The organism is Kribbella sp. NPDC058245, from assembly GCF_042882005.1.
Lineage (GTDB): Bacteria > Actinomycetota > Actinomycetes > Propionibacteriales > Kribbellaceae > Kribbella.
In genome coordinates, this window is record NZ_JBHVWY010000003.1 from 226802 (window position 1) to 455179 (window position 228378).

The 228378-nt window shown below is 67.4% G+C and carries 205 protein-coding genes, 4 tRNA genes and 2 riboswitches (1 of these 211 running past the window's edge); of the genes, 107 read left to right on the forward strand and 102 right to left on the reverse strand.

Annotated elements, in window-relative coordinates:
- Positions 1-737 carry the 3' end of a thiamine pyrophosphate-dependent enzyme gene (locus ACFVWG_RS07625; RefSeq protein ID WP_391542352.1) on the forward strand. Its footprint begins 1369 nt before the window's first position, so only the last 737 of its 2106 coding nucleotides appear in the window; the start codon falls outside the window, past its left edge; its stop codon occupies positions 735-737.
- A gap of 48 nt (positions 738-785) precedes the next feature.
- On the opposite strand, the gene ACFVWG_RS07630 is transcribed toward ACFVWG_RS07625, so the two are convergent.
- Complete coding sequence (locus tag ACFVWG_RS07630; RefSeq protein ID WP_391542353.1) at positions 786-1283, reverse strand: DUF1992 domain-containing protein; 498 nt, start codon at positions 1281-1283, stop codon at positions 786-788.
- Between the two features lie 94 nt (positions 1284-1377).
- On the opposite strand from ACFVWG_RS07630, the gene ACFVWG_RS07635 reads away from it, so the two are divergent.
- From ACFVWG_RS07635 to ACFVWG_RS07645, 3 genes are all read left to right on the forward strand, one after another.
- Entirely contained in the window at positions 1378-1950 is a 573-nt protein-coding gene (locus tag ACFVWG_RS07635) for a hypothetical protein (RefSeq protein ID WP_391542354.1), read from the forward strand.
- A gap of 423 nt (positions 1951-2373) precedes the next feature.
- Complete coding sequence (locus ACFVWG_RS07640) at positions 2374-3918, forward strand: aldehyde dehydrogenase family protein (RefSeq protein WP_391542355.1); 1545 nt, start codon at positions 2374-2376, stop codon at positions 3916-3918.
- The gene (locus tag ACFVWG_RS07645; protein ID WP_391542356.1) at positions 3915-5072 is read left to right on the forward strand and encodes an NAD(P)/FAD-dependent oxidoreductase; all 1158 of its coding nucleotides are present in this window, start codon (positions 3915-3917) and stop codon (positions 5070-5072) included. Before ACFVWG_RS07640 ends, ACFVWG_RS07645 begins: the two co-directional genes overlap by 4 nt.
- Positions 5073-6072: 1000 nt before the next feature.
- Here ACFVWG_RS07645 and ACFVWG_RS07650 read toward each other — a convergent pair.
- On the reverse strand, positions 6073-6723 hold the full coding sequence (locus ACFVWG_RS07650; RefSeq protein ID WP_391542357.1) for a hypothetical protein: 651 nt from the start codon (positions 6721-6723) through the stop codon (positions 6073-6075).
- A gap of 194 nt (positions 6724-6917) precedes the next feature.
- Between ACFVWG_RS07650 and ACFVWG_RS07655 the strand changes: the two genes are divergently transcribed.
- A complete protein-coding gene (locus tag ACFVWG_RS07655) occupies positions 6918-7964 on the forward strand; it encodes an ABC transporter substrate-binding protein (RefSeq protein WP_391542358.1) in 1047 nt (348 codons plus the stop codon).
- On the opposite strand, the gene ACFVWG_RS07660 is transcribed toward ACFVWG_RS07655, so the two are convergent.
- Together ACFVWG_RS07660 and ACFVWG_RS07665 are read right to left on the reverse strand one after the other, a co-directional pair.
- On the reverse strand, positions 7955-9286 hold the full coding sequence (locus ACFVWG_RS07660; protein WP_391542359.1) for an aromatic amino acid lyase: 1332 nt from the start codon (positions 9284-9286) through the stop codon (positions 7955-7957). The genes ACFVWG_RS07655 and ACFVWG_RS07660 overlap by 10 nt on opposite strands.
- A 1-nt stretch (position 9287) precedes the next feature.
- On the reverse strand, positions 9288-10301 hold the full coding sequence (locus ACFVWG_RS07665; protein WP_391542360.1) for an ornithine cyclodeaminase family protein: 1014 nt from the start codon (positions 10299-10301) through the stop codon (positions 9288-9290).
- A gap of 64 nt (positions 10302-10365) precedes the next feature.
- On the opposite strand from ACFVWG_RS07665, the gene ACFVWG_RS07670 reads away from it, so the two are divergent.
- Positions 10366-11064, forward strand: a complete 699-nt coding sequence (locus ACFVWG_RS07670) for a hypothetical protein (protein WP_391542361.1) — start codon at positions 10366-10368, stop codon at positions 11062-11064.
- A 1-nt stretch (position 11065) separates the two neighbouring features.
- Here the strand turns inward: ACFVWG_RS07670 and ACFVWG_RS07675 are convergent, their stop codons facing one another.
- The 3 genes from ACFVWG_RS07675 to ACFVWG_RS07685 are packed head-to-tail and all read right to left on the reverse strand — an operon-like array spanning position 11066 to position 12581.
- Entirely contained in the window at positions 11066-11443 is a 378-nt protein-coding gene (locus ACFVWG_RS07675; RefSeq protein ID WP_391542362.1) for a pilus assembly protein CpaE, read from the reverse strand.
- Between the two features lie 11 nt (positions 11444-11454).
- On the reverse strand, positions 11455-11832 hold the full coding sequence (locus tag ACFVWG_RS07680) for a hypothetical protein (protein WP_391542363.1): 378 nt from the start codon (positions 11830-11832) through the stop codon (positions 11455-11457).
- 29 nt (positions 11833-11861) lie between these two features.
- Positions 11862-12581, reverse strand: a complete 720-nt coding sequence (locus ACFVWG_RS07685) for a M15 family metallopeptidase (RefSeq protein ID WP_391542364.1) — start codon at positions 12579-12581, stop codon at positions 11862-11864.
- 173 nt (positions 12582-12754) lie between these two features.
- Between ACFVWG_RS07685 and ACFVWG_RS07690 the strand changes: the two genes are divergently transcribed.
- Both ACFVWG_RS07690 and ACFVWG_RS07695 read left to right on the forward strand, forming a co-directional pair.
- Positions 12755-14104 (forward strand): sensor histidine kinase, encoded by a 1350-nt coding sequence (locus ACFVWG_RS07690; protein WP_391542365.1) that lies wholly within the window; start codon positions 12755-12757, stop codon positions 14102-14104.
- Positions 14101-14838 carry a response regulator gene (locus tag ACFVWG_RS07695; protein WP_391542684.1) on the forward strand — a complete coding sequence of 246 codons (738 nt, stop codon included), beginning with the start codon at positions 14101-14103 and terminating at the stop codon, positions 14836-14838. Before ACFVWG_RS07690 ends, ACFVWG_RS07695 begins: the two co-directional genes overlap by 4 nt.
- A gap of 186 nt (positions 14839-15024) precedes the next feature.
- Here the strand turns inward: ACFVWG_RS07695 and ACFVWG_RS07700 are convergent, their stop codons facing one another.
- Positions 15025-17784, reverse strand: coding sequence for a hypothetical protein (locus ACFVWG_RS07700; RefSeq protein WP_391542366.1), 2760 nt, complete (start codon positions 17782-17784; stop codon positions 15025-15027).
- 57 nt (positions 17785-17841) lie between these two features.
- Entirely contained in the window at positions 17842-18186 is a 345-nt protein-coding gene (locus ACFVWG_RS07705; RefSeq protein WP_391542367.1) for an MmcQ/YjbR family DNA-binding protein, read from the reverse strand.
- Between the two features lie 64 nt (positions 18187-18250).
- On the opposite strand from ACFVWG_RS07705, the gene ACFVWG_RS07710 reads away from it, so the two are divergent.
- The 4 genes from ACFVWG_RS07710 to ACFVWG_RS07725 all read left to right on the forward strand — a co-directional run bounded on the left by ACFVWG_RS07710 (position 18251) and on the right by ACFVWG_RS07725 (position 22316).
- The gene (locus tag ACFVWG_RS07710; protein ID WP_391542368.1) at positions 18251-19282 is read left to right on the forward strand and encodes an alpha/beta hydrolase; all 1032 of its coding nucleotides are present in this window, start codon (positions 18251-18253) and stop codon (positions 19280-19282) included.
- A gap of 93 nt (positions 19283-19375) precedes the next feature.
- On the forward strand, positions 19376-20122 hold the full coding sequence (locus ACFVWG_RS07715) for an esterase family protein (RefSeq protein ID WP_391542369.1): 747 nt from the start codon (positions 19376-19378) through the stop codon (positions 20120-20122).
- Positions 20123-20151: 29 nt separating this feature from the next.
- Positions 20152-21390, forward strand: a complete 1239-nt coding sequence (locus ACFVWG_RS07720; protein ID WP_391542370.1) for a RimK family alpha-L-glutamate ligase — start codon at positions 20152-20154, stop codon at positions 21388-21390.
- A gap of 59 nt (positions 21391-21449) precedes the next feature.
- A complete protein-coding gene (locus ACFVWG_RS07725) occupies positions 21450-22316 on the forward strand; it encodes an amidohydrolase family protein (RefSeq protein ID WP_391542371.1) in 867 nt (288 codons plus the stop codon).
- On the opposite strand, the gene ACFVWG_RS07730 is transcribed toward ACFVWG_RS07725, so the two are convergent.
- Positions 22313-24322 carry a leucine-rich repeat domain-containing protein gene (locus ACFVWG_RS07730; protein ID WP_391542372.1) on the reverse strand — a complete coding sequence of 670 codons (2010 nt, stop codon included), beginning with the start codon at positions 24320-24322 and terminating at the stop codon, positions 22313-22315. The genes ACFVWG_RS07725 and ACFVWG_RS07730 overlap by 4 nt on opposite strands.
- Before the next feature lie 100 nt (positions 24323-24422).
- Between ACFVWG_RS07730 and ACFVWG_RS07735 the strand changes: the two genes are divergently transcribed.
- The 3 genes from ACFVWG_RS07735 (at position 24423) to ACFVWG_RS07745 (ending at position 28011) form a co-directional block, all read left to right on the forward strand.
- Positions 24423-25139, forward strand: coding sequence for a class I SAM-dependent methyltransferase (locus ACFVWG_RS07735; protein WP_391542373.1), 717 nt, complete (start codon positions 24423-24425; stop codon positions 25137-25139).
- Positions 25140-26000: 861 nt separating this feature from the next.
- Positions 26001-26159, forward strand: coding sequence for a hypothetical protein (locus ACFVWG_RS07740; RefSeq protein WP_391542374.1), 159 nt, complete (start codon positions 26001-26003; stop codon positions 26157-26159).
- Positions 26160-26199: 40 nt separating this feature from the next.
- Positions 26200-28011, forward strand: a complete 1812-nt coding sequence (locus tag ACFVWG_RS07745; RefSeq protein ID WP_391542375.1) for a glycoside hydrolase family 2 protein — start codon at positions 26200-26202, stop codon at positions 28009-28011.
- Here ACFVWG_RS07745 and ACFVWG_RS07750 read toward each other — a convergent pair.
- Positions 27993-29072: a YeiH family protein gene (locus ACFVWG_RS07750; RefSeq protein WP_391542376.1), complete on the reverse strand. Its 1080-nt coding sequence runs from the start codon at positions 29070-29072 to the stop codon at positions 27993-27995. The genes ACFVWG_RS07745 and ACFVWG_RS07750 overlap by 19 nt on opposite strands.
- A gap of 108 nt (positions 29073-29180) precedes the next feature.
- Here ACFVWG_RS07750 and ACFVWG_RS07755 point away from each other — a divergent pair, with 108 nt between their 5' ends.
- Positions 29181-29951, forward strand: coding sequence for a GntR family transcriptional regulator (locus tag ACFVWG_RS07755; protein ID WP_391542377.1), 771 nt, complete (start codon positions 29181-29183; stop codon positions 29949-29951).
- On the opposite strand, the gene ACFVWG_RS07760 is transcribed toward ACFVWG_RS07755, so the two are convergent.
- Together ACFVWG_RS07760 and ACFVWG_RS07765 are read right to left on the reverse strand one after the other, a co-directional pair.
- Positions 29939-33499, reverse strand: a complete 3561-nt coding sequence (locus ACFVWG_RS07760) for a glycoside hydrolase domain-containing protein (RefSeq protein WP_391542378.1) — start codon at positions 33497-33499, stop codon at positions 29939-29941. The genes ACFVWG_RS07755 and ACFVWG_RS07760 overlap by 13 nt on opposite strands.
- Positions 33500-33568: 69 nt before the next feature.
- Complete coding sequence (locus ACFVWG_RS07765; RefSeq protein WP_391542379.1) at positions 33569-34480, reverse strand: LysR family transcriptional regulator; 912 nt, start codon at positions 34478-34480, stop codon at positions 33569-33571.
- 109 nt (positions 34481-34589) lie between these two features.
- Here ACFVWG_RS07765 and ACFVWG_RS07770 point away from each other — a divergent pair, with 109 nt between their 5' ends.
- From ACFVWG_RS07770 to ACFVWG_RS07785, 4 genes are all read left to right on the forward strand, one after another.
- Positions 34590-35300 (forward strand): SDR family NAD(P)-dependent oxidoreductase, encoded by a 711-nt coding sequence (locus tag ACFVWG_RS07770; RefSeq protein WP_391542380.1) that lies wholly within the window; start codon positions 34590-34592, stop codon positions 35298-35300.
- 4 nt (positions 35301-35304) lie between these two features.
- A complete protein-coding gene (locus tag ACFVWG_RS07775; protein ID WP_391542381.1) occupies positions 35305-35643 on the forward strand; it encodes a YybH family protein in 339 nt (112 codons plus the stop codon).
- A 29-nt stretch (positions 35644-35672) separates the two neighbouring features.
- Entirely contained in the window at positions 35673-36458 is a 786-nt protein-coding gene (locus ACFVWG_RS07780) for an arylamine N-acetyltransferase (RefSeq protein WP_391542382.1), read from the forward strand.
- Positions 36459-36554: 96 nt separating this feature from the next.
- The gene (locus tag ACFVWG_RS07785) at positions 36555-36794 is read left to right on the forward strand and encodes a hypothetical protein (RefSeq protein ID WP_391542383.1); all 240 of its coding nucleotides are present in this window, start codon (positions 36555-36557) and stop codon (positions 36792-36794) included.
- 400 nt (positions 36795-37194) lie between these two features.
- On the opposite strand, the gene ACFVWG_RS07790 is transcribed toward ACFVWG_RS07785, so the two are convergent.
- From ACFVWG_RS07790 to ACFVWG_RS07805, 4 genes are all read right to left on the reverse strand, one after another.
- Entirely contained in the window at positions 37195-37857 is a 663-nt protein-coding gene (locus ACFVWG_RS07790; RefSeq protein ID WP_391542384.1) for an anti-sigma factor family protein, read from the reverse strand.
- Positions 37854-38363 carry a sigma-70 family RNA polymerase sigma factor gene (locus tag ACFVWG_RS07795; protein ID WP_391542385.1) on the reverse strand — a complete coding sequence of 170 codons (510 nt, stop codon included), beginning with the start codon at positions 38361-38363 and terminating at the stop codon, positions 37854-37856. The genes ACFVWG_RS07790 and ACFVWG_RS07795 overlap by 4 nt, the downstream gene beginning before the upstream one ends.
- A 32-nt stretch (positions 38364-38395) precedes the next feature.
- Positions 38396-38812, reverse strand: coding sequence for a DoxX family protein (locus tag ACFVWG_RS07800; protein ID WP_391542386.1), 417 nt, complete (start codon positions 38810-38812; stop codon positions 38396-38398).
- A 119-nt stretch (positions 38813-38931) separates the two neighbouring features.
- Complete coding sequence (locus ACFVWG_RS07805; RefSeq protein ID WP_391542387.1) at positions 38932-39342, reverse strand: MarR family winged helix-turn-helix transcriptional regulator; 411 nt, start codon at positions 39340-39342, stop codon at positions 38932-38934.
- 52 nt (positions 39343-39394) lie between these two features.
- Between ACFVWG_RS07805 and ACFVWG_RS07810 the strand changes: the two genes are divergently transcribed.
- Positions 39395-40066: a TIGR03086 family metal-binding protein gene (locus ACFVWG_RS07810; protein ID WP_391542388.1), complete on the forward strand. Its 672-nt coding sequence runs from the start codon at positions 39395-39397 to the stop codon at positions 40064-40066.
- Here the strand turns inward: ACFVWG_RS07810 and ACFVWG_RS07815 are convergent.
- A complete protein-coding gene (locus ACFVWG_RS07815) occupies positions 39990-41948 on the reverse strand; it encodes a heparinase II/III family protein (RefSeq protein WP_391542389.1) in 1959 nt (652 codons plus the stop codon). The genes ACFVWG_RS07810 and ACFVWG_RS07815 overlap by 77 nt on opposite strands.
- Positions 41949-42607: 659 nt before the next feature.
- Here ACFVWG_RS07815 and ACFVWG_RS07820 point away from each other — a divergent pair.
- Positions 42608-44620: a DUF222 domain-containing protein gene (locus ACFVWG_RS07820; protein ID WP_391542391.1), complete on the forward strand. Its 2013-nt coding sequence runs from the start codon at positions 42608-42610 to the stop codon at positions 44618-44620.
- 12 nt (positions 44621-44632) lie between these two features.
- Here the strand turns inward: ACFVWG_RS07820 and ACFVWG_RS07825 are convergent, their stop codons facing one another.
- The 3 genes from ACFVWG_RS07825 to ACFVWG_RS07835 form a co-directional block, all read right to left on the reverse strand.
- A complete protein-coding gene (locus ACFVWG_RS07825) occupies positions 44633-45178 on the reverse strand; it encodes a hypothetical protein (RefSeq protein ID WP_391542392.1) in 546 nt (181 codons plus the stop codon).
- Positions 45179-45766 carry a hypothetical protein gene (locus ACFVWG_RS07830; protein WP_391542393.1) on the reverse strand — a complete coding sequence of 196 codons (588 nt, stop codon included), beginning with the start codon at positions 45764-45766 and terminating at the stop codon, positions 45179-45181.
- Positions 45767-45894: 128 nt separating this feature from the next.
- Positions 45895-46755, reverse strand: coding sequence for a proline dehydrogenase family protein (locus ACFVWG_RS07835; protein ID WP_391542394.1), 861 nt, complete (start codon positions 46753-46755; stop codon positions 45895-45897).
- A 96-nt stretch (positions 46756-46851) separates the two neighbouring features.
- Between ACFVWG_RS07835 and ACFVWG_RS07840 the strand changes: the two genes are divergently transcribed.
- Both ACFVWG_RS07840 and ACFVWG_RS07845 read left to right on the forward strand, forming a co-directional pair.
- Positions 46852-47256, forward strand: a complete 405-nt coding sequence (locus tag ACFVWG_RS07840; RefSeq protein ID WP_391542395.1) for a PPOX class F420-dependent oxidoreductase — start codon at positions 46852-46854, stop codon at positions 47254-47256.
- 87 nt (positions 47257-47343) lie between these two features.
- Positions 47344-48813: a glycoside hydrolase gene (locus ACFVWG_RS07845; protein ID WP_391542396.1), complete on the forward strand. Its 1470-nt coding sequence runs from the start codon at positions 47344-47346 to the stop codon at positions 48811-48813.
- A 1693-nt stretch (positions 48814-50506) separates the two neighbouring features.
- On the opposite strand, the gene ACFVWG_RS07850 is transcribed toward ACFVWG_RS07845, so the two are convergent.
- Complete coding sequence (locus ACFVWG_RS07850) at positions 50507-51025, reverse strand: hypothetical protein (RefSeq protein WP_391542397.1); 519 nt, start codon at positions 51023-51025, stop codon at positions 50507-50509.
- A 379-nt stretch (positions 51026-51404) separates the two neighbouring features.
- Between ACFVWG_RS07850 and ACFVWG_RS07855 the strand changes: the two genes are divergently transcribed.
- Positions 51405-52232 (forward strand): hypothetical protein, encoded by an 828-nt coding sequence (locus ACFVWG_RS07855; RefSeq protein WP_391542398.1) that lies wholly within the window; start codon positions 51405-51407, stop codon positions 52230-52232.
- Between the two features lie 647 nt (positions 52233-52879).
- Here ACFVWG_RS07855 and ACFVWG_RS07860 read toward each other — a convergent pair.
- Positions 52880-52952 (reverse strand) — tRNA-Lys (locus ACFVWG_RS07860).
- 240 nt (positions 52953-53192) lie between these two features.
- Between ACFVWG_RS07860 and ACFVWG_RS07865 the strand changes: the two genes are divergently transcribed.
- The 6 genes from ACFVWG_RS07865 to ACFVWG_RS07890 all read left to right on the forward strand — a co-directional run bounded on the left by ACFVWG_RS07865 (position 53193) and on the right by ACFVWG_RS07890 (position 57170).
- Positions 53193-53771, forward strand: a complete 579-nt coding sequence (locus ACFVWG_RS07865; protein ID WP_391542399.1) for a hypothetical protein — start codon at positions 53193-53195, stop codon at positions 53769-53771.
- A gap of 119 nt (positions 53772-53890) precedes the next feature.
- The gene (locus tag ACFVWG_RS07870; RefSeq protein WP_391542400.1) at positions 53891-54511 is read left to right on the forward strand and encodes a G5 domain-containing protein; all 621 of its coding nucleotides are present in this window, start codon (positions 53891-53893) and stop codon (positions 54509-54511) included.
- A gap of 15 nt (positions 54512-54526) precedes the next feature.
- Positions 54527-55462, forward strand: coding sequence for a DUF5937 family protein (locus tag ACFVWG_RS07875; RefSeq protein ID WP_391542401.1), 936 nt, complete (start codon positions 54527-54529; stop codon positions 55460-55462).
- 171 nt (positions 55463-55633) lie between these two features.
- Positions 55634-55749: riboswitch (TPP riboswitch) on the forward strand.
- A complete protein-coding gene (thiS, locus tag ACFVWG_RS07880) occupies positions 55739-55969 on the forward strand; it encodes a sulfur carrier protein ThiS (RefSeq protein WP_391542402.1) in 231 nt (76 codons plus the stop codon). It overlaps the preceding riboswitch by 11 nt.
- Before the next feature lies 1 nt (position 55970).
- Positions 55971-56747 carry a thiazole synthase gene (locus ACFVWG_RS07885; protein ID WP_391542403.1) on the forward strand — a complete coding sequence of 259 codons (777 nt, stop codon included), beginning with the start codon at positions 55971-55973 and terminating at the stop codon, positions 56745-56747.
- Between the two features lie 33 nt (positions 56748-56780).
- Positions 56781-57170, forward strand: a complete 390-nt coding sequence (locus ACFVWG_RS07890) for a RidA family protein (protein ID WP_391542404.1) — start codon at positions 56781-56783, stop codon at positions 57168-57170.
- On the opposite strand, the gene ACFVWG_RS07895 is transcribed toward ACFVWG_RS07890, so the two are convergent.
- Positions 57163-58035, reverse strand: coding sequence for a serine hydrolase (locus ACFVWG_RS07895; protein WP_391542405.1), 873 nt, complete (start codon positions 58033-58035; stop codon positions 57163-57165). The two genes, ACFVWG_RS07890 and ACFVWG_RS07895, sit on opposite strands and share 8 nt — an antisense overlap.
- Positions 58032-58898 carry a LysR family transcriptional regulator gene (locus tag ACFVWG_RS07900; RefSeq protein WP_391542406.1) on the reverse strand — a complete coding sequence of 289 codons (867 nt, stop codon included), beginning with the start codon at positions 58896-58898 and terminating at the stop codon, positions 58032-58034. Before ACFVWG_RS07900 ends, ACFVWG_RS07895 begins: the two co-directional genes overlap by 4 nt.
- A gap of 133 nt (positions 58899-59031) precedes the next feature.
- Here ACFVWG_RS07900 and ACFVWG_RS07905 point away from each other — a divergent pair, with 133 nt between their 5' ends.
- Positions 59032-59961, forward strand: a complete 930-nt coding sequence (locus ACFVWG_RS07905) for an MBL fold metallo-hydrolase (RefSeq protein WP_391542407.1) — start codon at positions 59032-59034, stop codon at positions 59959-59961.
- 6 nt (positions 59962-59967) lie between these two features.
- Here the strand turns inward: ACFVWG_RS07905 and ACFVWG_RS07910 are convergent, their stop codons facing one another.
- From ACFVWG_RS07910 to ACFVWG_RS07920, 3 genes are read right to left on the reverse strand one after another with little or no spacing between them, the layout of a single operon-like run.
- Positions 59968-60741, reverse strand: a complete 774-nt coding sequence (locus ACFVWG_RS07910; RefSeq protein WP_391542408.1) for an alpha/beta fold hydrolase — start codon at positions 60739-60741, stop codon at positions 59968-59970.
- Positions 60742-60788: 47 nt separating this feature from the next.
- Positions 60789-61538, reverse strand: coding sequence for a GNAT family N-acetyltransferase (locus tag ACFVWG_RS07915; RefSeq protein ID WP_391542409.1), 750 nt, complete (start codon positions 61536-61538; stop codon positions 60789-60791).
- A gap of 52 nt (positions 61539-61590) precedes the next feature.
- Complete coding sequence (locus ACFVWG_RS07920) at positions 61591-63006, reverse strand: PLP-dependent aminotransferase family protein (RefSeq protein WP_391542410.1); 1416 nt, start codon at positions 63004-63006, stop codon at positions 61591-61593.
- A gap of 46 nt (positions 63007-63052) precedes the next feature.
- Here ACFVWG_RS07920 and ACFVWG_RS07925 point away from each other — a divergent pair, with 46 nt between their 5' ends.
- Together ACFVWG_RS07925 and ACFVWG_RS07930 are read left to right on the forward strand one after the other, a co-directional pair.
- Positions 63053-64327 (forward strand): FAD-binding oxidoreductase, encoded by a 1275-nt coding sequence (locus ACFVWG_RS07925; protein WP_391542411.1) that lies wholly within the window; start codon positions 63053-63055, stop codon positions 64325-64327.
- Positions 64324-64824 carry a tetratricopeptide repeat protein gene (locus tag ACFVWG_RS07930; RefSeq protein WP_391542412.1) on the forward strand — a complete coding sequence of 167 codons (501 nt, stop codon included), beginning with the start codon at positions 64324-64326 and terminating at the stop codon, positions 64822-64824. The genes ACFVWG_RS07925 and ACFVWG_RS07930 overlap by 4 nt, the downstream gene beginning before the upstream one ends.
- Positions 64825-64873: 49 nt before the next feature.
- On the opposite strand, the gene ACFVWG_RS07935 is transcribed toward ACFVWG_RS07930, so the two are convergent.
- Together ACFVWG_RS07935 and nhaA are read right to left on the reverse strand one after the other, a co-directional pair.
- The gene (locus ACFVWG_RS07935) at positions 64874-65305 is read right to left on the reverse strand and encodes a rhodanese-like domain-containing protein (protein WP_391542413.1); all 432 of its coding nucleotides are present in this window, start codon (positions 65303-65305) and stop codon (positions 64874-64876) included.
- Between the two features lie 64 nt (positions 65306-65369).
- On the reverse strand, positions 65370-67256 hold the full coding sequence (nhaA, locus tag ACFVWG_RS07940) for a Na+/H+ antiporter NhaA (RefSeq protein ID WP_391542414.1): 1887 nt from the start codon (positions 67254-67256) through the stop codon (positions 65370-65372).
- A 78-nt stretch (positions 67257-67334) separates the two neighbouring features.
- On the opposite strand from nhaA, the gene ACFVWG_RS07945 reads away from it, so the two are divergent.
- Genes ACFVWG_RS07945 through ACFVWG_RS07955 form a run of 3 tightly spaced genes read left to right on the forward strand, consistent with a single transcriptional unit; the run spans position 67335 to position 69929 of the window.
- The gene (locus ACFVWG_RS07945; RefSeq protein WP_391542415.1) at positions 67335-68063 is read left to right on the forward strand and encodes a GAF and ANTAR domain-containing protein; all 729 of its coding nucleotides are present in this window, start codon (positions 67335-67337) and stop codon (positions 68061-68063) included.
- 40 nt (positions 68064-68103) lie between these two features.
- Positions 68104-69240 (forward strand): ROK family protein, encoded by a 1137-nt coding sequence (locus tag ACFVWG_RS07950; protein ID WP_391542416.1) that lies wholly within the window; start codon positions 68104-68106, stop codon positions 69238-69240.
- Between the two features lie 32 nt (positions 69241-69272).
- Positions 69273-69929, forward strand: coding sequence for a GNAT family N-acetyltransferase (locus ACFVWG_RS07955; RefSeq protein WP_391542417.1), 657 nt, complete (start codon positions 69273-69275; stop codon positions 69927-69929).
- Here ACFVWG_RS07955 and ACFVWG_RS07960 read toward each other — a convergent pair.
- Entirely contained in the window at positions 69873-70415 is a 543-nt protein-coding gene (locus ACFVWG_RS07960) for a CGNR zinc finger domain-containing protein (RefSeq protein ID WP_391542418.1), read from the reverse strand. The genes ACFVWG_RS07955 and ACFVWG_RS07960 overlap by 57 nt on opposite strands.
- A gap of 343 nt (positions 70416-70758) precedes the next feature.
- Between ACFVWG_RS07960 and alr the strand changes: the two genes are divergently transcribed.
- From alr to ACFVWG_RS07985, 5 genes are all read left to right on the forward strand, one after another.
- Entirely contained in the window at positions 70759-71895 is a 1137-nt protein-coding gene (gene alr, locus ACFVWG_RS07965) for an alanine racemase (protein ID WP_391542419.1), read from the forward strand.
- Positions 71892-72860, forward strand: a complete 969-nt coding sequence (locus ACFVWG_RS07970) for a D-alanine--D-alanine ligase (protein ID WP_391542420.1) — start codon at positions 71892-71894, stop codon at positions 72858-72860. The genes alr and ACFVWG_RS07970 overlap by 4 nt, the downstream gene beginning before the upstream one ends.
- Positions 72857-73480: a M15 family metallopeptidase gene (locus ACFVWG_RS07975; protein ID WP_391542421.1), complete on the forward strand. Its 624-nt coding sequence runs from the start codon at positions 72857-72859 to the stop codon at positions 73478-73480. Before ACFVWG_RS07970 ends, ACFVWG_RS07975 begins: the two co-directional genes overlap by 4 nt.
- Before the next feature lie 283 nt (positions 73481-73763).
- Complete coding sequence (locus ACFVWG_RS07980) at positions 73764-73925, forward strand: hypothetical protein (RefSeq protein WP_391542422.1); 162 nt, start codon at positions 73764-73766, stop codon at positions 73923-73925.
- The gene (locus ACFVWG_RS07985; protein WP_391542423.1) at positions 73925-75448 is read left to right on the forward strand and encodes an N-acetylmuramoyl-L-alanine amidase; all 1524 of its coding nucleotides are present in this window, start codon (positions 73925-73927) and stop codon (positions 75446-75448) included. Before ACFVWG_RS07980 ends, ACFVWG_RS07985 begins: the two co-directional genes overlap by 1 nt.
- Before the next feature lie 708 nt (positions 75449-76156).
- Here ACFVWG_RS07985 and fdhD read toward each other — a convergent pair.
- From fdhD to ACFVWG_RS08015, 6 genes are read right to left on the reverse strand one after another with little or no spacing between them, the layout of a single operon-like run.
- Positions 76157-76984: a formate dehydrogenase accessory sulfurtransferase FdhD gene (gene fdhD, locus ACFVWG_RS07990; RefSeq protein ID WP_391542424.1), complete on the reverse strand. Its 828-nt coding sequence runs from the start codon at positions 76982-76984 to the stop codon at positions 76157-76159.
- Positions 76972-78168 (reverse strand): molybdopterin molybdotransferase MoeA, encoded by a 1197-nt coding sequence (locus ACFVWG_RS07995; protein ID WP_391542425.1) that lies wholly within the window; start codon positions 78166-78168, stop codon positions 76972-76974. The genes fdhD and ACFVWG_RS07995 overlap by 13 nt, the downstream gene beginning before the upstream one ends.
- Positions 78165-78392 (reverse strand): formate dehydrogenase subunit delta, encoded by a 228-nt coding sequence (locus ACFVWG_RS08000; RefSeq protein ID WP_391542426.1) that lies wholly within the window; start codon positions 78390-78392, stop codon positions 78165-78167. Before ACFVWG_RS08000 ends, ACFVWG_RS07995 begins: the two co-directional genes overlap by 4 nt.
- A complete protein-coding gene (fdhF, locus tag ACFVWG_RS08005) occupies positions 78389-81205 on the reverse strand; it encodes a formate dehydrogenase subunit alpha (RefSeq protein ID WP_391542427.1) in 2817 nt (938 codons plus the stop codon). The genes ACFVWG_RS08000 and fdhF overlap by 4 nt, the downstream gene beginning before the upstream one ends.
- Positions 81202-82713, reverse strand: coding sequence for a formate dehydrogenase beta subunit (locus ACFVWG_RS08010; RefSeq protein WP_391542428.1), 1512 nt, complete (start codon positions 82711-82713; stop codon positions 81202-81204). The genes fdhF and ACFVWG_RS08010 overlap by 4 nt, the downstream gene beginning before the upstream one ends.
- The gene (locus ACFVWG_RS08015; RefSeq protein WP_391542429.1) at positions 82710-83204 is read right to left on the reverse strand and encodes an NAD(P)H-dependent oxidoreductase subunit E; all 495 of its coding nucleotides are present in this window, start codon (positions 83202-83204) and stop codon (positions 82710-82712) included. Before ACFVWG_RS08015 ends, ACFVWG_RS08010 begins: the two co-directional genes overlap by 4 nt.
- Positions 83205-83345: 141 nt before the next feature.
- Here ACFVWG_RS08015 and ACFVWG_RS08020 point away from each other — a divergent pair, with 141 nt between their 5' ends.
- The gene (locus ACFVWG_RS08020) at positions 83346-84626 is read left to right on the forward strand and encodes an FAD-dependent oxidoreductase (protein WP_391542430.1); all 1281 of its coding nucleotides are present in this window, start codon (positions 83346-83348) and stop codon (positions 84624-84626) included.
- Here ACFVWG_RS08020 and ACFVWG_RS08025 read toward each other — a convergent pair.
- On the reverse strand, positions 84586-85011 hold the full coding sequence (locus ACFVWG_RS08025) for a MerR family transcriptional regulator (RefSeq protein ID WP_391542431.1): 426 nt from the start codon (positions 85009-85011) through the stop codon (positions 84586-84588). The two genes, ACFVWG_RS08020 and ACFVWG_RS08025, sit on opposite strands and share 41 nt — an antisense overlap.
- Positions 85012-85021: 10 nt before the next feature.
- Positions 85022-86053, reverse strand: a complete 1032-nt coding sequence (locus ACFVWG_RS08030) for an aminotransferase class V-fold PLP-dependent enzyme (protein ID WP_391542432.1) — start codon at positions 86051-86053, stop codon at positions 85022-85024.
- Positions 86054-86112: 59 nt separating this feature from the next.
- On the opposite strand from ACFVWG_RS08030, the gene ACFVWG_RS08035 reads away from it, so the two are divergent.
- A complete protein-coding gene (locus tag ACFVWG_RS08035) occupies positions 86113-87156 on the forward strand; it encodes an aldo/keto reductase (RefSeq protein WP_391542433.1) in 1044 nt (347 codons plus the stop codon).
- Between the two features lie 547 nt (positions 87157-87703).
- Here the strand turns inward: ACFVWG_RS08035 and ACFVWG_RS08040 are convergent.
- The gene (locus ACFVWG_RS08040) at positions 87704-88828 is read right to left on the reverse strand and encodes a peptidoglycan-binding protein (protein WP_391542434.1); all 1125 of its coding nucleotides are present in this window, start codon (positions 88826-88828) and stop codon (positions 87704-87706) included.
- 65 nt (positions 88829-88893) lie between these two features.
- Positions 88894-89316: a MarR family winged helix-turn-helix transcriptional regulator gene (locus tag ACFVWG_RS08045; RefSeq protein WP_391542435.1), complete on the reverse strand. Its 423-nt coding sequence runs from the start codon at positions 89314-89316 to the stop codon at positions 88894-88896.
- Between the two features lie 60 nt (positions 89317-89376).
- Here ACFVWG_RS08045 and ACFVWG_RS08050 point away from each other — a divergent pair, with 60 nt between their 5' ends.
- Both ACFVWG_RS08050 and ACFVWG_RS08055 read left to right on the forward strand, forming a co-directional pair.
- Positions 89377-89781 carry a VOC family protein gene (locus ACFVWG_RS08050; RefSeq protein WP_391542436.1) on the forward strand — a complete coding sequence of 135 codons (405 nt, stop codon included), beginning with the start codon at positions 89377-89379 and terminating at the stop codon, positions 89779-89781.
- 26 nt (positions 89782-89807) lie between these two features.
- On the forward strand, positions 89808-89978 hold the full coding sequence (locus ACFVWG_RS08055; protein WP_391542437.1) for a hypothetical protein: 171 nt from the start codon (positions 89808-89810) through the stop codon (positions 89976-89978).
- On the opposite strand, the gene ACFVWG_RS08060 is transcribed toward ACFVWG_RS08055, so the two are convergent.
- On the reverse strand, positions 89975-90421 hold the full coding sequence (locus ACFVWG_RS08060; protein ID WP_391542438.1) for a GNAT family N-acetyltransferase: 447 nt from the start codon (positions 90419-90421) through the stop codon (positions 89975-89977). The two genes, ACFVWG_RS08055 and ACFVWG_RS08060, sit on opposite strands and share 4 nt — an antisense overlap.
- Positions 90422-90569: 148 nt before the next feature.
- Here ACFVWG_RS08060 and ACFVWG_RS08065 point away from each other — a divergent pair, with 148 nt between their 5' ends.
- Positions 90570-93191, forward strand: a complete 2622-nt coding sequence (locus ACFVWG_RS08065) for a GNAT family N-acetyltransferase (protein WP_391542439.1) — start codon at positions 90570-90572, stop codon at positions 93189-93191.
- A 95-nt stretch (positions 93192-93286) separates the two neighbouring features.
- Here the strand turns inward: ACFVWG_RS08065 and ACFVWG_RS08070 are convergent, their stop codons facing one another.
- Both ACFVWG_RS08070 and ACFVWG_RS08075 read right to left on the reverse strand, forming a co-directional pair.
- Positions 93287-93844 carry a DUF4328 domain-containing protein gene (locus tag ACFVWG_RS08070; protein WP_391542440.1) on the reverse strand — a complete coding sequence of 186 codons (558 nt, stop codon included), beginning with the start codon at positions 93842-93844 and terminating at the stop codon, positions 93287-93289.
- 93 nt (positions 93845-93937) lie between these two features.
- Complete coding sequence (locus ACFVWG_RS08075) at positions 93938-98221, reverse strand: DNA/RNA non-specific endonuclease (protein WP_391542685.1); 4284 nt, start codon at positions 98219-98221, stop codon at positions 93938-93940.
- A gap of 267 nt (positions 98222-98488) precedes the next feature.
- Between ACFVWG_RS08075 and ACFVWG_RS08080 the strand changes: the two genes are divergently transcribed.
- Positions 98489-98695: a pentapeptide repeat-containing protein gene (locus ACFVWG_RS08080; protein WP_391542686.1), complete on the forward strand. Its 207-nt coding sequence runs from the start codon at positions 98489-98491 to the stop codon at positions 98693-98695.
- Positions 98696-100179: 1484 nt separating this feature from the next.
- On the opposite strand, the gene ACFVWG_RS08085 is transcribed toward ACFVWG_RS08080, so the two are convergent.
- Positions 100180-100524: a hypothetical protein gene (locus ACFVWG_RS08085; RefSeq protein WP_391542441.1), complete on the reverse strand. Its 345-nt coding sequence runs from the start codon at positions 100522-100524 to the stop codon at positions 100180-100182.
- Positions 100521-100904 (reverse strand): YbaB/EbfC family nucleoid-associated protein, encoded by a 384-nt coding sequence (locus ACFVWG_RS08090; protein WP_391542442.1) that lies wholly within the window; start codon positions 100902-100904, stop codon positions 100521-100523. Before ACFVWG_RS08090 ends, ACFVWG_RS08085 begins: the two co-directional genes overlap by 4 nt.
- Before the next feature lie 129 nt (positions 100905-101033).
- Between ACFVWG_RS08090 and mycP the strand changes: the two genes are divergently transcribed.
- On the forward strand, positions 101034-102317 hold the full coding sequence (mycP, locus tag ACFVWG_RS08095) for a type VII secretion-associated serine protease mycosin (protein ID WP_391542443.1): 1284 nt from the start codon (positions 101034-101036) through the stop codon (positions 102315-102317).
- Between the two features lie 57 nt (positions 102318-102374).
- On the opposite strand, the gene ACFVWG_RS08100 is transcribed toward mycP, so the two are convergent.
- Positions 102375-102671 (reverse strand): hypothetical protein, encoded by a 297-nt coding sequence (locus ACFVWG_RS08100; protein ID WP_391542444.1) that lies wholly within the window; start codon positions 102669-102671, stop codon positions 102375-102377.
- 36 nt (positions 102672-102707) lie between these two features.
- Positions 102708-103019, reverse strand: a complete 312-nt coding sequence (locus tag ACFVWG_RS08105) for a hypothetical protein (RefSeq protein ID WP_391542445.1) — start codon at positions 103017-103019, stop codon at positions 102708-102710.
- A 150-nt stretch (positions 103020-103169) separates the two neighbouring features.
- On the opposite strand from ACFVWG_RS08105, the gene eccCa reads away from it, so the two are divergent.
- The 3 genes from eccCa to ACFVWG_RS08120 are packed head-to-tail and all read left to right on the forward strand — an operon-like array spanning position 103170 to position 109070.
- A complete protein-coding gene (gene eccCa, locus ACFVWG_RS08110) occupies positions 103170-107138 on the forward strand; it encodes a type VII secretion protein EccCa (protein WP_391542446.1) in 3969 nt (1322 codons plus the stop codon).
- Between the two features lie 19 nt (positions 107139-107157).
- Positions 107158-107565, forward strand: coding sequence for a hypothetical protein (locus ACFVWG_RS08115; RefSeq protein WP_391542447.1), 408 nt, complete (start codon positions 107158-107160; stop codon positions 107563-107565).
- On the forward strand, positions 107565-109070 hold the full coding sequence (locus tag ACFVWG_RS08120; RefSeq protein WP_391542448.1) for a hypothetical protein: 1506 nt from the start codon (positions 107565-107567) through the stop codon (positions 109068-109070). The genes ACFVWG_RS08115 and ACFVWG_RS08120 overlap by 1 nt, the downstream gene beginning before the upstream one ends.
- A 69-nt stretch (positions 109071-109139) precedes the next feature.
- Here ACFVWG_RS08120 and eccB read toward each other — a convergent pair whose 3' ends face one another.
- Together eccB and eccD are read right to left on the reverse strand one after the other, a co-directional pair.
- Positions 109140-110564 carry a type VII secretion protein EccB gene (gene eccB / locus ACFVWG_RS08125; protein ID WP_391542449.1) on the reverse strand — a complete coding sequence of 475 codons (1425 nt, stop codon included), beginning with the start codon at positions 110562-110564 and terminating at the stop codon, positions 109140-109142.
- A 1-nt stretch (position 110565) separates the two neighbouring features.
- Positions 110566-111948 carry a type VII secretion integral membrane protein EccD gene (gene eccD, locus ACFVWG_RS08130; RefSeq protein ID WP_391542450.1) on the reverse strand — a complete coding sequence of 461 codons (1383 nt, stop codon included), beginning with the start codon at positions 111946-111948 and terminating at the stop codon, positions 110566-110568.
- Positions 111949-112114: 166 nt separating this feature from the next.
- Here eccD and ACFVWG_RS08135 point away from each other — a divergent pair, with 166 nt between their 5' ends.
- The 4 genes from ACFVWG_RS08135 to ACFVWG_RS08150 all read left to right on the forward strand — a co-directional run bounded on the left by ACFVWG_RS08135 (position 112115) and on the right by ACFVWG_RS08150 (position 117003).
- The gene (locus tag ACFVWG_RS08135; RefSeq protein ID WP_391542451.1) at positions 112115-112732 is read left to right on the forward strand and encodes a hypothetical protein; all 618 of its coding nucleotides are present in this window, start codon (positions 112115-112117) and stop codon (positions 112730-112732) included.
- On the forward strand, positions 112732-113331 hold the full coding sequence (locus tag ACFVWG_RS08140) for a hypothetical protein (RefSeq protein WP_391542452.1): 600 nt from the start codon (positions 112732-112734) through the stop codon (positions 113329-113331). Before ACFVWG_RS08135 ends, ACFVWG_RS08140 begins: the two co-directional genes overlap by 1 nt.
- A 5-nt stretch (positions 113332-113336) precedes the next feature.
- The gene (locus ACFVWG_RS08145) at positions 113337-114659 is read left to right on the forward strand and encodes a serine/threonine protein kinase (RefSeq protein ID WP_391542453.1); all 1323 of its coding nucleotides are present in this window, start codon (positions 113337-113339) and stop codon (positions 114657-114659) included.
- A 64-nt stretch (positions 114660-114723) separates the two neighbouring features.
- The gene (locus tag ACFVWG_RS08150; protein WP_391542454.1) at positions 114724-117003 is read left to right on the forward strand and encodes a fibronectin type III domain-containing protein; all 2280 of its coding nucleotides are present in this window, start codon (positions 114724-114726) and stop codon (positions 117001-117003) included.
- 82 nt (positions 117004-117085) lie between these two features.
- Here ACFVWG_RS08150 and ACFVWG_RS08155 read toward each other — a convergent pair whose 3' ends face one another.
- From ACFVWG_RS08155 to ACFVWG_RS08175, 5 genes are all read right to left on the reverse strand, one after another.
- Positions 117086-117904 (reverse strand): SAM-dependent methyltransferase, encoded by an 819-nt coding sequence (locus tag ACFVWG_RS08155; protein WP_391542455.1) that lies wholly within the window; start codon positions 117902-117904, stop codon positions 117086-117088.
- A 106-nt stretch (positions 117905-118010) separates the two neighbouring features.
- The gene (locus tag ACFVWG_RS08160) at positions 118011-119651 is read right to left on the reverse strand and encodes an AAA family ATPase (RefSeq protein ID WP_391542456.1); all 1641 of its coding nucleotides are present in this window, start codon (positions 119649-119651) and stop codon (positions 118011-118013) included.
- Complete coding sequence (locus ACFVWG_RS08165) at positions 119651-120298, reverse strand: LuxR C-terminal-related transcriptional regulator (protein ID WP_391542457.1); 648 nt, start codon at positions 120296-120298, stop codon at positions 119651-119653. The genes ACFVWG_RS08160 and ACFVWG_RS08165 overlap by 1 nt, the downstream gene beginning before the upstream one ends.
- Positions 120295-121560, reverse strand: coding sequence for a hypothetical protein (locus tag ACFVWG_RS08170; RefSeq protein WP_391542458.1), 1266 nt, complete (start codon positions 121558-121560; stop codon positions 120295-120297). Before ACFVWG_RS08170 ends, ACFVWG_RS08165 begins: the two co-directional genes overlap by 4 nt.
- Complete coding sequence (locus ACFVWG_RS08175) at positions 121557-123161, reverse strand: BTAD domain-containing putative transcriptional regulator (protein WP_391542459.1); 1605 nt, start codon at positions 123159-123161, stop codon at positions 121557-121559. The genes ACFVWG_RS08170 and ACFVWG_RS08175 overlap by 4 nt, the downstream gene beginning before the upstream one ends.
- Positions 123162-123222: 61 nt before the next feature.
- On the opposite strand from ACFVWG_RS08175, the gene ACFVWG_RS08180 reads away from it, so the two are divergent.
- The 6 genes from ACFVWG_RS08180 (at position 123223) to ACFVWG_RS08205 (ending at position 131566) form a co-directional block, all read left to right on the forward strand.
- Positions 123223-123888, forward strand: coding sequence for a response regulator transcription factor (locus tag ACFVWG_RS08180; protein WP_391542460.1), 666 nt, complete (start codon positions 123223-123225; stop codon positions 123886-123888).
- Complete coding sequence (locus tag ACFVWG_RS08185; RefSeq protein WP_391542461.1) at positions 123885-125165, forward strand: sensor histidine kinase; 1281 nt, start codon at positions 123885-123887, stop codon at positions 125163-125165. The genes ACFVWG_RS08180 and ACFVWG_RS08185 overlap by 4 nt, the downstream gene beginning before the upstream one ends.
- A gap of 67 nt (positions 125166-125232) precedes the next feature.
- Positions 125233-126195: an AAA family ATPase gene (locus ACFVWG_RS08190; RefSeq protein ID WP_391542462.1), complete on the forward strand. Its 963-nt coding sequence runs from the start codon at positions 125233-125235 to the stop codon at positions 126193-126195.
- Between the two features lie 34 nt (positions 126196-126229).
- Entirely contained in the window at positions 126230-128251 is a 2022-nt protein-coding gene (locus ACFVWG_RS08195) for a fibronectin type III domain-containing protein (protein WP_391542463.1), read from the forward strand.
- A 7-nt stretch (positions 128252-128258) separates the two neighbouring features.
- Positions 128259-129395 (forward strand): DUF58 domain-containing protein, encoded by a 1137-nt coding sequence (locus tag ACFVWG_RS08200; protein ID WP_391542464.1) that lies wholly within the window; start codon positions 128259-128261, stop codon positions 129393-129395.
- Positions 129392-131566 (forward strand): DUF3488 and DUF4129 domain-containing transglutaminase family protein, encoded by a 2175-nt coding sequence (locus tag ACFVWG_RS08205; RefSeq protein WP_391542465.1) that lies wholly within the window; start codon positions 129392-129394, stop codon positions 131564-131566. The genes ACFVWG_RS08200 and ACFVWG_RS08205 overlap by 4 nt, the downstream gene beginning before the upstream one ends.
- A 1412-nt stretch (positions 131567-132978) precedes the next feature.
- Here the strand turns inward: ACFVWG_RS08205 and treZ are convergent.
- The 5 genes from treZ to ACFVWG_RS08230 all read right to left on the reverse strand — a co-directional run bounded on the left by treZ (position 132979) and on the right by ACFVWG_RS08230 (position 148717).
- Complete coding sequence (gene treZ, locus ACFVWG_RS08210; RefSeq protein WP_391542466.1) at positions 132979-134700, reverse strand: malto-oligosyltrehalose trehalohydrolase; 1722 nt, start codon at positions 134698-134700, stop codon at positions 132979-132981.
- Positions 134701-134704: 4 nt separating this feature from the next.
- Positions 134705-137116 carry a malto-oligosyltrehalose synthase gene (gene treY / locus ACFVWG_RS08215; RefSeq protein WP_391542467.1) on the reverse strand — a complete coding sequence of 804 codons (2412 nt, stop codon included), beginning with the start codon at positions 137114-137116 and terminating at the stop codon, positions 134705-134707.
- A gap of 7 nt (positions 137117-137123) precedes the next feature.
- Positions 137124-139241, reverse strand: a complete 2118-nt coding sequence (gene glgX / locus ACFVWG_RS08220; protein WP_391542468.1) for a glycogen debranching protein GlgX — start codon at positions 139239-139241, stop codon at positions 137124-137126.
- 77 nt (positions 139242-139318) lie between these two features.
- Positions 139319-139636: a hypothetical protein gene (locus ACFVWG_RS08225; RefSeq protein WP_391542469.1), complete on the reverse strand. Its 318-nt coding sequence runs from the start codon at positions 139634-139636 to the stop codon at positions 139319-139321.
- Positions 139637-139666: 30 nt separating this feature from the next.
- Positions 139667-148717: a polymorphic toxin-type HINT domain-containing protein gene (locus ACFVWG_RS08230; RefSeq protein ID WP_391542470.1), complete on the reverse strand. Its 9051-nt coding sequence runs from the start codon at positions 148715-148717 to the stop codon at positions 139667-139669.
- A 192-nt stretch (positions 148718-148909) separates the two neighbouring features.
- On the opposite strand from ACFVWG_RS08230, the gene ACFVWG_RS08235 reads away from it, so the two are divergent.
- The 3 genes from ACFVWG_RS08235 (at position 148910) to ACFVWG_RS08245 (ending at position 152024) form a co-directional block, all read left to right on the forward strand.
- A complete protein-coding gene (locus ACFVWG_RS08235; RefSeq protein WP_391542471.1) occupies positions 148910-149686 on the forward strand; it encodes a S1 family peptidase in 777 nt (258 codons plus the stop codon).
- Between the two features lie 101 nt (positions 149687-149787).
- Entirely contained in the window at positions 149788-151371 is a 1584-nt protein-coding gene (locus tag ACFVWG_RS08240) for a flavin monoamine oxidase family protein (protein WP_391542472.1), read from the forward strand.
- Positions 151368-152024, forward strand: coding sequence for a Rid family hydrolase (locus ACFVWG_RS08245; protein WP_391542473.1), 657 nt, complete (start codon positions 151368-151370; stop codon positions 152022-152024). The genes ACFVWG_RS08240 and ACFVWG_RS08245 overlap by 4 nt, the downstream gene beginning before the upstream one ends.
- Positions 152025-152078: 54 nt before the next feature.
- Here the strand turns inward: ACFVWG_RS08245 and ACFVWG_RS08250 are convergent, their stop codons facing one another.
- Together ACFVWG_RS08250 and ACFVWG_RS08255 are read right to left on the reverse strand one after the other, a co-directional pair.
- Positions 152079-152498: a PIN domain-containing protein gene (locus tag ACFVWG_RS08250; RefSeq protein ID WP_391542474.1), complete on the reverse strand. Its 420-nt coding sequence runs from the start codon at positions 152496-152498 to the stop codon at positions 152079-152081.
- The gene (locus ACFVWG_RS08255; protein ID WP_391542475.1) at positions 152498-152677 is read right to left on the reverse strand and encodes a hypothetical protein; all 180 of its coding nucleotides are present in this window, start codon (positions 152675-152677) and stop codon (positions 152498-152500) included. The genes ACFVWG_RS08250 and ACFVWG_RS08255 overlap by 1 nt, the downstream gene beginning before the upstream one ends.
- A gap of 52 nt (positions 152678-152729) precedes the next feature.
- On the opposite strand from ACFVWG_RS08255, the gene ACFVWG_RS08260 reads away from it, so the two are divergent.
- The gene (locus tag ACFVWG_RS08260; protein ID WP_391542476.1) at positions 152730-152954 is read left to right on the forward strand and encodes a hypothetical protein; all 225 of its coding nucleotides are present in this window, start codon (positions 152730-152732) and stop codon (positions 152952-152954) included.
- A 9-nt stretch (positions 152955-152963) separates the two neighbouring features.
- Entirely contained in the window at positions 152964-153098 is a 135-nt protein-coding gene (locus tag ACFVWG_RS08265) for a hypothetical protein (protein WP_391542477.1), read from the forward strand.
- A 2-nt stretch (positions 153099-153100) separates the two neighbouring features.
- On the opposite strand, the gene aceB is transcribed toward ACFVWG_RS08265, so the two are convergent.
- Genes aceB through ACFVWG_RS08280 form a run of 3 tightly spaced genes read right to left on the reverse strand, consistent with a single transcriptional unit; the run spans position 153101 to position 156133 of the window.
- On the reverse strand, positions 153101-154666 hold the full coding sequence (gene aceB / locus ACFVWG_RS08270; protein ID WP_391542478.1) for a malate synthase A: 1566 nt from the start codon (positions 154664-154666) through the stop codon (positions 153101-153103).
- A 58-nt stretch (positions 154667-154724) separates the two neighbouring features.
- Positions 154725-155582 carry an LLM class F420-dependent oxidoreductase gene (locus ACFVWG_RS08275; RefSeq protein ID WP_391542479.1) on the reverse strand — a complete coding sequence of 286 codons (858 nt, stop codon included), beginning with the start codon at positions 155580-155582 and terminating at the stop codon, positions 154725-154727.
- Entirely contained in the window at positions 155579-156133 is a 555-nt protein-coding gene (locus ACFVWG_RS08280) for a TetR/AcrR family transcriptional regulator (RefSeq protein WP_391542480.1), read from the reverse strand. The genes ACFVWG_RS08275 and ACFVWG_RS08280 overlap by 4 nt, the downstream gene beginning before the upstream one ends.
- 75 nt (positions 156134-156208) lie before the next feature.
- On the opposite strand from ACFVWG_RS08280, the gene ACFVWG_RS08285 reads away from it, so the two are divergent.
- The 4 genes from ACFVWG_RS08285 to ACFVWG_RS08300 are packed head-to-tail and all read left to right on the forward strand — an operon-like array spanning position 156209 to position 159726.
- Positions 156209-157261, forward strand: a complete 1053-nt coding sequence (locus tag ACFVWG_RS08285) for a glycosyltransferase family 2 protein (protein ID WP_391542481.1) — start codon at positions 156209-156211, stop codon at positions 157259-157261.
- Positions 157245-158411 (forward strand): hypothetical protein, encoded by a 1167-nt coding sequence (locus ACFVWG_RS08290; RefSeq protein ID WP_391542687.1) that lies wholly within the window; start codon positions 157245-157247, stop codon positions 158409-158411. Before ACFVWG_RS08285 ends, ACFVWG_RS08290 begins: the two co-directional genes overlap by 17 nt.
- Positions 158412-158420: 9 nt before the next feature.
- Entirely contained in the window at positions 158421-159371 is a 951-nt protein-coding gene (locus ACFVWG_RS08295) for an aldo/keto reductase (RefSeq protein ID WP_391542482.1), read from the forward strand.
- Between the two features lie 10 nt (positions 159372-159381).
- Entirely contained in the window at positions 159382-159726 is a 345-nt protein-coding gene (locus ACFVWG_RS08300; RefSeq protein ID WP_391542483.1) for a YciI family protein, read from the forward strand.
- Between the two features lie 515 nt (positions 159727-160241).
- Here ACFVWG_RS08300 and ACFVWG_RS08305 read toward each other — a convergent pair.
- Positions 160242-161222, reverse strand: coding sequence for a LacI family DNA-binding transcriptional regulator (locus ACFVWG_RS08305; RefSeq protein ID WP_391542484.1), 981 nt, complete (start codon positions 161220-161222; stop codon positions 160242-160244).
- A gap of 167 nt (positions 161223-161389) precedes the next feature.
- On the opposite strand from ACFVWG_RS08305, the gene ACFVWG_RS08310 reads away from it, so the two are divergent.
- From ACFVWG_RS08310 to ACFVWG_RS08320, 3 genes are read left to right on the forward strand one after another with little or no spacing between them, the layout of a single operon-like run.
- On the forward strand, positions 161390-162481 hold the full coding sequence (locus ACFVWG_RS08310; RefSeq protein ID WP_391542485.1) for a hypothetical protein: 1092 nt from the start codon (positions 161390-161392) through the stop codon (positions 162479-162481).
- A gap of 17 nt (positions 162482-162498) precedes the next feature.
- Positions 162499-163419: a D-2-hydroxyacid dehydrogenase gene (locus tag ACFVWG_RS08315; RefSeq protein ID WP_391542486.1), complete on the forward strand. Its 921-nt coding sequence runs from the start codon at positions 162499-162501 to the stop codon at positions 163417-163419.
- A gap of 31 nt (positions 163420-163450) precedes the next feature.
- Positions 163451-164200, forward strand: coding sequence for a polysaccharide lyase family 7 protein (locus ACFVWG_RS08320; protein ID WP_391542487.1), 750 nt, complete (start codon positions 163451-163453; stop codon positions 164198-164200).
- A 21-nt stretch (positions 164201-164221) separates the two neighbouring features.
- Here the strand turns inward: ACFVWG_RS08320 and ACFVWG_RS08325 are convergent, their stop codons facing one another.
- From ACFVWG_RS08325 to ACFVWG_RS08375, 11 genes are all read right to left on the reverse strand, one after another.
- Positions 164222-165367 carry a VWA domain-containing protein gene (locus tag ACFVWG_RS08325; RefSeq protein WP_391542488.1) on the reverse strand — a complete coding sequence of 382 codons (1146 nt, stop codon included), beginning with the start codon at positions 165365-165367 and terminating at the stop codon, positions 164222-164224.
- Entirely contained in the window at positions 165367-167544 is a 2178-nt protein-coding gene (locus tag ACFVWG_RS08330; RefSeq protein ID WP_391542489.1) for a DUF5682 family protein, read from the reverse strand. The genes ACFVWG_RS08325 and ACFVWG_RS08330 overlap by 1 nt, the downstream gene beginning before the upstream one ends.
- On the reverse strand, positions 167541-168623 hold the full coding sequence (locus ACFVWG_RS08335) for an AAA family ATPase (RefSeq protein ID WP_391542490.1): 1083 nt from the start codon (positions 168621-168623) through the stop codon (positions 167541-167543). The genes ACFVWG_RS08330 and ACFVWG_RS08335 overlap by 4 nt, the downstream gene beginning before the upstream one ends.
- Positions 168620-170023, reverse strand: a complete 1404-nt coding sequence (locus tag ACFVWG_RS08340) for a DUF5691 domain-containing protein (RefSeq protein WP_391542491.1) — start codon at positions 170021-170023, stop codon at positions 168620-168622. The genes ACFVWG_RS08335 and ACFVWG_RS08340 overlap by 4 nt, the downstream gene beginning before the upstream one ends.
- Positions 170020-171309 (reverse strand): SWIM zinc finger family protein, encoded by a 1290-nt coding sequence (locus ACFVWG_RS08345; RefSeq protein ID WP_391542492.1) that lies wholly within the window; start codon positions 171307-171309, stop codon positions 170020-170022. The genes ACFVWG_RS08340 and ACFVWG_RS08345 overlap by 4 nt, the downstream gene beginning before the upstream one ends.
- Positions 171310-172113: 804 nt before the next feature.
- On the reverse strand, positions 172114-174678 hold the full coding sequence (locus ACFVWG_RS08350; RefSeq protein WP_391542493.1) for an MFS transporter: 2565 nt from the start codon (positions 174676-174678) through the stop codon (positions 172114-172116).
- 274 nt (positions 174679-174952) lie between these two features.
- Positions 174953-175612, reverse strand: a complete 660-nt coding sequence (locus ACFVWG_RS08355; protein ID WP_391542494.1) for an amidohydrolase family protein — start codon at positions 175610-175612, stop codon at positions 174953-174955.
- Positions 175609-176475, reverse strand: a complete 867-nt coding sequence (locus tag ACFVWG_RS08360; protein WP_391542495.1) for an SDR family oxidoreductase — start codon at positions 176473-176475, stop codon at positions 175609-175611. The genes ACFVWG_RS08355 and ACFVWG_RS08360 overlap by 4 nt, the downstream gene beginning before the upstream one ends.
- The gene (locus ACFVWG_RS08365) at positions 176472-177209 is read right to left on the reverse strand and encodes an SDR family oxidoreductase (protein WP_391542496.1); all 738 of its coding nucleotides are present in this window, start codon (positions 177207-177209) and stop codon (positions 176472-176474) included. Before ACFVWG_RS08365 ends, ACFVWG_RS08360 begins: the two co-directional genes overlap by 4 nt.
- A gap of 94 nt (positions 177210-177303) precedes the next feature.
- Positions 177304-178236, reverse strand: coding sequence for a LysR family transcriptional regulator (locus tag ACFVWG_RS08370; RefSeq protein WP_391542497.1), 933 nt, complete (start codon positions 178234-178236; stop codon positions 177304-177306).
- A gap of 29 nt (positions 178237-178265) precedes the next feature.
- Entirely contained in the window at positions 178266-178451 is a 186-nt protein-coding gene (locus ACFVWG_RS08375; protein ID WP_391542498.1) for a hypothetical protein, read from the reverse strand.
- Positions 178452-178678: 227 nt separating this feature from the next.
- On the opposite strand from ACFVWG_RS08375, the gene ACFVWG_RS08380 reads away from it, so the two are divergent.
- The 3 genes from ACFVWG_RS08380 (at position 178679) to ACFVWG_RS08390 (ending at position 183213) form a co-directional block, all read left to right on the forward strand.
- Complete coding sequence (locus ACFVWG_RS08380; protein WP_391542499.1) at positions 178679-179485, forward strand: SigB/SigF/SigG family RNA polymerase sigma factor; 807 nt, start codon at positions 178679-178681, stop codon at positions 179483-179485.
- A gap of 20 nt (positions 179486-179505) precedes the next feature.
- Entirely contained in the window at positions 179506-179937 is a 432-nt protein-coding gene (locus ACFVWG_RS08385) for a DNA polymerase ligase N-terminal domain-containing protein (RefSeq protein WP_391542500.1), read from the forward strand.
- A 111-nt stretch (positions 179938-180048) separates the two neighbouring features.
- Positions 180049-183213 (forward strand): glycoside hydrolase domain-containing protein, encoded by a 3165-nt coding sequence (locus tag ACFVWG_RS08390; RefSeq protein ID WP_391542501.1) that lies wholly within the window; start codon positions 180049-180051, stop codon positions 183211-183213.
- 25 nt (positions 183214-183238) lie between these two features.
- Here ACFVWG_RS08390 and ACFVWG_RS08395 read toward each other — a convergent pair whose 3' ends face one another.
- The 5 genes from ACFVWG_RS08395 to ACFVWG_RS08415 all read right to left on the reverse strand — a co-directional run bounded on the left by ACFVWG_RS08395 (position 183239) and on the right by ACFVWG_RS08415 (position 187263).
- Positions 183239-183886 carry a nitroreductase family protein gene (locus ACFVWG_RS08395; protein WP_391542502.1) on the reverse strand — a complete coding sequence of 216 codons (648 nt, stop codon included), beginning with the start codon at positions 183884-183886 and terminating at the stop codon, positions 183239-183241.
- 216 nt (positions 183887-184102) lie between these two features.
- Positions 184103-185059, reverse strand: coding sequence for a penicillin-insensitive murein endopeptidase (locus tag ACFVWG_RS08400; RefSeq protein WP_391542504.1), 957 nt, complete (start codon positions 185057-185059; stop codon positions 184103-184105).
- Positions 185060-185142: 83 nt separating this feature from the next.
- Entirely contained in the window at positions 185143-185760 is a 618-nt protein-coding gene (locus ACFVWG_RS08405; RefSeq protein WP_391542505.1) for an L-threonylcarbamoyladenylate synthase, read from the reverse strand.
- Positions 185761-185821: 61 nt separating this feature from the next.
- A complete protein-coding gene (locus tag ACFVWG_RS08410) occupies positions 185822-186406 on the reverse strand; it encodes a class F sortase (RefSeq protein ID WP_391542507.1) in 585 nt (194 codons plus the stop codon).
- 74 nt (positions 186407-186480) lie between these two features.
- Positions 186481-187263: a DUF4397 domain-containing protein gene (locus tag ACFVWG_RS08415; protein ID WP_391542508.1), complete on the reverse strand. Its 783-nt coding sequence runs from the start codon at positions 187261-187263 to the stop codon at positions 186481-186483.
- A gap of 195 nt (positions 187264-187458) precedes the next feature.
- Between ACFVWG_RS08415 and ACFVWG_RS08420 the strand changes: the two genes are divergently transcribed.
- Genes ACFVWG_RS08420 through ACFVWG_RS08430 form a run of 3 tightly spaced genes read left to right on the forward strand, consistent with a single transcriptional unit; the run spans position 187459 to position 190562 of the window.
- A complete protein-coding gene (locus ACFVWG_RS08420; protein WP_391542510.1) occupies positions 187459-188157 on the forward strand; it encodes a hypothetical protein in 699 nt (232 codons plus the stop codon).
- 36 nt (positions 188158-188193) lie between these two features.
- Positions 188194-189666, forward strand: a complete 1473-nt coding sequence (locus ACFVWG_RS08425; RefSeq protein ID WP_391542512.1) for an MFS transporter — start codon at positions 188194-188196, stop codon at positions 189664-189666.
- 59 nt (positions 189667-189725) lie between these two features.
- Positions 189726-190562 (forward strand): type II CAAX prenyl endopeptidase Rce1 family protein, encoded by an 837-nt coding sequence (locus ACFVWG_RS08430; RefSeq protein ID WP_391542513.1) that lies wholly within the window; start codon positions 189726-189728, stop codon positions 190560-190562.
- Here ACFVWG_RS08430 and ACFVWG_RS08435 read toward each other — a convergent pair.
- Entirely contained in the window at positions 190493-191293 is an 801-nt protein-coding gene (locus ACFVWG_RS08435; protein ID WP_391542514.1) for a M23 family metallopeptidase, read from the reverse strand. The two genes, ACFVWG_RS08430 and ACFVWG_RS08435, sit on opposite strands and share 70 nt — an antisense overlap.
- A gap of 75 nt (positions 191294-191368) precedes the next feature.
- Positions 191369-192082 (reverse strand): DNA alkylation repair protein, encoded by a 714-nt coding sequence (locus ACFVWG_RS08440; RefSeq protein ID WP_391542515.1) that lies wholly within the window; start codon positions 192080-192082, stop codon positions 191369-191371.
- A gap of 283 nt (positions 192083-192365) precedes the next feature.
- Between ACFVWG_RS08440 and ACFVWG_RS08445 the strand changes: the two genes are divergently transcribed.
- The gene (locus ACFVWG_RS08445; protein WP_391542516.1) at positions 192366-192716 is read left to right on the forward strand and encodes an STAS domain-containing protein; all 351 of its coding nucleotides are present in this window, start codon (positions 192366-192368) and stop codon (positions 192714-192716) included.
- A 135-nt stretch (positions 192717-192851) separates the two neighbouring features.
- Positions 192852-193580 (forward strand): polyprenol monophosphomannose synthase, encoded by a 729-nt coding sequence (locus ACFVWG_RS08450; protein WP_391542517.1) that lies wholly within the window; start codon positions 192852-192854, stop codon positions 193578-193580.
- Positions 193581-193810: 230 nt separating this feature from the next.
- On the opposite strand, the gene ACFVWG_RS08455 is transcribed toward ACFVWG_RS08450, so the two are convergent.
- A complete protein-coding gene (locus tag ACFVWG_RS08455; protein WP_391542518.1) occupies positions 193811-194161 on the reverse strand; it encodes a metallopeptidase family protein in 351 nt (116 codons plus the stop codon).
- 94 nt (positions 194162-194255) lie between these two features.
- Here ACFVWG_RS08455 and ACFVWG_RS08460 point away from each other — a divergent pair.
- The 3 genes from ACFVWG_RS08460 (at position 194256) to ACFVWG_RS08470 (ending at position 194581) form a co-directional block, all read left to right on the forward strand.
- Positions 194256-194328, forward strand: a tRNA-Glu gene (locus ACFVWG_RS08460).
- Between the two features lie 58 nt (positions 194329-194386).
- Positions 194387-194463 (forward strand) — tRNA-Asp (locus ACFVWG_RS08465).
- Between the two features lie 45 nt (positions 194464-194508).
- A tRNA-Phe gene (locus ACFVWG_RS08470) sits at positions 194509-194581 on the forward strand.
- A 202-nt stretch (positions 194582-194783) separates the two neighbouring features.
- On the opposite strand, the gene ACFVWG_RS08475 is transcribed toward ACFVWG_RS08470, so the two are convergent.
- The gene (locus tag ACFVWG_RS08475; protein WP_391542519.1) at positions 194784-195233 is read right to left on the reverse strand and encodes an HIT family protein; all 450 of its coding nucleotides are present in this window, start codon (positions 195231-195233) and stop codon (positions 194784-194786) included.
- Positions 195234-195415: 182 nt separating this feature from the next.
- Between ACFVWG_RS08475 and ACFVWG_RS08480 the strand changes: the two genes are divergently transcribed.
- From ACFVWG_RS08480 to ACFVWG_RS08490, 3 genes are all read left to right on the forward strand, one after another.
- Positions 195416-195832 (forward strand): hypothetical protein, encoded by a 417-nt coding sequence (locus tag ACFVWG_RS08480; protein WP_391542520.1) that lies wholly within the window; start codon positions 195416-195418, stop codon positions 195830-195832.
- Between the two features lie 187 nt (positions 195833-196019).
- Complete coding sequence (locus tag ACFVWG_RS08485) at positions 196020-196529, forward strand: GNAT family N-acetyltransferase (protein WP_391542521.1); 510 nt, start codon at positions 196020-196022, stop codon at positions 196527-196529.
- 84 nt (positions 196530-196613) lie between these two features.
- Positions 196614-197189, forward strand: coding sequence for a dihydrofolate reductase family protein (locus ACFVWG_RS08490; RefSeq protein ID WP_391542522.1), 576 nt, complete (start codon positions 196614-196616; stop codon positions 197187-197189).
- Positions 197190-197222: 33 nt separating this feature from the next.
- Here ACFVWG_RS08490 and ACFVWG_RS08495 read toward each other — a convergent pair whose 3' ends face one another.
- Together ACFVWG_RS08495 and ACFVWG_RS08500 are read right to left on the reverse strand one after the other, a co-directional pair.
- Entirely contained in the window at positions 197223-198884 is a 1662-nt protein-coding gene (locus ACFVWG_RS08495; protein WP_391542523.1) for a hypothetical protein, read from the reverse strand.
- 1 nt (position 198885) lies between these two features.
- Entirely contained in the window at positions 198886-199299 is a 414-nt protein-coding gene (locus ACFVWG_RS08500) for a hypothetical protein (RefSeq protein ID WP_391542524.1), read from the reverse strand.
- Between the two features lie 84 nt (positions 199300-199383).
- Here ACFVWG_RS08500 and ACFVWG_RS08505 point away from each other — a divergent pair, with 84 nt between their 5' ends.
- Positions 199384-200046 carry a suppressor of fused domain protein gene (locus ACFVWG_RS08505; protein WP_391542525.1) on the forward strand — a complete coding sequence of 221 codons (663 nt, stop codon included), beginning with the start codon at positions 199384-199386 and terminating at the stop codon, positions 200044-200046.
- On the opposite strand, the gene ACFVWG_RS08510 is transcribed toward ACFVWG_RS08505, so the two are convergent.
- The 3 genes from ACFVWG_RS08510 to ACFVWG_RS08520 form a co-directional block, all read right to left on the reverse strand.
- Positions 200043-200441, reverse strand: a complete 399-nt coding sequence (locus ACFVWG_RS08510; RefSeq protein ID WP_391542526.1) for a hypothetical protein — start codon at positions 200439-200441, stop codon at positions 200043-200045. The two genes, ACFVWG_RS08505 and ACFVWG_RS08510, sit on opposite strands and share 4 nt — an antisense overlap.
- A gap of 174 nt (positions 200442-200615) precedes the next feature.
- Complete coding sequence (locus tag ACFVWG_RS08515) at positions 200616-202025, reverse strand: hypothetical protein (protein WP_391542527.1); 1410 nt, start codon at positions 202023-202025, stop codon at positions 200616-200618.
- A gap of 137 nt (positions 202026-202162) precedes the next feature.
- A complete protein-coding gene (locus ACFVWG_RS08520; RefSeq protein WP_391542528.1) occupies positions 202163-202954 on the reverse strand; it encodes a hypothetical protein in 792 nt (263 codons plus the stop codon).
- Positions 202955-203423: 469 nt separating this feature from the next.
- Between ACFVWG_RS08520 and ACFVWG_RS08525 the strand changes: the two genes are divergently transcribed.
- From ACFVWG_RS08525 to ACFVWG_RS08545, 5 genes are all read left to right on the forward strand, one after another.
- Entirely contained in the window at positions 203424-204557 is a 1134-nt protein-coding gene (locus tag ACFVWG_RS08525) for a helix-turn-helix domain-containing protein (RefSeq protein WP_391542529.1), read from the forward strand.
- A gap of 68 nt (positions 204558-204625) precedes the next feature.
- Positions 204626-205747 (forward strand): hypothetical protein, encoded by a 1122-nt coding sequence (locus ACFVWG_RS08530; protein ID WP_391542530.1) that lies wholly within the window; start codon positions 204626-204628, stop codon positions 205745-205747.
- 40 nt (positions 205748-205787) lie between these two features.
- Positions 205788-206297, forward strand: coding sequence for a GNAT family N-acetyltransferase (locus ACFVWG_RS08535; protein WP_391542531.1), 510 nt, complete (start codon positions 205788-205790; stop codon positions 206295-206297).
- A 162-nt stretch (positions 206298-206459) separates the two neighbouring features.
- Complete coding sequence (locus tag ACFVWG_RS08540) at positions 206460-207206, forward strand: oxidoreductase (protein WP_391542532.1); 747 nt, start codon at positions 206460-206462, stop codon at positions 207204-207206.
- 28 nt (positions 207207-207234) lie between these two features.
- Positions 207235-207954, forward strand: a complete 720-nt coding sequence (locus tag ACFVWG_RS08545; RefSeq protein WP_391542533.1) for an SDR family NAD(P)-dependent oxidoreductase — start codon at positions 207235-207237, stop codon at positions 207952-207954.
- Here ACFVWG_RS08545 and ACFVWG_RS08550 read toward each other — a convergent pair.
- The 3 genes from ACFVWG_RS08550 to ACFVWG_RS08560 form a co-directional block, all read right to left on the reverse strand.
- Positions 207883-208821, reverse strand: coding sequence for a LysR family transcriptional regulator (locus ACFVWG_RS08550; RefSeq protein WP_391542534.1), 939 nt, complete (start codon positions 208819-208821; stop codon positions 207883-207885). The two genes, ACFVWG_RS08545 and ACFVWG_RS08550, sit on opposite strands and share 72 nt — an antisense overlap.
- 322 nt (positions 208822-209143) lie before the next feature.
- Positions 209144-210178 (reverse strand): amidohydrolase family protein, encoded by a 1035-nt coding sequence (locus ACFVWG_RS08555; RefSeq protein ID WP_391542535.1) that lies wholly within the window; start codon positions 210176-210178, stop codon positions 209144-209146.
- 25 nt (positions 210179-210203) lie between these two features.
- Entirely contained in the window at positions 210204-210671 is a 468-nt protein-coding gene (locus tag ACFVWG_RS08560) for an HAD domain-containing protein (RefSeq protein ID WP_391542536.1), read from the reverse strand.
- 68 nt (positions 210672-210739) lie between these two features.
- On the opposite strand from ACFVWG_RS08560, the gene ACFVWG_RS08565 reads away from it, so the two are divergent.
- From ACFVWG_RS08565 to ACFVWG_RS08575, 3 genes are read left to right on the forward strand one after another with little or no spacing between them, the layout of a single operon-like run.
- Complete coding sequence (locus ACFVWG_RS08565; protein WP_391542537.1) at positions 210740-211030, forward strand: DUF6247 family protein; 291 nt, start codon at positions 210740-210742, stop codon at positions 211028-211030.
- Complete coding sequence (locus ACFVWG_RS08570) at positions 211027-211272, forward strand: type II toxin-antitoxin system RelE/ParE family toxin (protein WP_391542538.1); 246 nt, start codon at positions 211027-211029, stop codon at positions 211270-211272. Before ACFVWG_RS08565 ends, ACFVWG_RS08570 begins: the two co-directional genes overlap by 4 nt.
- A gap of 26 nt (positions 211273-211298) precedes the next feature.
- Positions 211299-211769 carry an NUDIX hydrolase gene (locus ACFVWG_RS08575; RefSeq protein WP_391542539.1) on the forward strand — a complete coding sequence of 157 codons (471 nt, stop codon included), beginning with the start codon at positions 211299-211301 and terminating at the stop codon, positions 211767-211769.
- On the opposite strand, the gene ACFVWG_RS08580 is transcribed toward ACFVWG_RS08575, so the two are convergent.
- Both ACFVWG_RS08580 and ACFVWG_RS08585 read right to left on the reverse strand, forming a co-directional pair.
- On the reverse strand, positions 211720-212355 hold the full coding sequence (locus ACFVWG_RS08580) for a tyrosine-protein phosphatase (RefSeq protein WP_391542540.1): 636 nt from the start codon (positions 212353-212355) through the stop codon (positions 211720-211722). The two genes, ACFVWG_RS08575 and ACFVWG_RS08580, sit on opposite strands and share 50 nt — an antisense overlap.
- Before the next feature lie 63 nt (positions 212356-212418).
- A complete protein-coding gene (locus tag ACFVWG_RS08585; protein ID WP_391542541.1) occupies positions 212419-213843 on the reverse strand; it encodes a DHA2 family efflux MFS transporter permease subunit in 1425 nt (474 codons plus the stop codon).
- 84 nt (positions 213844-213927) lie between these two features.
- Between ACFVWG_RS08585 and ACFVWG_RS08590 the strand changes: the two genes are divergently transcribed.
- From ACFVWG_RS08590 to ACFVWG_RS08600, 3 genes are read left to right on the forward strand one after another with little or no spacing between them, the layout of a single operon-like run.
- On the forward strand, positions 213928-214593 hold the full coding sequence (locus ACFVWG_RS08590; protein WP_391542542.1) for a TetR/AcrR family transcriptional regulator: 666 nt from the start codon (positions 213928-213930) through the stop codon (positions 214591-214593).
- 23 nt (positions 214594-214616) lie between these two features.
- Positions 214617-215210, forward strand: coding sequence for a GNAT family N-acetyltransferase (locus ACFVWG_RS08595; RefSeq protein ID WP_391542543.1), 594 nt, complete (start codon positions 214617-214619; stop codon positions 215208-215210).
- 51 nt (positions 215211-215261) lie between these two features.
- Complete coding sequence (locus tag ACFVWG_RS08600) at positions 215262-215447, forward strand: YegP family protein (RefSeq protein ID WP_132216636.1); 186 nt, start codon at positions 215262-215264, stop codon at positions 215445-215447.
- Between the two features lie 65 nt (positions 215448-215512).
- Here ACFVWG_RS08600 and ACFVWG_RS08605 read toward each other — a convergent pair whose 3' ends face one another.
- Positions 215513-215875, reverse strand: a complete 363-nt coding sequence (locus ACFVWG_RS08605; RefSeq protein ID WP_391542544.1) for a YciI family protein — start codon at positions 215873-215875, stop codon at positions 215513-215515.
- A 93-nt stretch (positions 215876-215968) separates the two neighbouring features.
- On the opposite strand from ACFVWG_RS08605, the gene ACFVWG_RS08610 reads away from it, so the two are divergent.
- Together ACFVWG_RS08610 and ACFVWG_RS08615 are read left to right on the forward strand one after the other, a co-directional pair.
- The gene (locus ACFVWG_RS08610) at positions 215969-216931 is read left to right on the forward strand and encodes a pyridoxal-phosphate dependent enzyme (RefSeq protein ID WP_391542545.1); all 963 of its coding nucleotides are present in this window, start codon (positions 215969-215971) and stop codon (positions 216929-216931) included.
- A 270-nt stretch (positions 216932-217201) separates the two neighbouring features.
- Positions 217202-217392: riboswitch (cyclic di-AMP (ydaO/yuaA leader) on the forward strand.
- Positions 217392-218225, forward strand: a complete 834-nt coding sequence (locus ACFVWG_RS08615) for a C40 family peptidase (protein ID WP_391542546.1) — start codon at positions 217392-217394, stop codon at positions 218223-218225. It overlaps the preceding riboswitch by 1 nt.
- A gap of 125 nt (positions 218226-218350) precedes the next feature.
- On the opposite strand, the gene ACFVWG_RS08620 is transcribed toward ACFVWG_RS08615, so the two are convergent.
- Together ACFVWG_RS08620 and ACFVWG_RS08625 are read right to left on the reverse strand one after the other, a co-directional pair.
- A complete protein-coding gene (locus tag ACFVWG_RS08620) occupies positions 218351-219010 on the reverse strand; it encodes a response regulator (protein WP_391542547.1) in 660 nt (219 codons plus the stop codon).
- Positions 219007-220203 (reverse strand): sensor histidine kinase, encoded by a 1197-nt coding sequence (locus ACFVWG_RS08625; RefSeq protein WP_391542548.1) that lies wholly within the window; start codon positions 220201-220203, stop codon positions 219007-219009. Before ACFVWG_RS08625 ends, ACFVWG_RS08620 begins: the two co-directional genes overlap by 4 nt.
- Positions 220204-220345: 142 nt before the next feature.
- On the opposite strand from ACFVWG_RS08625, the gene ACFVWG_RS08630 reads away from it, so the two are divergent.
- The 3 genes from ACFVWG_RS08630 (at position 220346) to ACFVWG_RS08640 (ending at position 222465) form a co-directional block, all read left to right on the forward strand.
- Positions 220346-221230 carry an ABC transporter ATP-binding protein gene (locus tag ACFVWG_RS08630; RefSeq protein WP_391542549.1) on the forward strand — a complete coding sequence of 295 codons (885 nt, stop codon included), beginning with the start codon at positions 220346-220348 and terminating at the stop codon, positions 221228-221230.
- A 32-nt stretch (positions 221231-221262) separates the two neighbouring features.
- Complete coding sequence (locus ACFVWG_RS08635; RefSeq protein WP_391542550.1) at positions 221263-222072, forward strand: ABC transporter permease; 810 nt, start codon at positions 221263-221265, stop codon at positions 222070-222072.
- Positions 222073-222276: 204 nt separating this feature from the next.
- Positions 222277-222465, forward strand: a complete 189-nt coding sequence (locus ACFVWG_RS08640; protein WP_391542551.1) for a DUF3073 domain-containing protein — start codon at positions 222277-222279, stop codon at positions 222463-222465.
- A gap of 337 nt (positions 222466-222802) precedes the next feature.
- On the opposite strand, the gene purM is transcribed toward ACFVWG_RS08640, so the two are convergent.
- The 3 genes from purM to ACFVWG_RS08655 form a co-directional block, all read right to left on the reverse strand.
- The gene (purM, locus tag ACFVWG_RS08645; RefSeq protein WP_391542552.1) at positions 222803-223876 is read right to left on the reverse strand and encodes a phosphoribosylformylglycinamidine cyclo-ligase; all 1074 of its coding nucleotides are present in this window, start codon (positions 223874-223876) and stop codon (positions 222803-222805) included.
- Positions 223877-223917: 41 nt separating this feature from the next.
- Entirely contained in the window at positions 223918-225477 is a 1560-nt protein-coding gene (gene purF, locus ACFVWG_RS08650) for an amidophosphoribosyltransferase (RefSeq protein WP_391542553.1), read from the reverse strand.
- 84 nt (positions 225478-225561) lie between these two features.
- Positions 225562-225696, reverse strand: a complete 135-nt coding sequence (locus ACFVWG_RS08655) for a hypothetical protein (RefSeq protein ID WP_391542554.1) — start codon at positions 225694-225696, stop codon at positions 225562-225564.
- A gap of 99 nt (positions 225697-225795) precedes the next feature.
- Here ACFVWG_RS08655 and ACFVWG_RS08660 point away from each other — a divergent pair, with 99 nt between their 5' ends.
- Entirely contained in the window at positions 225796-226779 is a 984-nt protein-coding gene (locus ACFVWG_RS08660; protein ID WP_391542555.1) for a LuxR C-terminal-related transcriptional regulator, read from the forward strand.
- A complete protein-coding gene (locus tag ACFVWG_RS08665; protein ID WP_391542556.1) occupies positions 226780-227766 on the forward strand; it encodes a LuxR C-terminal-related transcriptional regulator in 987 nt (328 codons plus the stop codon).
- Positions 227767-228378 lie beyond the last annotated feature (612 nt).

Below are 228378 nucleotides of genomic sequence, written 5' to 3' on the forward strand. Positions count from 1 at the left end.
ACAACGCCGAGGATCAGTTGCGCGGTGAGGCGGCGTCGCTGAAGTTCTTCTCGCAGGAGCAGTACGCGAACCCGATGGTGTTGCGGATCGCGGGCTACGGCTACCAGAAGGGGTTCGGCGGGCATTTCCACAACGACGACGCGATCGGCGTACTGCGTGACATCCCGGGTCTCGTGATCGCGTCCCCCTCGCGACCGGATGACGCGGCGGCGATGCTGCACGCCTGCGCGGCCGCGGCGCGTTCGTCGGGCACGGTCAGCGTCTTCCTGGAGCCGATCGCGCTCTACCACCGGCGCGATCTGTACGACGAGGCCGACGACGCGTGGCTCACGCCGTACCCGACCTCGCCGGTGCCGATCGGGCGCGGTCGGACGTACGGCGGAGGCACGGAACTGACGTTGGTGACGTTCGGGAACGGCGTACCGATGAGTCTGCGCGTGGCGGCGCGACTGCCCGGCGTACGGGTTCTCGATCTGCGCTGGCTGGCGCCGTTGCCGGTGGAGGATTTGTTGCGTGAGGCAACAGCCACCGGCCGCGTACTCGTGGTCGACGAGACCCGGCGATCCGGCGGCGTCTCCGAAGGCGTGCTCGCCGCCCTGATCGACCACGGCTACACCGGGCGCCTGGGCCGCGTCACCTCAGCGGATTCCTTCGTCCCACTCGGCGACGCCGCACGGCAGGTGTTGCTCAGCGAAGAGACGATCGAGTCCGCGGCGCGCGCGTTGCTCACGACGTAATGCCCGGTGCCGGGTGGAGGCCGCCCCGCCCCACCCGGCATCGGGAGTTCAGCTGAAGATCCGCTGCCAGATCGACTTCTTCTTCGACGGTACGGCGGACTCCGCGGCCGCGCGCGCTGCGGCGCGGCGGCGATCCTCCAACCACTCCTCGTGGTCCACGCGCCACTGCTTGAGCGCCGCCTCGGCGTCGACCTTCCCGACCGGGATCACCGGGCCGGTGGTATCGCGGATGGCGAGCACGATGCGCTGGTTCAGGTCGGCGAGGTAGTCGCGGACCTCGGACTCGCGGCGCATCTTCGCGACCTTCTGCCGGACCTCTTTCTTCTCCTTGCGGAGCAGCATGGCCGGCGGCAGCAGCGCCTCGGTGTCGATGTTCTCCCGGCGGATGAAGTCCTTCACCCACCAGTCCGGGTCGTGCTGGTCCGCGAGCTTCAGCGGCTTCCCCGCGCCGACCAGGTCGTCGAACTTGCCGGCCTTCTCGGCCTCGCTCAACTGGAGGTCGATCCAGTCCTGCATCGACATACTGGGGGGCTTGCGGCTGGTCATCGTCGACACCTCCACGGTTGCTCCGGGCGTCCATTCTAAGCGCTTGTGAATGCAATCACAAGAGGGTGCTGGACGCCGTCGGGATACTGGAAACGTGAGCCTGACCGACGAACAGATCGCCGCCCTGACCCCGGCGGAGCGCCGTGAGCTGATCCTCCGGCTGGCCCCGCGCCCGGCCGGCGGACCCTCGGTGCGCACGATCAACCGGATCCGGAAGTGGCGGACCCTGCTGATCCTGCTCGCCGCGCTGGCCCTGATCCCGTGGACCGTCTACCTGGCCGTCACGCTGCCCAACCACTACGTCGCCCGGCACTGGGTGGCGACCTGGGTCGGCTTCGACATCATCCTGCTCGCCTCGCTCGCCCTCACCGCGATCGCCGGCTGGAAGCGCCGCGTGATCGTCTTCCCGACCGCCGTGGTCTCCGGCGTCCTCCTGCTCTGCGACGCCTGGTTCGACGTCCTCACCAGCCAGCGCAGCGACCTCATGCAAGCCCTGCTCAGCGCGGCCCTCCTCGAGATCCCCCTGGCCATCATCCTGATCGGCGGCCCGCTCCGCGTGATGCGCCACATCGCCCTCCGCTACGGCATGGTCAACTCCCCCACCCGCTTCTGGCGCCTCCCCCTCCCCGTCCCTGAGCTCTACGCCAACCGCAAAGTCCCCTCCTGACCCTCCCCATTTGATGGGCTGACCCACCACTTTGGTGGGCTGACCCACCACCGTGCGGGAGGGCCCATCGCATGCCGTGAGCCCACCCACACCCCCATGGGCGGCCCCACCAAATCGCGTCTCACCTATCACCATCTGATGGGTTCCCCCACCAGCTTGCGGGTTCTGCACTCGCATGCGGGTCCATAACCCACCACCCCATGGGTTAACCCCCCAAACGCACCCCCGCCCACCGCCAGCTCATGGGTTCCCCCACCAGCTTGTGGGTTCTGCACCCACATGGGTCCATAACCCACAACCCGATGGGTTAACCCATCAGACGCGCGTCCACTTGATGAGATGACCCACCAAATGCGGGTTGGGGTGGCGAGGGAGGGCGTGGTGGGTGAGGGTGGGGGTGTTCATCGAGCTGAGGGGATTCGGATGGGTGTCGACGTAGTGTCCGTGGTGGCCGGCGAACGGGTTGCGGAGGCGGTACGTCGTACCGAGTCGACGAACCCGGCGCAGTTGAGCGACGTCGTCGGGACGGTGGGCAGCGCGGGCCCGGACGTGTTCGTGCGGGCGGCCGAGGCGGCTCGGGCTGCGCAGGGCGCGTGGGCGGCGACGCCGGCACCGCAGCGCGGTCAGGTGATCGCGAACGTCGGCCGGCTGATGACCGCCAACAAGGAGCGGCTGGCCGCGCTCGTCACCCGAGAGATCGGCAAGCCGATCGCCGAAGCGCGAGGCGAGGTCCAGGAGATCATCGACACCTGCGACTTCTTCATCGGCGAAGGTCGCCGGCTGTACGGGCAGACCGTTCCGTCGGAGATGCCGGACAAGCAGCTCTTCACCTTCCGCCGCCCGATCGGCACGGTCGCGATCATCACCGCCGGCAACTTCCCGGTCGCCGTACCGTCCTGGTACATCGTCCCAGCGCTCCTCTGCGGCAACACAGTCGTCTGGAAGCCCGCGGAGTACTCGGCAGTGATGTCCGACGCGTTCTACGAACTGTTCGCGCACGCCGGCGTACCGGCTGGGGTCTTCAACGTCGTGTACGCCGATGGTCCGGACACGTTCGCGGGGTTGGAGCAGTCGCTGCAGGCCGGTCTGATCGACAAGGTCGGCTTCACTGGATCGAGCGCAGTGGGCACGCAGATTGGCGAGCTGTGCGGACGCCACCTGCAGACGCCGTGCCTGGAGCTCGGCGGCAAGAACCCGATGGTGATCAGCGCGAGTGCCGATCTCGACCTCGCCGTTGAAGGCGCCCTGTTCTCCGGCTTCGGTACGGCGGGACAACGCTGTACGTCGCTTGGCACGGTGATCGTGCACGAGTCGATCCACGACGCCTTCGTGGAGCGGTTCACCGCTGCGGTCGCCGGTGCAGCGATGGGCGATCCGACACAGGACGTGCTGTTCGGCCCGTTACTGGACGAGAAGTTCGCGGCCGGATTCGAGAAGACGCTGGGCTGGATCGCGGCCCACCACACGGTGATCGGCGCGACCGGCCGGGTCGGCGCGGACAACCCGCGCGAAGGATTCGTGGGCGAGCCCGCGGCCGGGCTGTTCTACCACCCGGTGATCGTCGACGGGGTGCGCTCCGACGACGAGCTGTTCCTGAACGAGACCTTCGGTCCGATCGTCGGCATCACGACGTACTCGACCTTGCCCGAAGCAATTGCCTTGGGCAACAAGCCTGGCTACGGGCTGTCGAGCTCGATCTACACCACCGATCCGAACGAGGCGTTCCGGTTCGCACAAGGCATCTCGGCCGGCATGGTCAGCGTCAACAACTCGACCTCGGGCGCCGAAGCGCACCTACCCTTCGGCGGGAATGGCAAGTCAGGCAACGGTTCCCGGCAGAGCGGGATCTGGGTGCTCGATCAGTTCACCCGCTGGCAGTCGATGAACTGGGACTACTCCGGCAAGCTGCAGAAGGCTCAAATGGACACCGAGACCGTCGAGGCCGATCTGGACTTCTTGTTGCCATGAGCGGAGTACTGCCGGAGGCCGCCGACGTGGTGATCGTCGGCGGCGGGGTGATGGGGACGAGCATCGCGTTCCACCTGGCCGAGGCCGGGGTCGAACGCGTACTGCTGCTGGAGCGAAACGCACTCGGTTCCGGTTCGACCTCGAAGGCAGCCGGCGGCGTACGGGCGAACTTCTCCGACGACCTGAACATCGCCCTCGGCGCGCGCAGCCTCGAGGCGTTCGCCAACTTCGCGCAACGGCCCGGGCAGGAGATCGACCTGCACCGGGTCGGCTACCTGTTCCTGCTGGAGAACGACGACCAGCTCGAGCTCTTCCGCGAGAGCACGATCCGCCAACGCGCCGTCGGCCTACCGACCCGGATGATCGGCGTCGACGAGACCCTGTCACTCGCACCGATCCTCGCCCCCGACGGCCTGGCCGGCGCTTGCTTCTCCCCAGCAGACGGGCACTGTACGCCGGAGTCCGTCGTACTGGGGTATGCCACCGCCGCCCGCCGTCTCGGCGCCACCCTGATCACCGGTTGCGGCGTCGTCGGTATCGATGCCGTCGGCAACAACATCACCACGGTCCGAACCAGCCTGGGCACCGTCCGCACCAGCACAGTGATCTGCGCCGCCGGCGCCTGGTCGGCCGACCTCGCGGCCCCGCTCGGCCTCAACCTGCCCGTCACCCCACTGCGCCGCCAGATCGTGGTCACCGAGGCGATCCCCAACCTCCCGCCCACGCTGCCGATGACGATCGACTTCACCAGCACCTTCTACTTCCACCGCGAAGGCCCCGGCCTCCTCGTCGGCATGTCCGACCCCGACGAACTTCCCGGCTTCCACCTCGACCGCACCGACGCCTGGCTCCCCCGCCTCACCACCGCAATGGAACGCCGAGCCCCGGCACTCCTCGACGTCGGCCTCACCGGCGGCTGGGCCGGCCTCTACGAGGTAACCCCCGACCATGACGCCCTCATCGGCGAAGCCGACCACCTGACCCGCTTCCTCTACGCCACCGGCTTCTCCGGCCACGGCTTCCTCCAACGCCCCGCCGTCGGCGAAATCATCCGAGACCTCTACCTGGACCGACGCCCCTTCGTCGACGTCACCCCCATGAACGCTCGCCGCTTCGCCACGGACCACCTAAGAACCGAACAAAACGTCGTCTGACCCACCGGCGAAATTTCGGCTGTTGTGACGTAGGTGTGGGTGGCTCGCGCGTTGTCGGACCGGCGGGTTGCCGTCCAATCGCAGGGTGTCGGGCGACGTCATCGGCGAGCGGGGGGAATGCGTCGTCGACTGAACGCACCGTGCTGCTGGACATCGATTGCTGGCGGCAATCTCCTTCCACTCGACATCGGACCACTGGTCCTGCACACCGACTGAACCCACCGTGCTCGCCGGGGCCGGAGGATGCGGAGGGGGAGGGTGTGGGGTGGCGGGGCGGACCGCCAGCACCGTCTAACTCTGCGCGGCTCGGACAGTTCACGCTCAGCATCACCCGCACGAGCAGCCGCACGAGAGGTTAGACGGTGGCACAGGTCCGGCATCCCGCGCGCCGGACACAGCCCCGGGGGTGCGCACCCCCCGCGGGGGCCGTGAACAAGCTATGCCTTGTTCACAGCCCCCGTTTCCTGTCCACACCCCCAACAACTACAAGCACATCACCTACCGCCAACGGTGAAACAGCGCCCAGCTAACCCGCCAGCCCACCACCCACGAATGGGTCAGAAGAGCCGAAATTTCAACGGATAACCCCGCAAAGCGCCCCTTCTCCCCTCGAAATTCAAGGGGAGAACCAGCACCTTCAGCGGATATCCGTCCAAATGCTCAGCGGGCACGAACGCCTCGGCCGGCGTGGGGTTGCCCGCTCAGTTGGGGGGTTGCCCGTCGAGATTTTCAGGGGGCAACCCTCTAGCTCAGGGGATATCCACCGAGTTGGAGGGTTGTACGACGAGGCGAGGCGAGGCGTGGGCGGGAGGCCCGTCCTGATCCCCGCACCCGACGGATCACACGCAAGTCGGCGACCGAGTGTGGCCACCGGAGTGGTTACCCCCTCAGGTGGAGGGTTGCCCGTCGAGATTTTCAGGGGGCAACCCTCCAGTTCAGGGGATATCCACCGAGTTGGAGGGTTGCGGGGCGCGCGAAGGCGCGGGGTGGGGCGGTCCGGCTAGTTGGGGGTGGGGTTGTTGCGGGGGTCGTCTGAGGGGCTGTTCCAGTTGTCGGGGTCGCACCACTCGGCCGGCCAGCCGCGCTGGACGCAGTACTGGCGGAGGGCCTCTTCTTCGGTGGAGGGCTTGGTGGTGGTGGGGCGCGACGGCTTGACCGTCGTGGTGGTTTTGGTGGGCGTCGGCTTCGGCTGCGAGCTCGTCCGGGTCGGCGTGGGCCGGCGGGTGGGCTCGGCGGTTGCGCCGAGCGGCGTCGGCGTCGGCGTCGGCTTGCGCGCGGAGGGCGTGACGGTCGGCAACTTCGACGGTACGACGGGAGTCCGCGAGGCCGACGGGGTTGTCGAGGCGTCGTCGCCGGCGATGTGGGCAGCGGTGTCCTCACTACCACCGCCGAACAGTCCAACCGCGGACAACGCCCAGAAGACGATGCCCAACGTCAGGACCAAGGCACCGGCTCCGGCAATCACCGTGCGCTGCGAAGGTCCGGCGTACAGGCCGATCGGACCACGGACCGGCTCACCCTTGCCGTCGACCCAGAACTGCCAGTCGTCAGGGGCCTCGGGCCAGGAGGGGTCGGGGCGCCAGGTCTTCGGCGGAACCCAACTTCGGCGGGGCGGCGTCGGCCAGTCCGGTGGGACCACGAACCGCTTCAACGACTTCCTCCATATCGGCCGCACGCGCGTAGGCTACTGGATACAACCAGTGGCCTGATACCCCCTCGGGGTTAGCTTTACGAAGAGAACGACACAGCAGGGCCGCAAGCTACTTACGACTCCGCGGCAGTCGGCGTGTCGCGCTGGCTTCTTCCCGCTCAGCGCATCCCGCCAGGTCAGGTTAGGCTAACCTTATGAAGCTGCCTCGCTCCCGAGCCGCCGCGGCCGTCGTTCTCACCCTGCTCGGCCTCGGTACCGGTCTCACCGCGTGCGGTCAGGACGAGGCCCCGAAGACGACCGCCGGCGACAGCGGTACGGCGGGTTTCCCGGTGACGATCGATCACCTCTTCGGCTCCACCACGATCAAGGCGAAGCCGCAGCGCGTGGTGGCGATCGGCGGCGGTGACATGGAGGCCGCGATCTCGCTCGGCGTGGTCCCGGTCGGCGGCGCGGACTGGTTCGGCGACACCGAGATGCGCGGCTGGGTGAAGTCGGCGCTCGGCGACCAGCCGGCCCCGAAGCTGCTGAAGTCGTTCGAGCCGAAGTTCGAGGAGATCGCCGCCCTCCAGCCGGACCTGATTCTTTACGTGAACACGATCAACGACAAGAAAGAGTTCGAGACCTTCACCGCGATCGCGCCGACGATCGCTGCCCCGGCCGGGACCAAGAACGTGTACGGCGTGAAGTGGCAGGACCAGGTCGCCGAGATCGCCAAGGCCACCGGTACGGCGACCGAGGGCCGCGAGGTGATCAAGCAGACCGAGACGCTGCTCACCGACGCCGCCAAAGCGAACCCGGAGTTCGCGGGCAAGACCATCACCGCCGGCGTCTACACGAACGCGGTCTTGAACGCCTGGCTGCCGTCCGACCCGCGGATGCACCTGCTCACCTCGCTCGGCTTCAAGACGAACCCGCAGGTCGACGCGATGGAGAACGGCGACTTCTACGTCGCGATCCCGGCCGAGCAGACCACCAAGGCCCAGGCCGACGTGATCTACCTGGCCGCTCTCGACGCCGCCGGGAAGCTCGACCCCGGACTCGAGAAGAGCAAGCTGTACAACGCCCTTCCGGCAGTCCAGGGCAAGCACGTCGCCTACTTCGGCGGTGCGCCAGTGATCAACACCCCGACGCCGAGCGGCGAGTTATCCAGCGCGTTCTCGATCGGCGGTCCGCTCGGCATCAAGTACGTCCTCCCGATCCTGATCCCCCAGTTGCAGAAGGCCATCGCCGGTCAGGGCTGAAGCACGGTCTCCAGCAGCCGGGTCAGGTCTTCCCCGAACGGTCGATCAGCAACGATCGGCGGTACGACGGCCGCTACCGCCTGCAGGCTGACCGGGAGCGGCCGCTTCGCCAGCAGATGGGCCTGATAGACGGCCAGGAGTTCGCAGGCGGTGACCTCGCGGGTCAGGCGGAGAGCCTCCGCGAGGTTGCCGACCGCCTCCCACGAGAAGCTCTGCACATCCTCTTGCCCGTTCGACGTCTCCGCCGTACCGATTGCCGTCGGCAACGTCAGCCGCCGCAACCGATGCGTAGTCGCCACCGCCCGCTTGTGCACCGCCACCAACCCAGCCTGCGGTCCCGGCTCCTGCGCCAATTGAGCTGGCAACCCCGTCACCGCCGGGTCCAGCAACCGATGCAGCCGCGCCGCCGAAACCTCCGCCGCATGCGCCAAGGCCACCACCAGTTGATCGCAGTACGCCGTCAGATCAATCCCGTGGAACCCGGCCGTCCCCACAAACTCGCCACCCAAGTACGCCGGTGAGTCCGTCACCCCATCGAACGCCCGCCCGACAGCCGCATCCAGATCGCCGATCGACCGCCGTACATGGGCAATCACCTGACCAGCCACCCGGAACGAAACCGGCGCCTGCAAACTCCGCGGCTCAACCTCCGGCCCCGCCAGCTCCAACAACCGAGCCAGCTCCCCAGCCAGTACGTCGTCCCCGCGTCCCGCCAGCGGCTGGTACGGCGCTCTGTTGGCCCCGATGACCGCGATCGCGCCCGCGGCAACAGCACTCAGGTGGTCTGCGAGCCGTCGAGCGCGCGCAACCTGAAGAGCCGCGCGGCCTGTTGCTCCGGGAATGCCTGCCAGCAACGCGATCCCCTCCTTCGGCCCAGGCTCAAACCCTGCGAACGCATGAGCCAGCGGGATGATCTCGCCGGCCGAACCTGCACCCTCCAAGGGGATCTGCGGCAGCTGACCACTGTTGATCAAGGCAACCAATTGCTGGATCAGCTCGACCGACACCCCCGAGTCACCGTTCAGGAAGGTTCGGAGCCGACCGAGCAGCACCGCACGAGCCTCGTCAGCCGGCAACCACGGCGGCCCACCCACGGCACGCCCCAGCAACAGATTGCGCTGGTGAACAGCCTGCTCGGACGAGGTCAACCGCACCTTGCTCATCGCACCCATGCCGGTGTTGACGCCGTACACGGGCTCACCACCCGAAAGCGCAGCGAGGACTTCAGCGCGGATTGCAGCCAATCCATCCAACAAGGGCCGACCGATCTCGATCGGCTCAGCACTGCTCGGATCGACGTCCGACGCCTGGTTGATCAGCATGTCAGTGGAACCGCAGCATCGTGCCGACGTCAGCCGCTTCGGCCTTCTGCAGGATCAGATACGCGATCGCCACATCCAGCAACGACAACCCCCGATGCCAGAACAAGTTGCGTTCGGCATCATCCGTGCGCCCGGGCTTCTGACCCGAAACGATCTGCCCCAACTCGGCGTACAGAGTCGACGGCGACAACCGGCCCGTGTCCACATGCCGCCGCAGGGCACCGAACGACCCCGACTGCGCCTCCCGCCAGTCGTCCACCACGACCTTGTCCATCACATCCAGCAGATCCAGCTCCACCGCGCTAACCGTCCCGTACGGCACCACGAACGCCCCCGGCTTCACCGCAGCCGTCCGCAGCAACGGCTCCGGCTCCATCAACCGGGTAGCCTCCACCAGCACATCGGCACCGTCAAAAGCCTCCTCCGCCGTAGCAACCACCCGCACCGGCGTCGACAGCTCTTCCGAGAGCTCAGCGGCGAACTTCTCCCGCGACTCCGGCCGCCGCGACGTCACCCGAATCTCGTCCAGATCAAAGAGGTCATCAAGCATCGTCACGTTCCACCACGCGGTCCCGCGTGCACCGGCATGCGCCAGGATCTTGCTGTCCCGCCGAGCCAAATACCGCGCCCCGACCGTCGTCATCGCCCCAGTCCGAGCCGCCGTAATGAACGTCGCATCCAACACAGCCAGCGGTACGCCGGTAGTCGGGTCGAACAGGGTCGCCATCGCCAGCTCACTCGGCAACCCACGCTCATAGTTCGGCACGAAGTCCCCGACGACCTTCACCCCACTGACCCCATGTGGACCCAGCCCGTCCAAGTGCCCGCGCAGCACATTGAAATGACCGATCCCGCCGTTCGACGGCATCAGGTGCACCCGCGGTTCGAACGAGGTCCGGCCGAGACCGTGCTCGCGAACCGCTCCCTCGACCGCGTCCACGATCTCGGTCCGGGTCAGCCCCAGCGAATCGATCTCGGGGCCGCTCAGGAAGCGCAGCCAGATGCCCTCGGTCACCAAGTCTCCTTCGGTCGTCGTCCTTCGATACTAAAGTTCCGCCCACAAACGCTAATTTCGAAGCATGCAGAGCAAGACGGTGATCGGGCACTCCGTCACAGACAAAGTCGTCCTGTACGGCGGTCTGCCGCTGGCGGGCGCGGTTCTCGGATTCTTCCTGCCCCGGATCGCGGACTGGGCGAGCCGGCAGAAGTGGGTTCCGTTCCAGGGACCGCTGGAGCTGGTCGCCCGCTGGGACGGCTGGTGGGTCGTCGTGGTGTGCATCGTGGTCGGCCTGCTCGGCGGCCTGCTGCTCGCAGCGATGGCGCTTGACGACACACTCAAGGTGACGATCACCAACGACTCGGTGGAGTTCCTGAAGAACGAGAAGACCGTCACCGTCCCGCGGACCAAGGTTGCGGCCGCGTTCCTGGACGGCAAGGAGATCGTCCTGCTGGACGCCACCACCCGCGAGCTCGCGCGGGAGAAGCACGACCAGTTGAGGAGCGACGCCCAGAAGATCCCGCAGGCGTTCCGCGCGCACGGTTATCCGTGGTCGGATGCCGGTGATCCACACGCGGACCGGTTCCGGCGCTGGGTCGAGGACGAACCCGAGCTGCCGCCGGGAGCGAACGCCGTACTGAAGGCTCGGGCGAAGAGCTTCGGTGACGGCGACAAGGGCAAGGCCGACCTGCGCGAGCTTCGCGACGAGGTGGCCAAACTCGGCTACACCGTGAAGGACAAGGACAAGAAGCAGTACTGGCGCCCGAACACCCTGCGGTGACTCAGGCGTCCAGAAGATGCAGTACGGCGTTCGCGTACGCCTGCTCGGCATCCGGCGAACTGTGCGTAGAGCCGGTCAACTCCACGGTGTAACCCGCCTCCAGCCGAACGAAGTGTGAGCCCAGCAGAGCGCGGAGCTGCTCCTCACGAGGGAGCCAGATCACCTCGCGTTGCTCAATGCTGTCCAGCGCCCACTCCGTGGTGCCGTTGAAGCCGATCACCTTGCTGCCCTGGTAGTCGTGCACCTCGACGGTCATGTCGCTCACCACGAACACGTCGTCGTCCATCTCCCGGTCCGGTACGACGAACCGGTCGCCGGCCGCGGGTGTCCACAGGACACCCGCCTTACGTAACCGTGCTGCCTGCTCCAGGGTGATCACACATTCCAGTGTTACCGCTCCAGCGCTGTACGCAACTCGGCGGCCCGGTGCGCGATCCGGTCCCGGCACTCGGTGGTGAGCGGCAGGTCGAGCAGTGCGGTCGCCTGCAGGTGTGTCAGCGCCAACTCCTGGCGCAGACGCCGTACGGCGGTCTCCCGGTCTCCCGCAGCCCCCAGCACCGCGGCGACCTCGTCCCGGCGCTCGAAAGCAGCCAGTACGCCGTCGTAGATCTCCAACTGCGTGTACGCCGACCGGTCCGGCTCCGGCACGATCTTCTCGCCTCCTGTGGCGGCTGCACTCGAACGGACCACCTGCCGCCACAGAGCGGGAACGGTGAGCCGGGCGCGGGTGTAGCGCGTCGGCATCGGCTGTGCGTAGGTCATCGTCATGATCTGCTCCTGGCGGTGGTGAGGGTGGACTATTTGTGGGCCGTCGAGCTGGCTTCGCGCGGCGGGCACTTGGTTCCTGGCGTCGTCAGTGCTTCGAAGTGCCAGGGTTCGTTGTCGTAGCGGCGGCAGACGCCGTAGCGCCAGCCGTTCTTGTCCAGCCACTGCATGGCGGCGGCCGGCTTGATGTCGACGGCCTTGCCCTGCACGTGCGCGGACTTGGAAGGCGGCAGCACCCAGCGAGTCGCCTCGCGGTACGAGCCGTACTTCTTGATCGCTTCATTCAGCAGCCGCTGCTGCTTGGCGGCACTCCGCCGGCCCGAGTTGATCCGGATCGTGACGCCGTCGGCGCGGGCCGCGACCATCGCTTTCTTCAGGCGGGTGCGCAGCTTCGGCGACAGGCCGTTGATGCTCTCCTCGCCGTACTCCGCCTTCGGCGCCGTCGTCGGTTTCGGCTTCGGGCTGGTCGTGGGCCTGGGCTTGGGTTTCGGGCTCTGCGAAGGCGTGGGCGTGGGCGTCGGAGTGGGCGTGATCTTGACCTTGACGGTGGCGCTCGGCGGGCCGGCGACCGCTGGGGCGTTCTGCCCCGAGATCACCGGTTCCTTGTCGGCGGTCGGCGAGAAGAACTCGCCCAGCTGCGCGTGCCAGATCAGCACCGAGCCGATCACTGTCACCATCACGGCGAGCCCAGTCACGGACAGCAACCGCGACCGCACGGTACGGCGTGGCCGCTGCGGTAGCTGTTCGGTCATGGGTACAGCCTCTCGGATTGCCATCGGTGTCACATCGGTCCCAGGGACCGTCCTCCCGGGCCGCCAGTAGGCCCTGAGTATCAGTTCGGACGTTCGGACTCGTCCGAAAGTTGGAGACTTTCCGTCCGCTGTGACGAAGCGTTACTCAGAGTCGGATGACTACGCTGGGCGACATGACCGCATGGCGACGCCTGTCGCAGCTCCAGCAGGACCTGTTGGTGGCTGCCGTCGTCGCCATCATCTGGTTCGTCGGGCTCGGTGTGATCGACGACAGCTGGCTGCGCCCGCGGAACCCGATGGTCTCCGCGGTCACCGGCGTCTTCCTGATCGCCACCATCGCCTTCGGCCGCCGCCGCCCGCGGACGACGCTGATCGCGGTCTCCCTCCTTTATCCGTTCGTGTACGCCGCGGTCGGTACCGGACTCGCCGCCCAGCTCGGGCTCACGATGTTCGGCCAGCCCGAGATCGCCGACGCGGCTCTGCAGTCCGAGATCCACCTGGTCCCGCTGCTGGTCGCCGGATACATCGCCGCCTCGAACGGCGTACGGCGTCTGGTCAGCGGCTTCTTCGCGATGGGCAGCCTCGCCGGGCTGATGATCGGTCTGCCGACCGTGGTCGCGGTCGTACTCGGCCATTCGAACCGCGCGATCATGTACGGCAAGCGATACGAGAACCTGCCGAGCGATCTGCAGAGCCTGTACAGCTACATCAACGTGTCGCTGTTCGTCTTTGCCGAGGCCCTGATCTGCGGCATGGTCCTGCTCGGCGCCGATGCGCGCCGGCGCCGCAAGAGCGTCGCGGTCCTCGAGCAGCGCAACGCCGAGCTGGTCCGCCTGCGTGCGGTCGAGGCGGAGCGGGCCGCGGTCGCCGAGCGCACCCGGATCGCCCGCGACCTGCACGACGTCATCTCGCACCACGTCAGCGCGGTCGTGATCCGCGCCCAGGCCGCCGATCGCGTCGCGGACCAGCGGCCCGAGGTCCTGCGCGAGGCGATCCGCTGGATCATTGCCAGCGGCAAGGAAGCGTTGACCGCGATGCGGGAGACAGTCCGAGTGCTCAACGCGTCGCCAGGCGCCGAGCCGACAGATTCCGGCGGCGGTACGGCGCCAGTCCCCGACCTGGAGGACGTGGCCCGGATGGGTGAGCGGCTCAAGGCGGTCGGGATCGATGTCGCCATGTTCCTGCCGACCCGGCAGCAGCAGCTCACCACGGCCACCGATCTGACCGCCGTACGGATCATTCAGGAGGCTTTGACCAACGTCATGGTGCACGCGAAGGCCACCGCGGCTCGGGTGACCTGGCAGAGTAGTCCGCAGGGCGAACTCCTCACCATCGACGACAACGGCAGCGGTGGCCCACCACCGGTGAACGTGCTGGAGACCGCCCGGCGAAGCGAGAGCGGCCGTGGGAACGGGCTGATCGGGATGCGCGAACGGGCCACAGCGGTCGGCGGCACACTGGCCGTCGCGGCGGGCCCCTTGGGTGGATGGAGAGTGCAGGCATGGCTGCCGCCGCAGAACTGAGTGACCAGATCCGGATCCTGGTGGCTGACGACCAGGGCGTGATCCGGATGGGCCTGGCGATGATCCTCGACCATGAGCCGGACCTGGTCACGGTCGCGCAGGCCGGCGACGGCGCGGAGGCGCTGCGGATGATCGACCAGTTCGACCCTGACGTCGTACTGATGGACATCCGGATGCCGGTGATGGACGGTCTGGTCGCGACCGAGCGCATCACCACGGCGAACAAGGCCGCCGGGCGGTCGAAACCCGCCGTACTGGTGCTGACGACGTTCGACGACGAGGCCTATGTACTGAGTGCAGTGCGGGCTGGGGCGTCGGGATTCCTGCTCAAGGACACCGATCCGGACCTGCTGGTCGCAGCCGTCCGAGCCGTGCACCGCGGCGACTCACTGGTCGACCCAGCGTCGACACGCGTCCTGCTGGAGCGATGTGTCGAGCTGGAACGGCAAGTCGGCGGTACGGCGTCCTCCGCGCCCGCCCAGCCGGATGCGCGCTGGGCGGGGTTGCTCAGCCAGTTGAGCGAGCGTGAGCGGGAGATCCTGGTCTGGATGGCCCGCGGGCTGTCGAACCGCGACCTGGCCAGCAAGCTGTTCGTCAGCGAGACCACGGTGAAGACCCATGTCAGCAGCGTGCTGTCCAAGCTCGGGTTGTCCAGCCGAGTCCAGGCCGTCGTCGTCGCCTACGAGGCCGGTGTGGTCCGGCCCGGTGAGGCGGAAGTGCGCTGGGATGCTTAGCTTTTAGAGGAGCAGCCAAGCGGCCGTGGCGCCCACGGCGAGCAGTAGTACGACGGTCAGAATCTGGCTGAGCGCTGACGCCCTGCGGCGTTCAGGTAGAAAGTCCCCGGTCATACCTTCAAGGATGCTTGGCGAATCGCTCCCACCCATCGGCCGCCAGGATGGTCTTTCGGTCATCCTGAAGGACTAGTCGACCGGGCACCAGCTCGGCGATTCGGACCGCTGGCCGCAGACGATCGTTGCCTTCGGCACTGGTCCGCCGCGCTGGAAGGTGACGATCGCGACCGGTTTGTTCACCGGCACCCGGCGCGCGATGCTGCCGCCGAAGTCGATCGGTCCACTCACCCCTTGGTACCCGCGCTTGGCGCCGTCCGCGTCGGTGATCGACTGCAGCGCCGACCAGACCGTCCCGCCGTTCACCGCGATGCTGTCCCGCCGCAGGTAGCTGGTCGCCAGCACGATCGCGTACGCCGCGTCGTAGCTGAGCGCCGCGTGCCCGTCCAGGCTGCGGCCGCGATCGGTCTTCTCGTACGGGAACAGCTCCTGCAGCCGCACGTAGAAGTCGGCCGACTGTGGCGACGCGTTCTGCAGCAGGTCGGGAGCCAGTGCGAGCGCCAGGTACTGGAACGGGATCGACTGGTTCAGGCCGCTGACCCCGCGATCGGCGACGTACTTGGTCGTGTCGTCGCCACCGATGATGTACGGCGGCCTGTTCCGGCAGCGATCCTGGATCCCGCCGAGGAACGCCTGGAAGTCGACCTGACCACGACCGGCGAAGAACACGACCTCGCCTTGGTGATCGCAGGCCTCCCGACCGGCAGCGGCCGGATCGACAGCCCCACCCTGGGAGCTGTAGGAGGACGAGGTGCCGGGGACTCCCACGGCCGCGAACGCCTGCACCACGTCCTTGGCCAGGTTCTGGCTGTAGGTGTCGGCCGGGTCGTCGGACTTGTACACGGTGAGCTTGGGTTTCAGCGCATGGCCGAAGGGATCCTTGCCGGTTGCGAGCTGGTTCCGGACGTGGGCCGCGACGACGGCCGCCTCCCGCCGGTTCTGCGGGCTGATCTGCAGGTACATCCGGCTGACGTCGACCATCTGGTCGGCGGTCAGGGTTGCCGCGACGGTCGGAAGCCCGACGGCGGCGAGCTTGCGGATCATGTCCTGCGTCGATTGGCGGCTCTCGACCATGCCAACCACTGCCACGACCGACGGATCCTTCTGGGCCAAGGCGCCGAGCTGAGCCGCCACGCGATCGGCGTGGCGGTACCGCGGCCCGGCGTTGGCGATCAGCACCCGCAGGATCGGCTCATAGCGCTGCGCCGGCTTCCCGAGCTGGACAGCCTGCGCGACAGCCAGACCGGCCAACTGCTCACGCTCTGCGGTGAAGCCGCCCGGACTCGACGACCCGTCGCTCGCCGAGGTCAGGGAGGCCAGCGTGATCACCGGCCGCTCCGGCTCCAGCTTGCTCAGCTCGGCAGCCTTCCGGTTCTGCTCGAGAATCTTGGCCCCCACCGGACCGAACGAGTCGCTCGGGTACAGCAACGAGTTCGTCCCGTCGGTCAGCCCGACACAGTCGCCGTCCACCTTGGCCACCGAGCTGTCCACTGCCTCGAAGAACAGCCATCGGAACCCGTCGCCACCACAATGCCGCCGATCATCCAGTACGCCGAAGCCGCCGTACGCCGCTGCCAGTACGGCGAGCACCGTCCCGATGATCAACCACCCACCGGTACGCCGCCGCCACCACGGACCGATCACTCGCTGGAAGCGGACCTCACGCTCGGCCTCGGTCGTCACGGCCGCCGGCCGGTTCTTCAGACTGAGTTTGCGGGCAGCCGCGACCTGACTCGCACCGATCGGGAAGGTCAGCAGCCAGGCACCGATCCAGCGCTGCAGACTCTCCTGCAGGTGCCGGGCCCGCCAGGCGGCCACACTCTCGTCGACCTTGGCCTCGCCGGGCTCCAACGCCAGCGGCGGGACCTTCCGGCCGATCGTCACCAGCAGCAGCGGGTCGAAGCGCATGGTGTCGTTGCGAACCTCGGCCACCATCCGGACCAGCAGGTAACCGCCGTTGGTCCGGCTGATGGGACCGACCAGCAGGATCGGGTGCGTCGCCCGGTGCTTGTGGATCCACTCGACCCGGCGGAACCCGGCCCGCAGATCCTCCAGGAACGCGTTCACCAGCAGTCCGGCGAATCGCTCGGGGTCCTGCTCCGGCCGCTTGTCCCGGGTGATCCGCCGAGCCAGCTCGAACAGGTTGTCGTCGCCGCGGGCCAGATAGGGCTGGGTGCGCAGCCAGCGATACCCCCCGGACAGCACCGGCACCCGTCCACTGTTCCGCAGCCAGAAGAACGTCGGCAGCAACCACAGCGTCAGCACCTGCAGCCAGCCCGGCAGCTGGAGCTGGATGCGGGCCCACACGCCGTCGCCGTCGCCGACACCGCCAACCGCTCGCCGGTACAGAGCCCGCCGTACCTGCTTGGCTTCGGTGAAGGACTCGCCCATCAGCCAGCGGACCAGGTCGTACCGCGGGAAGTCGTAACCGCCGGACCGGTTGTCCTTCAGACCTGCGGTCGCACGGTCGAGCAGGCTGACCAGCTCGTCGACCTCCTCGGTCGACACCGGCTTGAGCTCGGCGTCCGGGCCGTCCGTCGGCGATTTGTCCTCAAGACCGACGACGAAGTGCGGTACCTGCAGCTCGGGCGACTGCGCTCCCTCAGGGCGCAGCCGGTCGGACAGCATCCGCAGTACGACCGGGCTGGCCGGCTGTCCGTGCCGTGCGGGCTTCTCCAGGTCGAGCGGCTCCTGGACACACGCGAAGATCGGGAGTGCTTCATCGCGCTCGTGCCGCAGGCTGTGGTCGAACCGATTGAGGCTGCGCCTCCGGTACACCTCAGCCAGGCACTCGGCCAGCTGGCTGAACCCCAGCGGCACCCTCTCGGCCATGCACTCCCCCAGATCCTCACGGTCGAGGGGACAACCTACCCATTCCGCTGCACTCCGTCACAGGTTTGCCAAGAACTCCTCACGCACCCTTTTCGGTACACACAGCGCCCACGCGTCGATGACGAGCTCGCGGAGTTCGTCGTACTCGAGGGCTTCCAGCCGTACGACGATCCACTGGTACCGCTCGTCGGACTTGCTCGGCGGGAGGAACTTGTCCGGCTCCGCCGCCAGCGCGGCCGCCCGTTCCTCGCGCGGGAACCCGATCCCGATCGTCTGCTCGTCCGGCGCCACCGCCAGGTACACGATCCGGCCGACGCGGAACTTGATCCGGTCCCGGACCAGCACCTCGTAGCTGCGCGGCAGGTCGGCTGTCGCTGCCCGAATGTCCGTGAGATCGACCACCTCCCCACGATAAGCCGCTATGACTGACAGGTGATGTCAGTGTTTCTGCCAGTACCGTGTGCGGATGCCTGATGTTGTGAGCGCTGTCGAAGGAGCTGAGGTGGTGTTCCGCCTCAGCGATCCGGCGCATGCGCTCACGGGCGTGCGGCTGTGGCAGGAGCTGGGACTCGCGGCAGAGCTGCTGGAGTTCAAGCCGGTCGACTACGGCTGGGAGCTGCGGCTGGCTCGACCGTCGGTGCACCGAATGGAGTACCTGTTCGACATCGCCGACGAGGGGATGCGGACCGACCCGACCAACCCGCGGGTGGTCGGGGGCGCGTTCGGTGAGCACTCGTGGCTGCCGCTGCCGGGGTATGTCGAGCCGGCCTGGGTCAGCGTTGAGCCGGTGGCGTCCACGCTGACCCCAGTGACGGTGGAGTCGCCGGTCGGGCCCATCGACGTACAGGTGTGGGCTCCGGATGGGATCACGCCTGCGTTCGAGCTGCCGTTGCTGCTGTCGCACGACGGGCCCGAGTTCGCCATGTACGCCGGTCTGACGCACTACGCCGGCGCCATGGTCGCGTCGGCGGAGCTCCCGCCGTTCCGGCTCGCCCTGATCCGGCCGACCACCCGCAACCTCTGGTACGCCGCCAATCCGCAGTACGCCGAGGCTCTGACGCAACTGGTGCTCCCGGCGCTGGCGACGCAGTACAAGAGCCGTCAGCCGGTGCTCATGGGTGCGAGCCTAGGAGCACTGGCTGCCCTGTACGCCGAGTGGCACCACCCCGGCACGTTTGAGGGGCTGTTCCTGCAGTCGGGGTCCTTCTTCACGCCAGATACGGACCCGCAGGAGTCCCGGTTCGAGTTCTACGCCGAGGTGACCAGCTTCGTCCGTGAGGTGCTGGCGGCTACCGCTGCACCGAGCGCACCGGCTGTCTCGATGACGGCGGGTGCCACCGAGGAGAACGTGCACAACAACCGGGTGATGGCCGCGCACCTGGCCGAGCTGGGACTCCCTGTCGAGTTCGACGAGACACCGGACATGCACAACTTCACCGCCTGGCGTGACGTCCTCGATCCGGACCTGACGGGACTGCTGAACCGCATCTGGTCCTAGCCCTCGTTTGTTGCCGGGACGCGCTAAGACGAGGCATGCGAGGTAAAGACATGGCATGGTGGCTCGCGGGACACTACTGCGGGGGTGAGGCGTGTGGAGCGTGAGCAGGTCGAGTTGGATGCTCCGGGACTTGACCGGCGCGGGACCCTGATCCGCTACGGGCACTACGGCCGGCCGGTGCTGGTGTTCCCGAGTGAGCAGGGTCGCGCCTGGGACTACGAGAACAACGGCATGGTCGACGCGGTCGCCGATCTGATCGAGGCCGGCCGGGTCAAGCTGTACTGCGTCGACTCGTTCGACGACCTCAGTTGGTCCGATCGCAGCATCCCGCTCGAGGAGCGCGCCCGGCGGCACGGCGGCTACGAGTCCTGGATCCTGGACCAGGTGGTCCCCGCGATCGGTGCGGACTCACCTGGCACCGCCGACATCATCACCACCGGTTGCAGTCTCGGCGCCTTCCACGCGCTGAACTTCGCGTTCAAACGAGCCGACCTCTTCCCGGTCGCGATCTGCCAGTCCGGCAACTACGACGCCGCCAGCTGGCACGCCTGGGGGGAGCGCGGCGAGGCGACGTACTTCAACAACCCGGCCGACTACCTACCGAACCTCGAAGGCGACCACCTGGACTGGCTGCGCCGCCGGCTCTTCCTGGTGCTCACCGTCGGTCAGGGCGACTGGGAGACGCACCCGACCGGTTCGTTGCCGTCGGCCCGCGCGATCGACGGCGTACTGACCGCCAAAGGCATCCCGCATGAGCTCGACCAGTGGGGGTACGACGTAGCGCACGACTGGCCGTGGTGGCGCAAACAGATCGCCCACCACCTGCCCCGATTCGTCTGACCTGTTCGTCTGACTCGTGAGGAGAACCCGTGGCTGACAACTCTCGCCATTTGATCGGTCTGCTGCTGGGTGCCGAGGAGGACTGGCCGCAGGCCTTCGAGGCGCTGCTGCGCCGGGTCGGCCCGGTCAAGACCGCCTCTGGCAGCCATGAGTTCGAGACCGAGCGACTGACCATCGAGCCGTTCGACCTGAACGACCCGGTCAAGGTCGAGCTCGTCATCGACCGGCTCGCGTACTGGTACTACCACCCGCGCGAGTGGCTGAAGAAGGCCGCGCTGATGAACGGCACCTACCTGCTCAACTCGCCGTTCACGTTCCAGTCGATGGAGAAGCACTCGGCGTACTGCGCGATGCTCCGGCTCGGACTGAAGATCCCGAAGACCGTGCTGGTGCCGTACAAGAACCCGGTCGACAACGTCCGCTGGGCCTACACGTCGGCGAAGTACAACAAGACCTTCGATCTGGACGCGATCGCCGAGGACCTCGGCTACCCGCTGTACATGAAGCCGTTCGACGGCGGCGGCTGGCGCGGGGTCTCCCGGATCAACAACAAGGTCGACCTGCACCGCGCCTACGACCAGTCCGGCGAGATGCTGATGCACCTGCAGGCGACCATCGACTACGACAAGTTCGCCCGCGCGCTGTCGATCGGCGCCGAGACGATGGTGATGGACTTCCGCCCCGACGAGCCGATGCACAACCGGTACGCCGTCTCGCACAACTTCCTCAGCCCGTCAGCCGGCCACCAGGCGGTCGCGATCAGCCGGATCGTGAACGCGTTCTTCGGCTGGGAGTTCAACTCCTGCGAGATGCTCGTCCGCGGCGATTCGGTGCACCCGATCGACTACGCCAACGCCTGCCCGGACGTCGCGGTGACGTCGCTGCACTACTACTTCCCCTGGGCGATCAGCGCGCTGGTGAAGTGGTCGGTGTTCAGCCTCGCTACTGGCCGGCGCAGCTCGGTCGACCTGCAGACCGACAAGTACTTCGCGATCGCCGACGACGAGTCGCTCGACTACGACGCCAAGATCGAGGCCTACCTCGCCCTGGCGGACGCCCACTTCGACACCGTGAAGTATCACGAGTGGTGCGCCGAGAACCTGCCCGACTTCGACGCCCGCGTCCGCGACTGGTTCAGCGGTACCGAGTTCTCGGACATCCTGCGCGAGACGGTCGTGGCGACGTACCCGGTCGACGAGCAGGAGAAGTTCCAGGCGCACTTCCAGGGCCTGATCAACCTCTGGCTCGCCGACCAGTCCGAGTCATAACAGCAAGCCGATCGGTACGACGACCATGATGGCGCTGACCTCGTTCTAGGCTGGTCCGCATGCGAGACGAGGACGTACCGGCGTGGTGGCAGGGGCTGGGGCTGGACGGACTGATCGACATTCACGTCCACTTCCTGCCCGACCAGGTGATGAACGCGGTCTGGAAATACTTCGACGCCGCTGACGAGCACTACGGCACGCCGTGGCCCATCACCTACCGGACGCCGATGGCTGAGCGGCTGAAAACCCTTGCCCTGCTGGGCGTTCGGGCCTTTCCGGCTTTGGTCTACCCTCACAAACCCGACATGGCCGCCTGGCTGAACACCTGGGCCCGCGACTTCGCCGCCACGACTCCCGGCTGCATTCCCAGCGGCACCTTCTACCCCGAGCCGAGCGCCTCGACGTACGTCCGTGAAGCCCTCGACCAAGGCACCCGCATCTTCAAGGTCCACCTCCAGGTCGGCGACTACGACCCCCGCGACCCAGTCCTCGACGACGTCTGGGGCCAACTAGCCTCAGCCGGTACCCCGGTCGTCGCCCACTGCGGCTCCGGCCCCATCCCCGGCCGCCACACCGGCCCCGGACCGATCAGCGAAGTCCTCCGCCGCCACCCCCAACTAGCAGTCGTCGTCGCCCACCTCGGCATGCCCGAATACGCCGAGCACCTCGACCTCACGTCCTACCCCAACGTCCACCTAGACACCACGATGGCGTTGACGCCGTTCACCGAGTCGCTGATGCCCTTCCCCCGCTCCTTGGTCCCACGGCTGGCCGACCTAGCCGACCGCATCGTCCTGGGCTCGGACTTCCCCAACATCCCCTACCCCTACGCCACCCAACTCCAAGCCCTCACCGACCTAGACCTAGGCGACGACTGGCTCCGCGCCGTTTGCTGGAACAACGGCGCCCGCCTACTGGGGCTCTAGCCGCGGAGTTGACGGGCGAAGGCCCGGGATTCGGCTTCGCGTTCGGCTCGGTTGGTGGCGAGTCCGGGGCGGAAGTCGTGGGTGCTGCGGTAGGTGCGGGCTTCGGGGGTGTCGGGAGTGGTGAGCTCTTCGTCGACCTCCGCGTGGGTGAGGAAGGTGCGGAGGGCGGGGCGAGCTGCGGCCTGGTCTGTCGGGTATCCGGTCGAGTGGCGGGCACCGTGGTACTCGTCGACGAGGCCTAGGAAGACCGAGTCCAGGTTGGGGAAGTACGCCGGATCCGCGATCGCGGGCGGGAGCGGTTCGTCGTACCGGCGCTGGTTGAGCTTCCAGACATCCTGTTGGAGGTCGAGCTCGAGGAGGCTGGTGGCGACGGTGCCCAGCTCGGTGAGGCTGTGGTCGTCGAGCTGGCTGTCGTGAAGGTCGAGCTCACGGAGGCCCGCTACGGCGGACCAGGCGGCGAGCGCTTTGGCCGTGCCGATGGTGTTGTAGGCCAGGTTGAGGCTTTCGAGCTCGGCGGTTGCGCCGGTGAGGGTGATGAGGTCGTCGTCGGTGAGGGCGCAGGCGGCGAGGTTGAGGCTGCGTCCGGGGAGACGGTCGACGACGGGCCAGCCAGTGAGCTGGTTGTAGGAGAGATCGAGGATCTCGAGCTGACCGATGCTGAGGAGCTCGGGGATGCTCTCGGTAGTGAGCCCGGTCGCGGCGAGGTGGAGCTCGGTGAGGTTGATCGCGTTGTGCGACGAGGCCCACGCCACGGCGCCGGCGTCGCCGATCGGCTGGATCTCGGAGCGGCCGTAGTACGGCGATCCACCCGGATCGCCGGAGAGGTCGAGCCGTTCCAGCGCCGGCAGATCGACGTCGTGCGCCAGGTGCTGCGCGCCGGATTCGGTCAGGTAGTTGTGTCGCAGATCGAGGTTGCGCAGCGCCGAGTACGTGCCGGTGAAGCCCTCGGCTGCCCGGTCCGTGAGAACAACGTTCTGCAAGGTGATGCTCTCGACGCGGTCGTGATCGAGAGCATCGAGTACGTCGATCAGCGCGGCATCACCGAGCGGGAGGACCTTGACGGAGAGGTCGGTCAGCTGCGGAACGATCCCGCTCGCGACAACCGCGGCCAAACCCTCAGGACCGAGACCGTGCCGACCGCGGCCCAACGGGAATCCCTGCAGACCGAACGCGCTGAGCCTGGTCAACTGCGCGTCCGCGAAGAACGCCGTACAGGCTGCGTCGTCCTCGGGTACGACGTTGCCGACGGTCTGCTCTCCAAGGATGTGCTGACCGTTTCGGCCGCAGCGGAAGCCGATCGTCAGCCGCTCGAGCTGCGCGAGCTCGGGGCAGGCCGCCAGCTCGCGTGCCTCGTCGAGGCTGCAGACGAGAACCGTTGCCGAGCGCAGTCGCTGGACGATGCCGGCACGCAAGAGGTAGGTCAGGTCGGGAGCACGCAGCCCCACATGGCGGAGACGGAGCGGGCGACCTGCCGGTGGACGGAACGGCGGGGGCGTGAAGTGAAACAGGTCCTCGCGAATGTCAATGAGGTCAAGCGATTCCAGCCGATTGAGCGCAGGGGAAGCCGCCAGTGCGGCGACCATTGCGGTGTCGCTCTCGGTGAGATACCACGCCTTGAGCGCCCGCAGCTGTTCCCAGCGCGGCAGGCTCGCGACGAGCGCCGTCAACTGCTCGGTGGCGAACGAACCAAGATCAATGCTCGTGACGCCCGGCACCCGGCCCGGATCGGGTATCGCCGGATCCGTCAGACCAAGATGCGGCGTCTGGCTCACCAGCGAACGCGCAAGCTGCAGACCAGGTGCGACGTACCCGTCCTCAAGCCCTGCAACCCACGACCACGGCGCCTCGCGAGTCTCGTCCGGCCAGTCGGCAAGCCCGTGCGCACAAGCCTCGACAAGCCCCTCCGGACCACCCGCTCGCCCCAAGGCTGAACAGAGCGCCCGAAACGCCAGCACACTCGGCGAACCGTTCAGCACCCGCTCGATCTCCCCCACAGCATCGCTCACGCCGCAACCCTATGCGCTCCCACCGACAAAGCCTCTCGACCGGTCCAAAAATCCCGTTCCGACGATGGGTTTCGCCTTACCAGCAAGGTAAAATTGGGCAGTGTCCTCCTTCCTGCGTATGCACACGACCGAGCAACTCCTCCAAGCACTCGATCGAGTGGTCGCAGCCAGTGACCGCGGCGATCGGTCCGGCCGCGACGCCGCCGATTTCTGGACCGACCTCCTGACCCGCAAGGGTCATCCCCTAGCCACGGACCTGCCAGACGAGCCCTTGGTGGACTGGCACGAGCGCAATCTCCTCGGCCCCCTCCAAGGCGCCCGCGTGCTCGACATCGGCTGCGGCGGCGGTCGCAACACCCGCTACCTGGCTGCCCAAGGCGCGACCGTCCACGGCGTAGACCTCGCCGCCGACCTCCTGGACCGCGTCCGCCCAGACTTCCCAGCCACGGTCTCCCTCACCGCCCTGGACATCCTCCGAGACCCACTCCCCGGCACCAATTACGACCTCATCTACGACTCCGGCTGCTTCCACCACATAGCCCCGCACCGCCGCATCACCTACCTGGACCGCATCCTCCCCGCCCTAGCCCCCGGCGGCCGCTTCGCCATCATCACCTTCGCCACCGGCCAAGTGGACACCCCCACCGACCAGGAAGTCCTCATCTCGGGCGATACCGCGGGCGGCATGGCCTTCTCCCTAGAAGACCTCCGCAACATCTTCACCCCACTAACTCCCATCGACCTCCGCCCAGTCCGCGAAGACCGCCCCAACGCCTTCGCACCGACCTTCCTCAACGCCGCCCTCTTCACCAAGTAAGTCGACCTCCCCTCACGCCGACTCGCGTCACAAGCACCTGCCGACGGACAGGACATAGTCACCTACGTAGACCGCCAGCCACGCCGACCCCAACCTCCACAACCCCCATCGCACACGCATACGTCCTGTCCGTACGCCGATTCCCGCAGGCGCGCCATGAGGGCGCCGAACCGGGGCGCATCTGGTGGGTGGACCCATGCGGTTGTGGGTTCCTTAGGCGCATGCGGGTCCATAACCCACCACCTGCTGGGTCCACCCATGAGGTGGTTAGTTGGCGGGTGAGGGTTGGTGTCAACCGGCCCGCCGCCGAGCTGACGTCCGAAGGACCGCAGGCCTGGTACGGCGTGTCTTCGGACATAACCGGCGCCGACGCCGGGCTGAGGGCTGGGGCCGGTCGGTAGTCGAGGGGTGGCGGTCAGGGTGCCTGGCTGGCTGGGGGTGTGTCGTAGGGAGCGCTTCACCCCGGAAACGACAATGAGAACTCCCCAGTCACCGGCCCGGCCCGAGGCCGCCTCCCCACACCGGTTCCAGGGGAGGATTCGGGTCGGCGTCCAGCCAGTGTGGGGAGGATATGGGACCCATTCGGGGGGCAAATCCTCCCCAGATCTCGTTCCGGGCCGGGCAAACTCTCCCCAAACCGGTTTGGGGAGCCATAGCGGCGGTACCGACGGGAGGGGTGACTATCTGCCGACGGACAGGACATAGTCACCTACGTAGAGCACCCGCCACGCCTACGCCGACCCCCAGAACCCCCGTCGCACACATATACGTCCTGTCCGTACGCCGATCCCCCCGGCCCGGGCTATGAGGCGTCCCATCCCGACGCATCTGGTGGGTGGACCCATTGGCGGGCGAGCGTTGATGGTCGGGGCGACGCTCACCAATGTCGTCGCGCTCGGCGTCTCGCCGGCGATCCCGCTGACCTACCTAGTGCTGGCCGCGGTGGTCACCTGGTTCCGGCGGGGCACGACGAGCCAACTGGTGAAATCAGCTGTTGCTGGGCGAATTCCAACGTTGTAGTGTCAAACCGATCCGTCCCAGCCACGTATCGGGAGTACTGATGACACAGCCTCGTGCCGAGTATCCGCGTCCGCAGTTCGTGAGAGCGGAGTGGGTGAATCTCAACGGCGAGTGGCAGTTCGAGATCGACCGCTCGGACAGTGGGCTGGAGCGGGGGCTGCGGGAACGGGAGCTGGAACGGCGAATCGTGGTGCCATTCGCTCCCGAGTCCGAGCTGTCGGGGATCGAGGACGTCGACTTCATGGAGGCGGTCTGGTACCGCACGACGGTCACGATCCCGCAGGAGTGGGCGGGCAAGGAAGCGGTGCTGCACTTCCAGGCGGTCGACCACGACGCGACGGTGTGGGTCAACGGCACTGAGGTAGTCCGGCACCGCGGTGGGTTCACGCCGTTCAGCGCCAACCTGAGCAAGGTCGCGAAGCCGGGTGAAGAGGCGACGATCGTCGTCCGGGCGCGGGACACTCACAAGGGTCCGCAGGCTCGCGGCAAGCAGAGCCAGCTCTACAACAACCACGCCTGCCTCTACACCCGGACGACCGGCATCTGGCAGACCGTGTGGCTCGAGGCCGTACCCACGGTCCACCTCAAGCGGCCCCGGATCACTCCGGATGTAGCAGGCTCCGCGTTCCACCTCGCCGTACCGGTATCTGCCAACAAGCCCGGCTACAAGATCCGCGCCATCCTCAGCGACGCGGACGGCGACGTGGCGACGGCCGAGGTACGCGCCGATCTCGACTTCGCGCCGCGACTCACCCTGCAGATCCCCACCGATCGCGTGCGGCTCTGGGACACCACCGACCCCCACCTGTACGACGTCGCCCTCGAACTGATCGATGCCGACGGCAACGTTGTCGACACGGCCGACAGTTACGCGGGCCTGCGGTCGGTATCGGTCAACGGCCAGGCGATCCTGATCAACGGCAAGCACGTGTTCCAGCGACTCGTTCTTGACCAGGGCTACTGGCCGGACGGCCTGATGACGGCGCCGACCGAGGACGCGCTCATCAAGGACATCGAGCTCAGCATCGCGGCTGGGTTCAACGGCGCGCGCCTGCACCAGAAGGTGTTCGAGGAGCGGTTCCTGTACCACGCGGACCGGCTCGGCTACCTGGTCTGGGGCGAGTTCGGCGACTGGGGTTCAGGGGTCGGGCACACCGGTGACGATAACCAGCAGCCGACGGCCTCGTACGTCGGTCAGTGGCTGGAGGCGGTCGAACGCGACTACAGCCACCCGAGCATCATCGGCTGGTGCCCGCTGAACGAGACGCACCAGTTGCTGCACGACCGGATCACCCAGCTGGACGACGTCACGCGCGCGATGTTCCTTGCCACCAAGGCCGCTGACTCCACGCGACCGGTTCTGGACTCGTCCGGCTACTCGCACCGCGTGCCCGAGACCGACGTCTGGGATTCGCACAACTACACGCAGGATCCGGCCGAGTTCGCCCAGGAGATGGCCGGCCTGAAGGACGGAACGCCGTACGGGAACCTCGGCGGTCCCGAGGGGCGGCCGATCTCTCAGCCGTACGCCGGTCAGCCGTACTTCTGCAGCGAGTTCGGCGGGATCTGGTGGAACGCGGAGAAGGCCGCGGCAGGTAAGTCCGGGAACAGCGAGGACTCATGGGGCTACGGCCAGCGGGTCGCGGACGAGGAGGACTTCTATGTCCGCTTCACCGGGCTGGTCGACGCGTTGCTCGACGACCCGCTGATGTTCGGCTACTGCTACACGCAGCTCACCGACGTCTTCCAGGAGGAGAACGGGATCTACAACTTCGACCGCAGCAGCAAGCTCGACGTACCGCGGATCCAGGCGGCGCAGACCCGCCCGGCCGCCTACGAGAAGAAGGACTGAAGGACGAGACTGCCGACCGCGACCAGGACCCAGAGGATCGCTCCGAGCAGGAGCGGCCGGGGTCCTGCGTCGCGCAGCTCGCGCGGCCGGAGCGACAGGCCGATCGCGGTCAGTGCGGCCGTGATCAGGCAGGTCCCGATCAGACTCAGCGTCGGCAACCAGGCATCCGGTACGGCGCCCGCCGAGCGCAGCCCCGCGGCGGCGATGAAACCGATCAGGAACAGCGGGACGAGCTTTTTCCACGGCAGCGGCCGACGCGTCGACGCGGTCGCCCCGTGATACGAAGCCCCCTGCCCAGCAGCACCCTGTACGTCGAGCGCCCGGGCCGCGCGGTTCTCGCGGCGAACCTTGAGGGCGACAAGCGTGAGCACGATCGGGATCAGTGTGAGTGAGCGCGTGAGCTTCACGACGATCGCCTGATCACCGGCACTCTGGCTGTACGCATACCCGGCCGCGACGACGGACGAGGTGTCGTTGATCGCAGTCCCGGCCCAGAGCCCGAAGGCCTCAGGGCTCATCCCGAGCAGATGGCCGAGCGGCGGGAACGTCAGCACAGCAACGATGTTGAAGGTAAAAATCGTCGCGAGAGCGTAGGCCACCGACGACCGCCGAGCCCCGATCGCCGCCGTCGCGGCCGCGATCGCCGAGCCGCCGCAGATCGCCGTACCGACGCCGATCAGCACCTGCGTGTCATCCCGCACGCCCAGCAGTCGCCCGAACAACCACGCGCCACCCAGCGCGAGCGCCAGCGTCCCCAACATCACCGGCAAGGAAGACAGCCCCACGTGCGCGACCTGCTGGAGTGACAGCCCGGTCCCCAGCACGACGATCGACAGCTGCAGGAGATTCTTGGACGCGAAGTCGATCCCGGGCCGAAACACCTCGGAGCGCACCTGTGGAAAGGCAAGCCCCGCCAGCACGCCGAACACGATCCCGAACACCGGCCCGCCAACCACCGGCACCAACCGCCCGAGCGGGACGGCCGCGCCGGCGAGCACCAGGACGACGAGCAGCCCGGGCAGCCGCCCACTCCTCGGAGAGTGCAGAGCAGGAGTGCGCATTGGCCTAACCTCGACCTGAACCATGAGCCCGGCTCCTCTCCGCAGAAATGTGCGTACATTTAAGCTAAGAGATGACCGGACATTTGGCAAATCGGAGGTCCGACCAAGATGACTGTGCTCGACCGCGAAGGCGGGCAGCCGTTGTGGAAACAACTGCAGACCGACCTGGTACGGCGTCTGCGGGCGGGCGAGTTCGACGCGGCCTTCCCCGGTGAACTGGCGCTCGTCGAGGCGTATGCCGTGAGCCGCCACACCGTGCGCCAAGCGCTCGGTCAACTCAGGACCGACGGCCTGATCGTGGCCGAGCGCGGCCGCCAGCCGCGAGTCGCGATCGTCCCCGAGATCCGGCAGCCGATGGGCGCCCTCTACAGCCTGTTTTCGTCGGTGGAGGCCTCCGGCCTGGACCAGCACAGCGTGGTCCGCGTCCTGGACATCCGCGCCGACGGCGTCATCGCTGCCCGCCTGGAGCTCGAGGCGTCCATCCCCCTGCTCTACCTGGAGCGCCTCCGGTACGCCGGTGACGAGCCGCTGGCGCTGGACCGCGTCTGGCTGCCGGCTGAGCTGGCCGAGCCACTCCTGGACGCCGACTTCACCCACACCAGCCTCTACAACGAGCTCTCCGAGCGCACGGGCCTGCGTCTGGATCACGGCCGCGAGGACATCCGCGCTGTGATGCCGACCCCGGCCGAGCGTGCGCTGCTGCACTGCCCGGCCGAGGCCGCCGTCTTCTCGATCATCCGCCAAGGCACCGCCCAGAACCGCCCGGTCGAGTGGCGCCACACCGTCGTGCGCGGTGACCGGTTCGCGCTGTCGGCCGAGTTCTCCGAGAACACCGGCTACAGGCTCACCCCGGCCACCGCGACGGCTCAGGGCTGGTAGCTGACGCTGCCTCCCCAGTCGTTCTGCTGCCAGCCTTCGGTCGGCGTCCACCACCAGTGGTACAACGTGTTCGTCGCCGACCGCGCGAAGATCTGTTGCTGACCGTTGATCTGGAAGGCGATCGGATCGGAGTAGGCCTGCCCACCGCGATCGTCGAACGTCAGCTTGTTCGTGCTCTGCTTCCAGAACCACTTGTACAGGGTGTTGTTGGGGCCTCGGGCAACGACCTGCTGCTCGTCGCCGAAGGCGTACCCGGCCGGTGCTCCGACAAACTTCCCCGGCGCGCCCGTCCACTTGTCCTTCTGCAACCCGCCGACGGTGTCCCACCACCAGTGCTGCAACTGGCCGTCGGCCGCCTGCGCGAAGACGTGCTGCTGTCCTTGCCAGCTGAAGGCCGTCGGATCGGAGTACGCCTCACCACCCCAGTCCGCGAAGTGCGGCTCGGGTTCGTCCGCGGCCCACCGCCAGTGGTACAGGTGGTTGTCGGCTCCCCGGGCAACCACATGCAGTTGGTCCCGCCAGGCGTAGACCGCGGGCCGGCCGACGATCGGTCCGGGTGCCCCCGCCCATTTGTCCAGCCGAAGCTTCTGATCAGCCGGATCCCACCACCAGTGCGACAGGGCGCCATCGCCGGCGCGCGCGAAGATGTGCTGCTGCCCTCCCCAGACCGCCGCGACCGGATCCGACGCGGCATCGCCGGCCCAGTTCGCGAACGACGGCTGCGACTGCCCATTGACCAGCCACCAGTGCAACAACTGTCCGTCCGCGCTTCGGGCCACCGCATGCTGCTGGTCGTTCCACACGTATCCCGACGGCCGCCCGGCGATCGGACCGCCGGCCCAGTCGGCGGCCTTGGTCCCGGCCGCGGCCGACCAGTTCCACCGCATCAACGTCGCGTTCGCGGTCGGGGCGAACACCACCTCGTCGTTGCCGAACCGGTACGCCGCCGACCCGGGCACCTCGTCATTCGGCTGCACCGAACCCACGCCGTACACCTCGACGTCGTCGAAGAAGACGTACGACCGATCTCCCGACCGGGTCTTCACGAAGGTGAAGCGCACATAGCGCGCCCGGGTCGGTGCGAAGTCGGCCTGGTACCAGGTCTTCCACATCCCGTTGACGGCACCGGTCTGCGCCTGCTGCGTGAAGTTGACCCCGTCACCGCTGGTCGACACCTTGATCGCGTCCGGCTGATACCCCGGAAAGTCTTCGTACACATGCGTTGCCGCCCGGGCCACGGTCTGCACGACACCGAGGTCGACGGTGACGTCGTACGAATAGGCCCTGCCGTCGTCAGGAACGGCGTATCCGAAGCCATGCTGATCACCCCAGTTCCGCGACAACACTCCGTCGGTCGCCTCCTCGCCGGCGTCGTCGTGCTTGACTGCCGTCCCCTTCGTCGCGTCGTAAGTCTTGCCTCCGGCAAGGTTCTGCTGGAGCAGCTGCCCTGAGACCTGCACCGAGGCGAGTCCGACCGGGGCACTGCCCGCCGGTACGACGATCCGCACGAACCGGGCCTTGCCGTCGATCCCCGCGAAGTACGTCGGATCGTTCGACGTCACCGCGTGCGCCTCCGACCAGTGCGACCCGTTGTACGAAAGCTGGATCTTGTACGACGCGGGCGCCGTGGACCACGTGAGGCTGATCCCGTTCAGCCGGGCCTGCCGACCGAGGTCGACCTGCAACCACTGCTCGCTGGTCGCGGTCGCAGGCGACCAGGTCGTCGTACTGTCACCGTCCACGGCCTTGGCCGCGTCCGCGCTCTGGCTGGACGCGGTGGCCGGCTTCGCGGCGGCCAGGTCCTGGGGAACCAGCGGCAGCCCGGCCGCGGCGTCCAGCGCCATCGCCCGGATCCGTTGCATATAAGAGATGTCGAAGGTGTACCGGTTGCTCGCGGTGACCAGACTCCGGGCCAGCTCGGTGGCCAGACCGGGTTTCGTCTTCCCCAGGATGTTCAGCACCTCCCAGTCCTCGATGCCGTCGCGCATCGATTCGTACCGGGTCGTCACCTCGATCGTGTTCCGGGCCACGTCCGGTTGCGTAATCCAGTGGTCGCCTTTCGCGGACTGGCCGTCGATCGCGGCCAGCCAGCCGTTGTAGGCCCAGTGCAGATAACCGTTCGCACCGCGGCTGTAGGCCAGCCACATCGTCATTCGCTGATTCCACTGGGCCTGATCGAGGAACCTGTTCAGATGACTGCCGACCGGGATGACGGCCTGGTAGAGCCACAGATCCTTGCCCTTGGCCCGTTCCGCGTCATAGGTTTCCGGATCGTCGGTGTAGGTGAGCGTGTTCGGGATGACGATGTCCTCGACCTTGGCGATCCCGGCCGCACCGGCGTTCACCACGGCGTCTCCGATGCTGATGTCGGGCCACAGTTCCCGGTACCGCTTCGCCACCTCCGTGAACTCCGCGACGTCCTGCTGCTCGTCGGAGATGTGCTGGAACCACATCTGCGACCAGCCCTTCGCGCGGACGTGATCGCGCAGCGCCACGACGTACTGGTTGATCCAGTTCGCGCCCGTCGGCGAGTCCCAGTCGTACGACGTCAGTTGCCCGCCGGGCGTGGACGGCAACGGCGTGACCCGGAACCTCGGCGTACCACCGATCGGGTTGAACCCCTCCAACCGCCGGACCGACCCATTGGCCTGGAAGTGCGCGATCCACTCGTCGAAGCGATCCCACTTGAAGGTGTACTGACCGGTCGCCGGATCGAACGTGCTGCCCGCGTCCGTGAGCAACGCGATCACCGGCACATGCACGCTGTTGCCGCGATAGCGCTTGGTGAGCGCAGCCTGGTTGTCGACCAGTTGCCACCAGGCGGCCGAGTACCGCTTGTGTCCGTAGAGCTGCTCGACCATGTCCTTCGCACCCGGCGCGACCTGCGCGGCCGGGAGCGTACTCTGCCACATCGCGGTGGTGAATCCACCGTCCTTGCCTTCCGGGATCGTCACCGCCCGTGCCTTGACCAGCAGCGGTACGACGATGTCGCCGGCGCTGGTCCGCACGGTGATCTGACCGCGGTAGGCACCACCTGCGGCCGTGGCCGGCACATAGACCCGGACCCAGACGGCCCGAGTGGTGTTGGCCGCGACGGAGAGCGACGTGTCGTTCAGCAAGCGGTCCGGGAAGTCAGCCGGCGCGTTGCGGATCGTCTGGACGACCGGCTGGGGTCCCGAGGCACCGTTGAAGAGCGAGTTGCTGCTGAACGACTGGTACCCGACGAAGTTGTACGACAGGTTGGCCGCCGCGATCGAGTCCGACGCTCCGGTCAGGTCGGTGAAATCGACCCGGCTGATCGTGAAGGCGGCCGGTGAGCGCAGGACCACCTGACCGGCCTCGTAGTCGTTGCGCGCCGTGTCGAGCCGCAGCTCGTCTGTCGCCTCGGCCGACGGCCCGCTGTCCTTGAAGACCGACGTGTAGGCCGACTCGACCCACGATCCCGGCGCAGTCGCCGCGCTCGCCTCGGGCGGCACCACCGCCACTCCGAGCCCGATGATCAGCCCACCGGCCAGTACCCCACGCATCCACCGCACGATGTCCTCCACCTAGTCGATGGGAGGAGGATGGGTTGCGCGGCTAGACCAGAACAACCTGTGAAACCCAGCCCGAATCTCTCACTCGAGCCGGGATGGGTCGTCACTCGGCAGCCAGTACGGCGCTGGTCCGAAATCGACGGTGATGTCGCGGGTCAACGCGTCGACCGCTGCCAGTACGGCGGGGTTCGACTCGTCCCACCGGGAGACCAGGGCCCACGTCCACACCGGCGCCGGATCGACGACCGGTCGGCGGGTGAACCCGCTCGGCCACGGAGTCGCGTCGCGCTTGGGTGAACTCAGCACTGGTCGGCCCAATCGCCGTACATGATCGAAGAACGCCGAGCCGGTGATCCCGTGGTCGTCGATCCGCTCGACCGAGGCACCCGTCGCGCGGGCGAACTCGATCGCGTAGATGTTCCATGCGGCCCAGGTCGCCGTGTCGGCGTCCACGAGCACCACGGTGTCCCGAGCCGCCACCGGCGAGTCGTCGCCGGTCGAGACGGCGTACAGGCGGTCGGCGCCAACCAACCGACCGGTTAGTTGCTGCTCGGCGAGGTCGGTCGCCCGGACCCAGCAGATCGCCAGGTCGATGCTCCCCTCCGAGACCCGCGCCGCCTGCGTGTGCGACGGCATCACCCATGCGTCGACCCGCAGCCGCGCCACCCCGGACACCCGCTCCTCGAGATCCGCCGGCCGCCAGCTCACGTACCCCAGCCGGACCGGCTCACTCACCGCAAAGCCCCGCGCCGTACGGCGTAGGTCGTCGGCCTGTTCGAGCAGCGCCCGCGTCCGGGGCAGCAGCGTCTCGCCGAAGGCGGTCAGTGCCACCGTCCGGCGATCGCGCTCGAAGAGCCGCACACCGAGATCCCGCTCCAGCGACTTGATCTGCTGCGAGAGCGACGGCCCGGCGATGTGCAGCCGCGCCGCGGCCCGCCCGAAGTTCAGCTCCTCGGCCACCGCCACGAAGTACCGCAACTGCCGAAGTTCCACCCTTCGAAGAGTAGTAGGCGCAGCCTCCGAGCTGGGAGAAGACCGGTCGTGGAAAACCCCGAATGGTTCGACAACTATCGAATTACACCAACTCAGGAAAGCAGGAGCTATGAACACCCAGAAAGTCGCCGTGATCACCGGGGCGTCGCAGGGCATCGGAGCCGGCCTGGTCGCGGCGTACCGCAAGCTCGGGTACGCCGTCGTCGCGAACTCGCGGACGATCGCCCCCTCCGACGACCCGCTCGTACTCGCGGTCCCCGGTGACATCGGCGAGCTCGGCGTCGGGACCGCGGTGATCGAGAAGGGCCTCGAGGCCTTCGGCCGGATCGACACCCTGGTCAACAACGCGGGCGTCTTCATCGCCAAGCCGTTCACCGAATACACCGACGCGGAGTTCGACCAGGTCAGCGGTATCAACCTGCGCGGCTTCTTCGACACCACCCGCCGGGCGGTCACCGCGATGCTCGACCACGAGGATGGCGGGCACGTAGTCAACATCACCACCACCTTTGCCGAGCACGCCCTCAGCGAGGTACCGGCCGCGCTCGCCGCGCTCACCAAGGGCGGCCTGAACTCCGTCACCCGCTCGCTCGCCATCGAGTACGCCGCGCGCAACGTCCGCTTCAACGCCGTCTCCCCCGGCGTGATCCGGACGCCGATGCACCCGGCGGAGACCCACGACTTCCTCGCGGCGCTGCACCCGGTCGGCCGGCTCGGCGAGATCGAGGAGATCGTCGACGCGGTCACCTACCTGGAGAGCGCGAAGTTCGTCACGGGCGAGATCCTGCACGTCGACGGCGGCCAGCAGGCAGGACACTGACCTCATGAGCGAGCTCACCGCAATCCTCGACCAGTGGGCGGCCGGGATCGCCGCCCACGACCCCAAGGCGGTCGCTGCCCTCTTCACCGAGGACGCGATCTTCCAGGGCCTCCACCCGTACGGCGTCGGCCGCGACGCGATCGCCGAGTACTACGACTCGCAACCCCTCGGGCTGACCGCGAAGTACGCCGTATTGGAAACCCGTCAACTAGCAGACGGCCTCACCCTCGGCTACCTGACGGTCGACTTCGCCTTCACGGACCGCCCGACGCTCACGGTCAACCTCAGCATCCTGCTGAACCACGGCCTGATCGCGCACTACCAGGTCTCCCGCTTGACTTAAAGGCGACTTGAGGTGCTGAGGTAGGCGGCATGTGGAACATCGAGGCTCTCGACCTTGCCGCCTACCTCGAGCGAATCGGGCACCCGCACGTCGCTCCATCCGCCGACAGTTTGTCGAGCCTGCATCGTGCACACGTGCTGGCGATCCCGTTCGAGAACATCGATGTCGTCCTCGGCACGCATCCCGGCATCGCCCTCGAGGCGATCCAGAACAAGCTGGTACGACGGCAGCGCGGCGGCTACTGCTATGAGCACGCACTGCTGTTCGGCGCAGCCCTTGAACAACTCGGCTTCACGGTGGACCGACGAGTGGCCAGAGTCCAACCCCACAAGGCCGGACCGCGCACGCATGCACTCCTCAAGGTCGGAGTCGACGGCCAGGAATTCCTGGCCGATGTGGGATTCGGCGCCGGCCAGCTGTACCCGACGCCACTCAAAGACGGCGCGATCGTCGACCAAGCCGGCTGGGATCACCAGCTGACCCTCGAGAATGACGTGTGGACGCTAGCGAAACGCACGCCCGACGGCTGGATTCCGCAGCACGCGTCGAACGACGAGCCGGTCCGACCGATCGACTACGAGGTCTACCACCACTACGTTTCGACGCATCCCAAGTCGCCGTTCACCGGTCGCCCGGTGGTGATGCGCGTCGCGGACGGCGTCGTACGGCGATTGGTCGGTGAAGAGCTCACGACCGAGTACGCCGATGGGCGGTCGACCACACGCGTCGTACCGGCTGATGACCTGCCGGAAGTCCTTGCTGCGCTGGATGTTGTGCTCAGCGATGAAGAGGTCGATCGTTTGAAACTTGTCTGAGAAGCCTTGTTCGGGGCGGTGGGGTGGGTCCAGTATCCAAGCGCGAAGACACGCCTCGGACCTGCTATCGCGGCGAAAAGCGCTTATCCTACGGCCATGAACGAGTTCGAGCACGGCGCCGATCTGGTGTCCCGACTCCCGCTGCCCGGCCATGTGGTCGTGCTGGCCGACGGCCAGTGGCGCCGCGGCTGGCTGATCGGCCGCGAGCACGAGGAGACGGGATGGACCGGTCTGGTGCAGTACGAGGACGGCGAGGGCATGGAGCGGACGGAACGCCTGCCGGCGGACCGGATCGCCCTGGCCGAGCCGGAGGGACCGATCGAGCAGGCTTCGTAGCAAGCCGCAGGAAATGAGTCGCAGGACGTGAGAAGGCCCCCGGGATGCGAGTCAACCGGGGGCCTTCTGCTGTAACGCCGGGCCGGGGCGCCTAGGCGGCGGACGAGAACCCCGTCCCAGGCCCTTCGGGCGGTTGACCTGGGACGGGATCCTCAGTGGCGTTACACACGGTGTATCGCTGGTGACGGCGAGAGTGTTACAGGAATCAGGAAAAATTCTTCCGGGTCTTTTCGGAATTCCGTACTGGACCGGTCCGAACAGGGGTCGGCCCCGGTGCACTCATCCCTGAACACCGGGGCCTGAATCGTCGGCCTCGCGCGCGACCGGCGGCTCGTGACCCTCAGGTGCCCCGGCAGTACGGCGTCATGCACGCGAGCGCGACCGAATCCGGCAAAAATGCTCAAAAATGCACGGCGAGCAGGATCCGGCCGGTCTCCGAGCTGCGAATGTCGAGCGCGCGGATCTCCGCACGCTGCAACTTCGTCGTCGCGGCCGGCTTCACCGTCGTACCGGGGGCGGCCGTCCAGGTGGCCAGCAGTTGCGCCTTGCCGGAGGCATCCGTGAGGTATAACTCGTAGCCTCGGGCCCGCTCACTCGGGGTCGCGAGCTCGTCGTACCGGCAGCTGATCTCGATCGTCGTCCCCCAGCGCTCCGGCACCAGCCGGGCGTCCGCGGACAGCTTGCTCGCCACGGTCTGCGCGAGCACGACGTAGTCGCCCTGCGGCTTGTCCTGAACCAGCGGCACGGCGATCACCGCGCCGATCCCGATCGACACGGCCGCCACCGCGGCAACCATCCCGCCGACCCTGAACCGCCGACGACGCCGGTCCTCCTGCACTTTGCGCGCCAGACCGGGCAACAGGTTCGGTGTGGTCGTGGCGACCGTCACCAGCGCCTGATCGCTCGGCAACGCGGCCAGCGCAGCCGGTACGGCGGTCAGCGACGCCACCGCCGCCGAACACTCGGCGCAGGTCGCCAGATGCTCCTCGTACTCCCGCCGGTCTGTGGCCGGCAGCGCACCCACCAGATACGCCGCGTCCCACTCCCGGTACTTGTCACTCACTGACTCGTCACCCCCTTCTCCTGCAACGCGAGCTTGAGGGCCCGCAGCCCGTAGTGCAGCCGCGACTTCACGGTGCCCGACGGGATGTCCAACTCCTCGGCGATGTCGGTGACCGTCCGGCGCCCGTAGTAGGCCCGGACGATCACCTGCCGATGCTCTTCCGACAACAAGGCCAGCGACTCGGCCACCAGCCAGGCATCCAGTACGGCGTTCGCGTGGTCGGTACTGGGATTCTCCGGCAGGTCACCGCTGGCCACCTCACGGTTGACCCGGGCACTGCGCCGGTCGTCGATGACGAGATTGCGCGCCACCGTGAACAGCCAGGCCCGGGCCCCCGCTTCGTCCTCGGTCAGGATCTGCGGTCGCCGCCATGCCCGGAGCAGGGTTTCCTGGACGACGTCCTCGGCCAGTCGGTCGTCGCCGGTCAGCCGCACCACGAACCGCCACAGCGCGGGAGCATGCACATCGTGCAGCTCGCGCAGCATCGCGGCCCGGTCGTCGGCCATCGGGGCTCCTGCTCTGTCGGGCACGGTTCACATCACTCGGTGGCTACGGCCGCGGTCTGCCGCTGCTGAGCCGGCGCCCTCCGCTCCAGCGCCCAGGCGCCGTTACCGAGAAACGCGATCAGCAGGAAGGCGAAGCAGAACAGCGCCGCTTTCTCGCCACCATTCTGCACGGGCAGCAAAGCATCCACCTGGTGCACGGTGAAGTAGGCGAACGCCATCGACCCGGACGAGAGCAACGCGGCGTACCGGGTGCCGAGCCCGATCGCGACCAGCGCACCGCCGACCAGCTGGATCGCCGACGCCCACCACGACGGCCAGACGAACGCCTCGACCTGCTTGGTACCGAGGATGCCGAACAGCGACGCGGCACCGTGACACGCGAACAAGAATCCGACCACGATCCGGAAGATTCCGATGACCTGTGACTGATAACGCTCCAGGACCTGCATGAGCCTCACTCCTCAAGGGGCGGTTTGGGGACTTGTCCCTGCGAACGGATCCCCGGCTCATTTGGTTCAACCCATAGTGACCTCTACGTCACAGGCCGAATCGGTTGCGTTGAAGCGGTCTACTGTTGTAGAGCTCTCAATGACCTGACAAAGGCCTCGCGATCGGCCACCGGAAGCGTGCCGAGCAACTCCTCCTCGTAGGCGCGAATACTCTTCCGGACCGCACGCCGAACCCGGCGCCCCTTGGCCGTGATCGACAGCAGCCGGACCCGGCGATCATCGGGGTCGGGCATCCGCTCGATCAGCGCGGCCGACTGCAACTCGTCGAGGGTGCCGATGATCCGGGATTTGTCCGCACCAATCGCCTCGGCCAGCGCCGCCTGCGTGCGCACCGGCGTCTCATCCAGCGCGGTCAGCACCGAATAGCCCCACATCGAGACGTCGTGCGCGGCGAGGATCGGCGTCTCGGCAGCGATCAGCACCCGCACCAACGGGTACAGCATCGCGGCAAGATCCGGGCGCTCGTCCATGCCCGGGAAACTACCACTGGCGCAATCATATGCAGGCGCTTATCATCAACACATGCCTACCATTGATTTCGTCGCCCTCGACCGGCTCGCCGTGACCGCGAGCATCGAACTGGCAACCGGCGTCACCGACACGGACCTGAGCAAGCCGACCCCCTGCCGGGCCTGGACCGTCTACGGCCTCCTCGCCCACATGGCCACGCAACACTACGGTTTTGCCGCAGCCTCCCGCGGCGACGGAAACCCCGAGGTCTGGAAGGTCCGCGACCTCGGCGACAACCCCGCCCAGGCCTACCTCGACTCCGCCGCACACGTCCTCGAGGCCTTCGCCGACGAAGGCGTGACCGAGCGCATCTTCCCGCTCCCCGAGTTCGGTCCCGATGTGAAGGTCCCCGGCCACCAAGCCATCAGCTTCCACTTCATCGACTACGTCGTCCACAGTTGGGACCTGGCCAAGTCCCTCGGCGCCACCGTCGATTTCCCGCAGGGGGTCCTCGACGCAGCCTGGTCCGTAGCCCAGATCGTCCCGGTAGGCGATGCCCGCCGTACCCCAGGTGCAGCCTTCGGACCAGACATCGAGTGGTCCGGCCCCGACCAACTCGACCGCATCGTCGCCCTCCTCGGCCGCTCCCCGTCTTGGCCCGCCGAGGTCAGCCGAGCCGGACGAGTGAGCCACCGCCCGTCACTCCGATCGACGTCCGCACGCCGTCCACCGTCAGATCGATGACGTACGTCGTACCGGACTGGCGGGTGCGGTAGCCGATCTTGCCGTTCGCCCGGAGCGGGATCAGGAACGACAAGATCGAAGCGGACTTGCCGACCCGCGCCTCGACCACGGTCGCAGCCTGGTTGCGGATATTGGTGGTCGGGTAGTGCCAGCCCTGGATCGGCCGGGTCAGGCCCTTCCTGACCAGCGTCGCACCGGCAGGAACCGCTTGTTTGTAAGGGACCTGAAGGACAACTGTCCGAGTGTTCTCCCCGGTCTTACGGGCGACTGCGACGGAACGGGACTCGATGGTGACAGTCTGATCGGACGGTAGGTGCCAGAGTGTCTGGAACTGCTGTGGCTTGACCGCGGTCGCCCGGTCGAGGGTGACGATCATGTCCGGCTTCCTGACGACCAGCACGGCGCGAGTCCGACTCACTCCGGCGCCCGGCGAGTCCTTCAGCTCGTAGAAGTCGGCCCGGTCGTTCAGCGTGTACCGCTCGAGTTTCGTCGCCTGCATCGGGTCCGCGGATTGCGGGACCGTCATCGAGCTGTGCGCCAGCGGCCCCTTGGCCCAGGTCCGCCACGGACTGTTCTTGTAGCCCGGATAACCGGGGTCGATCAGGATGTCCCGGCCGCGCGCCTGGTAGGTGATGCCGTCATGGTCGCTGTGCCCGTGGACCATCCGGCGTGGGCCGAACCGCAGGCTGTACGCCGATTCGTTCGCGAACGGCGTCGTCGTACCCCACCCTGATCGACCGAAGGCGAACCCGGCCGTCGTGTACAGACCCACCCGCTCGGCCGGCGCCGTACCGGACTGGCCCGCGGTCGCCACGTACTCCAGCGGCGTCCCGGGCAGGTTGTAGGTCTTCAACGTGTCGGTGTCGCCGATCTGCTGCAGCGTGCCCTGCGGAGTGGTCGAGTGCGCCACGAACTTGGCCAGCAGCACGCGCCGCTGGTTGATGGTCACTCCCGGGTCGGTGCCGCAGTTCACCATCGCATCGACCGCGCGACCCCACAGCACGTAGTTGAACTGCGCATAGCCGGTGGACTGCTCGTTGGTCCCGCCTTGCGAGTCGATGGACGTGGTGATGCCGGTGCCGAACCGTTGCTGGGCGAGCTGGAGGAAGTCCTCACGGTTCAGGGTGCATCCGACGCCGAACAGCGCGATGCTCTCGTCCGTCCCGTGGTTCCAGGCACCGCTCCAGTTGTTGGTCAGAAAGGTGCCGTGATCAACCAATGCCTGGTCGATCCACGAGTACTCGGCGGGGAGCGTCTCGACCCCGAGATTCGCCAGCACCGCCTGCCGGACGCAGATGATGACGTTCGTCCGGTGCATGGTCGACTCCCAGGCACCGAGATCGGCCTTCCACGAATACGGATTGTCGTTCACCCAGTCGTGCACGATCGCGGTCATGTGCGTGAGCGCCGCGGCGTCACCGGCGGCTGCTGCACTGACCTCCTGACCGATCCACCGCAGCGAGTGGAACCACATGTACCAGCTCGGGTTGTCGTACGGGTTGAGCCTCCAGTTCACGTTTCCGTTGCCGTCGCCAACCTTGTACGGCGGGAACGTGTTCCAGATGAACGTGTCGTCCCGGACCGCGGCTACCGGTACCGCGTCGTCGATCGTGCTGAATCCGGGACACACGTAGGTGCCGGCGACAACTCCCTTCGCCACCGCTCTTCGGCGGCTGGTGATGTCTGTCGCCGCCTTCGCGGTCGTCGGCACCACATTCGTTGCCCCCGGCACGAACTGTGCATCCTCGGGCTCCGGCAGATCGGACGCGATCCGGATCCCCGGTCCGCCGCCCGCGTGACCATTGGCCACGCCCGGCAGCACCAGCGCCGTACCGATTCCAGCCACGACAAGGCCGAACACACCCCAGAATCTATATTTCACAACCCCCACCTCCCACTGCCTCCCCCCGGAGGTACCACCCACCCTTGCAATGATGGAACTACAGATCCGCCCAGGAGCCAATGGCTTACGCCCACACTGCCCGAAGAAACAGTGGCAGGACTCGCGGCGAGGAGCCTCTCGAGCCGGTCCGGCGTCATAGGACCGGCTTGAACCTGCCGGGTGTAGACCGATGCCTCTGACAACTTTATGGAAGCCGGCCTGGTACAGGTGCTCGGCTTGGGTGACCGCTTCGCCGAAATAGCCGTCGGCGCCTTGGCCCGGCGAACAGGTCGGCGAACTGGTCGATCGGGTACATGCTTTGGCCTCCGGGGTGACCGGCATGCTGACTGTCGAGATCGGCGTTACACCCTTGCAGGTGTCGCGAGCCCGACTCGGCGAACGCCGTGCTGGACCTGGAGATCGAGTCCGGCGAGCTGATCAGCCAGCTCGGCCCTTCCGGCTGCCGCCCTTCACCGAAGGCAGCCCGCGCCCAAGTCACCTACGCCCAAGAGCCAGTCCTCATCACGGGCTAGCTCATTCCGGCCGCTGCCTACACGGATTCGTGGTCGGCATGGCTGTGATGTTTCCCCTTGTGGATAAGGGATCCGGGCCCGATGGCGATTTGCGCGGGCTCGATCGGTGTGCGTAAACTAGAACACATGTTCGACGATGATCTGACGCTGCTCACGCCGCCCGACCTGCTGGAGTCGGCCGCCGAGCAGCGTGCGTTGTCGAACCGGGCCGATGCCCGGGTGCTCGAACATGCCCTGGTTTACGCCGACCGTTTCCACCCTGATGCGTGTGCGGCGCGGGCTGGTCGCCGTTCGTTCGAGGGCCGTGAGCGTGGCGTGGTGCTGGGCGGTGAAGGCTGCCCGGAGATCCTCGAGTTCGCGATCGGTGAGTTCGCGGTCGTCCTGGGTGTCTCACCCGGGGTCGGGCGCGGGATCATCGGTGACGCCTTGGCGTTGCGTCACCGGTTCCCCTTGATCTGGGCCAAGGTCTTGTCCGGCGAGGCGACCCCGTGGAAGGCCTGCCAGATCGTGCGCGACTGCCTCGCCCTGTCCGAGGAAGCCGCCCAGTACGTCGACGGCCGGGTCGCCGACCTGATCGACACGATCACGCCGTACCGGCTGGACAAGATCGTCAAGGCCGCGAAGATGCACGCCGACCCCGACGGCGCTCGTGCCGAGGCCGCCGCGAAGGTTCGTGAACGCGGCGTGTTCGTGGGCCGCTCGGATGAGCACGGAACCAAAACCATCTACATCCGTACATCGGTTGGTGCGGCCACCCGCTTCGACGCCGTCATCGACGCGCTCGGTGACGCCCAGCAGACCCTGGGCGATACCCGCTCACTACAGTTCCGCCGTGCCGAGGCCGTAGGCATCCTCGCCGACCCCGTCTTCGCCCAAGAGCTCCTAGCCCAAACCCACCACGCCGCCACCGCCACCCCGGCCACCACAGGTCCAACTACGCCGGCCCCAAACCCGGCAGCCCCGCAGACTCCCACCACGGACCCCGAACCTTCGAGCTCCACCACCCCAGGTTCCAGCACTGACACCGCCCCGGCCCCGCACACTCCTACCCAAAGCGCCACAGCCCCGAGCCCCGCAACCCCACAGACTCCCACCCCGACTCCCGCGGCTTCGAGCTCCACCGCCTCAGGCCTTCCCGCTCTCAATGCCCCGGCCCCGAGCCCCGCCACCCCGCAGACTCCCACCCCCGGCTCCGCGACCCCAAGCCCAACCGCATCGGGTACTCCCTGTCCCACGCCCACCTCGAACGGTGCAACGGCACTGAAGGATGTCAGCCCGGAGCTGCGGCAGCGCGACGCCGGTGGCGAGGACGACTGGGACGAGTGCTCGACGAGCGTGGTCGAGCCAGGGCTGGATGATGAGGCCGACCGGGACGCTCCGCACCCGAGCATCAGCAACCTGCCGGACCCCTTGGACCGCCCCGATCACCCGAACCGCTGGCCAGTGGAACCATTCGATCCCTCCGCGAACTGCGAACCTGACAGCGGCACCGGCGAGCCGATGGATGCCACAGCACAACGCGCACTCGCCAGTCGGCTCGCGCAGATCAAACGCGACGCCTATGCCCGACTCACATCTGTGACGCCGCCAGGCGCCCCCGCACGCCCAAATACCGCCGCACGCCCAGGCAAGACCGAAATCTACGTCCACCTCACCGACCAAACCCTGGCGGCCGCCGCTGCCGGCGATCGCGACGGCGTGGTACGTGTCGAAGGGAACGGGCCCTTACTGGCCTCGCAATTGGGTGAGCTGATCGGGTATGAGCCTTACGTGGTGAAGCCGGTCATCGACCTCAACCAAGCGGTCTCGGTCAACTGCTACGAAGCAACCGACCGAATCCGCGAACGCGTCAAACTCACCCACCCCGTCGAACTCTTCCCCTACGGCACCCGCGAAACCAGCAAATCCATCGACCTCGACCACATCACGCCCTACAACCCACTCGGCCCACCAGGCCAAACCAGCACCACCAACCTCGCACCGCTGAGCCGCTACGGCCACCGGATAAAGACGCACGCCTCCGGCTGGACAGCACACCGGATCAACCCCACCACCCTCGAATGGAGAACACCCCATGGCTTCGTCTTCCACGTCGGCCCCACCGGCACCCGCCGCATCATCACCGAAGCCCATGCCTAGCCGCCTGCGCACCTACTCGGGCGGAGTGGTCTCGTGGGTGATGGGGGTGGGGGTGCCGCGACGGAAGGGGCGGGGGTAGTAGGTCGCGGGCTTGTCGGTGGGGAGCAAGGGAAGGTCGAAGGAGGTGGTGTTGGGGTCCAGGTAGGCGGCTACTTGGACTGGTTGCGCCCCGGTACGGCGTTCCAGGAGGTAGCCGTCTTCGTTGGTGCTGGTGTCGGGCCAGGTGAGTTGGATGTCTTCCTTGTGGGGCTGGGCTTTCGCGGGTTCACCCGTCGGGGCGGTGAGGGGTGTGACCCGGTAGTAGAAGGTTGTTCCCGGCATCAGGTCGGGGTGCTCGAAGGTCTGCTGCGACGGCGATAGGAAGTCGAGGATGATGTAGGGCCCGGCCTCTTCCGTCGCGTACTCGACCATCAGGTACGCCGCGTCGGTCGGCGCGCCTGACCAGTTCAGGGTGACGTCGTCCGTGACCAGGTTCGCGGACAGCTCGAACCCCTTCTGGTGCTGGCCGCAGCCGGTCAGCACCAGAAGAGCAGCCAGACCAAGGCCGAGAAGACGCATCTACTTCCGCCAGAACTGCACACCGCTCCAGGTCGCCTGGATCGGACCGGAGCCGCTGTCGGTCCGGTAGGTGCCGAACTTGTCGTAGAAACTGCCACCCGGGCTCGACATCGTGTGCTTGAGCGAGCCGTTGATGTAGGTCCGGTGCTGGCTGCCGACCACGTGCACGGTGTTCACGCGGACCGTCGTACCGACCGTCGCGCCGGTGGCGATCGTGTCGCCGCCGACCCGGTAGAGCCGGCCGCCGCGCTCGACCGCGAGCATGAAGTACGGGCCGGCCGCACTCTCGTTGAACGTCTGCTTCAGGCTGATCCGGGTCCCCGTCATCGACGTGATCCGGAACGACCCCTCGAACTGCCGGGTCCCGCTCGAGTACGTGGCGTACCGGCGTTCGGCCCGCTGATCACCACTCCCGGTGGAGCAGGTGAGCTGAAAGTTCAGCCCACTGATCTGCCCACACCCGCGCTCCTGCTCGGTGAACGACGGCGAGTACGACGTCCATCCACCGGGCTCCACCTGGGCCTGAGCAGCCAGCGGACTCACCAGCGTCAGCAGAGCCGCGGCACACACAACGCACAGAATTCTCATCGCTATACCTCATCGGAAAGTCGGGGCGGTAACTGTCCGCGTACGCGAGCTCACCGTAGGGCAAACGCTTACCCATCAGCTAGTAGCTGGCATGGGATTTTTCGGAACCAAGTTCCACAGCGATCCTGCTACGCCCCGCGGGACTCGGCGACGCGACGGAGCCAGTAGCGGAACCAGGACGGGCCGTAGGGGATGTAGACGCGAGTGGGGATCTCGCGCTCGCGCAGGTCGGCGAGTACGCCGGGCCGGATCCCGAGCAACTGCTCGACCGGAACCTTGCCCAGGGCAAGCAAAACGGCCTCCCGGAGACGCCCGTCGTGCGTCGCGAGTGACCAGTCGGCACCACGCTCGGCGAGCTGATGGGCCAGTCGCAGGTACGCGACGTCCGTCGGCTCGCCATACGGGTGCGCTCCGGACGGTTCGACGTACGCGCCCTTCACCAACCTGATCTGTACGCCGGCCTCGGCCAACGCGTCGATATCATCGGGCGACCGCTCCAGGTTCGCCTGGACGGTCGCGCCGAGGCGATCGGCCAGCCCGCGGCTCGCAACCTCCAGCACACACTCACGTATCCGGTCAGTCCGCGCGGTGTCCTCGGCCCCGATCTGCAATCGCCGCCCAACCGGCAACGCCGAAGCAATCCGCGCCACTCGATCGGCGGCACCGGCTGGATCAACATCCACGGCCAGGTGCGAGAGATCCAGCGACAGCCAGGCCGTCGTCAGCTCGGCCAGTTCCAGGTACTCATCGACAACCCGATCCGCGTCCGCGGGATCCTCCGACAGCTCGCCGAACAGATCGATGCTCACTCCGTGACCCAGCTTTTCTTGGGCCTCGACCACCGTGAGGGCCTCATCGCGCGTCCGGCCCGCGACGTACCGGGACGCCGCCCGCCAGGCCTGCTCCTCGCCACCCGGCAGCCCCTTCACCACCTGCTCGAGTCGCTCATTCGTCGCCAGTTTGAACAGCACCGCTCGATCCCAACGCATGCGCCCGAGTCTGCCAGCGCCCACCGACACTTACACCGCTGTCCGCCCATCGAGCCCCTCCGGGCAAGCCCCTGTCCGGCGCATAGCCTCGACCCCATGTCTGCCGAACTCTCCGAAGCCGCCCGCGCCCTGCTCGACGACACCAACGTCGGCGTCCTCACCACCCTCGACGCCACCGGCGCACCCCGGAACACCGTCGTCTGGGTCGGCCGCGACGGAAACGACGTACTGATCTCCTCCGACGCTGTACGCCGCAAGACCCGCAACCTGGTCGCCGACCCCCGGACCAGCATCCTGGTCATCGACCGAACCGACCCGAACCGCTACGTCGAGGTCCGTGGTCAAGTCACGGTCACCCCCGACACCGACCGCCGCCTCGCACAGGACCTCGCCATCAAGTACGCCGGCTCCGACGCGGCCGACGAGTACGCCGCTCTCCCGCCCGAGGTCCAGCGCGTCGTCATCCGCCTCACCCCAGACCGAATCCTCGATCACACCTGAGGCCCGTTGCGGGGGTGGGCAACTACTTTGAGCGCGGCTAGGGTCGCGGGTAGCTAGCTACCGGACCGCCCCCTGGAGGCCATGCTCATGAAGAACGCCTTGCGTCGTCGTACCGTGCTGGGTTCGATCGTGGCCGCGCCGCTGAGCGCCGCCGTACTGGGCCAAACAACGCCCGCCGCCGCTGCGGCCTCGACGATCGACCCGCGCAGCGACTGGGGGACGTGGGAGGGGTGGGGGACGTCGCTGTGCTGGTGGGGGAAGGCACACGGCAATCGCGACGACCTCGCCGACGTCTTCTTCACGCGGAACAACGTCAACTACCAGGGCACCACGCTGCCCGGACTCGGGCTGACCATCGCGCGCTACAACGCGGGCGCGTGCTCGACGCAGCCGATCAACGGGGAGTCGATGGTTCGCTCGCCGAACATCGGCGACCCGCGGCAGGTGGACGGGTACTGGCTCGACTGGTTCAGCTCGGACCCGTCGTCAACGAGCTGGAACTGGTACGTCGACAGCGCGCAGCGCAACATGATGTGGAAGGCGCGCGACCGTGGTGTGAACCGGATCGAGCTCTTCTCGAACTCGCCGATGTGGTGGATGTGTCAGAACCACAACCCCTCCGGCTCCGCGAGCGGCGGTGACAACCTGCAGACCTGGAACCACCAGCAGCACGCCGTCTACCTCGCCACGATCGCCCGGTACGCGCACGACCACTGGGGCGTCGACTTCGCCTCGGTCGAACCGTTCAACGAACCCGACGGCGGTTGGTGGAAGGCCGACGGCTCCCAGGAGGGCTGTCATTTCGAACCGGCCACCCAGCGCCCGGTCATCAACGCGCTGCGCGCCGAACTGAACGCCCGCGACCTCGGCTGGATGCCCATCGCCGCCTCCGACTGCAACAGCTACGACGCCGCGCTCGCCACCTGGAACAGCTTCGACAGCACCACCCGCGGCAACGTCGCCCGCATCAACGTCCACGGTTACCAGGGCGGCGGCGGCCGCCGTGACCTCCTGTACGCCGCCGCCAAGTCCGCCGGCCGCAAGATCTGGAACTCCGAGTACGGCGAGGGCGACGCCTCCGGACTGTCCTTGGCCAGCAACCTCAACCTGGACTTCCGTTGGTTGCACCCGACCGCCTGGGTCTACTGGCAGGTCGTCGACGGCGGCGGCTGGGGGCTCATCCAGGACAACGGCAACAACACCACCGGCGCCATCAACCCCAAGTACTACGTGCTCGCGCAGTACACCCGCCACATCCGCCCCGGCATGCGCATCCTCGACGGCGGCAACGGCAACACCATCGCCGCGTACGACGCGGCCGCCCGCAAACTCGTCATCGTCGCCATCAACTACGGCGCCGCGGGCTACCTCGACTTCGACCTCTCCCGCTTCGCCAAGCCCTCCACCGACGGCGCCCCCATCCCCCGCTGGTCCACCACCCCCGGTACGACGGGCTACCAGGCCGCCCAAGACACGACCATGCACGGCACCCGCTTCTGGTCCTGGTTCGAAACCAACACCATCCAAACCTTCGAAGTACCGGACATCACCCTCTGACCGCCTCGGCCGTCCGCCCCGTAGCTGGGAGGGGCGGACGGCCTTCGGTCAGCGGCAGCGCCAGGAGTACGGGTTCCCGTAGTCCAGGTAGTAGGCACTGCTCGAGGCGCCGTACGTCCGCCAGCACGCCGCGTTCATGTCCACACCCTTCCGCCCCGCCGGATCCTGCCCGTACTGACACCGCCACCCATAAACGTTCCAGGCCACAATCACCCCGCCCCATGCAGGCCCATAAGCAGCCCGACACCACCCCGCCACGTCAACGCCCCCACCCGCGCTGGCAGGCGCCGCACTCACAGCCGTCATCCCCCCACCAAGCGCCAATGCCCCAACCACCACAGCAACACTCGAAACCCGCTTGTTCATCGTGATCCTCCGATCCGGCCGGCAGTCCCGCCGCCCAAACCAGCCTCACGTCCCTCCACCCCCACCACCCCCGCGTTGTGCACAACACCCCCAGCCCCGCACAACCCCTCCCCACCCGCCCCACTCCGTGCTCCTCACCGACAGAGACGCCGTACGACGGATCGCGGCGGCCTCGGGCCAAGCTGGGGTATGGAGTCACAACTCGCCGCCCCCGGGGCTCGGCGAGAACCAGGTAGCACTCGGGCTCATGCGGTCCGCGAGTGTGGCGAGTTCGCCCCCGAGTGTCACCTCCGTGCCGTTGTCCATCGTTTACCGACAGCACACTCCGCACAGTCGGGGTGGGACTGCGTGTTGTTCCGCGGACCGCCATCACCGTCCAACTCTGTGTGGCCCACCTGGTTCAGGCTCAGCCCGGCTCCCCCGGACGACACAGGAACGGGTTGAATGGTGGTGCAGGTCCGCCGCCGCGCCGCGGCGGGCTCCCGCGCCGGAGGCGGTGTCCTCTTTGGTAGGCCCCGAGGGACTCGAACCCACAACCCGCAGATTAAAGGGGGTTTGATGGTGTCTTCACGAATGACGCTGAGCCTCAGGAGTCTTGCTCGCTTGGCGCGAGAGTCACTCCGGGCCGATGCGATTTACACGGTTTCGCACCACGAGTGATCCCACGCACTCCGCAAATGCTGCGGCCAGAGCGCTGGCGGGATGACTCGAGTACGGTCCCCCACATCTCCCCCGTTCTACAGGTCCGGCTGGCCCGGGACCTAGACCTGATCACGCCCGCCGGGCAGGACTACGGTGAGTGACTAGTCGCGGGGTAGGGGGAGCGAATGAAGGCAGCCATGGCTTTTGCAGTTATAGCCACACTCATCCTGGGGGATGCTGCGGAGAGAATACTGACAGCCAGGGTGCGGCTCAGGCAGCGTCAACAACCCACATCGCCACCGGCAGCAACACCAGCACAGACACCCAAGGCGACGCCAACGGTGCCCACACAATTGACGGTCAACAGGCAGCCAAGGTCTACCTGGCGGCCGTGTCTCCAAGGAATAAGGCAGCGGCGCAGCTCAGCGACGACTGAGATCGCGGCGCCTCGATGAAGACACTTCGCGCCGACGCCGCCCAGCCCGTGCTGCGGAGCGGCACTTCCTCGATGTGTTGGACCGAACGCTGTGGCCGACCGCGGGGGCCGAGAGGCCGTCTTGAAGACCTAAAGAAGCTTGCCAGGCAACAGATCCACGTGCCGGCGTCCTCCGTCGGGTTATGCGCAACGGTTGTCCGCTAGGTGATCTACGACAGTCGAAAGCACGGATGGCGGAAGATCCCGGCGTCAGGACTGAACAACGTGGAGGAAGACTTCCGCTTGGCTTGCCTCGGGGCGGTCGATCAGGAGGTCCACGGAGAGGTGCAGTCCCTTGGTGTTCGTGTCGTCGACCTGAGCGATCGCTCGCGACGTGGACCATTCGCTCGGCTGCCACTCGAGAAACCTGGAAGGTAACTCGGTGTCCCAACTGGATTCCTTCGGCAAGGCCGCCGAGGCAGCGGGCCGAGAAGGGTTTAGAACACTCAAGGTGAGCTTGTGGACCTTGAGCAGGTTCGCCAGGCCGGCGCGATTCGTGGAGAAGCGCAGATAGATCTCGTTGGTGTCCCAGTCGCGGAGCTGAACCCACTCAAGGCCCTCGACGTCGGAGGGTAGGTCCAGGTCGTAGTACTCGACGTGGCTGCTGAACGCTGGAGTCTCGATTGACCCGCTGGTGACCTCAACCTCAGGCTGAGGCGCGCAGCCCACCATCATGACGAAGGCGGCAGAACATGCCAGACCGAGGACTGCCCAACCTGGTCTGCGCACAGCGGCACGATACAGCTGACGTCATGGAGCGGCAGATCAGGCGAGCAACCGCCCGCAGGTCGCCCTGAGGGCCATTGTGGCTCTGACCTGCGGTTTTGGTAGGCCCCGTGGGACTCGAACCCCACAACCCGCGGATTGCGGATCCAGGTCTTGCACTGCCGCTCACCAGACCGCAGAATCACGTTCTGACCTGGGAACTGTCACGAAGAGTAGCCATCAACGCCTGGTGTTACTTCGCATCAGTTGGCACTCAAAGAGGTGGTCAAAGAGGTGGGCCAGCAACCTGGGGCGGGGGCGAGCCAAAACCTTGACACCTACGTGTCACAGAGCAGTGATGTTAACCCACAAATGCAGCTGTGTTACCGAAAAGGGGGATCGGATGCCAAGCGCAGACTGGATCGCGGCAGGTGCGGCAATATTGGCGGCAGGCGTTGTGGCCTGGCAATCACTAGAAACAAGACGCAGCGCAAAAGCATCAGCGAAGGCTGCAGAGGCAGCTAACACGGGCCTCGAATACTCGAAGTCAGCGTTGGAGTTAGCAAGAAGAGAAGAATCGAATACGCGGAGGCTAATCGACGAGGCCGTGAAGACTCGAATCGACGAAGTTACGCCGACTTTGACGATCATCCTTGGCGGCCTGGTTGGTCCGCTACAACCCGATCTGGTGGACGCGACCCAATTGGTCTTCACCGGCGGCGACGAAGTCTATCGAATGCCGAAGCATCAAGACTCAATCCTCGCCATGCGGCAATTCTTTACATTAATCAGCGATGGCAAGCGGATCATGATGGTCCATATGCCACCCTGGACACCAGACTGGGACGAGGAACAATACCCTGACACCACGCTAACTTCTCGGAGTGGACTCTTAGAGATGCCGGTTGGTGTGAGAATCGATGGCTTCTTTGATGTGAAGCGCACCATCGCCGATTGGATCAAGATCACAGAGTCGACACCTGAGAACCCATCGCTTCCAGCCGCTGAATTCGTTATTGGATACAACGACCCTTCCGACACTGGCGCGACTGACCATTACCCGATCTTGGTGGGTGGATCTCCACTGAAGCCTGTACCAGATGAACTGGGTGCATGGACTGCGACAAGCAGCGCCGGGGACGCGGTTCACCCGCAGATGACTGTGACGCGAATGCCTCGAAAGCGTGACTACTACTTGTCGAAGACGGAGAACAAGAAGTTGGGAGAATAAGGCGCGCTCAGTCGAGCCTGGCCAGCCCTCCGGCATCGCCCGGATAGCTGCCGACCTTAGGTTCGGTGTGGTGCGGGTCAAGGGTCGAGCTTGCTCGATCGCGGAGCGACGCCGGAGGCGCTCTTGACGCGTGCTGCGCCGGACCGTCCCTCCCATTGTTGCTAGCGGGGCGATGCGGGAGCCAACCGGTAGACGGCTGACTACGGGGACCATGGGCGGCGGGTGGCCGGCCTTTACTGACAGCGCCAGATCTCAGGGTGCCGAGTAGCGGATGGCGAGTTCTGCCGTCTTTGACCCGGCACCCTGCTGCACGTGCGCGCCAGGCCAAGGGACGCGCCCAGAACGGAGCGCTAGCGCAGTGGAGGGCAGGCGGCCCGACCTTCGGTGGCGGCGCGCATTACGGGCCCCGAGGGGCCCGTCTTGAAGACGTAGAGAAACTTGTCAGGAGATCGGGGCGATACGCCCGCCCGTGGCACGAGCCCGGGTCTGCAAGACGGAGCTCACACCCGCCCATCGCTCGCGGAACCTTCCCAAGGTGCGCGGAGCCCGCCAGCGCGGCGTCCGGGATGCCGATCCTCAAAAAGGTGGCAAAGAGGTGGGCTGAGGGGGTCCGCCAGGACGCCGCACGCCGCTGACCTGGGGTTTTGTAGGCCCCGTGGGACTCGAACCCACAACCCGCGGATTAAAAGTCCGCTGCTCTGCCAATTGAGCTAGAGGCCCCGGTGGTGAGGGGTTGGGGACAAGTGTTGCAGGTTTGGGGGTGGGGTGGGGGCGGTGGGGTGGTTTGACGGGTGTTGGAAGGGGGTGGTGAGGCGTACTGTCGGGGTCAGACGAGTACTAGTTTGCGCCGGGGGGCTGGGGCTAGGGGGCGTTATGGGGGTTGTTGAGCGGGCCGAGGTGGTGGGGGCTCATGCGGAGGTTGTGGGGGCCTGGCGGGAGATTGTTGAGCAGTCTTCGTCGATGGGGCTGGCCGATCGGATCGTGATCGGGGTGACTTTGCGGGCTCGGGCTGAGGCGTTGGCCGGGTTCGAGGGGCTGGTTCGGGATGCGGGGGATCTGGCGCGGGATGCGCGGGGGTTCGCGGCGGCGGTGCGGGCGCAGAATCCGTTGACGGGGGTTGTGGCGGGGGTTGGGCTCGCGGCGGGGGTGTTGGGGTTCTTCGGGTTCTGGTCGGTTCAGGCGCTGCGGAAGGCGTTGGCGCCGGAGGCGGCCGAGGTGGGGGTGGCGCAGACTACGGCGGCGCTGATCGGGGTGCTGACGGTTGCGTCGGTGGTGGTGATCGTGGCGGTGGTGCGGGCTGCGGTGGAGGCTGCGCGGGCTGCTGTGGAGTCGCTGGAGAGTGTTGGGGCGCGGTCGCATCCGTCGGCGGTGTTGTTGCGGGAGGTTCGGCCGGCTGAGGAGCGGTTGTTCGGGGTGTTTCGGCAGCAGGTGCCGGAGCCGGCGATCAGTGCTGGGCCGTTGATCGTGGTGGGGAGTGTGGGGCTGGTGGCGGGGATTGTGTTCGCGGCGCTGGCCGGGGTTGGGGCTACGGCCGGGTAACGAGCGGTGAGGTCTGGTCGTGGGCTCACTCTGAGTGATATGCAGGGGGCTCGCCCTGGGTGGTCCGGGCGCTGACAATCCTGCCGCGGGGGGAACCGACGGCGGGTTTGGGGGGAACTGTGTTACGCACTGCCTTTGTTGCTGTCGCTGTGCTCGTCGCCGGAGCTGGATGCGGTACGGCGGACTCCACCGAACCGGTCGCCGTCGCCGGCCGGGTGATCACACAGACGGTCACCGCGCCGACGAGCGAGCCACCGGCCGCATCACCAACGCCAGAACCAACTCCGACGGAAACACCGAAGCCGAAGGTCGCCGTACCGGTGACGACCACGAAGTCCGTCGTGGAGACCAGCGTGATCCCGTTCAAGAAGAAGACCGTCACGGACAGCGAGTTGCCGAAGGGCGAACGCACGATCCGTACGACGGGAGTCAACGGCACCCGGAAGTCGACGTACCGCATCACGTATGTCGACGGGAAGCAGACGGCGAAGACGCTCGTCCGCCAAGAGGTCACCAAGGAGCCACGGTCCCAGATCACGGCCGTCGGCACCAAGGTCGAGGAGGCGGAGGACAGCGGCGGTTGCGACCCGAACTACAGCGGCTGCGTACCGATCGCGAGCGACGTCGACTGCTCCGGTGGGAGCGGCAACGGACCCGAGTACGTCGATGGTCCGGTGACGGTGACTGGGTCCGACATCTACCGCCTGGACGCCGACCACGACGGGATCGGTTGCGAGTAGAGATCTAATGAGGGTGTGCTGACCTACGAACTGACGTCCAGGGACCTGGAGGAGGTCCGGTTCGCGCTGTCGCCTGCAGCGGAGACTGTGCTGAGTCTGCGGGCGCTGCGGGACCCCGGTCGGTTTCCGTTACAACTGCCGTGGGTTCGCGCGGTCCAACCGCTCCTGACCGACCTGGACTGGACGGTCCTCGGCAGCCTGGTCAACGACACCATGGGCAGCCCCGACTTCCTCACGCCGCGGCCGACCTCGCCGCTCACCCAGTTCGCCGATGAGCTCCAACTCATAGCCGCGGTCGATCAAGAGACGTTCGAAAGGCAGCTCGCAGCAGTGAACGGCGAGCTGCCCGCAGGGCTGACACCAACGAAGGTCACCCGAGCGCTCGACGATTACTGGCGGACGGTCATGGCGCCGTACTGGAACCGGATGCGGACGATCCTGTCCGCCGACATCACCTACCGCGGCCACGTCCTCACCCAACAAGGCACGGGCGCGATGCTCAACGAGCTCGGCCCCGCGATCTCTTATAGCCAAGGGCTTTTGAAGGTCGACAAGGTGAGTGCCAACAGCCGTTCAGAGAAGGTCGACGGTCGCGGGCTCGTCCTCCAGCCGACCCTGTTCGGCCCGCATGCCGTCATCCCGTACGACCCCGGCGCCGAGCCGTTCCTCGGCTACCCACCGCGCGGCCAGGCCAACCTCTGGACGGTCGTCGAGCCGCCCACGCCACAAGACCTTGCCCAACTCATCGGTACGGCGCGCGCCCGCATCCTGCAGCTCCTCACCCACCCGCGCACCACCACCGACGTCGCCGCCGAGCTCCAAGTCACCCCGTCAGCGGTCAGTCAGCACCTCCAGCTGCTCCGCCGTACCGGCTTGGTCGAACCGCAGCGAGCCGGCAAGCAGGTGCTCTACCGACCGACAGAGTTGGCCACATTGCTGACGGGGAACTAGCGTCCCGGAAACGATCTAGGTCGAGCGATATCGGTGTCCAGGTGCGTGCATCGTGGTGCTTGAGGCGCGTCCTCGATGCGGTGTTCATCGTGGGCGTGACTCAAGTGCCGCGAGGTGCGTGCCTGGGCGCCGATAGTGCCGAGCTAGATTGTTTGCGGGACGCTAGAGTCGAAAGCAGACCGCGGGAGCTCGCACCGGAGTGGGCTGAGAGGGCGACAGAGAGGGCGTCGCCGACCGCTGAACCTGAATCGGGTAATTCCGACGGAGGGAGGACGCATGACGCAGTACGACGAGTTGCCGGCTGAGCACGCTGTGTGGGTGAACGGTACGGCGACCACCAGCGGACCGGGGATGTCGGTCGCGGAGCTGGTCCGGGAGATGTCGGATCGGCAGACCGGGATCGCGGTCGCGGTGAACCAGAGTGTGCTGACCCGCGACGAGTGGGCCGCCACGATCCTGACGGCAGGTGACCGGGTCGAGATCGTCGGCGCGGTCCAGGGAGGCTGAGATGGACGACCCCTTCGAGCTGGGCGGCCGCACGTATTCCTCGCGGCTGATCATGGGTACCGGCGGTTCGGCCAACCTGGAAGTGATGGAAGAGGCATTGATTGCCTCCGGCACCCAGTTGACCACCGTCGCGATGCGCCGGCTGGGTACCGGGCATGAGGGTTCGGTGCTTGATGTGCTGAAGCGGCACGGCATCGAGATCTTGCCGAACACGGCCGGTTGTCACACCGCGGCCGAGGCTGTGCTGACCGCGCGGCTGGCCCGTGAGGCCCTCGGGACCGACCTGATCAAGGTCGAGGTCGTTGCCGACGACCACCTGTTACTCCCCGATCCGTTCGAGTTACTGGACGCCGTGGAGACCTTGGTCGCCGACGGCTTCATCGTGCTCCCCTACACCAACGACGACCCGATCCTGGCCCGCCGCCTCGAGCAGGCCGGTTGCGCCGCAGTGATGCCGTTGGCTGCGCCGATCGGCTCCGCCCTCGGCATCCGCAACCCGCACAACATCGCGCTGATCGCCGAGGCGGCGAACGTCCCGGTCATCGTCGACGCCGGCCTCGGTACGGCGAGCGACGCCGCGCTGGCGATGGAACTCGGCTGCGCCGCAGTCATGTTGGCAACCCCGGTCACCCGCGCCGAGAAACCAGCCCTGATGGCCGCCGCCATGCGCGACGCCGTCACCGCCGGCCGCAACGCCCGGCTAGCCGGTCGAGTCCCCCGCCGCTGGCACTCCGCTTTGGCCTCATCGCCGACAACCGGATTGCCCACTTCGGGGTAGTCTCCATGGGCGGACTCGGATGATGGAGGGTCGATGAGCAAGCTCGAATACCCGCAACCCGAAGGCGTTGCCCCAGGCAACGGTTATAGCCATGTGGTGACGGGGGCCGGGCAGTGGGTGGCGATCGCTGGGCAGGTCGCACTCGATGCGGACGGCAACCTTGTCGGTGAAGGCGATTTCGAGGCACAGACGCGGCAGGTGTTCGCCAACCTGGATGCTGCGCTGAAGGCCGCGGGTGCCACCTGGGCGGATGTTGTGAAGCTCAATCTGTTCCTGACCGACATCACCGGACTGCCGGCGATTCGCCAGGTCCGCGATCAGTACGTCGACACCGCCAACCCGCCGGCGAGCACCGCCGTACAGGTTGTTGGGCTGTTCCGTCCTGAGGCATTGGTCGAGATCGAGGCGTACGCCGTTATCTGAGCTCGTTGACCGCGTATTGGGCGGCGAGCCCGATGGCGGCGTCGGCGCGCGGCTGGCGGGAGTCGACGCGGGCGGTGAGGGTGAAGATGGCGACGGCGTAGGCGTCGCCGGCCGGGAGGGTGACGACGCCGACCTCGTGGCGGAGGGCGCCGAAGCTACCGGTCTTGCCGGCGACGCGGATACCGTCGTGCGGGAAGCCGGAGGCCAAGCGGTGCTGGAAGATCTGTCGATGCATCGTGGCCTTCACGAAGTCGGTCTGGGCGGCGGAGAGCAGTTCACCCGCCCAGAGCCGACTGAGCAACAACGTCATGTCGCGCGGTGTGCTTGCTGATGCGTTGGCCGCTTCGTAGACGCCGTCCGGCGTGGTCCGGTTGTTGTCCGCCAGTACGGCGAGGGCCGCGTCCGGATCGTCCAGTCCGGTACGGCGTTGCAGGTCGCGAAGGTTGTCCGCGGTCCCCCGTCGTACCGAGGTCCGTTGCAGGCCAAAGGATTCCAGCAACTCGGCGAGTCGCTCGAGACCGATGACGGTGAGCAACGCATCGGCGGCGGCGTTGTCGGAGACGGTCATCATCATGACGGCCAGATCGCGGAGCGACATCGTGACGGGATCGGCGAGCACGGAGAGGCCGGTCGGTCCAGGTGTTCTCGTTGCCGGCTCCAGGGTCAACTGCTGACGAGGGTCGAGCTCGCCCTCGTCGACGAGTCGGCAGAAGCCGGCAAACAACGGAAGCTTGTAGACAGACGCCATCGGTACGACGGCATCGGCGTCGAGGGAGACTGTCGACTCCGGCGCATCAAGGGCGACCGCGTGCAGCCAGCCGCGGACGCCGGCGTCCTCGAAGACCGCGCGAATCCGGGCGTTCACGGCGTCACCAACGCCTCGGTCAACTGCGTGGCATCCAACGCGAACGGCGACCGCGCCGTAGACCACACCAAGCGCAGCCGCACGGGCAGCGGATCACCAGCCAACCGCACGCGATCGACGCCAGGAGCAGTCAACGACGGATCCGCAGTGACCACGATCGCCTGCCCAGCCGCAGCCATCGCGAGCCCGGCGCGCTCATCCGTCACGACTACGGTCCCGCCGTCCGGGCGATGCAGCGCGAGCGTGTCCAGGAACAGATCCCGAGCCGCGGGCGCCTCCGTGCGTGGCCGCACGGCAACAGGCAACCCCCGCAATTGCTTCAACTCCACAACGGCATCACGGACCAGGCCCGAGGGGACGAGTGCCCAGGTCGGCAGCAACTGCACTGGGCCGGCTTCCAACCCGTCAAGAACAGTTGGGTGCTGTACGACGGCCACCGTCAACCGGCCCGCCGACACCTGACCGACGAGTGAGCTGGTCGGCGCGGTCACGACCGTCACCCGGCTACCCGGGACCGCAGCACCACACGCGGCCGCAACCGCGGCACCAGCCGCTGGCGGGACCTCAGGCGCGAGGCCGAGGCGGATCTCCGGCCCCTCCGGATCGCGGGCGACCGCCGCCTGGTGGAGTTCCTCGATCGAGGTCAAAGCTTTCCGCGCGAACGGCAACAACGCCGTACCGGCCGGGGTGAGCTCGACTCCACCCGAGCCGCGCTCGAACAGCTTCGCGCCGACCAGCGCCTCCAGCCGGCGCAGGCCCTGCGATAGCGGCGGCTGGGTGATCCCGACGACCCGCGCCGCGTCGCCGAAGTGCTGCTCCTCGGCGAGCGCGATAAAGATCTGCAGATGCCGCTCAGTCAGCATGACCGCGCTGACCTGCAGTGATATCCCCAGACACTCGCCTCATGCCTGAAAGCATATTCGACACACTCCAACCGGCTCGCCTTGACTGACACGCGACGGAACGACGGATCGGCGTGAGGAGAACGCAGTGAAGATGACGCGACGAGGGATGCTGGCCGGCGCAGCCGCGGTTGGGGCAGCAGGGGTCATCGGCGGACCGGCCGCCGCGCAGATGACCAGCAAGCAGATGACCGGCAAGCCGCAAACCACGAGGACGCCGGTGGAGTTCACCTGGTTCGGCAATCACGCCTGGCAGATCCGCAGCGGCGAGCACACCGTCCTGACCGACCCGTGGCTGACCCGCTTCCACACCGGCACCTTCACGCCGGAAGGCGCGGACCCGCAGACCAAGCTGGTCATCGACAAGGCAGTCGTCGACAGGCACATCAGCAAGGCCGACGCGATCCTGGTTCACCACGCGCACTACGACCACATGACCGACGTACCGTATGTCGCCGCCAAGACGCAGGCGACCGTCCTCGGCACCCAGACCCACGTCAACCTGCTCAAGGCGATGCGCACTCAGGCCGACCTGCTGTCCCCGGTCCGCGGCGGCGAGTACCTGGTCTTCGACGGGTTCACCATCGAGGTCTATCCGTCCCTGCACTCCTGCAGCGGCAAGCGCCACACGTACGCGTTCCCCGGCTACCACCAGGACGCCGTACCGCCGCGGCCGCGCGTCATCGAGGACCTGGTCGAGGGCGGCACGCTCGCCTACGTGATCACGATCGGCGGCCTGCGCATCCTCAGCCTCAGTACGGCGAACTTCGACCCGAACGCGCTGCGCGACCTCCAGGTCGACGTCGTGATGATCGCCCCCGGCGGCGAACCCGGTGTCACCGACCGCCTCTTCCAAACCATCAAGCCACCCACCACGGCGCTCGCCACCCACTGGGACGACTTCGACAAGCCGCTCACCGAGCCCGGCGTCGCCTGGGCCGACCTGACCCCACTCCGCACGTCAGCCGAAAAGTCCGGGGCCAAGTTCGTCATCGTCGACCACCTGCAGAAGCTCACTCTCTAGGGAGGCTCACTCTCTAGGGAGGAAGGCGTCCAATGCAGCCGCGATCAGCTCAGGCCGTTCCAGAGTCTGCAGATGCGGTACGCCGGGCAGTTCAATGAACTGCCCCTGGGGAATCCCGTCCGCGAGCGACCGCAACAGGTCCGCCGTACCGGGGAGGTCCGCACCGCCCGCGACGACCAAGGCCGGTGCGGTGAAGGACGCGAGTTTCCCTTGTACATCAAGCGTTTTCATCGCCCGCCATGCTGCCGCCCAGGCCGCCGGCTCCATCGCCCGGACCCCTTCACGGGCGAACCGGACTCCCTCGGTCTGGGCGGCTATGGCCTCCGGCGTGAACCAGCGCTCGATCGACTCCTCGACCTGAGCCTCCATCCCACCGGCCTCGGCAGCCGCCGCCCGGTGCTCGAAGACGTCGGGGAAGGGACGGTCGGTGGTCGCCAACAAGGCCAGCGACGCGAACCGCTCCGGCGCCTCGACGGCCGCCGTCTGCGCGATCCCACCGCCGTACGACAGCCCGACGATGTGCGCAGCGTCCAGCTCCAACGCATCCAGTACGGCGAACAGGTCGTGCGCCAAGTCGGTCAGCCGCTCCGGGTGCGGTGCACCGGCCGCCTCGCCGTGACCGCGCAGGTCGTACGCGAAAACCCGACGGCCCTTGGCCAATTGATCGAGGACCAGCTCCCACATGCGCTTGTCGGAGCCGAGCGAATGCAGGAGCACGACCGGCGGCCCGCTGGTTCCGCGCTGGAGAAGACCGGTCTGGTGATCGTCGAGTGTCAGCACAGTGACCAGTCTTCCCGCGCGAGGGTTCAGACCCCGGTGATGTCTGCTCAGGGCAGAGGACGGATCCGGTAGTGGTAGCGCGAGACGGTGCTGAAGCCGAAACGGTCATACAGCGCGATCGCCGGTGCGTTGTCGGCGACGACGCAGAGGAAGACCTTGTCGATGCCGCGACTTGTTGCCGAGTGCAACAAACCGTGGATGACGGCCTGGGCCAGGCCTTGGCGACGGAGGGCCGGGTCGACGGCGATGCAGTAGAGGCCGGACCAGTCGTCGACGAGGGCGAGCCGGCCGATCGCGGCAATGCGGTCGCCGACCATGATGCGGGCGTAGAGGGCTGAGCCGCGATCGAGGATCTGCCGGGCGACGGCCTGCTCGGCCGGTCCACCGTGGCCGTCGTTCTGCCACCAGAACTGCGTCCAGGCGTCATCGGCGACCGGGGAAATATTCACCTCGACCGTCGGCGTCGGGAGCGCGGCGAGCACATCGGCCACTGCGGCACACTGCACGAGCGTCGGGCTCTTGGCCTCATACCCACGGGCCGCCAACTGGGCATCCAGGTCGGTCGGCTGAGCCGCCGGGCTGATCTGGAAGCACGGCGTGATCCCCTGCGCCTGGTACAGCGTTTCCACGTAGTCCAAGGCTTTGCCGAGATCGTACGGCGCTCCAGCCGGGAGCACCGAGTTCGCCCGCAGGGTGACACCGGCCGCTCGTCGGACCAGCCAACCGTCGTGCTCGGTGCTGTGCGCGGCAGGCCAGCCCAGGTTCATCAAGTGGTCGATTCCAGCTGCGGTAATCACCCCTCCGACAGTAGAACTCCGAGGATCGAATTGCAATACATTGAATACTTATTCACGCCTGAGCCGACGCAGACCGTGCCGCCGCGAGAGCCTCTGCCAGCAGGTCGACGCCCTCGATCACGCTGCTGACGGTCAGCCCGCCGTACCCGAAGACCAGCCCACCCGGCCCCGGCGGCGTCACCCAGTACTGCGCCAATCCGTAGACGCCCAGCCCGCGCTCAAGCGCAGCCGCCTTCACCGCCGCCTCGGTCAAACCCTCGGGCAGAAGCGTCATCACATGCAGGCCGGCCGAAATCCCCATCGGCACCAGCTCAGGGACCCGCAAGGCCAACCGCTCCATCAACGTGTCCCGCAGCAACCGGTACCGCGGCCGCATCCGCCGCAGGTGCCGATCGAACTCACCGCGCGCCACGAAGTCCGCAAACGTCAGCTGGTCCAGCACCGGCGACCCACGGTCATCCATCAGCTTCGCGTCCGACATCGGCTGCACCAACCGCGGCGGCAGGATCATCCACCCCAACCGCAGTCCCGGCGCCAGCGTCTTGCTCGCCGTCCCGGCATACGCAACGCGATCCGGCATCAGCCCCTGGATCGCACCAACCGGCTCCCGGTCATACCGGAACTCCGCGTCGTAATCGTCCTCGATCACCAGCCCGTCCCGCCGAGCCGCCCACGCAACCAGCGCCGCCCGCGTCTCCGCCGACGTCACCGCACCCGTCGGGAACTGATGCGCCGCTGTCACCAGTACGACGTCCGCTCCCGACCGATCGAGCGCCTCGACATCCACCCCGCCTTCCAGAACCGGTACGCCGACCGCCGTCAACCCGGCGTCAGCCGCAGCCCGGCGCAAGTCGTCGTCCGATGGATCCTCAACCGCGAGACACCGATATCCCAACCCAGCAAGGACTTTCAGCAACAGCCGCGATCCCTGCGCGAACCCGTTGCAGATCAACATGTGCTCCGGCCGAGCCGCCGTACCGCGGACTCGGTTGAGGTAGTCGGCCAGCGCCGTCCGCAGCTCGATCGTCCCGCGACCATCGAGATACGCAAGACTCCGGTACGGCGTTTCGTTCAGCACTCGGCGTACCGACCGCAACCAGGCCGTGCGCGGGAACTGCGAGACGTCCGGCCGGCTGTAGCGGAAGTCGATCCGCGGTTCGCCGTCCGGAACCAGCCCCACCTCCGAAGCCGCGATCGCGGCAACCTCCGCGACCTCGGTGTACCCACCGCCCCGGCTGACCAGGTACCCCTCGGCCACGAGCTGCTGATACGCCTCGACCACCACACCCCGCGACAGCCCCAGGTCGTCGGCGAACGAGCGGGTCGACGGCATCACCGCGCCGGCCCGCAACAACCCCTCACGGATCCGCGCGCGAATCCCGCTCTCCAGCTGCTGATGGAGCGGAGCGCCGCCCGAGCGCTGCAGCTCGATCAACAACTCTCCGGAACTGGTCCTGATTCGGCTCACGAAACTGGACCTTATCGGAGTACCGCTGCGCTGTCAGGGTGTTCCTATGACGACCTTCCTGGAGCCCGGAGACACCGGGTACGACGCGGCCCGCTCGATCTGGAACGCCATGATCGACCGCCGGCCGGCCCTGATCGCCCGCTGCAAGACGACCGCCGACGTCGTCGAAGCCGTCCACCTCGCCCGCCTGAAGAACCTGGAGATCGGGGTCCGCTGCGGCGGTCACAGCATCGCCGGCCTGGCCATTCCGGACGGCGGGCTGATGATCGACCTGACCCCGATGGGCGCGGTCGAGATCGACCTTGAGCGCCAGACCGCGATCGTCCAGGGTGGCGCGCTGCTCGGCGAACTGGACCGGGCAGCCCAGCGCTACGGCCTCGCCACAACCGCGGGCAACGTCTCGCACACCGGCGTCGGCGGACTCACGCTCGGCGGCGGGATGGGCTGGCTTGCCCGTCGATTCGGACTGGCCTGCGACAACGTCACGGCGTACGAGGTAGTCACCGCGGCCGGCGACGTCGTCCGGGCGACCGCGGACGAGAACGCCGACCTGTTCTGGGGACTGCGCGGTGGCGGCGGCAACTTCGGCATCGTCACCTCGTTCGAGTTCCGGCTGCACGAGATCGGCACGCGGGCATTGGTTGCCGAGTTCACCTATCCGCTCGAGGCCGCGTACGACGCACTGCGTGGCTGGCGTGAGCTCAACACTCACGCGCCGCGCGAGGCCACCTTCACCGCGTCAATCACGCCGGAGGGCGTCACCCTCGGCTACGTCTGGATCGGGCCGCTCGGGAGCGATCTGCTGCCCAAGTTCCGCGAGCTCGGGCCGGTAGTGAAAGAGTCGGTTGAGTCGATGCCGTACCTGACCTTGCAGAGTCGCGACGACAGCATCCAGGGCCACCGCTACCGTCGCTACTGGAAGGGTCACTACTTCAAGTCCCTGCCCGACGAGGCGATCAAGGCACTGATCGGCACCCCGGGCGTCACCGCCAGCCTGCAGGCGTACGGCGGCGCGATCGCCGACACCCCCGATGGTGACGCGGCCTTCAGCCACCGGGACACGCTGTTCGAGTTCGTCACCGCGGCCCGCTGGGAGGACCCGGCCGACGACGAAGCGAGGATCGCGCGGGTCCGCGAGTACGCCGCGGGACTCACGCCGTACACGAATGGCGTTTACCTCAACACCCTGAACGGCGAGGCGATCAACCGCGCCTTCCCGCCGGAGAAGCTGGCCCGGCTGGCCGAACTGAAGGCGAAATACGACCCGGAGAACCTGTTCCACCTGAATCAGAACATCACCCCGGCAATACTGGTCGGGTGACAACCGAACTGACGCCTGAGTTGGCGGCGACGATCGAGGCAGGCTTCTCCCAGCGCGACCGCGAGAACATGCAGCCCACGATCGACTTCTTCGAGGACCTGCTCGTGGAGCACCCGGACAATCCGTATGTGCTCTACGAGGTCGGCGGTTCGTACGACACCGACGGCCAGGAGGAGAAGGCCGTCGGTTTCTACGAGCGGGCGCTGCCCGGGCTGAGCGGCGAGATCCGCCGGAAGTGCCTGCTGCAGTACGGCAGCACGCTGCGCAACCTGGACCGGTTCGACGAGTCGCTGGACGTGTTCAAGAAGGCGTGCGCCGAGTTCCCGGAGTCGGACTCGCTGCGGGTCTTCAAGGCTCTGACCCTGCATGCGGCCGACCGCAAGGACAAGGCGCTCGCCACCTTACTGTTGGTGATCGCCGATCGCCTCGAGACGCCGGAGATCAAGCGCTACGAGGCCGCCATTCGCGGCAACGCGGAGTACCTCGCCAATCTCTAACGTCCGAAAACACGCCGACCACGTACTGCGGGTATTCGGACGCTGCGGGTTAACAGGCGCAGGCGACGCCGCGGGGGGCGGTGAGGGGGTCAGTTGGGCGGCGGGTGATGCCGTCGGTGGTTTCGACGGGCAGCCCCTCGCGCGCCCAGTACTCGAAGCCGCCGATCATCTCCTTGACCGGATACCCCAGCTTGGCGAACTCCAGCGCCGCCCGGGTCGCGCCGTTGCAGCCAGGCCCCCAGCAATACGTCACCACCCGAACCCCAGCCGGTACGACGGTCGCCGCGCGCGAGGCGATCTCGCGGGTCGGCAGGTGGATCGCGCCGGGAACGTGGCCCTGATCCCAGCTCTCCTGGCTACGGCTGTCGATCAGCACCCATCCCGCCGTACCGGCGCCGACCTCGGCGGCCACGTCGGAAACATCGGTCTCGAAGGCCAACCGGCCCGCGAAGTGCGCGACGGCTGCGGTCTGTTCAGTCATGTCCTCAGCGTCGGCGATCCCGACCCCAGGGAACAGTGGCGGAAATGACCTACTACAACAAGATTCAGCCAGTGCGCTCGTTGATCCGCGCTCGGGCCCGGGCGACCCTGATCGCGGTCTTCAGCGTCTCGACGTCGTACGCGCCGTAGTGCCGCTGGCCGTTGATGAAGAACGTCGGCGTCCCGGACACTCCGCTGAGGTCGGCAGACTCGACATCGCGCGCGACCCGGGCGGCGGCGACATGCCGTTTCACCTCGTCGTGGATCCGCTGGTTGTCGAGGCCGAGCTGCTCGGCGTACGCCATCAGGTCCTTCGGCTGCAGGTTCTCCTGGTTGGACAGCAGCAGATCGTGCATCTCCCAGAACGCGCCCTGCTCATGCGCCGCCTCAGCCACCTCGGCCGCGATCTGCGCCCGCGGATGCACGTCGGACAACGGCAGATGCCGCCACACATAGCGAAGGTCGTCGTCGTGCAGAAGATCCCGTACGACGGGTTCCGCGATCCCGCAGTACGGGCACTCGAAGTCGCCGTACTCGACGAGCGTCACCGAGGCAGTCTCGGGACCGCGGACATGATCGAGCTCAGGGTCGACCGGGTCGATGAGGTCGACCAGCTCCTCCGCTCGACCCAGCAGAGCAAGCGCCTTCTTCGCCGGACTGAGGAGCTTCACCGCGCGGAACACCAGCCAGGTCACGGCGGCCGACACCACCACGGCCGCCAGCAGGCCGACCTTGGCCTCGGCGAGTTCCGGGCCGTCGAACGCGATCGTTGCTATCAGCAAGGAGACGGTGAAGCCGATGCCGGCGATGGTGCCGCTGCCGACGACCGCGGCCCAGCCGACCTGCGGTCCGTACCGGCCGCCGGAGAAGCGGTCGAGCAGCCAGGAAACCGCTGTGACCGCGACGGGCTTGCCGATCACGTAGCCGAGCAGGATGCCGAGTGTCACCGGTGAGGTGATGGCCCGGCCGAGGAAGTCCGCGTCGATGGTGACGCCGGCGTTGGCCAGGCCGAACAACGGGACGATCAGGTAGCTCGTCCACGGGTGATAGAGGAACTGGAGGCGCTCGTTCGGCGAGATCGCCGCGGTCAGGCCGACGGTTGCCGACCGGGCCAGCTCCGGCGTCGGCTGCTCCCGGAAGACGCGGAAGAGCCCACTCGCTTGCTCGAGCTCTTCGCGACCTGGCGAGTACGCCGGTGCGGTCAGGCCGATCGCCAACCCGGCAACGACCGGGTCGACGCCACTCGTGAGCAGGGCGGCCCACGTGATCACGCCGAGAACGACGTACACCCAGGGTTTGCGGACGTGGAGCAAGGCGAGGACCAGGACGACGGCGAAGGCGATGATCGCGATCAGTAGCGGCATCAGGTCGATGTTCTCGCTGTAGATCACGGCGATCACGACCAGCGCCAGGAGGTCGTCGACGACGAAGACGGTCAGCAGGAAGACCCGGACGCGATCCGGTACGCCGCGGCCGACGAGCGCGAGCAGGCCGAGTGCGAGCGCGGTGTCGGTCGACATCGCGACGCCCCAGCCGTGCGCGGTGTCCTTGCCGAGGTTGAACGCCAGGTAGATCAGCACCGGCGCGGCCATCCCGGAGATGCCTGCGAGCACGGGCAGCACGAAGCGGCTGCGGTCCCGGAGGTCGCCGAGGTCGAATTCGCGCCGCGCCTCCAGCCCGACAACCAGGAAGAACAGGGTCATCAGACCACTGTTGATCCACTCCCGCAGGTCCAGCCCGAACGCGTGATGACCGAGCTCGAACGACAGGTCGGTCGCCCAGAAACCGTCGTACGAGCCAGGTGCGAGATTGGCCCACAGCAGGGCCAGCACGATCGCCGTCGCGAGCACTCCGGAGCTACCGGCCTCGGTGCGCAGGAAGCTGCGCATCGGGGCCGCGAACTCCCGCCGCCAGTTCGTCCGGCCGCTCAACAGGGCCGGGAAGTCCGCCATATCGTCACCCTACTGCCGCAAACCAGGGTTGAGGCTGCATGATGTCCCCTGCGGACGCCCCCAGACCCCGGGCGTCCGATGCCCGAGACCGACTGGAGCACTCCGTTGACTGAGCAAGAGCTCACCGCTACTTCAGCGGATACGTTCGCGCGGCTGGCCATCGAGCTGCACGACGCCCCTGGGGTTGAAGAGACCATCGACGCCGTCGTCCAATTCGCGCTGCAGGCCCTGAGCTGCACCTACGCCGGTGTCGCGCTGTACATGCGAGGTGGCAGCCCGGAGATCGCCGCGGTGACCGATCCGGTCGTCGCCAATGTCTACGACCTGCAGCTGCGCGCGGACGTCGGCCCGCTGGTGACCGCCCTGCGGGACCGGACCACGGTCCTGATCCGTGACACCGAGACCGACGGCCGCTGGCCCGAGTGGACCGCCGAGGTCGCGGCGCTCGGCGTCCGCAGCACCCTCGACGTCCCGCTCGCGACTGGTGACGCGACCCGCCAGACCGTCGGCGTACTGGGTCTTTACAGCCCGGTACCGGACGCCTTCACCGAGGACGACGAGGCGATCGCCCACATCCTCGCCCGGCACGCCTCGGTCGCCGTCGCCTCCGCCCGGCACGAGGAGACGATGGCGCAGGCGGTCGACGCCCGCAAGCTCGTCGGGCAGGCCATGGGCATCCTGATGGAGCGCTTCGACGTCGACGGCGACCGCGCCTTCGCCATCCTCAAGCGCTACTCCCAGGACACCAACACCAAACTCCGCGACGTCGCCCAGCAACTCATCGACACCCGCAGACTCCCCCACTGACCCACACGGTGGCTTCGGTCGCGGGAACTAGGGTGGTGGGATGGGGAGTTGGCAGCCGTTGGTGGGGCCTTCCCGGCAGGTGGCTCTGGAGATCCTGCTGGACGGGCCGCTGTCGCGCGCCGAGCTGTCTCGCCGGGTGGGGCTGTCGCCGGGGAGTCTGACCCGGCTGACGAAGCCGATGGTCGAGTCCGGGCTGCTGGTCGAGGTATCGGCCGGGCCGACCGATGCTCGGGTCGGACGACCGTCCCAGCCGCTCGACCTGGATCCGGCCGCCCATCACTTCGTCGGGATCAAACTGACCGGTGACCGGGCGATCGGCGTACTGACAACTCTGCGGGCCGAGGTGATCGCGAGCCTGGAGCGGCCGCTGACCGACCACACTCCGTCCGCGGTGGCTGACCTCATCCTTGAGCTGGCCGATGACCTGGCAGCACAGTCGCCGCGCGCGGTCACCGGGATCGGGGTGACGCTCGGCGGCCGGGTCACCGATCAGAACGAGGTGCGCTGGGGACCGTACCTGGACTGGGTCGACGTACCGCTCGGCGACCTTCTGGCCGCCGGAACCAGTACGCCGATCGTCGTGGCCAACGACCTCGACGCGCTGACCGAGGCGACCCACTGGTTCGGGGCCGGCCGTGGTGCCGACCGGTTCGTCCTGATCACCATCGGCGCCGGCATCGGGTACGGGCTGGTGATCCACAACCGGACCGTCGTGAGCCCGGACACCAGCATCGGCCTGATCGGCCATCACCCGTTGGTCCCGGACGGACCGCTCTGCGACCGAGGGCACCGCGGCTGCGCGATGAGCCTGCTCACCGTCGGTTCGATCACCAGCCGGATCGGCTCCGTACTCGGACGGCCGATCGACTACGAGGAATGCCTTGATCTGGCCGCGAAGGGCGATCCAGCGGCCCAGCCGGTGATCAGCCAGGCCGGGTACGCCCTCGGGAGGCTCATCGCGGCCTCAGCCAACTTCACGATGCCTGAGCTCGTGGTCCTCGGCGGCGAGGGCGTCCGGCTCGCCGAGGTCGCCCGGACGGAACTGCTGGCCAGTCTGCACGCCGACCGACACCCGTCCGGCGCTGAACTCCCGATGGTGCTGCAGCCCGCCGACTTCACCGAATGGGCCCGCGGCGGCGCGGTGATCGCGATCCAGACCTTCGTACTCGGTAACTGACTAAACCGAGATAAGCAGTTACACTCGCCCTCATGGACACCGTGAGGCGATGGATCGAAGGCTGGCGACTCTGCCGCGGACTACCACCAGTGACCGAGTACGACGACGTCCTGCTCGCGCATCTCGGCCTGCCCGGGCGTGAGCGGGAGATGTTCACCCTGGCCGACAACATCGAGCGACTGGCCCCGGCCATCACGTCGACCACGTGGCTCACCGTCACCACCCCGTACGGCGATGCTGCCGCCAACCGTCTGACCGCGGCCGGACTGCAGCCGTTCGACGAGCAGAAGGTGCTGATGTCGATCGCGCTGGGTGACCACCCGCGGCCGGCAACGTCGTACCGGCTCGTCCAGCAGACCGACGGACCTCTGGATCGCGTGCAACTCCTAGCTGAGGACGGCACGGTCGCGGCTCGCGGCATGATGGCGACAGTCGGCGCGGACGCGGTCATGCACGACATCCACACCGACCCGGACCACCGTCGACAGGGCCTCGGCAGCGTGGTGATGGGCGCGTTGGCCGGGCGAGCTGTCGAGCGAGGCGCGACGACCGGACTCCTGATGGCGACCGAGATCGGCGTTCATCTCTACCGCGCACTCGGGTGGTTGCCGGAAGCAACCATGGTGACGGCGTCAGGCGGTGCGGGCGCGGTGCGCGGCGACCTTGGTGCGGTTCTGACAAGCCGTTGAGCAGAAGCGTTGTGAGCCGTTCCGGGTCGCATCCAGGAACAGGTCGTCACAACGCGTCGCCGCACAACGCCGTACCCGCTCGGCTTCGTGACTCCCGAGCAGCATCGCCACCGCGGTAGCGAACTCCGCAAGCCACCCCGTCGCCGCCGACGCTCCCGGCGCCGCGAAATGCAGGTGCCAGAGCTGACCCGGCTCCCGGGTCAGCTGCGGCGCCGCCTGAGTGCGGCGCAACAGATCGTTGACCAGCTCAACCGCTCCGTCGACATCGGGGATCAGGTTCAGCGCGTCATACAACTGCCGCGCGCCCGTCTCGTACTCGTGGAGCTCGATCGGGATCGTTCGGTTCGTGGTCAGCCGCAGGACCGCGCGGATCGCCTCGTCGTCCGGCGCCGCGGCCGGGCGGCCCTGCCGCGTGGGCGCACCAAAGACGTTCGCCAGCGCGATGGCTGCGGCGAGCGACGCCTTGAGGTGATCCGTGGGCTCCACGACGCCCAGTATCCGGTAGCTGCGGACAGCCACCCAACCTCACGCTGAGTAGCGGAGGTTAGCCTAGAGGGCGTCTGGGGACTCCGCGCCGTAGCGAGGAGGTGCTCGGTGCGGTAGCTCGGCGTGCTGGGGCGAAGGGTTAGATGCGGAGCATCTTGGCCTTTGCACCAGTGCGGCGAGGTGCCGTGCCGAGTGCCCCGCAGTAGGCGTGGAGTCCCCAGACGCCCTCCAAGTCAACTATTACCGGCAGCCGAGCGTCCTACCCAGGTCGTACGTCAGATCTGCGCAACATCCGCCCCAGATCCGACGAATTTGATGGTTGCCAGCTACAACAATGAGGAACATGAACGTGGTCCACGTCCGGCAGCGTCCGGCGCCAGCGGGTATCGCCGGCCTCTCCGAGGCTGTGATCGACCTGTCGGCGGTGCGTGACAACGTCCGTACCTTCCGGCGGCTGACCCCGCACGACGTGATGGCCGTGGTGAAGGCCGACGCGTTCGGGCACGGCGCCGTACCGGTCGCTCGCGCAGCGCTGGAGGCCGGCGCCACCTGGCTCGGCGTCGCGCGTGCGGACGAGGCCCTGCAGCTACGGGCCGCCGGGATCACCGCCCCGATCCTGACCTGGCTGTACGACGCCGCCGAGCTGATGCTGCTCGGTGACATGGACGTCGATGTCAGTGTCTCCACGGTCGCCGAGCTGCAGCGGGTCGCCTCGGTCCCGGCCGTCAAGGCTGTGCATCTGAAGCTCGACACCGGTCTGCACCGGGCCGGCAGCACCCCCGACCAGTGGATCGAACTGACCCGGGCCGCGGCGCACCACGAGGCGCTCGGGGCGCTCGTCGTCCGGGGAATCTGGTCGCATCTGTCGCACGGCGACGAACCCGACGCCGTCCAGAGCCGGAAGCAGTTGCAGCTGTTCCGGACCGGGGTGGTGCTGGCCCGGCGCGCAGGATTGAACCCGGGCGTGCTGCACCTGGCCAATTCGGCCGGTGCGATCACGCTCGACGCGCCCGAGTGTGACCTGATCCGGATCGGTGCCGGCCTGTACGGCATCGACGAGACCGGGATCGGCCTGCGACCGGCCATGCGGCTGATGAGCAAGGCCATCCAGGTACGGCGGATCGGGGCGGGCGAAGGCGTTTCGTACGGGCACGACTTCACGGCTGAACGCCCGACCACGGTCCTGCTGGTGCCGATCGGCTACGCCGACGGGATTCCGCGAGTCGCGGTCAAGCAGGCTAGTGTGCTGTGCCGCGGGGTCCGGATGCCGATCGTCGGCAGGATCGCGATGGACCAGTTCGTCGTCGACGCCGGTGCCGTGGCGGTCGATCCGGGCGAGCCGGTGACGATCTTCGGTGACGGTTCGCAGGGCGAGCCGACCGCTCAGGACTGGGCGGACTGGGCCGGAACCATCCCGCACGAAATCTACTGTGGCCTCGGTTCCCGGGTGCCGCGTCGCTACGAGGAGGCAACTCGATGAAGGTCGCGGTCGTGATGGGCGGCGCCAGCCCCGAACACCACGTGTCCCTGGCCAGCGGCAAGGGGATCGCCGACGCGGTCACCGAGCTCGGCCACACCGCGGTTCCGCTCGTCATCGACCAGCAGGGCGACTGGGCCGACGGCCTGCACGAGGCGATCGACCTGCTCCGCTCCGTCGACGTCGTACTGATCGGTCTGCACGGTGAGTACGGCGAGGACGGCCGGCTGCAGGGCTTCCTCGACCAGCTCAAGGTCCCGTACGTCGGCAGCGGCGTCACCGCCAGCGCGGTCGGCCTCGACAAGCACCTGACCAAGGCGGTGCTGCGCGCTCACGGCATCCCGGTCACTCCTGGCGTCCGCCTCTACGGCGCGGAGACCGCCGACACCGAGGCGGCCATCCAGAAGCTCAAGGAGGCCGACGTCGAGTTCCCGGTCTTCGTGAAGCCGGCCAACGGCGGTTCCAGCTTCGGCGTCGGTCGCGCCACCGACCTGGCCTCGCTGGCCGAGGCGGTCGCCGCGGCGGCCGAGCTCGACCCGCAGGTGCTGGTCGAGAAGGAGATGGTCGGCCGCGAGATCGACCTCGCCGTCCTGGAGTTCCCCGACGGCCGGGTCGAGGTCGGCCCGCCGCTGGAGATCCACAGCGACCCGGCGCAGCCGTTCTTCAACGCGACCGCCAAGTACGACGCATCGAGCGCGACCCAGTTCGTCGTACCGGCTCCGCTTGAGCCGGAACTGGCCGAGCTGCTGCGGGAGACCGCGCTCGAGGTCTTCGCCGTACTGGGCTGTCAGGGCCTGGCCCGGGTCGACTTCTTCGTCCCCGCCGACGGGAAGCCGGTCGTGAACGAGATCAACACGCTGCCCGGGTTCACGCCCGCCTCGCAGTTCCCGCGGATGTGGGCCGAGGCCGGCTACTCGTATGCCGATGTCGTCGGGGTGCTGATCGAGACCGCGGTGGCCAAGTCGTGACGGTCCTGCTCAGCGACGAGCGCATCACCCGGATCGAGGCCATCGACAACGGCGAACCGCTGGTCGAGCTGGCCACCGTCGGCATCCAGACTCCCGGTCTGGCCTACTCCCGCCAGGGCGTCGCGGACCGGCTGGTGATCGCGAACACGTTCCTGCCGGCGGGGATTCAGCTGCATGTGGTCGAGGGGCTGCGGCCGCTCGAGTTGCAGCGCGAGTACTTCGACGGCTACTCCGCCGAGCTGCGAGGGTTGAACCCCGGCTTGGACGAGGCGGAGATCCATGTGTTGGCGAGCCGCTTCGTCTCGCCGATCGAGGTCGCTCCGCACGTGGCGGGCGCTGCCGTCGACCTGACCCTGGTCGGCCCAAGTGGTCCACTCGATCTCGGTACGCCGATCGACGCGACCCCCGAGCAGAGTGACGGAGCGTGCTTCTTCGCGGCGACCAACATCAGCCGCGAAGCCCGCACCAACCGCGATCTCCTCGCCGACGTCCTCACCTCGGCCGGCCTCGTCAACTACCCCACCGAGTGGTGGCACTGGTCCTACGGCGACCGCTACTGGGCCTACACCGAAGACCAGCCCCACGCCATCTACGGCCCCATGGCCTGGCCCACCGCCTAACCCCGCCCGCCCCCTCCCCCAACTCAGCGGGCATCCCCTCCTCTCCACAGGCAACCCTCCATCTCAGCGGGCATCCCCTCCTCTCCACAGGCAACCCTCCATCTCAGTGGTTATCCACTCAGTTGGAGGGTTGCCCATTGAAAATCTGAGGGGGCCAACCCTCCAACTCGGTGGATATCCCTCCAGTTGGAGGGTTGGGCCATTCCACCTGGATTGCATTGATTGCTCGGACGTAGGGCCGGCTGGTGCCATGTCCTCACCGATCTTCATCGTTGGAGGAACCATGACCCCGCCCAGGTTGTCCCGCCGCAGAATCCTGTTGAGTATCCCGGCCGTGGCGCTGGCCGCGCAGGTCGGGCTCTCGGCCGCTCCGGCTCAGGCGTTGAAGAAGAAGCCCGAGTGCCTGGCCGATCTGATCGCGGCTGACCCGATGGTGCTCCGCTGATGGCCAGCATCACCTGGCTCGCCGACGTTCTGCGGGCGGCCGGCGTACAGGTCGTCGAGGAAGGCAACTGGCAAGCCCGCGGTGTCTCCGGGTCGTTCAACCCGATCGGCGTGCTCTGGCACCACACCGCGGCGAAGTCGAGCCCGACCAACCCGGCCCCGGCGCTGGGCATCTGCATCAACGGGCGTTCCGACCTGCAGGGCCCGCTGTGCCACGCGCTGGTCGACTACAACGGCGTGTTCCACGTCATCTCCGCCAACCGCGCGAACCACGCCGGCGCGGCCCGGGCGAGCGGTCCGATCCCGGCCGGTGACGGCAACACGATGCTGATCGGCTGGGAGATCGACTACGACGGCGTCAATCAGCACATGACGCAGGCCCAGTACGACGCATCCGTGAAGGCGACTGTCGCCGTACTGAAGCAACTCAACCGCGACGCCAGCTATGTGCGCGGTCACCGGGAGACGAGCACGACGGGGAAGATCGATCCGTCGTTCATCGACCTGGACGCATTGCGCGCCGAGATCGCCGCACTGCTGGCTGGTGGCGGTGGCGCGGGTGGTCAGGCGTACAAGTACCAGGACCAGCAGCACGTGACCGCGGTCGGTACCGGCGGCACGCTGGTGAACCTGATGTGGTCGCCGGGCACCGACAAGGTCATCCAGGACTGGGGAAGCAGCAACCTGGCCGGGAAACCGTTCGGGTTCGTGCACAACGGTCAGCAGCATGTGTTCGCGCGCGGCAAGGACAACACCATGCGGCACTGGTGGCAGGCCGGTACCGGTGCGCCGGTGCTCGACACCTGGGGCACCGAAGGACGCGTGCTGTCGAACCCGACCGGGTTCCCGTACCCGAACCAGCAGCACCTGTTCTACCGCAACCCCGATGGCAACCTCGAGCACAAGTTCTGGGACCAGGGAACCGACCAGATCACCACCGGCGTCTGGGGCAACGGACCGTTCGTCGGCAACCCGCATGCCTTTACCCACAAGGATCAGCAACACATCTTCGGTCGTGGACCGAACGGTGAGCTGAAGCACTGGTCATGGGCTCCGGGTGGGAATCCAACCTTCGACAACTGGGGTGTCGCCAGCGGCGTCACCTCGGACATCACCGGGTTCAGTACCGGTGCCCAGGCGCACATCTTCTTCCGCAACGCCGACGGCCAACTGCAGCACCGCTTCCTCGACGGAACCACCGTGCTCGGCGACATCTGGACCGGCGGCCCGTTCGTCGGCAACCCGTACGCGTTCGCCCACAAGGACCAGCAGCACGTCGTTGCCCGCAAGGAGAACGGCGACCTGGTCCACTTCTACTGGTCCCCCACCATCGACCCACCCGAGTCCGACAACTGGGGTGCCGTCGGCATAGTCACCGACGACCCGGTAGGCCTCTCCACCTCCGACGCCCACCACGTCTTCTACCGCATCGCCAACGGCTCCCTCGAACACCGCTTCTTCGTCGACGCCTCCGCCCAGCAACTAACCGACAACTGGGGCGGCTCCCTGGCCGCCAGCTCCTAACCCTCGCCGCAGCCGGTACGACGGCTCGTTCGCACTCGTGAGCGGCCGACGCCAACCGACCGCTCACGGCCATAACGTCCGAAGGTTCGGAGGGCCTGCCTCCGGTTTTTCGGACGTTACGACGGTCGCTGGCTTAACGTCCGAACGATCGGAGGGCCCGCCTCCGGTTTTTCGGACGTTGTGGGGGTTTTGGGTGGTGGTCCGATACTTCGCCGCTCCGGACAGGCCGGATACGTCGGTCTGTGGTTGCTCGCCGCGGCGGCCGCGTTACTGAAAAGGCCTGGCTGGCCGCCGCGTCGGCTGAGCTGGATGGTGCGGTCGGCGATCGCGTGCCGGTGGTTTGACGTTCCGTGCTTCGGCTGAGCTCCAAGATCCGCCGGCAGTGAGCGGGTTCAGCTCGCTTTTGAACAGAACGTTCCAGCCCGTGGGCTCGGTGGTCCGAGGCGTGGACGTTTGCGGCAGATCGGGCCTGGCAGCCGGGGGTTTGACCAGGAACTGGGGACCGTGAACACGTCATCACGTGTTCACGGTCCCCATTAGGTGTCCTAGCCTCCCGCATCTGTACGGCGCAGAGATCCTGGAGCAGCGGCCGAGTCAGCGTACTAACAGTCGGTGTGTACGCATCCCGGCAACCTCACCCACCCATCCAGCCGAAGAGCCCCAGTTGATGGGCCCACCCAACCGCATGGGCGAACCCGCCAAATGGGGTTAGGTGGTGGTGATGCGGGTGGGGTGGGTGTAGACGTTGAGGGAGCCGTTGCGGATGAAGCCGGCGAGGGTTAGGCCGGATTCGTCGGCCAGGTCGGCGGCCAGGGAGCTGGGGGCGGAGACGGCGCCGAGGATGGGGATGCCGGCCATGACTGCCTTCTGGACGAGTTCGAAGGAGGCTCGGCCGGAGACGATCAGGATCAGGCCGCGGGCCGGGATTCGCTTGTCCAGAAGGGCCCAGCCGATCACTTTGTCGACGGCGTTGTGGCGGCCGACGTCTTCGCGGACTACGAGGAGTTCGCCGGTTGGGGTGAAGAGGCCGGCCGCGTGCAGGCCGCCGGTGCGGTCGAAGACCTGTTGCTGTGTACGGAGTACGTCGGGCAGCTCCGCGAGTACGTCGTACCGGATCTGCACGTCGTCTTCGGCTGGGGAATACCTTGTTTTCAAGCGGACTGCGTCGAGTGATGCCTTGCCGCAGACGCCGCAGGACGAGGTGGTGTAGAAGTTCCGCTCGACTCCTGTGACAGGAGCCGGTACGCCGGGGGCCAGGCCGAGGTCGAGGACGTTGTAGGTGTTGCGCCCTTCGTCATCACGGGAATCGCAGTACCGGGCGTCGCGAATGTCGTCGACGCTGCCGATGACGCCTTCGGTGTGCAGGAAACCGTGCGCCAGCTCGACATCGTGGCCGGGTGTGCGCATGGTGACGGCGAGGGCTTTGCCGTCGACGCGGAGTTCGAGGGGTTCTTCGACCGCGAGTGAATCGGGCCGGGTGCGGTCGCCGTGGGGTCCGATGCGGAGGACCGGGCGTCTCGCGATTAGCCGGCCCATGGTCGTGCTCCTGGGTCGAGCGGCAGCAACCGCGCCGCAATCGCCTCGGCCGGGCCGGGGTCCACGACAGCCAACGCATCCGCTCCGGCTGCACCTCGGAGCATCGCCGAGCCACCATGACCGACCGGTACGGCGCCGTCGGCGGTCATGCGGACGGGTACCAACCGTGTGCTGTGCGGATGGCAGTCCACCCCGCCGGGGATCGACGCGATCGGCAAGGTCGTCAGCGGCAGTCCCCGCAGGCCGAGAACCGCCGCGACTCCCAGGGTCAGGAACGCTGTGAGCGCGGCGAATGGATTGCCTGGCAGCCCAATCACTAACCGCCCATCGGCTAGCCGGGCCAACGCCTGTGGATGGCCTGGCTGACAAGAGACCCCATCCACGATCAGCTCTGCTCCCAACTCCTGCAACACCGGGCGGAGGTGATCGGCGGGCCCGGCCGCCGACGAACCCGACACGAGAATCAGGTCACCGGGCTGCTGGGTGAGGGCCTCGAGGAGAGCGTTGCGGGTGTCGGGGAGGTGGTGGAGTTCGCCTAAGTGGGCGCCGGAGCGGGTGATGAGGTCGGGGAGCATCGGGCCGATGGCGTCGCGGACCCGGCCGGCGCCGGAGGGTCCTTCGTGCACGAGTTCGTCGCCGGTGATCAGCACGGAGACGACGGGCTGCGGGATGACTGTCAGGCGGTCGAGTCCGAGGGACGCCGCGAGACCGAGTACCGGCCCGTCGACCATGACTCTGTCCGGCAACACCACCTCGCCTTCGCGGCACTCCTCGCCGGCCCGCCGGATGTGCTTTCCAACCTCAGTCGGGGCGGTCACCCACTCGCCATCCAGCTCAACATCTTCGTCTTTCACCACACTCGTCGCACCCACTGGCACGGCCGCGCCCGTCGTGATGCTGCACGCCTGTCCGTCCGCTAGCTCAACCGACGCCGAGCAGTTCACCCCCACATGCCCGATCACTCGCCAGGGCCCAGCCCCGCTCACGGCGTACCCATCCATCGCCGACCGGTCCACCGGCGGCACCGCACGCGGCGCAACCAACGGACTGGCCAACACACACCCACGAGCCGCAGCCAACCCCCGCGAAACCGCCGTCCGCGGACGCCCGATGAGATGAGCCACCCGCCGCGCCGAATCCCACGACACGTGATCGTGTCGTGGGAGATCGTTCGGCTGGGTCACTTCGCGGCTGCTTGGAGTTGTTGGGCCGCGAGTGCGGCGGCTGGGTCAAGGTCTTGAGCGCCGGCGGCTGCGTGGGCTATGAGGGCGTTCTTCATGCGGGGGTCCCAGGTGACTTTCAGGTGGTTGGCGATGGCGGTGGCTGCTTCGGCGGGTGGGCGGTGGGCGAACTGGGCGGCGATCTCGTTCGCCAGGCGGACGTACGGCGGCAGCGTAGACCGGCTCATCGGGCATCACCAGCGACAACTGGTTCGCGGGCTTCGGCCACGGAGGTGGGGACGAGGTCTACCTGGACCGCGGTGACCTTGTACTCGGGACAGTTGGTGGCCCAGTCGGAGTTGTCGGTGGTGATGACGTTCGCGCCGGTGACCGGGTGGTGGAAGGTGGTGTAGCAGACGCCGACGGGCATCCGGTCGGACAGCCTTGCCCGCAAGGTGGTTCGGCCGACTCGGCTCGACAGGGCGACGGTGTCGCCGTTCTCGATCCCGCGAACCTCCGCGTCGTGCGGGTGTAGTTCGAGGATGTCTTCGGGGTGCCACACGACGTTCGCCGTACGGCGGGTCTGTGCGCCGACGTTGTACTGCGACAGGATCCGTCCGGTCGTCAGGATCAACGGGTACTTCCGCGTCGACCGCTCCGACGTCGGTACATACATCGTCTCCATGAATCGCCCCTTGCCGCGGGTGAACGACTCTTCGTGCATGATCGGCGTACCGTCCGGGTGTTCCAGATTGCACGGCCACTGGATCGACCCGACCCGGTCCAGCCGTTCGAACGAGACACCCATGAAGGTCGGCGTCGTGAGAGCGATCTCGGCCATGATCTCGGCGGCCGAGTTGTAGTGCATCGGGTAACCCATCGCCTGGGAGATCTCGCAGACGATCTCCCATTCCTGCTTGCCGGTCTGCGGCGCCATCACCGGGCGGACCCGGTTGATCCGCCGTTCGGCGTTGGTGAACGTCCCGTCCTTCTCCAGGAACGATGTACCAGGCAAAAGCACATGCGCAAATTTGGCCGTCTCGTTCACGAACAGGTCCTGCACCACCAGCAGATCCAGTGCACCCAACGCCGCGAACACATGCTGGGTATTCGGATCCGACTGCGCGATGTCCTCGCCCTGCACGAACAACGCCTTGAACGACCCGTCGATCGCCGAGTCGAACATATTCGGGATCCGCAGTCCGGGCTCGTTCAGCAACGGCGTACCCCAGAGCTTCTCGTACACCTCCCGTACGCCGTCGTCCGACACGTGCCGATACCCAGGCAGCTCATGCGGGAACGACCCCATGTCGCACGAACCCTGCACGTTGTTCTGCCCGCGCAACGGGTTCACGCCAACACCGCGCCGACCGATGTTCCCGGTCGCCATCGCGAGGTTGGCCATGCCCATCACCATCGTCGAACCCTGGCTGTGCTCGGTGACGCCGAGACCGTAGTAGATCGCGCCGTTCCCACCAGTCGCATACAGCCTCGCGGCAGCGCGCACTTCCGAGGCCGGTACGCCGGTAATCCCGGCCACCGCCTCCGGACTGTGCACCGGGTCCGCGATGAACGTCTCCCAGGCCGCGAAGTCCTCACACCGATCCGCAACAAATGAACGGTCGACCAACCCCTCCGTCACGACGACATGCGCCATCGCGTTGATCATCGCGACATTGGTGCCGGGGGCAAGCGACAGGTGATGCGCGGCCTCGATATGCGGCGACCGCACCAGATCCGTCTTCCGCGGATCGATCACGATCAACCGAGCACCCTGGCGGATCCGCTTCTTCATCCGCGACCCGAACACCGGGTGGGCGTCGGTCGGGTTCGCACCGATCACCAGGATCACGTCAGCGTCGTCGACCGACTTGAAGTCCTGCGTACCGGCCGATTCACCGAACGTCTGCTTCAGTCCATAACCCGTCGGCGAGTGGCAGACCCGGGCACACGTGTCCACGTTGTTGTTCCCGAACACCGCCCGGACCATCTTCTGAACCGTGTACACCTCTTCGTTCGTCGTCCGCGACGAGGTGATCGCACCGATCGAGCCCTGCCCGTACTGCGCCTGGATCTCCCGCAATCGCCGTGCCGTAAAGCCGATCGCCTCGTCCCACGAGACCTTCCGCCATTCGTCCTCGATCGAGTCCCGGATCATCGGTTCCAGTACGCGATCCGGGTGACTCGCATACCCGAAGGCGAACCGGCCCTTCACACACGAGTGGCCCTCGTTGGCACCGCCGTTCTTGTACGGCACCATCCGGACCAGCTCATCACCACGCAACTCGGCCTTGAACGAGCACCCGACCCCGCAGTAAGCGCAGGTCGTGATCACCGACCGAGTCGGCATCCCGAGCTCGATCACCGACTTCTCCTGCAGCGTCGCCGTCGGGCAAGCCTGCACACACGCGCCACACGACACACAGTCGGACTCGAAGAACGATCCACCCGCACCAGCGGCGACCTTGGAGTCGAACCCACGACCCTCGATCGTCAAGGCCAGCGTGCCTTGGACCTCGTCACACGCCCGAACGCACCGCGAGCACGCGATGCATTTGGACGCCTCGAAATCGAAGTACGGGTTCGAAGAATCGGTCGGCGCAGCCATGTGGTTCGCGCCCGCGTCGACCCCGGATCCGTACCGAACCTCGCGCAGACCGGTCACCCCAGCCATGTCCTGCAGTTCGCAGTCGCCGTTGGCCGAGCACGTCAAACAGTCCAGCGGATGGTCGGAGATGTAGAGCTCCATCACGCCACGGCGCAGCTTCCCGAGCTTCTCGTTCTGCGTCCGGACCACCATCCCCGGCGCGACCGGCGTCGTACAGGAGGCCGGCGTACCGCGCATGCCGTCGATCTCGACCACACACAACCGGCACGACCCGAACGCCTCCAGGTTGTCGGTCGCACACAACTTCGGTACGTCGATCCCGGCTTCCTTCGCGGCCCGCATCACCGACGTACCGGGTGGGACGTGGACGGCGACCCCGTCCACCAGCAGCTCGACAGTCGCCTCGCCCGGCCGGGCCGGCGTACCGAAGTCAGGTTCCTTGAGCAAGCTCATGAGCCGAAGTCCTTTCCGAAGTGGCGGACGGCGCTGCGCACCGGCAGCGGCGTGAGCCCACCCATCGCGCAGAGCGAGCCGTCGGTCATCAGGTCGCACAGATCGTCAAGCACGACAAGGTTTTTCTCTCGGTTGTCACCGGCAACGATCCGGTCGATCGTCTCGACGCCACGGACCGCGCCGACCCGGCACGGCGTGCACTTGCCGCACGACTCGGCGGCGCAGAACTCGAAGGCGAACCGAGCCATCGCGGCCATGTCCACTGTCTCGTCGAACACCACGATCCCGCCGTGCCCGACCATCGCCCCGGCTGCCGCGAACGCCTCGTAATCCATCGGCAAGTCGAACTGCGAGACCGGCAGATACGCACCCAACGGCCCACCCACCTGTACGGCGCGGATCGGGCGACCGGATGACGTACCGCCAGCGAACTCGTTCACCAGCTCGCCGAGGGTGATACCGAAGGCCGTCTCGACGATGCCACCGCGCGCCACGTTTCCGCCCAGCTGGAAGACCGACGTACCGAGCGATCGCCCGACGCCGTACGCCGCGTAAGCAGCCGCACCATCGGCCAGAATCGTCGGAACTGTTGCCAATGACAACACGTTGTTCACGACGGTCGGCAGTCCGAAAAGCCCTTGCAGAGCAGGGATCGGAGGCTTGGCCCGAACCATCCCACGTTTACCCTCGAGGCTTTCCAGCATCGAGGTTTCCTCACCGCAGATGTACGCACCGGCGCCGACCCGGACGTGCAGGTCGAACTCGAACCCGGAGCCGAGGATGTCGGCCCCCAGCCACCCCTCGGTCCGGGCGAGTTCGATCGCGGCCCTGAGCGTCGCCACCGCATCCGGGTACTCGGAGCGCAGATAGACATAGCCCTCCGACGCCCCCACGGCGTACGCCGCAATCGTCATTCCCTCGATCAGCGTGAACGGGTCACCCTCGATCAGCATCCGATCGGCAAAGGTCCCGGAGTCGCCCTCATCCGCGTTGCAGCAGACGAACTTCAGGTCGGAAACAGCACCAAGCACCGTCCGCCACTTGATGCCGGTCGGGAACCCAGCACCCCCGCGGCCGCGGAGACCGGACTCGACCACGGTCTCCACGACCTCCGCTGGGGTCTGCGCCAACGCCTGACGCAGACCCCGCAGACCGCCGTACGACGTGTAGTCGTCGACAGACAGTGGGTCCGTCACGCCGACCCGCGCAAACGTCAGTCGCTGCTGCCGCTGCATCCACGGCAACTCGTCAACCACTCCCAACGACGGTCCTGCACCGCTGAGCAGACCGGCGGCCACCAGACCGTCGACCTCCTCAGGTGCGACCGGCCCGTACCCGATCCGACCTTCTGCCGTCTCAACCTCGACGAGCGGCTCCAGCCACAGCATCCCCCGGGATCCGTTCCGCACCACCTCGACCTCGGGTGCGATCGCAGCAATCCGCTCCGCGACCTGATCGGCGCCGACTGATCGGGCTGCCGAATCACGCGACACGAACACCCGCGTCATCGGGCTTCTCCCAGCAGCGCATCGAGCCGCGCCGGAGTCACTCGACCGTGCAGCCGCTCGCCGACCTGAACCGCCGGCCCGAGCGCACAGTTCCCGAAGCAGTACACCTCGTCGAGCGTGATCCGCCCGTCGTACGTCGTCTCGCCGAACCCGCAGCCCACACTCCGCTGCGCATGCTCAGCCAGCGCGACCGCACCAACCGACCGGCAAGCCTCGGCTTGGCAGATCGCCACCACCGTCCGCCCGGCCGGAGCCCGCCGGAAGTCCTTGTAGAACGTGACGACGCCGTGTACCTCGGCCACCGACAGATTCAGTACGTCGGCGATCACCGCCACGTCCGGCTGATCGACGTACCCGAGCTCCTCCTGCACCGCATGCAGGATCGGTATCAGCGGTCCCCGAAGCGCCCGGAGCTCACCGGCAATCTCCCGCACGCGCTGAGCACGTCCAGGGACCGGAACGGAGGAAGCGGCCACGACCTCACTCGTCATGTATACAACATCCCGTGCTCCGCGAGCGTGGTCAAAGCAATGCTCTCTATGACGTGATAGGCCCCAGCTATCAACCGCCGTGCCCCGAGGACTGCCCGATGGCGCGAGGAATTCACCAGCCGCTGAAGGAGCCTGGAAACCATGGGGACGAGGGCTGTGGTTGCGGGCGGGAGTGTGGCGGGGCTGCTGGCGGCGAAGGTGCTGAGCCGCTGGTACGACGAGGTCGTCGTACTGGATCGCGATCAGCTGCCGCTGGACGCCGTCCACCGGAAGGGCGTACCGCAGAGCCGGCACGCACACGGCCTGCTGGCGCGGGGTCATCAGACCATCGAGCGGCTGGTCCCGGGCTTCTGTGATGAGTTGGTCCGACGTGGCGCGGTCAGGAACGACCTGCACAACGACACCCTTTGGTACAACGAAGGCCGCCTGCTCAAACGCGCCCCGTCGAACCTGACCGGCCTGCTCGCGGGCCGCCCGCTGATCGAGTCGGTCCTGCGCGCCAAGGTGACCGAGGTACCGAACATCATCACCCGAGCCGGTACGACGGTCGACGGGCTGACCGCCGAGAACGGTCGACTGACCGGCGTACGGGTCGATGGCGAGCGCCTCGACGCGGACCTCGTGGTGGATGCGACCGGGCGGAGCAACCGCGGTCCGACGTGGTTGCGCGAACTCGGGTACGACGCCGCGCCGGTCGACGAGGTGAAGGCCGGGATCGTCTACACGACGCGGGAGTATCGACGCGTCGCGGGCGATGCGGACTTCACCGGCGTGATCTCGGGGCACTACCCGGACAACCCGGTCGGCTGCGGGGGCGGAGCGAACGACGGCGATCGCTGGCTCGTGACGCTGGTCGGGATGGAGGACAGCCCGCCGCCGGCTGAGCCCGGCGCGTTCGAGGACTTCGCCGCCCGGCTGGACGGACCCGAACTGCACCGGCTGATCACGCGGGCCGAGCCTCTGACCGAGCCGGTTCGCTACCGGATCGGGCCGAGCGTGCGGCGCCGGTACGAGAAGGCGGGCCGCCTTCCGGAGGGATTCGTTGCGGCGGGTGATTCGCTCTGCTGCTTCAACCCGGCGTACGGGCAGGGCATGACGATCGCGGCCCTCGCCGCCGAACACCTGGCCGAGACCCTCGAAGCCGGCGACGGCGACCTCACCCGCCGGTACTTCGCCGGGATGGCGAAGATCGTCGACACCGCCTGGGTCATGTCCGTGACCGGCGACCTGCGGTTCGACACGACGGTCGGGAAGCAGCCGCTGGCCTCTCGGCTGCTCGTCCGGTACCTGAGCCGGCTGCACAAAGCAGCGGCGACCGATGCCGTGGTGGGCCGTCAGTTCTTGGAGGTCGCCAACCTGCTCGCGGCACCGCCGTCCTTGCTCAAGCCGACAACTCTTTTCCGGGTTCTTCGTTCGGGGTAGTCCACAGGCAGCTCGCGGTACCGTCCGCGACGTGCTCCTCGTAGATCGACACCTTGTGGGTGATGACCCGCATACACTCCTGGAGCTCCTCGATCTGCGCAGCCAGGTGCTCCTGGTGACTGCGCAGCAGCTCCAGCCGGTCCCGCTCGTTGCCGGCTCCCTTGCGGACCAGCTCGGTGTACCGGCGGATCGTGTCCAGCGGCATCCCCGACGAGCGGAACTTGATGCACATCGCCAACCAGTCGACGTCATCCTCGGAATAGACCCGCCGGCCGTTCGACTCCCGCCGTACCTGATCGGCTAGTAGCCCTTCGCGCTCGTAGAACCGCAGCGCGTGCACGCTCAGCCCGGTCCGCTCCGCCACCTGCCCAATGCTCAGCCCCATGTCTTCGAGCCTACGTCGCCTTGAGTGCAGCCAGCGCCTGATGGACGTCGTCCCGGGTGGAATAGATGTGGAACGACGCTCGCAGCTTCCCGTCGCGAACCGCTGCCCGGATGCCAGCCGCGGCGAAGGCGGCCTCCGCGCCCGGCCGGGCGGTGCTGACGATCGCCGAGTTCGACGGCGGCAGCCCGAGCCCGTCGCGGAACTCGTTGGCCAGCTCGAGGTTGTGCTTGTTGATCGTCTCGACACCGATCTGCTCGACCAGTTCGAGCGCCGGCGCCGCGCCGACGAAGCAGAACCACGACGGCGACTGGTCGAACCGGCGGGCTCCCTCGGCCAGCACCATCCGGTCGCCGTAATACGAGCCGTGGAGGTCCTCAGCGGCGTACCAGCCCGCGGCCGAAGGGCGGCAGCGTTCCTGCAACCGGGGCGACAGATAGCCGAGCGTGGCACCGCGCGGCGACATCAACCACTTGTAGGTATGGACGATGAGCGCGTCGACGCCCTCGACGGTGAGCGGCAACCAGCCCATGCCCTGGCTGGCGTCGATCACCACCAGCGCGTCAATCTCCTTGCTAGCAGCAACAACCGCGGCGAGATCGAGTACGGCGCCGGTCGACGACTGGACCGCACTGACCGCGACCACGTCGATCCCGGGCCGGATCGCGTCGACGAGGTCCGCGCCCGGGACGGCGATCACCTCGACCCCGCGCTCCTCGTGCACCTTCCAGGGGAAGACGTTCGAGGTGAACTCGACGGTGTCGGTCAGCACCTTCGCCCCGTCGGGCAGTGCCGCTGCGATCGGCGCGATCGCCGCTGACACCGTGCTGCCGACGAACACATCGGCGGCGTCGGCACCGAGCAGCCGGGCGAACGCCGTACGGGATCTGGTTGTCGAGTCGTCCCAGGGCTCCCAACTGGTGGCGCCCACGCGCCAGTCGCTCAGGGCTGCTTGGAGCGCCTCCCAGCCTGGGCGCGGAGGCAGCCCATAGGAAGCGGTGTTCAACCAGCCCGGCTCCGGGTCCCACAGCTCTTTGTAGTCCACACTGCCCACCTTACGGAGGGCTTGACCTAGACAGCGCTCTAGCTTTTACGGTTCGGGTCATGCGCTATCGAACACTTGGCGGTACCGGCATCGAAGTCAGCATCCAGGCCCTCGGGACGATGATGCTCGGCTCGGTCGGCAACCCCGATCATGAGAACTGCATCCGGATCGTCCACGCCGCCCTGGACCAGGGCATCAACTTCGTCGACACCGCCGACATGTACTCCTCGGGCGAGTCCGAGGAGATCGTCGGCAAGGCACTGAAGGGGCGCCGCGACGACGTCGTCCTGGCGACCAAGGTGCACTTCCCGCTCGACGACGAGAACACCCGCAACCGGCGCGGCAACTCGCGCCGCTGGATCATCCAGGAGGTCGAGAACAGCCTGCGCCGCCTCGACACCGATTGGATCGACCTCTACCAGATCCACCGGCCGGACCACACGACCGACATCGAGGAGACCCTCTGGGCGCTGACCGACCTGGTCAGCCAGGGCAAGATCCGCGCCTTCGGTACGTCGACCTTCGGGGCCGAGGAGATCGTCGAGGCGTACCACGTCTCCGAGCGTCGCGGATACGGCAAGTTCCGCACCGAGCAACCGCCGTACTCGATGCTCAGCCGCGGCATCGAGCGGTCCCTGCTGCCGACCGCCCGGCGGCTCAACATGGGCGTGCTGACCTGGAGCCCGCTCGCCTGGGGCTTCCTGTCCGGCAAGTACCGCAAGGACCAGCCGATCGACCTCACCACCGGCCGCGCCAGTCTCGCCCCCGACCGCTTCGACCCGACCCTGCCGGCCAACGCCGCGAAGTACGACGCCGTCGAGAAACTGATCGAGGTCGCCTCCGACAACGGCCTGTCGCTCCCCGAAATGGCCCTCGCCTTCGTCACCACGCATCCCGCGGTCACCTCGGTCATCAACGGACCGCGCACGATGGAACAGCTCGACGGTCTGCTGAAGGCCGTCGACCTCACCCTCGACGACGCCACCCTCGACCGCATCGACGAGATCGTCCCGCCCGGCAAGGACATCTACGACTCCAACGGCGCCTGGCCCAACCCCGCCCTCACCCCAGCCGCCCTCCGCCGCCCAGTAGCCGACCGCTAACCCTCACCCCTCACCCCCACCACCTCCTCACCAACCGCTGACCACCCACCCCTCGCCTCCCCACCCCCCGCCGCCCCTCGCCCCTCGCCCCTCGCCCCTCGCCCCTCGCCCATTTCAGTGGATATCCCTTGAAATGGCCCCTTCTCCCCTCAAAATTTCAGGGGAGAAGGGGCAAGCTGCGGGGATATCCGTTCAAATTGCCGGGGTGGGGCAGGCGGGGACTGGCGGTCGGTCGGGGTAGGGCGGGCGGGGACGACGCGCGGTCAGGTGGGGTGGGGTGGGGTGGGCGGTTGGGCGGCACCCCTCACCAACCGCCGCCTCGCCCCTCGCCCATTTCAGTGGATATCCCTTGAAATGGCTCCTTCTCCCCTCAAATTTTCAGGGGAGAAGGGGCAAGCTGCGGGGATATCCGTTCAAATTGCCGGGGTGGGACGCGCGGGTCGGGCGGGGACGGGCGGTCGGGCGGGCGGGCGGGGACGGGCGCGCGGCCAGGTGGGACGGGCTGTCGGGGTGGGACGGAGTGGGGGCGGAGTGGGTGGGGTGCGGGTTATTTGCCGGCTTGGAGGGCGGTCCAGGTGACGGGGCCGACTACTCCGTCGACGACGAGGGCTCGGGTTCGCTGGTAGTCCTCGGCCGCGGTCTCGGTGGCGGGACCGAATTGGCCGTCGATGGCGACTGCTCGGTTGAGGGCCGCGGTCAACGAACGTTGCAGGCGGCGGACCGCCGTACCGGTGGAGCCGTTGCGGATGGTTGGTTGGTCGCCGGCGGACAACAGCGCGGTCCAGGTCTTGGCGCCGATCAGGCCGTCAGCGGGGAGGCCGACGCGGGTCTGGAACGCCTTGACGGCATCGGTTGTCGCGGTGTCGAAGGTGCCGCTGGGCTCATTGGTTCCGCCGAGCAGACACTGCGCAGCCCGTACGGCGCCGCCCGTCGCACCCTCTTGCAGAGCCGGGTAGGCGGTGAAGTCCAGGTTGGTGGACGCACACGTCTGAGTGCTGTTCACGAATGCGGTCGCCGCCGCCTCACCCTTCGAGATGGCATCGGTCTGGTTCTCGATCGGCACCGCGGAAACCCCGGGGAACAGGATGTACGTGACGACCGCGCCGTCCACTCCGCCGGACGACGGGTTCGGGTTGATCCCGAGCTGCTGGGCCAGCTTGTACGAGCCCTCGCCGATGATCCCGGTCGGGCCCTGGTCCCCGACAACGGCGTACGCGACCTTGTCCTGGTAGACCACCGCAGCCACGGTCGCACCGCCAATCCCGGCCGAGGCGTAGTTCCAGATCGTGCTCGACAGCGGTACGACGATGAACGGCAGGCCGGCGGAGTTGAGCGGGCGACCGTCGGACTGGTTCCACGAGGTGTTCGGCTGGAACGACGGGTCGGTGTTCTCGTTGCACTGGGTGGTGCGCTGACCGTCGCAGTCCACATCGAAGTCGGCGGTCCAGTGCACCGCGTCGCCGGACTTGCAGACCGCGATCGTGCGCGAACCGCCGGAATCCTGCGCGTACTTCCCGTTCGACAGCTGGGTCTCGCAGCCGCCGGCGCGGGCTTTCAGTTGGGCCGCGGTCGGCCCGGCGAGCTCATCGGCGCGCGATTCCGGGGTCGGCGCGAGCAGCGCCAATCCCGCGACAGTCACCGCAAGGGCGGCAAGGGCAAGGCGTCGGACCATCTCATCCTCCAGTGGGGCGGTACCGGGGAAATGAAGGTTTTCACCGTGGAGGATACAGAAGTCGGTTAGTTATTAACAGAGTGCACTTTCGCGACCAGCTTCAGCAGGGTCGCCCGCTCGGCCGCCGATAACGGCTGCAGCGTGGCCTGCTCGACCTCCTGGATCACCGTCCGCGCGGTCTTCGTAGTTCGGCGCCCCTTGGCGGTCAGGTCGATCCGGTACCGACGACGGTCGGCCGGATCCCGGTCCCGAGCCACCAACCCCTTGGCGATCAGGTCGTCCATCAGCCGGACCATGTCACTCGCGTCGATCCCGAGGCCAGTCGCGAGCACATGCTGAGCCACGGCCCCCTGATCGGTGAGCTCCGCGAGGGCGGCGTACTCCCACAAAGTGAGCCCCGGACGCTCGGCCAGCCGGGCCGCGATCGCCCGCCGGCTCGCCACCGCGACCTTGTGCAGCACGAAAGTCGTCGTCTCGGACAAGGCCATGGGGTTATTATAGGCCCAAACCAATTGTTGGTAACTCCCAACTAATAGGAGTGAGTGAGGATGGACGCGCTCTACCCACGACTTCTGGTCCGTGACTTCGCGGCGGCGGTCGACTTCTACACAACCGCACTGCGCGACCTGTACGGCGTGGAGCCGGTGAAGGTGATCCCGCAGGCGCAGTACGCGAACTGGGATCTGGACGGGCAGACCGGGCTGGTTCTGTTCGGCCGCAGCATGGTCGCCGACACCATCGGTACGGCGGCGCTCCCGGCTGACGCGGAGGCGCAGGACAGCTCGATGCTGGTGTTCAAGGTGGACTCGGTCGACGACGCAACCGTCGTACTGGAGAAGGCCGGCGCGACCGTGCTGACTGCTCCGCAGGACCGTCCAGAGTGGGGACCTGACCTGCGGACGGCCCACTTGCGCGCCCCGAACGGCACGTTGCTGGAACTCCAGACATACTGAGATTCCCCGAACGACTGGAGAGCGCCATGAGTTTCGATCGCCCTGGTCTACCCAAGCCCGGCCACGAGCTCGATTCCGAGGTCGAGGCCGCGCTCGCCGAAGAGGGTGTCGAGGTGACCGACCACGAGGTCGACGCCCCCGATCACCCCGGAGAGGTCTCGGAAGGTCCGCAGCCGAACCCGCCGCGCCGCCCCTAAGGCCGTTCGAACTGGGTGAGCTCAACCCCCGGAGCCACCTCGATGCGCGACCGCACCCGATAGCCACGAGACGTGTAGAGGTTGACGGCCGGGGTGTTGAGACTGCCGGTCGAGACCCGGCTGACCGGTCGCGGCTCCAGCTCGTCCAGGTGATCGAGCAGGGCCCGGCCGTGGCCGCGACGAGCGTGGGCCGGGTCGACGATCAGCCGACTGATCTCGACCACGCCGGGAGTGAGTTCGTAGGCGACCGCACCAACCAGGGTTTCGCCGTCGTACCGGCCGAGCCAGTCCTCGGTGGACGCCATCAGCCCGGCCAGATCCTCCTGCAACGGCGGGATCCCGGAGAACCCGATCAGCTGGGCCTCAACGGCGTACGCGGCATGCTGGATCGCCAGCACCCGCTCGGCGAGCTTTGCGTCCGTGAGGTCGAGTCGGGTGATCACCCTGGGCAGGGTAGTTCAGGCTGCGCGCCAAGAGCCAAGGGCTTTCATGCGATACCTCCGCTAAGAATTGCCGTTGCAGACGGCACGACTGCCTTGTAAGTTGTCGCAGCCGAGTTAGCTGAGCCTAACCTGACTAATTGGAGTCGTTGTGAACGCGAGTGTCTACCGGGACGCCTATGGCGTACCTCACCTGCAGGCCGTGGACCCGTTGGCACTCGTCTACCTCCAGGGCGTCAACGCCGCCAAGGACCGGGCCTGGCAGCTCGAGTACGAGCGCCGCCGGTTCCTCGGTACGACGGCCGCGTTCCTCGGCCCGGAGGCGTTGCCCTGGGACACGTTCGCCCGGCAGGCCCAGCTCGCCGACACCGTGCAGCGCTGCTTCGAGAACCTCGATGCGGAGACGCAGGAGTGGGTCACGGCGTACGTCGAAGGCGTCAACCACGCCCTTCCCGGTGGCGCGGCCCGGGCGCCCGAGTTCGCCCAGACCGGGCTCCGGTTGGAGAAGTGGGAACCGTGGGCGCCGCTGGGAATCTGGCTGACCATCCACATCCTGTTCGCGGGTTTCCCCAGCAAACTGTGGCGCACCCATGTCGCGAAGCATCTCGGCGACGACCAGACCGACCTCTTCACCTCCGAAGGCCCTCGGACCGCGGGCAGCAACGGCTGGCTGGTCCCCGGTACGGCGACCAGCACCGGCCAGGCGGTCATCGCGGGAGATCCGCACCGCTTCATCGAGAGTCCAGGTGTCTACCAGCAGATCCGATTGGCCTGCCCCGAGTACGACGTGCTCGGGCTGGCCATTCCTGGAATCCCGGGGCTCGCGCACTTCGGTCACGCTGGCAAGGTCGCCTGGTCGATCACCAACGCGATGGCCGATTACCAAGACGTGTACGCCGAACAGATCCGTCGTACCGGATCGTCTGTGCAGGCACTTGGTCCGGACGGCTGGGCGCCTGCGTCCCGGTCGGTTTCAGTGGTCGAGGTTGCTGGTGCGGAGCCGGTCGAGATCGAGTTGATCGAGACCGAGCGTGGGCCGGTGATCGGCAACGGGCTCAGCCTGCGGTACCCGCCGCGGGTGCTGGGGCGGCTCGGATTCGAGGTGTTCCCCAAGTTGCTGAGGGCAACCAGCGTTGCCGATCTCGACGCTGCACTCGAAGGCTGGGTCGAGCCGGTGAACGTCGTACTGGCTGCCGATGTGGACGGTGGCTTGCTCCATCGGGTCGCGGGGACAGTTCCTCGTCGTACGGCGGTCAACCGGCAGCGCGTCGTACCGGCCTGGGAATCTGGGCACCAGTGGGACGGCTGGGAGACGATGCCGCACGCAACCATCGACGGACCGGAGGTGATGGCGAACGCACGGGGGATCTCGGGGTCACTCGGATCCGAGTTCGCGTCACCGCACCGCGCCGACCGGATCCGGTCGTTGCTCTCGGCCCGTACCGACTGGACCGTGAAGGACATGCCAGAGGTCCATCGCGACACCTGGCTTGGTTCAGCCGGTCAAGTGCTGGACTTGCTGGACGGACTGGATGAGCTGTCCGCGGAAGCCGTTGCCCTGCGCAAAGAATTGCTCGAGTGGGACCGGCGGATGGACGCGACCAGCAGCACCGCTTCGGCGTACGCCGCCGTCCGCAAGGCGATCGTGTCCCGGCTGACCGACCACTTCGCCGTACTGGAGAACGGTGAGGTTCCCGAGGTCTTCCGGCCGTGGATGGACCCGCTCAACCATGTCGCCTACGGGCTGGAGAACCTGCTCGCCGCGGACCTCCCGGACGTCAACCAGTCTTGGATCGCACGCGAGGCGCTGGAGGAGGTCGCCGCCCGCGGGCCGCGTCCGCCGTGGGGCGAGACGCACCAGATCGCGCCGCTGCATCCCCTGGACGGGCCGATCTTCGCCCCGGACGAGGAGCCGATCGACCTCGGTTTGTCCGGCGACCACCACTGCGTGATGTCCACCTCGAGCGTGCCCGGCCTGACCGACATCTGCCTGCGTGCTTCGGCGGCCCGCTACGCCTGGGATCTCGCCGACCGATCTGCCGGCGCGTGGGTCGTACCGCTCGGCGCGTCCGGCATCCTCGGGGACGCCCACCACCACGACCAGCTACCGCTCTGGCTGCGCGGCGACCTCGCCCCGATCGTCACCGACTGGGACCAGCTCCACCGCGACGAACGTACCTACACCGCTGAGGTCGAGGGCTTCGGCACGATCCGCATCATCGAGTCCGACCCGGACCGCGACCTCGACCTGATCCGCGGGTGGGTCACCGCCGAACGCGCCGGCTTCTGGGGCATGGGCGACCTGTCCGATACCGAGATCGGCGACGTCTACCGCTTCCTGGACTCGGTCCCCACCCACCACGTCTTCCTCGTCCACCTGGACGACGTACCGGTCGCGCTCTTCCAGACCTACGACCCGCAGGCCGACCCGATCGGCACCACCTACGACATCCAGGCCGGCGACATCGGCGTCCACTTCCTGATCGCCCCGGGCGACCCGCGCCCCGGCTTCACCGGCACCTTGCTCCATGCCATCGGCAACTACCTGCTGGTCGACCAGGCCCACCCACGCCTGGTCTCCGAACCCGACACCCGCAACACCCGCGCCATCGCCCGCCTGCACCGCACCGGCTTCATCCTCGGCCCCGAGGTCCAGGTCCCACTCGTTGCCAGCGGCACCAAAACCGCCCGGCTCGCCTTCCTCACCCGCGAGTCCTTCACAGCGGCTGGTGCCACCACGGAACCGGCGACCGCGAACTCTGCAACCGATTGATCATCCGAATCACCAACACCGCGAACACCGCCCCAACGACACTGAGCATCGCACTGATCGACGACACCACCGCCACCTTGAACAGCTGACTCGGATCACCGTCGTACACGCCCATCTCGGTCCGGAACGCCGGCCCAGCCGAAGAGACTCTGCAAGAGCCAGAACACCCACCACGTCGTCACCGTGTTGTTCTTGTACGAATCGATCCACGCCCCACGCGGCCCCACACCCGGATCACTCGCCACCGCGACGTTCTGCACGTACCGGCAAGGCATCCAGAACCCCGCCACCGGCACGATCCACCCGAACACCCCGATCGGCCGCGAATAGTAGTGCCGGGCATCGCACAAGAACTCCGAGTTCTCCCGGGCCCTCAGCAACCAAACGATGAACAACACCGCAGCCACCACCAGCAACCCGAAACTCAGCACCACCGTCACCAGGTTGTACCAATCAACCGCCCTCAGCTCGGTGTCCCCCGCAGCAACCGCCGGCGCCTGCGCCGTCCACCAGTCCCCCACCGCCGAAGCAACATCAGCTGCCGCCGACCCGCAGATAGCCCACGAAGCCGCCAGCCCGATCCCCCGAACATTCCGCAACCGCGGCTCCCGCGTCACCATCCGCCCCGCAACCGACGTCCCAGCGACAGTCATAGCAACTCCTCTCGTCACCCCAACGGTCCCAACTCCAAGCCCGCCCAAGCGCCCAGCGGCAGCAACCTGTCAACAGCCCTGGCCGCCCATCGCTCAGCTCTCCGTCGGCCCACCGGGTCTGCGGCCGCGGAGCCAAGCCTCGAAGTCGTCGGAATGCCGTCCTGGCGCCTCCTCCGCGTGATGACGTCCGGTCGTCTCCGGGTTCAGGAGCGTGGCCAGTTCGGCGGCGCTCGCCGGGCCGTAGGCCTCGGTGACGGCAGGGCCGTTGCTTCCGGGGTCAGTGATCCGGACGGTGAATCCGTAGCCGTCCGTGCCGGCTGCCACTCGCTCGATCCGTACCTCGATCAGGTAGCCGAGTTCGATCAGCGACACCAGCGTGCGCTCGAGTTCGCTCAATGCCGCCGAATCGGGCGCCATGCCTGGCGGGAAGAGCGACCGGGCGCCGTTCTCGGTCGTGTGATTCCACTCCAGTACGCCGTCCGGTGCGGTCGGCGGAAGCGTCTGCACGGGAATGTCCACCGAGCCGCCGACCTGGTCGAGTCCCGGCGCGATGCTGAGGGCCGGCAGCATCAGCCCACCTGGGATTCCCGCCTCCTGCCAGAGTCTCGATGCCTCCGCGTACGCCTCGGCCAGCCGCTCCTGCAGGATCGCGAGCGACTCGTCCGTGCCGTGGAGCGCATGGTGCTCGACCGCGGTGGCGGCTCGCTCCAACTGTTCCAACGCGATCAGACGCTCGAGCAGCAAGGGTTTACCACTCGGCTCGGCGATCAGTCGGCGGATGGCCTGCTCGACGCCGGCACGCACCTGAGCGACCGGACCGCCGACGACCCGTTGTCCCAGCGCCGGATCGACGGCAGCGAGCGCCGGGAAGAGCACTCGCGAACCGTCCTCGTTGCTGATGGCATCGAACAGGCCGATAGCGAAGTCGAGCCTGGCCCGTGCATCGGCCAGCAACTCGGGGCCGGCTCCGAGCGCCTGCAGCCGGTCGAACTCAGCCGCCAGGTGGTCGATCCGCGCCAGCGCCTGGACGCGTTCGGCCCGCGCGTCGAAGTCGTACTCCGATTCCGGGCGCCCTGATGGCACGACCTCCAACTCGGCTTGCCGCAGCGCCGCCCGGACATGGTCGGTGTATCGACTCTGGTCCCTGACAGGCGCCGAGAGCTGCTCCTCGACCTGACGGGCCCGCACGGCGAGCTGTTCGGTGAGGTAGCGCGACACGGCCCGCTGCTCAAGCAGCCGCCGTTGATCCACTGCCAGAGCAGCGGTGAACTGCTCGTTCCGGGCCGCGGCAAGGATCTCCGCCCGCCGGAACAGATACCGGGCCACCGGCGTTCCGATCAGCGATCCCGCGGCGCCGGTGACCGTCAGCAGCACGCTGAGGTCGGGCATATCGAAGATCAGGTCCAGCGTGATCGCACCGCCCGCGCTGCCCAGCGCAGCTGCGGCGACCTGGATCGCGTACGCCCTCCAGCGCGCCTGTCCGTTCGGTCGTGGCCCCTGCGGTCCTTGCGGCACCACAGGGAGACCACGTTCGGCGGCGCGGGCGGCCAGGTCGGGCGGGCTTCCGGTGAGCTTCTCCAACTGCTCGACCAACTGCCGGAGCTTCCGGATCCGGGGTTCGACGACCTCGGCCAGCGCTGCCACCTGAGCAGCCTCCTGGCTGGTGCGGGCCCATGCCTTCCGAGCGTCGTCGGCGGCCTCTTCCCGGTTGACGAAGTGCTTGTCACCAAAGGCACCGAGCAGTCCACCGGCCATCGCGGGGCCGAACGCGTTCAGCAGCAGTTCGACCTGGGCACTGACGTGCTGGGAGAGCTCGGTCGGATCGATGTCGACGCCCGGTTCGGGCCGCATCGTGATCCAGCGTGCGAAGGCGGACAGATTGTCGATGACCTGCGCTGTCAACGTCACCTTGAGCGGCGGCGCGCCCGGGTTCGCCGGGCGGACGGGGGTGACCGCGGACGACTCGGCGGTTCCGGGCGAGCGGACCTCCAGCGCGGCCCGGAGACGATCGAGCCGCAGCCGGAGGTCGGCCAGCTCGCCCACCACCTGGTTGGTGAAAAGCGCTGGATCGGAGAGCCGGAGCCGTTCGGCGGCATCGGTGCGAAGAAGCCGGAACCCGAGCTTCTTGCTGTCGAAGAGACGCTCTGCCAAGGACCTGGCCAGTCCCGAGGCGACGATGATCAGAGCCGGCGACAACGCAGGGATGCCGAACAGCGTCAGCGCGCCGGCCACCGCCAGCGTCGAGAGACTCGGCGTGGCATAGCGGACGAGGTAGTCGGACCAGCCAGTGGCTCGCGACGGGGTCACTCGCGGGGGACGAACCGGATCCGTTCCGTCCAGCAGCGCCGGCAGACCGGGATAGTCGAACTCGCGCTGGTCACGATCCGCGTCCTCGGCAGGTTTCCTGGCCGCCGTCTTCCGGGCATCGAGGTACCGCTCCGACAGCGAGCCGACCAGAGCATTCACCATCGACGGCGCTGCGATGCCGAGACCGGCCAGGGGATTGGCGGTGAAGATCGCGGCCGCGATACCGATCACCACTGCCGACGTTCCGGAGCTCGCGATCGCCTTCACGAAGTAGCTGAACCGGCTGACCCGGTCGTCGTCGAGGCTCTGGCCGCGGCCCAGGATCCGATCGAGCACCGCACTCTCGTCCGCCGACAGCAGCGAACGGAGCAACTCAGGATCCTGCTGACCGTCCACGACCCCCATCGCCAGGGCCAGTGCGCGAATCTCCGCCTGGATCGCGGCCCGGCGATCGTCACCGTTCTGCTGGGCCAGCCGTTCGTCGAGCGCGAGTTGCTGGAGTTCAGCGCGATCGCCATGATCGGCGAGGCGCTGAACGGCGTCCACGTCCGGCGTACTGTCCGGGCGGAAGACGTGCGGCTCGTCGACAGCCCCGTTGAGCCAGGCCGCGGCCTCAGCGATGACCCTGGCCAGTGCGGGAGCGACCTCACCGGTCAACAGTCGATCCGAGAGCACCACCTCGACTGTCGAGATCCGGCCCTGCTGGATCGAGTACTCCTGCTGAACGCCCGGCGCGAGCGGTCCGACCCGCTTGATCAGCCGGAACCGGTCGCCGTCGGCCGTCGTGATGAGGTACACGCCGTTGCCCTCGTCGACAACGGACTGGAGATCGACCGCGAGCAAGCCCGGGTTCGCCAGCAGCTGGCCCGATTGGTGGCTGACCATGACCCAGCCAGGAAGGAAGCGCTCCCGCCGAGGCCGAGGCGGCGTGTGCTCGGTCGTATCCACCGGAGGCTGAGCGTCCTCGTCGGTGCTGGGGGTCGGGGCGTTGTCGCTGGGACCGGTGGTCGGAGGTGGCGGCCCGTCCGGAGTGCTCGGCGCGGTGGGCGGTGGCGGTCCTTCCGAAGGCGGATCGAACCAACCGAAGGGACCCTTGTCGATCTGATCCTCGAACGTGGGCAGCTCGGGCGGAAGGGCTTGCTGGTTAGGTGGTGGGACCAGATCAGTGACCGTGAAGGTCACTTCCACCGGCTCCCCGGGCGTACTGGGCCGGGTGACCTCGACGACCACCTGTTTCCCGTTCTGGATATGGGCGATCCACTCCTGCTCCAACCGGGCGTACTCGGCAGGGTCGATGACGGTCCCCGGAGGCAGCAGCGCGGCCAGGCCGGCCGCTCCGAAGAACGTCTCCCCGAGAAGCTTGCCGTCGGCATCGCGCGGAGCGCCCCGCTGGGCAGCCAGCGCCCGTCCGACGGCCTGCATGCTTTTGCTGAAGCGCGGGTTCAGATAGCGCAACAGCGCGACAACTTTGTTCACGACACCGTCGGGGCCGACTGTGTGGGCTACCTCGTTGCCTTTGAGACTCGTGGTTCCGTCGGCCTCCCGAGCCGACAGGGCCTGCCCGTCGGTGGTACCGGAGTAGGTCTGTTCCTTGGCGTTGACGAAGCTCCGGGCGCTCACCAGGACCACTTGTTCCTGGCCGGTGCTGACATCGATCACCGAGTAGTTGACGGTGATCTCCCCGGGGCGCGCGTTGCCCGGGCTGGGGATGATCTCGATCTCGACCTCGTAGCCCAGCTTGGTCCAGGTCGCCCACTCCTGCTCGAGGTCCTCGAAGGCTCCACTGTTGAAGTTCGTGTCCTGCGGAAAGAGGTTGTGCAACTCGTCGTTCTGGAAGAATCGCCAGGCGAGATAGTGCCCGCCGCTGTCGGTCGGGACGCCGAACGCCTTCTTGACCTTCTTGCGGATGGCCTGGCCCTTGCCGCCGCGGTCCTGTGCGGGGTAGTCCTCGCGCAGACGGGCAGTCACCCGGCGAATCTGCCCGTCCTCGCCAACCTCGACCAGGCCCTCGTTGCGCCCGAAGCGCAGCACCTTGGGACCGGTGAATCCCCTCGACACCCCGGCCTCCATCGGCTGGAACGGTACGGACGAGTCGAACCACGCGTTGCCCTCGTCTGCCTCGTCGGCCTCGTCGTTGCCGGGTTCGTCGGGCGGCTGGTCGATGGGTCCGTCCGGGCCGTCGGTACCGTTCTGAGCCGGCGGCGGTGGTGGCTCTGCCGGGGATTCCGTGCCGGCCAGTTCCGTCGTCCGGTCGTTGGCGTCGCCCTTGCCCGCGGCGGCCGTCGAGCCGTTCTGCGCGGCACCGTTCTGCGCGGCACCGTTCTGCGCGGCACCGTTCTGCGCGGCACCGTTCTGCGCGGCACCGTTCTGCGCGGCACCGTTCTGCGCGGCACTGTTCTGCGCGGCACTGTTCTGCGCCGACCCCGGCGAGTTCGTCGTCGAGCCTCCGTTCGACGCAGCCTGGGAACCCGGCTGCGCAGCAGCGTTCGTCTGAGCATTCGCCGGAGCCGCCGTGTTGTTCGCAGCAGGGGCGGCGTTCGTTGAAGCAGCGGCATTCGTCGGTGCGGCTGTGGAGTTGGTCGGCGCGGCCGTGCTGTTCGTCGGTGTGGCTGTGGTGTTGGTCGGCGCGGCCGTGGTGTTCGTCGGTGCGGCTGTGGTGTTGGTCGGCGCGGCCGTGGTGTTCGTCGGAGGGGCCGCGACGTTGGTGGTCGTCGGACCACCCGGCTGGGGACCGGTGACGGTTTGGGTCACCGTCGGTGCAGCCGCCTGGGGGTTACCGAAGTTGGTGACCGGTCCCGCGGCACCGACGGATCCGGCTCCGATCGGCCCGGCATCGACGGCTCCTCCTCTGGTGTCGAGGCCGCCGGACTGGTTCAATCCGGCATCCGCGACCGCCGTCGTACTGGTCGAAGCTGCCATGGTGCTGCCCGCGTCGGCCACCGAGGGAGGCGGCGGTGGGCCGGTCGGGTCGGCTCCGGCCACGTGTGCGGTGGTGGCCGGTAACGGACGGCCGCCGAAGTCATGAATGGCTCCCGCCGCGGCATGGCCCAGCGCGGAACCCGCGTGGGTCGCGATGAACCGGGAACTGGCCAGGGCACCGGCCATCGGTCCCTGGTTGACGATCGCACTGCCCAGCTGACCCCAGGTCAGCTCATGAAGCTTGCCGTCGACAGCGGCCTGCGCGACGGTACCCGACACCGGCGACGTGATCCCGTTGACGATGAAGCCGTGCCCACTCTCGTTCAGCAGGTCTCGCATCCGGCTGCGTTCGGCCAGGCCGAGCCGGTTCGCCAACCCGTTCGCCGGGATCCCTCCGATCAGTCCGACCGGCTTGATCACCCGGGCCAGGCCGGCCCCACCGACGCCGGCGATGCCCGCCACGAGCGTCTGCTTGAGGTCGTAGCCCTTCTGGTACCCCTGCAGGTTGCTGAACCACTGTCCGGTCAGGTCCGCGGCGACCTCCTCGCCCCCCTCCCAGGCCAACTCACCAAGACCACGGCCTACGGTGGCACCGGCCCGCAGCAGCGACTGCGGGATCGTCGCGGTGAGCGGCCGCAACAGCGCGCTCGCCCCGCGAGCCAGCGAGGTCACTTTCGTCGCGAGACTGGACAGGATCTTGAACTGCCAGAACGCCGCTGACGCGGCCGGCATCGCGAAGGTCGCGGCGAAGAACAAGGCGTTCAGCGCCAGCTCCGACAGGATCCCGTTCCGGACGTTCGCCACTTCCTTCGCGAACGTGAAGCACAGCTGGGCCATGTCGTCGAACGCCTTTACCGCGGACCGCAGATCCGTGATACTCGAGCCGGCCTTGCTGATGAAGATGTTCCCGGCCACATCCCGCCAGACTGCGGGCATCTCGGAGTTGGTGCGCTGTGCCTCGTCGGCCGCCTGTTGCAGGGCTTTGCCGAGCGACTGCCAGGCCTCGCCCATCTGTTTGACGACAGCCTCGTCCGCGGGCGGCCAGACGTTCTCGTCGAGATAGGTTCGCAGCCACAACCACAGCGTGGTGTTCGGCTCCGGAACGCTCACTACACGCGCCGCATGGTCGCGGCCTCGTTCTCGGCGTGCTGAACGTACTCCGCGACAACCCGGATGCCTTCCGTCGCTATCCGTACCAGCATCGGCTGGACGTTGCCGGTCAGAGTCTTCAGCTGATTGGCGCTCGCGTTGTAGTTCAGCCGGAAGTTCTTGGACAGCGTGTCGAAACCCGTGTTGGCCTCCTGCTCCCCGCGATTGATGGTCTGCAGGAGCGTCGGGAGCTGGCTCCCGAACGCCACGCCGGCAGCCTCCAGCCTGCGCATCAGCGCGCCGGTCTGATCGGGGTACATGTCGATGTCACCGATGCCACCGAAGTTGATCGGGCCGTGGCTCATGTCCGCGTCCCCCTCCGGGTCTTGGCGATCTGCGCGAGGAACGGCTCGTAGGCAAGCTCGGCCGGATCGTCCGTCCCCCGCGGGAAGAGGTCCGGCAGTTGCTTGGCCGCCGCCTGCTGTGCTTCCCACCCGGCGTCGTTGAGCACTTGCCGGAGTTGTTCGGCAAGTGCTGCGACGTTGGGCGTCCGGAGGATCCGCGGATCCAGGATCAGCTCGCGGACGTCGCCGTACATGCCGACGGTTGCCTCGATCAGTCCGTCCGGCGACTGCGCGGTGCCGGTGGTGTCCTCGCTGAGGTCGCGAAAGCGGCGAATCTCGCGGTCGGCCTGCTCGAGCTGTCCGAGCAGCGACAGCGCCTCGCGGTGATCTCCTGGTCCCATGACGTCTCCTTGATCGCCGAACTGCCGTTACTGTGCACGGATTCGTCGGCGCTCCGAGCGCCCTGGCCACTTGCGGCCACTCGGCCCGCGCCTCCGCGACGATCCGGGAGCCTCGAAGACGTGCGGAAGATGGCGAAACTACGCGTTCCGGTCTTGTTGGTGTCAGCAGCTGTCCTGGCCATGGGACCGGTGGTCACACCTGCCGTAGCGGCACCGCCCCGCGGCGCGTGCAACGATCCCGAGCCCGGCCGGCGGGCCGAACGACTGCTGCCCTGGGCACAGCAACTGCTGATGCCACAGCGGGCCTGGCCGTTCAGCACCGGCAGCGGCGTGACGGTGGCGGTCGTCGATTCCGGCGTCGACGCCGACCATCCACAACTCCGGCGACCAGGAAAGGTGCTGCGTGGACAGGACTTCTTCTTCACGGGCAAGTTGCCGGGCAACTACGACTGCGTGTCGCACGGCACCGGTGTGGCCGGCATCATCGCCGCGGATGCCGCGCCCGGAATCGGCTTCCAGGGAGTCGCTCCCGGCGCCCGCATCCTTCCGGTTCGGGTGACCGATCGCGAGAGCAACGACACCGGGCAGGTCAACTCGATCGACCCGAAGATCCTTGCCAAGGGCATCCGATTCGCCGTGAGCAGCGGCGCTCGGGTCATCAATCTCTCGGTGTCGGGGGACATGGACCAGGCCCCGGTCCGAGACGCCATCGCCTACGCGGTCCGCAAGGACGTCGTCGTGGTGGCGGCCGCGGGGAATCGGCAGGGCAGCTCGCCGAGCTCGATCCCCTCGTTCCCGGCGCAGTATCCGGGGGTCCTGGGTGTCGGGGCCATCAACAACACCGGGGCGCGAATCGCTGCCTCACAGATCGGCCCGTACGTCGACCTCGTCGCACCCGGTGATTCGGTGCTGACGACGACCCGCCGTACCGGCCACGCGTACGTCGAAGGGACCAGCTTCGCGACGCCGTTCGTCGCCGGGACAGCCGCGTTGGTCCGGTCGGCGTACCCGAAAATGACTGCACCACAGGTGATTCAGCGCTTGATGGCCACCGCGACCCCTGCCCGTGGTGGAGCGGACAGTCAGCAGTACGGCGCCGGCATCGTCGATCCGTATCGTGCCGTGACCGAAGGGATGATGCTCGGTGCCGCCCACCGCCTTCCGTCGATGCACCAAGCACCTCCAGATCCGGAATCGTCGGCGGTCGCCGAATGGTGGCGGGCAACGGGCGACAGCGCTCGCCGGCTGACCGTTCTGGCGATCGGCGGCATCGCTCTGGCCGGTCTGCTGGCTGCACTCTTGATCGGCGGCCGACGCCGGCACTGGCAAGCAGGTCGTACCTCGGTAGTCCGTCGTCGCGAGCCGGTGCCGGCCGAACTGCCACCCGAGCACCTCTTCACCCGGCACGACTGACGCAACAAGCCAGCAGCCCCGGCCGAGAATCCGGCCGGGGCTGCTGTCGTCAGGACCTCAGAGAGCGTTCAGGATCACCTTGCAGGCCGCCAGGGTTCCCCTCGCGTCCCCACTGCACTTACCCCACGCGATCGCCTCGGCAGCCTGGTGATCGGCCGCGGCCGTCGTCTGGACATGCTCCTGGTGAGTCACACCCAGCAGATCGAGACCCGCGGAGTCCATCCAATTGTTGGTGACTTCGGACTCGACGAACCGCACGTTGTCACCCGAGTACGTGAATCGTTCCGTCGAGTTGCCATGCTGCGCCCGGACCATCTCGTCCATGCCGCTGAAGTTCTGGAAAAGCTCTGGCATCTGGCTACTCCTTCGTGTGTTGAGTGGTTGCCGGCGTCAGGCCGTCAGCGGCCCTACGCTGCTGGTGACGTGTACCTCACTGCCGATCTGTGCGTCGTAGTGATTGGTGACCGTGTTGATGCCGGCTGCGCGGCCGTGCACCCGCGCGTGGTGCCCCCGGACACCAGCCTGGAACTCGTCGCCGATCATCGCGGCGCTGTTGTAACCGGGTCCCCGCCATGAACCGTTCATGTCCAGCACGACGGACGCGGTCCTGGTGGCGTTCGACTCCAGGTCCTGTCCGTAGGCCGTGGTGCGAGTGGACAACCCGCCCATGTTCTCGGTGAAACCCTGGATGAAGTCGCTCATCCCGTACTCCTTCCCAATAGTCGTTCCGACATCGCCAAGGTAGGAAGGCGAGAGCCCCTGCTGCGGTTGGCGGCACCTTCCTGCCAGCCGGCACCGGGGCGGTACCGGGCACGTGATGATCGGCTGGACGGATCCCGGCGGAGGTTGACGATGGCAACAGTGTTGGTACGACGCCCGGCCCGGCGCCCGGCGCCCGAACTGCCCGAGGGTGAACTGCTGCTCGAGCCACCGCCGGAGGTGCCTGAGCCGGGTGGCAAGCAGTGGGCCCAGATGCTGATGGTGCTGCCGATGGTGGCGATGATGGGCGCGATGATGCTGATGTTCTCGGGCAGCATGGTCAGTGGCCTGCGCTACGTGATCTTCGGCCTGTTCGGTCTGGCCATGGTCGGCATGATCGTGCTTTCGCTCTTCACCCGCAACGGCGGTGGCGGCAAGGCCGAGATGGGAGCCGCACGTCGAACCTATCTACGGCACCTGGCCCAACATCGGCTGCGACTCGGCCGGTCGATCGACAAGCAGCGTGACGCTCTCCACTACGTCCATCCCGCCCCGGCATCGCTGTGGGCGCTGGCGAACAGCTACCGGCTGTGGGAACGACGCCGCGAGGACATGGACTTCGGGGTCACCCGGATCGGCATCGGCCGCCAGAGCCCTAGTACTACGGTCATTCCGCCGGACACCCAGCCGCTGGAGCGGCTGGAGCCGCTCTCCGCCCTTGCCCTGCGTCGTTTCCTCTCGACGTACGCTTCGGTGTCCAACCTGCCGTTGGCCATCGCGGTCACGGGATTCGCCCGGATCTACCTTCCAGGTGACGAGGCCGGATCACAGGCACTCGCACGGGCGATGCTCGCTCAGCTGGCGACCTTGCACGCACCGGACAACCTGCGGATCGCGGTCTGCGCCTCGGACGACCGGCGAGCGGACTGGGACTGGGTGAAGTGGCTGCCGCACGCACTGCATCCCGAACGCCACGACGCACTCGGGCCGCTCCGGCTGATCGCTCCGTCGATCACCGCACTGGAAGCGATGCTTGACGATCTGCTGGCCAACCGGACGCGTTTCGACCCCGACAGCCTGCCGTCGGCGAACGGTCCGCACCTCGTCGTGGTCCTCGACGGCGGCGACACGGAGGGGTCGGATCATCTGCTGGCCGGCCCTGGCCTGGAAGGTGTGACGATCCTCGACCTGACCTTTGCGCCACCGCGAGCGATCGACCCCACCGCGATCGCGCTCGATATCGATGCCGACGGCAACTTACAGGCGGAGACGATGGAAGCCACCGAGCAGCTCGGCGTGGCCGACGCACTCGATCCCGTCACCGCCGAAGGTCTCGCCCGGCAGCTCGCTCCGCTCCGCCTGACGGCCGGCGCCCAGGGTGATCAGCCGCTGAGCGCGGACCTGGGACTGGCCGAACTGCTCGACCTGGGCGACCCCTACGACTTCGACCCCGAGGACACCTGGATCTCCCGCCCGAGCCGCGACCGGCTTCGGGTGAAGTTCGGCCTCCGTGCGGACGGACAGCCGATCGAGCTCGATCTGAAGGAGTCCGCGCAGGAAGGAATGGGCCCGCACGGCCTGCTGATCGGCGCCACCGGTTCCGGCAAGAGTGAGCTCCTGCGGACCCTGGTCCTGGCGTTGGCCATCACGCATCCACCGCGCTCATTGAACTTCGCGCTGGTCGACTTCAAGGGTGGTGCCACCTTCACGCGGCTGGACAAGCTGCCGCACACCAGCGCGGTCATCACGAACCTGTCCGAGGAGCTGCACCTGGTCGACCGGATGGCCGACGCGATCAACGGTGAGCTGCTTCGCAGGCAGGAGCTGCTCCGGGCCGCGGGCAACTTCTCCTCGCTGCGCGACTACGAGAAGGCTCGCGCGGCCGGTGCCCCTTTGGACGAAGTCCCTACCCTGCTGGTGATCTGCGACGAATTCAGTGAGCTGCTCACCGCCCGGCCGGACTTCATCGACATGTTCGTCCAGATCGGCCGGGTCGGCCGGTCGCTCGGTGTCCATCTTCTGCTGGCCAGCCAGCGGCTCGAGGAAGGTCGGCTGCGCGGCCTGGAGACCCACCTTTCCTACCGGATCGGTCTGCGGACGTTCTCCGACATCGACAGCCGGACCGTCCTCGGTGTCAACGACGCTTTCCTGCTTCCGCGGGCTCCGGGACACGGCTTTCTCCGCGTCGGAACCGAACAGCTCGACCGGTTCCGGTCCGCCTATGTCTCCGGCGTCCATCGCCGAGTTGTCGCCGGCATGCTGGCCGCAACCGGCGAGGAGACCGTCGAGCTTCTCGATTACTCCAGCAGCTACGTCGCTCCGGCTGTGGAGGAGGAGACCGACGAAGCCCCGGCGGATCCCGACGGTGCCTTCGACGAGGCCGTAGGCGAGAGCCTGATGGACGTTCTGGTCGACCGTTTCGAGGGCAAGGGACAACCGGCCCATCAGATCTGGCTGCCGCCGCTCGACAAGTCACCGGCGCTCGGCACCTTGCTGCCGAGCGCAGCGGGTGGGCCCGTCGTCGCCGGGGTCAAGGTCGGTGGCCTGCGCACCGTCATCGGCATCCTGGACCGTCCGCTCGAACAGCGCCGCGATCCCTTGCACGTAGATCTTTCGGCCGGTGGTGGTCATGTCGCGATCGCCGGTTCCGTCCAGAGTGGCAAGAGCACTGCGCTGGTCAGCCTGATCACCAGTCTTGCGTTGACGCACACTCCTTCGGAGGTCCAGTTCTACTGCCTGGACTTCGGTGGTGGTGTGCTCACCGGAGTTCGCGACCTCCCGCACGTCGGCGGAGTCGCCGGGCGGCAGGACAACAACGCCGTACGGCGCACCATCATCGAGGTGCTGGGGATCCTGGCGGAGCGGGAGAAGACGTTCGGCCTGCTCGGGATCGACAGCATGGAGACGTACCGCGAACGGCGTCGCCAAGGCGAGCTGTCCGATCAGCCGTACGGCGACCTCTTCCTGGTGGTCGACGGTTGGTCCACGATCCGGAACGACTTCGACGACCTGGAACCCCTGCTGACCGACATCGCGACCCGCGGCCTGGCGTACGGCGTGCACCTGATGATCAGCGTGGCCCGATGGTTCGACCTGCGCACCAACATCCGCGATCTGTGCGGGACCAAGCTGGAGCTCCGGATCGGCGACCCGATCGACTCCCTGATCGACCGGCGCGCGGCCGCGCAGGTGCCCGAACGAGCACCCGGGCGTGGTCTGGCCACGAGCAAGCACCACTTCCTGCTCGCCCTGCCCCGGCTGCGTGAACCCGAGCAGGAGCAACGAGCCTCCGTCGGTCTGGGCGAACTCGTCCGGGCAGTTGCGGACGCATGGCCCGAGGCCTCCGCTCCCGAAGTGCGGTTGCTCCCGGCCGACGTCCCGTACGAGGCAGCGAACGGCGCCAGCTCGAAGGATGCGGGGCTGGCCATCGGGCTGGCCGAGCGAAGCCTGGAGCCGGTTCTGCTCGACCCCGTCACCAACCCGACCTTCCTGCTGCTCGGCGACACCGCGTCCGGCAAGACCGGCTTCCTGCGAACACTGGCCCGACGGGTCGCGGAGACGTACACACCGGACGAGGCCTGCCTCCTGGTGATCGATCATCGACGCAGCCTGCTGGGCTCGGTCGAAGGACCGCACCTGCTGGGATACGGCACCGGCCATCAGGTCACCGAGGCGTTGATCAACCGGTTGGTCGAGGTCCTCAAGGAACGGCTGCCCGGCCCGGACGTGACACCGCAGCAACTGCGGGACAGGTCCTGGTGGCAAGGGCCGGACGTGTTCGTGCTGATCGACGACTACGACTTGGTCGCCACCAGCGAAGGACACCCGCTGATGCCGCTGCTGCCTTTCATCCCCCAGGCAGCAGACATCGGACTGCGAGTCTTCGCAGCCCGGCGTACCGGTGGTGCCCTGCGCGGCCTGCTCGAACCGGTACTGGCCAAGATCCGTGCCGTCGGCTCGCCCGGCCTGCAGCTGTCCGGCAGCCGGGACGAGGGCATCTTGCTGGGCGGTCTGCGCTCCCAGCCGCTGCCACCTGGCCGCGGCTTCCTGGTCGACCGTCGCGGAACGAGTCAGCTGATCCAGCTGACGCACCCGCCGGCGGACGAAATCCCCAACGAATGAAGGCAAAGGAGGATCGGCAATGAGCACCATCGACGTGGCTGAGACATTCATCTTCGACGATACCGGCGGAAAGCTCCAAGGCATGGCCGAGGCGTTCGACACTTCTGTCACCCAGGCGGCGAACAGTTCTCAGGTAGCGCCTGCCAACGGCTTGATGCAAGAAGGCAACGACTTCACGAACGCCGAACGCGGCGGCCGGGACATCCTGGGGCAGTTCCTGGCGAACACCTCACGTGGTCTGCACGCCTATGCTGCGGCCATCCTGAAGATCGGCGACCTGCATCACCATCTGCTGGCCGTCAACGACGCCACCCTGCGGCCGCTGATGCGGCGAGACGACAGCCCGGCAGGAGTCGACCCGATGTTCAACACACCGGACTACACGCCACCGGCTCCGGTGCCGCCCGCCCCGGTGGGAGGCAACTGATGGCCGTCGACTACAACGTGGTGGCCGGCGTCACGAAGGCGCAGAGCCTGGTCGACCTGAAGGTCGCGCTGGACGAACTGGCGAGGATCATGAACGGCGAGGCACCGCGCGAGGCATCGACCCAGCAAGCGATCGCGATGTGGCGAGCTGCCGGTGACGGTGTGCAGCTCGCCGCCCAGAACCTGCAGACGCACACCAACGATCTGATGTCCAGCTGGCGCACTCCGGACAACGCACCGCAGTTCGAGGCCTCGATCCAGCGATCGAGAGCATCCCTCAACGATGCCTCCGGCCGGATCGCCGCCCAGGAGGGGACGAACGAGAACGGCGGTGTCGCCACCATGCTGACGCAGGTCGTGACCGCGATCCAGCAAGCGCGGAAGGAGGTGACCGAAACGGGCAATGAGGCCCGTACGCGGATCGCGACCGCGCAGCAGATCGTCGACAACATCATGCTCGATCCGGGCGTCGTCACGAGGGAGGAACTCGAGAAGCCGCACGTCGACTCGATTCGTCCGGTGGCCGCCAGGGGAGGCCAGGCCCTCAATCTGCTCGGCACTATCTACGAGGCCACCGGCAAGGCCATCACCTCGGCAGCTGAAGGGTTGAAGTGGGACGGGCCGGGCGCCGAGCCAGGGGCAGGCGGTCCTCGTTCGGCTGCTCCGGGTGGCGCGCCGAACACTGCCGGAACGGATCCAGGCCAAGGAGCAGATCCGGGCGGTGCAGCTCCGGAAGATGCTGCGCCCGGAGGAGCCCCTGCGGGTGCGGACCCTGGCGCCGGTGGCGCACCGACCACCCCGGAGGGACCCGGTCTCGCGGGGATGCCTACCGCGCCGACGCTGCCTCCACCGACCACGGTTCCGATGCCTCCGCCGGGCCCGACGCCATCACCAGGACCGGTCATCCCGCCGGGCGGGATCCTGCCGATCACCAACACTCCGCCCAGGACGAACCTGCCGTCGGGTGTCGGTGGCGGGCGTGGTGGTGGTCCGTCCGGTCTCGGCGGCCTCACCGGCGGACCCGGCGGGACCGGCAAAGGCGGCGTCGATCCGCGCACACCGCAAGGCCCGGTCCGGGCCGGACAGCAGGTTCAGGCGACCGCTCAGCCGGCGACCGGCGCACCGCCGGCTGCTCCTTCGTCAGGGTCGACAGCCGGTACGACGACCGCCGGGTCTGCCGGCGGAGCCCCGCCGCCAATGATGCCGCCGATGGCAGGCGGAGGCGGCGGCGGCCGCGGTGGGAAGCCGGGCGGTGGGACGATCCGCCCGATCAATCGCAAGCGGAAGTCGCAGGAGGGTGAGACGCCTGGCGTCCCGGCCGGTCTTCGTGGGAGGTCCGGCCGATCGCTGCCCGGGGCGTTCCCGATGGTTCCGGCCACAACCCGCCGCCGCAAGGATGAGCGGGAGAAGCCCGCCGATACGTTGCAACTGCTCGACGAGGAGTTGTGGACGATCGAGGAGACACCGGTCTCCGATCAGCAGCAGCCCGGCCGGTTGGCCACCTGATCACCAGGCTCACACCGATCCGGCCCGGACATCATCGCGATGTCCGGGCCGGATTTCTCGGGTCTGCGATCAGGCGACGGGCCGTACGGCGGCCGCTGGGTCAAGACCGCTGCCCTGTGGGATCCGGGCCACCAACTGCGCGGGGATGCGGATCGGCACGACGCCGGAGTACCCGAGGATCTCCAGCAGCTTCGGATCGGCCAGCGGATACGCGCGCCCCAGATCGGTGATCACTGCCACGGTGCCTACTTGGGCCTGGTCGGAAGACATCGACTCGACGACCGCCGCAGTCCCCGGCTCGACCAGGATCCGGTCGGCCAGCGCAGTGCCGAGCCGGCCGCGCTTGACCGTCACCGCAGCGTCGTCCCGAGCCGGCATCGCACCGTCAACGGTCACTTCGGGCACGGTCGCGCCCGGTTGGTACGTCGCACAGACCGCACCCTGACCGTTGTGCGGGGCAACAAGTTCGGGCATGGTCAGCGGCGCCTGCCCGTCGGTTGCCTGGACTGCCGACGTACCTGCCCGGCCAAGGTTCACCAGGTCGATCGCGATCGCCTGCGGTGCTTTGCCACCGTAGGCTGCCGCCGTCGGCCGGTAGGCACGCTGGACGTCGTACTGAAGCGCGCTGATCGGCGTCAGGTAGTCCTTGGTCGCCAGGTAGTACTGGCGTGCTCCGCTGGACGTGGTCACCACGAACAGCTGGCCGATCTTGGTCTTCGGGCGGCCCTCGACCGCGGTCGACGGGCGGCCGATACCGGCAATCCTGATCGGTGCGATCGGTTCGCCGTCCGGCAGCGCGGCAACGAAGGCTTCGCCGACCTGTGCCCACGGTTGGGAGCCGAGCGCGAGTCCTTGCGTGACGACGTTCGCGGTCTGGAGCTGATGCCGATAGCCCTTCCAGATCAAGTACTTGGATCCGCTGCCCAGCACCTGGACCAGCATGGCCCGGTCCTGCATTGCCTCGTCCTGAGCTGGCCGGGAGCCCACCATCAGGACCGACTCACTGGCAGCAGCACCTGCGACGTCGAGGTCGGGCTCCGAGCAGAGTGTCCAGCCTCCGGTCAGCAGTCGCTTGCGGTCCGGCAGTGCGTCGGGCGCATCCTTGATCCCGATCAGTGGACCGCGCGGGACGTCGGCCAGCGATCGCCGCGAGACCCGTCGTACGTCGCCGTACTTGCCCACGGCAAGCAATGCCGAGGTGTAGTTGGTGACCGGATGCAGATGACCCGCGACGTACACGAAGCGCGTGCCGGTCTCCTTCTCGACCACCACGACGTCGCCACCCGCCCACGCCTTGCTCCCGCCCGGCACGATCAATCCGTAGACCCCGGCGACCGCCAGCGCGACCACCATGATGGCCACACCACCGAAGGCGGCGGCCAGGGGGCGTTTGAACGGTGGGTGTTCGGGATCGCTCTCCCGGGTGACCAGCGCCGAGATCATCCGCTGGACGGAGAACTGGTGCGACTGCAGTTGATCCTTCCTGGTCGCCATCTCAGCCTCCCCAGCCCCGGACGACGCCGTACAGTCCGAGCACGGCCGCGGCGACCGGGATCAACGCCAGGATCACCATGATCTCGACGATCTCGGCGTACCGGCTCAGGTACGGGCTCGGCCGATGACTGGTGTACCAGATCCCGGCGAACACCGCGGCGGCGGCCAGCAGCAGGACAGCGGGCACGATCACCGGCACGGGGTCGTCGAGCCGGCGCGTCCACGGGCCGAGGATCAGCCCCGCGATCCCGACGACGGCCGGGATCAGCAACAGCAACCGTTGCTTGACGATCGGGTACAACCTGCTGCGCAAGAAGGCGCCGACGCTCACCAGAGCCACCAGGTACGTCGCCGACCGGGTCTCGTCCAGCACCAGGAGAACCTGACAGACCGAGAGCACGACCATCAGCCCGATCAGCATCCCGGTCAGCAGTCCGTCGGCGCGAACGACGGCGCCGTACACCTGGCTGCGTGGCGGCAACGGATCGTCGCGCACCAGGTCCGCTGTCGTCTGCGGCAGGATCGGCATCGGCACTCGCCCGAGCCGGAGCGCGAACGGCGCGAAGAGCGGTGAGAACGCCACCAGCGCAGGGGCGAGAACAGCCGCGACATCGGGACCGGTCATCGCATCCGATGTTCCGATCCAAGCACCGATCACACCGAACACACCGACGGCGACGGCTCCGGCGAACAGGACGGCGCCATCCACGATCCCCAAGTAGCACGCACCACCTGCGAGCATTACTGCCGCACTACCGGTGAGCATCTGGGGCGCGCCGACATCCGGCCAGCTGCCGGTCCCGGCGAACAGCAAGCCGCCGCCAAGAGCTGCACAAGGTAAGCCGAGGCCGCCCATCATGACTCCGGCGCCGGAGTCACCGACGACGCGGGCCAAGGCGACGCCTCCGGCGACCAGCAGCAGCGCGGAGAGCAGCAACCAGACAGCCGGTTCGGACCACGGCGAACCGAGCCGCAGGACGGCCACCATCACCACGAGGACCGCCACGGCCGCGCAGGCGAGACCGGCGATCCTGGTGTGCCATGGGGCCCAGGCGGCGCCGAGGCGTCCGGCCCCGGACGCGATCGCGTCGACCAGATCGTCGTACTCGAGTTCGGGCCATTCCAGTTGGCGCGGCACCAGGTGCAGGATCTCGCCCTCGCGGATGCGATGGGAACCGAGGCTGCGACCGAGCATCAGCTCGGTCCCGTCGGCGCGGCGCAGTACCCAGCCGCCACCGGGCGCGCCCTCGTCGGCGAGATGCTCACCGGCCTTGGTCAGGACACCGGGCAGGACCTCGGCGACCGAGGACTGCTCGGGCAGGGCCAGGTCGAGCCTGCGCTGGGGAGTTGCGATGGTGACGCGAAGAAGACCGGTGATGTTCATGGTGCCCCTCTGTGGTTTCCTCGGCCGGATCCGGTCCGCGACCCGGTTGACTACCGAAAGTCAACCGCCGCCGGGCCGGCGTGGGGTCGGCACGACAGCTTCCTGCCGCGACCCCCAGCAGCCTCGCCCCGGCGGCCTACGCTCGCCGGGTGATGAGGAGGTGACCATGGACAGCACGCAACCGTTGCTGCTGCCGATCGGGCACGACATGGGTGTCCGGCACGGCGGCGACGGCAACCGGTACCAACAGGTTCGGGCTGGGATGGATCTGGTCGAGCTGACCGGTCCGGAGTACCTGGTCTGGTTGCTTGCCCATGGCATCAATGCCGCCGACCGGCCGACCCGCTCCTCGGTGACCGTCGCCGCCGAACAGCTCGAGATTCCCCGGGACACGACCGCGGCGATCATCGACCGGATGGTCGCCGACGGATTGCTGGCCGCGGTGGATCCCGTCGCCGGGTCGGCCGTGCCCTTCGCCGAGCGGCATCAGCTGGTACCGCTGTTGATGGGGCTCGGCCAGGACGAGGACTCCTTGCCGACGATCGGGTTGTTCGGCCAGCCGCTCGCCGCGGTCTCGGGAGCTGTGTACGACGTCTGGGTCTGGGCGCACCTGACCCCGCACCTGTGGATCGCTTGCCAGGACGCGGCAGAAGTCGCCCGTCGCGCCGGCGTGACGGAACCCGCGGAGACCGAAGCCGACGGTGTGCTGGCCGGGATCCTGCAAGCCGTTCACGGCCTGCTGAGCGTGCGCGCCGCGTATCTCGACCGTAGAGGACTCGTCTGATGACCACACTCTTCCCGGTCGGGCACTACCTCGGCGTGCGGTCCGAAGAGGGTCGGCCGGTGCATACGGTTCGGATCGGGTGGCGGCAGCACCGGCTGAGCGAGGACGCCTTCGCCACCTGGGTGCTGGCCCACGGCCTGCCGGCCAACGGCCGCGCCGCCTGGACCCGGGCCGAGTTGGTGGACCAGGCCGAGCAGGTCGAGATATCCACCCCCGCAGATCACCTGCAGGCGCTGACATCCGACGGCCTGGTCGCGGCCGTCGACGATGCAGAGGCCTTCGCCCGGCACCACCGGATGGGCGTGTTCTTTGTCGGACTGGGCAATACCCCCGAGGAACTGGGGCAGTTCGCGATCGGTCTCCCGGGCCTGGGCCCGGCTGCGACGCTCGATCCGGACAGCTACGAGCTGTGGCAGTGGGGATCGATCGCACCGAGCCTGTGGCACAGCTGCGAGCTCCGCGCCTCCGTCACGTCCCGAGACGATCAGTCCGTGTCACCGCAGGATGCGGTGACCGAGATCCTCGCGGATCTCCGGATCCTCATTTCCCACGGCTGCGCCTATCTCGACGTCGTGGATCCCGAGGGAGTGCGAGGATGACGGTGATGGCTGAGATTTCTCCTGAGTCGCTGGTGCTGCGGGCCGAGGGGCCGGTGGCTTCGGTGTATTTGGTGCCGCCGGTGGGTGATCGGGCGCTGGGGGTGCTGAAGGTCTATCCGCGGGGGCTGGATCGGCGGACGTTCAATGCGGTGGAGGTTGAGCAGGCGAAGCTGGCTGGGTTGCGGGTGGCTGGGTCGGTGTTGCTGGCTGATGCGGTGGAGGAGTTGCCGGACGGCCGGACCGGGGTGCGGATGGCGTTCTGTCCGCAGTCGCTGGTGGAGCTGGCGGCGGGGCGGGGGTTGCCGATCAGCGATGTCGTCGTACTGGGACAGATCTTGGGGTCGGTGCTGGCGGAGGCTCATGAGGGTGGGCTGGTGCATGGTGGGGTGACGCCGAGCAATGTGCTGGAGCGGCCGGACGGGCAGCCGGTGCTGGCGGATTTCGGGATGGCGCTGCGGTTGCGGTTTCCGCGGGATCTGACGGGGGCGGCGGCGTATACGGCGCCGGAGGTGCTGCGGGACGGGGAGCTGTCGGAAGAGGCGGACGTTTACGGGTTGGGCGCGGTGCTTTATCTCGCGCTGACCGGGCAGTCGCCGTTCCCGACGCGGCCGGGCGAGACGCCGGACGACGTCGTACTGCGGGTGTTGCGGGAGCCGGCGCCGGAGGTGTCAGGGCGGGATGTGCCGCCGGCGTTGACGGCGTTGTTGCGGCGGATGCTGGCCAAGGATGCGGGGACGCGGCCGGACGCGGCCGGGGTGGTGCGCGAGTTCGAGACGTTGTTGCGCGGTACGACGAATGCTGCCGACGAACTGGACTTCGACGACTTCCGGGATGAGCTGGCGGCGGGACGAAGTGTGCCGGTGGCAACGGCTTCGGCGTACGCGAAGACCAAGCCGGTACGGCGGCAGTGGAAGCTGCCACGTAAAGAGGTGCTGGTGGGGATCGCGGCGGCCGTCGCGCTCGTGGTCGTCGTACCGATATTGCTGCGACCGGGCAACGAAACTCCGGTGACGCAGCAACCAACGGCGCCGCCGGTCTCGGCGGCTCCGCAGGTGACCGAGGCGCCGATGATCCAGCTGGATCCGCCGCAGGACAACGGCACCACGGTGGTGCTGAAGTGGAAGTTCGCCAAGGGAGTGAACTACGCCGTGTTCGCCGCGGAGCAGGGATCCAAGACTCCGAAGATCGTCTTCCGCGGGACCGGGACCACATCGACCGTTCAGGTGAGTCCGGGCTTGAAGTACTGCTTCGAGGTGCAGGGTACGGACGGCCGGGACGTCTTCTACAGCACGCCGCGGAGCATCCGCGGTGCCACCTGCAAGAGCTAGCTGCCAGAGCTAGCTGGACGAACTCTGGACCGCGAATGGACCGCCCGCACTTAGGCTGTCAGGCATGATCCGCCTCCAGAGGCTCACCACCCTGCTGCGTCGCGCCGATCCGCCGCAAGGCCGGAAGGGCCGCGCGGGGCTGGCGGCTGTGGTGGCCGGCTGCGTGGCGCTGATGAGCGTGGTCGTGCTGACCGGGGCCGGTGACCCGAACTCGGGGTTCAAGTTCTCCCAGTCGGGTCATTGGGTCTACAACAGCGCGATCGGGCGGGTCTTCCATCTGGACGGCGCGAGCCGGACGATCGATGCCCAGGTTCCGTTGCCCGCCGGTACGCCGGGCGCTCAGGTGGTGCAGTCCGACACTGACGCGTACGTGTTGTCGAAGTCGCGGATCGACCAGTTCGGCAAGTCGGATCTGACCGTGACGAACCCGATCGAGGTACCGGACGAGAAGCCGGTCGGGCTGGAGTCCGCGGGGAACGCGTTCGTGATCTACCAGCAGACCGGCCGGGTGATGCGCCTCGGCGAGCACCCGGCGACGGCGTACCCGGGTGGGCGGCTCGGGGATCCGGTGGTGACGTCGGACGGAACGCTGTGGGTGCTCAAGAGTGACCAGGGCGACCTGTGTCAGTTGCCGTTGACGGCGGACCGGATGTCCTGCCCGGCCTCCGTCCAGAAGGGCCACAAGGGTGCGCTGACGGCGATCGGTGCGAAGGCGGTGTTCGTCGACCTCACCGCCGACCGGGTCTACGACCTGACGCCTGATGGGTTCGGAGCGCACGTCGACCTGAGCACCGACGTACCGGAGACCGCTCTGGTCGCGGGGAACGACGTCGACGGGCGGATCGCGTTCGTGGACCGCGACCAGAGTGTCGTACACCTGATCGGGCTGCCGGACCGGCCCGGGCAGAAGGCGGACGCGCCGATCACGACGAAGATCCCCAAGGGCCACTACGACAAGATCGCCTCGTCGGGGCGCGGGCTGGCCCTGCTGGATCGCCAGGACGCGGACCTGGTCACCGTCGATCGCGACGGCAAGGTCGGCCACCGCAAGGTCGGGAGCTTCGAGCCGACCGGCGACCAGAACAAGGTCGAGCCGAACCTGTTCCGTGGCGACGACTCCAAGGTGTACGTCGACAGTGGCAAGGGTGACAATGTCGTCGTCGTCGACCAGGACGGACGCGCCGAGCCGGTGCACATCGGCAGCCCCGACGACGGCGGGGTCCCGGATCCCACCAAGACCACTACTCCGAAGCCGTCGGACAAGCCGGTCGTCCCGACGCACACGCCGGAACCGCCGGTGAAGTCGACGCCGCCGGCCAACGATCACCCGAACAAGCCGGTCGTGCCGCAGCCTCCGCAGAAGTCTGATCCGCCACGCAAGGAAGATCCCCCGCAGAAGGAGGATCCGCCCCAGAAACAGGATCCGCCGCGGAAGGATCCGCCGGTCAAGCCGGCGAAGCCCGTGATCCAGGCGGGTGTGCCGGGAGCGCCGGGTGGCGTGAGTGCGAAGTACGCGACCGACGGGCCGGCCGTGACGTGGCGAGCCGCCGCACCGAACGGTGCACCGGTGACGTCGTACCAGCTGAGCTGGACGGGTGGTTCGAAGTCGGTCAGCGGGAGCACGCGGTCGACGACGATCACCGAGCTCGAGGGCAAGACCGGGTACTACGTGACGATCCGGGCCGTGAACCGGGTCGGCAGCGGGCCCGCCGTACGGTCGAACCAGGTGAAGAAGGCGTACGCCGAGGCCGAGTCGCCGCGCGAGCTCGTGGTCAGCCACGACGGTACGTCGGGTCAGCTCACGCTCGCCTGGGATGCGCCGACGATGGGTGACGGGACATTCGTCAAGTACACCGTCAGCATCGGGTCCGCCAGCGCCACACCGAAGGTGTCCACGACGACCACCTCGGCGACGGTGACCGGGTTGAAGGACGGTACGACGTACACGTTCTATGTGCGCGCGATCACCAGAGCACCGAACGGCGACACACTGAGTGGCAAGTGGACGAGCCTGCCCGGGAAGCCGATCGGTGCGGACGAGCGGACCAAGCGGGTGGTCGCGTCGCGCGGCGCGGGGACGACGTACGAGGACTGTGTGCCGCCGCAGTGCGCCTTCATCCAGGTCCGGATCGAGAACCTGCAGCCGAACACGAACTACGACATCGTGCCGTACGTCGACGGGAAGGTCTTCAACGAGGGCGCCCGGCTCAAGACGAGCAGCGAGGGTCATCTCCTGGTCGACGACCGGTTCCCGTGCAACATGGTCGGCCACCGGGTGTACGTCACGGTGACCGGTCCCGGCGGTCCGTTCAAGTCCAACACCTTCACCTGGAAGTCCGGCTAAGCAGTCTCGGCCACGTGGCCGTCTGGGCGGACCCGGACGGATCGGAGGCCGTCAGCCCGTCGACCAGGGACTGGCCGGTGGATTAGTCCTTGATGGCCAGGAGGGCGGCGATCAGGCGTTGGTAGTCGCCCAGGTCTTCGGGGGCGTCGGGGTTGCGCCAGAGGGCGGCGGGCACGAGGCCGGGCTCTTCGATGGTGAAGCCTTCGCCGAGGAGGGCGCGGATCTCTTCGTCGGTGCGCCAGCGGCCGCGGCCGAGGGAGCCTTGAAGGACCTGCTCGAGCTCTTGGCTGCGGGGGTCGTTCTCGCTGCGGAAGTGGCTGACGAACAGGTAGCTACCGGAGACGATGCGGTCGTGCCAGAAGCGGACCAGGCCGGCCGGGTCCTCGTCGTCGTTCACGTGGTGCAGGGTGGCGCTGAAGATGATGGCGACCGGCTGGGCGAAGTCGATCAGCTCGCCGGCGACCTGGTCGTAGATCGCCTTCGGCTCGCGCAGGTCGGCCTGGATGACGATGGTGTTCTCGTTCTCGGCGAGCATGGCGCGGCCGTGGGCGAGCACGATCGGGTCGTTGTCGACGTACACGACCTTCGCGTCCGGGTCGAAGCGCTGCGCGACCTGGTGCACGTTGTCCGAGGAGGGCAGACCGCTGCCGAGGTCGATGAACTGCCGGACCGGCGTGTTCGTGACGAGCTCGCGGACGGCTCGGATCAGCACGCCGCGGTTGTCGCGCGGGATGTCGAGCGAGCCGGGCAGTTCCTTGATGAACTTGTCCCCGAAAGCGCGGTCAACGGCGAAGTTGTCCTTACCACCCAGCAGGTAGTCGTACGTGCGGGCGATACTCGGCTTGGTGATGTCGAAACCGGGAAACGGCTTCTCGGTCACCTGCTCGTCTTCGTCGGCCATCGCGGCGGTCCTTCCCATCCGGTACTGACTGTAGTCACTCTATGCGATACAGGCACTACCCCGCCGCCGACCCCTGGACTCTTTACCTAATGCGACCTCATGCGACCTAATGCGCTCCAGCAGCAGCCTGTACGTCGTCCGCCAGCAGCTCGCGGAGTTCGTCCGTGGTCGGCATCCGGCCGAGCAACCGCAGCCGCTGGGACTGTGCTTTACGCATCCCCTCGACCAGCCGGCGTGCCTCCCGGGCGTTGCCGAAGTTGGGTCCGCCGGAGATCCGGTCGAAGTACGACGTCAGTGGCCCACCGGCCGCCGGATCGAGTAGATAGTCCCCACCCGCGACCATCCGATCGGTGATCAGCAGTAGTTCTTCGGCGCTGTAGTTCTCGAACTCGATCGTCTTCGAGAAGCGTGATCCCAGACCGGGGTTGGCCGCCAGGAAGTCCGTCATCTCCGCCGTGTACCCGGCGACGATGACCGCGATCTCGTCGCGATGGTCCTCCATCAGCTTGACCAGCGCGTCGATCGCCTCCTGGCCGAAGTCCCCGCCGCTCCCCGCGGAGCGCGACAGCGTGTACGCCTCGTCGATGAACAGCACTCCGCCGAGCGACTTCTCGAACACTTGCGTGGTCTTCTCCGCCGTATGCCCGATGTACTGCCCGACCAGATCCCGCCGCGACACCTCGGTGAATCCACCGTCCGGCAGCACCCCGAGCGCCTTCAGCAACTTCCCGTACAACCGGGCCACCGTGGTCTTCCCGGTCCCCGGTGCCCCCGCGAAAATCAAGTGATGGCTCACGCCGCCAACCGACAACCCCGCCGTACGACGCCATTCGTTGACCTGGATCTCGTCGACCAGTGCCCGTACCTCGGCCTTGACCCCGGGCAGCCCGACCATCTCGTCGAGGTCCGCGAGCAGCTCGTCGATCGGGCCGCTCGACGCGGCCGTCAGCGGGCTCGCCTCGATCACCTCGACGGTGGCGCCCGCAGCAATCTGCACAGCGGGTTCCGCCGTGTTCGACGCCCGCAACCCCTCGATCGTCCCGCCACACCCCGGCCCGACGGTGACCGCCGGCCCGCGCGTGTCATGCACGGTGACTCGGCGAAGTACCGGCGTACTGCCGTGGGCAACACCGATCCCCTCAGCCCCCGTGTTCCCGATCTCCAGGTCCGACAGCGAAGGCCGGCTGTACTGGTAGACGTACAAGCCACGACCGCCACAACCACTGACGTCTCCACCAGTGACCGTCGGGTCGGCGCCGAGCGCGAACACCATGCCGTCGCCGGACACGTCCCGCACCGAAGTCTCGGTGATCTCACCGCCCGCACCCTCGACGATGATCCCGGTCGCCGCACCAGTAACAGTGCACCGATCGATCCGCACGCCCGGTCCCGCGTGCACACTCACCGCCGGCCGCGAGCCACCCGTGATCGTGCACTGCACCATGCTGAGAGCCGCCCGCTCGGTCGACACCGTCAAGTTGTCGGCCGAGCGGACGACGACACCGTCCAGGGTCAGCGAACCGTCCACCGCCCTGATCGTCGGCCAGTCCGCACCCGAACCGTCGATCACCACCTCGGCGCCGGGCTCGGCGCGCAGCGTGACCGTGCGGCCGCTCAGTTCCAGCGTCTCGGCGTAGGTCCCGGCCGCGATCATCACCGCGGCACCGTCCGGAGCGTCGAGCAGGGCCGCGCCGATCGTCGGGTACGCACCCGGCCGATCGGTCGCGACGGTCAGGATGCGCGACATCAGCTCGCCCGCTCCAGCAGCCAGCCACGGTCGGCCGCCTTCACGCCGGCCTGGAAGCGGCTCCGAGCACCCAGTCGATGCATGATCTGCGCGACCATCCGCCGTACCGTCCGGACCGAGATCCCCAGCTGGGCCGCGGCGGCCTCGTCGGTGGCACCGAGCCCGAGCAGCCGGAGCATCTCGCGCTCGCGCATCGACAGGTCGGTGTCGTCCGGCAGGTCGTCGGCAGCCAGCGGTACGGCGTCCGGCCACACCCGCTCGAACAGCTCGAGCACGGTGATGACCACGCTCGACAGCCGCAGTACGGCGACGCTCCCGTTGGCCGCGTCAGCCGGCAGTACGGCGACCTGACCGTCGATCACGAGTGCGTTCATCGGCACCAGCGGCATCGTGCGAACGGCCGCACCGGCCATCGACATCGCACCGAGATGGCGGCACAGGTTCGGCGCCGTACGGGCGGTGTCGGGGTAGATCGCCCGGTAGCGGACGCCGTGCTTGACGTCGCGCGGCCCGAACGCCGGCCCGGCCGGGGTGAGGTTGCTGAGGGCAATGACCTCGTCCTTGGCGCCGGCCAGCAGTTCGGCGATGGCACCCTGGGCGGGGACGTGGTGGAAACCGGTGGGCCGGTTGATGAGCGTGACAGTCATGATGCTGGTACCCCCAGAGGAAGCGTGGCGGCGACACCGGACGCGTGCCGGCCGTCGAGGCGTTCCGGCTCGACCCCGAAGGACCGCGCCAGTGTGATCAGGACCGACGTCGCCGAGTCGAGCGTGGCGGGATGTGCCGCGGCCAACCGGACGACGACGTCGTGACGGGCAGAGGTGGTGGTGCCGGTGGCCGCGGTGACGGTGATCGCCACGGTCTGCGCGGCGCCGGTCCCGGTGCCGAGCAGGCTGCCGACCAGCGCCTCCAACGTTGCGGTGGGCAACGAGGCGGAGCCGACCAACCGGATGGTTACTTGATGGACGGGCCCGCAGGCCCAGGTCGACCAGCGTTCTTGGAGCTGACCGCGGCCGGCGTTGGCGTGGGCAAGGGCACCGATCGAGGCCAGTACGTCGGCCTCGTCCAGGGCGAGGTACTCGACCTGCTCCCGGTCGAACCGCCGTACCAGCCGGCGAACGGTGTTGGCGACCACCTGACGCAACTGCTCGTCGGTGGCGATATCCGGCGTCCGCTCGGCGGCGACTGCGATCCACGTCCGCGGCTGCCGGTTCTGCTTGAGACCCGAGTGCAGGATCAACTGCAGTCCGACACCGACCGGCTGCTCGTCGGCCGCCTCGGCGAGCGAGGCGAGCTGCGGAAGCAAACGGTACTGGGCATCCGGGCCGAGCCGCAGCGCGACACTGACGCCGGCCGGCCGGCTGAGAACGCCGTACGGCTGTTCCCGCACGGTCACCACGTCGGTCGTCGTACGGCCGAGAAAGGTGCTGACCAGGTTCAGTGCGACGCCGTCGCCGAGGTCGATCCGACGCCGCCGCAGGGCGAAGACCAGCAGGACGCCGATCCACCGGTACAGCCACAGTCCACGAATCCGGACCGCCGTCAGCAGCACCAGTGTCAGCGCGGCCACGGACGTCAGGATCAGCACGGTCCGCGACCCCGTGGTCGCCGCGGCGACCATCACCAGCGCGAGCTGCCAGCACACGATCTGCCCGACCCGGATCGCCCGATCCGGCCGCTCGACCGAATCCGCAACGATCTCAGGCGTCGGAGGCTGTACGACGATCGCCGAGCGCGCCACCGGTCCCGGTTCCGGGGAAGCCACCGCAATGGGTGCTGAGGGCAACTTCATGGATGGGCGGGCCAGCGGGACGCCGACCGCCGTGGCCTGCGGAACCCGAGCAGCGGCAGGCGTTGCGGACGTTTCACGATCAGCGGCCGGAGCGGCCGCCGTGGCCTGGGACCTCATGCGACCAGCTCCGCGGTGGGCCGGCGACCTTCGGTTGCCTGCAGCAACCGATAGGCGTGGTCGCGGACAATCGGCAGCAGTTCGAACCGGCCCGGCGCCGACTCGGCCACCAGGTTCAGATCCATCAGGTGGTCGACCATCGCCTCCGCCTCGTCCGGCCGCACACCCGCGAGGCGGGCGGCCTGGGTGAGATCGAACCGGACCACCGTGCTGATCCGCCGGTACAGCTGCTGCGCCGGCTGCAGCGCCAGCGCCTGGTACTCACCGTCGAACCGGGTGAGCACCTCGCCCAGCGCGTGGCAGCGACCAAGCTGGTCCTCAAGCTGAGTGATCATTCGCGCCGCGGTCCACGGCTGCCGGTTCCGGATCCGCTCGATCAGGTGCCGGATCGCGCCCGGGTGACCGGAGGCCGCCGAGAGGATCTGGGCGTTGTCGGTCAGCTCCGAGGCCTCGCTCAGTGCCAGGAAGTTCAAGGTGATCGCGCCGCTGCGGTCCAGCCCGGTCAGTCGCCGGCGGCTGATCACCAGCACCAGCGCGGCCGGGTCGTTCGGCAGCATCGACCGCACCTGCTCGGCGTGCTCGACGTTGTCCAGGATCAGCAGCCCGCCGGTCGGCGCGACCACGCTCCCGGCGCGCAGATCGACGTACTGCTGGGTCTCGTGACCGGATAGGGCCGCCGCCTCGAGCGCGAAGGCCGTCTTGCCGATCCCCGGCATCCCGTCGATCGTCACGACCCCGGTCGCGCCGCGCAGCGCCTCCAGCTCCGGCTCGCGGCCGACGAAGCCGGCGACCCGCGGCGGCAGGTTCGAGCTGACTGGCGCCAGCACGGGCCGGCGGGTGTCCTCGCTGAGGATCTCCAGGTGCAGTGCGGTCAGCTCGGCACCGGGCTCGATCCCGAGATCGCGGACGAGCGCCGTACGGGCTCGCTGGTACGCCGCCAGTGCGTCGTGCCGGCGTCCGACCAGGCGGTACGCCGCCATCAGCCGGGCCCAGGCGAGCTCGCGGAGCGGCTCCTCGTCGGTGAGCACCCGAAGTACGGCGATCGCCTCCGACGGCCGACCGAGCGCGAGGTGCGCGTCGGCCAGGTCCTCGCGGAGCGTCCGGTGCAGTTCGGTGAGCCGGTCGATAGCCGACGCCGCGTCCTCCGTGAGGCCGTCGTACGGCTGGCCGCGCCAGAGGTCCAGAGCCCGCTGTACGACGGCCACCGCCTCCGCAGCGGATCCACGGGCGAGCAGCGCCCGGGCCTCGTCGCCGAGAGCCGAGGCGGCGTCCGCGTCGAGTTCGCCGGAGAGGACCCGGACCCGGTACGCGCCGGGGCGGCTCTCGATCCGGTCGTCCGGGAGGGTCCGGCGCAGCTGCCAGACGTAGGTCTTCAGGTTGTTCTGCGCGGAGGCGGGCACATCGCGGCCGGACCAGACAGCATCGATCAGTTGATCGGTGCTGACCCAGGCGTTGCGGTGCAGCAGGAGCAGGGCCAGCACGGTGGCGGGCTTACCCCCGCCGACGTCGATCTGAGTGCCGTCCGGGCCGTCCACCTCCAGCGGGCCCAGCACGCGGAAGGCCGGTGACAGGGCCGATGGGTGCGCTGAGTGACCGTTCATGACACATACGATCCGGGGTGACGATGACATTTCGATGACACACGATCCGTGAGGGGACCCAGTGCGGGTATTGGTGGTCGAGGACGACCCGGAGCTGCAGGTCGCCGTCCCGGCGGCGCTGCGGTCCGCGGCGCTCGCAGTGGACCTGGCCGGCACCATCGCGGCGGCCGACGAGGCGCTGTTCATCAACGCCTACGACTGCGTGGTGTTCGACCGGATGCTGCCGGACGGCGACTCGATCGGGTACGTTCGCAGCCGCCGGCAGGAAGGCTTCGCCGTCCCGGTGCTGTTCCTGACCGCGATGGACCAGCTCGCCGACCGGGTCGACGGGTTCGAGCACGGCGGTGACGACTACCTGGTCAAACCGTTCGCGGTCGAGGAGCTCATCGTCCGGGTGCTCAGCCTGAGCCGGCGCGGCCCGACCATCCGGCCGCCGATCCTGCGGTACGCCGACGTCGAGCTCGACACCGGCCGCCGGGAGGTCCGGCGGGCGGGCGTCCTGGTCACCCTGCGAGCGAAGGAGTTCTCCGTGCTGGAGTTCCTGATGAGCCGGCCCGAGCAGACCGTCTCCCGGACCGATCTGATCGAACACTGCTGGGACGCCGCCGCGGACCCGATGTCGAACGTCGTCGACGTCACCATCACCCGGTTACGCGCCCGTCTGCGCCCCGGCCCCGACCTCATCGAAGCCGTCCGCGGCCGCGGCTACCGCCTCATCCAGCCATGAAAGGCCCCGCCGCCGATCGGCTGCGGCGCCTCCGCTGGTGGCTCACCGCGGTCTTCACGGTCGCCAACACCATCGGCCTGCTCATCCTGGCCCCGGTAGTCATCCGCCAAGACGCCCAACGCGACACTGACGCGGCGGACTACGCGGTCGGCACGGTGATCGCGCCTGTCCTCCGCCTGGCCAGTGCCAGTGTCAGCGGCGGCGACACCAGTTCCATCCGCTTCACCGAAGTCATCGGCGACCCGCTGTTCCGGCTTTGTCCCCAGTTCGCGATTCTCACCGGTGCCGCCTCGAGCGGCTTCGGACCGCTCTACAGCAAGCCCGGCTGTACGACGGTCGACGAGGCGAAGATCAACGAACTCGCAGTCCAGGCGACCACCGGCAACGGACGGACGATCGTCGAAACCATCGAATCGACCGACGGCCACACGGTTCGGATCAAGGCCGAGCCGTTCCGGTTCCCTGACAACGATCAGGTCGGAGGTGCGGTTCTGGCCTGGCTGGACACGCAGGACAAGACGGATGCGCACCAGCGGCTGGTGTGGATCGTGCTCGCCTTGTGTGCTGGGCTTATCGCGGCAGCAGCTGGAGCTAGCTACTGGTTGTCGGGCCGCGCGATCCGTCCGGCGATGGCCGCCCTCGAACAGCAGGAGACCTTGCTGGCCGAGACCGCGCACGACCTCCGCACCCCGGTCGCCGCACTCCGTGCACTCGCGGAAACCGCCGTACGGGATCCTGGTCAACGAGCCGAACTGCTCCCACGAACCGTCCGCCTGGCCGGGCGGATGGGCGACATCATCGACGGTCTGCTCGTGCGGGCCCGGTTGGCGGCCGGTGTGGAACAGCTCGCCGTACAACCCGTTTGGCTGGACCAGCTGGTGGCCGGCGTGGTCGAGGACTTCCCCGCCGAAGGCGCGCGGATCTCACTCGTGACCGCGCCGACCATGGTGCGCGCCGACCCCACCCTCCTGCAACGGGCCATCGGCAACCTTCTCGACAACGCGCTCCGGCACGGACGACTCCCGGGCGCCCCCGAAGCCATCATCACGGTCACGGTCGCCGACGGCCGGATCACGGTGGCCGATCAAGGACCCGGGATCGATCCGGAGATCGGTGCAGACCTCTTCGAGCGCTTCAACAGCGGTGGCGGATCAAGCGGTCTCGGGCTGTCGATCGTCCGTTGGGTCGCGCTGTCGCACGGTGGTGATCTGCGCGTGTACAACGGCGACGAGGGCGGCGCGATCTTCGAGTTCCAGTTGCCCACCACCCAGCAATAGACCAGACCTGGACAAGGTCTGGACCGGACCCCGTTACTCTCGGCGAGATGCTGACGGGAGATCCATCATGAGCGCGACGATTCCACCAGGTGAGGCGTACCGGCTGGTCGCCGACAACCTGGGCAAGGTGATCCACGGCAAGCCGGAGGTGATCCGGCTGGCGCTGACGGCGCTGTTCGCCGAGGGTCACCTGCTGATCGAGGACGTACCGGGTCTGGGCAAGACCACGCTGGCCCGCTGTATCGCCCGCAGCATCGACGCGACCTGGAACCGGATCCAGTTCACCCCGGACCTGCTCCCCGGTGACATCACCGGCGTGATGGTCTACCACCAGGGCAACGAGACGTTCGAATTCCATCCGGGTGGCATCTTCGCCAACGTGGTGGTCGCCGACGAGATCAACCGCGGTACGCCGAAGACGCAGTCGGCGCTGCTCGAGGTGATGGCCGAGCGCCGGGTCACGGTCGACTCGAACACCCGCGCGGTCCCGGATCCGTTCCTGGTCATCGGAACGCAGAACCCGATCGAGATGGAAGGTACCTACCGGCTGCCCGAGGCGCAGCTCGACCGGTTCCTGATGCGGATCGAGATCGGTTACCCCGATCACGACGCCGAGGTCCGGATCGTGCTCGGCGACACCGGCCGGATCGGCCCGGACTCACTCAGCCCGGTGATCGACGTACCGGCATTGCGGAACGCGATCTCGGCTGTCCGCTCGGTCCATGTCGACCCCGCGATCAGCTCCTACGCCGTCAAGCTGGCTGCCGCCACTCGCGAACACACTGCAGTCCGGTACGGCGCTAGTCCTCGCGGCAGCATCGCCTTGGTCCGCGCGGCCCGGGCGTACGCGGCGACCGACGGGCGCGCGTTCACGACACCCGACGACGTCAAGCAGGTCGCGCATCCGGTCCTCGCACACCGTCTGGTCCTCACACCGGACGCTGAGCTGAGCCAGCGACCGCCGGCCTCAGTGGTCGACGAAGTTCTCGCCGCAACTCCGGCGCCGACGGCAGGCGTCAGCGCAGGCTGAAACACCTGCGAGCAAGCAACTGGGGAGGCCGGTAATGCAGCTCAATCAGCTCAAGGCGATCATCCGCCGACGCAAAGAGGCGGACGGCTCGACGCAGTGGCGTTCGCGCGCCACCTTGGCTGCCGTCGTGGCGATCTGCGTGACTGCGACCACTCTTGCGGTGACGACAGCAGGTGCGGACTCGTCGGGACAGAAGTTCCTGCAGTCCGGCCACCTGATCTACAACAGCACTATCGGTGCGGTCTTCCACATCGATGGCGGCAGCAAGCACGCGGACGGCTCGGTCGCGGTCCCCGGACTCACGCCCGGAACCCAGGCTGTGCAAACCGACACCCAGGGCTATGTGCTTGCCCGCGGCACCATTACTGCCTTCGAGAAGTCGACGCTGCTGGTCGAGGGGCCGCAGGCCGCGCCGTCGGACGAAGTACCGGTCGGCCTGACTGCTTCCGGTGTCGCGTACGCCGTGTATCGCGCGGCCGGCTCGATCGTCCGCCTCGGCCCAACCAGCCTTGTACTGAAGGACAATGGAGCGCTCGGTCGGCCAGTCGTGACACCGGACGGGACGCTCTGGGTACACCGGCTACTCAGCAGTGAGCTGTGCTTGCTGCCGTCCACGGCCGGTCGGCTGAGCTGCCCGGCCGAGCTGCAGCGCGGCAACGTCGGTTCGCTAGCCGTGGTTGGCGATCGGGTCGTGTTCGTCGACACGACGGCCGGCCAGCTGCGCATGGTCTCCTCGTCCGGGCTTGGGCGACCACTGACGGTTCCCGGCCTGACGCTGTCGCCGCAGTCGATCATCGTGCCGAACGACGTCGACGGCAGGATCGCGATCGTGGACCCGGACAAGTCCAAGCTGCACCTGGTCGACACCGCTGCGATCACCGGAGCAGCCACGACCGGGACGGCGACCGTCGAGCGGCCGATGCCGCCCGGCAAGTTCACTCAGATCGAGTCGTCCGGCCACACTCTCGCGATGGTCGACGAGGCCGGTCAGAAGCTGGTCACTTTGGATGCCGACGGCAAACAAAAGGACAGCAAGCCGATCCCGGCGCCGTCCGATCAGGTCAAGCCCGGCCCGAACGATCGGCCGCTACTCGTCCGTGGTGCGGACCAGCGCCTGTACGTCGACAGCGTCGGCGGAGAGCAGGCACTTGTGGTCGACCGCGACGGCTCGGTCTCCAAGCCGGTCCCGGCCTCGGGGCCGACCAAGACCCCCACGGCACCGGTGACAACGCCGACGGTCACCCCGCCGTCCACGCCTCCCGTCGTGGACCCGAGCATCCCGCCGCGGCGCACGATCGATCCCGGTGGCGACAAGACCGTTCCACCGCGCCGGGTCGAACCACCGCGCCGTACCGAGCCTCCTCGCCGAACGACGGAGCCACCGCGGACCCAGCAGCCGCCTCCGCCCAAGCCGAAGCCACAACCCAAGCCGACCCCGAAGCCCCCGACCCCGAAGCCGCCGCCACCGTTGGTCGCGACACCGGCCGCTGCTCCGGTCTCGTTGCGCGCGACGGGCGGCAACGGCAAGGTGACGCTGACCTGGAAGCGGCCGAGCCTGAACGGCGGCACGTTCCTCAGCTACAGCGTCTTCCGCGTGAACGACAGTGAGCCGGACACGACGAGTTCGGCCCGCTACACGTCCACCGGTCTCGCCGACGGGAAGCGCTACACCTTCCAGGTCCGTACCGTCACTCGTGGTTCCAACGGCAACACGCTGATCGGCGCTGCCGCCACCGTGTCCGCGACCACCCTCGGTGGTGTGAACCCGGACATCACGATCAGCAAGGGAACGAAGTACAACGGCGCGAATCCGTGCGACAACGCCTCTCGTTGCTACAACATCCACATCGTTGCGACCGGCCTGAAGCCGAACACCAGCTACTCGTTCAGCGGCTACACGTCGGGGTACGGACGGCTGCACACCGACAACGTCACGACCAACTCGAGCGGCCGGATCAACATCCAGAAGTTCTACAACGACGACGACGGCAGCCAGGTCTGGGTGACCGCGATCGTGAACGGCAAGACCATCAAGTCCAACGAAGTGACCTGGTAGGGCGGACATGCGACTGACTGGGCGAGGGATCGCCGTACTGCTGGGTTCGATCGCGCTGTATGCGCTGGGCGAGCTCGCCGGGTACGCCCTCTTCCGGGCACTGGCCGGGATCGGGATCGGCGCGCTGATCGCGGCCGTCGTACTGACCCTGCGGCAGCCGCAGGTGACCGTCCATCGGGTGCTTTCGCCGGATCGCGTCGAGCGTGGGCGACCGGCGTTGGCGACGCTACGAGTACGCAACGAGGGCACTCGGCGGCAGGCGTCGTTCTCGGCGCGGGACTCCGCGGGCGCGGCCTGGAAGGAGGTTCGGGTTCGCCAGTTGGGTCCCGGGATCGAGGCGACGTACCGGTATGAGCTCCCGACCTCGCGGCGCGGCCGGATCGCGGTCGGTCCGCTGACGCTCGAGCGACGAGACCCGCTCGGCCTGACCCGGAACAGCAAGGCAACCGGCGAGGTCGGCACGCTGTGGGTGCACCCGCGGCGGCACCCGACCAAGACCGTCGTCGCTGGCCGACCCCGGCACCACCACGTCGGCCGGACGGCGGATGACTCGCTGCGGGGATCGGCCGATCTGCGCGATGTTCGCCCGTACGTCGTCGGTGACGAGGTGCGCCACCTGCACTGGAAGGCGACCGCGCGGACCGGGCAACTCATGGTCCGTGACTACGCCGACCCGGACCAGCCGCGGCTGACCGTCTTGCTCGACACCAGGACCGAACCGTTGCCTGAGGCCACATTTGAGGAGGCTGTCGAGGTCGCGGCGTCGATCCTGTTCGCTGCCTCGACCGCCGGGCACCGCTGCCGGTTTGTCACGACTGCCGGGGCTGACTTCGCCGCTCCGGGTGGAGCGGTGGCGTCGCGGATGTTCCTCGATGAGCTGTGCATCGTGAAGCAGCGCGACGAGAAGTCCGCGCTGGTGCCTCCGGTCCTCACCACCGGTACGTCGGCCGGCGGGGCGATCGTGGTCGTCACCGGTGCCCGCGGATCAGCTACCGACCTGGCACCCCTGCTGACCCGCTATTCATCAGTCACCGCGATCGGCCTCGGCCCACTCCAAGGAGTCGCACCCATCTTGGGAGCCCAAGTAGTGCTCGCCGGAACCGCACGAGAAGCCCTCACCCAATGGACCGGAGTACTCCGATGAGCTGGGGAGGAGATCAGAAGGCGGCTGCGCGCTCCGTCGACCCCACTCCGCCCGCGAAGAGGCGGCGGACGGTTGCTGCGCTGGCTGGGATTGTGTTGGGCGGGCTTTGTTTTGCGCCTGTTTTCGGGGTGCAGCACCTGTGGTTCCCGGTAGCGTTGGTGTGTCTTGTTGCGTTTCTGGTGACCGAGGCGTGCCGCCGGTGGTCCGCTCTGCTGAGTTGGCGGCCGTTGCTGGTGGTGGCCGCCGGGCTGCTCGCGATCGTCGAATCGGTGCTTCAGGCAACCACCTTGGCGGGGTTGCCGACGCTCTCCTCGATCCGCGCCTTGGGTGACGGGCTCACTGCCTGGCGGCTGACGCTTGAGTCGACCTGGCCGGCGCGACCCGAGCCCGAGCTGCTGATCTTCGTTCCCCTGCTCGCGTTGGTCGCGTGCGTGCTGACGATCGAGCTGCTCGACCGCGCACCACCATTGGTCGCCTTGCTCCCCGCGGTCGCCGTCGTCGGCGTGAGTCAGCTGTACGTCGCCGCCGAGGGCCTCACCGCTGTCTTGATCGCGATCGCCTTCGGCCTGCTCGTGATCGCCGTACTGATCCCCGACCATTTCGAGTACCGCAAGCTCACCCCGTGGGCGACGACAGCCGCGGTCACCCTGGCTGCCGTCATCTGTGGGACGTTCGTGAGCACGATCGACCCGCACGGGCGGACGCCGTACTCGCTGCAGCGGGTGCAGTCGGCGAGCGCACCAACGACCCGGCAGGCGAGTCCGCTCGACGAGCTGGCCGGGCGGCTGAGCCCGAGTGCCCGGGACAAGGTCGTGTTCAAGTACCAGACACCCAAGCCGGTCGACCGCTGGCGGCTGGTCGCCCTCGACAGCTTCGACGGCGTGAACTGGACGACGGATCATCCGCTGCTGCGGATGGGTTCCCAGCTCGCGCCCGGCCCCGAGGTGCGGGTGGAGACGGAGACGCAGAGCGCGACGATCCGGCCCGAGGATGCGCTGGAGGGGCCTTGGCTGCCCGGACAACTGCTGCCCGAGACCGTTGGCAACGCGGTCGATCCGCAGGTCGAACCGATCGGCAGCACGCTCGTCGTACCGGAGCGGCCGGACTACTACAAGCTCACCTGGGCCGAGCCGACCATCGATGCGGCCTACCTCGGCAGCGCGGGCCTCGACAGCACGGCTCCCGGCGGCCTGAACGACATGGGTCCACTGCCGCCCGAGATCGCCGACTTGAATCCGCTCCAGGACAAGCGGGCCACGATGCAGACCGCGATCGCGCTGGAGAAGTGGTTCCGGAAGAACTACCGGCTGCCGGACGCTTCGAGTCCGTCGCCGACCGGCTACAGCTGGCCGCAGCTGCGGACGTTCCTGAAGGGGCAGAAGATCGGCAGTAGTGAACAGTTCGCCGCTGCGTACGTCGCGCTGGCCCGGCAGAACTCGATTCCGGCCCGGCTCGTGGTCGGCTTCCGGGCACCGGAGAAGCCGGATGCGGCCGGCTGGTACACGGTGACGAACGCGGACGCGTACGCCTGGCCCGAGGTGGCGGTCGCCGGGCTCGGCTGGTGGCCACTCGACCCGGCGGCCGGCGCCAAGACCGGCAACACCAACGCGGCCGGTTCGGCAGCCTCCATCACCGACCAGGCCCGCGCGGCGGTCCCGGAGATCAACAAGATCCAGGACCCCGAGCAGCAGCCGCCGTCCGCCGACGATGCGGACGACGCGAACTCCGGCGCCTTCCACATCCCGCTGACTCCGGTCTTCGGGGTCTCGGCGGCATTGCTGCTGCTGTGGCTGGCCGGCGTACCGCTGCTGAAGCAGTTCCGCGCCCGCCGTCGCCGTCGGCGCGGTGGAAGCGCAGCGGTGGTCGGCGCCTGGGCCGAGGCCCGGGACCGGATCCGGGCGCACGGCATCCCGGTCACCGCCGGCATGACGGTTCGGGACCTCGCCCACGCGGCCCGCGATCTGCCGGACACCGGCCCGGGGCTCGCCAACGTCGCGCGGGCGGTCGACCAGGCGCTCTGGTCAGGTGGTCCAGCTACCCCGGACACAGTCGGGCAGGCCTGGACCGGTGTCCACGCCGTCCGCCGGGCGCTGCGCTCCCGGCCATGGCTCGATCGGCTCCAGGCCGCACTCGAACTACGCACCCTGCTTCCAGGGACGCGGCAGAGGTAGCTGGTTGGGGTGACCAGGTCTGGCGGGCCGTGCCACCCCTCAGATCGTCAGCTGCGTTTGGGTTTGTCGTGGGATGCAGGACGGCGATCGTGTTTCGCCGTCACGGAATCGGTGGTCCGTGGCGCTGGGCACACCGGACCGCGTGGCACTGGCCCCCCGCCGAGCCTTCGGCTCTTCCACTGCTTCTCGTCGTAATCGTAGTAGGTGTCGACGCCTCCGACTGTCATGTACGTCCTCCCGTCGCCCCGCTCACGCTGCTGGCGAATTCAACACTCCGTTACCCGGAGTCAGGACACAAGCGATTCCGGAAATCGACACCGAAGAACAAACTCGAACGCCGTCTTCTGTGCGTTTCAGCCACGAATACGAGAGATTCACCGGACAAGCACAGTCACAACCGCATGACCTGACAAGCCCCCGCACGCCCCGTCCCGCCCGCGGTGCCCCCTGTCGTCGCTCGCCCCTGGCGGCCGAGCCACGCTTTGTGGAACATCCTGGGCAGCATTTGCACATTTAGTTCCACAAAGATGAGTCCACGCCCCCCGCGCCCAGATCCTCGCCACGCCCGAACCCTTGGCGTCGTCAACCACTGCGGCCGGCAGCGTAGACGGTGGCTGGTCGCCGCCGCGGCCGATCTACTGAGAAGCAGGGTGGCTGAGCGGGTCTGTGGCTGAGGGAGATGGTGCACCCGGCGACCGAGTTCCCGTTGCCTGGGCTTCCGGGCCGTGGCTGGGATTGGTGAGGCCGGGTTTGCGCTTGTCGGTGATCTTTCGGGTCTGGGTGACGAAAAGTCACCACCAACGAACCGGCCGGGCCCCCGCGAGTGGCGCCAGTGTGCGACCAACACTCGAGTGTGCGGACCGTGTCGCAGGATATCGATTTCCGGCGACAAACTCCGCACACTCGACGACACAGAACGCCCAGTCACCCGCTGGGTTCACTCGCGGAGGCACGGTGGGTTCACTCGCGACGGCACGGTGGGTTCACTCGCGGGGACACGGTGGGTTCACTCGCGACGGCACGGCGGGTTCACTCGCGACGGCACGGCGGGTTCACTCGCGACGGCACGGCGGGTTCACTCGCGACGGCACGGCGGGTTCAGTGGCGACCCAGCCAGATGATCTACCGGCAGCAGCAACCGCGGCTGGGGAGGATCCGCCACCTCCCCAGTCGCCGCACCCAGGTCCCGCCCTGCGGCCGTCCGCCATATGAACGGATCTCCCCTCAGCTTGACCCTTCTCTCCTCGAATTTTGAGGGGAGAACCAGCACATTGAGCGGATATCCCCTGAAATGCCCCACGGTCGAGCTGCGGCATCCGGATGTCCCAGCGCCGGGCGGGTGCGACGGTGGCGGCCACTCGATACCCCGGAATCAGGGGGTGGATGCTCCCCGAACCGGTTTGGGGAGGCGGCTAGCGGGTGAGGACGATCGCGACGGTGTGGGGTGGGAGGCGGACGGCATCGGCGAGGAGGGTGGGTTGGCCGAAGGCTAGGAGGATGTACGACGCTCCTTCGACCGGGATGACCGCCTCTTCGGTGCTGAGGTTCACCACGATTCGCAGGTTGCCGCGGCTGACGATCAGCCGACCGGGACCTTCGCTCACCGTGACCGAGGTCAGCCGGTCGTCCTTCAGTTCCGGGGTACGGGCCCGCAGGGCGAGCAGATCGCGGTACCAGGTCAGCAGCTCGCGGTGCGGCGCTTCGTCGACCTCCGACCAGTTCAGAACCGAGCTCCGCCAGGTCGCCGGGTCTTGCGGATCCGGGATCTCCTCGGCGTTCCATCCGAAGGCGGCGAACTCCTGACGCCGTCCGGTCCGGACCGCGTCGGCCAGCGCCGGCTCATCGTGGTCGGTGAAGTAGCGCCACGGCGTGGACGCACCCCACTCCTCGCCCATGAACAGCATCGGCGTGTACGGCGACGTGAGCACGAGCGCGGCCCCGATCGCGTACTGCCCCGGCGTCAGCGCAGGCCGATCCCCCAGCGCACGGTTGCCGATCTGATCGTGGTCGGACGTGTAGGCGAGGAACTGGCCGCCGCGATGCGTGGCCGGATCAACGGGGTGCCCCCAGTCCTTCCCGCGGAACGTCGAGTACGCGCCGTCATGCAGGAAGACGCGAGTCAGCACCTTCGCGAACACCCCGGGCTCGGCGAAGTCCTCGTAGTACCCAGCGCGCTCGCCGGTCAGCATGGTGTGCAGCGCATGGTGGAAGTCGTCGTTCCACTGCGCAGTCATCCCCATTCCGCCCTCGGCCACCGGGTCAACCATGCGTGGGTCGTTCAGATCGGACTCGGCGACCAGTCCGAGCGGACGGCCGAGCTCCTCAGCCAGACCGGCGGTTTCGGTCGACAACTGCGCCAGCAGGTGCGTCGGACTCTCGTCAAGCAACGCATGTACGGCGTCCAGTCGCAGCGCGTCGATGTGGAAGTCGCGGAACCACCTCAGCGCGTTGTCGCAGATGAACCGGCGTACCTCGGTGCTGCCGGTGTCGTCCAGGTTGACCGCCGGTCCCCACGGAGTGGTGTGCCGATCGGTGAAGTACGGGCCGAACGAGCCCAGGTAGTTCCCACTCGGTCCCAGGTGGTTGTAGACGACGTCTAGACAGACGGCGAGTCCAACCTCATGACAGCGATTCACGAACGCTTGCAGGGCTTCCGGACCGCCGTACGGGTCGTGGACGGCGTACAGGTCGACGCCGTCGTACCCCCAGCCGTGGCGGCCCGGGAACGCGGCCACTGGCATCAGCGAGACGATCTCGACGCCGAGCAGCACCAGGTAGTCCAGGTGGTCCGCAGCCGCGGCCAGTGTGCCCTCAGGAGTGAAGGTGCCTAGGTGTAGCTCGTAGAAGACCGCACCGCGCACATCACGTCCGGTCCACTCGCTGTCGGTCCACCGGAAGCGGCTGGTGTCGAAGACGCGGCTGAAGCCGTGGACACCGTCAGGCTGCCAAGGACTGCGCGGATCCGGCAGGGGATCACTACCGTCGAGGGTGAATGCGTAGTCCGTACCGTGGTGCGCCTCGACCACCTCACGCGCCCACCACCCATCAGCGACCGCGTGCATCGGCAGTACGCCGTCTCGGAGGACCAGGTCGACAGTGGATGCCTCGGGTGCCCAGACGGTGAAGGTGTGCAAGCGGTCAGCTCCTCACGAGCAGTGCCACCGGGAGATCCTCCAGCAGCTCCTGAATCCGAGCTGCTCCACTACCCACGTCGCGGCCGGTCAACACGTTCTTCCACTCACCACTCGGCAGTACGACGGTGCTGTCGCCCCAGCCACCCAGCCGATACAGAGCAGCCGGCAGTCGCGTGGCGATCGTGATCACCTCATCGCCACGAGCAAACGCGACCGCATGCCCGTTGGACGTGGGCAGTGGGGTGTAACCACCGGCAAACGCCTCCGGGTACTGCCGACGCAGCCGAAGCGCCCGTGCCGTGACCAGCAGCTTCTCGTCGGACAGGTCGTCCGGCTTGGCTCCCTCGTCCAGCCGGCGCAGCCGCTCGATCCGCTCCTCGTAGTTGACCTCACGCCGGTTGTCCGGGTCTACCAGCGACAGGTCCACCAGCTCGGTGCCCTGGTACACATCCGGTACGCCGGGCATCGTCAACTGCACCAGCTTCTGGCCGAGCGTTGCCGCGCGGACGAACTCGGTCTGCTTCGCGACAAAACGCCGTACCGACTCAAGCACGGCCTCATCGGCCAGAACTGCAGTCACAAAGGACGCAACGGCCTGTTCGTACTCTTCGTCCACCTCAGTCCAGGTGGTGTGCCGCTTGGCCTCGCGGATCGCCTTGACCAGATAGCCCTGCAGACGGTCCTCAGCGATCGGGCCGTCGCCCCAGGTGCCGAACAGGGTCTGCCAGAACAGGTACTCCGTGCTGCCGTCGAGCAGCGGACTCCGGTGGTCCTCAGAAAGCCGCCGCCACTCACGCACTGCCTCAGCCCAGGCAGCGGGCTGCTCGGACAGTACGCCGAGCCGCGCCCGCACATCCTCGGAACGCTTGGTGTCGTGGGTGGACAGCGTGGTCATCGTCCGCGGCCAGCGCCGGTTCAGCTGCGCAGAGAACGCGTGGAACTCCTCCGGCGTCACACCGAAGTGCTCCGGGTCCCCACCGACCTCGTTGAGCGAGGAGAGCCGGAACCAGCGATAGAACGCGGTGTCCTCGATCCCCTTGGCCATCACGGGCCCACAGGTCTGCTGGAAGCGCACGATCAGCTCATGCCGCGCATGCTCGTCGATCCGGCTCGCGGTGCCGACCTCACGACCCATCAGCAGGTCCAGGACGACGTCCAGGGTCTCCTGCCGATCCTCGTCAAGGTGCTCGCGAGCCTTGGTCGCCGCCCGCTCCAGCACGCGGATCGCTGACGGCGCCGGCGGCTCCCCCGGTACGACGTACGCCCGGTAGACGTCGAACTGAACGAGCAGCTCGGCCACAACCTCGTGGAACGCCCGCCGGGTGTGGTCACGCAGTCTGACGTCGTCCTGGCAGATGCGCGCCAGCAACTCGACCAGCCGGTGCACTTCGGCGTACTGGCCGTGTTTGACGATCTCTCGCTTCGCCTCGACCACTACCGGACTGAAGTCGGCCGGCTCGCCAGTCAGCTCAGAGTGCAACGCAGCAAGGGGTGCTGCGCCCGCGGGGTCGACGAACAGACCACCTACCCGCAGCAGCGCGTCATAGCCGGTCGTGCCGGCGCACGGCCAGTCGTGGGGCAGCTCCTCATCGCCTTCGAGGATCTTCTCCACCACCACCCACGCACCGCCGGTTCGCTCGGCCAGCCGGCGCAGGTAGCCGCGTGGGTCGGCCAGACCGTCCGGGTGGTCGATGCGGAAGCCGTTGAGCTTCCCCTCCTGCAGGAGCTCGAACAGCAAGGCATGTGTGGCTTCGAAGACCTCCTGCGTCTCCACGCGCACCGCGGCCAACGTGTCGACGTCGAAGAAGCGCCGGTAGTTCAGCTCCTCGTCAGCGACTCGCCAGTGCGCCAGCCGGTACCACTGCTCCGTCACCAGCTCGGCGATCGGCAGGTCCGCCGTACCGGGTCTTAGTGGGTACTCGTGGTCGTAGTACCGCAGGACGTCGCCGTCCACCGCCAGCTCGCCCTCGGCGAGCACCTGGCCGATCCGGTGTCCCAGAACCGCCATCAGCAACGGCTGGTTCCCCGAACCCCAGTCGACGTCGAACCATTCGGCGTACGGCGAACCTGGGCCGTCTCGCAGCACGGACCAGAGCGCCTTGTTGAGCCGGGCCGGCGTGGGCACGGCAACGTGGTTCGGGACCACGTCGGCGATCGCACCCATCCGCACCTCGGCCAACCGGGCGGACAGCCGCTCGAACCCTCGGCGGCCGCCCATCGGCTCAGACAGCCGGCTGTGGTCCACCACGTCGTACCCATGGGTGGAACCGGGCGCGGCCTGCAGGATCGGGGACAGGTAGGCGTGAGAGATCCCGAGGCTACTCAGGTACGGGACAACCCCTGCCGCGTCCTCGAACCCGAACTCGGCGCGCAACTGCAGCCGGTACGTTGCCTGCGGCGTCGTTGAAATCAACACAGCTGGTTCATCCTGTGGTCCGCCGCGGCCGGGTCAGTACCAGCATGCCGTGGTCCTCGATCCGGATCGTGCTGCCTGCGGGGTGTTCCCCCTCCTCGGCTCGGCCGGTCGGGCGGACGGTGTCCACCACCACCGTCCAGACCTCGCCGAACTCGATCCCGGGCAGCAGGAACTCCTCCGGCTCGTAGTTGCTGTTCAGCAGGATCAGGAACGAGTCGTCGACCACCGGCTCGCCGCGCGGGTCCGGCTCGGAGATCGCGTCCCCGTTGAGGAAGACGGCCACCGCGCGGGCGTCGTCGCGGCTCCAGTCGCCGTCCTGCATCTCCTTGCCGTCCGGGGTGAACCAGACCAGATCGCCGAGCCCGTCGACTCCCTGGTCGCCGTGGAAGAACCGGCGGCGCCGGAAGACCGGGTGCTCGTTGCGCAGCCGGACCAGCTCACCGGTGAACTCGAGCAGGTCCTTCTGCTCCTCGTTCAGATCCCAGTTCACCCAGGCCAGCTCGTTGTCCTGGCAGTAGACGTTGTTGTTCCCGGACTGGGTCCGGCCCAGCTCGTCGCCGTGCGCGAGCATCGGGACGCCCTGCGAGATCAGCAGCGTGGCCAGGAAGTTGCGCTGCTGCTTGGACCGCAGCTTGCTGACCGCCGGGTCGTCCGTGGGTCCCTCGACACCGCAGTTCCAGGAACGGTTGTGGCTCTCGCCGTCGTTACCGCCTTCGCCGTTCGCCTCGTTGTGCTTCTCGTTGTAGGAGACGAGGTCGCGCAATGTGAAGCCGTCATGCGCGGTGACGAAGTTGATACTCGCCAGCGGCCGCCGGCTGTCGTCGCGGTACAGGTCCGACGAACCGGTCAGCCGGGAGCCGAACTCGGCCAGCGTGTACTTCTCGCCGCGCCAGAAGTCGCGGACGGTGTCGCGGTACTTGCCGTTCCATTCGGTCCACAGCGGCGGGAAGTTGCCGACCTGGTAGCCGCCGTCGCCGACATCCCACGGCTCGGCGATCAGCTTCACCTGGCTGACGATCGGGTCCTGCTGGACCAGGTCGAAGAAGGCCGACAGCCGGTCGACTTCGTGGAACTGACGGGCCAGCGTCGACGCGAGGTCGAAGCGGAACCCGTCCACGTGCATCTCGGTGACCCAGTAGCGCAGCGAGTCCATGATCAGCTGCAGGACGTGCGGGTGCCGCATCAGCAGGCTGTTGCCGGTGCCGGTCGTGTCGTAGTAGTGCGACTTGTCCGCGTCGACCAGCCGGTAGTACGCCGCGTTGTCGATGCCCTTGAAGGACAGCGTCGGGCCCATCTCGTTGCCCTCGGCGGTGTGGTTGTAGACGACGTCGAGGATCACCTCGATATCGGCCTCGTGCAGGGCCTGCACCATCGTCTTGAACTCGGTCACCTGCTGACCGCGGGTGCCGAGCGACGAGTAGGCGTTGTGCGGGGCGAAGAACCCGATCGTGTTGTAACCCCAGTAGTTGGTGAGGTTCAGCTCCTGCAGATGACCGTCCTGGGCGAACTGGTGCACCGGCATCAGCTCGATCGCGGTCACCCCGAGCTCCTTGAGGTGCTCGATCACCGCCGGGTGCCCGATCCCGGCGTACGTGCCGCGGATCTCCTCCGGCAGCCCCGGATGGGTCTTGGTCAGGCCCTTGACGTGCGCCTCGTAGATCACCGTCTCGTGGTACGCGTGTCCCGGCGGGCGGTCGTTGCCCCAGTCGAAGAACGGGTTGGTGACGACCGAGAGCATCGTGTGTTCGCGGTTGTCCATCGTGTTCAGCTCGGTCGGGTTGCCGAACCGGTAGCTGAACAGTGACTCGTCACCGTCCACCTGCCCGTCGATCGCCTTCGCGTACGGGTCCAGCAACAGCTTGGACGCGTTGCACCGGTGCCCGTCGGCCGGGCTGTACGGCCCGTGCACCCGGAACCCGTACCGCTGCCCCGGCTGCACCGCCGGCAGGTACGCGTGGTGGACGAACCCGTCCACCTCGGTCAGCTGCACCAGCTGCTCGGTCCCGTCGTCACCGATCAGGGCCAGATCAACTCTCTCGGCCACCTCCGAGAACACCGCGAAGTTCGTCCCGGAACCGTCGTACGTGGCTCCGAGGGGATAAGGACGACCAGGCCATTTCTGCACCTGAAGACAGTAGCCACCTCCGCCCCCAGACCTCGCATCCCGGTCTCAATTCCTCCCAATTGTTCACCCGATCGCGCTCAGTCACCTTCCAGATGCAGCTCTGTCCCCGCCTCTGCGGCGCACTGCTCAGCCAGCCGGCGGACCTCGGTGAGCAGCGCGCGCTCGGTGGCCCCGGCAGCCCGCCCGAGCTCGGTCTCCAGCTCGCCGAGAAGCTGTGGCATCTCCGCCGCCGTCAAGACCAGGTCGCCGTACGGGTCGACCCGGCCCAGCATCGGCAGCCCGCTGTGCGCACAGATCCCGGCGAACACGTCATCCGCATCCACCACCGCGCCGAGCTCGACCAGCCGGCGACGCTTGGGACTGGTCCCCGGCTGATCCACCCGTTTCAGCAACACATCCACACCCACAGCGACAACACTCCACCTCTACGGCGCCCCGGACGGGAACGCGGTGATCACTTTGCCCTTCCGCACCACGACCCGGATGTAGTACTGCGGATCGCCCGCGGCAGTGGTCCCGATCGAGGACGGGAACCGGTAGTAGTACACACCGTCACCGGTCTCGCCACCGAGAGCGCGGTTGATCATCCGCTCGATCTTGGCCTTGTTCGTGGTGTTGAACTTGCTCTTGTGGGGGTACTTCGTCCGGTTGACGTGCCGCTTCCAGATGTGGTCCCAGCGGCCCTTCGAGATCGTCGGACCGCAGGAGTTGTGGACCAGTAGCTCCGCGTCACCCACGTGATAGGTGTGCACGCCCTCGACGCTGAGGTTGTACGCCGTGGCACTGCGGGTACTGCGGGGCACCAGGCCCTGGATCGTGAAACGCCTGCCGTCGGCCGCTTGCAGCCGGTCACCGCTGTCGAGCTCCGCCACCGGTTCGAAGCGGCCGTCCGTCGCGTTCCAGAACGGGTGGTCCTCGGTCGTCGTGATGTGTTGACCGCCGACCTCCAGGTCGACCACTTCGTCCTCGTGCACGAACACCTGGGTGACCTTGTGCGGACCCTGTTCACCCGTCTCCGGGTCGGTGGCCAGCACCTCGTCACCGACCTCGATCTGCGAGATCGGCTTCTTGGTGCCGTCGGCCATCAGGACCAGCGTCTCGCCGGTGAAGCTACAGAACTTCGCCGCCGTCTCGGCCGTTTCGTCGAGCACCTTCGTCAAGGGCCGGACCGAACGCAGCCCGACGCTGAGGAACTTGCCGACGCCGAACATCAGCACGCCTTCGGCACATCCCTTGCCCAGGCCGCGCAAATAGTCGCCCGCAGTGTGCTTGCGGCCGAGCAGGACACCAGCCAGCGTGTTCACCGCCGCACCGCCGACACAGGCCGCGATGATCTGCGGCACCTCGCCGGTCGGATCTGTCGCGTCCACCGGGTCACCGTCGACGTACGAGTAGAGGTTCGGTCCGGCGGCGTCGAAGCCGGCCGGGTCCTCGGACAGGAAGCGCCCGGTGGCCGGGTCGTACCACCGCGCCCGCTGGAACTGCAGCCCCTTGGGTACGCCGGCGCCGGACTCCCGGCCCGTGTAGCGGACCGGGCTCGGGTCGCCGGTCAGACTCGAACGGGATGTCCCGTACGGGCCGTAGGTGTACTCGGCAGCCACTGTCGACGTCCCCGGGACAGTCCGCGCGACCACTGAGCCCTGGCGATCCGTTAACAGGGCGGACGCACCGCCTGCCCCATCGAGCCCGTCGACGCGAGCGACCGCCGAGTCCGTGTCCAGACCGGACAGGTACGTCGCATCCGCCGTACCCGGCCCGTCTTCGGACAGCAGGTTGTCACCGTCGTAGTCGAAGCTCCACGACTCGCTGTCCACGGTCGTCGCGATCCGGCGACCCAACGGGTCGTAGCGGACCTGCGAGGTGCCGGCAGCGCCAGTGGTGGCCGTCAGCTCACCTCGGGCATTCCAGCTGTACGTCGACGTGCCGTCTCCGGTCAGGTTGCCTTCAGGATCATAGGTCCGGTTCACCCCGTCCTGTGCCGTCAGCCGGTTGGCTGCGTCGAACGACGTCGAGGTCACCGGCGCCGGCAGGTCTGCGCGGGCCCACGAGCCACCGGAGCGGTCGAGCCGACCGGCGGAGTCGTAGTCGTAGGTCAGGTCGCCGAGGGTCTGCGAGCCGTTGGCGAAGGTCAGTCCGGTCAGCTCACCGGCCAGGTTGTAGTCCGCGGTCCGGACCACGCCGCCCGGCAGAGCCTGTGTCTTCAGCCGGCCGGTCCCGTCATAGCCGTACGCCGCCGCGACGCTCCCGCGGGTCACCTTCGTGAGCCGGTCCGACTTGTCGTACTCGTAGACGGTGTCGGGGAGACCTGGGACCTTCAGCGCCGTCAGGCGATCCGCGTCGTCCCACTCCCGCGTGATGGTGCCGCCCGCAGTCGTCTCGGTCTTCACCCGGTCCTGGTCGTCGTACGTGTAGGAGATGGCACCGGCACCGGCTGTGGAGTCGGTGAGCGAACTCAACCGACCCTTGTCGTCGTACACCGACGAGAGCGTCGACTGGTACTGGTACGCACCTGGTGTGCCCGTCCGGCCGTAGCCGGTGAACACCTCGCGTTGCAAGGCGTCGTACCTGTACTCAGTGGTCAGACCCCGTCGGTCGGTGACGGTCAGCGGACGACCCAGCGCGTTGTAGGTGAACGTGGTCGTCTTGCCGAGTTGGTCCGTCTGCACGTGGACCCGGTCCATGACGTCGTACGACCAACGGGTCGTCCCGCCACGGGCGTCCTCCAGCGACTCCATGTTGCCGTTCTTGTCGTACGTGTACTTCGTGACCGCGCCCACCGGGTCCTTGGTCGACAGCACCTGGTTGGCGGCGTCGTACTGAACGGTGGACACACCACCGTCGGAGTTGACGGTCTCCTGGACCCGGCCGGCCAGGTCGATGCCGTACGACGTCTTCCGGCCGAGTGGATCTGTGGCCGCGGAGGTGAGGCCGTCCTGGTACTCGTACGTCGTGGCGCCCCCGCCGTCCGGGGTCTGCTTGGTCATCAGACCATCGCTGTTCCACTCGTAGCTGGTCTTGCGTCCTTCGGGGTCGGTCGCCGTCGCGACGTTGCCGGCCGCGTCGAACGTGTAGCGCGTGGTGTGACCGAGCGCATCGGTCGCCGAGTCCATCGCACCTTCAGGACCGTTGTAGGTGGCGCTTTCCTGGCGACTCTCGGTACCCAGCGACACAGTCGTCGAGGTGGCCTGCTGGTTCGCGTTGTAGGTGCTGACCATGACCCGGCCGTTGGTGTCGGTGGCCTTCATCGGCAAGTGCGAGGTGGGATCGCGCTCGACGCTGTATCCGCGTTCGTCCGCGCTACCGGTCGCACTCGTGTCCTTGACCAGGTAGCCGCCGGCGTCGTACTCGACCGTGCGCTTGGCACCGGCCGGGTCGGTGACGACCGTCTTGGTCACCTTCTTGCCAGTGCTGTCCAGTGTGTAGTCGAACTTGTAGAGGCCGTCGTCGGCCAGCTTCTGCTGGACAACGCGGTTGTTGGCGTCGTAGGTGTTCGTCAGGAACACCTGGTTCTTCGCGTCGGTGATCGTCGTCAGCCGCTTGCTGCTGTCCCATCCGTACGTCGTCACACCGCCGTTGACGTCAGTCACCGTCTTCAGCAGGCCGTTGTCGTACGTGTAGGAGACGGTGCGACCGGCGTTGTCGTGAATGCCTGTCACCTGACCGGACGTGTCGTAGTCATAGGTCAGCCAGTAGCCCTCCGACGACGTCACCGATGTCACCGCACCGACTTGGTTGCCCCATGCGTTCTTCGCGGTGCGGCGGATGTTCACGTAGTGACCGAACCGGTCCCGGATGCCCTGCAACGGCGCCAGCTCGCCGTACACGAGAACTGTGCCGTCGCGGAGCTTCAGATCCCAGCCGGCACCGTTCCAGATCAGCGTCGCGCTCGCGAACTGGCCTACCGTCCCGGCCGCCGCGAACGCCGCGTCCGACCAGCCGGTGCCGGGGGATGTCCGGACGAAGTGCACCTGGCTGCCGTCGATCAGGTTGAGGTCGGCCTCCTGCCACTGCCGGCGTGACGTCAGGAAGGTGTCGTAGGTGCCGATCGTGCCCATCCCGAACGGGCGGGCCCGGCCGTCCCCGGAGTTGTACGCCCGCTGGGCCTCGATGGGGATGAACCCGCCCAGCGCCAGGTCCGACTGGGTGTAGGTGAACCGCCCGGTCCCGAGGTCGACCGGGTCGCCCGCCGAACCGAGTGCTTCGAGGATTCCCTTGCCCAGCGCCTCCAGCCAGCCGTCGACGTTGATCATCGCGCCGTCGAAGTTCTCGATCCCGGTGGACTGGTCCGGGATCACCTGGGTGCCGTCCGGCGTGACCGTGCCCCGGCCGTAGATCTCCCAGCCTTCGGCGTACTTCTCGTGTGTCCAGAAGTTCAGCTCGGTTCCCGGCTTCTGGTCCAGGTAGTTCGGGTAGTAGACCTTCGCCTCGCCGCCGTGCAGCTCGCCGCCGGCCGGTTGCACGGTGAAGTACACCGGCACCTGGACACCCTTCGGCATCGGGATCGGCGTCCGGTCGACCGGGATCGGCGTGATGCCGACCTTCGTCACCGCCTTGCCGTCGGCGTCGGTGATCCGGACGCCGGCCGGGATGTGGACCTCGAGCCCCTTGACCTTCGGTGTCCTGATCACCACCGGCGCGGTGGTCGGGCTGGCGATCTTCACCTCGCTCGCCGTGTCCAGGATCGGCAGGTACGGCTGGTAGAAGAGCTTCTGGGAGCCCTTACGCAGGTTGACCTGCACGTCGAAGTACCCGTACTTCGTCCGACCACTCGACGCGGTGCGCCCATCCATCACGAACAGCCAGGTGCCTTGTGGCAGTCGCTTGAGCACGAACGAGCCGTCGGCCTTGGTCCGTACGGCGCGGTCCGCCACCCGCACGGTCACACCGGCGAGCGGCTTACCGTCCGTCCGCAGGATCTTGCCGGTCAGCGCAGCGTCCCGCACCCGCGGATAGACCGGCGGTGGTGCCTCCTCATCGTCATCGTCGTCCGCCGCCGGTACGACGGTCCTGGGACGCATGTCCCGCGGATCCGGCTTCTCGGCCGCGACCGGCTGGTCCCCGGCCACCGCGGTGTTGTTGGCGACCGCGACTGTCGCCGTACCCGTGTACACGTCAGCAGGATCGACGAACAGCGTGTACGTACCGGCTGTCGGCAACGTGTAGGTCAACGTGCTGCTCGCCGACAGACACGTCGACGTCAGGTTGGTGCCGGCCGAGTCGCGCAACCGGACGAAACCACCACACGACGGGTAGGTCGACGCAGAAACCGTGGCCTTGATCTTCTGGCTCGCCGTGCCGCTGAAGGTGATACTGGCTGACTGCCCGACGGCTGTCGTGACACTCACTCCGGCACCGCCGACCGTCGCGGATTTGGTGAGGTCATCCGGTACGGCGTACAGGCGGACCGTCGTGTGGGTGGTGACCATGTAGTCGGGGTCGACGGCCAGGGTCCAGGTTCCGGCCGCAGGCAACGCCAGAGTGTCGACCAGCATGCCGTGACTGGACTCGTAGCAACCGGTGCTCTTCTCCGTGGTGCCGTCCGGACGCAGCAGCTTGAACGAGACGTCGTACTGCTTGGCCGCCCAGTCGGACAGGCCGCAGCTGACCAGCACACGCTGTCCGGCTGTACCGGTGAAAGCCGCCGTGGCGTTCTGTCCGACGGCGGTGTCGAAGCTCACCGCCGCGCCACCGATCGTCGCGGTGGTGGACACGTCAGCTGGTACGGCGATCAGCGCGAGCGTCGCGGATGCGGCGGCGTTCAGCCTCGGATCGACCTTGACCGACCAGTTCCCCGCCGCTGCGGCAGTGACGGTGTCGAACAGCTCGCCCTTGAACGAGTTGTAACAGCTGCTGTTGTCGGCCTTGGTCCCGTCCGGGCGGAGCAGCTGGAAGTCGAGGTCGTACTGCTGGTTCGGGTCCGTCAGCGTGCAGCCGATGTAGAAGCGCTGGCCGGCGGTGACCGGAAAGCTGACGACCGCGTTCTGACCGGGCGCCAACGTGACTGCCGGGCTCTGCCCGAGAGCTGACGTCACCGCCAGATCGGCCGGTACGGAGACCGCCCGGAGCTTCGGCGCCACGATCAGTGCGCGACTGGGGTCGACCACGACGGTCCAGGTGCCCTGGGTCAGTGCGAGAGTGTCGAACAGAATGCCCTTGGCCACCGACGAGCAGGACGCGGAGCCGACCTTGGTCCCGGCCGGGTTGAACAGCTGGTAGCTGATGTCGTACTCGTGTCCGGCAATCATTTCGCACGAGATGAACACCCGCTGGCCGGCCGTGGCCGGGAAGGTCAGGCGCGCCGACTGCCCGGGTTTCTGGTTGCCGACGGCAACAGCCGCCGCATCGATCGTGGTGGTGACCACGGCGTCGGCCGGGATGGTGTTCGCCGTGATGTCGACCGTGCCCGTCTGAGCGCCGTCGGGCTCGATCAGCAGCAGGTATTCACCGGTCTGCGTCAAGGTGTAGCGATCCGCGATGTAGTCCATGAAGTACGTCCAGGACTGATCGCGGGTGAGGAAGGAGCCGTCCGGGCCACGCATGCTGACCTTGCCGATGCTCGTCGTGGTCAACTGCGGGGCGATGTCCAGGTGGACGACCTGCCCCTGTGTGCCGTTGAAGCTCACCGAGCCGGTCTGGCCGGGCTTGGCGATCGTGAGGCGCGCGGCCGGACCATCGATGGTGGTGGTCGCGCTCACCGGCGCGGGGACGAGGTTGACCTGGGCCGTATAGGTCCCGACATCGAAGTTGTACGGGTCGACGTCGACCGTGTAAGTACCGTTCTCCGGGAGCAGGACCGCACTCAGATAGCCGCTGGTGGTGCCGTAGAACGTCCCGGTGCTGTTCAGCTTCTGGCCGTGCGGCCCCCAGAGCACTGCTCCGTTGGCCAGCTTGCCCGGTGCGGTGAGCGTCGTGAACACCAACTGGCCCTGCGTCCCGGTGAAGGTGAAGGTCGTGTGCGCCGGCGCGGTCGTCGTGGTCAGGCTTCCAGCCGGACCGTCGATGGTGATCGGGGTGGTGATGTCCGCACTTTGTTTGGCCAGCGCCGTGAAACTTCCGGTCACCGGGTCGCGCGGGTCGAGCTCCACGAGGTAGGTGCCGGCGGTCGCCGCCCGCGGCACCTCGAGGAACGACGTGCCACACAACGTCTCCGCGGCGACGACGGGACTCCGGTCCGGCGCCCAGATGTGCGCCTCGTAGCACCCATTGATCGTGTCGTCGATCTGGAAGCCCAGCCGCTGCCCAGGTGTCGCGTCGATGCTGAAGAGCGCGATCTGGTTCGACGTGGTCAGGTTGATCGTCGACGCCGCGTCCGTCGCGAGGTGGACCGACGCCGCAACGTCGGCGGCCAGGAACGGAGCAGGTGGCGCGGTCACCCGGCCGCTCGAGGTGGCAGTGCCGGCCCGGGTCCGGACGACGACCGGGCCGGAGACCCCGAAGCCGGGAGCTCGCACGGTCAGCGTGTTCGCGGTGACTGTCAGCACCTGCAGCTTGGTGCCGTTGATGGAGACCGTGTTGGCCGTCGTGGCCGGTGCGAAGTTGCTGCCGGAGATCGTCAGGACGCCGCCCCGGTCGACGATTGCCGGACTTGCAGCGGTGACCTGCGGCGCACTCAGCAACGTCACCGATCCGGCGGTGGCCGTGGTCCCCGAGACGATCACCTGCACCTGGCCGCTGGCCGCACCGGCCGGAACCGTAGCCACGATGTGATTGCGGCGCAGTGAGGTGATCACGGCCACCTGGCCACCGATCCGGACCGAGACCTGCGCCGGGTCCAGCCCGAAGCCGGTGCCGTAGATCTCGTACGAGTCGCCGACGACAGCCGTCGCCGGACCGGCCTGTGCGATGGCGAGCTGTCCGGCCGGAAGTGCCTGGGTCGCGGTGATGTTGCCGACCGCATCGTATTGATAGGCGACGCCTGCGCCGTCCGAGGTGAACACTGCCTTGATCCGGCCGGCAGCGTCGTGCGCGTAGAGCACCTCGCCGCCCATCGGCACCACGGCCTTGGTCGCGACGGAGGCCGGGCCGGCGCCGACCGCGTTGATCGCCTGAACAGTGAAGGTGTACGGCGTTCCGTTCGTCAGACCGGTCACCGTCGCGCTGTCAGCCACACCGACAGTGGTCTTGAGGTTGCCCGGATTCGCGGTGACCGTGTAGCCGGTGACCGCCGCACCGCCGTCCTTCGGTGCGATCCAGCCGACCGTCGCGCGTCCGTCGGCGGCCGCAGCGGTCACACCGGTCGGCGCGAGCGGCGCAGTGGGCTTCTTGTAGTAGCCACGCAGCCGCACGAACAGTTTGGTGGCTCCGCTGGCATAGAACGTGGTCTGGCCGGCGGAAGAGATCTTGAGAGTGTCATGCGCGGCAGTGCTGATCGCGTTCGCGTAGTAGACCGATGCGTCCGACGGCCGCGTCGTACCGGCGGCGTAGCCAGTCACGAGACCTGCTGCCGTTGGCGTCGAGGAGTTGACGTTGGCGTCGACGGCGGCCACACCTGCTGCGGCCGGTACGCCGTTCGCACCGGCGAGCGTGGCAGTCGTCGTGCCGCCGGCGGCAAGCGCGACGCCGTTGACCGCCGCCGCGCGGGCGACCGGAACGTACGACGCACCGGCGACGGTGGCCGCGGGCGTCGCGTAGTAGCCCCGCAGCCGGACCGTGAGTTTGGTGGCGCCGGTCGCTGCGAAGGTGGCCTGTCCAGCGCTGGACAGCCGAACGGTCTCGTAGTTCGTCTGGGCCTGGGTCACCGGATACTCGACGGAGGCATCCGCCGGCGCCGTCGCACCGGTCGGATAAGCCTTCAGGACACCAGCCGCAGTAGGCGCGGCGGAGACCATGTCGATCGCCACAGCGGCGACGTCGGCGGCTGCCGGAATGCCGTTCGCACCGGCGAACGTGTAGTTGGTGGTGCCGTTCGCCGCAAGCGCGACGTTGTTCACGACGGTCGTCGGTGGCAGTGGCACAAATGTCGAGCCGGCCGTCGCTGCGGCCGTCGAGGTGAAGTAACCGCGCAGACGAACCCAGACCTTGGAGGCCGCACTCGAGTAGACGCTGATCTGTCCGCTGGCGGAGACGGGCACGACGTCATAGCTGACGCTGTTCCGGCCGGTGACAAAGCTGGTTGTGCTGTCCGACGGCCGCGTCGTACCGGCCGCGAACGTCTGCACCCAACCAGCTGCACTGGTACCGATCGCGGTCACCTGGACCGCGACCGCACTGACCTGCGCCGCGGCCGGTAGGCCGTTGGCTCCGGTCACTGTGACCGTCGATGTACCTGCGGCCGCGATAGCAGCCCCATTGATGACCGACGTCGGCGCCACCGGCACGAACTGACCAGCGCCCGGCTGCAACGCCGGTGTGGCAGCAGCGGTCATCGGAGCAGCCAGCTGGGCATCAGCACCGACCGGCTTGGCCAATGCCTCCGGAACAGTCAGCAGCGACCCAAGCAACGCAACGCAAACGAGCATGCTGAAACGACGACGCATGACGGATCCACCCCCAGCAGAAGACCTGCGCGACAAACCCCCGACGGCCACAGCGGCCGCCGGGAGTCTAAGTCGCCTCAGTAGGTCTCCAACAGTCTTTTTGCAACAACCTGTAGTTTTTCCACTACCCCTTGACGTCCTCAGCCTCGTACTTACCGTGCTCACGTCGTCACGTGGAGTAGGTTCGGGCGCATGGTGAAGCGGACTGTCGCACTGATTGCGGTGCTGTTGCTGAGTACAACGGGGCCCGCGGCCGCGGGCCGACCGAGGCCGATGGTGGTCGGGGGGACGTTGGCGAGTGTGGCTGAGGCGCCTTGGGCGGTGGCGATCACCAACTCGGGGGCTGCTCGGCAGAGCAAGCGGTGGTGTGGCGGGGTGCTTGTTGCCCCGAACAAGGTGCTGACTGCGGCTCACTGCGCCGCGCAACCTACGACGTCGTACGGCGTGATTCAGGGGCGGGCCGATTTGGCCGACCTCTCGAGTGGGCGGTACTCGGCGGTCAGCGCGGTGTGGGTGCATCCGGCGTACAGCACGACGACGAATCGGAGCGACTTCGCCGTACTAACCCTGAAGAAGCCGATGACCGGGGTGCCGGTGATGCGGTTGGAGACGAGCGCGAAGGCCGACCGGCGCGGCGCCGTACCGACCGTCTATGGGTGGGGTGACACGGCGGGGACCGGGCCGGAGGACACGTTGCAGAAGATCGCGGTGCCTGATCTCGGGGACGCGACGTGTCTGGGGATCGACGGGTACGCCGAGAACGGGTACACGGCCGCCGCGAATGTGTGTGCCGGTTACCTGGATGGAACAGGGGATGCGTGCCAGGGCGACTCAGGTGGACCGCTGGTGCTGAACGGGCGACTGCTCGGAATCGTCTCGTGGGGCAAGGGCTGCGCGGAACCGCACTATCCCGGGGTTTACGCGGAGGTCGCGCCAGTGGCTAAGACTTTGCTCCAACAGGTTCGTTAAGGCGAAACATACCTGTCAGTTCTGATCTCAGGACGTCATCGACCGGACACAGCGCCACAACAGTTTGTCCTTACTTTCGTGATCGAGAGTGAGGAGAAGGTATGGCGCAGACCAGACGTCAGTTCCTGCAACAGGTCGGTATCACCGGTGGTGCCGGTGTTCTCTACTCCACAATGTCCGCCCTCGGCCTGACCGGCATGGCCGAGACCCCCGCGTACGCCGCTCCGTCGCGGGTCGATCTGAACGGCCGGCCCCGCAAGCACGTCGTCATCCTCGGAGGCGGGATCTCCGGACTGACCTCGGCGTACGAGCTTCTGAAGGCCGGTTACCAAGTCACGATCCTGGAGGCCCGCAAGCGGCCAGGCGGGCGCAACTGGACCGTCCGCGGTGGAACCACGGAGACCGACCTGGCCGGCAACACGCAGCGGGCGCGATTCTCGCCGGGCCAGTACATGAACGCCGGCCCCGGGCGGATCCCGCAGCACCACGTGACGCTCGACTACTGCCGTGAGCTCGGCGTCGCGATCGAGCCGTTCGTCAACCAGAACGCGGATGCGTACCTGTACCGCGAGGGCACGACAGCCCTGTCCAACAAGCCGATCCGGCATCGGACGGCCAAGGCGGACGTCTACGGATACGTGTCCGAGTTGTTGGCCAAGGCAACCGATCAGGGGGCGCTCGATTCCTACCTGACGGCCAACGACAAGCAGGCGCTGATCGGGTTCCTGACCACCTTCGGCTCGATCTCCGACAAGGCCGGCGACTTCAAGTACACCGGCGCCGACGGCCGTCGCGGGTACACCGTCGAGCCCGGTGCTGGGACCGAGGCCGGTACGACGGCATCGCCGTACGCGCTGAGTGATGTCTTCGCGAGTGGCGTCGGGAGCTACTTCTCGTTCGAGTTCGGCTGGGACCAGGCGATGATGATGTTCCAGCCGGTCGGCGGGATGGACCGGATCCCGTACGCGTTCGAGCGCGCGATCGGGCGGGAGAAGATCCAGTACGGCGCTGAGGTCCTCGGACTGCGGAACACGAGCGCTGGCGTCCAGATCACCTACACCACCGGCGGTCGGCCGAAGGTGCTCGCGGCCGACTTCGCGATCTGTGCACTGCCGCCACACCTCGCGGCGAAGATCCCGTCGAACCTGCCGGCACCTGTCGTCGACGCGTTGAAGTACGCCCGGCCGACCAACGCGGGCAAGATCGGGATCGAGTACGGACGCCGTTGGTGGGAAGAGGATCTGCGCATCTACGGCGGGATCACCAACAGCAGCCTGGACACCGGCAACACCTGGTATCCGTCGACCGGCTTCCACGGCAAGCGCGGCACGGTGATCGGCTACTACAACACCGGTACCAACGCGAACACGTACGGCGCTCTGACACCGGCCGCCCGGCTTGAACGAGCCGTTGCCCAAGGCACCAAAATGCACGGAGACGTTTATGGTCGTGACATCGAGGCGGCGTTCTCGGTGAACTGGATGGGTACGAAGTACACCGAGGGTTCGTGGGTCGGCTGGCCGTCGCAGACCGACGGGATCTACGAGCGGCTGCTCGAACCCACCGGCAACATCTACTTCGCCGGTGACCACCTGTCGCACGCGATCGCCTGGCAGCACGGCGCCATGACGTCCGCTCGGGCGACTGTCACCTCGCTGCACCACCGGGTGGTGACGCACTCATGAAGCGAAGGTTCTTAGCCGCCGGAGTCGCGGCCGTCCTCGTCTCGTTCACCGCCGGCGCCGGTACGGCGGCCGGTTGGTGGGACAAGCCGCATCCACCCCGACCCGGCACCGTCGTACCGGCTCTTCCCGCTGGTCAGGCCAACCCGCTGATCGCCACCGGCGTCGGCATCGGCGCGAACACGGCGCTCTACAAGACCAGCGGCATCGGTCCGACCGCCCTGAACACCACGGCTCCGGCCGGCTCCGAGGCGTCGTACATCGACACTGCCATCTTCCCCGGCGGCACCCTCCCGGCCGGCGTCACCATCACCGAAGCCCAAGGCATCAACGCCCTCCGCCGCATCGGCGAGAACCTGCAAGCCGCCGGCTTGTCGTACGCCGACGTCTACACCATGCGCGTCTTCCTGCAGAACCCATCGGGCGCAACCATCGCCGACTTCGCCGGCTGGAACCGCGCCTACCGCCAATACTTCGCCAACGCCGACCTCACCACCGGCAAGTTCGTCCCAATCCCCCTAGGCACCGCCCCGCCCGCCAAACCCTTCGTCGTCAACAAATCCCGCCCCTCCCGCTTCGCCCTGGAGATCGAGAACCTCCCCGTCACCGGCTGGCTGGTCGAAGTAGAAGTAGACGCCGCCTACCCCAAGCGCTGATGAGTTGACTCCCGAGGTGCCAGGTGGCCCTCGGGAGCAATCAACTACCCGAAGTCAGCGCGAGAGCTCCGTAAGGAGTTCAACGCCAGGGCAACCGATAAACACGGCATCATGCGCGACCAGCGGAAGCTGCCAGCGGAAGGCCGCAGCGGCGATCCAGAGATCAGCGAGGTGTTGCTTCTGGTGAAGGGGATGACCGATCCGGCGGCACTCGGCTCGCAACCTCGCGTACGCCCACGTCGTCTCGTCGTCGCCCGGCAGAACCGCACTCCGGTGGATCAGCCTCTCCAGGTTATCGAGGCGCTTGTCGCCCCAAGCGGCCACGACGGCGCCATACCTGGCCTCGGCTACCGTCTGCTGCGAGATGGCAATCCGGCGCCCGAAAACATGCTTGCCATAGATCGGCACGAGCGTCGAACGGGGCTTCAGCCAGGCCGTAAAGACATTCGTGTCGAGCAGGACGGTTCCAGGCATCACTCGTGGATCGCCTGGACGAATCGATCCCACTCGTCGTCAGCCAAGTCCGGAATCTCGAAGGACTCATCCTCGCGGAGGGGCTCGGTGGCGCCCATGATCGCCTCGAGATCACCCCGGTGCCAGAAGGCTGCGTTGGCGTGATCCAGTGCATCTGGTGCTGATGTCGGCTCAGACATGGAAACCACCTCCCTCGCTTGCGATCTTACCCGAAGCGCTGACACTGGGGGTATGACTGAGCCTGTTCGGGTGATCAAGGCGGGTGACCTGGTCGCGGCTGATCCGACGACCGGCATGCTGCGGATGCGGGCGTTTGAGCTTCCGCTGTTATGGGCGGGCCAGGTCACGACGGAGCCCGGGGCGATCTCGGGCTGGCATCACCATGACAGGAACGAGAGCAGCCTGTACATCGTCTCCGGCGTGCTGCGGCTCGAGTTCGAAGGCACCGATGAGTAGCTGGATGCGGTGGCCGGCGACTTCGTCCACGTGCCGGCCTTCACCGTTCACCGGGAGAGCAACCCGGCCAAGATCCCGTCGCTGGCGATTATCGCGCGTGCCGGCGGCGGGATCCCGACCGTCAATGTCGAGCCGCCTCGCTGAGGTCAGGCGAAGCGGTCGTAGGCGGGGATGGTGAGGAAGTCGACGTACTCGTCGGCCAGGGCCACCTCGAGGAAGAGGGCTCGGGCGGACTGGTAGCGCAGCGACTCCGGGAGGGCGTTGATCTCCTCGTCGGCGATCCGCTCGACGAGTTCGGTCGTGATCGTGTCGCCGGTGTCGAGGACGACGCCGTTCTTGCGCCACTGCCAGATCTGCGAGCGGGAGATCTCGGCGGTGGCGGCGTCCTCCATCAGGTTGAAGATGCCGACCGCGCCGGTGCCTTCGAGCCAGGCCGCGAGGTACTGCAAGGCCACGCTGATGTTGTTGCGCAGACCGGCTTCGGTGACCGAGCCAGGAGTAGCAGCGACGTCGAGGAGCTGTTCGGCGGTGACGTTGACATCCTCGCGGAGCTTGTCGACCTGGTTGGGCTTGTCACCCAGTACGGCGTCAAACACCGCGCGGCACGTCTCGACCATGCCCGGGTGCGCGACCCACGAGCCGTCGAAACCGTCACCGGCCTCCCGGGTCTTGTCGGCCTGGACCTTCGCGAAGGCCTGCTCGTTCACGGCCGGGTCCTTGCTCGGGATGAACGCCGCCATGCCGCCGATCGCGTGCGCACCGCGCTTGTGGCACGTCCGCACCAGCAGCTCGGTGTAGGCGCGCATGAACGGCACGGTCATCGTGACGCTGTTGCGGTCCGGGAGCTGGAACTCGACGCCGCGGTCCCGGTGCGTCTTGATCACGCTGAACATGTAGTCCCAGCGGCCCGCGTTCAGACCGGCCGAGTGCTCGCGCAGCTCGTAGAGGATCTCCTCCATCTCGAAGGCGGCCGGGTACGTCTCGATCAGCACGGTCGCGCGGATCGTCCCCCGCGGAATCCCGAGGGCCTCCTGCGCGGTCACGAACACGTCGTTCCACAGCCGTGCCTCGAGGTGCGACTCCATCTTCGGCAGGTAGAAGTACGGCCCCTGGCCGCGGTCCAGCTGCAGTTGTCCACAGGCAGCGAAGTACAGCGCGAAGTCGACCAGCGAACCGGAGACGGGCACCCCGTCGACCAGGATGTGCTTCTCCGGCAGGTGCCAGCCGCGCGGCCGGACGACGATGGTTGCGAGCTCTTCGTCTGGCTTCAGCGCGTACGACTTGGTGTCGGTGCTGAAGTCGATCTTCCGGGTGATCGCGTCGAGCAGGTTCAGCTGACCGCCGACCACGTTCTCCCAGGTCGGGGTGTTCGCGTCCTCCTGGTCGGCCAGCCAGACCTTGGCCCCGGAGTTGAGCGCGTTGATCGTCATCTTCCGGTCGGTCGGCCCGGTGATCTCCACCCGGCGGTCGACCAGCCCGGACGCCGCCGGCGCGACCCGCCACTCCGGGTCCTCCCGGACGTCCTTCGTCTCGGGCAGGAACCCGAGCGACGCGCCACCCGCGATCGCGGCGATCCGCCCGGTCCGGCGAGCCAGCAGCCCCAGCCGGCGTTCGTCGTACTCGCGATGCAACTGCTCGATCAGAGCGAGCGCCCGCTCGGTCAGGATCTCGTCGTACCGGTCGCCCTTGGTTCCGATCACCTCGATAGCCATGACGATCACCCTATCCGGGGCTCTCGCCGTCCGGGCATCTCCAGATGACGACCTGAGATCAGCCCAGCGTCGGCAGCACGTCGCGCAACACCTGAGCGTGGTCCTCGGGGCGGGCGAGGCCGTAGTTCATCGTGTTGACGCAGAGGTGGGTGGCGCCGAGCTCACGCCACGCGTCGGCGTACGCACGCCAGTCCCCCTGCGGTACGGCGTTCAGCGACAGGCGGGGCTCGATACCGATCTCGGCGGGATCCCGACCAGCCTCCTCCGCGGCGTCCCGGATGATCTGGATCTGCGCCCGCATCGCGTCGTCCGGAGCGCCTTGCGGCATCCAGCCGTCCCCGATCCGACCGGTCCTGCGCAGTACGGCGTCTGCTCCGCCACCGAACCAGATGGGGATCTTCCGGCCGGGCAGCGGGTTGAGGCCGGCCTCGTCCACCCGGTCGTACTTGCCTTCGTGGGTGAGGACCGGGTCGGCCCAGAGCTTGCGGAGCAGCTCGACCTGCTCGGTCAACCGCGCTCCGCGCTGAGTGAACGGTACGCCGAGAGCGTCGTACTCGACCTGGTTCCAGCCGATGCCGACGCCAAGCCGCAGCCGACCGCCGGAGAGCACGTCGATCTCGGCCGCCTGCTTCGCGACGAGCGCGGTCTGGCGCTGCGGCAGGATGAGTACGCCGGTCGCGAGCTCGAGCGACGTGGTGATGGCGGCCATGTAGCCGAACAGCACGAAAACCTCGTGAAACAAGGACTTGTCGGTGTATCCGGTCCAGCCCGGGCGGTTCGTGGGGTCCGCGCCGAGCACGTGGTCGTAGGCCAGCGCGTGCGTGTAGCCGGCCTCCTCGACCGCCAGCGTCCAGTCCCTCACGACGGCCGGGTCCGCACCGATCTCGAGCTGCGGGAAGACTGCACCGATCCTCATGCCTTGATCAACTCCAAGAGTCCTTGAACAGCCTGCTCGAACGGTTCCGGCGATCCGGCGGCGCGGGCGAGCACATACCCACCCTGCAGTACGGCGGCGATCGTGGCCGCCAGTTGCGGCGGGTCCACGGTGGTCGCGAACTCACCGTTGCGCTTGCCCTCGGCAATCACTTCGGCCAGCCGGCCGCGCAACCAGCCCAGCGTCTCGTCGACAGGTGCCCGCAGCTCCGGGTCCGCAATCACGTCCGGGTCCGCCGCGAGCCGGCCGACCTGGCATCCACGCAGGACGTCACGGTCCCGTTCGAGATAACGGGTGAGCCGTTCGGCCGCCGTACCGGCTCCGTCGAGCTGTTCCTCGGCCGCGGCGCGCAACTCCGCCCCGGATCGCTCGATCGCCGCCTTCGCCAGCTCGGCCTTGCCGCTGAAATGGTGATACATGCTGCCCTGACCGGCTCCCGCGGCCGCCTGGATGGCCTTCGGGCTCGTCCCGACATAGCCCCGCTCCCACAACAGCTCCTGCGTACTGCGAATCAACCGCTCGACCGTCTCCACCCACTCACTGTACCCAGAGGTACACAGCCACGTCAGGTGGCTGAGAGTCGAGGGGGACCGATAGTCTGCAGGCCTATGAGTACCAGTGTCGCCATTGCGGTAATCACGTTTAGGCGGCCTGGTCTGTTGCGTGGACTCCTGACGAGTTTGCAGGCCCAGGAGCTGCCTGAGGGCTCGGATTATGCGGTCCGGATCGTCGTCGTGGACAACGATGCCGACGGCACCGCGGCCCAGGTGGTGGCCGCGTTCGACGGCGATCGGTACCCGATCGAGTCGGTGGTCGAGCCCGAGCCGGGGATCCCGTTCGCGCGCGAGCGCTCGGTGGAGCTCTGCTGGAACGACGACGCGCTGATCTTCGTGGACGACGACGAGGTCGCGCCTTCCCACTGGCTGGCGACACTCCTGGACGCCTGGGAGCGATCCGGTGCCGACGTTGTCACCGGTCCGGTGAAGGGCAATCTCCCCGAAGGCGCCCCGCCGTGGAACCACTACAGCGACGTTCACGACTCGACCGGCCGGCACCCGACCGGCCTCGAGATGCGCAAGGCGTACACGAACAACACGCTGGTCAGCCGGCGGGTTTACCACACGGTCACGCCGGGATTCCATCCTGCGTTCCGCTACACCGGCTCCAGCGACCTGCACTTCTTCCTCCGGGTGCACCGGGCCGGCTTCCGGATCGTCTGGTGCGAAGAGGCCGTGATCGCCGAGGAGGTCCCGCCCGCGCGGACCACGCTCAGCTGGCTGGTACGGCGTGCCTTCCGCTCCGGCAGCGGGGACACGATCAGCCGCCTGCTGATCCGTCCGGGCGCGGTCAGCTACGTGCTGGTGCTGGCCTATGCTTCCGCCCGGGTGGTCTCGGCGATCGGATACGCGCTCGCCGGACTGCTGCTCGGCCGGAAGACGCACCTGCTCAAGGCAGTCCGCCGGTTCTTCTCCGGGGTCGGCAGCCTGGCAGGCATAGTAGGGATCAACCATGACGAGTACCGGGAACGGCACGGCGCCGAACACGACGGTGGCGAGCCTGTGCCGGGCGATCTGGCAGGTGGAGCAGGACCTGAGTCTGCTCGACTGGCAGATCCGGGGCGCGCACCCGTGGCCGATCATCCGGATGCGCGTCTTCCATGAGCTGACTCGTCGTTCCGGCATCCACGGTGTTCCACATCCGGTACGCCGTTCCGCCGGTGACAAGCTCGGCCTGGTCGGGCGGCACGTGGCCGGTCTCGCGACCCGCAACCCGTTCCTCGGCCGGTACTCCTCACTCGTCGTACCGCATCCGCGGAAACCGGACGGTGTCGAGATCTACACCGACGAACTCCGCTCTTTGCTAGGCCCATCCGCGTTGATCCTCGACTCGGGGATCAACGGGGTTCCGCTGCCTGGCAGCCGCAATCTCGACTTCTTCACCTCCGCCGCTGGTGCGGTGCATTCACGATCGGCTGACGACCGTGGGGTCGGGGCGGCTTTGTCTACGTTGACCGGGGTCTCCGTGCCGGTCGGGGCGCTGCTCGCTCGTGAGGTGCCCAAGCATCTGCGGCTGCGCGCGCTCTACCGTCGGTTGCTGAAGCAGCATGGAATCAAGACGGTGTACGTCGTCGTGGCCTACTTCCACCAGCACATCGTCGGCGCCGCCCGCGATCTCGGCATCCGCGTCGTCGAGCTGCAGCACGGCGCGATCAGCCCGTTCCACCTCGGCTACAGCTACCCCGGCCGCCCGGTCGTCGCCGACCAGCCCGACGAACTGTGGACCTTCGGCTCGTACTGGTCCACAGTCGCGGACCTTCCCGCCGGAACGCGCACGGCGGTCGTCGGAGCGCCGTACCTGCCTGCTGCTTTGCCGAAGGACCCGTCGCTCGCGGTCTTCCTCTCCCAAGGAACGACCGGCGGCGACCTCCTGCACGTCGCGTCGTCAGTCGCCAAGGCCAACCCTGAGTTGAAGGTCCTCTTCCGCCTCCACCCCAGCGAACACGCGGCCGACTACACCCCGGCGCCCGGCGTCGAGCTCTCCACCTCAGGCAACACACTCGACCTCCTCGCGCGAGCGACGTACCAGGTAGGCGTCTCCACCACCGCCCTCTTCGAAGGCATGGCCCTAGGCTGCCGCACCGCCGTAGCCAACCTCCCCGGCCACGAATACCTAGCGGCCCCCATCACCGCCGGCCACGCCGTACTCCTCACCGACCCAGCCGACCTGCCGAACGCCCCCCTCTGCCCCACCCCCGACATCTACTACGCCCCCAGCCGGATCCGTGAACTGAATGTCGGTGGGGGCTTCTAGGGTCGCGGCATGCGGAGTGTGGAGTTGGGGCGGACGGGGTTGCGGGTCAGCAGGTTGGGGTTGGGGCTGGCGTCGATCGGGGGGATGTTCGCGGCGGTGCCTGAGGCGCAGGCGATTGCGACGATCGACCGGGCGTGGGAGCTCGGGGTGCGGTTGTTCGACACTGCGCCGGTCTATGGGTACGGCGTCTCCGAGCAGCGGGCCGGGTTGGCCCTTCGCGGCCGGCCGCGCAATCGGTTCGTGCTCTCGACCAAGGTCGGGCGACTGATCGAGCCCGGCGGACCGGACCTGCAACCGATCTGGGCCGAACCACCCGCCGGCCTCGGACCTCGGCTCGATTACTCCTACGGCGCGGTGATCCGCTCGTTCGAGGCGAGTCTCGAGCGGATGGGAATCGACCGGATCGACATCCTGCACATCCACGACCCTGACCTCGACTTCGCGACCGCCTCGACCGACGCCCTCCGCGCGCTCAGCGAACTGCGCGGCCGCGGCGCAATCGGGGCGATCTCACTCGGCGTGAACCACGCGGACGTCGCCGCCCGCTTCCTCCGCGAAACGGGGACCGACGGACCGGACTGCGTCCTGCTCGCCGGCCGCTACACGCTGCTCGACCGCTCCGCGACGGACGAGCTGTTACCGCTCTGCGAGAAGCTCGGCGTCGCCGTACTGGCCGCTGGGGTGTTCCAGGGCGGGGTGCTCGCCGACACCGCGGAGGGCGCTCCACACGGATACGCCCGAGTCCCACCCGGGCTGCTCGCGCGGATCGACCGACTCCGCGCGCTGTGCCGCCGGTACGACGTACCGATGCTGGCCGCCGCGATTCAGTTCCCCCTACGGCATCCCGCCGTACCGGCTGTGGTCGTCGGGGCGCGCAGCCCGCGGGAGATCAGCGAGGTCGCCGGGTGGCTGGAACACGCCATCCCCGAAGCATTCTGGGCGGACCTGGTCACGCATTAAGGTCGGCGGTATGCGGTTCATGCTGCTCCACAAGACGAACGACTCGCTCGAAGCCGGCAACCCGCCGTCCGCAGAGATCCTCGCGCGGGCGGATGCCGTCCTTGAAGAGATGCGGCAGGCCGGCATCCTCCTGGTCGCCGAGGGCCTGATGCCGAGCGCCCACGGCGCCCGGATCTCGGTCGCCGAGCCTGGCCCGGCGCGCGTCATCGACGGCCCGTTCGCCGAAACCAAGGAGCTCGTCGCCGGACTGTCGATCATCCGCGTCGACTCCAAGGAAGACGCGGTCCGCTGGGCGTTGCGCTTCGCCGAGGCCGACCCCTACACCGAGATCGACATCCTCGAGATCGCCGGCTAAAGCCTCATGTGCAGGATCGGGTAGGGCTTGTTGGTCGAGTCCCGCTCGCTCCGGCCCACCAGCTTGAACCCGTAGTGATCGTAGAAACCAACCGCCTGCGGGTTCTGCTCATTCACGTCCACCGCCGTCGCCGCAAACTCCTTGCGCGCATGGTCGAGCGCTCAGCCGCCCGCCCGTACTCCTCCGCCCGAACCTCCCCAATCTCCATATCCACAAGGTAAAGCGCCCCCGAACCCCAAGCCACCACTTTTCCAGCGCCAGCTGCCCGCCCCATAGCTGCCTGTCCCGCCCCATAGCTGCCTGTCCCGGGCCACCAGGGGTGGTGGGGGGCCCCAAACAGCTGCCGGAGACACCGGGGGACGGACGGAAACCCCGCACGCCCGGTTTCCCGCCGTCAGATGGTGTCTCATGCCACCAGTGGTGGCGCGGGCCCTCAAACATTGGCCGGAGACACCGGGGAATGACCGGAGACCCCGTACATCAGGTCTCCGGCCGTCAGATGGTGTCTCGTGCCATCAGTGGTGGCGCGGGCGGGCGGAGGTTTGGTGGATGAGGAGTTGCATGGGGAGGAGATGGGGGTTGGTGTCGGGGGTACCGGTCATGAGATGTTCGAGGAGGTTGGCGGCTTGCCGGCCTAGGTCGTCTCGGGGCATCGAGACGGTGGTCAGCGTGGTTTGGCCGGACCAGTCGAGCGACAAGTTGTCGAAGCCGATGACCGAGAGATCATCCGGTACGGCGACGCCCAGCTGAGCGAGTTTGGTGAGTGCACCTTGGGCGACGAGGTCGTTGTAGGTGACGACAGCGGTGGCACCCGTCGGGAGGATCTGGTCGGCGGTCGCGTGACCGTCGGCGGCGGTGGCGCCGCAGGGGATGACCGTTACGTGGAGACCGAAGGCGGCTGCGGCCTCTAACGCGCGGATGCGTTCGGCGTTGGCCCACGAGGTTTCCGGCCCGCTGAGGTACGCGACCTCGCGGTGGCCGAGTTGAGCGAGATGCCCGCAGATGAGCGTCGTACCGCCGTAGAAGTCCACCGAGATCGACGGTACGGCGAGGCCGGGGACGATGCGGTTGACGAGCACCATCGGGTGTCCGCGGTCGGCGAGGTCGACGAGTTGGTCGCGGGGCATGCGGGGTGAGCAGAGTAGGAGGCCGTCGCAGCTGCGGAGGAGGTCGGCGACGAGTTCTGGCTCGACGGCCGGGTTCTCCTCGGACTCCATGATCATCACGCGGTGACCGTTGGCGCGGGCGACGGCGCTGACCGCTTTGAGGATCTCCGGGAAGTACGGGTTGGCAAGGTCCGGGACGAGCACGCCGATCGTGCCCCAGCGTCCGCGCGCGAGTCCTTGGGCGGCGGCGTTCGGACGGTAGCCGAGGGTGCGGACCGCCGTCTGGACGCGGTCAGCGAGGGCGGCGTCGACCTTGGCCGTGCCGTTCAGGACCCGGGACACAGTGGCCGGCGAAACCCCGGCGGCCGCACCGACGTCGGTGATCTTCACCCGTTGCAGACGACCCACCTCCCTCTGAAATCCCTTTCTCAGGATCACTGATCCACAAGGTCATGCACAACCTGTGGATATGAAACCGCCTTCTCAGCTCTTGCCGCGAGCGACCCGCCGGATCTACCCTGAATCCGGCAAGCGCTTACCGAAGAGGAGTGTGGATCGTGAGCCACGGCGTCTTCGCGTACACCTGGGACCTGGTCGGCGACCCGGACGCCGCCGTACGGATCGCTGAGCTGGGCGCCGACACCGTGACCCTGCAGGCGGCGTACCACGCAGTCCGCGGCATCACCCCGTGGCACCCGGCCCACCGCGTCGTCCACGCTGAGCACGCGGCGGCGTACTTCCCGATCCGCGACGACCGCTGGTCCGGCCTGCGCCCACTCGCCCCCAGCTGGGCTGTGGATAACCCCGACCGCTTCGGTACGGCGACCGCCGCGCTCACCGCCGCTGGACTATCGGTCGAGGCGTGGCTCGTGCTGACTCACTCGTCTGCCGTCGGTGCTGCTCACCCGGAGGTGACCGTGTGGAACGCGTACGGCGAGCGGTATCCGTATGCGTTGTGCCCGTCGCACCAGGCGGTCCGCGAGTACGCGCTGACGCTCGTGAGCGAGGTCTGCGCCCAGTACGACGTCGGAGCGCTGATGCTCGAGGCGTGTGGCTGGCTTGGCTTCGACCACGGCAGTCACCACGAGAAGACGGACGGAGCCGAACTGTCGGTCACCGCCCGCCGTCTGCTCTCCCTCTGCTTCTGCCCTGCCTGCCGTACGGCGCTGGGCTCCGACGCCGACCGCATGGCCCAGTCGGTGCGAGCAGCCGTCGACGCCGAGCTGCACGGCGCACCCGCGCCCAACGTCGATGCCACCGCCCTTCTCAACCACCGAGCCACCGTCATCGCCGAACTGGTCCGCGAGGCGAAGTCGCTAGCCGGAGACCGCCGAGTGTTGCTCATGGCAACAGATGACCCATGGGTGACCGGTCCCGATGTCGGCGTGGACTTCCAAGGTGTCGCACCCGACGCCTTCGTCCTCAAGTGCTGGGGCGACTCCGGCGCGGCCGCCCGCCAGTTGAAGGCAGCAGCCCAGCGAACCGACATCCCGTTGGTGGCAAACGTGACGGCCCTCAATGAGCACTGGGACGGCGTCACGGAGTTGCTAGAAGCAGGTGCCACCGGAGTGAGGTACTACCACGCAGGCCTGGCCTCCAAGACACGCCTGGAACGCATACGCACCGCAATCGCCGAGGCACGCCCATGACCCCCGTGGTGCTGGCGATGCTTCCGCCTCAGAGTCCGGAGACTGCTGCCTGGCCGGACCGGTTGGAGGCCGCCGTACCGGGAGTGCGGGTGGTGATTGGCGATGGGGCTATCGAGCAGGCGGACGCGGCGTACGGCGTACTGGCTCCGGAGCTGTTGAGGCGGGCTGAGCGGCTTCGGTGGTTGCAGGCTCCGCAGGCTGGGCCGGCACCGGACTTCTACTACCCGGCGCTGGTTGACCATCCCGTGACGGTGACGAACATGCGGGACACCTACACCGATCATGTGGCCACTCACACGTTGGCGTTGGTGTTGGCGATGGCTCGGGGGTTGCCGCGTTACGTCCGCGACCAGCAGGCCGCACGGTGGGCGCCGGACTGGGATCCGCGGTCGGTCTTGCCGTTGGGTGAGGCGTCGGCGCTCATTGTTGGCGTCGGCGCGGTGGGGGCTGAGGTTGGGCGGCTACTAGCAGAGTTCGGTACGACGGTCATCGGCGTTGATGCCCGAATCACCGAGGCACCGAAGGGGTTTGACGCGCTGCACCCGGTGGACAGGCTGGACAAACTGCTGCCCGATGCGGATGTCGTCGTACTGACCGTGCCGCACACCCCGCAGACCGAAGGCATGATCAACGCCGAACGCCTTAAGCACTTCAAGCCGACCGCCTTCTTCGTGAATGTCGGTCGCGGTCCCACCGTCCGGCTCGACGACCTGGCCGAAGCACAGCTCGGCGGTATCGCGCTCGACGTGTTCGAGACCGAACCACTACCGCCCGACCACCCGCTGTGGTCGCGGCCCGACGTACTCATCACTCCGCATGTGGCCGGGGCAGGGCCACATGCGGCCGAACGACGATTCGCCGTACTGCTGGAGAACACCCGTCGGTTCCTCGCTGGGGACCCGTTGATCAACCAGGTCGACAAAGCCCAGCGGTTCTGATGATTGCCCACCGCCCCCGAAGGAGAACAGCATGTTCGTCCGAGCACTCCTGGCCACCGCACTGCTCGCCGCATCCGCCGCGGCCGTGCCCGCCACTGCAGCAACAACGGCCTGTACGACGCCGGCCGACGTACTGAATCTGGCCAACTGGAAGGTGCAGTTGCCGGTCGACAACCCGAACCAGTCCGGCACGCAGGTGCTGGAGGTCGGCCAGCCCCAGCTCGACAGCTATGAGCTGAGCCCGTGGTTCATCGACCAGCCCAACTGCAACGGCGTCCGCTTCCGCAACGCGGTGAACGGCGTCACCACCCCGAACACCACCTATGCCCGTTCCGAGCTGCGCGAGATGCGCGGTTCGTCGGCCGCCTCCTGGTCCTCGACCTCCGGCACCCACACGATGATCATCGACGAGGCGATCACGCACCGGCCGAACACCAAGCCGCAGGTCGTCGCCGGCCAGATCCACAACGGCAACGACATGTCCACGTTCCGCCTCGACGGCTCCAGCCTGTATGTCACGAACGAGAACGACACGCACTACAAGCTTGTCGACGGCAACTACACGCTGGGCAAGCGGTTCCAGGCGAAGTTCGTGGTCAGCAACGGATCGATCAAGGCGTACTACAACAACGTGCTCCAGGCAACGATCCCGAAGTCGTTCACCGGCGGCTACTTCAAGGCCGGCGTCTACACCCAGGCGAACTGCACGAACTCCTCGCCCTGCGACACCAGCAACTACGGCGAGACCGTGATCTACAACGTCACCGTCACGCACAGCTGACATTCGTTGGGCCTCGCCCCATCAGGACAGATTGGTCGAGGCCCAACTGGTGATGTCGTCGCGACGAATCGCGGCCGCCATCAGGTCGGGAAAGCGATCAGGTGTACAAGCAAAAGTCGGTACGCCGAGCTCCACGAGCGCCGCGGCGTTCTCGGCGTCGTACGACGGTGTCCCGGAGTCGGCCAAGGCCAGCAACGCGATCACCTGCACACCTGCTTCCACCAGACCACGGGCCCGCCGCAACAATTCCTCGCGCACTCCACCTTCGTAGAGATCGGAGATCAGCACGAGAACGGTCTCCGAAGGTTTGGTGACCAACTGCTCGCAATACGCGAGCGCCCGGTTGATATCCGTGCCACCACCCAACTGGGTCCCGAACAGTACGTCGACCGGGTCCTCCAGCTGGTCGGTCAGATCGACCACCGCGGTGTCGAACACGACCAGACTCGTCTTCAAGGTCCGGATCGACCCGAGCACCGCCCCGAACAACGCGGCGTACACGACCGACTCCGCCATCGACCCCGACTGATCAATCGCCAGTACGACGTCCCGCTGCACGCTGTGATTCCGCCGTGCATATCCGACCAGGCGATCCGGGACAATCGTGCCGAGCGCGGGTGAGAAGTGCTTGAGGTTCGCCCGGATCGTCCGGTCCCAGTCGATATCGGAGTGCCGCGGCCGACCCGTCCGGCCAGCTCGATCAAGTGCGCCAGTGACCGCGGCCTTGGTGCGCTCCGCCAGCCGCGCCTCCAGTTCGGCGACCACCCGGCCGACCACCTCGCGCGCGGTCTGCTTGGTCTCCTCGGGCATCACCTCGTTGAGCGCCATCAACGTGCTGACCAGATGTACGTCCGGCTCCACCGCGTTCAGCAGCTCGGGCTCCATCAGCATCCGCGTGATGCCGAGCCGGTCGACCGCGTCGCGCTGCATCACCTGGACGACCGTGCTCGGGAAGTACTGGCGGATATCCCCCAGCCAGCGGGCAACTCTCGGAGCGGAGGATCCAAGTCCGGCGGCTCGTTGACCACCGTGGTCGCCCGGCGCGGCGTCGTACAGGGCGGCGAGCGCCTTGTCGATCGACTGGTCGGTGCTGGACAGCGTCGTACCGGTCTCGGGGTCGGCCTCGCTGCCGAGCACGAGTCGCCAGCGCCTTAGTCGCTCGTCCATCAGACCCCCAGCAATTGCGCGACCACCGGCAGCACGGAGGCGGCCAGCTCGGCGTCGAGATCGTTGTCATCAGCAACCACAGCGCTGCCGGGATCGGCCAGCACCTTTGCCCGGGCGCCGATCGTCCGCCGCTCGGGTGCCGCGAAAGTCCCAAAAGTCCTTCGCAGCAACGGCAAAACCTCGACGAACGCGTCATCCGGAATTCCACCCAGCCAGGCGTCAACCAGACCCAGCAACCGCTCGTCGTGTACGAGCAGCAGACCGCCACCGGCGAGGAACCCCTCAACAAACCCGGCCGCGTCCACAGTCGGCGTACCGGGTGAGAGCGCGCGACCAAGCCTGAGGGCGATCTCCTGGTCCGGCAGCCTCGACGTGTCGAGCATCAACCGCGTCAACCGCCCGCGGATCAGCGGCGGCACAGACGGCCGATCGCTCAACCCCTGCAGGGTTTCCAGCCACTCAGCCCGCACATCCTCGGTCAACAGAGCAGTGGCATCCTGGACGCCGTCGATCAATTCCTGTACGGCGGTCGCCGCGTCCGGGTCGAGTCCGTGCACGGTCCGGCCGAGGCCGGCGCAGATCCGCGACACCATCCGGCTCGCGACCGCGGCCAGCCCGGCGGTATCGGTACCGCGCACATCGCCGTACCGGGATGAACGCGCGAGGGCAGGCAGCGCCGCCATCAGATGGCCGACATCCGCATCGGCGGCAGCCCTTGTGTCGACACCGGCCAGCAAGGCAGGCAGGGCGTCATCAAGGGCCGCCAGCAACGATTTCTCCAACGCTGCCGTGACGTCTGCCAACGTGTTTGCGTCGTCGGCCGCGCGCAACATCACCGTGGTCGCCGCGCCGACGACCGTCGTACCGTGGGCGCCTGCAGCAACGAGTTCAACCTCGAGGCCGGGGTCCCAGATCAGCTTCCACATCTCGCGGAACGTGCCCTGCGCCCGCCGTTCATCGGCCGCGGGGGCACCCCAGTGCACGCCAAGAATCCGCAGCCGATGCAGGAGCCGTGACTTCTGCAGGTCGTTCGCCTTACGCAGATCGAGCTCGATCACGCGCTCGGTCGCATCTCTGCGTAGTCTTAGCCGCCGCGCTTGCGCCGCGAGATCGGCGGCCACCGGTGCCTGTGGCGTCTCTCCCGGAACCGTTCCAAGCAGCTCACCGACGACCGCTTCGCGAGTGACAAGATTCAGCAGTACGTCGTTGCCTCCGCACAGGACCGCACGAGTTGCTTCGGTCACCTCACTCAGCCCGGCCAACGGCCGTTCCCGCAGTGCAGCCAACGTGTCGGCGAGGCGCACGGCCTCGATCACGTGGGCGCTCGACACCGGCAGGTCCTCGGCCCGCAGTACCTGAGCGACCTTGGTCAGCCAGCGGGTGGTGATCTGGTCGGGCGCCGTGAACAGGTGGTGGTACCAACCCGGTGAGGTGATACCGGCGCCGTACCCGCTGGCCGCCGCGAGCCGGCCATGCGTCCAGGGCACCCAGGTGCAGGCGACCTTCCGCTTCGGCAAACCCTTCAGGATGCGCGCATCATGTGTTGCCGGGGGCAACGGAGCTTCCAACGCGGGCACATGCCAGGCTCCGCAGACGACCGCGATCCGTTCAAAACCTTCGCGGATCGCCTTCCGCAATACCGTCCGCATGTAGGCCTCGCGCTGCGCCTCACGACCACTCTCTTCCTCGTCGTGACGCAGCTCGCGCATCGCGTCGGCGATCACCGTGAACGGCTCGGCGCCGTCCCGACGCGACTCGATCACGTCGTCCCACCAGCGCTCAGGATCGTCGTACCCGCCCGCGTTCGCAAGCGTCGCCAAGGGATCCATCGATGCCCCGCGCCGCCCCTCTCGCCCGGTCGACGCGAACTGGTGTGCGGCCGGCAGATCGCAGAACCGCACCGGTACGTCGGCCGCGAGCGCGTACTTGATCGCCTGCCACTCCGGGCTGAACACCGCGAACGGCCAGAACGCCGCCCGCGTCGAATCATCCACCGCATAAGCCAGCAATGCGACCGGCGGTTCCATCTTCTCGGACGCGGCCAGCCCGACGACCTTGTCCGCCTCGGGCGGTCCCTCGATCAGCACGATATCGGGCTCTAGCGTCTTGAGCGCCGTTGCTACGGCGCGCGCCGACCCCGGCCCGTGATGCCGGATCCCGAGCAGATGGACGGTCATCCCGAAATCTCTCGGGCAGCGCGATAGAACGGCGCCCAGTCATCGCGCTCGCGAACCACGGTCTCCAGGTACTCCGACCACACCACGCGGTCCGCCGACGGATCCTTCACGACCGCGCCAAGGATGCCCCCGGCAATGTCTGTCGGTCGTAGGACACCGTCCCCGAAGTGCGCGGCCAGTGCGAGACCGCCGGTCACCACGCTGATCGCCTCTGCGGTCGACAGCGTTCCGGACGGCGACTTGACCGCCGTACGGCCGTCTTCGGTCCGGCCCGAGCGGAGTTCACGGAAGATCGTCACGACGCGCCGGATCTCATCGAGCGCGTCATCGGCCTGCGGTAGCTCGAGCGCCGACCCGAGCTGAGCAACCCGGCGAGAGACGATCTCGACTTCATCCTCCGCATTGTCCGGCAGCGGGAGTACGACGGTGTTGAACCGGCGACGCAATGCGGACGAGAGCTCGTTGATGCCCTTGTCACGATCGTTGGCCGTGGCAATGACATTGAATCCCTTGCGGGCTTGGACTTCCGTCGCCAGCTCGGGAATCGGCAGCGTCTTCTCCGACAGGATGGTGATCAACGCATCCTGGACGTCAGACGGCATCCGGGTCAGCTCTTCGATCCGGGCGATCTTCGCGTCCGCCATGGCGCGCTGAACCGGACTTGGTACCAACGCGGCCTCACTGGGGCCCTGGGCAATCAACTGCGCGTAGTTCCACCCGTACCGGATCGCCTCCTCGGCCGTGCCCGCCGTACCTTGCACGAGCAACGTCGAGTCCCCACTGATCGCGGCCGCGAGATGCTCGCTCACCCACGTCTTCGCCGTACCGGGGACACCGAGCAGCAGCAGCGCCCGATCCGTCGCGAGCGTCGCCACCGCGACCTCGATCAGCCGCCGCGGACCGACGTACTTGGGGGTGATCTCGGTGTCACCGGCGCGTCCACCGAGCAAGTAGGTGACCACTGCCGCGGGCGACAGCAACCACGCCGGCGGCCGCGGCCGGTCGTCCGCCGCTTTGAGCGCGGCGAGCTCGTCGGCGTACTCGGTCTCGGCATGCGGCCGCAGTACTTCAGTGGTCATGACAGCTCCTCATAAAGCTCGCGGCGGAAGGTCAGGGTTTCGACGAGCCGGCGGCGCCAGGTGTCTTCTTCGCCGGTTGGTTCACGGGTGATCGGATGGTTCAGTACGTCGGGAGGTACGGCGCGGGCGGTGACGCTGGCCAGGCGGGCCCAGTCGCGAGCCGTGCCGACCTTGGCGAGTTGGTCGAGCAGCATGGTGGCGAGGCTTGTCGGCCAAGGGACGGGGAGGCCGCCGACCAGTTCGGTGATGTCGACGGTCTTGCGGAGCGCCTCGACGGCGCGAGCCCATTCGTCGGGTGGGAGAAGCCGCAGGAGTTCGGCGGGGCTGCGGGTGCCGGTGTTGGCACCGGTCTTGAGTAGTTCGCGGGCCCAGTCGATGTTGGCTTCGCGGATCGCAGCCTCGGTCCAGGCCGCCTGCAATACCTCCGGCGCGCACCCTTCGACCGGGAGCTGTAACCAGGCGAGGTCCATCGCCGCGAGCGGGGTGGCGGCGACGATCTGGCGGAACCAGTTGGCGCGCTTGCCGATTCCTTCGGTGAGCTGGGAGTCGAGGCCGTCGCGTTCCATACTCGCGTTGAGCTGTCTCGGTAGGTCGACTTTGAGCACGTCTTGCGTGACGAGCAGATGCGCGTTGAGGCGCTCGGTCATGCGTTGGCTGAGGCGGCTGCCTGGTAGGCGGGTGAGCAAGGTCGCGGCGAGTCGGCGTACTTCTCGGGAGCGATCGTCGAGCGCCGCTTCGAGGAACTCCTCGTCGGCGTCGGTCAAGCCTTCGGTCAGCAGGCCGAGGAAGTCGGTGCGGGTTGCGGCGGACTCGGTCGGCCAGACCTCACGGAGTTCTTCCAGCGCTGCGACGGGATCGGTACGGCGGAGGTCGCGCAGCCAGCTTCTCCGTTGGATCGGATCGCCGTGGGTCCAGAGCTCGGTGTTGTTGCTGTCAGCAACTGCCGCGTGCAGGAACCGCCAGTCTGGGTTGAGCTCCGCGAGCCAATGTGCGCGACGACCGGCGGCGGTGATCACGAGCGGGCGGTATTCCGCGCGGTTGCGGGCATGGTCGGCCAGCGCCGGCAGGAATTCCGGCGGTACGCCCCAGCCGCGTGCATCCGCGGCCCTCAACCACTCACCGAGCGCGGTGGACTGGAATCCGCCAAGCATCGCCGACAACCGCCGAATCGCCACCGGCCTCGGCAACGGCCGATCCTCACCGGGGACCTGCGGGAGCGGCTCGACGTCGCGGAGAGGTCTGCGCCCTGCGCGCCGATAGAGCGTTGCCAAGGCAGCCGCGTCCAGCAAGCCGCCCTCGCCGAGTTGTTCCTGGATCGCCTCCGGCAACTCCTCGAAGTGCGCAGGTCGCCGCTCAGTTCCGAGGAGCGCCGAGCTGACCAGCCCATCCCAGCCCTTCATAGGATCACCGGGCGGTCTGCGTGCCAGCAGGTCATGGGGCGGAAGCCGGCCCGGTTCCACTCGCCGGCGACGGTGATCGGATCGCCCGCGGATACAGCGAGGAGCTTCCAGGGGTCTATCCCGGGAAGGAGTTCCAAGGCGTCGCCTTCGAGATCGACGAGAGCCCAGCCTTCGCCGTACCGGGCTGGGCGGACGTCTTGGAGGACGAGCGGCCAGCGTTCGTTCCACGGGTCGGCGGCGACGGATTCGACGTACGACGCCAGTGCTCGGTGGGCTGTGGTTCCGGCGGGGCGCGGTGCGGGGAGGCGGGGTGCGGACTGGGTGAGCAGCGCGCGCATCGGCAGAGCTCCGGGGTAGTAGGACAGGACGCCGGGAACGTACTCACCCGGTCGGGCCGGCAGGGGGTCGAGGGGACGACCGCCGGCGGCGAAGTTGAGGAGCAGACCGAGGCGACCGGTTGTTGCCCCGCGCAACCAAACGCGGCGGACGGTGAGGTGGTCGTCGGGCTCGATGATGCGGCCGAGTACCAGCCAGTCGTCCTCGACCTTCTCACCTTCAGCCAGGACGCGCGCAGTTTCGACAGTCCAGCCGATGCGGGATTGCACGGTGTCGGCGAGTGCGGGCGGGAGGTCCGCCAGCCGCGCGTGCGCGGAGACGATCAGATGGATGAGCGACAACTCCTCGAGCAGCTCGCCGGGCCAACCGTGACCGCGCCCGACCACCGCGGCAGCTCGCCGTACCGCACCTGCAACACCACCTGCCTGCGCATCAACCATCCGAGCGGCCAAGCGGCTCAGCTCGGTATACGCACGCTGGTCGAATCCGCCCAGCCCCTGCCGCACCTGGTCATCCAGCCAACTCGCCAGCTCCGCCATGCCCGCGGACACCCGATCGGCCCGGCGCGACGTCCGCTCTTCCGCAGCCAGCGGATCAACAACCTCCCCCGGCTTCCGCTCCGGCCGCTCAGCCCGCTTGCTGACCCACGAGTCCACCCACTCCGGCTCATCACCCGGCGGAACCTCACCGCCGGCCCACAACAACAGCAACCCCAGCGCGTGCTTGCACGGAAACTTCCGGCTCGGACAAGAACACTTGTACGCCGGACCGCTCACATCGACCGCAGTCTGATACGGCTGCTTGCCACTCCCCTGGCACAACCCCCACACCGCCCGCGCCGAACTCCCCACCCCCGACCACTTGGCCGCCCGAGCCAACCCCTGCCCCGCCTTCGCGGCCGCAGAATCAGGCGCCAACGCAAGCACCCGCTCCACATCCCACGTCTCCACCCCGAAAGCATCCCACCCACCCCCGACACCCGCCCGACAGGAGGCAGTCACCCCCGTGATGGACGCATATGTCCTGTCCTTCCGCCGACCACCCACCACTCCCCGTACGCCGTACCCGGTCCGCCGAGTCTCGTCACCCCGGATCCCATCTCATGGGTTGACCCACGAGATTGTGGGTTCCGGACTCTCATGCGGGTGCAGAACCCACAACCTGATGGGTGAACCCATCAGATGCCGGTCGAACGGGCGGGGGTTGATTTCGACAGCGAGCCGCCGCGCCAACGTCCGAAGGATCGGAGACCCGCCCTCCGCCCGTTCGGACGTTAGCGGCGCTGATCGCGGCGGGGCTCGCTTTGCGGGGAGTTACTGCCGCTGGGAGGCAGTAACTCCACGCAAAGCTGCGTCCGAGGATGACTCGGCCGCCGGCGGCCGACTGAAGCCGGCGGGTTGCGCCGGTCTGTGGCTGAGCCGGATGGTGCGGGCTCGGCGACCGCGGTACCCGTTGCTTGTAGTTAACGGGCTGTGGCTGAGGTCGGCAATGCGGTAGCCGGTTACGTGTCCGCTGCCGGGGGGCTGGGGGCATTTACCTGTCGATACAGGTCAGTTCCGCTCCCCAGCCCCGCGCATCCGACTCGCGGTCGGAGGGGCGCTCGCCCGCGACCACCGCGCACCTTGAGCACCCCTCGACCAGGTGGTGGGCGGGGATGTGGTTGACCGGTGCACAAGGTCGCTGGGGCTGCTCACCTTGTGCACCCACCAACCGTCCTGCGGCCGGGGATGTGGTTGAGGGGTGCACGACGTGGGTTAGCCGAAGGGTTGGCGGTGTTCTACCTCGGGGTAGCCGTTGCCGGCGTGGTGGGACGGGGGCATGACAGCGTGCGGCGCCTGGGCGGCCGGCGGATGTGGAGCCGGTGCCCCGGAAGAAGCCGGTACGCCGGTCTCCGCGGTCGGCCCGGATTCCGTCGGTGCTGGGGTCGGCGCGCCCGCCCCATCCGGTACGACGGTCTCCGCGGGCGCGGGCGCAGTGGGGGTGATGGAGGGTGGGGAGGCGGGTGGGGTGGGGGTGTTGGAGAGGCCGTCGCGGATTTTGGTGAGGAGGTGGTGTTCGACGGCTTCTAGTTCGGTTATGCGGGTGCGGATCTCTTGTTCTTCGGCGCGGGCTTCGGTGAGGAGGTGGTCGGCCTCGGCCTTGGCGGTTTCGCGGAGGTGGTCCGCGGTGCGTTGGCTGGCGCTGAGGACGCTGAGCTCGTAGCGGCGGAGTTCGTCGGACAGTTCGCCGGGACCGCGTTGGGCGTCGAGGATGGCGGCGGCCGGGTGCGGGATCGCGTCCGGGAGGGTGCCCTCGAGTTCGGCGATCTGTTGGTCGACCCGGGTGAAGAGGTCGGCCACGTCGGTACGCATCTGGCGGATCGTGGTCGCGGCAGCGTGGACGCGTTCGTTCGCTTCGCGTTCGCGTTCGCGAGCGGTTCGCTCGGCCGAGGTGATCACGTTGAGCGCGATCACCGCAGCCCGTTCGGCAGGGTCGTCGGGCGAATGCCCCGCGTCGACCAGCAATCCGTCGGCGCCCAGTCCAGCGCCGTCGGCTCCTGCCCCATCACCCGAGACACCCGATGCGGCACCCGAGCCCGCCCCACCTGGCACAACGCCCGAGCCCGCCCCACCCGGTACGACGCCCGGGCCGGCGGCGGCTGGGGCGGTGGCGGCCGCGAGGTCGGCGTCTTCTTCGGTCATGGCGACGGTTTGACGCAGAGGGACTTCGCGGATGAAGACGACGGCTAGGAGGCTTACGGCTGCGGCGGCTGCGGCTATGACGAAGATGTGGCCGGTGGCGTCGCCGTAGGCGTGGCGGACGATGTCGGCGACCGGTGCGGGCAGGGAGTTCACGTCGAGGACCGAGCCGCCCGAACCACCCGGTGCGGCGCCGGCCGCCTCTGGGCCGAGGGCTCGGAGGTTGCGAGTGATGAGGTCCGTGACGCGGTTGGCTAGGACAGCACCGAGGACAGAGACGCCCACAGCACCACCGAGGCTGCGGAAGAAGGTGACGGTGGCGCTCGAGGCGCCGACCTGGCTGACGTCGACGGTGTTCTGTACGGCGAGCACCAGGTTCTGCATCATCATGCCCATGCCGATGCCCATCGAGAGCATCCCGGCACCGACGTACCAGTACGGGCTCTCGTGGTCGATCGTCCCGAGCAACCCGAGACCGACGGTGAGGAACAGCCCGCCAAGAACCAGGTACCGCTTCCACTTCCCGAACCGCGTGATCAACTGACCCGATCCGACCGACCCGAAGAACGAGCCGAGCATCATCGGGATCGTCAACAAACCGGCTTCGGTCGGGCTGTATCCACGCGCGACCTGGAAGTACTGCCCCAAGAACACCGCGCTACCGAACATCGCAATACCAACCGACAGACTCGCCAGGATTGCCAGCGCCGTCGTGCGCTCACGCACGACCGTGACGGGGACCAGCGGATCACGCGCGTGGGTCTCGACGATCACGGCGAGCAGCGCGAGCAACGCCGTACCGCCGAGGTAGGCGCCGGTCTGCCAGGACCACCACGCGAAGTGGGTACCGGCGAACGAGACCCAGATCAGCGGCAGGCTGGCAGCGCCGGCGATCAGTACGGCGCCGAGGTAGTCGAGCTTGATCTGTCGCTTGATCACCGGCAGGTGCAGGAAGCGTTGCAGCACGATCAGGCTGATGACCGCCAGCGGGACGCAGACGTAGAAGCACCAGCGCCACCCCAACCACGAGGTGTCGACGATCACGCCACCGACGAGCGGACCGGACACGGTCGCGACCGCCATCACCGCGCCCATGTAGCCGGAGTACCGGCCGCGGTTGCGGGGCGGGATCGCGGCGCCGACGATCGCCTGGGCCAGCGCCATCAGGCCGCCCATCGCCAGACCCTGCAGCACGCGCGCGCCGATCAGGAACGGCACGTTCTGAGCTGCACCGGCGAGCGCGGAGCCGACCACGAACATGATGATCGCGAGCTGCACCAGCAGCTTCTTGCTCATCAGGTCGGACAGCTTGCCCCAGACCGGCGTGGACACGGTCATCGCGAGCAGGCTGGCGGTGACGACCCACGTGTACTGCGTCTGCGACCCCTCGAGGTCGGCGATGATCGTGGGCAGTGCGTTGCTGACGATCGTCGAGCTGAGCACCGCGGTGAAGAGCGCGGCCAGCAACCCGGCCAGGATCTCCAGGATCTCCCGGTGGGTCAGCTCAGGATCGGCGCCCGGAGCAGAAGGCGCCGGTACGACGGCCGCCGGCTCCTCGGAGCTGTACTTGGATCGATAACGAGTGGGGGCATCGAACTGCGCCGTTGCCGAAGCGGTGGCCTCGGTGCGGGTGGCTGACATCGGGTTCCGTTCGTCCGCGGGGTCGCTTCGGCCGAGAGCAGTGGATCAGCACTGTCCTCGGGGCGGAAAGCGGCCGGCGTTGCCTCACCCAGCCAGATATTGGTTGCAACTACCAACGATAAGCCCGACGCGTCAGCAACTCGTCACCGGCTGCCCCACTGGTCTCTTTCTGAGACGCCTCTCCCCGTGAGAGCGTTTGCCACGTACGATCCGGTGCTTGTTGAGTCAATCAACTAAGCCACCCCGGCGGAGCTGTCAGGGCCCGCCGGGGTACCTAAGCGCAGCAGTCGACGGCCACGAAGTTCTCCCACACCGCCGTGTCCCCGCCGGCCGCCTCGACGCGGTCCGCAAGACCCGGCAGCAACTCGCCGTGCGAGACAGCAAACCGGATGTCGGGATGGCGCGTCAGTACGCCGGTCAGCGTCAGGTCGGTCACCGCCCGAGCCACCTCGAAGGGGAACTCGATCAACGCGCGGGGCCGATCCAGCGCGACCTGTCGCCACTGCGGTGGTGAGGTCGGATGCAGAAGCACTTGGGCGGACCGCGCATTGAGGGCTCGCCACACCGGCTCCCACGAAGGTTCACCCGGATAGAGCCCAGTCACATTGCTGAGCAGAATCACCCCGTCCGCGCGCAAGACGTCGTACGCGTAATCGAGTTCTGCCAGCGCCGCGTCGACGTCCGGCAGCGGCAGGCTGGCCAGGAAGGTGCAGCCGGGTCGCTGAGTGCGGAGCTCCGCGGCCAACTCGTTCACCCGACGAGACAGCACCTGCGCCCGGAAGTCATCCCCGAAGTGGACGCCTGGCGACGGGATCGACACCATATCACCTGAAGGAAAGGTCGGCCAGCCGGGCAGTCCGTCAGGACGGAGATGCCCGGCTCGCTCCGCCGCCGCGACGTACTCGGGCGGCAGGAAGTGCGTGTAGACAGTCATGCGACCGGGTGCAGGAGATCTTCCAGTCCGACCCGATGCAAGAACTCGGACCGAACCCGATCAGCGACCGCGTTGACCACGATCGCGCCGTCGTCCGACGGGTCGTAGCTCGCTCGGAACGGACGCTTGCCCTTCTCGGTGTCGACCACCGACACGATCAACCGAGCGACCTCAGCAACGTCCGACCACTCCGGCTCCAGCTCAGCCAGGCGCTGACCAACCTGATCCATCAACCCGGCGTACTTCGTCTCGTACGCCGCGACCACGTCCGTGTCAGCCGGCGAACCGCTGTGCAGGAAGTGGTTCGTCCCGTGCGTGAAAGCACCCGGTACGACGATCGTCGTCTCGATCCCGAATCGCGCCAGCTCCAACGCATAACTCGAAGCCAGCGCGTCCATCCCAGCCTTCGCCGCAAAGTACGGCGCCAGGTACGGCGGAGTCCCACCGCGCGTACTCGAGCTACCAACCCACACGACCAGCCCATCGCCCTGCGCACGCAGTACCGGCAGCGCCGCCCGGTTGAGCCGCTGAGTCCCAACAACGTTGGTGTCATAGAGATCCAGCACCTGCTGCGGAGTGAACGCCTCAGCCGGCCCGGTGACCATGTGACCCGCGTTGTGAATCAGTACGTCGAGCCGCCCTTCGGCACCGACGACCGTGTCGACCGCCTGCTGCGCCGAGGCCTCCGAGCTGACGTCCAACTCGACAACTCGCAGACCAGCCTCCGTCGCCTCTGCCGCAGGGCCCGCATTCCGTCCGGCGAGGTCACGCATTCCGGCGTACACGGTGTGACCGGCATCGGCGAGAGCGCGGGCAGTCAGGGCACCGAAGCCGCTGGACGCGCCACTGATCAGAACGATCATGCTGCCGAACCACCGTTCGCGTAGATGACCTGGCCGTTGATCCAGCGGGCCGGGCCGGCCAGGAAGGCGATGATCTCGGCGATGTCGGACGGCTGGCCGAGGCGCTCGAGCGGCGGCTCGGCGGCGATCCGGTCGATCAGTTCCTGCGGCTTGCCGTCGAGGAACAGCGGGGTCGCGGTCGGGCCGGGGGCGACGGCGTTCACGGTGATGTCGCGGCCGCGCAGTTCGCGGGCCAGGATCAGCGTGATCGCCTCGACGCCACCCTTGCTGGCGGCGTACGCCGAATAGCCCGGGCGGGCGAGCCGGGTGAGCGAGCTGGAGATGTTGACGATCGCGCCACCGTTGCGAACCCGGCGGCTGGCCTGCTGGTCGACCACGAAGGTGCCGCGCAGGTTCGTGCGGATGATGTCGTCGAAGACCTCCAGGTCGAGCTCGGCCAGCGGCGCGAGCGGCATGATGCCGGCCGCGTTGATGACCACGTCGACCCCGCCGAACTCCTGCTCGGCCCGGTCGAACAGCGCAGTCACCGCACCCTCGTCGGCAACATCAGCCTGTACGGCGATCGCGCGGCCGCCGTCGGCCTCGACCTCCTTGACGGCCAACTCGGCCCGGTCCTTGTTGCCGGAGTAGCCGATCACGACCGCGAATCCGTCGCGGCCGAGCCGGGCAGCCGCCTCGCGGCCGATCCCACTCGAGCCGCCGGTCACGATCGCGACCCTGCTGTTCTCAGTCATCGTCATGCGCCTTTCGAGAATGTCGTTTCTTGCTGACACCTCAAGCGTGCGTCCGGCGATGGATCAAATCCAACGACTCATATCGATGGCAGGATCAGTTCTGTTGATGCATCTGCTCGCCCAGCGAAGTCCCCGGCGGCTGCTGCAGATGAGTGCCGACCAGCCCGATCAGGGCCCGCAAAGCCGCGGTCGGCTTCCGCTTCCGCAGCGTCGCCATGTAGAGCGACCACTGGAAGGTCTCGTCCACGATCGGTACGACGCGCACCGCGTCCAGCCCGGCGACGGCGTACGCGGGGAGGATGCCGAGGCCCACTCCCTGAGCCAGGAACTGGACGCCGTTCTCGATACCGAGCGCTTCGACCACCACCTGGCGTGCGATCCCGGCGGCCTCGAAGGTCTGGTCGATCAGCGTCCGGGTTCCGAACCCCGGCGGGAAGTCGACGAACTCCTCATCGGCCAGATCCGCGACCCGGACCGACCGGCGCCGCGCCAGCCGATGCCCGACCGGTACGGCGAGCACCTGCGGAACCTTGAGCAACTCCCAGGTCGTCAGCTCCCGAGGCACACTGCCCTGCGGTACGCCGAGGAAGCCGACATCGATGTCACCATTACGCAGCGCGACGATAATCCCGGCAGAGCCCTCGGCGTTGACTCTCAGTTGCAGTTCGACATTCGGATACCGTCTGCGAAACTCAGCGGCCGCGGCCGGCAGATCGATCAGGCCGAGCCCGGGCAGCAGCCCGACGCGGACCGACCCCCGTAGGCCGGCTCCCAGTTCGTCGACGACATCACGGGCACCCTGTACGGCGTCCATCACCGCGAGCGCCTCGGGGAGCAACGCCGTACCGGCTTCGGTGAGCACCACGCGCTGGGCACTGCGCTCGAAGAGTGTGACCTTCAAGTCCCGTTCAAGTGCTGCGATCGCAGCACTCACCGCACTCTGAACAACGTGCAAACGCCTGGCGGCCAAGGTGAAGCTGCGCTCGTGCGCCACCGCCACGAAGTACTCCAGCTGCCGCAGTTCCACTCCGGCAGTGTGTCACTAGGGCTTGGCTATTACTGCGCGGGACGGACCGCCGCGCGGTCGACCCAGACGAGGTGACCGTGGTGGCTGACCAGGACCTCGTCGGCGCGACGGCCGAGCTCGTGCCCGGCGACCCAGCGGCCGCCGACGCGGATCTGGACGTCACCCGTGGATTGGGTATCGGGGGAACCTTTGGCCGGGGAAGAGGCGAGAGGCATAGCGACCTGACTTCGTGACAGGGGCGGCGATGGGGATGGCAGCGACAAGACTACAACCGCATTGTGACGCGGCGTTAGCGATAACTCGGATTGATCACGAAGCACAACGAAGCTGTATGTGCCACGGAGATGCATAACGGGGTCCAAGTGGGGTAGGAATGAGGTGCAAGGTCCTGACCGTGGTCCAGACATGTGCCGCGCCGTGACTCACGTCGCGAGGTCAGAACATGAACAGCACTACAGTTTCCAGCACCGCCCGGCATCGTGCCGATCAGCGGGACAGCGAAGCCCGGGCTCTGTTGAGCGAACGGGCCGCGAGTACCGACGAAGACCACCGTCAAGAGCTGCTCGATCAAGCGATTGAGTTGCATCTCGGGGTGGCCCACAGCATCGCCTCCCGCTTCCGTAACCGGGGAGTGGAGTCCGACGATCTCGACCAGGTCGCGTACCTCGGTCTGGTGAAGGCCGCCCGAAGTTTCGACCCGTCGACGGGTACGCCGTTCCTCGCGTACGCCGTCCCGACCATTCGCGGCGAGGTGAAACGGTACTTCCGGGACTGCTCCTGGACGGTCCGGATCCCGCGTCGCCTGCAGGAGCTGCAGGGTTCGATCGCATCCGTCCGGCCGCAACTGGTCCAGGACCTGCACCGCGAGCCCACCCAGGCGGAGATCGCCGCCGAAATAGGGGCCGAGGTCAACGAAGTGGAGGACGCGATCGCGGCCGACGGCTGCTTCTCCGTGCTCTCTCTCGACCGTCCGCTGGACGGCGACTCCGCGGCCCGGCTCGGTGACACGATCGCCGACGAGGACATGGCGTTCGAGCAGACCGAGGCGGTCGCCGTACTGGCGCCGGCCCTGACCATGCTGAAGCCGCGCGAGCGGCGGATTCTGGAACTGCGGTTCGTCGAGGGGCAGACCCAGGCCGACATCGGTGCCGAGATCGGGGTGAGCCAGATGCAGGTCTCGCGCCTGCTCCGCGGCATCCTCGACCGGCTCCGGGATCGGCTCGAACCCCCTGCGGCAGCTGCCGCTTGAGCCACCGGCCGATCTTCGTAGTGCAGTTGCACGATGCACGGCGGCTGCACTACGACGTCCGGCTGGAGGTTGACGGTGTCCTGAAGTCGTGGGCGGTCCCGCGTGGGCCGTCCTTGGATCCGGTGGTGAAGCGGCTCGCCGTCTTCACCACCGATCACGACCTCGAGTACGCGTCGTACGAGAGCAGCAATGTCATCGTCTGGGACGCCGGCGTCTACACGAACCTGACGCCGGGGAGTGCGGCCGAGGCCATCGAGCGCGGTCACATCAAGGTGCAGCTGCACGGCATCAAGCTGACCGGCGCGTGGGCTTTCACCCGCACCAACCAGGACTGGTTGCTGGTCAAGGTCCGCGACGAGGCCGCCGATCCGGAGCGGGATCTGACGATCGCCGAGCCACGATCCGTACTCAGTGGTCTAACCATCGAGGAAGCGGCCGCCTCACAGTCCTGAGCGTCAAGAGACCTGACCGGATTCGGCCAGTGACCGTACCTTGACCACCTCTGGGGTCCCATCGAGACTGCATGCGTAGTTCTGACCATCCTCGCCGCCCGGAGGACATGAATGCGCAAGCTCGCTGTCGCCCTCTCCACCGTCGTACTGACTGCGCTGTTGCCGCTACCGGCTCACGCCGCACCACCACCGGCCTGGACCCACAACTCGTCCGACCGGCTCTTCCCCTATGCCACCCGCCCGGTCAACGCGCCGACCTCGATCGATCTGTACGCCGCTCGCAACGAGGTGGAGGCCGCCCAGATCGCGATCCGGCCGACCGCCTCGACCGACAACGTCTCCGTTGCCGCGAGCAACCTCATCGGCCCCGGCGGCGCGACACTCTCGGACGTCACCGTACGGCGTGAGTACCTGCACCCGAACGTCGTCCAAGCCGGTGACGCCGAGCGGGAAGGCACCGGTACGGCGTATTACGACGCTCTCGTCGAGAACACCTCACGGACTCTGGCCGCCAACGTCACCCAGCCGTATCACTACAGCGTGCGCGTGCCGACCGGCGCGACGCCCGGCCTCTACACCGGTACGGCGACCGTCCAGAGCAGCGCCGGGAACGTCGTGATCCCGGTCCGGGTGACCGTGGCTCCGGCCACGCTGCCGCCGACCAACCAATCGACGTTCAAGATGAACAACTGGACGACCTCGGCCGGCTGGGACTACACCGGCACGATCCAGGCGATCCCGCTCCAGTACGACAACGCCGAGATGTACAGCCCGAACTGGTGGCGAGTGATCGAGTCGATGGCTCGCGATCACGCCAAGCACCGCAACAACGTGGTCTTCGCGGACTTCCAGGCGCTGCTGATCCCGAACACCACGATCGATGCTGCGGGCAACTACACCTTCGGCTGGGAGACCTTCGACCGGTTCATCAAGATCTACCAGGACGCCGGTGCGCTGCAGTGGATCCACACGCCGCACCTGCTGATGACCAGTGACCCTGGCAACGGCCTGCCGAACCGGGTGGAGACGCTCAAGCGAGCCGCCGACGGTTCCACCCAGATGGTCCCCCTGACCTCGGGATCCACGGAGGCGACGACGTACCTGAACAAGGCGTTCGCCGCCCTCAAGCAGCACCTGGACGCCAAGGGCCTGACCGACCTCTTCTACATGAGCGCGAACGACGAGACGACCCGCGCCGAGGACGTCACCGCGGCCAACTGGATGTACGGGATCTACCGCAAGTACTTCCCGAACCCGAAGCTGAACGAGGCCGAGCTCGCCATCCTGAACCCGGGCACGGGAACCACGGCGAACACTCCGATCCTCAATCTGTACGAGAACAACGTCGGCCACTTCCAGACGAACCGGCTGGCCGGGAACGAGCTGTGGATCTACAACTGCATCGGTCCGCAGGGCCCGTACCTCAACCGCTTCCTGATGTCGCACCTGGCCAAGACCCGGCTGACGCCGTTGCTGGCCTGGAAGGCGAACGCGGTCGGCTACCTGCACTGGGGCTGGAACTACTGGTTCGGCGAGCTGAACAAGCGGTTCGACACCTTCGACGGAGTTCAGAACGGCGACAACTTCATCGTCCGGCCGAACCGGCCGGCGTACGACCTGTACGACAGCATTCGCAGTGAGGCGCAGACCGACGGGCTCGAGGACTACGAGCTGTTCACCCAACTGGCCGCGACCAAGCCGGTGCTCGCTCGCGCGTTGGCGAACTCGCTGCTGATGAACTCGTACACGATCGACAAGTCGGGTGCCGCGGCCGACGCCGTACACCGGCAGGTTCTGGATGCTCTCGCGTCCGGTGGGCCGGACCAGGTCTACCCGTACGCCGACGACTTCAGCCTGGGCTCGCAATCGTGGCAGTCCAACGCCGGCACCTGGTCGGTCTCGGGTGACGCACTGACCCAGACCGCGACCGACAAGTGGAGCTACGTCGCCGGTCTGGAAGGACGCGCGTACGCCGATGTGGCGGCGAGCGTGGACCTGCAGATCCGCGGCGTGAATTCCAATGGTGGCAACACGAACTGGGCCGGTCTGGTGGTGCGCAACCTGAACCCGACCGACTTCGAGAGCGGCTATCTCGTGGCCCAGCGCAACAACGGCGAGGTCTTCGTCTTCAAGGCCGGCGCGACACTCGGCCAGGGACAAGCCGTCGGGTACGCACCTGGTCAGTTCAACCGGCTGCGTGTGGTTGCGCGCGGCAACAAGATCACCGTGTACGCCGGAACCGGCAAGGATCCAGTGGTCTCCGTGACCGACTCGTCGTTCACTGCTGGTGGAGTCGGCCTGGCGAGTGGCGGGGTGAACGTGGCCTTCGACAACGTCCGGCTCAACCCGGATGTGAACCCGGCTGAAGGTGGTACGCCGACCGTCTCCTCGTCGTACGACAGTGATGGCTGGCGCGCGATCGCGGCGGTCGATGGACGCCGTACGTCGACAGCATCAGTCGTTGGGAGCTCGATGGGCTGGACGTCGGGAGCGGCCACGAGCGCGACCGATCAGCAGACGTTCAAGGTCGATCTGGGTGCAGCGCGGGCGTTGGGTCGGGTGGATCTGTATCCGCGGGCGGACGGGACCAACGTGGGTGTTGGGTTCCCAGTCGACTACGACGTACAGGTGTCTGCTGATGGTGCTTCGTGGACGACCGTCGCTTCGCGGGTCAACCAGCCGCGGCCGACCGGAGTGCAGTCGGTGGACTTCGCCACGCAGAACGTGCGGTACGTGCAGGTGGTCGGGAAGAAGTTGGCACAGGATCCGTTCGGGGCCTACCGGATGCAGCTGGCCGAGGTCGAGGTGGCCGGCGGCAACCTCGCGGCCGGACGGCCGGTCAGCTCGTCGACCTCCTCGGAGTTTGTGAATGAGGGTTGGTTGCGGGCGAACCTCACCGACGGCGCCCGGCAGTCGCGGCTCTGGAACTCGATGGGCTGGACGAGTGAGTCCGTACCCGCCAACTCGCCACAGTGGGTCCGGGTCGATCTGGGCGGACCCTCGCGGATTGGGAAGGTCGATCTGTACGCACGGTCCGACGGCTCCAGCACGGGTGGCGGTTTCCCGGTCGATTACGTCGTCGAGACCTCGTTGGATGGGGTCAACTTCGTTGAGGTGGCGCGCGGGACCGACGTACCGCAGCCTGGGTCTGCAGCGGTCACGCACACCTTCCCGACGACCACAGCCCGGTACGTGCAGGTGCGCGGGACCGAGCTGCGGCCGGACGGCGAGGGCGGTTACCGCATGCAGCTTGCTGAGCTTGAGGTGCTGAGCTAATTCCTTCCCCGCCCCACCACCCCGGTCAGAAAGTGTCGATGTGGATGACGTCGTCGAGTGACTGCCTCGGGGCAGGCTTGAAAGTGTCACCCGTGTAGTACGCGGTCGGAAGCAAGACGGACTGCCGGATCTCCTCCGGCAGTCCGAGCAACTCCTGGATCTCCTTCTCGTAGACCATGTGCAGCGTCGTCCACGCCGTACCGAGCCCTCTCGCTCGCGCCGCCAAGCAGTAGCTCCAAGCGGCCGGAAGGATCGATCCCCACGTGCCGGACTGGTTCCCGGCCGGCAGGTTGCTCACCGTGAGACACGGGATGACCAGCACGGGGACCTGCCCCATCCGCTCACCCAGATAGGCAACGCTGTCCCCAACCCGCTGCTGCACGGGAGCGCGGTCCGGGTCGTCCGCATGCAGCTTGCCGGCAGCACCCGGTCCGGCCAGGTACTGCTCAACCGCCAGCCGGTAGTACTCCCCGATCGCTGCCCGCTTCTCGGCATCCGTGACGACCATCCAGTGCCACGTCTGCCGGTTACTCCCCGACGGCGCCTGCACCGCAACCTCAATACACTCCCGGACCAGCTCGATCGGTACGGGCTTCTCGAGATCCAGCCGCTTCCGCACAGTCCGGGTAGTCGTCAACAACTCATCAGGCGTCAAATCCAGAGTCTCGGTCACACCCCCTTTCTACCTCGCCAACGTCACCGGCGACCGCCACCTTGTGCACCCACCAGCCACTTTCCGCCCGGACAACTGACTGATCCGTGCTCAAGGTCATACCGGGATCGCGCGGAGGCGTCGTACCGGCTGGCCTCGGGGAGCGTTACCCAGCTAGCGTCCGAAGACACGCCGACCACGCGCTCCGATCGTTCGGACGTTAGCGCGCTCGGTCGGTCAGCAGGTGTAGAGGGAGCTGGGGTGGACCTTCTCGCAGACGCGGACGTGGAGGTGGTTGTCGTGAGCAGGCCACTCGGTGGTGAGGCCTTCGTTGATCAGGGTGGGGTCGTTGAAGAAGATGATCCGGACGTGGCCGGGGGCGGCGGCGTGGATCGCCTGGATCAGTTGGCGGGTGGCGGCGCGGTCGTAGGTGGCTGACTGCCAGGTGATGCGGCCGGCGGTGCACTGGGCGTTGTCGGTGCGGATCGGCCAGATGTCGATGTCCAGGCCGACATCGTGACTGCCGTGACCGGGGATGTCGCCGCCGTGCTCGAACCCGGCATCGCCGTACGGGACCTTGCCCTGGCCGGTGCCGGCGAACGACCGCGCCGCCTCTTCCATCTGGGCGACTGCGGCTGAGGTGGCCCAGTTGGCCGCCGTACCGTTGCCGTCGGGGTCCTGGTCGCAGAGGTTCGCGGTGAAGTCGGGGTAGTCGTAGTGCCAGGCGAGATTGCGCCAGGTGATCGGACCGACGATGCCGTCCGACCCGATCCCGGCGTGCGTCTGGAAGGCGGCCACCGCGTCGCGGACCGCCGTACTGAAGACGCCGTCGACGGGGAGGCTGAGGCGGCGCTTGGCGTTCAGCTCGACCTGGAGCGCCTTGACGGCGGCGTTGTTGTCGCCGGACCGGATGGTCGGCGCGAGTGCGGCCCAGGTCTGCGGGCCGACGATCCCGTCGACGCCGAGCGCCTTCGCCGCTTGGAAGGCCTTGGCTGCGTCGACGGTCGAGGCGCCGAAGACCCCGTCGGCCGGAGCGGTCTGACCGTTGTACTGCAGCAGGTACTGGATCGCCAGTACGTCGGCGCCGCGGTTGCCGCTGCTTTGCGTCGGGAAGAAGGCGTTGGCGTAGGCACTGGCGGTGGTCGGAATGAGGGCGAGGGCCAGGGCAAGGAGTACGACCAGGAGACGTCGCATGGGAGATCCTCCGGGGGCGGGCGAAGAAACTAAGTTACGGTCCTCCGCCACAATCCGGCATCAATTACCCCCAGCGCAAGCCCCTATTCAAAAGGCGACGGGTCCCCGGCGCCGACCCGGACCACCTCGGGGACATCCTCGGAGAAGTCGATCACGGTGGTCGGCTCGATCCCGGTCTCACCGTCGATCACGGCGTCGACCTGGTTGTCGAGCTCCTCCTTGATCTCCCAGCCCTGGGTCATCGGCTCCTCGTCACCGGGCAGCAGCAGCGTGCTCGACAGCATCGGCTCGCCGAGCTCCTCGAGCAGCGCCTGGGTGACCACGTGGTCGGGGATCCGGACTCCGACCGTCCGCTTCTTCGGGTGCAGCAGCCGCTTCGGGACCTCTTTGGTGGCCGGCAGGATGAACGTGTAGCTGCCCGGCGTGGCCGCCTTGATCGAGCGGAAGACGGCGTTGCTGATGTGCACGAACTGCCCGAGCTGGGCGAAGTCCTGGCACATCAACGTGAAGTGGTGCTTGTCGTCCAGCTGCCGGATGGACCTGATCCGGTCGATCCCGTCCCGGTTCCCGAGCGCGCAGCCGAGGGCGAAACACGAGTCGGTCGGGTAGGCGATCAGCCCACCGTCGCGGACCAGGTCGACGACCTGGCCGACCGCGCGCTTCTGCGGATTCTCCGGATGTACATCGAAATACCTCGCCATGACCGCCGAGCCTACCGCCGGATCCACGCCAGCCGTTCGATCCCTTCGCGCAGGCAGGTGATTACTTCGCCAGGCCGATCGCCGTCGCAGTGACGACGAGGTTGTCTTCGTAGCCGCCGTTGTTGCGGTCATAGGCGCCGGTGCAGGTGATCAGGACCAGCCGGTGTGCACCCGTCTGATCGAAGGCCCCACTCTTCGTCGCGAGCGCATCCTTCGGTACGGAGACCTTGGAGTCGATCCGGTACGTCGCCGTCCGGCCGCCACCCCGCAGTACGACGTACTCGCCGGGCTCGGCCTTGCGCAGGCGCGCGAAGAAGCCGAGCCCTTCGGTCTTGGTGTCGACGTGACCGGCAAGCACAACCGATCCGAACGGATCACCAGCCTCGGCACCGCCGTCCCACCACCCGACGCGTTGCGCGCCGGATGGCACCTGCAGTTGATCGCCAACCGTCCCAGCCGGTACGACGGGCGCCTGCGCGCCGCCGGGCAGCACCACCTCGGTCGGCACGAACCGGATGCGTTGGCTCGGCGCCGGCGTACCGACTCTGCCTGATGGGACGTCGGTCGACGGCGTGATGAGCGGGTCCAGTGGGGTGGACGACGGCGCCGGCGTCGAAGTGCCGCCGTCCACCCCGGTGCCCGACACAGCTCCGTCCAGCTGCGCAGCGCACCCCTCCAGGCCCACGCAGCACATCAGGAGCAGTCCGAGCAGCAGCCTCCTCAGCGGCGTACCACCCGTCGTGCAGTGATCACTGTGGCCAGGAGAAGCAGCAGTGCGATCCCTGCCAGCGCCGGGGTGTGGTCAGGCCCGGCTCCGGTGTTGACCACCTTGGGCTTGGGCGAACCGGCCGGCCGGAGTTTGATCGTGCCGACCGCGACCGTCATCGTCTTCTGGCTCGGTGCACCGACCGCGAAAACCCGGGTCAGATATCCGGCCTTGAGCGGCAATGCCAACGGACCGAGAACAACAGGTGACTTCGCACCCGCCGGAACGATCTCGACACTGTAAGTGGCCGCCGGGACGACTACGTCGAGGGATTCTCCGTTGGCGACATTTGCGAACAGGACCTTACCGTTGACCTTGATATCGGCCGGGCCGACCGCAGCGGTGTGCGCGACCCGGACGGCGGCCTTGTCGGCCGGGACCGCGGTCAGTTTGTTGTTGTAGGAGGTGATCACCGGAGCACCGCCTGGCGAGGCCGGCTCGTGGATCACCACGTCCAGACTGCCACCGGACGCGACCGTCACCTTGCGCTCGATGACGACCTTTCCGTCTTGTTTTGCGGTGATCGTGCGCTGACCGGCCGAGACTCCAAAGGGCCCGATCAGCTTGGCGCCGGCGACCTTCGCCCCCACCTCGTGGCCGTCGACGCTGATGTCGAGGTTCTTCCCCGCCAGGCCCTGCACGATGAAGACGTTGCCACCGGCGGCCGCCTCCGCGGGCGCCAGCGGCGCCGAGATCACTGCCGCCACGAGCAGCACCGGAATTACCGGACCTCGCATTCTCGAATTTACTGATCGAAAACGTTCGGACACGCTGCGTTTATTCATTTTGCCCCCTGGGTACTGGCTCGGAAAACGCCTCACATTTCCCGAATTCAGTGAATTCCGGCGTATCGTAAGCGCAAACGGATCCGGCCGCCAGAGGCTGCGCGCCCAACCGGATCCCTTTCTTTGCGCGACTCAGCTTTGGGGGCGATGAGTTCGGTGCTGCATCGCGGACGAGTGCTACTGACGACTGCGCTGGTCCTGGCGGTCGGTGGATGTTTCGGTGGATCCGGGCCCGTCGGGCCGAGTCCAGGCGCCGATGACACGGTCGCCATTCCGCCGCCGGGGCCGACCGATTCGGTCACGCCGGGGCCGGGGGTGACCGAGCCGGGGATCCGGATGACCGCCGTACCGCGGGCCGATGGGTCGTTCGACATCGTCGAGGACGTGGTGCTGTCAACTGCGGCCGACGACCTGCAGTTACAGGTCCCCACCTCCGGCGAGACGCTGCCGGGGTTGATGACAAGGACGGCGCCGCGGGCGTCCGATCTGCAGTTGCTGGCCGATGAATCCGTTGTGTCGCTGGATTCTTCCACCGTCGAGACCACCCGGGATGTGCCGTTGACGGTCGCGGCGACGAAGCTTCGGTTGACCTATCGACTGACGGGGACGACGGTTCGCCGTACCCCGCAACGGCCCCAGCGCGCGGCCGCCGCCTTGCGGCCGTTGATCGCACCCTCCGAGGGCACGCTGCCGACCACGGTATCGGTGACCGACGGGCTGTTGAACGCGGTCTGTCCGCTGCTTCCTGAGACCCGTTGTGCAGTGGGCGATCCGCCTCATCTGACCATCCGGCCGTCGATCCCAGCCGCCCAGGCACTGATTGTGGTCCAGCTCGACCTGCCCTGATGCAGTTTTGTCCGAGGGGCCCCTTACCGTTGGTTCATGGCGGAGGAACGGATCGCGCTGGGGACTGCGCGGGCGCGGTGGGTGCTGGCGGCCACGGCGCTGGGGTCGGGGATGGCGTTCCTCGACGGCACGGTGGTGAACGTCGCCCTGCCTGCGATGGGCGAGGACCTCGGCGCGGGGATGGCCGGACTGCAATGGATCGTCAACGGCTACATGCTGATGCTGGCGTCGTTGATCCTGCTCAGTGGTTCGCTCGGCGACCGGCTCGGTCGGCGCCGGATGTATGTGATCGGTGTCGGCTGGTTCGCGATCGCGTCGATGATCTGCACCTTCGCCCCCACCCTTGAGGTGATGGTCGCCGGGCGAGTGCTGCAGGGCATCGGCGGCGCGTTGCTCACGCCAGGCAGTCTGGCGATCCTCCAGACCACGTTCGCCCCGGGCGATCGCGGCAAGGCGGTCGGCACCTGGTCGGGGCTCACCTCGGTCGCGGCGGCGGTCGGGCCGTTCGTTGGCGGCACGCTGGTGGACAGCGGATCCTGGCGGCTGATCTTCCTGATCAACGCGCCGATCGCCCTCGTCACCATCCTGGTCACTTTGCGGCATGTGCCGGAACCCCGGGACGAGGAGATGGCCGGCAAACTCGACCTCAGTGGCGCAGCCCTGGCCACCGTCGGTCTGGCCGGCTTCACCTTCGGGTTGATCCGCGCCGGTTCCGATGGCTTTGGCAACGCTTCAGTGCTAGCCAGTCTCGTGATCGGCCTGCTCGCGTTCGGGGTCTTCGTCTTCGTCGAGCGACGCAGCTCGCATCCGATGCTGCCGCCGGGGATCTTCGCCAACCGCCGCTTCACCGGCGCGAACCTGGTCACGGTGGTTGTCTACGGCGCTCTCGGTACGGCGACCTTCCTGGTCGTCGTCTACTTCCAAACAGCCCTCGGGTACGCCGCTGTGTGGGCCGGGGCGGCCTTACTTCCGATGACCGCCTTGATGTTCACCCTGTCCGGATATGCGGGTGGTCTCGCGGAGAAGATCGGCGCGCGGATCCCGATGACCGTCGGGCCGTTGCTGATGGCCGGCGGGTTCCTGCTCATGCTGCGGATCTCACCAGGGTCGTCGTACGTGACGACGGTGCTGCCGGCGGTCGTCGTACTGGGGCTGGGGTTGGTTGCGACGGTGGCGCCGCTGACGGCGACTGTGTTGTCGTCGGTCGAGGATCATCATGCTGGGATCGCATCCGGGGTGAACAACGCGGTGGCGCGGTCGGCGCAGTTGATGGCGGTCGCCGCGATTCCGATGGCGGCGGGGATCACCGGCGAGTCATATCGGGATCCCGTTGCCTTTAGCAATGGATTTGACCGGGCGTTGATCATCTCGGCCGTGCTCGCGGTGGCCGGGTCGGTCATCGCCTGGACCACGCTCGGAGACGGGACTCGGCGTCGTACCGTGACTGTCGAGCGACACCTGCACTGCGCCTTGGTCTCCCCACCGCCCTCCAGCGAGGTCCACCCCTGACCTCGACAAGTCGACATAACGCCGATCTTTTTGACACGATCGTCTTATAAGCTTCCCGGATGATGACGACGTGGTGGCGGGCGGCTTCCGGGGCCTTGGCGATGGGCTTCGCACTGGGGTGCTCGATCACGGTGTCGGAGGCGGTGCACAACCGCTTCGTGCCCGCGTTAGTGTGTGCGGTGGTCGCCGTACTGCTGATCAGACCGTTCCGGCGCCGACAGGAGTTGGGGCTCCGGGACGCTGCGCGTGGGCTGCTCACCGGTCTGCTGGTGACCGGCGGCAGTGCGGTTGTGGTGTTCGGCGCGGGCACGCTCGCGGGATGGATCACGTGGGGGCGGATCGAGCCGCATCGCGTGTTGTTGTTCCTGCTGACGAACACGGTCATCGCGTTGCTACTCGAGGCCCTTCCTGAGGAACTCAGTCTGCGCGGTCACACCTGGAACGCGTTGCGGTCGCGGTATCGCGGGTTCCTTGCTGCGGTGGGGACCACGGCGTTGTTCCTGCTGGTGCCGGGGATCGCTTCGGCTGTGCAGTTGGTGCTGGGCAACATCTTCGAGCAGGAAACCCAGGAGTTGAGTCTGGTGCCACCGGGTCAGGACCCGGCGTCGTACCTGTTCCTGTTGACGATCTTCGGGTTCACGCTCGTCGTCGCCCGCGCGGCCACCGGTTCACTGTGGGCCAGCATCGCAACACATCTGACCTTCCTCACCGTGAACCGGTTGACCGTCGACGGCGCTTCCCGCGACGCGGGCTGGTCGGCGAGCGTGGTCAACCAGGACGTGCTGCTACTGGTCCCGGCGTACCTGGTGCTCGCCGCCATCGGCTTCTACGTGCAGTCCTTGATATCGCGGCCGGCGTTGTCCTTGGCCTCGTCGTTGCCCCAGCGGGACAGGTAGTAGGCCGAGACGTACTGGTTGGCCGGGCCGATGTCGAGGTCGGTCTTCAGCCACCAGTGGTTGAACGCCGAGCCGACGCGGACCTCAGGACCCCAGGTCCGGCAGTAGACGTAGCTCGTGCCCTTCTTCAGGGTGCCGGTGCTGGCGCCCGCGCCCGGGCTCGCGTATCCAGGGGCGTCGGCGAAGGTGTCGACCCAGAACTTGCCGTCGCCGGCACCGCAGTTCGCGCTGGTCTCGTAGTGCTCGCCGTACGACCAGGTCAGCGGGACGAGGTGACCGTCGAACGACGCCTGCTGGACAACGTTGTTGAGCTTCTGCTCGAAGTGCAGGTGCGGCCCGGTGCTGTCACCAGTGCTGCCGACGACGCCGAGCTGCGTGCCCTGGTCGACAGTGTTGCCGACGGCAACATCACGGCGATCCATGTGCAGGTAGCGGGTCTGCCAGCCGCCGCCGTGGTCGATGACGACCATCTGGCCGCCGGTCGCCGAGTTCAGCGAGGCGCTGACCGTACCGCCGGCCGACGCGAGGACCGGCGTACCGCGAGTGTTGCCACCCATGTCCACCATGTCGATCATCCACTGGCTGGCGTGGCCGCTGTGGCTGGCGGTGGTCCAGCGCAGGCCACACGGGATCGGCATCTGGAATGCCGGGGCGGCCATGGCCGTCGTCGGTACGGCGATCAGACCTGCGGCGACGAGCAGCGCCAGCAGGGCCAGACGGATGAGCTTCATGGTCGTCAGCGTAGGTTCGCCGTACCGGCTCGGCAGTCCTTTCGATGCAGGCTGAAGGTTGTGGGTTGTGCGCAGCTAGCGCTGTGCGCGGTAGTGGGCGCGGACGTCGGCGGGCAAGCGTTCGATCGCGTAGCGCAGCATGGTGCGCGGCATCGCCGACGCGTGCTCGTCGAGGAATTCCCGGAGCTCGTCCTCGGAGACCCGCTTGCCGGCCTCGCGCAGCATCCAGCCGGCCGCCTTGTGGATGAGGTCCTCGCGATCGTTGAAGACCTCCGGAGCGAGATGGTAGATGTCCTCGCTCTCGCCGCGCCGGATGAACCAGTGGGTCGCAACCAAGGCGATCCTTCGCTCCCAGAGGAACTCCGAGCGGACGAGGGTCTCCAGGACGTCGCGCGGCTTGTCGAGCAGGTAGCCGCCGACGATCTCCGCGGCGCTGCAGTCGACGAGATCCCAGTTGTTGATGTACGCCGTACTGCGCAGGTAGAGCTCGTAGATCGGCTCGCTCTCCTTGGCGGCGCGGTCGGCGAGCAGGCAGAGGACGGCCAGGCGGTGCTCGTGGATCGGGCTGGTCAGTGCCTGCTCGAGGTCCTTGAGCGAGACGGCGGCTCTGCGGTACGGCTTGAGGAGCTCGCGGATCGTGGAGAGCTTCACGCCGGCCATCTGGTCGCCGTACCCGTAGCCGCCGGGCTGGAGCTGGAAGTAGCGCTCGAGGACCTCGGCCACCTGGGGGTCGGCGGCCGCGTCGATCTCTGCGAGCAGGGTCGTGGCGGTGAGCGTTGGGTCAGTCATAGGACCAGGCCGCCGGTGACGAGCGCTGCCTTGCCATCGAGAACACTCATGTCCATTGTTTACCACCCGCCACCGACGTCGTTGCAGCGTTTGACTTTCGGTCAGGGCCGCCCGCGCCGAGGTCACGCTCCGAGGTCATCCCGCGGGCAGCCGTTGTGACGGTCCGGCGTCGGGGCATACGGTTGCCCCAGGGCAGTTGATCCCGTCAGGACGGACCGACGGTGCGGGACTACCCGGGGGAGAATCCGGCGTGACAAGCCAGTCTGAGCCACGGGACGGCGACATGATCAAAACGACGTTCGACGCGGTGACCACGGAGCTGGAGCCAGGCGTTCTCCTCGTCCGCCTCTCCGGCGAGATCGACATCGCCACCACCGACTTCGCCTCCGAGTCGATCCGGGCCGCCGTCGCACCACCGGCCCGGCTGGTGCTGATCGACGTCTCGGCCGTCACCTTCCTCAGCTCCGCCGGCCTCGGCAACCTGGTCGAGGCCCGCACCCTCGCGGGGCGGCACAACATCACGCTCGCCCTGGTCGGCGTCGGCCGTCCGGTCGACCGTCCACTCTCGGTAACGGGGCTGGGCGGCCAGTTCCAGATCTTCGCCTCGACGGCGGAGGCGCTCGCCGTACTCTGATCTTTCTCTTGGACCTTGCTCTTGGGGGTTGCTTCTTGGGTTGCCGTTGGGTTGCCGTTGGCAACTCGGCGTACCGCGTTCGGGGGGTCGACCGTTGGATGCGGTAGCGTCCGGTATCCCCGAAGAAGGAATGTCATGGGTGACCTATCCAAGATCGTGATCGTCGTACCGACCTACAACGAGCGGGAGAACCTGCCCGTCCTGGCCGGGCTGCTGTCCGACCTGAACCTGCCCGGGCTGGAGCTTCTGGTCGTCGACGACAACTCCCCGGACGGTACCGGTGACGTCGCCGACGAACTGGCGAAGGAGTCGCCGGAGAAGGTCGGCGTACTGCACCGCACCACCAAGGACGGCCTCGGCCGCGCGTACATCGCCGGGATCACCCGCGCGCTGGACGAAGGCGCCGACATCGTCATCCAGATGGACGCCGACCTGTCGCACCCCGCCTCGGTCATCCCCCTGATGGTGGAGACCCTGCGGACCACCGACGCCGGCCTCGTGATCGGCTCCCGGTACGTCGAAGGCGGCTCCGCGGCCGCCGAGTGGGGCTGGCACCGCCGGGCCCTCTCGGCCTGGGCGAACTTCTACGTGAACGCCCTGCTGCGGCTGCACGTGAAGGACGCCACCGCCGGCTTCAAGGCCTGGAAGGCCGACACCCTGCGCTGGATCGACGTCAGCTCGATCGAGAGCAACGGCTACTCGTTCCAGGTCGAGATGAACTACCGCACGGTGAAGCGCGGCCTGCGCATCGCCGAGGTGCCGATCCACTTCGAGGAGCGCACCGAGGGTGTCTCCAAGATGAGCCTCAAGGTTCAGCTCGAGTCGGCCCTGATGCCCTGGAAGCTCCTCTTCAGCCGCTCATAGCGTCTGTGCGACCCGCCGTACGGCCTCTTCCGCCGTACGGCGGTTTCGGCATGCGCTTCCCTGATTGGGGAGCTTCGCCGACCTTGAGCACGGCTCAACCATCTTCGGGTCCTGAAATGGTTGATGGGTGCCCAAGGTCGGGTTCCCGCCACTCTCCCCAAACCGGTTCGGGGAGGATCCAGGCCCGATTCGGGCGGTGAATCCTCCCCAAAGCGGTGACGACGCGGGGGTCAACCGTAGCCGAGCTCGTGGAGGCGGGCGTCGTCGATGCCGAAGTGGTGCGCGATCTCGTGCACCACCGTGATGTTCACCTCATCCACGACGTCCTCGACGGTCTCGCACATCCGCAGCGTCGGATTCCGGTAGATCGTGATCCGGTCCGGCAGCACCCCGCCATAGAAGTGCCCCCGCTCGGTCAACGGGATCCCCTCATAGATCCCGAGCAGCTCCCGATCCCCGGCCGGCGGCTCGTCCTCCACGAAGATCGCCACGTTGTCGATCAGCGCCGCCAGCTCCCCCGGCACCTCGTCCAGCGCCTCAGAAACCAGCACCTCGAAGTCCGCCCGAGTCATCTCGATCACACCCCCAGCCTAGGCACGTATCTCGTTTTGGCACCTGGCGAACCGTCCTCTATAGTTACGGCTGTCCCTGGAGCTTCGGCTCCCGCGGGTCCGAGTCCCCATCGTCTAGTGGCCTAGGACGCTGCCCTTTCAAGGCGGTAACGCGGGTTCGAATCCCGTTGGGGATACGGTCGAAAGGCCGATGTCAGACCACCTCGAAGATGCTGTAGGATCATCGAGAAACCTGGCCCAGTAGCGCAGTTGGTTAGCGTGCCGCCCTGTCACGGCGGAGGTCGCGGGTTCGAGTCCCGTCTGGGTCGCCAGGAGAAGGCGGCGGTGAGAAATCACCGCCGCCAAATTTTCTCCCCGGTCAGGTAGCTCAGCTGGTAGAGCGTCCGCCTGAAAAGCGGAAGGTCGGCGGTTCGAGACCGCCCCTGACCACCTTCACCCTCTCCGGTTTCCGGTGAGGGTTTTTCTTTTGAGGATCTATCTCCCCCAGCGTGCTACGCAGCCGCCCACTCTCAGCGGTGCGTGTTATCGCGCGCTCCTTCCCCTACCGCACGCCAGCGGCCTGTGCGGGTGATCAAAGACGGGCCGCTGGCGATCGGACTGTGGAGCGCAGCTAGGCCCGCTGCACGGGCTGTCAGTCCGACTGGGCGATGGCGGCCTTGAGGGTTTGGGCGTGGTTGTCGAGGAGGGATCTTTCGACTTCTACCTCGTCGGGGACGATGGTCCAGCCGTCGTCTGGGTAGCGCGGGATGACGTGGAGGTGGAAGTGGAAGACCGTTTGGAAGGCGACTTCGCCGTCGCAGAGGAAGATGTTGATTCCCTCGCAGGGCAGGTCGGAGCGTCGTAGGGCTCGCGACATGTCGTGGCCGACCGACCAGACGTGAGCGCCCGTGGCGGTGTCGAGGTCTTCGAGGCCGACTGCGTGTTTGCGTGGTACGACGAGGAGGTGGCCGGGGGTGACTGGGTGCAAGGACATGAAGGCGATCACGGTCTCGTCCTCGTACACCAGACTGGCCTCGGCCTGTCGCGCCACGATGGCGCAGAAGACGCACGCCGGCGCCGCCGATGTCGCGTTCTGTGTCATGTGCGCCATGGTCTCAGTGCGTACAGACAGGTGCTACTCAGTTGTTACCCCCGGCCGCAGCCACACGTCACCAGCGACCGGCCGGTCAACACGTGCTTTGTGGAAGATTTTGGGCAGCCCGCGACCAAAAGTTTCCACACAGACGACGGTATAGGACCCGATGCGCCTCGTAGAGTGGCTTTATGGCTGAGGATCTCAGTGGGTACTCGTGGGGTCTGGAGTGGGACTTTCTTGCGGTCGACAGCGTCGGTCACGTTGCAGCGGTGTCGGCGGGACCCTATGGGCCCGTCCCTGACCCGGTGCGCGCTGCAGGTGAGAGTGCTGAGTACGAGGCGTCAGCGATCGCGGCCTTGCCGGCTGTCACTCGGGCCATCCCTGCTGACCCGTCACGAGACGGCAACTTCTCCTACTGGCTCTCGCTGAGTGAACGTGGCCTCTTCGCGTACGACTGGCTGGACAAGAGCGGCCCGTACACGCTGATCGCGGCGCCGGCAGATCCACTCGATGTCAGTTCGCTGCCCGCAGGGATCCAGACTGCCGCACGCGTCTTACAGCTCCCGCACCCGTTCGCGGGCGCCAGGCAACTCGACCTGTCGTAGCCGATGCCGAATGACCAGTGTTCCGCCGAGACGGGTTCTTGGCTCCGCGGATGTGGTGCGGTTCAACTGCGACGGTTAGTTCTGCCAACAAGGCCGGTAAGGCCGAGCTGCTCACCAACTACTTCGCCCCTCAGGACCGCGCGTAAACGGATGGACGGTCCGCGGCGGGCGTCGTACCGTCGGCCGGGTGACGATCGAGCTCAGACCGCTGACGGCGGCGGACGCGGAAGCGCATTGCGCGGGGGAAGACGAACTGACCGTTCGCTGGCTGACGGGGGGCTACGGCGACGCCGAGGGGACTGCCGAGTTCTTCGAAGGGCTTGCTGCGAACGCATCCGCGGGGGTCGGCAAGCGCGGGTTCGGGGTCTGGATGGATGGGCGACTTTGCGGGTACGTCGATTACACGCCTGATCTTGATGATGGGATCGAACCCGATGATGTGGCACTGGCGTACGCGGTGCATCCGTGGGCTCGCGGGCAAGGCGTTGCGGTCGAGGCGGTTCGGTTGATCTGCGACGTACTTCGAGCCGAGGGGATCGGGACGCGAGCGGCCATTCGGGTGGAGCCGGAGAACGTGGGGTCGGTGCGGGTCGCGCAGAAGGCCGGGTTCAGGTACGTCCGGGATTATCCTTCCAATCGAGACACTCACCCGGACGGGACGCCGACGACGTTCAGCCTGTATTTGCTGGATTTGTAGACAGGTGTCGAATTCGGGGTGAGGTGTTCGACGCAGGGGTAAGAGGCCGCCCGCGCGGGGCGCCCCGAGCGTTTGGAGAGCATCGTGAGCGCCACCTACACCTTCGACATCTACTCCAGCCTCGACGGATTCGCGTCGTACGACAATGCTGACTGGGGTCCCTACTGGGGCAAGCACGGGCCGGAGTTCCTGGAGCGACGGGCCAGCCTGTACGGCGAGCAGCAGCGGATGGTGTTCGGGGGGAGCACGTTTCGGCTGATGATGGAGATGGTCGGCCTGAGCAAGATGCCGGAGCTCGACCCGGTGAACGCGCGGATGCGGAGCCTGCCGGCGACTGTGGTGTCGTCGACGCTCGAGGGATCACTCGACTGGCCGGACGCGACGGTGGTGAGTGGGGACGCGGTTGAGGCGATCGCGCGGCTCAAGGCGGAGTCCGACGTACCGCTGCGCTCGAACGGCAGCCTGTCGCTCAACCGTGCACTGATGGCCGCCGGCCTGGTCGACCAGGTTCAGGTGACGATCTTCCCGGTGCTCGCCGGTCAGACCGGAGTGGAGCCGATCTTCCAGGGTGCGGCGGACTTCGACCTCGAACTGCTCGAGAGCCGGACCTTCGACGGACGCACCCAAGAACTCATCTACCGCCCCACCCTGCACCTCTGATTCCGCGTACGACGGACTGTCGGTCACTGCTGGTCAGTCGCGTTCGATGTCACCGCCGGACGAGGCCTCATACCCGCCTCCGTCGTAGCCGCCGTCGTACCCACCACTCCCCTCCGACTCCATCGCCTCCGCCACCCGCGCATCATCCCCAGCGTCCGGCTCGGTCTCCGGCTCCGTTTCCGGTTCGGACTCGGTCTCCGGCTCCGTTTCCGGTTCGGACTGGGGTTCGGACTCCGGCTCAGACTCGGGCTCCGTTTCCGGCTCCGTTTCCGCTTCGGGCTCGGACTCCGGCTCAGACTCGGGCTCCGTTTCCGGCTCCGTTTCCGCTTCGGGCTCGGACTCCGGCTCAGACTCGGGCTCTGTCTCCGGCTCCGTTTCCAGTTCGGGCTCGGACTCCGGCTCAGACTCGGGCTCTGTCTCCGGCTCCGTTTCCAGTTCGGGTTCGGACTCGGGTTCAGACTCGGGCTCTGTCTCCGGCTCGGACTCCGGCTCAGACTCAGACTCGGGCTCTGTCTCCGGCTCTGTCTCCGGCTCTGTCTCCGGCTCCGTTTCCGGTTCGGTCTCGGTCTCGGGCTCTGTCTCCGGCTCCGGCTCCGTTTCCAGTTCGGGTTCGGACTCGGGTTCAGACTCGGGCTCGGACTCCGGCTCGGACTCCGGCTCAGACTCAGACTCGGGCTCTGTCTCCGGCTCCGGCTCCGTTTCCGGTTCGGTCTCCGGCTCGGTCTCGGTCTCCGGCTCTGTCTCCGGCTCCGGCTCCGTTTCCGGTTCGGGCTCGGACTCCGGCTCAGACTCGGGCTCGGACTCCGGCTCCGTTTCCGGTTCGGTCTCCGGCTCGGGTTCGGGGGTGGTTTCTGGGGGGTTGTAGGTGTTTTCGAGGGTGGTTAGTTGGTCGTCCAGGTGGTCGAGGGCTCGGGTGGCGGCTTCGGTACCGGCGATCTGTTGGTCGGCGGCTGGGATGGAGCGGTTGTTGGTGGTGTCGACCAGTGGGGCGAACTCGTCGCGGACGCCGTCGATCAGTTGTTCGCGAACGGCGGCGCGGTCGGCGGGTGGCAGCTGCGCGAGTTTGGCGTCGATGAGCATGTCGGCGGCGGCGTTCCACCGCTGGGCGCGGTCGGTGGCGATCAAGGCGCCGGCGACTTCATCGCTGGTTCGGCCTGTGCGTTCGCCGATACCGCGGGTCAGTTCGGCCGTTGCGGCCATGTACGCGGGGTACGAGTTCCCCGTGCTCTCGTTGAGGATCGCGGGAGCGGTCTGTGCGAGTCCGACGTCGACCGTGACATCGTCGAGGTGCCGGTGCGTCCAATACTCGGCCAATCCCTCCTCGATCGCCCGGCTCGCCTTGTCATGGGGCGGATGGCTGTCCGGCACCGTGTCGTCCCCGAAGTGCGACGACAGATGCACGGCCTCGTGCGTCACCGTCGCCGCAGCATCACGGATGTGGAAGGCCTCGTTGGAGGTGAACGCCCGTCCGGAGGTGTACGCCATCCTGATCGGGTCGAGTACATTCTTCGGGCTCACCGTCATCGAGCCGTCCGGGTGCGCCGTACCGAGGTAGCGCGGATCGGGCTCCTCGTAGACCTTGCCGTTCCATCGGCTCCACGATCCGGTACGGCGTTCCACCGCGGTGATGACCGATTTGACCCACTGGTACTCCGGTGACGACGGCGGCAGTTCGGGGCCGAACGGTCCCGACATGTCAGCCCTCCTGCGACTGCTCGCGGAGTTCCTGGATCAAGCGCGCCACCGAAGAGTTCATTCGCAGGATGGTTCCGGACTCCCGCGGCGGTGCGGCCGCGGCAAGCTCCGCGATCTCACTGGCCACCCGCTCGGCCACCGCGATGCGCTCTTCCGTCGTACCGTCCGCACTCATGGCGGTCCCGACGAGGTGCGTCGCCTTCTCGTACTGCTCGCTCTGCCCCACTGCGGGACCCGAGATCAGTTCGGGGAGTTTCGCCACCCGAGCCATCGCCCGCATCCGCGAGAAGTCGTCGGGGATCTGCGCGGCCAACGCCGTCAACCGCTGAACCTCCGCGGCCACCGTCGCCTCGTCCGCGCTCCGCAGACTGTCCGACAGGGCCAAGACCTCGGCGTTCAACGCCTCATAATCCATTCCGCTGAGTCTAGGAGAAGCACAGATCATTCATCAGTACGACGATGCACGAACCTGCCCCCGGGGCGCTGCCATGATCGGCTGATGATGACCAAGGACGAGTACGTCGCCCGGGCCGCTGCCGAGACTGATTGGGCGCCCGGGTGGCTCGCTGTCGATGCGGCGTTCGATGCCCTCTACCCGGGTGTTACGCCGCCCCACAAGGGCGCTCCGTTTGAGGCGCGGGCGATCTTCGGGGGTCAGGAGTACATCGACGGGTACAGCATCTTCCCCAGCCCGAACGGCTACCAGCACCTGCTGACGTACGGGATGTCCACCCTGTACGTCGATCCTGAGTCGTACGGCGGTGACTTCAGCGGCTGGGGTTACGAGATGACGATGAAGGTCCGGGCCGACGGTCCGGACGACTGCATCTGGGCGATCAACTCGATGAGCAACCTCGGCCGCTACACCTACACCGCAAAGGCTTGGTTCGAACCGTTCCAGTTCGTCAACGGCCGGGGCCAGGCACTGCACACCGATACCCGATTAACGAGCTATATAACGGTTTCTGACCCGGAGGTCGGCGGCATCGATACCGTCCACGGCCGCGTCGACTTCATTCAACTCGTCGGCATCACCCAACCCGAGCTGGATTGGGTCGCCGATGGTGGGACCGAGCGGGCAAAGGAACTGGTCCGACGAATCGCCGAGGACGGGAACCCTCATCTCGTCACCGACCTCGCCCGCTCACACAGCTATGTCTAAGGCCGTAGGTGGCCGAAGAGGACGCGGCTGAGTAGCGTCGTCAGAAGAAGGGCCAGCATGCCGGTCAGCGCGACGACCGAGATGATGCAGGCCAGATTTCTGAGCAGTGCCAGCCTCGGCGTGGTCTGAGTGAAGTTGTCGGTGCAGACGGCGAGTGCTGCAAGCATCAGGAAGCCCGTCAGCGCGATGATCTGCAGGATCAGGTGGTGACCGCCAAGAGTCCCGGTCGCGGTGAACTTCGACGTGTGATCCAGCCACGGTCCGACCGTGTGCATCCAGATCGCTGTCGCCAGGTCGCTGACCATCAGGAACCAGTACATGATGGACGGCCGCGCCGAGACGCGCGCCTCGACCTCTCGCAAGGCAACTGCCTTCTGCTGGATCTCAGCGCCCACCCTCGGGCGTACCAATACCGGTTTGCGTGCGGTGCTCAAAGCGTTCAGTCGGCGGACGGCCATCGCTCTACTCCCATCGTCAGGAGCAACGTCCGTCTCTGATCACGGACGTCCCTACTGACGACTTTCAGCCCCTGCGCTCAGCCAGTCGAATTCCGATGTCGTGACGACATCTCATCGGGCTTGGTGTACCGCCGCAAGCTCCGCCACCAACGGCTCGCCGGCCCCACGAGTGCTGGTGAACCACGGATGCACGGTCCCCGGCGCAGCCTCGACGTACCGGGCAATCTCGCTGCGCGTCGGACCACCGAGGAACACCGGCTCGTCGGCATCCGGCACGGCCGCATCCAGTACGCCGGTAAGGCGTGCCAGCCGGCCATTCCGCGTTTTCGCCTGCCTGGACAGGCGAATCTCGACCATAGCCCGGCGCCATTCACCCAGTACGAACTGCGCTCGGCGCCGCCGTACCAGCTCGTCATCGGTATCCGTCAAAGCCGGCGCCGTCTCATGAACCGGATCGAAGACGTCGGCACGCACATCCTCGACCGATGCGCCCCGCAACGGAATGTCTTGCGTGAAGACCGGCGTCCGCATCCCGAGGCGCTCGGCATCCCGGCCCAGTCGCAACTTCAGTCGGAGCGCCTCGTGCGCCGTACCGGATCGTCTGTCGACCAGCCGCACCATCAACTGGTCCGCGAGCACTGACGGCACTCGCGATCCAAAAGCGGGCACCACCACGCGAACCGTCGATCCTTCTCGGGACTCGACCATCTGGACCTCGCGAGCCTGCACGTCCGTGCCGACGACACGAGCGCGCACCTGCCGAGGATCGACCGAGCTGCTCAGCGCCGCACTGTCTGGCAACAACTGGTACGACGGCTCAGAACGCTTGAGGATTCCTACAACCGGTACGGCGAGCTTGAGCCGGCTCCACGCTTCAGCAACGGCATCGAGGCACTCATCGGGCCCGCCGATCACCTGGCTGGCCAGGCCTGCGTACCCGTTCGCAACCCGGGACAGGCCGGAGAACAGGGCGCGCGGCAAGGACGTCGCGGAGCTCGCCAACTCGGTCAGATAGGTCGAGAGGTCGTCGGCCGAGCGCCGCGCCAGCACCAACGCCTGCCCGGTGCGGTGCTCCCGCAGCGCTCTTGATCGCAAGGTCCGCGCAGCCCGAGCACGCACGACCGCGCGCTCCGCGTCGAGCAACGCCTGATCCAGCGGCACCTGCAACCACCAGTCCAGCGCATCGATCACCGCAAGCCTTCGCCACGGTCCGGATTGCGCAGCCCCGACCTGTACGTCGGCCTGCAGGCTCGGGCCGCCAGTCAAGGCCAACCCGTCTCGGAGATCGCCGAGCTGCCGCAGACTTTCCTGTCCTACAACGGCTTCCAGGAGATTCCGGTCGGCGTCATCCCATCCGTCGACCGTGACAGAACGCCATCGGCCCGGATCAGCCAGGTCGACCTCGACACTGACGCCGGACCCGAGCGGCGTCGTACGGATCAAGTCAGCCGGCCGCCCTTCGGCAAGGCGAACCTCGGGCAGGCGCTGCCCGGTCGCAGGCACGGTCAGGACTGCGATCATCGAGGTTCCTCCTCCGCGCGCTGTCGCCGGTTGTTGATGATGTCAACGACCTGGGTGGGCTGACGATGCATGGAATTCGGATCCTCAAGGGTAGATCCGATGAGATAGCCAGTAAAGGCCGCGTAAAAACGACTGCATCAAGCGGTCCGGGCGAATTGCCAGGCGTTGACGGAACTCGATCGGGCCGGACAGTCCACCAGTTTCGCGGAGCCGCCCCACGGCGGTTCCGGGCGGCGGGCCAACTCGAGGATCGCCAACCTCTGCAATCCGTTGTAGGTCCCACCACCACTCCAGACCATGAGTGACATCTTCCCGGCGTCCGGATAGCGCAAACGGCGCAGATCCGTCGCGCTCCGCAGAAACGCCGTCCGAAGCCCGTCACTCAGGGCGTCGATCCGCCGCTCGATGTCCGCGGCCTCGTCGTCGATCGGCGTCCCTCTCGTCCAGGTCCCGGCGTCGTGACGCACCCAGCAGAGGTACTCCACGAACGCGAGTACCAGGATGTGCGTGGCCGGAGTCAGCTCGGCCGGCCGCTGATCAATCCGCCGAAACAGATCGCTCAGCTCCTGCTGCTCCCGCCAGATCAGCCGAACCGACCGAAAGAGCAGATCCCCCTCACCACCCCGAGCCAGCCGGACCGGCAGAGCCAGACGCTCAACCTCACCAGGCCAAGCCGGTACGTCGTCCACCGCGCCGGTGTCGTTGACCGCGAGGCACGGCAGCCCCGGATGCCGCCGAAGCATCAGCACCGCCGCACGCCCCAGCGTCGTCCAGGCCAAACTGTGCTCGCCGACCGCCCGATAGGACATCGCCCTGGCCACCGTCATCAGCACAATCGCCAGATACGGATCGGCCAGTTCAGTGTCATGAAGGATGCGCGAAGCCTTCCGCCAGTTCCCCAGCTCCAGGGCCTCGATCACGCTGTTCATGGCACTGAGGGATCAGCACGCCGGACACCGGCGTGGCTCCGAATGACCAAGTGTCCTCGCCCACGATCAGCGAGGTCAGGCCGAACGCCCACGAAGGGCGATGGCGTCGCGGTGAGCATCTGCACAACAGTCGGGACGCTGCTCATGGTGGCACCTACCTCGGTCATCGAGCCGGCTGGGATCGTGTCGAACTCCTGTCCTTTGCTTGTCTTCCTGCCAGTGTTTTACCCGTGCCTGCACCTAGATACACAGTGGAATCAGTAGATTTGTGGATTTCTTCCTTCTGAGCCTGGGTAGAGTCTGAATAGGTCACGGACGGATCACGATGTGGGCATGGCAGTAGCAGCTTGGCCGTGTCGCCGTTCTCGAGGTGGATGCCAGAGCGTGTCTACTTGAACTTCACTTGTACTTCGGTGTAATCCGGTGAGAGGGTGACCGAATCCATCAGCGGACACTGACCCTCCCGGGAGTGAACTTGGCCCCCTCGCCAGCGGCAGAACTCGCCGAGCGGCTGCGCGCCCTCCGAAGGTCGCAGCGGCTGACCCAGGCGAGGCTGGCGCACGCGCTGGGCGGCCCCAAGGGGATCTCGGTGTCGGCGATCAGCTCCTGGGAGAACTCCTCGGACCCAAAGCTGCCGCCCGCCGATCGGCTGCGGTCCTACGCCCTCTTCTGCGCGCGGGACCACTCAGCCGAAGCCGCTCCGCAACTGCCTCGCGAGCAGGATCTGAACGCCTCCGAGCGAGAGAAGTTCACCTCGCTCCACCGCGAGCTGATCGCGCTCCGCGAGGCGGCTCGAAGCAAGCCCGGTACGGCGAATGCCGGCGCCGGCCTCTGGACCTTCGAGACGGGCCCAGTCACGGCCATCTGCTCAGAAGCACCCGCCGCCCTTCTCTCGCCCTTGGCAGACGAAGCAAATCCCAACTACACCCGTATGTACCGCTACGCCGACGTCGACGCCCTTATCGAGTTGTGGGGCCACCTCCGGGCCTGCAATCCTGAGCTGACCGACCTGACGCACAAATTGCCTAACGAAGCCACGGGCCCCGACTTGACCGGCCACTTGATCGTGCTCGGCGGTATTGGCTGGAACGGCGTCGCCCACCAACTGCAGCAGTTCCAGCTCGATCTGCCTATTCAGCAGGTCGAGGTTCCTGACCTTCTCAACGGCGAGGTCTTCAGATCGCCCGACGGGCAGGAATTCCGGCCGCAATGGAGCGAGTACGAGCGGATCTCGGTGAATGTTCCGTCGAAGGACGAAATCACCGCGGAACAGACCGAGGATGTTTGGCGCGACGGTCGACGGCGCGGCCTGATCGAGGACGTGGCCTTCTTGGTGCGAGTGCCTAATCCCCTGAACCACGCGCGGACGCTGACCGTCTGCAGCGGGGTCTACAGCCGAGGGGTCCTCGGCGCAGTCCGTGCGCTCACGGACACCGCCGTACGGGATCGCAATGAGGCCTATCTCGCCGGCCGATTCCCCGGAGGATCATTCGCCATCCTCATGAGGGTTCCGCTGCTCAACGGTGAGGCGATGTCGCCCGATCTGGAGATCCCGCACAACGTTCTCTACGAATGGTCGCCCAGTGATGAGGCCGCTGCGTGAGCCGACAGATCGGTCATCGGCCTTCGCACGCAAATTTGCTGAGCGATGTGTCCACCTCCGCCGTACCCGTGAGCCGCAGCAGGCTGGACGCGATCGTCGTACCGGCCGCACGTCCTTCGTCAGCTCTGCAGAACATCATCGATCTGTCGGCGACCCTGTCCGTTCCATTGGTTGTCCTGTGCAGTCGGCAGGCGAATGTGGCGCAGGTAGCCGAGCGCGTGGACAAGACCCATGGAGCTCGCGCGCTGGTCGTCGAAGTACCCATCGGCTACGAGTTGCCGGGACCCTCACAGCTGACCTCATCCGCGGCCTTCCAGGAAGCGTCGGCCGGTCGATGCAGTGACCTCAGCCTGAAGCGCAATCTCGGCCTTCTGCTCGGGAAGCTTCGAGGCTGGAACAAGCTCCTCTTCGTCGACGACGACATCAGCCAGCTCCGGCCGGCGGATGTCGGCCGCCTCACGAGTCTGCTCGACCGGCACCCGATCGCCTCCATGACCACTCGGAAATTCCCGGACAACTCGGTGGTCTGCCATGCCCGGCGGCTCGCCGGCTTCGATCAGGACATCTTCGTCGGCGGAGCCGTGCTCGGCGTAGACCTCAAACATCCGGAGTTGTCGTTCTTCCCCGACATCTACAACGAGGACTGGTTCTTCTTCGCCCGTCGCGCCGCGGACGGCAACCTGCCGAAGGCCGGGGAGGTCCGGCAGGCCGACTACCTGCCGTACGCCGATCCTGAGCGCGCGGCTCGTGAAGAATTCGGTGACCTCCTCGCCGAAGGTCTCTACGCCTTGTTCGAGAGCACGACAGGGTGGGGCTTCGACGAGCAGATGGCACTTGCCGCCAAATCGAGCTACTGGAGCGCTTTCAGGGACGTCCGCCTGGAGATGATTCAGGAGACCTTGGACAAACTGGCACTCGAGCGCTTCGATCCCGAGGTGGCAAGCGCCGAGGAGTCGCTGCGTAGGGCTGCGAAGCAGGCATCGGGCATCACCGCCGACTCGTGCGTTGCGTATCTCACGGCGTGGCTGCAGGACACCCGCGGTTGGCAGCAAGGCCTCAAGCGCCTGAGCCCAGTGGCCAACGACCGCAACGCCTTGTCGGAGCTCAGACTGACCAACTGGATCTCCTGTGGCTACGGCGAACGTTTGAACGATTCGCTCCCCTTGAGGCAGCTCGCACAGCGCAGCTAGACTCCGTGCTCCCGCGCGCTCGGACGGAGGGGTCCCGGTTGTGGAGCTGCAAGGGTTTCATAGGCAGATCTCTGTCTTCCGCCTGGAAGCGGATGACTGGCAGACCGCTCGGGACGTGCGGTTGTCCGCACTGACAGATTCGGCTGCCGCGTTCCTCGGTGACGAATCGGCCGAGCGTGGCTTCGGCGAGAAGCAGTGGCGCGGCGAACTCGAGCGGCATGCCTGGTTCGTGGCCAGGCTGGATGGCGAGGCCGTCGGCCTTGCGAAGCTCACCCGCAGCCCGGAGCACAACGACGACATGCATCTAGAGGCAATGTGGGTCGCGCCGGATGTTCGCCGCCGCGGGGTCGGGGAGGTTCTGGTCTCGGCTCTCGAGGCGACGGCGGCGGCGTCGGGAGCACAAGTACTACGCCTGTGGGTGTTCACCGAGAATCGCTCGGCCCGAGACTTCTACCTGCGATTGGGCTACCGAGGCCCCCTTCATCCACAGAAGATCGAGGTCAACGGTCGTTTCCGGATCGAGGCGGAGTTCGAGAAGCGCCTCACCTGACGATTGGCGTCCAGGTGACACACCAGTCGTCCTCGCTGCGATGAACTCCTCGCCGCGGGTATAGGGATCGCCTATGGGGGCTGCTGCAATTTGGTCTTTGTGGGGGTCGTTTTCCGAGCCTAGCTTGAAATGGAGAGCACCGGAAAACGAGAGGTCGGGACAATGCAGGAATTTGCGGGGAAGCGCGCTGTGGTGACGGGTGGGACTCGGGGGATCGGGGCTGCGGTGGTCAGGGCCTTGGTGGCGGGGGGTGCGGAGGTTTTGGCTACGGCGCGGTCGGCGGAGGGCGTCGTACCGGAGGGGGTTGGGTTGGTGGCGGCCGATGTGCGGGGGCGGGCGGGGGCTGAGGTTGTTGCGGCTGCTGTGGGTGAGCGGTTTGGTGGGGTGGATCTGGTGGTGCACAACGTGGGTGGGGCGCGGCCGTTCGAGGACAGTGCGGCTATTCCTGATGAGGAGTGGCAGGACGCGCTGGACTTGAACTACTTGGCCTCGGTGCGGCTGGATTCGTTGCTGGTACCGGGGATGCGGGTACGGCGGTCTGGGGCGATCGTGCATGTTTCGTCGGCCGCAGTGCTGACGCCGGTGGGGCCGTTTCTGCATTACGTGGCGGCGAAGGCGGCGTTGGAGACGTACAGCCGGGGATTGGCTTTGGAGGTTGCGGCGGACGGGGTTCGGGTCAATGTCGTGACGCCGGGTCGGGTTGCTACGCCGGGTGGTGAGGCGACGCGTGAGTTGTGGGCGGGTCTGGAGTCTGCGGCGGGGCATGACGTTTCCGCGTTGCCGCCACTCGGGCGTGATGGGCAGCCCGACGACATTGCGAATGCAGTGCTGTTTCTGCTGTCCGAGCGGGCCGGCTGGTTGACCGGGAGCAATCTCGTCGTCGACGGCGGCGAATATCCCCGGCGCTGAATTCCCGGCGGAAGAAAGGACACTGACAATGGAATTGCAGGGAAAGACGGCATTGGTCACCGGCGGGACTTCTGGGATCGGGCTGGCGACAGCGCGGTTGCTGGCGAAGGCGGGGGCTGAGGTGATCATCAGCGGGCGCGACGGACGGCGTGGTGAGGAGGCTGCACGCTCAGCCCAGGCTCGCTTCGTACCGGCGGACTTGGCCGACCTGGAGTCGGTTGCTGAGCTGAGCCGGCAGAGCGGGCCGGTCGACATTCTGGTCAACAACGCCGGCGCCTTCCCGACTGCGATGACGGTCGAGCAGAGCGTTGCGGATTATGAACGGATCTTCGACACGAACGTGCGCGGTGCGTTCTTCCTGGTTGCGGCGCTGGTACCGCACATGCTCGCGCAAGGTGCGGGCAGCATCGTCAACGTCACCTCGCTTGCAGCGCACAAGGCGTTTGCCGGCACATCGGCGTACAGCGCATCCAAGGCTGCGTTGGGATCGCTGACGCGAACCTGGGCGGCCGAGTTCGCGGAGGGCGGCGTACGGGTGAATAGCGTGGCGCCCGGTCCGACTCGGACCGAAGGTGTGGTGGCCGAGTTGGGACCGGATGGCAACGAGGGTTTTGCCAAGCAGCTGGGACTTCAGCGGACGGCGCAGTCGGCGGAGATGGCCGAGGCGATCTACTTCCTAGCTTCGCCTCGCGCCAGCTATGTCAACGGAACCACGCTCCATGTCGATGCCGGAGGCAACATCTTCTAGCGGCCAGGTCTCTTGGCGGAGGAGTTCGAGGAGGGCCGACTCGGCGGGGCCGGCGTCCTGGCGCAGTACGGCGATGACCGGCTGCGTGACGGTCGGCGAGACAGGGCGAACGAGATGCTCGTGACCGTCCGGCACCGCCGACGCGGGGACGAGCGTGACGCCCAGCCCGTGAGCAGCCCAACGCACGGCGGTCGAGGTTTGGGAGACCCGGGCCGCCGTGGTGGGGGCCAAGCCGTTGTCTCGCAGGGCGTTCTTCAGTACGGCGTCCAGCGCGCTGTCGCGGTCGAATCGCAGCCAGGGTTCGGCTTTCAGGTCACGCAACTCGACCCGATCCTCGGCGAGCTCCGCGTGGCCGGGGGTCAGTACGACGACGAACTCCTCGACGCCGAGGTGATGGGCGTCGGCCGGGCTTCGGTCGCAGGCGGCCATCAGGGCGAGGTCGAGTACGCCGCGGGCGCACAGTCGCTCCAGCTCAGCTGAACTCTGCTCCTCGAAAACGGTGACCTCGAGCCGCGGGAAGCGCCGCCGCAGCGCGCTCAGGGCGCCTGGCAGTTGCCGAGTGCCGAACCCCAGCTGTACGGCGACCACCAGCTCGCCCACCAACTCCTCGGCACCAGCCCGGGCCGTCGCTCTGGCACGGCGCGATGCGCTCACCGCGACCTGAGCCTCCCGCAAGAACGCGCGGCCGACCACGGTCGGTACGAGGCCGGACGGCGTACGGGCGAAGAGCTTCACACCGAGCTCCCGCTCCAGCCCGCGAATCTGCTGCGACACCGACGGCTGCGCGACATGCAACCGCTCCGCCGCCGCCGTCACCGACCCCTCCTCAGCAACCGCCAGGGCGTACTCGTACTGACGAAGACTCATCGGCCATCCCCTTCCAGCGCGACGTAACGATGTAATCACCAGTCTTGCACTCACGGACCAACAGCCACGGCAGACCTGCAGCACTGATCAACTCATCGATCGGCCGGTTGGCGAGACCGGGCTGAGCGTGAACCGGACGAGCCGCGCACAGTTAGTCGGTGCTGGCGGTCCGTCAGGGCTCGAGGGGTTGGTCGCTCCAGCGCCACCAGGCCGCTTCGCCGTCGATATGCAGCAGGAAGTCGGGAACGCGAACGCCTTCGGGGTTCTGGAGCGACACGATCGCGCGGATCTGTGCGTCGACCGCTTCATCCTCGTTCGGCGGTCAGCGGATGCGGTGGCCGCGGAGTACGACGGCGGTTGGGGTAGCGAGGATGTCGGGGTGCTCGCGGGGATCGGCGTCGTACGTGACGAGGTCGTCGGTGGCGGTGAGGCCGAGGAAGCCAGCAGCGGAGGTGGTGGCCGCTTCGAGGGCCTGGGCGACGGTCAGGCCGTGGCGGACGAGTTGATCGACCTCGCCGGCGACGGTACCGACCATGTCGGAGCCGGTCAGCACGTGTACGCCGTACTGGCCGGCGAGCGGGAGCATCTCGGTCATGTGTTCGGTGCGGGCGCGACGCCGTTCGGCCTGTTGTGGGGTGGCGTTGGGGTCGGGCGGGCCGTAGGCGGACAGCGTCGGCGTCCAGCCGCCACCGCGCGCGCCGAGTGTCTTGAGATCGTCGGCGGTGATGACCTCGCCGTGTTCGACCGAGTCGATGCCGGCGCGGATGAGTTCGCTGACCAGCCCGGTCTGAACATGTGCCGCGACCCGCGCACCGCGAGCGTGGGCGGTCGCGATCACGTCCTCGACAGCGCTCATCTCGTAGTTGGGCGTCATTGCGCTTCCCGGAATCGGACCGTCGGGACCGACCGGCGGGAAGTCGGCGACCAGCTTGATCCACGTGGCGCCGGCGTCGAGCTCGGCCTCGACCGCGGCGACCAGGCTCTCGGCGGGGACGGGCTCGTAGATGCCGGCGAAGTACGACGCTTCCGGTGCGAAGAACCGCCCAGCGGCAAGCACAACCGGGCGACCGTCCTCGGGGTCGGTCGCGAGCTTGAGCGTGATCGAACGGTTCCCACCCACATCCCGTACGGCGCGAACTCCCGCCTGCCCGAGTACCGCCAACATGGCGCGAGCGGCCGCCTCATCCAGCGAGACCGGCTTGCGCTCCCGAACCCCCACCGTCAGATGGCAATGCGAATCCACCAACCCCGGCAACGCGAACCGCCCCGGCAACACCTCCGCCGCCCCGCTCCCCACCTCGACCCGCAAAGACTCGCCAGCCGGCAACCCGATCCCGTCGAACACCCACCGCGTCATACCCGCATCCTCGTCCGCGAGAGGTTCAAAGCCAGCGGCTCAGTACGGCGAAGTCTTCGTCGGTGAGACCGCGAGTCGGATCGACGGTGTGGAGGAGCGCTGGGGCCGCGTGGTTGGCGCGAACCCAGCTGCGATCCCGGTCGGTGACCTCGTCATCGAGCCAGATGAACGGTCGACCGGCGGCCCAGGCGACGAGGGTGGGCGTCTTCCAGTGGATGCCGATGGGGTCGTCGTCGGAGGGGTCGGGCCAGTCGACGACGGGGAGGTCGGGCAGACCGAGCCTTGGGGAGAGGTGGTCGTTGGCGCCGGTTGTCCAGGTCGTCGCCCAGACCAGGGCACAACCGAGAGCTGACAGGCGAGGTCCGAGGGCCGGGTTGATTCGGCCGAGCAGCGGGTTCCCGTCAGTCGACTGGGAGTACGTCGGGTAGTCCGTACCGCCGAACGGGATCAGCGGGCCGTCAACGTCGAGGAACAGCAGCGGACGCGAGGACATGGCGGCACGATAGTGGGCGGGTGTGGATAACTTGAGTCCAGCTGCGGTGGTCGGAGTAGCCTTGGGGCATGACCGCTGAGCCGCTGAGTGGAGGACCCGAGGATCCCTCGGAGATTCTCCGGGTGCTGCCCGCGGAGTGGCACGAGCAGTTTCTGGCCGACTACCACGGAGCTCTCGACGCCGCGCACGAAGTGTGGCGGTTCCAGCAACTGCGGGACGTGCTGCATCTTTGGCGGTTGCGGGCGATTGCCTACTCCAACCCGGGGTACGAACATGCTCGCAAGGCGGCTCGCGACGGTCGGTCCGAGGAGTTCGTCCCAGCGGAGCAAGTGATACCGGGCTGGTCCGACGGACGGTGAACTACCGCGTGGAGTTTCACGCGGCGGCATTGGCACAGCTCCAGGGGATTCCACCGGCAGTCTTCGATGCGCTGGTCGAACATGTTGCCGAGTTGGTTCGTGCGCCGTGGGATGCACAGATGCCGGATCAGACCGAACCCGCCTTCCGTCAGAGCGTTTTCGGCAGCGTCGGCCTGCTGTCTTTCTACGTCGATGACGACCGAGAGCTGATCAGGATCTTCGACGTCACCTGGGCGGGCTGAGGCACGTGCACGGCTAGGTTGGGGGGATGAGTTTTCGGTTGGCGGCTTATGGGGTTTGTCGGGTTGACGGGCGGGTTTTGCTGGCTCGGTATGTGTCGCCTGGTGGGGAGGGGACTTGGTGGACTCTGCCGGGTGGGCAGGTGGAGTTCGCGGAGGATCCGGTGGTGGCGGTGGTGCGGGAACTAGAGGAAGAGACGGGGCTCCAGGGGGTGGTGGAGCAGTTGTTGGGGGTGGACTCGCGGGTGATTCCGGCGCACGAGGCCAGGCGTGGGGAGGTCCATCAGAACGTGGGGGTGTTTTACGGGGTGCGGGTTGTTGGTGGGGTGGTGCGCCCGGAGGCCAATGGGGAGACGGCGGAGGCGGTGTGGACGCCGGTTGCGGAGATCCCGGCGTTGGACCGGTCAGTGGTGGTCGATGTTGGTGTCGGGCTGGCGACACAGCGGCCGGCTAGTGGGCATCTGCCGCCGGTGGCGATTGGTGGGCTGGTTCGGTACTGAGCCGATTCTTCAACCCAGCAAGGACAGTTGGGGGTAGGGCCGGAAGGCGGGCAGACAGGACGGCGTGCATGGTCGCCGCCAGGGGTTGGTCGTGCTCCCAGTCCGCTGGCGCGGTGGCGTAGTCCTTGGCGATGGCGTCAGCCGGTACGCCGATGGCCGCGAGCGTGAGCGCGATGACCAGGCCAGTGCGATCGCGGCCGGCGTGGCAGTGCACCAGGACTGGGCCGGGTGGGGCTTCGGCGATCGCGGTGAGGGCCTTGGCGAAGCGGTGGGGGTAGTTGTCCAGAAGGGCGAGGTACTGGACCAAGAGGTCCTCGTCATCAAGTGCAGGATCGGCTGGGTCGTTCAGGGGGACGTTGAACCAGCGGGGGTCGGCTCGGTACGGCGAGGGATAGGACTGGGTCTCCCAGACGTCGCGGACGTCGATGATCCGGGCGATGCCGAGGGCGTCGACAGCGGCGAGGCCTTCCGGGGTCAGCTGGTCGAGGTTGTCGCTACGGAGGAGGGCTCCGGGGCGAACTGTGCCGCCGCCGTCGATGGGGAGGCCGGCTAGGTCGCGGACGTTGCGGCAGTTGGGCCAGTGCATGGGTTCGATCATGACGAACGAGACGCCCCGGCGCACGAGGCACCGGGGCGTCGGGAGAGCAGATCAGGCTGCGGCTGTTGCTTCGGTCAACTGCTCTGCGGTGGGCTGGAGCTGTGGGCTGGCCAGGGTCAGGAAGACGTTAGCCACGGAGAAGAGAGCGGCCACGAGCAGGCCGCGGGAGAAGCCGGCTTCGAGGGCGTGTTGTTGTGTGGCGCCGTGAGCCAGTTCGCTGGTGGTGTGGCTGATCGAGAGCGTAGTGACGATGGCCAGGCCGAGCGCGCCACCTACCTGGTACATGGCATTCACGACACCAGACGCCGCACCGGCCTCGGCGGGACGGACCTCGGAGACTGCGGTGATCTGACCAGGCACTCCGACCGCGATGATGCCAAAGCCGAACAAAATAAGGCCAGGCAGGAGCTGGGTCGCGTAGCTGCCAGTGGCGTCGGCCTGCGAGAGCCAGAGCAGTGCAGCGACGCTCAGAACGGCTCCGGCGAGCTGAACGGTCCGAGTGCCGATTCGCTGCACCATCTGCGACGCGACGACCGCACCGAGGATCGCAGCACCGCCCATGGGCAGGAAGTGCACACCTGCCTCGAGTGCGCTGTCACCGCGGACCTGCTGCAGGTAGATAGCAGTCAGGAAGAACATCGACAGGAACGCAGCGCCGTTCAGTGACAGCGACGCACCGGACACACTCAACGCCCGGGACCGGAAGAGCCGCAGCGGAACCAGCGGAGCCGCAGACCGGCGCTCCACGATCACGAAGGCCACCATCATCACCACACCGGCGGTCAGTACGCCGATGACCTCGAACGATCCCCACCCACGAGGCTCCGACCGTACGACGCCGTACACGATCGCCATGAGTCCCGCCGTACCGAGCAGTGCGCCCAGGGTGTCGAAAGTGCGCGCACCGACGTGGTGACGCACGTCCGGCACGAAGACGGGGATCAGAGCGACCAGTGCGATCACGATCGGCACGTTGACGAAGAAGACCCACTGCCAGCTGAGTGAATCGACCAGTACGCCGCCCGCGACCACACCGAGCGTGCCGCCGAGACCCGCCAGGCCGCCCCAGACGCCCATGGCGATGTTCCGTTCGCGGCCGTGCGCGAAGGTCATGGTGAGGATCGCGAGCGCTGCCGGCGAGAGCAGTGCGCCACCAAGACCTTGTACGGCGCGGGCACCGATCAGGAACTCGGGTGAGTTGGAGAGCCCTGCCACCAGCGAGGTGACGCCGAAGAGGAGCAGACCGCCGACGAAGACCCGGCGCGGGCCGAGCAGGTCGGCCATCCGGCCACCGAGGAGCAGGAAGCCGCCGAAGAGCAGGGTGTAGGCGTTGATCACCCACTGCAGGGAGTCGGTGGAGAAGTTCAGATCCGCCTGGATGTGGGGTAGTGCGACGTTCACGATCGTCACGTCGAGCACCACGATGAATTGGGCGAGGGCCAGGACCGCCAGGGTTGCCCAGGGACTGCGTCGCATGCCGACCTCACTAGAGTCTACGCCGTATGTATACGCTGTATGCGTACGTGGTAGACGTTAGGTCTACGGTGTAAACTTGTCAACGTGACCGCGAAAGAACCGCCCCGCCGCCTGGATCCGCAGAAGGTTGTCGACAGCGCTCTCGTCCTCGCTGACGAGGAGGGCACCGCTGCCGTCACCTTGCGTCGGCTGGCGCAGCTGCACGGCGTCACACCGATGGCGCTCTACCGGCACTTCAAGGACAAGGACGACCTGCTGGCCGCGCTCGGCGACCGTCTGATCGCGAATGTGGTGCTGCCCGAGCCGACCGATGAGCCGTGGGACAAGCAGCTCCACGCGGTACTGACGGCCTTCGTCACAGCTCTCCGCCTGCACCCACGGCTGGCCGACCTGACGCTGTTTCGGATGCTGGTCTCGGACGACGGGCTCCAGATCTCCGAGCGACTGCTGGAGATCCTCACGGAGGGCGGCTTCGACGTGAACGATGCGGCGGAGGTCGGCCGGCAGTCGGTCTGCACACTGATCAGCCTGGTGACCACCGACCCGCTGACCCGCGAGGACAATGACCCGGTCAAGCGTGAGGATTCACTGCGGATGAAGCGTGCCGCGCTCGGTGCGCTCTCACCCCACAAGTACCCGCTGGTCACCGCCGCTGCGGACGCACTGGTCTGCCACAGCTCAAGCACCCGGTACTACGAGCTGGGGATCGACCTGGTCGTCGCCGGCATCTGCGGTGTCTTGAAGAAGTAGCAGCCTGAACAAGGAGTAGCAGCTTGGCCCTCAGCGTTGTGACCTACCTGGAACAGCACAGCCCGGACGAGCTCAGACCGGCCAAAGAACAGCCAGTAGAGATCAGAGCAGTGGAGGAGGTCTCTCCGGAGTTCGCCCGCTACCTCTACACCGCAGTGGGCGGCCACTGGCACTGGTTCGGCAAACTCGGCTGGAACTGGGACCAGTGGGTGGAGTGGCTGAGCAGACCCGGTTTCGAGAGCTATGTGCCGTGGGTGGGCGGAGTGCCTGCCGGGTACATCGCCCTGCGCGGAGTGGGCAGTGAAGTCGAGATCGAGAACTTCGGACTGCTCAAAGGCTTCATCGGCCGTGGACTCGGCGGACACCTGCTGACAGTCGGCATCCGGCAGGCGTGGACGCTGGCCGAGCGCCACGAAGACGTCGCCCCGATCACCCGCGTCTGGTTGAACACGAACACGCTGGACGGCCCTGCCGCGCTGGCCAACTACACGGCGCGCGGGATGACGCCGTACAAGACAGTGGAAGAGGAGCGACCAGACGCCGACCGTACGGCGCCTGGGCCGTGGCCGGGCTGGGACGGTCCGCCCGGCGTGGTGCGGGAGGTACCGGCGGGCTGACGGCGCTACGCTCGCCAACGGAGTCATACCAATTCAGGTGGAGGTATACCGATGGCGGGGAAGTTCGAGCTCTACAAGGACAAGTCCGGCGAGTTCCGGTTCCGGCTGAAGGCCGGCAACGGCGAGGTGATCGCGACCAGCAGCGAGAGCTACGGCACCAAGGCCGGCGCACTGAACGGCATCGAGTCGATCAAGAAGAACGCCGCCGAGGCGAACGTCGACGACCAGACCGACTGAAACAGCAAGAAAACAAGGGGGTTTCTCCACGGCGGTGGAGAAACCCCCTGCCTTGCACCAGGCCTTTAGAGGCCGACCTCGTGGACGACCGGGCGGACCTCGACCCCGAGTCCCTCGATCCCGGCGTCCGGGATCATCGCGGCCAGCTCCTGCGCGCGCTCGAGCGAGGCGACGTCGATCAGGTAGTAGCCGGCCAGGAACTCCTTGGCCTCCAGGAACGGCCCGTCCGTCACCGCCGGTACGCCGTCCCGGACCTTCACGACCGACGATTTCGCCGGCTCGGCCAGCGCGACCGTGCTGTGGAACTCACCGGTCTCCTGGATCGTCGCCATGAACTTCCCGTGCCCGTCGAAGATGGCCTGCTGCTCGGTCTCGGACAGCGCGGACAACACGTCGGGGTTGATGTTCAGGACCACTAGGTACTTCACGGGTGTCTCCTTCAGCTGCAGGCCCGTCCGGGCCCTCTCGAGGATGAGTACGGAGCCGATCGCATCACTTTGACATCGCGATAGCGTCACCCCATGCCCGAGCTGAGTCTCACAGATGTCCAGGCCGCCGCGGACCGGATCGCAGGCGTCGCCCACCGTACGCCGGTACTCACCTCCCGGACCCTGGACGAGCGGGTCGGGGCGCAGGTGTTCCTGAAGGCGGAGAACTTCCAGCGCATCGGGGCGTTCAAGTTCCGCGGCGCCTACAACGCGGTCAGCCGCCTCTCCCCCGATGAACTCCAGCGCGGCGTCACGGCGTACTCGTCGGGGAACCACGCACAGGCGGTGGCCCTGGCCGCGCGGCTCGCGGGCTCCAAAGCAACCATCCTGATGCCGGCCGACGCACCGCCGACCAAGGTCGCGGCAGCCAAGGGGTACGGCGCAGAGGTGGTCAGCTACGACCGCTACAAGGAGGACCGGGCCGCGCTGGCGACTGAGCTGGCCACGGACCGCGGGCTGACGCTGATCCCGCCGTACGAACACTATGACGTGATGGCCGGGCAGGGGACGGTCGCGCTGGAGCTGATCGAGGAGGTCGGGCACCTCGGGGCGCTGCTGGTCCCGGTCGGCGGCGGTGGGCTGATGGCCGGCTGCGCGACGGCCGCGACGATGCTGTCGCCGGGGATCCGGATGATCGGGGTCGAGCCCGCCGCGGGCGACGACCACGCCCGGTCGCTGGCTGCCGGTGAGCGGGTGACCATCGACGTACCGAGGACGATTGCGGACGGCCAGGCGATCGACGTACCGGGCGAGTTGACGTTCGCGATCAACCGCCGGCTCGTGGAGGCGTTCGAACTGGTGACCGACGAGGAGATCCTGGCCGCGATGACGTTCGCGTTCGAGCGACTGAAGATCGTCCTCGAGCCGAGCGGGGCCAGCGCACTGGCGGCACTGCTCGCTGGACGAGTCCAGGGGTTGCCCGAGCGCGTCGGAGTGGTCCTGAGCGGCGGGAACGTCGGCCTGGAGCGCTTCCAGCAGCTGCTCCAAAAAGCCTGAACTCGCAAGGAACTGAGGCGGGCCTGAGCACGCACTGTGCCCGTTGTCACAGAGAGCCACTATGCGATGTGACCCAGCTCACACCAAAGCCCTCATTTGCCGCCTCCGGCACGCTCAGACGCGCTCAGGACACCTGGTGTTCACCAGGACTCCCTGATCCGTCAGAGAGGCTCTGAGGGCCTTTTAGGAGGGTCCCTGTCGATCTGAGGGTTTGCGTCGTGATCGTTCTGTTATACAGTCGTCGGCGGTTCGGTAAATAACACGAACTGCACAGATGTCACGCCGAGCTCTGCCAGGCATCTGCGCTCCCCTCGAACAACCATGGCAGAGGTGGGGGACCCAGGAGATTGGGTTTCGACTGTGAGTGGTCGAGACCCTGGGGTGAAGTCCGCGGGAGCGGACCGGGCAAGTTTTCCAGCCCGAACCCGACAGCTAACTCCGTAGGCGTCGGGAGACAACCATGCCCGTCACTGCCCGACGGACGCCGCTTTCGCGCGCCGTCAGCCATACCGAGTCCGCCGCCAACCGGACTCTCCCGAAGCACCGCAAGCCTTCCAGGTCCGCAGCTCCGCGGGCCGCGGCCGCCGTACTGTCCGTGGGTCTCGCCGTCAGCGGCGGCGCCCTGGTCAGCATCGCTGCCGCTCCGACCCCCGCCTCGGCCAAGGCGCTCAGCGCGGCCCAGGTTCGCGGTCACGCGACCATCAAGAGCCGCCCGCTGCTGCGCAAGGGTGACTCCGGTCCGACCGTGAAGTTCGTCCAGCGCGCGCTGCGGCTCGGCCCGGACGGTTACTACGGAAACTCCACCGTCGCCGCCCTGAAGAAGTTCCAGCTCTCCTGGGGTATCAAGGTCAGCGGAACCACCGACCACGCGACCTGGGGTCGCCTCACCTGGGCCGCCAAGCACAAGGTGCTCTACGGCAACAAGGGTGGCGTCAAGGCCGACATGTTCCGCGCCAAGGTGCTCAAGGAAGCCGCCAAGCTGAAGGGCACGCCGTACCGCTACGGCGGCACGACGACCCGTGGCTTCGACTGCTCCGGCTACACCGGTTACGTGTACAGCAAGGCCGGCAAGAAGATGCCGCGTACGTCGCGTCAGCAGTACGCCGCGACCACGCACATCAGCGCCAAGGCCGCGAAGCCGGGCGACCTGATCTTCTTCAAGAACGGTGGCGGCAGCGTCTACCACGTCGGCATCTACGCCGGTAAGGGTCTGCTGTGGCACTCCTCGAAGCCGGGGACGCCGATCGCCAAGGGCAAGATCTGGACCAAGAGCGTGGCCTACGGCCGCGTCTGACCTGACTGGCAGGTCCTCCCCCGTCAGCGCCTCAACCCCCCAGAGGCGCTGACCTGAGACCGGCCGCGGGATCGTCGACCCCCACCCCTCCGACGATCCCCGGCCGGCTCTTTCTGTTTTCTGTCTCAGTCGTCGGTGAGCAGCCCGGCCTCGTAGGCGATGATCGCGGCCTGGACCCGGTTGGTGGCATCCAGTTTCACCAGCGTCCGGGAGACGTGCGCCTTCACGGTGGCCTCGCTCATGAACAGCTTCTTGCCGATATCGGCGTTCGGGAGCCCGCTGCCGACCTCGACCAGCACCTCGCGCTCCCGCTCGGTGAGCTTGCTGACCCGCTCCTGCCCGACCCGGCGCCGATCGGCGCGCGAGTCCTTGGCGTAGTGACCGATCAGCCGCCGCGTCACCGCCGGCGACAGCATCGCGTCCCCGGCAGCGACCACCTTGATCGCCTGCACCAGCTCGCGCGGCGGGGTGTCCTTCAGCAGGAACCCGCTCGCCCCGGCCTGCAACGCCCGGAACACGTAGTCGTCCAGATCGAACGTGGTCAGTACGACGACCTTCGGCGGATCCGGCAGCGCCTGTACGGCGCGCGTCGCGGCCAGCCCGTCGAGCCGCGGCATCCGGATGTCCATCAGTACGACGTCCGGCCGGTGCCGGGTCACCATCGCGGCGGCCTCCGCGCCGTCGTCGGCCTCGGCCACCACCTCGAGCTCTTCGTCGGACTCCAGGATCATCTTCAACCCGGCTCGGACCAGCGCCTCGTCATCCACGATCAGCAGCCGTGTCATCGTTCCCCTTCGTCTACTGTCACCGGTTCGACAGTCTCGCTCTCCCGGCCCGTCGTCCACGGCAACCAGCCTTCGACGCGCCAGCCACCCGACGAGGTCGGGCCGGTCTCGAGCCGGCCACCGACCAGTACGACGCGCTCGCGCAGACCGACCAGTCCGGCGCCGGCGCCTGGGAGCAGTGAATCAGCCGCGACCGGGCGCAGGTTCGTCACCCTCACCGTCACCCCTTCGCCGCGCCCCCCGGTCACCAGCACCTCGGTCGACGCACCCCGCGCATGTTTGTGCACATTGGTCAGCGACTCCTGGACGATCCGGTAGATCGTGCGCCCGATCGACTGCGGTACGTCGTCCGCCAGCGTGATGTCGCTGGTCACGCTCACCCCGGCAGCGCGCGACTCCGCGACCAGCTGCTCAAGATCCGCGGCATGCGGCACCGGCGCCAGATCTGCCCCGGCCACGCTCGTATCGGTCCGCAGTACGCCGAGAACCTCGCGCAGATCCTCCATCGCCTGCCGAGCCGTCAACCGGATGAGCCGGGCCGAGCCCTCGATCTTCTCCGGGCCGACCGCTGGGTTCACCTCCAGCCCACCGGCGTGCAGCGCGATGAGCGACACCTTGTGTGCCAGTACGTCGTGCATCTCCTGAGCGATCCGGGCTCGCTCGCCGAGCCGGGCCTGCTCGGCACGCAACTCACGCTCGGCCTCCGCTCGCTCGGCTCGGTCCTGCCAGGAGGCGACCAGGTCCCGGCGGGCGCCGACGAAGGCGCCGATCGCCACCCAGGTCCCGATCAGGAACGGGCCGGTGAACACCGACACCCAGAAGGCTTCGTCGAACAGACCGCTGTTGAAGACCAGCGCGATGTACCCGAGGAACGTCAGGACCGCGAGGACGATGTCGCGGCGCCGGATCGCCAACGTCAGCAGGGCGAGCCCGAGGGGCACGAAGATCCCCGACACCGCCATCGCGATCACGCCGATCACCGTGACGGTGACCGGGAAGCGGCGGCGCCAGAGCAACGCGACGGAAGCGATCACGCCGGCGACCAGGGTGACCGAGTCCTTGACTCCCCAGCCCGCGGCACCGGTGCTCGCCTGCGCGACGATCGTCAGCAGGCCGAAGAACATATAGAGGAAGTCGCGGATCCGCGGGGCATGCGTGCGCCACCAGGCAATCCACCGGCGCAGTCGTCGCATTCACCCAGCGTAGTGGCGCGCCGTACCGGATCCCCTCCCCCATGAGGTTAGGTTCCGGACCTTCGATCGCAGACTTTCGTAGGGGTGCTCGCAGCCGGACGTCCGATGTGCGGACAGGGGTCCGGACGGTTGACTCAATGCCATGATCACCGTCGAGAACCTGACCAAGCGCTACGGCAGCACCACGGCTGTCCAGGATGTGTCCTTCACCGTCCAGCCCGGGAGCATCACCGGCTTCCTCGGCCCGAACGGCGCCGGCAAGTCCACCACGCTCCGGATGCTGACCGGCCTCACGCCGCCGTCGTCCGGTACCGCGACCATCACTGGCAAGCGGTACGTCGAGTTGCCGAACCCGGGCCGGGTCGTCGGAGTCATGCTGGACGCCGCCGCCCAGCACGCGGGCCGCACCGGCCGCGAGACGCTGGCGCTGAACGCGAGCCTGCTCGGTGTCCCGAAGAGCCGGGCGGACGAGATGCTCGAGGCCGTCGGCCTCACACACGCCGCGAAGCGCCGCGTCGGTCAGTACTCGCTCGGTATGCGGCAGCGGCTCGGCATCGCGAACGCGCTGCTCGGCGACCCCGCCGTACTGATCCTCGACGAGCCTGCGAACGGCATGGACCCGGAGGGCATCCGCTGGATGCGCGGACTGCTCCAGGACTTCGCCTCGCGCGGCGGCACGGTGATCCTGTCCAGCCACCTGCTCGGTGAGGTCCAGGCGACCGTCGACCAGTTGGTCGTCATCGGCGGCGGCCGGATCGTCGCCAACGGTTCGCTCGACGAACTGCTCGCCGGGACCGGCACGCTGGTCCGCGGTCTCGACCCGATCGGCCTCAACCAGGCACTGACCGCGGCCGGGCTGAGCCTCGAGCCGGGCCTCGACGGCTCGCTGCGCGTCGACGCCACCGCCGAGCAGGTCGGACGCGCCGCTGCGGCAGCCGGTCAGGTCCTGCTCGAACTCCGCCAGAGCGACGGGGCCGGCCTGGAAGACCTGTTCTTCCAGCTGACCGCCACCCCCGCGGCCGCCTGATCACCTACTTAAAGACCTCTGGAGCACACATCATGACCACTCTGACCGAAGAAGTAGCGCCGGCAGCCCCGGCCAAGCACAAGGCTCAAGCCGGTACGGCGCTCCCGCCGGCCCGCGGCCAGTCCTTCCTGAAGCTCGTGACCATCGAGCTGCGCAAGTCCCTGGACACCCGCAGCGGCCGGGTCCTGGTCGCCGCGATCCTGCTGATCGCCGTGGCCGCGATGACCTGGCAGATCACCCACCTGGGCGAGGGCACCGTCGGTTTCGACGCGTTCCTCGGCGCCGGGACGGTCGGCACGATGCTGATCCTGCCGGTCATCGGCGTGATGGCGATGACGTCCGAGTGGACCCAGCGGACCGCACTGACCACCTTCACGCTGTCGCCGCGCCGGGTGCGCGTCCAGCTGGCGAAGTTCGTCTCCGCGGTCGTCCTGAGCGCGGTCGTGATGACCGGCGTCGTCGTACTGGCCCTCGGCGCCACGGCACTGACCGGGGCGGTCACCGACCACGCCACGACGTACGCCGACTTCGGTGGGCAGCTCGCCGGCGCCTACCTGACCATGGCCCTGAACGTCGTGATGGGTGCCGCCTTCGGTGCGGTGATCGCCCAGACCGCGGTCGCGATCCTGGTCTTCTTCATCGCCCCGACCGCCTGGTCGCTGGCCGGGCCGGCGCTGTTCAAGGACAACGCGAACTACCTGGACGTCTTCTCCGCCTTCGGCCGGATCGCCGAGCGCGACCTGCACGGGATGCTGCCCGAGACGCTGACCGCGATCGGCGTCTGGGTGGTCCTGCCGACCATCGTCGGACTGTGGCTTAGCTCACGCCGCGAGGTCAAATAACCCCGATAGACGCGGCGGGGTGGACCGGTCTGAGGGGTCCGGGCCACCCCGCCGGCACGGTGATCGGACGTCTTCGGCGTCCGTCAGGGGGCCGGTGCGTGTGTCGATCCCCAGCTCCGGGTATCCTTGAACCACGATTACTGACGACTGATCCGTGGGCGCCACGCAGCGTACCCGGTTGACTTGTGCGAGGGGGTCGACGCTATGGGGCGCGGCCGTGCAAAGGCCAAGCAGACGAAGGTCGCACGCGACCTGAAGTACCGCACCTGGGACACCGACCTGGACCAGCTCAAACGAGAGCTGGCCGGCGGGGAACAGGGCGGCACCGCTTCTGCGAACGGTGACAACGACGGCGACGACAGCGACGCCGACGACTACCATCCCCGTCGGTAAAGATCAGCCCGGCTGAGCTGCTCAGCGCCCCCACGGGTGTCTGAGCGGTTCTCCGTGCGTCCGACGTTGTTCCACCACACCGGCACCATGCGGTGATGTTGTGCTGCCGAGGCCGGCGGGCCGAAGCAGCACACTCACCACCTGGGGCTAACGCTCGGTGGATGTGTGCGCGCAAGCTCCGCCGCGCCTGGCTCGTCCAGGCGCGGCCCTTGTCGCGCCCGGCCACCACAGGTGGCACGAGTCACGAAGTGATGGCCGGAGACCTGATGCACGGGGTCTCCGGCCATGCCTTACTGTCTCCAGCCACCACTGGTGGCGCGGGACAGCAAGTGGCGGGTTACTGTGCGTAGGTGCCTTCGAGGGTGACGGCACCACCGGGCGCGGCGAGGACCTCGCCGCAGACCCACGCCGGGATGTCGCGTGCCGCCAGCTCGGCGATCGCGGTGTCGGCGGCCGACCGGTCCAGTACGGCGACCATGCCGGCGCCCATGTTCAGCGTCTTCTCGAGTTCGAGCAGCTCGACGTCACCGAGCTGTCCGACCAGGCCGAAGATCGGGGCCGGGGCCCAGGTGGACCGGTCGATCCGGACCGAGAGCTCCGACGGGATCACGCGCGCCAGGTTCGCCGCGAAACCACCACCGGTGATGTGCGACATCGCGTGCAGCGGCGTCGCGCCGTCCTTGTTGACCGCCCGGATCAGCTCCAGGCAGTGCTTGGCGTACACCCGGGTCGGCGTCAGCAGCGTCTCACCGAGCGTGGTCCCGAGCTCCGGAACCTCCCGGTCGAGCGCCCACTTGGCCCGGTCGAAGAACACGTGCCGGACCAGCGAGTACCCGTTCGAGTGCAGACCCGACGAGGCCATCGCGACAACCACATCGCCGGCCTTGACCCGCTCCGCGCCGAGCAGTTCGTCCGCCTCGACGACCCCGGTCGAGGCTCCGGCGACGTCGTACTCGTCCGCCTCGAGCAGTCCCGGGTGCTCCGCGGTCTCGCCGCCGACAAGCGCCGTACCGGCTTCGACACAGGCCTCGGCGATCCCCTTCACGATCTGTGCGATCGTCTCCGGGACCACCTTGCCGGTGCAGATGTAGTCGGTCATGAACAGCGGCTCGGCGCCGCAGACCACCAGGTCGTCGACGACCATGCCGACCAGGTCGAACCCGATCGTGTCGTGCTTGTCCATCCGCTGCGCGATCTGGACCTTGGTCCCGATCCCGTCGGTCGAGGTCGCCAGCAACGGCCGCCGGTACTTCGTCAGCGCGCTCGCGTCGAACAGCCCGGCGAACCCGCCGAGACCGCCGACGACCTCGGGCCGGGTCGCCTTCGCGACCCATTCCTTCATCAGCTCGACGGCCCGGTCACCGGCCTCGATGTCGACTCCGGCGGCGGCGTAGCTGGCGCCTTGGCTCACGTTCTTCTCCTCGGTACGACGTCGATCCTGCCGACGCGCTGTTACGGACGACTGAGTGCGTCGGCTGCGCCGCCACCACCGACGACGGCGGCCAGGCCGTCCGCGTCGGTCACCGGGACCTCGAGCAGGTGCTTGCCCAGGTACTCCGGGTCGGGCAGCGCGACCGGGTACACCCCGTCGAAGCACGCCCGGCAGAGCTGGTCCTTCGGCTGGTTGGTCGCCTCGACCAGCGTGTCCAGGTCGACGTACCCGAGCGAGTCGGCGCCGAGCGAGCGACAGATCTCCTCGGTGTTCAGCCCGTTCGCGATCAGCTCCGCGCGGCTGGCGAAGTCGATCCCGTAGAAACACGGCCACTTCACCGGCGGGGCGGTGATCCGGACGTGGATCTCCTTCGCCCCGGCCTCGCGCAGCATCCGGATCACGGCGCGCTGGGTGTTGCCGCGGACGATCGTGTCGTCGACGACCACCAGCCGCTTGCCCTCGATCACCTCGCGCAGCGGGTTCAGCTTCAGCCGGATCCCGAGCTGGCGGATCGTCTGGCTCGGCTGGATGAACGTGCGGCCGACATACGCGTTCTTGACCAGGCCGGATCCATACGGGATCCCGGACTCTTCGGCGTACCCGATAGCACCCGGTACGCCGGACTCCGGGGTCGCGATGACGAGATCGGCCTCGGCCGGGTGCTCACGGGCCAGGCGGCGGCCGATCTCCACGCGCGTGGAGTGGATCCGCTGGCCGGAGATCTGGGTGTCCGGGCGGGCCAGGTACACGAACTCGAACAGGCAGCCCTTCGGGTCCGCCTCGGCGAACCGCTGCGAGCGGAGCCCGTCGGCGTCCACGGCGACCAGCTCACCCGGCTCGACCTCACGGATGAAGCTCGCCCCGACGATGTCGAGGGCGGCGGTCTCACTCGCGATCACCCAACCGCGCTCCAGCCGGCCCAGTACGAGCGGGCGGATGCCCTGCGGGTCGCGAGCGGCGTACAGGGTGTTCTCGTCCATGAAAATGAGGCTGAAAGCGCCCTTCACCTTCGGCAGCACCTTGGCGGCGGCCTGCTCGATCGTGAGATCGGGGTAGCCGGCCAGCATCGAGGTGAGGATGTCGGTGTCGGAGCTCGCCGAGTGCTTCGCGTTCGCCTTCGCGTGATCGGCACCCGCATCCAGACCGAGATCAAGATCACCACCGCCGGTCAGGCTGGCGGCGAGCTCGCCGGTATTGGTCAGGTTGCCGTTGTGCCCGAGCGCGATCGACCCGGTCGCGGTAGACCGGAACGTCGGCTGGGCATTCGCCCACACACTGGACCCAGTGGTGGAGTACCGGCAGTGCCCGATCGCGATATGCCCGCGCAGGGACGCCAGGGTCGCTTCGTCGAACGCCTGGCTGACGAGACCCATGTCCTTGTAAACGAGAATCTGACTCCCGTTACTGACTGCGATCCCCGCCGACTCCTGCCCCCGGTGCTGCAAGGCATAGAGCCCGAAATAGGTGAGTTTGGCAACCTCTTCCCCCGGCGCCCAAACCCCGAAGACGCCACAAGCGTCCTGCGGTCCCAGGTCCTGAGGGTCCAGATCATGAGTGAGCCGACCATCGCCACGAGCCACACCAGCAGTCTACGCGACAGATGACGGTGTCCCCGACGAGCAGCATTTCGAGGGCCGACCGGGCGGGGCCGGACCCATGGTTGATTAGTGCATTCCCCAGCAAGCCGCAGCGACGTTCGAGCACTGCGTTGTGTCCGGCGGGTCACCGGCGTAGGCCGTGGACGCAACACCCCACAGGAGACCAGCCAGTCCGATCACGGACAGCACCTTCTTGATCACAACTCGTCCCTTCGAAATAATCCGGAACCACGCATTGAGTGCCCCATATCGACGCTCTGTGTATATGGTCGGTTCCGACAGGTTCACGAGGAGGATTTCGTGCTCGATCCGCTGGGTGTGGATGAAGCCACCTTTGCGGTCTATCACGCCCTTCTCAGCCAGCCCGAGAGTACGCCGGAGCAGATTGCCGCGCTAGTAGAGCGACCGGTTAACGATGTACATGACTTGATGGACAAGCTCCGCAAGCTCGATCTACTGGTGCCGACCTGGGCCAATCCAGAAGGCGAACATGCCGTTCACCCTCGGGTGGGTCTCGCCAATCTGGCTGAGCGGCGCCGCACGGCACTCAATGCGGAGTTGGGACTCCTCCGCGAGGCCGAGGCGAGCGCTGAAGTTGTTGCGGAGCAGTACAACGAGCTCCTGACCGCTCGGAGCAGCGGCGACGTCGAGGTCATCAAGGGCCGCGCCAACGTCTCGCGCCGAATCGACGAACTGGCCATGAAGGCTCGCGACACTTTCTGGGCCCTGGTTCCCGCCCACGTCGACGATACGGCCCGCCCGGTCGCAGGCTCGCCGGATCTACCGCTCCTCGAGCGCGGCATCCGGATGCGGGCTGTCTACCTCCAGAACATGATGGAGTCGAAGGTCGCCACCGACTACGCGGAGACCATCCATCGCATGGGCGGCGAGGTGCGAGCGACGCCGACCATCCCGCTGCGGCTACTGATCTTCGACCAGGAAATCGCCATCATGCCGATGGATCCCGACAACCCGACGGCCGGTGCAGTCATCCACCGCAGCCCCGCGGTCGTCTCCGTCACTATCGCCCTCTTCGACTCCTACTGGGCAAGAGCGTCGGAGATGTTCTCGCCCGAGGACCGCGACAACGAGTCGCCGCTCACGCCTCACGAGGCCGAGGTACTTCGGTTGCTCGCGGGCGGTGCGAAGGATGAGCAGGTGGCTCGGCTGCTGGGGATCTCGTTGCGTACGGCGCGGCGGATCACGGCGAACCTGTCGGAACGGCTCGACGCGGCCAGCCGGTTCGAGCTTGGGGTGGCGGCCGCGAAGCGCGGCTGGGTCTGAGTGTTCGAGTCGCTGGGACTCAGCGAGCAGAACCTCGCGGTCTACCGCGCGTTGCTGAAGCATCCCGAGCTCGTCCGCACGTCGATGGCCGGTGAACTCAGCCGAGCGGTCGGCCTGTCCGTGGAAGAGGTGACCGAACAGGTCGCTCAGCTGCGAATCCTCGGGCTGCTCGTGCCGCGCTGGAACATCGACGACGAGGACTATCCGCTGCACCCGGCCGACGGATTCGAACTGCTAACCAAACGCAGGCAGCAGGAAATCGATCAGTTGTCTGCACGACTAGATTCCGATCGGGTCGCAGCCGGAGAATTCGTCGCCAGCTATAGCGAATTCTTGGTTGAGAAAAGCATTGGTGGAGTGGAAGTCCACGAAGGAGAGCGCGCATATCAGCGGATGCAGCATTTTCATCCCGCTAAATCTGTGTGGGGAATGGTCTCACCCGACCCTGGCGGGATCATGCGAGACCCAAAAAATACGGCCGACAGCCGATTCCTGGAACATGGCATCAAACTTCGCTATTTGATTGTCGAGGCGCAACTGAAGGTCGGCGAAACGCGGGAGTTCTGTGCTAACGTTCAACAGTTCGGTGCCGAAGTTCGAGTTGTGCCGTCAGTACCGCTGAGGATGGTGATCTTCGACGCCGAGGCGGTCGTGGTCGGAATTGACCCGGACAACAGATCTCCCGGTGCGATGGTCCATCACAGCAGGTCCGTCGTCCGTATCGCCATCGATCTGTACGAGCACTACTGGCGCCGGGCAAGGCCGTACTCCACAGCCCCACCAGCAGATGCAGGTGAAATCACCGGGCAGGAGTCGGAGTTCCTGCGGTTTCTGGTGCAGGGGGCAACTGATGAGCAGGTGGCTCGGAAGCTTGGCGTTTCGATGCGTACCGTGCGGCGAATGGCGGCGAAGCTGAGTGAGCAGGTGGGGGCTTCGGGGCGGTTTGAACTGGGGGTTCGGGCGGCTCAGCGGGGCTGGGTGGATTAGCCCCAGTCCCATGCACGCTTTGCATTGTTGAGTGGGCAGGCCAAGGCAGAGCTCCTGACAGGTGTGGGCGGGCGGCGGGAGATGTCACGCCGAGGCAGCGGGGACTTGCTGCCAGCAGAAGTTAAACAGGCGGAGGAAATTGGCGGCAATGGTCCTGGGTGGCCGGGGTGGGACGTTGGCCGGGAGCGGCCAACGTCTTCCGGGAGTGCGGTCTGGACCAATTGCCGCACGAATTCGTGCGCGCCTGGCGAACGTCCGTCCCTAATCGCCGACTGTGGTCTACCCCACGACGCCCTGAACCGCATCACACCGTTCAAGGGCAGCGACATTGCCCCCAGGAACCGCCCCGAACAGCGGTCTCACCCACCAGAGCGGCCTCATTCCCGGACCGCAACCACAACCCATCAGCCCCAGGCATGCGGAACGCGATCGCCGCCCCCGCCATCCACCGCAACCATCGCGGCGCCCAACCACGCTGTCCCTCAGATCGGCAGACGCAACTACTAACCACGATTTTCCTGCCTAGCCACCGAGGTCGGGGGTTCGGTACTCATAACCAGGGTGCCGAACCCCCAATTTGGGTGGGTAGCCAGGCAAATCGCGGTCGGCGCC

Bases quoted from the DNA above. Each gene is read 5' to 3' on its own strand.
- ACFVWG_RS07630 (WP_391542353.1), bottom strand. From the start codon at position 1,283: ATGACCAGCCGCAAGCCCCCCAGTATGTCGATGCAGGACTGGATCGAC.
- ACFVWG_RS07640 (WP_391542355.1), top strand. From the start codon at position 2,374: ATGGGTGTCGACGTAGTGTCCGTGGTGGCCGGCGAACGGGTTGCGGAG.
- ACFVWG_RS07645 (WP_391542356.1), top strand. From the start codon at position 3,915: ATGAGCGGAGTACTGCCGGAGGCCGCCGACGTGGTGATCGTCGGCGGC.
- ACFVWG_RS07655 (WP_391542358.1), top strand. From the start codon at position 6,918: ATGAAGCTGCCTCGCTCCCGAGCCGCCGCGGCCGTCGTTCTCACCCTG.
- ACFVWG_RS07660 (WP_391542359.1), bottom strand. From the start codon at position 9,286: ATGCTGATCAACCAGGCGTCGGACGTCGATCCGAGCAGTGCTGAGCCG.
- ACFVWG_RS07670 (WP_391542361.1), top strand. From the start codon at position 10,366: ATGCAGAGCAAGACGGTGATCGGGCACTCCGTCACAGACAAAGTCGTC.
- ACFVWG_RS07680 (WP_391542363.1), bottom strand. From the start codon at position 11,832: ATGACGATGACCTACGCACAGCCGATGCCGACGCGCTACACCCGCGCC.
- ACFVWG_RS07685 (WP_391542364.1), bottom strand. From the start codon at position 12,581: ATGACCGAACAGCTACCGCAGCGGCCACGCCGTACCGTGCGGTCGCGG.
- ACFVWG_RS07690 (WP_391542365.1), top strand. From the start codon at position 12,755: ATGACCGCATGGCGACGCCTGTCGCAGCTCCAGCAGGACCTGTTGGTG.
- ACFVWG_RS07700 (WP_391542366.1), bottom strand. From the start codon at position 17,784: ATGGCCGAGAGGGTGCCGCTGGGGTTCAGCCAGCTGGCCGAGTGCCTG.
- ACFVWG_RS07710 (WP_391542368.1), top strand. From the start codon at position 18,251: ATGCCTGATGTTGTGAGCGCTGTCGAAGGAGCTGAGGTGGTGTTCCGC.
- ACFVWG_RS07725 (WP_391542371.1), top strand. From the start codon at position 21,450: ATGCGAGACGAGGACGTACCGGCGTGGTGGCAGGGGCTGGGGCTGGAC.
- ACFVWG_RS07740 (WP_391542374.1), top strand. From the start codon at position 26,001: ATGGTCGGGGCGACGCTCACCAATGTCGTCGCGCTCGGCGTCTCGCCG.
- ACFVWG_RS07745 (WP_391542375.1), top strand. From the start codon at position 26,200: ATGACACAGCCTCGTGCCGAGTATCCGCGTCCGCAGTTCGTGAGAGCG.
- ACFVWG_RS07750 (WP_391542376.1), bottom strand. From the start codon at position 29,072: ATGCGCACTCCTGCTCTGCACTCTCCGAGGAGTGGGCGGCTGCCCGGG.
- ACFVWG_RS07755 (WP_391542377.1), top strand. From the start codon at position 29,181: ATGACTGTGCTCGACCGCGAAGGCGGGCAGCCGTTGTGGAAACAACTG.
- ACFVWG_RS07770 (WP_391542380.1), top strand. From the start codon at position 34,590: ATGAACACCCAGAAAGTCGCCGTGATCACCGGGGCGTCGCAGGGCATC.
- ACFVWG_RS07775 (WP_391542381.1), top strand. From the start codon at position 35,305: ATGAGCGAGCTCACCGCAATCCTCGACCAGTGGGCGGCCGGGATCGCC.
- ACFVWG_RS07780 (WP_391542382.1), top strand. From the start codon at position 35,673: ATGTGGAACATCGAGGCTCTCGACCTTGCCGCCTACCTCGAGCGAATC.
- ACFVWG_RS07785 (WP_391542383.1), top strand. From the start codon at position 36,555: ATGAACGAGTTCGAGCACGGCGCCGATCTGGTGTCCCGACTCCCGCTG.
- ACFVWG_RS07795 (WP_391542385.1), bottom strand. From the start codon at position 38,363: ATGGCCGACGACCGGGCCGCGATGCTGCGCGAGCTGCACGATGTGCAT.
- ACFVWG_RS07800 (WP_391542386.1), bottom strand. From the start codon at position 38,812: ATGCAGGTCCTGGAGCGTTATCAGTCACAGGTCATCGGAATCTTCCGG.
- ACFVWG_RS07805 (WP_391542387.1), bottom strand. From the start codon at position 39,342: ATGGACGAGCGCCCGGATCTTGCCGCGATGCTGTACCCGTTGGTGCGG.
- ACFVWG_RS07810 (WP_391542388.1), top strand. From the start codon at position 39,395: ATGCCTACCATTGATTTCGTCGCCCTCGACCGGCTCGCCGTGACCGCG.
- ACFVWG_RS07820 (WP_391542391.1), top strand. From the start codon at position 42,608: ATGTTCGACGATGATCTGACGCTGCTCACGCCGCCCGACCTGCTGGAG.
- ACFVWG_RS07825 (WP_391542392.1), bottom strand. From the start codon at position 45,178: ATGCGTCTTCTCGGCCTTGGTCTGGCTGCTCTTCTGGTGCTGACCGGC.
- ACFVWG_RS07830 (WP_391542393.1), bottom strand. From the start codon at position 45,766: ATGAGAATTCTGTGCGTTGTGTGTGCCGCGGCTCTGCTGACGCTGGTG.
- ACFVWG_RS07835 (WP_391542394.1), bottom strand. From the start codon at position 46,755: ATGCGTTGGGATCGAGCGGTGCTGTTCAAACTGGCGACGAATGAGCGA.
- ACFVWG_RS07840 (WP_391542395.1), top strand. From the start codon at position 46,852: ATGTCTGCCGAACTCTCCGAAGCCGCCCGCGCCCTGCTCGACGACACC.
- ACFVWG_RS07845 (WP_391542396.1), top strand. From the start codon at position 47,344: ATGAAGAACGCCTTGCGTCGTCGTACCGTGCTGGGTTCGATCGTGGCC.
- ACFVWG_RS07855 (WP_391542398.1), top strand. From the start codon at position 51,405: ATGCCAAGCGCAGACTGGATCGCGGCAGGTGCGGCAATATTGGCGGCA.
- ACFVWG_RS07865 (WP_391542399.1), top strand. From the start codon at position 53,193: ATGGGGCTGGCCGATCGGATCGTGATCGGGGTGACTTTGCGGGCTCGG.
- thiS (WP_391542402.1), top strand. From the start codon at position 55,739: ATGACGCAGTACGACGAGTTGCCGGCTGAGCACGCTGTGTGGGTGAAC.
- ACFVWG_RS07885 (WP_391542403.1), top strand. From the start codon at position 55,971: ATGGACGACCCCTTCGAGCTGGGCGGCCGCACGTATTCCTCGCGGCTG.
- ACFVWG_RS07890 (WP_391542404.1), top strand. From the start codon at position 56,781: ATGAGCAAGCTCGAATACCCGCAACCCGAAGGCGTTGCCCCAGGCAAC.
- ACFVWG_RS07900 (WP_391542406.1), bottom strand. From the start codon at position 58,898: ATGCTGACTGAGCGGCATCTGCAGATCTTTATCGCGCTCGCCGAGGAG.
- ACFVWG_RS07905 (WP_391542407.1), top strand. From the start codon at position 59,032: ATGACGCGACGAGGGATGCTGGCCGGCGCAGCCGCGGTTGGGGCAGCA.
- ACFVWG_RS07925 (WP_391542411.1), top strand. From the start codon at position 63,053: ATGACGACCTTCCTGGAGCCCGGAGACACCGGGTACGACGCGGCCCGC.
- ACFVWG_RS07935 (WP_391542413.1), bottom strand. From the start codon at position 65,305: ATGACTGAACAGACCGCAGCCGTCGCGCACTTCGCGGGCCGGTTGGCC.
- nhaA (WP_391542414.1), bottom strand. From the start codon at position 67,256: ATGGCGGACTTCCCGGCCCTGTTGAGCGGCCGGACGAACTGGCGGCGG.
- ACFVWG_RS07945 (WP_391542415.1), top strand. From the start codon at position 67,335: ATGCCCGAGACCGACTGGAGCACTCCGTTGACTGAGCAAGAGCTCACC.
- ACFVWG_RS07950 (WP_391542416.1), top strand. From the start codon at position 68,104: ATGGGGAGTTGGCAGCCGTTGGTGGGGCCTTCCCGGCAGGTGGCTCTG.
- ACFVWG_RS07955 (WP_391542417.1), top strand. From the start codon at position 69,273: ATGGACACCGTGAGGCGATGGATCGAAGGCTGGCGACTCTGCCGCGGA.
- alr (WP_391542419.1), top strand. From the start codon at position 70,759: ATGAACGTGGTCCACGTCCGGCAGCGTCCGGCGCCAGCGGGTATCGCC.
- ACFVWG_RS07970 (WP_391542420.1), top strand. From the start codon at position 71,892: ATGAAGGTCGCGGTCGTGATGGGCGGCGCCAGCCCCGAACACCACGTG.
- ACFVWG_RS07980 (WP_391542422.1), top strand. From the start codon at position 73,764: ATGACCCCGCCCAGGTTGTCCCGCCGCAGAATCCTGTTGAGTATCCCG.
- ACFVWG_RS07985 (WP_391542423.1), top strand. From the start codon at position 73,925: ATGGCCAGCATCACCTGGCTCGCCGACGTTCTGCGGGCGGCCGGCGTA.
- fdhD (WP_391542424.1), bottom strand. From the start codon at position 76,984: ATGGGCCGGCTAATCGCGAGACGCCCGGTCCTCCGCATCGGACCCCAC.
- ACFVWG_RS08000 (WP_391542426.1), bottom strand. From the start codon at position 78,392: ATGAGCCGGTCTACGCTGCCGCCGTACGTCCGCCTGGCGAACGAGATC.
- fdhF (WP_391542427.1), bottom strand. From the start codon at position 81,205: ATGAGCTTGCTCAAGGAACCTGACTTCGGTACGCCGGCCCGGCCGGGC.
- ACFVWG_RS08010 (WP_391542428.1), bottom strand. From the start codon at position 82,713: ATGACGCGGGTGTTCGTGTCGCGTGATTCGGCAGCCCGATCAGTCGGC.
- ACFVWG_RS08015 (WP_391542429.1), bottom strand. From the start codon at position 83,204: ATGACGAGTGAGGTCGTGGCCGCTTCCTCCGTTCCGGTCCCTGGACGT.
- ACFVWG_RS08020 (WP_391542430.1), top strand. From the start codon at position 83,346: ATGGGGACGAGGGCTGTGGTTGCGGGCGGGAGTGTGGCGGGGCTGCTG.
- ACFVWG_RS08025 (WP_391542431.1), bottom strand. From the start codon at position 85,011: ATGGGGCTGAGCATTGGGCAGGTGGCGGAGCGGACCGGGCTGAGCGTG.
- ACFVWG_RS08035 (WP_391542433.1), top strand. From the start codon at position 86,113: ATGCGCTATCGAACACTTGGCGGTACCGGCATCGAAGTCAGCATCCAG.
- ACFVWG_RS08040 (WP_391542434.1), bottom strand. From the start codon at position 88,828: ATGGTCCGACGCCTTGCCCTTGCCGCCCTTGCGGTGACTGTCGCGGGA.
- ACFVWG_RS08045 (WP_391542435.1), bottom strand. From the start codon at position 89,316: ATGGCCTTGTCCGAGACGACGACTTTCGTGCTGCACAAGGTCGCGGTG.
- ACFVWG_RS08050 (WP_391542436.1), top strand. From the start codon at position 89,377: ATGGACGCGCTCTACCCACGACTTCTGGTCCGTGACTTCGCGGCGGCG.
- ACFVWG_RS08055 (WP_391542437.1), top strand. From the start codon at position 89,808: ATGAGTTTCGATCGCCCTGGTCTACCCAAGCCCGGCCACGAGCTCGAT.
- ACFVWG_RS08070 (WP_391542440.1), bottom strand. From the start codon at position 93,844: ATGACTGTCGCTGGGACGTCGGTTGCGGGGCGGATGGTGACGCGGGAG.
- ACFVWG_RS08075 (WP_391542685.1), bottom strand. From the start codon at position 98,221: ATGGAGGCCGGGGTGTCGAGGGGATTCACCGGTCCCAAGGTGCTGCGC.
- ACFVWG_RS08085 (WP_391542441.1), bottom strand. From the start codon at position 100,524: ATGAGCCACGGCCCGATCAACTTCGGTGGCATCGGTGACATCGACATG.
- ACFVWG_RS08090 (WP_391542442.1), bottom strand. From the start codon at position 100,904: ATGGGACCAGGAGATCACCGCGAGGCGCTGTCGCTGCTCGGACAGCTC.
- mycP (WP_391542443.1), top strand. From the start codon at position 101,034: ATGGCGAAACTACGCGTTCCGGTCTTGTTGGTGTCAGCAGCTGTCCTG.
- ACFVWG_RS08100 (WP_391542444.1), bottom strand. From the start codon at position 102,671: ATGCCAGAGCTTTTCCAGAACTTCAGCGGCATGGACGAGATGGTCCGG.
- ACFVWG_RS08105 (WP_391542445.1), bottom strand. From the start codon at position 103,019: ATGAGCGACTTCATCCAGGGTTTCACCGAGAACATGGGCGGGTTGTCC.
- eccCa (WP_391542446.1), top strand. From the start codon at position 103,170: ATGGCAACAGTGTTGGTACGACGCCCGGCCCGGCGCCCGGCGCCCGAA.
- ACFVWG_RS08115 (WP_391542447.1), top strand. From the start codon at position 107,158: ATGAGCACCATCGACGTGGCTGAGACATTCATCTTCGACGATACCGGC.
- ACFVWG_RS08120 (WP_391542448.1), top strand. From the start codon at position 107,565: ATGGCCGTCGACTACAACGTGGTGGCCGGCGTCACGAAGGCGCAGAGC.
- eccB (WP_391542449.1), bottom strand. From the start codon at position 110,564: ATGGCGACCAGGAAGGATCAACTGCAGTCGCACCAGTTCTCCGTCCAG.
- eccD (WP_391542450.1), bottom strand. From the start codon at position 111,948: ATGAACATCACCGGTCTTCTTCGCGTCACCATCGCAACTCCCCAGCGC.
- ACFVWG_RS08135 (WP_391542451.1), top strand. From the start codon at position 112,115: ATGGACAGCACGCAACCGTTGCTGCTGCCGATCGGGCACGACATGGGT.
- ACFVWG_RS08140 (WP_391542452.1), top strand. From the start codon at position 112,732: ATGACCACACTCTTCCCGGTCGGGCACTACCTCGGCGTGCGGTCCGAA.
- ACFVWG_RS08145 (WP_391542453.1), top strand. From the start codon at position 113,337: ATGGCTGAGATTTCTCCTGAGTCGCTGGTGCTGCGGGCCGAGGGGCCG.
- ACFVWG_RS08150 (WP_391542454.1), top strand. From the start codon at position 114,724: ATGATCCGCCTCCAGAGGCTCACCACCCTGCTGCGTCGCGCCGATCCG.
- ACFVWG_RS08155 (WP_391542455.1), bottom strand. From the start codon at position 117,904: ATGGCCGACGAAGACGAGCAGGTGACCGAGAAGCCGTTTCCCGGTTTC.
- ACFVWG_RS08160 (WP_391542456.1), bottom strand. From the start codon at position 119,651: ATGTCGCGCATCCTGACCGTCGCGACCGATCGGCCGGGTGCGTACCCG.
- ACFVWG_RS08165 (WP_391542457.1), bottom strand. From the start codon at position 120,298: ATGACTGTCACGCTCATCAACCGGCCCACCGGTTTCCACCACGTCCCC.
- ACFVWG_RS08170 (WP_391542458.1), bottom strand. From the start codon at position 121,560: ATGAGGTCCCAGGCCACGGCGGCCGCTCCGGCCGCTGATCGTGAAACG.
- ACFVWG_RS08175 (WP_391542459.1), bottom strand. From the start codon at position 123,161: ATGAACGGTCACTCAGCGCACCCATCGGCCCTGTCACCGGCCTTCCGC.
- ACFVWG_RS08185 (WP_391542461.1), top strand. From the start codon at position 123,885: ATGAAAGGCCCCGCCGCCGATCGGCTGCGGCGCCTCCGCTGGTGGCTC.
- ACFVWG_RS08190 (WP_391542462.1), top strand. From the start codon at position 125,233: ATGAGCGCGACGATTCCACCAGGTGAGGCGTACCGGCTGGTCGCCGAC.
- ACFVWG_RS08195 (WP_391542463.1), top strand. From the start codon at position 126,230: ATGCAGCTCAATCAGCTCAAGGCGATCATCCGCCGACGCAAAGAGGCG.
- ACFVWG_RS08200 (WP_391542464.1), top strand. From the start codon at position 128,259: ATGCGACTGACTGGGCGAGGGATCGCCGTACTGCTGGGTTCGATCGCG.
- ACFVWG_RS08205 (WP_391542465.1), top strand. From the start codon at position 129,392: ATGAGCTGGGGAGGAGATCAGAAGGCGGCTGCGCGCTCCGTCGACCCC.
- ACFVWG_RS08230 (WP_391542470.1), bottom strand. From the start codon at position 148,717: ATGCGTCGTCGTTTCAGCATGCTCGTTTGCGTTGCGTTGCTTGGGTCG.
- ACFVWG_RS08235 (WP_391542471.1), top strand. From the start codon at position 148,910: ATGGTGAAGCGGACTGTCGCACTGATTGCGGTGCTGTTGCTGAGTACA.
- ACFVWG_RS08240 (WP_391542472.1), top strand. From the start codon at position 149,788: ATGGCGCAGACCAGACGTCAGTTCCTGCAACAGGTCGGTATCACCGGT.
- ACFVWG_RS08245 (WP_391542473.1), top strand. From the start codon at position 151,368: ATGAAGCGAAGGTTCTTAGCCGCCGGAGTCGCGGCCGTCCTCGTCTCG.
- ACFVWG_RS08250 (WP_391542474.1), bottom strand. From the start codon at position 152,498: ATGCCTGGAACCGTCCTGCTCGACACGAATGTCTTTACGGCCTGGCTG.
- ACFVWG_RS08255 (WP_391542475.1), bottom strand. From the start codon at position 152,677: ATGTCTGAGCCGACATCAGCACCAGATGCACTGGATCACGCCAACGCA.
- ACFVWG_RS08260 (WP_391542476.1), top strand. From the start codon at position 152,730: ATGACTGAGCCTGTTCGGGTGATCAAGGCGGGTGACCTGGTCGCGGCT.
- aceB (WP_391542478.1), bottom strand. From the start codon at position 154,666: ATGGCTATCGAGGTGATCGGAACCAAGGGCGACCGGTACGACGAGATC.
- ACFVWG_RS08275 (WP_391542479.1), bottom strand. From the start codon at position 155,582: ATGAGGATCGGTGCAGTCTTCCCGCAGCTCGAGATCGGTGCGGACCCG.
- ACFVWG_RS08285 (WP_391542481.1), top strand. From the start codon at position 156,209: ATGAGTACCAGTGTCGCCATTGCGGTAATCACGTTTAGGCGGCCTGGT.
- ACFVWG_RS08290 (WP_391542687.1), top strand. From the start codon at position 157,245: ATGCGCGTCTTCCATGAGCTGACTCGTCGTTCCGGCATCCACGGTGTT.
- ACFVWG_RS08295 (WP_391542482.1), top strand. From the start codon at position 158,421: ATGCGGAGTGTGGAGTTGGGGCGGACGGGGTTGCGGGTCAGCAGGTTG.
- ACFVWG_RS08300 (WP_391542483.1), top strand. From the start codon at position 159,382: ATGCGGTTCATGCTGCTCCACAAGACGAACGACTCGCTCGAAGCCGGC.
- ACFVWG_RS08315 (WP_391542486.1), top strand. From the start codon at position 162,499: ATGCTTCCGCCTCAGAGTCCGGAGACTGCTGCCTGGCCGGACCGGTTG.
- ACFVWG_RS08320 (WP_391542487.1), top strand. From the start codon at position 163,451: ATGTTCGTCCGAGCACTCCTGGCCACCGCACTGCTCGCCGCATCCGCC.
- ACFVWG_RS08325 (WP_391542488.1), bottom strand. From the start codon at position 165,367: ATGGACGAGCGACTAAGGCGCTGGCGACTCGTGCTCGGCAGCGAGGCC.
- ACFVWG_RS08330 (WP_391542489.1), bottom strand. From the start codon at position 167,544: ATGACCGTCCATCTGCTCGGGATCCGGCATCACGGGCCGGGGTCGGCG.
- ACFVWG_RS08335 (WP_391542490.1), bottom strand. From the start codon at position 168,623: ATGACCACTGAAGTACTGCGGCCGCATGCCGAGACCGAGTACGCCGAC.
- ACFVWG_RS08340 (WP_391542491.1), bottom strand. From the start codon at position 170,023: ATGAAGGGCTGGGATGGGCTGGTCAGCTCGGCGCTCCTCGGAACTGAG.
- ACFVWG_RS08350 (WP_391542493.1), bottom strand. From the start codon at position 174,678: ATGTCAGCCACCCGCACCGAGGCCACCGCTTCGGCAACGGCGCAGTTC.
- ACFVWG_RS08355 (WP_391542494.1), bottom strand. From the start codon at position 175,612: ATGACTGTCTACACGCACTTCCTGCCGCCCGAGTACGTCGCGGCGGCG.
- ACFVWG_RS08360 (WP_391542495.1), bottom strand. From the start codon at position 176,475: ATGATCGTTCTGATCAGTGGCGCGTCCAGCGGCTTCGGTGCCCTGACT.
- ACFVWG_RS08365 (WP_391542496.1), bottom strand. From the start codon at position 177,209: ATGACTGAGAACAGCAGGGTCGCGATCGTGACCGGCGGCTCGAGTGGG.
- ACFVWG_RS08375 (WP_391542498.1), bottom strand. From the start codon at position 178,451: ATGCCTCTCGCCTCTTCCCCGGCCAAAGGTTCCCCCGATACCCAATCC.
- ACFVWG_RS08380 (WP_391542499.1), top strand. From the start codon at position 178,679: ATGAACAGCACTACAGTTTCCAGCACCGCCCGGCATCGTGCCGATCAG.
- ACFVWG_RS08390 (WP_391542501.1), top strand. From the start codon at position 180,049: ATGCGCAAGCTCGCTGTCGCCCTCTCCACCGTCGTACTGACTGCGCTG.
- ACFVWG_RS08400 (WP_391542504.1), bottom strand. From the start codon at position 185,059: ATGCGACGTCTCCTGGTCGTACTCCTTGCCCTGGCCCTCGCCCTCATT.
- ACFVWG_RS08405 (WP_391542505.1), bottom strand. From the start codon at position 185,760: ATGGCGAGGTATTTCGATGTACATCCGGAGAATCCGCAGAAGCGCGCG.
- ACFVWG_RS08415 (WP_391542508.1), bottom strand. From the start codon at position 187,263: ATGCGAGGTCCGGTAATTCCGGTGCTGCTCGTGGCGGCAGTGATCTCG.
- ACFVWG_RS08420 (WP_391542510.1), top strand. From the start codon at position 187,459: ATGAGTTCGGTGCTGCATCGCGGACGAGTGCTACTGACGACTGCGCTG.
- ACFVWG_RS08425 (WP_391542512.1), top strand. From the start codon at position 188,194: ATGGCGGAGGAACGGATCGCGCTGGGGACTGCGCGGGCGCGGTGGGTG.
- ACFVWG_RS08430 (WP_391542513.1), top strand. From the start codon at position 189,726: ATGATGACGACGTGGTGGCGGGCGGCTTCCGGGGCCTTGGCGATGGGC.
- ACFVWG_RS08435 (WP_391542514.1), bottom strand. From the start codon at position 191,293: ATGAAGCTCATCCGTCTGGCCCTGCTGGCGCTGCTCGTCGCCGCAGGT.
- ACFVWG_RS08440 (WP_391542515.1), bottom strand. From the start codon at position 192,082: ATGACTGACCCAACGCTCACCGCCACGACCCTGCTCGCAGAGATCGAC.
- ACFVWG_RS08445 (WP_391542516.1), top strand. From the start codon at position 192,366: ATGATCAAAACGACGTTCGACGCGGTGACCACGGAGCTGGAGCCAGGC.
- ACFVWG_RS08450 (WP_391542517.1), top strand. From the start codon at position 192,852: ATGGGTGACCTATCCAAGATCGTGATCGTCGTACCGACCTACAACGAG.
- ACFVWG_RS08475 (WP_391542519.1), bottom strand. From the start codon at position 195,233: ATGACACAGAACGCGACATCGGCGGCGCCGGCGTGCGTCTTCTGCGCC.
- ACFVWG_RS08480 (WP_391542520.1), top strand. From the start codon at position 195,416: ATGGCTGAGGATCTCAGTGGGTACTCGTGGGGTCTGGAGTGGGACTTT.
- ACFVWG_RS08495 (WP_391542523.1), bottom strand. From the start codon at position 198,884: ATGTCGGGACCGTTCGGCCCCGAACTGCCGCCGTCGTCACCGGAGTAC.
- ACFVWG_RS08500 (WP_391542524.1), bottom strand. From the start codon at position 199,299: ATGGATTATGAGGCGTTGAACGCCGAGGTCTTGGCCCTGTCGGACAGT.
- ACFVWG_RS08505 (WP_391542525.1), top strand. From the start codon at position 199,384: ATGATGACCAAGGACGAGTACGTCGCCCGGGCCGCTGCCGAGACTGAT.
- ACFVWG_RS08515 (WP_391542527.1), bottom strand. From the start codon at position 202,025: ATGATCGCAGTCCTGACCGTGCCTGCGACCGGGCAGCGCCTGCCCGAG.
- ACFVWG_RS08520 (WP_391542528.1), bottom strand. From the start codon at position 202,954: ATGAACAGCGTGATCGAGGCCCTGGAGCTGGGGAACTGGCGGAAGGCT.
- ACFVWG_RS08540 (WP_391542532.1), top strand. From the start codon at position 206,460: ATGCAGGAATTTGCGGGGAAGCGCGCTGTGGTGACGGGTGGGACTCGG.
- ACFVWG_RS08545 (WP_391542533.1), top strand. From the start codon at position 207,235: ATGGAATTGCAGGGAAAGACGGCATTGGTCACCGGCGGGACTTCTGGG.
- ACFVWG_RS08550 (WP_391542534.1), bottom strand. From the start codon at position 208,821: ATGAGTCTTCGTCAGTACGAGTACGCCCTGGCGGTTGCTGAGGAGGGG.
- ACFVWG_RS08555 (WP_391542535.1), bottom strand. From the start codon at position 210,178: ATGACGCGGTGGGTGTTCGACGGGATCGGGTTGCCGGCTGGCGAGTCT.
- ACFVWG_RS08560 (WP_391542536.1), bottom strand. From the start codon at position 210,671: ATGTCCTCGCGTCCGCTGCTGTTCCTCGACGTTGACGGCCCGCTGATC.
- ACFVWG_RS08565 (WP_391542537.1), top strand. From the start codon at position 210,740: ATGACCGCTGAGCCGCTGAGTGGAGGACCCGAGGATCCCTCGGAGATT.
- ACFVWG_RS08575 (WP_391542539.1), top strand. From the start codon at position 211,299: ATGAGTTTTCGGTTGGCGGCTTATGGGGTTTGTCGGGTTGACGGGCGG.
- ACFVWG_RS08580 (WP_391542540.1), bottom strand. From the start codon at position 212,355: ATGCACTGGCCCAACTGCCGCAACGTCCGCGACCTAGCCGGCCTCCCC.
- ACFVWG_RS08585 (WP_391542541.1), bottom strand. From the start codon at position 213,843: ATGCGACGCAGTCCCTGGGCAACCCTGGCGGTCCTGGCCCTCGCCCAA.
- ACFVWG_RS08600 (WP_132216636.1), top strand. From the start codon at position 215,262: ATGGCGGGGAAGTTCGAGCTCTACAAGGACAAGTCCGGCGAGTTCCGG.
- ACFVWG_RS08610 (WP_391542545.1), top strand. From the start codon at position 215,969: ATGCCCGAGCTGAGTCTCACAGATGTCCAGGCCGCCGCGGACCGGATC.
- ACFVWG_RS08615 (WP_391542546.1), top strand. From the start codon at position 217,392: ATGCCCGTCACTGCCCGACGGACGCCGCTTTCGCGCGCCGTCAGCCAT.
- ACFVWG_RS08620 (WP_391542547.1), bottom strand. From the start codon at position 219,010: ATGACACGGCTGCTGATCGTGGATGACGAGGCGCTGGTCCGAGCCGGG.
- ACFVWG_RS08625 (WP_391542548.1), bottom strand. From the start codon at position 220,203: ATGCGACGACTGCGCCGGTGGATTGCCTGGTGGCGCACGCATGCCCCG.
- ACFVWG_RS08630 (WP_391542549.1), top strand. From the start codon at position 220,346: ATGATCACCGTCGAGAACCTGACCAAGCGCTACGGCAGCACCACGGCT.
- ACFVWG_RS08635 (WP_391542550.1), top strand. From the start codon at position 221,263: ATGACCACTCTGACCGAAGAAGTAGCGCCGGCAGCCCCGGCCAAGCAC.
- ACFVWG_RS08640 (WP_391542551.1), top strand. From the start codon at position 222,277: ATGGGGCGCGGCCGTGCAAAGGCCAAGCAGACGAAGGTCGCACGCGAC.